The organism is Rhizobium sp. NRK18 (assembly GCF_024385575.1).
Classification (GTDB): Bacteria; Pseudomonadota; Alphaproteobacteria; order Rhizobiales; family Rhizobiaceae; genus JANFMV01.
The window spans coordinates 742,349-957,080 of record NZ_JANFMV010000001.1 but is presented as its reverse complement, the minus strand read 5'-3'; the positions used below and the strand labels follow the sequence as shown (position 1 = coordinate 957,080).

At 62.1% G+C, this 214,732-nt stretch carries 206 protein-coding genes, 2 tRNA genes and 2 other annotated features (1 of these 210 only partly in view); of the genes, 96 read left to right on the top strand and 112 right to left on the bottom strand.

Annotated elements, in window-relative coordinates; translation table 11 throughout:
• Positions 1-49, bottom strand: a sequence feature (23S ribosomal RNA rRNA prediction is too short).
• Between the two features lie 71 nt (positions 50-120).
• Positions 121-481, bottom strand: a sequence feature (23S ribosomal RNA rRNA prediction is too short).
• Between the two features lie 900 nt (positions 482-1,381).
• Positions 1,382-3,319, top strand: a complete 1,938-nt coding sequence (locus NN662_RS04450; protein ID WP_261931859.1) for a M23 family metallopeptidase — start codon at positions 1,382-1,384, stop codon at positions 3,317-3,319.
• Between the two features lie 39 nt (positions 3,320-3,358).
• On the opposite strand, the gene NN662_RS04445 is transcribed toward NN662_RS04450, so the two are convergent.
• The 7 genes from NN662_RS04445 to NN662_RS04415 form a co-directional block, all read right to left on the bottom strand.
• Positions 3,359-4,420, bottom strand: coding sequence for a succinylglutamate desuccinylase/aspartoacylase family protein (locus NN662_RS04445; protein ID WP_261929106.1), 1,062 nt, complete (start codon positions 4,418-4,420; stop codon positions 3,359-3,361).
• A 117-nt stretch (positions 4,421-4,537) separates the two neighbouring features.
• Positions 4,538-7,141 (bottom strand): ATP-dependent chaperone ClpB, encoded by a 2,604-nt coding sequence (clpB, locus tag NN662_RS04440; protein ID WP_261929105.1) that lies wholly within the window; start codon positions 7,139-7,141, stop codon positions 4,538-4,540.
• 228 nt (positions 7,142-7,369) lie between these two features.
• Positions 7,370-8,053 (bottom strand): DUF4167 domain-containing protein, encoded by a 684-nt coding sequence (locus NN662_RS04435; protein ID WP_261929104.1) that lies wholly within the window; start codon positions 8,051-8,053, stop codon positions 7,370-7,372.
• Between the two features lie 329 nt (positions 8,054-8,382).
• Entirely contained in the window at positions 8,383-9,249 is an 867-nt protein-coding gene (gene prmC, locus NN662_RS04430; protein ID WP_261929103.1) for a peptide chain release factor N(5)-glutamine methyltransferase, read from the bottom strand.
• On the bottom strand, positions 9,246-10,325 hold the full coding sequence (gene prfA, locus NN662_RS04425; RefSeq protein ID WP_261929102.1) for a peptide chain release factor 1: 1,080 nt from the start codon (positions 10,323-10,325) through the stop codon (positions 9,246-9,248). Before prfA ends, prmC begins: the two co-directional genes overlap by 4 nt.
• Positions 10,326-10,371: 46 nt before the next feature.
• Positions 10,372-12,639: a phosphoenolpyruvate--protein phosphotransferase gene (gene ptsP, locus NN662_RS04420; RefSeq protein ID WP_261929101.1), complete on the bottom strand. Its 2,268-nt coding sequence runs from the start codon at positions 12,637-12,639 to the stop codon at positions 10,372-10,374.
• Between the two features lie 83 nt (positions 12,640-12,722).
• A complete protein-coding gene (locus NN662_RS04415) occupies positions 12,723-14,000 on the bottom strand; it encodes an aspartate kinase (protein WP_261929100.1) in 1,278 nt (425 codons plus the stop codon).
• A 208-nt stretch (positions 14,001-14,208) separates the two neighbouring features.
• Between NN662_RS04415 and ubiG the strand changes: the two genes are divergently transcribed.
• Complete coding sequence (gene ubiG, locus NN662_RS04410; RefSeq protein WP_261929099.1) at positions 14,209-14,958, top strand: bifunctional 2-polyprenyl-6-hydroxyphenol methylase/3-demethylubiquinol 3-O-methyltransferase UbiG; 750 nt, start codon at positions 14,209-14,211, stop codon at positions 14,956-14,958.
• 3 nt (positions 14,959-14,961) lie between these two features.
• On the opposite strand, the gene NN662_RS04405 is transcribed toward ubiG, so the two are convergent.
• The 5 genes from NN662_RS04405 to NN662_RS04385 are packed head-to-tail and all read right to left on the bottom strand — an operon-like array spanning position 14,962 to position 17,925.
• Positions 14,962-15,528 (bottom strand): DUF3291 domain-containing protein, encoded by a 567-nt coding sequence (locus NN662_RS04405; RefSeq protein ID WP_261929098.1) that lies wholly within the window; start codon positions 15,526-15,528, stop codon positions 14,962-14,964.
• A 3-nt stretch (positions 15,529-15,531) separates the two neighbouring features.
• Positions 15,532-15,960, bottom strand: a complete 429-nt coding sequence (locus tag NN662_RS04400) for a DUF1178 family protein (protein WP_261929097.1) — start codon at positions 15,958-15,960, stop codon at positions 15,532-15,534.
• Positions 15,957-16,814, bottom strand: coding sequence for a carbon-nitrogen hydrolase family protein (locus tag NN662_RS04395; RefSeq protein ID WP_261929096.1), 858 nt, complete (start codon positions 16,812-16,814; stop codon positions 15,957-15,959). The genes NN662_RS04400 and NN662_RS04395 overlap by 4 nt, the downstream gene beginning before the upstream one ends.
• 21 nt (positions 16,815-16,835) lie before the next feature.
• Positions 16,836-17,093: a glutaredoxin 3 gene (grxC, locus tag NN662_RS04390; RefSeq protein WP_261929095.1), complete on the bottom strand. Its 258-nt coding sequence runs from the start codon at positions 17,091-17,093 to the stop codon at positions 16,836-16,838.
• A gap of 55 nt (positions 17,094-17,148) precedes the next feature.
• Positions 17,149-17,925 (bottom strand): ComF family protein, encoded by a 777-nt coding sequence (locus tag NN662_RS04385; RefSeq protein ID WP_261929094.1) that lies wholly within the window; start codon positions 17,923-17,925, stop codon positions 17,149-17,151.
• A 68-nt stretch (positions 17,926-17,993) separates the two neighbouring features.
• Between NN662_RS04385 and NN662_RS04380 the strand changes: the two genes are divergently transcribed.
• Positions 17,994-18,872 carry a class I SAM-dependent methyltransferase gene (locus NN662_RS04380; protein WP_261929093.1) on the top strand — a complete coding sequence of 293 codons (879 nt, stop codon included), beginning with the start codon at positions 17,994-17,996 and terminating at the stop codon, positions 18,870-18,872.
• A 19-nt stretch (positions 18,873-18,891) separates the two neighbouring features.
• Here the strand turns inward: NN662_RS04380 and NN662_RS04375 are convergent, their stop codons facing one another.
• The 4 genes from NN662_RS04375 to NN662_RS04360 all read right to left on the bottom strand — a co-directional run bounded on the left by NN662_RS04375 (position 18,892) and on the right by NN662_RS04360 (position 21,157).
• Entirely contained in the window at positions 18,892-19,062 is a 171-nt protein-coding gene (locus NN662_RS04375; RefSeq protein WP_261929092.1) for a Flp family type IVb pilin, read from the bottom strand.
• A 51-nt stretch (positions 19,063-19,113) separates the two neighbouring features.
• Positions 19,114-19,434 carry a hypothetical protein gene (locus tag NN662_RS04370; RefSeq protein ID WP_261929091.1) on the bottom strand — a complete coding sequence of 107 codons (321 nt, stop codon included), beginning with the start codon at positions 19,432-19,434 and terminating at the stop codon, positions 19,114-19,116.
• Between the two features lie 122 nt (positions 19,435-19,556).
• Positions 19,557-20,489: a hypothetical protein gene (locus NN662_RS04365; protein ID WP_261929090.1), complete on the bottom strand. Its 933-nt coding sequence runs from the start codon at positions 20,487-20,489 to the stop codon at positions 19,557-19,559.
• Positions 20,490-20,545: 56 nt separating this feature from the next.
• Positions 20,546-21,157, bottom strand: a complete 612-nt coding sequence (locus tag NN662_RS04360) for a MarR family winged helix-turn-helix transcriptional regulator (protein WP_261929089.1) — start codon at positions 21,155-21,157, stop codon at positions 20,546-20,548.
• 169 nt (positions 21,158-21,326) lie between these two features.
• Between NN662_RS04360 and NN662_RS04355 the strand changes: the two genes are divergently transcribed.
• Both NN662_RS04355 and NN662_RS04350 read left to right on the top strand, forming a co-directional pair.
• The gene (locus tag NN662_RS04355) at positions 21,327-22,883 is read left to right on the top strand and encodes an MDR family MFS transporter (RefSeq protein ID WP_261929088.1); all 1,557 of its coding nucleotides are present in this window, start codon (positions 21,327-21,329) and stop codon (positions 22,881-22,883) included.
• Positions 22,884-22,980: 97 nt separating this feature from the next.
• Positions 22,981-23,310: a hypothetical protein gene (locus tag NN662_RS04350; RefSeq protein WP_261929087.1), complete on the top strand. Its 330-nt coding sequence runs from the start codon at positions 22,981-22,983 to the stop codon at positions 23,308-23,310.
• On the opposite strand, the gene mutT is transcribed toward NN662_RS04350, so the two are convergent.
• The 4 genes from mutT to NN662_RS04330 form a co-directional block, all read right to left on the bottom strand.
• Positions 23,307-23,720: an 8-oxo-dGTP diphosphatase MutT gene (mutT, locus tag NN662_RS04345; RefSeq protein ID WP_261929086.1), complete on the bottom strand. Its 414-nt coding sequence runs from the start codon at positions 23,718-23,720 to the stop codon at positions 23,307-23,309. The two genes, NN662_RS04350 and mutT, sit on opposite strands and share 4 nt — an antisense overlap.
• Before the next feature lie 6 nt (positions 23,721-23,726).
• Complete coding sequence (locus NN662_RS04340; protein ID WP_261929085.1) at positions 23,727-24,512, bottom strand: GNAT family N-acetyltransferase; 786 nt, start codon at positions 24,510-24,512, stop codon at positions 23,727-23,729.
• 9 nt (positions 24,513-24,521) lie between these two features.
• Complete coding sequence (gene argJ, locus NN662_RS04335; protein WP_261929084.1) at positions 24,522-25,763, bottom strand: bifunctional glutamate N-acetyltransferase/amino-acid acetyltransferase ArgJ; 1,242 nt, start codon at positions 25,761-25,763, stop codon at positions 24,522-24,524.
• Between the two features lie 87 nt (positions 25,764-25,850).
• Positions 25,851-26,723 carry a peptidylprolyl isomerase gene (locus NN662_RS04330; RefSeq protein ID WP_261929083.1) on the bottom strand — a complete coding sequence of 291 codons (873 nt, stop codon included), beginning with the start codon at positions 26,721-26,723 and terminating at the stop codon, positions 25,851-25,853.
• Positions 26,724-26,954: 231 nt separating this feature from the next.
• Between NN662_RS04330 and secA the strand changes: the two genes are divergently transcribed.
• Complete coding sequence (secA, locus tag NN662_RS04325; protein ID WP_261929082.1) at positions 26,955-29,687, top strand: preprotein translocase subunit SecA; 2,733 nt, start codon at positions 26,955-26,957, stop codon at positions 29,685-29,687.
• A gap of 117 nt (positions 29,688-29,804) precedes the next feature.
• Complete coding sequence (locus NN662_RS04320) at positions 29,805-30,551, top strand: sulfotransferase family protein (RefSeq protein WP_261929081.1); 747 nt, start codon at positions 29,805-29,807, stop codon at positions 30,549-30,551.
• 37 nt (positions 30,552-30,588) lie between these two features.
• Here NN662_RS04320 and NN662_RS04315 read toward each other — a convergent pair whose 3' ends face one another.
• Positions 30,589-32,205 carry a cisplatin damage response ATP-dependent DNA ligase gene (locus tag NN662_RS04315; protein ID WP_261929080.1) on the bottom strand — a complete coding sequence of 539 codons (1,617 nt, stop codon included), beginning with the start codon at positions 32,203-32,205 and terminating at the stop codon, positions 30,589-30,591.
• Positions 32,205-33,215 carry a ligase-associated DNA damage response exonuclease gene (locus NN662_RS04310; protein WP_261929079.1) on the bottom strand — a complete coding sequence of 337 codons (1,011 nt, stop codon included), beginning with the start codon at positions 33,213-33,215 and terminating at the stop codon, positions 32,205-32,207. Before NN662_RS04310 ends, NN662_RS04315 begins: the two co-directional genes overlap by 1 nt.
• Before the next feature lie 152 nt (positions 33,216-33,367).
• On the opposite strand from NN662_RS04310, the gene NN662_RS04305 reads away from it, so the two are divergent.
• Positions 33,368-34,783 (top strand): oligosaccharide flippase family protein, encoded by a 1,416-nt coding sequence (locus tag NN662_RS04305; RefSeq protein ID WP_261929078.1) that lies wholly within the window; start codon positions 33,368-33,370, stop codon positions 34,781-34,783.
• Positions 34,783-36,072 carry a GNAT family N-acetyltransferase gene (locus tag NN662_RS04300; protein ID WP_261929077.1) on the top strand — a complete coding sequence of 430 codons (1,290 nt, stop codon included), beginning with the start codon at positions 34,783-34,785 and terminating at the stop codon, positions 36,070-36,072. The genes NN662_RS04305 and NN662_RS04300 overlap by 1 nt, the downstream gene beginning before the upstream one ends.
• A gap of 28 nt (positions 36,073-36,100) precedes the next feature.
• On the opposite strand, the gene NN662_RS04295 is transcribed toward NN662_RS04300, so the two are convergent.
• Both NN662_RS04295 and NN662_RS04290 read right to left on the bottom strand, forming a co-directional pair.
• The gene (locus tag NN662_RS04295; protein ID WP_261929076.1) at positions 36,101-37,747 is read right to left on the bottom strand and encodes an AMP-binding protein; all 1,647 of its coding nucleotides are present in this window, start codon (positions 37,745-37,747) and stop codon (positions 36,101-36,103) included.
• Positions 37,748-37,827: 80 nt separating this feature from the next.
• Positions 37,828-37,912 (bottom strand) — tRNA-Leu (locus tag NN662_RS04290).
• Between the two features lie 189 nt (positions 37,913-38,101).
• Here NN662_RS04290 and NN662_RS04285 point away from each other — a divergent pair.
• On the top strand, positions 38,102-38,683 hold the full coding sequence (locus tag NN662_RS04285; RefSeq protein WP_261929075.1) for a YqaA family protein: 582 nt from the start codon (positions 38,102-38,104) through the stop codon (positions 38,681-38,683).
• A gap of 19 nt (positions 38,684-38,702) precedes the next feature.
• Positions 38,703-39,203 carry a disulfide bond formation protein B gene (locus tag NN662_RS04280; RefSeq protein WP_261931858.1) on the top strand — a complete coding sequence of 167 codons (501 nt, stop codon included), beginning with the start codon at positions 38,703-38,705 and terminating at the stop codon, positions 39,201-39,203.
• Positions 39,204-39,211: 8 nt separating this feature from the next.
• Here the strand turns inward: NN662_RS04280 and NN662_RS04275 are convergent, their stop codons facing one another.
• The gene (locus NN662_RS04275) at positions 39,212-39,769 is read right to left on the bottom strand and encodes an HNH endonuclease (protein ID WP_261929074.1); all 558 of its coding nucleotides are present in this window, start codon (positions 39,767-39,769) and stop codon (positions 39,212-39,214) included.
• Between the two features lie 129 nt (positions 39,770-39,898).
• A complete protein-coding gene (locus tag NN662_RS04270; RefSeq protein ID WP_261929073.1) occupies positions 39,899-40,546 on the bottom strand; it encodes a DNA-3-methyladenine glycosylase family protein in 648 nt (215 codons plus the stop codon).
• Positions 40,547-40,597: 51 nt separating this feature from the next.
• Between NN662_RS04270 and gluQRS the strand changes: the two genes are divergently transcribed.
• Positions 40,598-41,476, top strand: coding sequence for a tRNA glutamyl-Q(34) synthetase GluQRS (gluQRS, locus tag NN662_RS04265; RefSeq protein WP_261929072.1), 879 nt, complete (start codon positions 40,598-40,600; stop codon positions 41,474-41,476).
• Here the strand turns inward: gluQRS and NN662_RS04260 are convergent.
• A complete protein-coding gene (locus NN662_RS04260; RefSeq protein WP_261929071.1) occupies positions 41,441-42,349 on the bottom strand; it encodes a YihY/virulence factor BrkB family protein in 909 nt (302 codons plus the stop codon). The genes gluQRS and NN662_RS04260 overlap by 36 nt on opposite strands.
• 81 nt (positions 42,350-42,430) lie before the next feature.
• Here NN662_RS04260 and NN662_RS04255 point away from each other — a divergent pair, with 81 nt between their 5' ends.
• The 8 genes from NN662_RS04255 (at position 42,431) to NN662_RS04220 (ending at position 49,511) form a co-directional block, all read left to right on the top strand.
• The gene (locus tag NN662_RS04255; protein ID WP_261929070.1) at positions 42,431-43,279 is read left to right on the top strand and encodes an SDR family oxidoreductase; all 849 of its coding nucleotides are present in this window, start codon (positions 42,431-42,433) and stop codon (positions 43,277-43,279) included.
• Between the two features lie 19 nt (positions 43,280-43,298).
• The gene (locus NN662_RS04250; protein ID WP_261929069.1) at positions 43,299-43,499 is read left to right on the top strand and encodes a twin transmembrane helix small protein; all 201 of its coding nucleotides are present in this window, start codon (positions 43,299-43,301) and stop codon (positions 43,497-43,499) included.
• 41 nt (positions 43,500-43,540) lie between these two features.
• Positions 43,541-44,119 (top strand): cob(I)yrinic acid a,c-diamide adenosyltransferase, encoded by a 579-nt coding sequence (locus tag NN662_RS04245; RefSeq protein ID WP_261929068.1) that lies wholly within the window; start codon positions 43,541-43,543, stop codon positions 44,117-44,119.
• Positions 44,120-44,158: 39 nt separating this feature from the next.
• Positions 44,159-44,947: a rhomboid family intramembrane serine protease gene (locus tag NN662_RS04240; RefSeq protein ID WP_261929067.1), complete on the top strand. Its 789-nt coding sequence runs from the start codon at positions 44,159-44,161 to the stop codon at positions 44,945-44,947.
• Positions 44,948-45,114: 167 nt separating this feature from the next.
• Positions 45,115-45,864, top strand: a complete 750-nt coding sequence (locus NN662_RS04235; protein WP_261929066.1) for an electron transfer flavoprotein subunit beta/FixA family protein — start codon at positions 45,115-45,117, stop codon at positions 45,862-45,864.
• A 24-nt stretch (positions 45,865-45,888) separates the two neighbouring features.
• The gene (locus tag NN662_RS04230) at positions 45,889-46,818 is read left to right on the top strand and encodes an electron transfer flavoprotein subunit alpha/FixB family protein (RefSeq protein WP_261929065.1); all 930 of its coding nucleotides are present in this window, start codon (positions 45,889-45,891) and stop codon (positions 46,816-46,818) included.
• Positions 46,819-46,949: 131 nt separating this feature from the next.
• Positions 46,950-47,831: a 3-hydroxybutyryl-CoA dehydrogenase gene (locus NN662_RS04225; RefSeq protein WP_261929064.1), complete on the top strand. Its 882-nt coding sequence runs from the start codon at positions 46,950-46,952 to the stop codon at positions 47,829-47,831.
• A gap of 99 nt (positions 47,832-47,930) precedes the next feature.
• On the top strand, positions 47,931-49,511 hold the full coding sequence (locus NN662_RS04220; RefSeq protein ID WP_261929063.1) for an EAL domain-containing protein: 1,581 nt from the start codon (positions 47,931-47,933) through the stop codon (positions 49,509-49,511).
• Between the two features lie 18 nt (positions 49,512-49,529).
• On the opposite strand, the gene NN662_RS04215 is transcribed toward NN662_RS04220, so the two are convergent.
• The gene (locus NN662_RS04215; RefSeq protein WP_261929062.1) at positions 49,530-50,150 is read right to left on the bottom strand and encodes a glutathione S-transferase family protein; all 621 of its coding nucleotides are present in this window, start codon (positions 50,148-50,150) and stop codon (positions 49,530-49,532) included.
• A 37-nt stretch (positions 50,151-50,187) separates the two neighbouring features.
• Entirely contained in the window at positions 50,188-50,856 is a 669-nt protein-coding gene (tlpA, locus tag NN662_RS04210) for a thiol:disulfide interchange protein TlpA (RefSeq protein ID WP_261929061.1), read from the bottom strand.
• Between the two features lie 36 nt (positions 50,857-50,892).
• On the opposite strand from tlpA, the gene argH reads away from it, so the two are divergent.
• The 4 genes from argH (at position 50,893) to NN662_RS04190 (ending at position 56,685) form a co-directional block, all read left to right on the top strand.
• On the top strand, positions 50,893-52,293 hold the full coding sequence (gene argH, locus NN662_RS04205) for an argininosuccinate lyase (RefSeq protein ID WP_261929060.1): 1,401 nt from the start codon (positions 50,893-50,895) through the stop codon (positions 52,291-52,293).
• A gap of 98 nt (positions 52,294-52,391) precedes the next feature.
• Entirely contained in the window at positions 52,392-52,586 is a 195-nt protein-coding gene (lptM, locus tag NN662_RS04200; protein WP_261929059.1) for an LPS translocon maturation chaperone LptM, read from the top strand.
• 13 nt (positions 52,587-52,599) lie between these two features.
• A complete protein-coding gene (lysA, locus tag NN662_RS04195) occupies positions 52,600-53,868 on the top strand; it encodes a diaminopimelate decarboxylase (protein WP_261929058.1) in 1,269 nt (422 codons plus the stop codon).
• A gap of 159 nt (positions 53,869-54,027) precedes the next feature.
• Positions 54,028-56,685, top strand: a complete 2,658-nt coding sequence (locus NN662_RS04190; RefSeq protein ID WP_261929057.1) for a TIGR02302 family protein — start codon at positions 54,028-54,030, stop codon at positions 56,683-56,685.
• Between the two features lie 18 nt (positions 56,686-56,703).
• Here NN662_RS04190 and NN662_RS04185 read toward each other — a convergent pair whose 3' ends face one another.
• The 4 genes from NN662_RS04185 to NN662_RS04170 all read right to left on the bottom strand — a co-directional run bounded on the left by NN662_RS04185 (position 56,704) and on the right by NN662_RS04170 (position 58,967).
• Positions 56,704-57,198, bottom strand: coding sequence for a GNAT family N-acetyltransferase (locus NN662_RS04185; protein WP_261929056.1), 495 nt, complete (start codon positions 57,196-57,198; stop codon positions 56,704-56,706).
• Between the two features lie 16 nt (positions 57,199-57,214).
• Complete coding sequence (locus NN662_RS04180) at positions 57,215-57,574, bottom strand: response regulator (RefSeq protein ID WP_261929055.1); 360 nt, start codon at positions 57,572-57,574, stop codon at positions 57,215-57,217.
• Positions 57,575-57,704: 130 nt separating this feature from the next.
• A complete protein-coding gene (gene hpt / locus NN662_RS04175; protein WP_261929054.1) occupies positions 57,705-58,250 on the bottom strand; it encodes a hypoxanthine phosphoribosyltransferase in 546 nt (181 codons plus the stop codon).
• A 60-nt stretch (positions 58,251-58,310) separates the two neighbouring features.
• Positions 58,311-58,967 (bottom strand): hypothetical protein, encoded by a 657-nt coding sequence (locus tag NN662_RS04170; protein WP_261929053.1) that lies wholly within the window; start codon positions 58,965-58,967, stop codon positions 58,311-58,313.
• Between the two features lie 224 nt (positions 58,968-59,191).
• Between NN662_RS04170 and ftsE the strand changes: the two genes are divergently transcribed.
• The 4 genes from ftsE to NN662_RS04150 all read left to right on the top strand — a co-directional run bounded on the left by ftsE (position 59,192) and on the right by NN662_RS04150 (position 62,525).
• The gene (ftsE, locus tag NN662_RS04165) at positions 59,192-59,851 is read left to right on the top strand and encodes a cell division ATP-binding protein FtsE (protein ID WP_261929052.1); all 660 of its coding nucleotides are present in this window, start codon (positions 59,192-59,194) and stop codon (positions 59,849-59,851) included.
• A 4-nt stretch (positions 59,852-59,855) separates the two neighbouring features.
• The gene (locus tag NN662_RS04160; protein ID WP_261929051.1) at positions 59,856-60,866 is read left to right on the top strand and encodes a cell division protein FtsX; all 1,011 of its coding nucleotides are present in this window, start codon (positions 59,856-59,858) and stop codon (positions 60,864-60,866) included.
• Between the two features lie 104 nt (positions 60,867-60,970).
• Positions 60,971-61,639 (top strand): YdcF family protein, encoded by a 669-nt coding sequence (locus NN662_RS04155; protein ID WP_261931857.1) that lies wholly within the window; start codon positions 60,971-60,973, stop codon positions 61,637-61,639.
• A gap of 79 nt (positions 61,640-61,718) precedes the next feature.
• Complete coding sequence (locus NN662_RS04150) at positions 61,719-62,525, top strand: lysophospholipid acyltransferase family protein (protein WP_261929050.1); 807 nt, start codon at positions 61,719-61,721, stop codon at positions 62,523-62,525.
• On the opposite strand, the gene NN662_RS04145 is transcribed toward NN662_RS04150, so the two are convergent.
• Positions 62,510-63,046 carry a gamma-glutamylcyclotransferase gene (locus tag NN662_RS04145; protein ID WP_261929049.1) on the bottom strand — a complete coding sequence of 179 codons (537 nt, stop codon included), beginning with the start codon at positions 63,044-63,046 and terminating at the stop codon, positions 62,510-62,512. The two genes, NN662_RS04150 and NN662_RS04145, sit on opposite strands and share 16 nt — an antisense overlap.
• A 50-nt stretch (positions 63,047-63,096) precedes the next feature.
• Here NN662_RS04145 and NN662_RS04140 point away from each other — a divergent pair, with 50 nt between their 5' ends.
• Complete coding sequence (locus tag NN662_RS04140) at positions 63,097-64,116, top strand: DUF2125 domain-containing protein (protein WP_261929048.1); 1,020 nt, start codon at positions 63,097-63,099, stop codon at positions 64,114-64,116.
• Between the two features lie 16 nt (positions 64,117-64,132).
• Here the strand turns inward: NN662_RS04140 and NN662_RS04135 are convergent, their stop codons facing one another.
• The 3 genes from NN662_RS04135 to NN662_RS04125 form a co-directional block, all read right to left on the bottom strand.
• On the bottom strand, positions 64,133-65,062 hold the full coding sequence (locus tag NN662_RS04135) for a prephenate/arogenate dehydrogenase family protein (protein WP_261929047.1): 930 nt from the start codon (positions 65,060-65,062) through the stop codon (positions 64,133-64,135).
• The gene (gene hisC, locus NN662_RS04130) at positions 65,059-66,156 is read right to left on the bottom strand and encodes a histidinol-phosphate transaminase (protein ID WP_261929046.1); all 1,098 of its coding nucleotides are present in this window, start codon (positions 66,154-66,156) and stop codon (positions 65,059-65,061) included. Before hisC ends, NN662_RS04135 begins: the two co-directional genes overlap by 4 nt.
• Before the next feature lie 111 nt (positions 66,157-66,267).
• Entirely contained in the window at positions 66,268-67,029 is a 762-nt protein-coding gene (locus tag NN662_RS04125; RefSeq protein ID WP_261929045.1) for a class I SAM-dependent methyltransferase, read from the bottom strand.
• Positions 67,030-67,125: 96 nt separating this feature from the next.
• Here NN662_RS04125 and gloB point away from each other — a divergent pair, with 96 nt between their 5' ends.
• Positions 67,126-67,899 carry a hydroxyacylglutathione hydrolase gene (gene gloB / locus NN662_RS04120; protein WP_261929044.1) on the top strand — a complete coding sequence of 258 codons (774 nt, stop codon included), beginning with the start codon at positions 67,126-67,128 and terminating at the stop codon, positions 67,897-67,899.
• On the top strand, positions 67,896-68,321 hold the full coding sequence (locus NN662_RS04115) for a cupin domain-containing protein (RefSeq protein ID WP_261929043.1): 426 nt from the start codon (positions 67,896-67,898) through the stop codon (positions 68,319-68,321). Before gloB ends, NN662_RS04115 begins: the two co-directional genes overlap by 4 nt.
• A 6-nt stretch (positions 68,322-68,327) precedes the next feature.
• Here NN662_RS04115 and NN662_RS04110 read toward each other — a convergent pair whose 3' ends face one another.
• Together NN662_RS04110 and NN662_RS04105 are read right to left on the bottom strand one after the other, a co-directional pair.
• Complete coding sequence (locus tag NN662_RS04110) at positions 68,328-69,206, bottom strand: DMT family transporter (RefSeq protein ID WP_261929042.1); 879 nt, start codon at positions 69,204-69,206, stop codon at positions 68,328-68,330.
• Positions 69,207-69,287: 81 nt separating this feature from the next.
• Entirely contained in the window at positions 69,288-70,058 is a 771-nt protein-coding gene (locus tag NN662_RS04105) for a DUF3108 domain-containing protein (protein ID WP_261929041.1), read from the bottom strand.
• Between the two features lie 251 nt (positions 70,059-70,309).
• Between NN662_RS04105 and rpmB the strand changes: the two genes are divergently transcribed.
• Positions 70,310-70,600 (top strand): 50S ribosomal protein L28, encoded by a 291-nt coding sequence (rpmB, locus tag NN662_RS04100; protein ID WP_261929040.1) that lies wholly within the window; start codon positions 70,310-70,312, stop codon positions 70,598-70,600.
• 107 nt (positions 70,601-70,707) lie between these two features.
• The gene (locus tag NN662_RS04095; protein WP_261929039.1) at positions 70,708-71,346 is read left to right on the top strand and encodes a queuosine precursor transporter; all 639 of its coding nucleotides are present in this window, start codon (positions 70,708-70,710) and stop codon (positions 71,344-71,346) included.
• A 49-nt stretch (positions 71,347-71,395) separates the two neighbouring features.
• On the opposite strand, the gene NN662_RS04090 is transcribed toward NN662_RS04095, so the two are convergent.
• A complete protein-coding gene (locus NN662_RS04090; RefSeq protein WP_261929038.1) occupies positions 71,396-72,397 on the bottom strand; it encodes an esterase-like activity of phytase family protein in 1,002 nt (333 codons plus the stop codon).
• A 169-nt stretch (positions 72,398-72,566) separates the two neighbouring features.
• Here NN662_RS04090 and NN662_RS04085 point away from each other — a divergent pair, with 169 nt between their 5' ends.
• Positions 72,567-73,043: a hypothetical protein gene (locus NN662_RS04085; RefSeq protein ID WP_261929037.1), complete on the top strand. Its 477-nt coding sequence runs from the start codon at positions 72,567-72,569 to the stop codon at positions 73,041-73,043.
• Between the two features lie 14 nt (positions 73,044-73,057).
• Here the strand turns inward: NN662_RS04085 and cobT are convergent, their stop codons facing one another.
• From cobT to NN662_RS04070, 3 genes are all read right to left on the bottom strand, one after another.
• Positions 73,058-74,962: a cobaltochelatase subunit CobT gene (gene cobT / locus NN662_RS04080; protein ID WP_261929036.1), complete on the bottom strand. Its 1,905-nt coding sequence runs from the start codon at positions 74,960-74,962 to the stop codon at positions 73,058-73,060.
• A gap of 13 nt (positions 74,963-74,975) precedes the next feature.
• Positions 74,976-75,965 (bottom strand): cobaltochelatase subunit CobS, encoded by a 990-nt coding sequence (cobS, locus tag NN662_RS04075; protein WP_261929035.1) that lies wholly within the window; start codon positions 75,963-75,965, stop codon positions 74,976-74,978.
• Between the two features lie 81 nt (positions 75,966-76,046).
• Positions 76,047-76,670, bottom strand: a complete 624-nt coding sequence (locus NN662_RS04070) for a J domain-containing protein (RefSeq protein ID WP_261931856.1) — start codon at positions 76,668-76,670, stop codon at positions 76,047-76,049.
• 122 nt (positions 76,671-76,792) lie between these two features.
• On the opposite strand from NN662_RS04070, the gene NN662_RS04065 reads away from it, so the two are divergent.
• Positions 76,793-77,074 carry a BolA family protein gene (locus NN662_RS04065; RefSeq protein WP_261929034.1) on the top strand — a complete coding sequence of 94 codons (282 nt, stop codon included), beginning with the start codon at positions 76,793-76,795 and terminating at the stop codon, positions 77,072-77,074.
• Between the two features lie 12 nt (positions 77,075-77,086).
• Here the strand turns inward: NN662_RS04065 and NN662_RS04060 are convergent, their stop codons facing one another.
• The 3 genes from NN662_RS04060 to NN662_RS04050 are packed head-to-tail and all read right to left on the bottom strand — an operon-like array spanning position 77,087 to position 80,092.
• Positions 77,087-78,394, bottom strand: a complete 1,308-nt coding sequence (locus NN662_RS04060) for an HlyC/CorC family transporter (RefSeq protein ID WP_261929033.1) — start codon at positions 78,392-78,394, stop codon at positions 77,087-77,089.
• Positions 78,391-79,506: a 3-dehydroquinate synthase gene (gene aroB / locus NN662_RS04055; RefSeq protein ID WP_261929032.1), complete on the bottom strand. Its 1,116-nt coding sequence runs from the start codon at positions 79,504-79,506 to the stop codon at positions 78,391-78,393. The genes NN662_RS04060 and aroB overlap by 4 nt, the downstream gene beginning before the upstream one ends.
• Positions 79,499-80,092: a shikimate kinase gene (locus tag NN662_RS04050; protein WP_261929031.1), complete on the bottom strand. Its 594-nt coding sequence runs from the start codon at positions 80,090-80,092 to the stop codon at positions 79,499-79,501. The genes aroB and NN662_RS04050 overlap by 8 nt, the downstream gene beginning before the upstream one ends.
• A 150-nt stretch (positions 80,093-80,242) precedes the next feature.
• Between NN662_RS04050 and NN662_RS04045 the strand changes: the two genes are divergently transcribed.
• The 5 genes from NN662_RS04045 (at position 80,243) to NN662_RS04025 (ending at position 83,994) form a co-directional block, all read left to right on the top strand.
• The gene (locus NN662_RS04045; RefSeq protein ID WP_261929030.1) at positions 80,243-80,407 is read left to right on the top strand and encodes a histidine kinase; all 165 of its coding nucleotides are present in this window, start codon (positions 80,243-80,245) and stop codon (positions 80,405-80,407) included.
• Positions 80,404-81,357, top strand: a complete 954-nt coding sequence (gene xerD / locus NN662_RS04040) for a site-specific tyrosine recombinase XerD (RefSeq protein WP_261929029.1) — start codon at positions 80,404-80,406, stop codon at positions 81,355-81,357. The genes NN662_RS04045 and xerD overlap by 4 nt, the downstream gene beginning before the upstream one ends.
• 65 nt (positions 81,358-81,422) lie before the next feature.
• Positions 81,423-82,376 carry an acetyl-CoA carboxylase carboxyltransferase subunit alpha gene (locus tag NN662_RS04035; RefSeq protein WP_261929028.1) on the top strand — a complete coding sequence of 318 codons (954 nt, stop codon included), beginning with the start codon at positions 81,423-81,425 and terminating at the stop codon, positions 82,374-82,376.
• Positions 82,377-82,567: 191 nt separating this feature from the next.
• Positions 82,568-83,761, top strand: a complete 1,194-nt coding sequence (locus NN662_RS04030) for a murein L,D-transpeptidase family protein (protein WP_261929027.1) — start codon at positions 82,568-82,570, stop codon at positions 83,759-83,761.
• Positions 83,758-83,994 carry a sulfurtransferase TusA family protein gene (locus NN662_RS04025; protein WP_261929026.1) on the top strand — a complete coding sequence of 79 codons (237 nt, stop codon included), beginning with the start codon at positions 83,758-83,760 and terminating at the stop codon, positions 83,992-83,994. The genes NN662_RS04030 and NN662_RS04025 overlap by 4 nt, the downstream gene beginning before the upstream one ends.
• A gap of 6 nt (positions 83,995-84,000) precedes the next feature.
• On the opposite strand, the gene NN662_RS04020 is transcribed toward NN662_RS04025, so the two are convergent.
• Together NN662_RS04020 and NN662_RS04015 are read right to left on the bottom strand one after the other, a co-directional pair.
• On the bottom strand, positions 84,001-85,128 hold the full coding sequence (locus NN662_RS04020) for a CobW family GTP-binding protein (protein ID WP_261929025.1): 1,128 nt from the start codon (positions 85,126-85,128) through the stop codon (positions 84,001-84,003).
• A gap of 17 nt (positions 85,129-85,145) precedes the next feature.
• Positions 85,146-86,204 carry a D-alanyl-D-alanine carboxypeptidase family protein gene (locus NN662_RS04015; protein ID WP_410010960.1) on the bottom strand — a complete coding sequence of 353 codons (1,059 nt, stop codon included), beginning with the start codon at positions 86,202-86,204 and terminating at the stop codon, positions 85,146-85,148.
• A 192-nt stretch (positions 86,205-86,396) separates the two neighbouring features.
• On the opposite strand from NN662_RS04015, the gene NN662_RS04010 reads away from it, so the two are divergent.
• Both NN662_RS04010 and NN662_RS04005 read left to right on the top strand, forming a co-directional pair.
• Complete coding sequence (locus NN662_RS04010; protein ID WP_261929024.1) at positions 86,397-87,560, top strand: M20 aminoacylase family protein; 1,164 nt, start codon at positions 86,397-86,399, stop codon at positions 87,558-87,560.
• A 94-nt stretch (positions 87,561-87,654) separates the two neighbouring features.
• Positions 87,655-87,731 (top strand) — tRNA-Arg (locus NN662_RS04005).
• A gap of 160 nt (positions 87,732-87,891) precedes the next feature.
• Here the strand turns inward: NN662_RS04005 and NN662_RS04000 are convergent.
• The 3 genes from NN662_RS04000 to NN662_RS03990 form a co-directional block, all read right to left on the bottom strand.
• Positions 87,892-88,938, bottom strand: a complete 1,047-nt coding sequence (locus NN662_RS04000) for a glycosyltransferase family 2 protein (RefSeq protein ID WP_261929023.1) — start codon at positions 88,936-88,938, stop codon at positions 87,892-87,894.
• Positions 88,925-89,218, bottom strand: coding sequence for a hypothetical protein (locus tag NN662_RS03995; protein ID WP_261929022.1), 294 nt, complete (start codon positions 89,216-89,218; stop codon positions 88,925-88,927). Before NN662_RS03995 ends, NN662_RS04000 begins: the two co-directional genes overlap by 14 nt.
• Before the next feature lie 398 nt (positions 89,219-89,616).
• Entirely contained in the window at positions 89,617-90,681 is a 1,065-nt protein-coding gene (locus NN662_RS03990; protein ID WP_261929021.1) for an acyltransferase family protein, read from the bottom strand.
• A 458-nt stretch (positions 90,682-91,139) separates the two neighbouring features.
• Between NN662_RS03990 and NN662_RS03985 the strand changes: the two genes are divergently transcribed.
• The 8 genes from NN662_RS03985 to dxr all read left to right on the top strand — a co-directional run bounded on the left by NN662_RS03985 (position 91,140) and on the right by dxr (position 99,517).
• Positions 91,140-92,192, top strand: a complete 1,053-nt coding sequence (locus tag NN662_RS03985) for a dipeptidase (protein ID WP_261929020.1) — start codon at positions 91,140-91,142, stop codon at positions 92,190-92,192.
• 47 nt (positions 92,193-92,239) lie between these two features.
• Entirely contained in the window at positions 92,240-93,886 is a 1,647-nt protein-coding gene (locus tag NN662_RS03980) for an ABC transporter substrate-binding protein (protein WP_261929019.1), read from the top strand.
• Between the two features lie 86 nt (positions 93,887-93,972).
• Complete coding sequence (locus NN662_RS03975) at positions 93,973-94,977, top strand: ABC transporter permease (RefSeq protein WP_410010959.1); 1,005 nt, start codon at positions 93,973-93,975, stop codon at positions 94,975-94,977.
• Positions 94,974-95,903, top strand: a complete 930-nt coding sequence (nikC, locus tag NN662_RS03970; protein WP_261929017.1) for a nickel transporter permease — start codon at positions 94,974-94,976, stop codon at positions 95,901-95,903. The genes NN662_RS03975 and nikC overlap by 4 nt, the downstream gene beginning before the upstream one ends.
• Positions 95,900-96,733 (top strand): ABC transporter ATP-binding protein, encoded by an 834-nt coding sequence (locus NN662_RS03965; RefSeq protein ID WP_261929016.1) that lies wholly within the window; start codon positions 95,900-95,902, stop codon positions 96,731-96,733. The genes nikC and NN662_RS03965 overlap by 4 nt, the downstream gene beginning before the upstream one ends.
• A complete protein-coding gene (locus NN662_RS03960; protein ID WP_261929015.1) occupies positions 96,730-97,500 on the top strand; it encodes an ABC transporter ATP-binding protein in 771 nt (256 codons plus the stop codon). Before NN662_RS03965 ends, NN662_RS03960 begins: the two co-directional genes overlap by 4 nt.
• A 27-nt stretch (positions 97,501-97,527) precedes the next feature.
• The gene (locus NN662_RS03955) at positions 97,528-98,253 is read left to right on the top strand and encodes a metallophosphoesterase (RefSeq protein ID WP_261929014.1); all 726 of its coding nucleotides are present in this window, start codon (positions 97,528-97,530) and stop codon (positions 98,251-98,253) included.
• 97 nt (positions 98,254-98,350) lie between these two features.
• The gene (gene dxr, locus NN662_RS03950; RefSeq protein ID WP_261929013.1) at positions 98,351-99,517 is read left to right on the top strand and encodes a 1-deoxy-D-xylulose-5-phosphate reductoisomerase; all 1,167 of its coding nucleotides are present in this window, start codon (positions 98,351-98,353) and stop codon (positions 99,515-99,517) included.
• Between the two features lie 7 nt (positions 99,518-99,524).
• Here the strand turns inward: dxr and NN662_RS03945 are convergent, their stop codons facing one another.
• Positions 99,525-100,643 (bottom strand): serine hydrolase domain-containing protein, encoded by a 1,119-nt coding sequence (locus NN662_RS03945; RefSeq protein WP_261929012.1) that lies wholly within the window; start codon positions 100,641-100,643, stop codon positions 99,525-99,527.
• Between the two features lie 79 nt (positions 100,644-100,722).
• Complete coding sequence (hemA, locus tag NN662_RS03940) at positions 100,723-101,937, bottom strand: 5-aminolevulinate synthase (RefSeq protein ID WP_261929011.1); 1,215 nt, start codon at positions 101,935-101,937, stop codon at positions 100,723-100,725.
• A gap of 289 nt (positions 101,938-102,226) precedes the next feature.
• Here hemA and NN662_RS03935 point away from each other — a divergent pair, with 289 nt between their 5' ends.
• The 7 genes from NN662_RS03935 to NN662_RS03905 all read left to right on the top strand — a co-directional run bounded on the left by NN662_RS03935 (position 102,227) and on the right by NN662_RS03905 (position 113,258).
• Entirely contained in the window at positions 102,227-102,595 is a 369-nt protein-coding gene (locus NN662_RS03935) for a hypothetical protein (RefSeq protein ID WP_261929010.1), read from the top strand.
• A gap of 321 nt (positions 102,596-102,916) precedes the next feature.
• On the top strand, positions 102,917-103,180 hold the full coding sequence (locus NN662_RS03930; RefSeq protein ID WP_261929009.1) for a YMGG-like glycine zipper-containing protein: 264 nt from the start codon (positions 102,917-102,919) through the stop codon (positions 103,178-103,180).
• Between the two features lie 244 nt (positions 103,181-103,424).
• A complete protein-coding gene (locus NN662_RS03925; protein ID WP_410010903.1) occupies positions 103,425-105,320 on the top strand; it encodes an autotransporter assembly complex protein TamA in 1,896 nt (631 codons plus the stop codon).
• A gap of 52 nt (positions 105,321-105,372) precedes the next feature.
• Entirely contained in the window at positions 105,373-109,551 is a 4,179-nt protein-coding gene (locus NN662_RS03920; RefSeq protein ID WP_261929007.1) for a translocation/assembly module TamB domain-containing protein, read from the top strand.
• Between the two features lie 135 nt (positions 109,552-109,686).
• Entirely contained in the window at positions 109,687-110,622 is a 936-nt protein-coding gene (gene rocF / locus NN662_RS03915) for an arginase (RefSeq protein WP_261929006.1), read from the top strand.
• A gap of 387 nt (positions 110,623-111,009) precedes the next feature.
• Positions 111,010-112,779 carry a PAS domain-containing methyl-accepting chemotaxis protein gene (locus tag NN662_RS03910; RefSeq protein ID WP_261929005.1) on the top strand — a complete coding sequence of 590 codons (1,770 nt, stop codon included), beginning with the start codon at positions 111,010-111,012 and terminating at the stop codon, positions 112,777-112,779.
• The gene (locus NN662_RS03905) at positions 112,779-113,258 is read left to right on the top strand and encodes a chemotaxis protein CheW (RefSeq protein WP_261929004.1); all 480 of its coding nucleotides are present in this window, start codon (positions 112,779-112,781) and stop codon (positions 113,256-113,258) included. Before NN662_RS03910 ends, NN662_RS03905 begins: the two co-directional genes overlap by 1 nt.
• Positions 113,259-113,332: 74 nt before the next feature.
• Here the strand turns inward: NN662_RS03905 and NN662_RS03900 are convergent, their stop codons facing one another.
• From NN662_RS03900 to NN662_RS03875, 6 genes are all read right to left on the bottom strand, one after another.
• On the bottom strand, positions 113,333-113,554 hold the full coding sequence (locus tag NN662_RS03900; RefSeq protein WP_261929003.1) for a formate dehydrogenase subunit delta: 222 nt from the start codon (positions 113,552-113,554) through the stop codon (positions 113,333-113,335).
• The gene (gene fdhD / locus NN662_RS03895; RefSeq protein WP_261929002.1) at positions 113,544-114,368 is read right to left on the bottom strand and encodes a formate dehydrogenase accessory sulfurtransferase FdhD; all 825 of its coding nucleotides are present in this window, start codon (positions 114,366-114,368) and stop codon (positions 113,544-113,546) included. Before fdhD ends, NN662_RS03900 begins: the two co-directional genes overlap by 11 nt.
• A 2-nt stretch (positions 114,369-114,370) precedes the next feature.
• Entirely contained in the window at positions 114,371-117,253 is a 2,883-nt protein-coding gene (gene fdhF / locus NN662_RS03890; RefSeq protein ID WP_261929001.1) for a formate dehydrogenase subunit alpha, read from the bottom strand.
• Positions 117,254-117,427: 174 nt separating this feature from the next.
• Positions 117,428-118,984, bottom strand: coding sequence for a formate dehydrogenase beta subunit (locus tag NN662_RS03885; protein WP_261929000.1), 1,557 nt, complete (start codon positions 118,982-118,984; stop codon positions 117,428-117,430).
• The gene (locus NN662_RS03880) at positions 118,981-119,460 is read right to left on the bottom strand and encodes a formate dehydrogenase subunit gamma (protein ID WP_261928999.1); all 480 of its coding nucleotides are present in this window, start codon (positions 119,458-119,460) and stop codon (positions 118,981-118,983) included. The genes NN662_RS03885 and NN662_RS03880 overlap by 4 nt, the downstream gene beginning before the upstream one ends.
• A gap of 174 nt (positions 119,461-119,634) precedes the next feature.
• The gene (locus NN662_RS03875; protein ID WP_261928998.1) at positions 119,635-120,519 is read right to left on the bottom strand and encodes a LysR family transcriptional regulator; all 885 of its coding nucleotides are present in this window, start codon (positions 120,517-120,519) and stop codon (positions 119,635-119,637) included.
• A 136-nt stretch (positions 120,520-120,655) separates the two neighbouring features.
• Between NN662_RS03875 and NN662_RS03870 the strand changes: the two genes are divergently transcribed.
• A complete protein-coding gene (locus NN662_RS03870) occupies positions 120,656-121,654 on the top strand; it encodes an MDR family oxidoreductase (RefSeq protein ID WP_261928997.1) in 999 nt (332 codons plus the stop codon).
• 15 nt (positions 121,655-121,669) lie between these two features.
• On the opposite strand, the gene NN662_RS03865 is transcribed toward NN662_RS03870, so the two are convergent.
• From NN662_RS03865 to NN662_RS03830, 8 genes are all read right to left on the bottom strand, one after another.
• Complete coding sequence (locus tag NN662_RS03865; protein WP_261928996.1) at positions 121,670-122,020, bottom strand: ArsR/SmtB family transcription factor; 351 nt, start codon at positions 122,018-122,020, stop codon at positions 121,670-121,672.
• Between the two features lie 147 nt (positions 122,021-122,167).
• Positions 122,168-122,575 (bottom strand): F0F1 ATP synthase subunit epsilon, encoded by a 408-nt coding sequence (locus tag NN662_RS03860; protein ID WP_261928995.1) that lies wholly within the window; start codon positions 122,573-122,575, stop codon positions 122,168-122,170.
• A 68-nt stretch (positions 122,576-122,643) separates the two neighbouring features.
• On the bottom strand, positions 122,644-124,086 hold the full coding sequence (gene atpD / locus NN662_RS03855) for a F0F1 ATP synthase subunit beta (protein ID WP_261928994.1): 1,443 nt from the start codon (positions 124,084-124,086) through the stop codon (positions 122,644-122,646).
• Positions 124,087-124,108: 22 nt separating this feature from the next.
• Complete coding sequence (locus tag NN662_RS03850) at positions 124,109-124,993, bottom strand: F0F1 ATP synthase subunit gamma (RefSeq protein WP_261928993.1); 885 nt, start codon at positions 124,991-124,993, stop codon at positions 124,109-124,111.
• Positions 124,994-125,027: 34 nt separating this feature from the next.
• On the bottom strand, positions 125,028-126,557 hold the full coding sequence (atpA, locus tag NN662_RS03845) for a F0F1 ATP synthase subunit alpha (protein ID WP_261928992.1): 1,530 nt from the start codon (positions 126,555-126,557) through the stop codon (positions 125,028-125,030).
• Positions 126,557-127,123, bottom strand: a complete 567-nt coding sequence (locus NN662_RS03840) for a F0F1 ATP synthase subunit delta (RefSeq protein WP_261928991.1) — start codon at positions 127,121-127,123, stop codon at positions 126,557-126,559. Before NN662_RS03840 ends, atpA begins: the two co-directional genes overlap by 1 nt.
• 271 nt (positions 127,124-127,394) lie before the next feature.
• Positions 127,395-127,778, bottom strand: a complete 384-nt coding sequence (locus NN662_RS03835) for a DUF4345 domain-containing protein (RefSeq protein WP_261928990.1) — start codon at positions 127,776-127,778, stop codon at positions 127,395-127,397.
• A gap of 78 nt (positions 127,779-127,856) precedes the next feature.
• Positions 127,857-130,091 carry a primosomal protein N' gene (locus tag NN662_RS03830; protein WP_261928989.1) on the bottom strand — a complete coding sequence of 745 codons (2,235 nt, stop codon included), beginning with the start codon at positions 130,089-130,091 and terminating at the stop codon, positions 127,857-127,859.
• A 121-nt stretch (positions 130,092-130,212) separates the two neighbouring features.
• On the opposite strand from NN662_RS03830, the gene NN662_RS03825 reads away from it, so the two are divergent.
• Positions 130,213-131,151, top strand: coding sequence for a tyrosine recombinase XerC (locus NN662_RS03825; RefSeq protein WP_261931854.1), 939 nt, complete (start codon positions 130,213-130,215; stop codon positions 131,149-131,151).
• Positions 131,152-131,242: 91 nt separating this feature from the next.
• Complete coding sequence (locus NN662_RS03820) at positions 131,243-132,325, top strand: TraB/GumN family protein (RefSeq protein ID WP_261928988.1); 1,083 nt, start codon at positions 131,243-131,245, stop codon at positions 132,323-132,325.
• 24 nt (positions 132,326-132,349) lie between these two features.
• Here the strand turns inward: NN662_RS03820 and NN662_RS03815 are convergent, their stop codons facing one another.
• From NN662_RS03815 to sdhC, 17 genes are all read right to left on the bottom strand, one after another.
• The gene (locus NN662_RS03815) at positions 132,350-132,859 is read right to left on the bottom strand and encodes a cytochrome b (RefSeq protein WP_261928987.1); all 510 of its coding nucleotides are present in this window, start codon (positions 132,857-132,859) and stop codon (positions 132,350-132,352) included.
• Positions 132,860-132,975: 116 nt separating this feature from the next.
• Positions 132,976-134,382, bottom strand: coding sequence for a dihydrolipoyl dehydrogenase (lpdA, locus tag NN662_RS03810; protein WP_261928986.1), 1,407 nt, complete (start codon positions 134,380-134,382; stop codon positions 132,976-132,978).
• Between the two features lie 25 nt (positions 134,383-134,407).
• Complete coding sequence (locus tag NN662_RS03805) at positions 134,408-135,160, bottom strand: SDR family oxidoreductase (protein WP_261928985.1); 753 nt, start codon at positions 135,158-135,160, stop codon at positions 134,408-134,410.
• Positions 135,153-135,644, bottom strand: a complete 492-nt coding sequence (locus tag NN662_RS03800) for a hypothetical protein (protein ID WP_261928984.1) — start codon at positions 135,642-135,644, stop codon at positions 135,153-135,155. Before NN662_RS03800 ends, NN662_RS03805 begins: the two co-directional genes overlap by 8 nt.
• Before the next feature lie 20 nt (positions 135,645-135,664).
• Positions 135,665-136,300 (bottom strand): LysE family transporter, encoded by a 636-nt coding sequence (locus tag NN662_RS03795; protein WP_261928983.1) that lies wholly within the window; start codon positions 136,298-136,300, stop codon positions 135,665-135,667.
• 20 nt (positions 136,301-136,320) lie between these two features.
• On the bottom strand, positions 136,321-136,932 hold the full coding sequence (locus NN662_RS03790; RefSeq protein WP_261928982.1) for a LysE family translocator: 612 nt from the start codon (positions 136,930-136,932) through the stop codon (positions 136,321-136,323).
• A gap of 64 nt (positions 136,933-136,996) precedes the next feature.
• The gene (gene odhB / locus NN662_RS03785) at positions 136,997-138,214 is read right to left on the bottom strand and encodes a 2-oxoglutarate dehydrogenase complex dihydrolipoyllysine-residue succinyltransferase (RefSeq protein ID WP_261928981.1); all 1,218 of its coding nucleotides are present in this window, start codon (positions 138,212-138,214) and stop codon (positions 136,997-136,999) included.
• A 46-nt stretch (positions 138,215-138,260) separates the two neighbouring features.
• Positions 138,261-141,245, bottom strand: coding sequence for a 2-oxoglutarate dehydrogenase E1 component (locus NN662_RS03780; protein ID WP_261928980.1), 2,985 nt, complete (start codon positions 141,243-141,245; stop codon positions 138,261-138,263).
• A 155-nt stretch (positions 141,246-141,400) separates the two neighbouring features.
• Positions 141,401-142,303 (bottom strand): succinate--CoA ligase subunit alpha, encoded by a 903-nt coding sequence (sucD, locus tag NN662_RS03775; protein ID WP_261928979.1) that lies wholly within the window; start codon positions 142,301-142,303, stop codon positions 141,401-141,403.
• A 5-nt stretch (positions 142,304-142,308) separates the two neighbouring features.
• Complete coding sequence (gene sucC / locus NN662_RS03770) at positions 142,309-143,505, bottom strand: ADP-forming succinate--CoA ligase subunit beta (RefSeq protein WP_261928978.1); 1,197 nt, start codon at positions 143,503-143,505, stop codon at positions 142,309-142,311.
• Between the two features lie 33 nt (positions 143,506-143,538).
• Complete coding sequence (gene mdh / locus NN662_RS03765; protein WP_261928977.1) at positions 143,539-144,501, bottom strand: malate dehydrogenase; 963 nt, start codon at positions 144,499-144,501, stop codon at positions 143,539-143,541.
• 178 nt (positions 144,502-144,679) lie between these two features.
• On the bottom strand, positions 144,680-145,843 hold the full coding sequence (gene zapE / locus NN662_RS03760) for a cell division protein ZapE (RefSeq protein ID WP_261928976.1): 1,164 nt from the start codon (positions 145,841-145,843) through the stop codon (positions 144,680-144,682).
• A 39-nt stretch (positions 145,844-145,882) separates the two neighbouring features.
• Positions 145,883-146,401, bottom strand: a complete 519-nt coding sequence (locus tag NN662_RS03755; protein ID WP_261928975.1) for a protease inhibitor Inh/omp19 family protein — start codon at positions 146,399-146,401, stop codon at positions 145,883-145,885.
• 302 nt (positions 146,402-146,703) lie between these two features.
• Positions 146,704-147,483: a succinate dehydrogenase iron-sulfur subunit gene (locus tag NN662_RS03750; RefSeq protein WP_261928974.1), complete on the bottom strand. Its 780-nt coding sequence runs from the start codon at positions 147,481-147,483 to the stop codon at positions 146,704-146,706.
• Positions 147,484-147,500: 17 nt separating this feature from the next.
• Positions 147,501-149,345, bottom strand: coding sequence for a succinate dehydrogenase flavoprotein subunit (sdhA, locus tag NN662_RS03745; protein WP_261928973.1), 1,845 nt, complete (start codon positions 149,343-149,345; stop codon positions 147,501-147,503).
• A 7-nt stretch (positions 149,346-149,352) separates the two neighbouring features.
• Complete coding sequence (gene sdhD / locus NN662_RS03740) at positions 149,353-149,733, bottom strand: succinate dehydrogenase, hydrophobic membrane anchor protein (protein ID WP_261928972.1); 381 nt, start codon at positions 149,731-149,733, stop codon at positions 149,353-149,355.
• A gap of 12 nt (positions 149,734-149,745) precedes the next feature.
• Positions 149,746-150,138 (bottom strand): succinate dehydrogenase, cytochrome b556 subunit, encoded by a 393-nt coding sequence (gene sdhC / locus NN662_RS03735; RefSeq protein WP_261928971.1) that lies wholly within the window; start codon positions 150,136-150,138, stop codon positions 149,746-149,748.
• A gap of 291 nt (positions 150,139-150,429) precedes the next feature.
• On the opposite strand from sdhC, the gene NN662_RS03730 reads away from it, so the two are divergent.
• Positions 150,430-150,849: a hypothetical protein gene (locus NN662_RS03730; RefSeq protein WP_261928970.1), complete on the top strand. Its 420-nt coding sequence runs from the start codon at positions 150,430-150,432 to the stop codon at positions 150,847-150,849.
• On the opposite strand, the gene NN662_RS03725 is transcribed toward NN662_RS03730, so the two are convergent.
• The 5 genes from NN662_RS03725 to tsaD form a co-directional block, all read right to left on the bottom strand.
• The gene (locus NN662_RS03725; RefSeq protein WP_261928969.1) at positions 150,846-151,493 is read right to left on the bottom strand and encodes a class I SAM-dependent methyltransferase; all 648 of its coding nucleotides are present in this window, start codon (positions 151,491-151,493) and stop codon (positions 150,846-150,848) included. The two genes, NN662_RS03730 and NN662_RS03725, sit on opposite strands and share 4 nt — an antisense overlap.
• Before the next feature lie 226 nt (positions 151,494-151,719).
• Entirely contained in the window at positions 151,720-152,148 is a 429-nt protein-coding gene (locus tag NN662_RS03720) for an EVE domain-containing protein (RefSeq protein WP_261928968.1), read from the bottom strand.
• Positions 152,149-152,154: 6 nt separating this feature from the next.
• The gene (locus NN662_RS03715; RefSeq protein WP_261928967.1) at positions 152,155-152,448 is read right to left on the bottom strand and encodes a YciI-like protein; all 294 of its coding nucleotides are present in this window, start codon (positions 152,446-152,448) and stop codon (positions 152,155-152,157) included.
• 16 nt (positions 152,449-152,464) lie between these two features.
• Positions 152,465-153,448, bottom strand: coding sequence for an NAD(P)H-dependent glycerol-3-phosphate dehydrogenase (locus NN662_RS03710; protein WP_261928966.1), 984 nt, complete (start codon positions 153,446-153,448; stop codon positions 152,465-152,467).
• Positions 153,445-154,542 (bottom strand): tRNA (adenosine(37)-N6)-threonylcarbamoyltransferase complex transferase subunit TsaD, encoded by a 1,098-nt coding sequence (gene tsaD / locus NN662_RS03705; protein ID WP_261928965.1) that lies wholly within the window; start codon positions 154,540-154,542, stop codon positions 153,445-153,447. The genes NN662_RS03710 and tsaD overlap by 4 nt, the downstream gene beginning before the upstream one ends.
• A gap of 73 nt (positions 154,543-154,615) precedes the next feature.
• Between tsaD and hemC the strand changes: the two genes are divergently transcribed.
• The 5 genes from hemC (at position 154,616) to NN662_RS03680 (ending at position 159,842) form a co-directional block, all read left to right on the top strand.
• A complete protein-coding gene (gene hemC / locus NN662_RS03700) occupies positions 154,616-155,545 on the top strand; it encodes a hydroxymethylbilane synthase (RefSeq protein WP_261928964.1) in 930 nt (309 codons plus the stop codon).
• Between the two features lie 4 nt (positions 155,546-155,549).
• Positions 155,550-156,284 carry a uroporphyrinogen-III synthase gene (locus NN662_RS03695; protein ID WP_261928963.1) on the top strand — a complete coding sequence of 245 codons (735 nt, stop codon included), beginning with the start codon at positions 155,550-155,552 and terminating at the stop codon, positions 156,282-156,284.
• 67 nt (positions 156,285-156,351) lie between these two features.
• The gene (locus NN662_RS03690) at positions 156,352-157,632 is read left to right on the top strand and encodes a COG4223 family protein (RefSeq protein WP_261928962.1); all 1,281 of its coding nucleotides are present in this window, start codon (positions 156,352-156,354) and stop codon (positions 157,630-157,632) included.
• A gap of 13 nt (positions 157,633-157,645) precedes the next feature.
• The gene (locus tag NN662_RS03685) at positions 157,646-159,310 is read left to right on the top strand and encodes a heme biosynthesis protein HemY (RefSeq protein WP_261928961.1); all 1,665 of its coding nucleotides are present in this window, start codon (positions 157,646-157,648) and stop codon (positions 159,308-159,310) included.
• Positions 159,311-159,350: 40 nt separating this feature from the next.
• Positions 159,351-159,842 carry a TerB family tellurite resistance protein gene (locus tag NN662_RS03680; RefSeq protein WP_261928960.1) on the top strand — a complete coding sequence of 164 codons (492 nt, stop codon included), beginning with the start codon at positions 159,351-159,353 and terminating at the stop codon, positions 159,840-159,842.
• A 35-nt stretch (positions 159,843-159,877) separates the two neighbouring features.
• Here NN662_RS03680 and NN662_RS03675 read toward each other — a convergent pair whose 3' ends face one another.
• Positions 159,878-161,119, bottom strand: a complete 1,242-nt coding sequence (locus tag NN662_RS03675; RefSeq protein ID WP_261928959.1) for an MFS transporter — start codon at positions 161,117-161,119, stop codon at positions 159,878-159,880.
• A gap of 231 nt (positions 161,120-161,350) precedes the next feature.
• On the opposite strand from NN662_RS03675, the gene NN662_RS03670 reads away from it, so the two are divergent.
• A complete protein-coding gene (locus NN662_RS03670) occupies positions 161,351-161,641 on the top strand; it encodes a YggT family protein (RefSeq protein WP_261928958.1) in 291 nt (96 codons plus the stop codon).
• Positions 161,642-161,657: 16 nt separating this feature from the next.
• Positions 161,658-161,972, top strand: a complete 315-nt coding sequence (locus NN662_RS03665; RefSeq protein ID WP_261928957.1) for a DUF167 domain-containing protein — start codon at positions 161,658-161,660, stop codon at positions 161,970-161,972.
• A gap of 10 nt (positions 161,973-161,982) precedes the next feature.
• Here the strand turns inward: NN662_RS03665 and ppa are convergent, their stop codons facing one another.
• Positions 161,983-162,516: an inorganic diphosphatase gene (gene ppa / locus NN662_RS03660; RefSeq protein ID WP_261928956.1), complete on the bottom strand. Its 534-nt coding sequence runs from the start codon at positions 162,514-162,516 to the stop codon at positions 161,983-161,985.
• 173 nt (positions 162,517-162,689) lie between these two features.
• Here ppa and NN662_RS03655 point away from each other — a divergent pair, with 173 nt between their 5' ends.
• Positions 162,690-163,313: a hypothetical protein gene (locus tag NN662_RS03655; protein WP_261928955.1), complete on the top strand. Its 624-nt coding sequence runs from the start codon at positions 162,690-162,692 to the stop codon at positions 163,311-163,313.
• Positions 163,314-163,316: 3 nt separating this feature from the next.
• Here NN662_RS03655 and NN662_RS03650 read toward each other — a convergent pair whose 3' ends face one another.
• The 11 genes from NN662_RS03650 to NN662_RS03600 all read right to left on the bottom strand — a co-directional run bounded on the left by NN662_RS03650 (position 163,317) and on the right by NN662_RS03600 (position 176,285).
• On the bottom strand, positions 163,317-163,823 hold the full coding sequence (locus NN662_RS03650) for a GNAT family N-acetyltransferase (RefSeq protein ID WP_261928954.1): 507 nt from the start codon (positions 163,821-163,823) through the stop codon (positions 163,317-163,319).
• Between the two features lie 209 nt (positions 163,824-164,032).
• Positions 164,033-165,865, bottom strand: coding sequence for a translational GTPase TypA (typA, locus tag NN662_RS03645; RefSeq protein ID WP_261928953.1), 1,833 nt, complete (start codon positions 165,863-165,865; stop codon positions 164,033-164,035).
• A 166-nt stretch (positions 165,866-166,031) separates the two neighbouring features.
• Entirely contained in the window at positions 166,032-167,609 is a 1,578-nt protein-coding gene (locus NN662_RS03640) for an alkaline phosphatase D family protein (protein WP_261928952.1), read from the bottom strand.
• A gap of 124 nt (positions 167,610-167,733) precedes the next feature.
• A complete protein-coding gene (locus NN662_RS03635; RefSeq protein ID WP_261928951.1) occupies positions 167,734-168,534 on the bottom strand; it encodes an ABC transporter permease in 801 nt (266 codons plus the stop codon).
• A gap of 2 nt (positions 168,535-168,536) precedes the next feature.
• On the bottom strand, positions 168,537-169,325 hold the full coding sequence (locus tag NN662_RS03630; protein WP_261928950.1) for an ABC transporter permease: 789 nt from the start codon (positions 169,323-169,325) through the stop codon (positions 168,537-168,539).
• Between the two features lie 4 nt (positions 169,326-169,329).
• Positions 169,330-170,319 (bottom strand): ATP-binding cassette domain-containing protein, encoded by a 990-nt coding sequence (locus NN662_RS03625; protein ID WP_261928949.1) that lies wholly within the window; start codon positions 170,317-170,319, stop codon positions 169,330-169,332.
• Positions 170,320-170,407: 88 nt separating this feature from the next.
• Positions 170,408-171,811, bottom strand: coding sequence for a radical SAM protein (locus NN662_RS03620; RefSeq protein ID WP_261928948.1), 1,404 nt, complete (start codon positions 171,809-171,811; stop codon positions 170,408-170,410).
• 453 nt (positions 171,812-172,264) lie between these two features.
• On the bottom strand, positions 172,265-172,714 hold the full coding sequence (locus NN662_RS03615) for a hypothetical protein (protein ID WP_261928947.1): 450 nt from the start codon (positions 172,712-172,714) through the stop codon (positions 172,265-172,267).
• Positions 172,715-172,746: 32 nt separating this feature from the next.
• Positions 172,747-173,454: a prolipoprotein diacylglyceryl transferase gene (locus NN662_RS03610; RefSeq protein ID WP_261928946.1), complete on the bottom strand. Its 708-nt coding sequence runs from the start codon at positions 173,452-173,454 to the stop codon at positions 172,747-172,749.
• Between the two features lie 22 nt (positions 173,455-173,476).
• Positions 173,477-174,124, bottom strand: a complete 648-nt coding sequence (locus NN662_RS03605; RefSeq protein ID WP_261928945.1) for a hypothetical protein — start codon at positions 174,122-174,124, stop codon at positions 173,477-173,479.
• A 94-nt stretch (positions 174,125-174,218) separates the two neighbouring features.
• Positions 174,219-176,285, bottom strand: coding sequence for a M3 family metallopeptidase (locus NN662_RS03600; protein ID WP_261928944.1), 2,067 nt, complete (start codon positions 176,283-176,285; stop codon positions 174,219-174,221).
• Between the two features lie 306 nt (positions 176,286-176,591).
• On the opposite strand from NN662_RS03600, the gene NN662_RS03595 reads away from it, so the two are divergent.
• Together NN662_RS03595 and NN662_RS03590 are read left to right on the top strand one after the other, a co-directional pair.
• Positions 176,592-177,074 (top strand): MarR family winged helix-turn-helix transcriptional regulator, encoded by a 483-nt coding sequence (locus tag NN662_RS03595; RefSeq protein WP_261928943.1) that lies wholly within the window; start codon positions 176,592-176,594, stop codon positions 177,072-177,074.
• Positions 177,074-178,315: a multidrug effflux MFS transporter gene (locus NN662_RS03590; protein ID WP_261928942.1), complete on the top strand. Its 1,242-nt coding sequence runs from the start codon at positions 177,074-177,076 to the stop codon at positions 178,313-178,315. The genes NN662_RS03595 and NN662_RS03590 overlap by 1 nt, the downstream gene beginning before the upstream one ends.
• 48 nt (positions 178,316-178,363) lie before the next feature.
• Here the strand turns inward: NN662_RS03590 and NN662_RS03585 are convergent, their stop codons facing one another.
• Complete coding sequence (locus tag NN662_RS03585) at positions 178,364-179,581, bottom strand: argininosuccinate synthase (RefSeq protein ID WP_261928941.1); 1,218 nt, start codon at positions 179,579-179,581, stop codon at positions 178,364-178,366.
• A gap of 208 nt (positions 179,582-179,789) precedes the next feature.
• On the opposite strand from NN662_RS03585, the gene NN662_RS03580 reads away from it, so the two are divergent.
• The 10 genes from NN662_RS03580 (at position 179,790) to NN662_RS03535 (ending at position 191,950) form a co-directional block, all read left to right on the top strand.
• The gene (locus NN662_RS03580; protein WP_261928940.1) at positions 179,790-181,535 is read left to right on the top strand and encodes an ATP-binding protein; all 1,746 of its coding nucleotides are present in this window, start codon (positions 179,790-179,792) and stop codon (positions 181,533-181,535) included.
• A 3-nt stretch (positions 181,536-181,538) separates the two neighbouring features.
• Positions 181,539-182,918: a sigma-54-dependent transcriptional regulator gene (locus NN662_RS03575; RefSeq protein ID WP_261928939.1), complete on the top strand. Its 1,380-nt coding sequence runs from the start codon at positions 181,539-181,541 to the stop codon at positions 182,916-182,918.
• 306 nt (positions 182,919-183,224) lie between these two features.
• Positions 183,225-184,223: a DctP family TRAP transporter solute-binding subunit gene (locus NN662_RS03570; RefSeq protein ID WP_261928938.1), complete on the top strand. Its 999-nt coding sequence runs from the start codon at positions 183,225-183,227 to the stop codon at positions 184,221-184,223.
• A gap of 81 nt (positions 184,224-184,304) precedes the next feature.
• The gene (locus tag NN662_RS03565) at positions 184,305-184,991 is read left to right on the top strand and encodes a TRAP transporter small permease (RefSeq protein WP_261928937.1); all 687 of its coding nucleotides are present in this window, start codon (positions 184,305-184,307) and stop codon (positions 184,989-184,991) included.
• 4 nt (positions 184,992-184,995) lie between these two features.
• Complete coding sequence (locus NN662_RS03560; RefSeq protein ID WP_261928936.1) at positions 184,996-186,615, top strand: TRAP transporter large permease; 1,620 nt, start codon at positions 184,996-184,998, stop codon at positions 186,613-186,615.
• A 280-nt stretch (positions 186,616-186,895) separates the two neighbouring features.
• Complete coding sequence (locus tag NN662_RS03555) at positions 186,896-188,077, top strand: ABC transporter substrate-binding protein (RefSeq protein ID WP_261928935.1); 1,182 nt, start codon at positions 186,896-186,898, stop codon at positions 188,075-188,077.
• Between the two features lie 63 nt (positions 188,078-188,140).
• Positions 188,141-188,923 carry an ABC transporter ATP-binding protein gene (locus NN662_RS03550; protein ID WP_261928934.1) on the top strand — a complete coding sequence of 261 codons (783 nt, stop codon included), beginning with the start codon at positions 188,141-188,143 and terminating at the stop codon, positions 188,921-188,923.
• Positions 188,920-189,624, top strand: a complete 705-nt coding sequence (locus tag NN662_RS03545) for an ABC transporter ATP-binding protein (protein ID WP_261928933.1) — start codon at positions 188,920-188,922, stop codon at positions 189,622-189,624. The genes NN662_RS03550 and NN662_RS03545 overlap by 4 nt, the downstream gene beginning before the upstream one ends.
• Before the next feature lie 2 nt (positions 189,625-189,626).
• The gene (locus NN662_RS03540) at positions 189,627-190,640 is read left to right on the top strand and encodes a branched-chain amino acid ABC transporter permease (RefSeq protein WP_261928932.1); all 1,014 of its coding nucleotides are present in this window, start codon (positions 189,627-189,629) and stop codon (positions 190,638-190,640) included.
• Positions 190,637-191,950, top strand: a complete 1,314-nt coding sequence (locus NN662_RS03535; RefSeq protein WP_261928931.1) for a branched-chain amino acid ABC transporter permease — start codon at positions 190,637-190,639, stop codon at positions 191,948-191,950. The genes NN662_RS03540 and NN662_RS03535 overlap by 4 nt, the downstream gene beginning before the upstream one ends.
• Positions 191,951-191,994: 44 nt before the next feature.
• On the opposite strand, the gene nagB is transcribed toward NN662_RS03535, so the two are convergent.
• The 3 genes from nagB to NN662_RS03520 all read right to left on the bottom strand — a co-directional run bounded on the left by nagB (position 191,995) and on the right by NN662_RS03520 (position 195,540).
• Positions 191,995-192,747 (bottom strand): glucosamine-6-phosphate deaminase, encoded by a 753-nt coding sequence (nagB, locus tag NN662_RS03530; RefSeq protein WP_261928930.1) that lies wholly within the window; start codon positions 192,745-192,747, stop codon positions 191,995-191,997.
• Between the two features lie 170 nt (positions 192,748-192,917).
• Positions 192,918-194,123, bottom strand: a complete 1,206-nt coding sequence (locus tag NN662_RS03525; protein ID WP_261928929.1) for an ROK family transcriptional regulator — start codon at positions 194,121-194,123, stop codon at positions 192,918-192,920.
• A gap of 94 nt (positions 194,124-194,217) precedes the next feature.
• On the bottom strand, positions 194,218-195,540 hold the full coding sequence (locus tag NN662_RS03520) for an aspartate aminotransferase family protein (RefSeq protein WP_261928928.1): 1,323 nt from the start codon (positions 195,538-195,540) through the stop codon (positions 194,218-194,220).
• Positions 195,541-195,619: 79 nt separating this feature from the next.
• On the opposite strand from NN662_RS03520, the gene NN662_RS03515 reads away from it, so the two are divergent.
• Positions 195,620-196,447 (top strand): 3-keto-5-aminohexanoate cleavage protein, encoded by an 828-nt coding sequence (locus tag NN662_RS03515; RefSeq protein WP_261928927.1) that lies wholly within the window; start codon positions 195,620-195,622, stop codon positions 196,445-196,447.
• A gap of 132 nt (positions 196,448-196,579) precedes the next feature.
• On the opposite strand, the gene NN662_RS03510 is transcribed toward NN662_RS03515, so the two are convergent.
• Positions 196,580-196,786, bottom strand: coding sequence for a DUF2735 domain-containing protein (locus tag NN662_RS03510; RefSeq protein WP_261928926.1), 207 nt, complete (start codon positions 196,784-196,786; stop codon positions 196,580-196,582).
• 425 nt (positions 196,787-197,211) lie between these two features.
• Here NN662_RS03510 and NN662_RS03505 point away from each other — a divergent pair, with 425 nt between their 5' ends.
• Positions 197,212-198,246: a glutamine synthetase beta-grasp domain-containing protein gene (locus tag NN662_RS03505; RefSeq protein ID WP_261928925.1), complete on the top strand. Its 1,035-nt coding sequence runs from the start codon at positions 197,212-197,214 to the stop codon at positions 198,244-198,246.
• Positions 198,247-198,321: 75 nt separating this feature from the next.
• On the opposite strand, the gene NN662_RS03500 is transcribed toward NN662_RS03505, so the two are convergent.
• Positions 198,322-198,696 carry a DUF2147 domain-containing protein gene (locus tag NN662_RS03500; protein WP_261928924.1) on the bottom strand — a complete coding sequence of 125 codons (375 nt, stop codon included), beginning with the start codon at positions 198,694-198,696 and terminating at the stop codon, positions 198,322-198,324.
• Between the two features lie 139 nt (positions 198,697-198,835).
• On the opposite strand from NN662_RS03500, the gene NN662_RS03495 reads away from it, so the two are divergent.
• The 3 genes from NN662_RS03495 to NN662_RS03485 are packed head-to-tail and all read left to right on the top strand — an operon-like array spanning position 198,836 to position 201,203.
• Complete coding sequence (locus tag NN662_RS03495) at positions 198,836-199,654, top strand: DUF1295 domain-containing protein (protein WP_261928923.1); 819 nt, start codon at positions 198,836-198,838, stop codon at positions 199,652-199,654.
• Positions 199,651-200,676, top strand: coding sequence for an SAM-dependent methyltransferase (locus NN662_RS03490; RefSeq protein WP_261928922.1), 1,026 nt, complete (start codon positions 199,651-199,653; stop codon positions 200,674-200,676). Before NN662_RS03495 ends, NN662_RS03490 begins: the two co-directional genes overlap by 4 nt.
• Positions 200,673-201,203, top strand: a complete 531-nt coding sequence (locus NN662_RS03485) for a hypothetical protein (protein ID WP_261928921.1) — start codon at positions 200,673-200,675, stop codon at positions 201,201-201,203. Before NN662_RS03490 ends, NN662_RS03485 begins: the two co-directional genes overlap by 4 nt.
• A 3-nt stretch (positions 201,204-201,206) precedes the next feature.
• Here the strand turns inward: NN662_RS03485 and NN662_RS03480 are convergent, their stop codons facing one another.
• The 3 genes from NN662_RS03480 to NN662_RS03470 are packed head-to-tail and all read right to left on the bottom strand — an operon-like array spanning position 201,207 to position 204,584.
• Entirely contained in the window at positions 201,207-202,436 is a 1,230-nt protein-coding gene (locus tag NN662_RS03480) for an SAM-dependent methyltransferase (protein ID WP_261928920.1), read from the bottom strand.
• Positions 202,417-203,229, bottom strand: coding sequence for a DUF1365 domain-containing protein (locus tag NN662_RS03475; protein WP_261928919.1), 813 nt, complete (start codon positions 203,227-203,229; stop codon positions 202,417-202,419). The genes NN662_RS03480 and NN662_RS03475 overlap by 20 nt, the downstream gene beginning before the upstream one ends.
• Positions 203,226-204,584: an NAD(P)/FAD-dependent oxidoreductase gene (locus tag NN662_RS03470; RefSeq protein ID WP_261928918.1), complete on the bottom strand. Its 1,359-nt coding sequence runs from the start codon at positions 204,582-204,584 to the stop codon at positions 203,226-203,228. Before NN662_RS03470 ends, NN662_RS03475 begins: the two co-directional genes overlap by 4 nt.
• Before the next feature lie 12 nt (positions 204,585-204,596).
• Here NN662_RS03470 and NN662_RS03465 point away from each other — a divergent pair, with 12 nt between their 5' ends.
• Genes NN662_RS03465 through NN662_RS03455 form a run of 3 tightly spaced genes read left to right on the top strand, consistent with a single transcriptional unit; the run spans position 204,597 to position 206,476 of the window.
• Entirely contained in the window at positions 204,597-205,376 is a 780-nt protein-coding gene (locus tag NN662_RS03465; protein ID WP_315972580.1) for a sigma-70 family RNA polymerase sigma factor, read from the top strand.
• Positions 205,373-206,044 (top strand): ChrR family anti-sigma-E factor, encoded by a 672-nt coding sequence (locus tag NN662_RS03460; RefSeq protein ID WP_261928917.1) that lies wholly within the window; start codon positions 205,373-205,375, stop codon positions 206,042-206,044. Before NN662_RS03465 ends, NN662_RS03460 begins: the two co-directional genes overlap by 4 nt.
• Before the next feature lie 27 nt (positions 206,045-206,071).
• On the top strand, positions 206,072-206,476 hold the full coding sequence (locus NN662_RS03455; protein WP_261928916.1) for a DUF2177 family protein: 405 nt from the start codon (positions 206,072-206,074) through the stop codon (positions 206,474-206,476).
• 21 nt (positions 206,477-206,497) lie between these two features.
• Here NN662_RS03455 and NN662_RS03450 read toward each other — a convergent pair whose 3' ends face one another.
• Positions 206,498-207,475 carry a GlxA family transcriptional regulator gene (locus NN662_RS03450; RefSeq protein ID WP_261928915.1) on the bottom strand — a complete coding sequence of 326 codons (978 nt, stop codon included), beginning with the start codon at positions 207,473-207,475 and terminating at the stop codon, positions 206,498-206,500.
• A gap of 125 nt (positions 207,476-207,600) precedes the next feature.
• On the opposite strand from NN662_RS03450, the gene NN662_RS03445 reads away from it, so the two are divergent.
• From NN662_RS03445 to NN662_RS03415, 7 genes are all read left to right on the top strand, one after another.
• Complete coding sequence (locus NN662_RS03445) at positions 207,601-208,518, top strand: 3-keto-5-aminohexanoate cleavage protein (RefSeq protein WP_261928914.1); 918 nt, start codon at positions 207,601-207,603, stop codon at positions 208,516-208,518.
• On the top strand, positions 208,515-210,023 hold the full coding sequence (locus NN662_RS03440; protein WP_261928913.1) for a carnitine 3-dehydrogenase: 1,509 nt from the start codon (positions 208,515-208,517) through the stop codon (positions 210,021-210,023). The genes NN662_RS03445 and NN662_RS03440 overlap by 4 nt, the downstream gene beginning before the upstream one ends.
• 307 nt (positions 210,024-210,330) lie before the next feature.
• Positions 210,331-210,579, top strand: a complete 249-nt coding sequence (locus NN662_RS03435) for a hypothetical protein (protein WP_261928912.1) — start codon at positions 210,331-210,333, stop codon at positions 210,577-210,579.
• Positions 210,580-210,725: 146 nt separating this feature from the next.
• Positions 210,726-212,315, top strand: a complete 1,590-nt coding sequence (locus NN662_RS03430; RefSeq protein ID WP_261928911.1) for an ABC transporter substrate-binding protein — start codon at positions 210,726-210,728, stop codon at positions 212,313-212,315.
• Between the two features lie 110 nt (positions 212,316-212,425).
• Positions 212,426-213,433 carry an ABC transporter permease gene (locus NN662_RS03425; RefSeq protein WP_261928910.1) on the top strand — a complete coding sequence of 336 codons (1,008 nt, stop codon included), beginning with the start codon at positions 212,426-212,428 and terminating at the stop codon, positions 213,431-213,433.
• Complete coding sequence (locus tag NN662_RS03420) at positions 213,430-214,257, top strand: ABC transporter permease (protein WP_261928909.1); 828 nt, start codon at positions 213,430-213,432, stop codon at positions 214,255-214,257. The genes NN662_RS03425 and NN662_RS03420 overlap by 4 nt, the downstream gene beginning before the upstream one ends.
• A protein-coding gene (locus NN662_RS03415; protein ID WP_261928908.1) for an ABC transporter ATP-binding protein crosses the window boundary here: on the top strand, positions 214,250-214,732 show its start. Its footprint extends 1,149 nt past the window's final position; 483 of the gene's 1,632 nt are visible here — the first part of the coding sequence; the start codon lies at positions 214,250-214,252; its stop codon lies beyond the right edge, outside the window. Before NN662_RS03420 ends, NN662_RS03415 begins: the two co-directional genes overlap by 8 nt.

The window sequence follows — 214,732 nt, the reverse complement described above, 5'->3', positions numbered from 1 at the left end:
TTTAAATGGCGAACAGCCATACCCTTGGGACCGACTTCAGCCCCAGGATGTGATGAGCCGACATCGAGGTGCCAAACACCGCCGTCGATATGAACTCTTGGGCGGTATCAGCCTGTTATCCCCGGAGTACCTTTTATCCGTTGAGCGATGGCCCTTCCATTCAGAACCACCGGATCACTATGACCTGCTTTCGCACCTGCTCGCGCCGTCACGCTCGCAGTCAAGCTGGCTTATGCCATTGCACTAACCTCCTGATGTCCGACCAGGATTAGCCAACCTTCGTGCTCCTCCGTTACTCTTTAGGAGGAGACCGGCACTGTCCTTGTCCCAGATAATGGGACTAAGTTAGAACATCAAACATACAAGGGTGGTATTTCAAGGTCGACTCCACGAAAACTGGCGTCTTCGCTTCATAGCCTCCCACCTATCCTACACATGTAGGCTCAATGTTCAGTGCCAAGCTGTAGTAAAGGTTCACGGGGTCTTTCCGTCTAGCCGCGGGTACACTGCATCTTCACAGCGATTTCAATTTCACTGAGTCTCGGGTGGAGACAGCCTGGCCATCATTACGCCATTCGTGCAGGTCGGAACTTACCCGACAAGGAATAGATCCCGCAAGCTTCGCCGCCCACGTTTCTCTTTCCTAATCATTATTCAATTGTCAAATAACTGACCGGTAAACCCGGTCAAAGCAAAGCCCCAAAGCCAAAACCCTTAAAGTCTCAGCCCAATCAGCATCTCAGCCAATCTCAGGGATCTTTCGAGACAGCCGCGCCAGTCGCTGGAAGCAACCGCCGCTCCGTCGGTGACGCAGCTTATAAGCCCACCACCCAAATCAAGTCAACACAACTCGTCAGAAAAAATTCAAAAAATCACAACGCACTGATTATAAATAGGAATTTGCGATTTCACCCGAAAAGGAGCGCCTTAATGGACGTTAACCATAGGGCTTCGCACTATATATGGTGGCTCCGGACGCCGATCGCAAGGATCGGGGCTTCCGCACCTCCTCCATTGGCTGAATGAAGGCATCTGGTGACTGATTTCGGCAGCCTTCGGTCACAGACCTTCCCTATATGGATCTCTGCTGCGGTCTCCGCACCGATGGTCCGTGCCATGCTAGCAACATGCCGATGACAGCCCTTTTCGTCATCCCGGTGGACAAAGGTCGTTCCCGGCCGTCCAACGCCTTGCGAGCCTCAATTTCGCCCGGAAAAACCCGCATCCCCAGAAAAGGTGATTCACCATTCGCGGTAACGGATTATTAACAGGCGGTTTCAGATTTGACTCAACCGCCGAAAACAGGCACATCCTGCTTGGAACTTGGGATGAGACGCTCGATTGGGGACAGGTATTGATTGGCACCACTGCTGAGAGCGCGATAGCGCGCTCGCTCGGCGATGAAGCGCCTATTCTCGCTGACGGCCGCAAGGCTCCCGACCGTCGCGACGTTTCGTTGCGCTGGCTCGCGGGAACATTCCTGACCGGTATCACGTCGAGCGTGCTGATGGGCGTTGCCCTTTTTGCCGCGCTCGACGGCCGCCAGCAGCTCGCGATCCCCGCCGAAGCCTATGCGATGACCGAAAATGCCGGCAACGGCGCCTCCGCCGACAATGTCGTGCGGGGCAAGCGGCTGCTGGAAACCAAACTGGCGCCCAAACAGGCCGACCGGACGATCATGGAGGTCGCGACCGTCACCAACGACGGAAAGAAGGAAGTGGTTCGCCGCATGCCCTTCGCGCATGTGACCATGGCATTGGCAACCGACCACTCGGATCAGGACGATTACCCGCCCTTCGATCCGTTGAACATATTCGCTGCGAATATAAAGCAGGCGCCAGCCACATTGCGCACCGGTCTCATCTACGCCTCCGACGTGGATTCCGATGTCAGCCTGAAGACGGAAGATTTTCCGCTGAAGGCCTCCCCCTATCCCTTCGCCGGCATGATGACGCTGTCCGAGATCGAGGAAAACGTCCGCTCCAACGGCTCGGTTCTCTCCGACGGCCAGACGCAGCTCGCCTCTCTCTCCTATGTCGACCCCCGGCGCTTCGCCAATGACGATCTCGATCTCGGCCTTTCCGCAGGCCTAACGGCCAAGATCGTCGACCAGAACCTTTCGGTCGCCATGCCGGACAGCGTCACGCCGGACACCCCTGAATATGCCGACGACGTCTTGCCGATCCGCCAGGACATGACGATCGAGAAGGCGCTGAACGACGGCGGCTATTCCGAGAAGGATGCCGAGGCGATCATCCCCAAGCTCGCCGAGACCATTGGCTCCAAGGACCTGAAGGAAGGCGATGTGCTACGCATCGGCGTCCTGCAGAAGGGAGAGGACGCGACCGTCATCCGCGCCAGCGTCTACCGCGACCAGGAGCACTTCGGTACCGTCGCGATCAACGACAAGGGCCGCTTCGTGACCGCATCGGAGCCTGCCCATCTCGACGCCGTCGACACCGCCTTCAATGACGATGCTCCGCCGCCACCGAAAGGCCGGCACGACCTTCCCCGGGTCTATGATGCCATCTACCAGGCCTCGCTCGCTTACGGCATGAACCCGTCGATGACGGCGCAGATCATCCGCCTGCTCGGCAGCAATGTCGATTTCCAGGCAAAGGTGAAGCCGAAGGACACGCTTGAGGCCTTCTTCTCGGTATCCGACGAGAAGGGCAAGGCGACGGAAGACTCCGAACTGCTCTTCGTCCACGCAAAGCTCGGCGATCTCGACAAGCGCTTCTACCGCTTCCAGGATCCGGACGACAATTCCGTCGACTATTATGACGAGAACGGCAAGAGCGTACGCCAGTTCCTGCTGCGCAAACCCGTTCCGAACGGCCGCTTTACCTCCGGTTTCGGCATGCGCCGCCATCCGATCCTGAAATATGCCCGCATGCATCCCGGTGTCGACTGGGCCGCGCCGATCGGTTCGCCCATCCTGGCGGCCGGTGACGGCGTCGTCATCAAGGCCGGCGAATGGACGAGCGGCTACGGCAAGCAGACGCTGATCCAGCATGCGAACGGCTATGTCAGCTCGTACAACCACCAGAGCGCCGTCGCCAAGGGCCTGTCGCGCGGTCAGCGCGTCAAGCAGGGCCAGGTGATCGGCTTCATCGGCACGACCGGCCTGTCCACCGGTCCGCACCTGCACTTCGAGCTGATCGTCAATGGCACCAAGGTCGATCCCATGAAGATCCGCCTGCCGAGCGGCAATTCGCTGGACGGCGAAGCGCTCGCCAAGTTCGAATCCGAACGCAAGCGCATCGATGCCCTGCTGGGCGTCAAGGACGACGACAAGGAAGTCGCTTCGATCAACTGAGACCGGCCGCTCGCATGGAGAAGGCTGCGCTTGCAGCCCTCAGCTTTCCAGTGCGCCCGGTTTTCTCTGTCGCGTGGAAGGCCGGGCGGATGCGATCTTCATCAGGTCTCCCCCGGCAGCGGTGAACCGCTTCGAAACCCTCGTGATCACCAGACCCGCCTGCGGAGCGGTGACCTCCAGTGTGCCGCCAGCCATTCCGGGGGCGGTAATCAGCGTGACGAGCACGTCGCCGGCGGCGACGGTATCGCCCGGCTCCCGATGAAACAGGATCGTCCCGGCCTGCGGCGCGCGGATCATCTCGATGTGGTCGAGCGGGGTCACGGGCCCGGTGAAGCCCGGCAGGTTTGGAACCGAGCCGGAAACGACGCGGCGCATCTTGAGGAAGGCCATCAAACCGTCAGCATCCTTCCGGGCAAGGCCGGCATCGACGTCGCGCCAGCCGCGCAGTTCGACGGTCGTGACCAGACGCCCGCGGAAACGCTCCGCCTCGCCTCGCGCACTGTCGCGCTTCCAGGCATAACCGACCGCCTCGTCGAATGCCGAGCTCTCACCATCGGCAATCAGCACGGCATCCATGGCGAGCGCGGTCGCAAGATCGGCGGCTTCCGGCCAGACTTCCTTTTCGAGATAGGCATATTGCAGGGACTCGTCGTCGCAATGCAGGTCGAGAACGATATTGGCGTCGAATGCCATGCGCATCAGCCGCCGCTTGATCTGCTCGACCGCCGGACGACGCTCGATGTCGACCAGCAATGCATCCCGGTCATCAAAGGATATCAGCGGAAATTCGCGATTGAAGTTGACCCGCGAATTGAGATCGAAGCGCCCTTGCATCTCTCCGGAGAACCACTGCGCCGTGCCATACGGATTGGCCTGCGGCACAATCGTGATGTCGCCGACGATTTCGCCTCGCTCTTCGGCAATGCGAAGCTGTTGGCAAAGGAAATGCAGGGCCGCCGTTCCCGGCAGTTCGCCGGCATGCAATGCCGCCTGCATGTAGACCTTCGGGGCGCCGCTGCTAGAGCCGGAAAACCTGAGAACCGGGATACGATAGCTGACGCCCGGCGTGTCGCCGGCAATAACGATGTCTGAAACGTTCACGAGAACCACCTGTCGAAATTGCGTACCGCTTCCTAGCAGGAGCGGATGCGCCGCGACAGACAAAATTGGCGGCCCGATGGACCGCCAATTTCGATTTCAGGGCTTTGCAGCGCCGGATCAGGCCGCCTGCGCGACCGACTTTCGGGTCGAGAACAGCAGCCGGTCCGAGGCGGACGTGACCTTGACGTCCGAGCCGTCGGAAATCTCGCCGCCGAGGATCTTCTCGGCCAACGGATCCTGCACGAACTTCTGGATCACACGCTTCAGCGGACGCGCACCATAGACCGGGTCGTAACCCTTGTTGGCGAGCCATTCGCGGGCGTCTTCGTCCAGCGCGATCGTGATCTTCCGCTCGGCCAGAAGCGACACAAGATGCTTCATCTGGATGTCGACGATGGCCCCCATCTCCCTGCGATGCAGGCGATGGAACAGGATCACGTCGTCGATACGGTTCAGGAACTCCGGCCTGAAGGCGCTCTTCACGACATTCATCACCTGCTCGCGGGCGACTTCGCTGTCATCGTTCTCGCCAAGCTGGGTCAGGAATTCCGCGCCCAGGTTGGAGGTCATGATGATGATCGTGTTCTTGAAGTCCACGGTCCGGCCCTGGCCATCGGTCAGACGGCCGTCATCGAGAACCTGCAGCAGGATGTTGAACACATCCGGATGCGCCTTTTCGATCTCGTCGAAGAGCACGACCTGATACGGCCGGCGGCGAACCGCTTCCGTCAGAGCGCCGCCTTCCTCGTATCCGACATAGCCGGGAGGAGCGCCGATCAGACGAGCGACCGAGTGCTTTTCCATGTACTCGGACATGTCCATGCGGACCATCGCGGTTTCGTCATCGAACAGGAACCGGGCAAGCGCCTTGGTGAGCTCCGTCTTGCCGACACCGGTGGGCCCCAGGAAGATGAACGAGCCGATCGGACGGTTCGGATCCTGCAGCCCCGCACGGGCACGGCGAACGGCCTTCGACACGGCCTGCACCGCATCGCCCTGGCCGACGACGGATTTCGCCAGTTCGTCTTCCATCCTGAGCAGCTTTTCGCGTTCGCCTTCCAGCATCTTGTCGACCGGGATTCCGGTCCAGCGGGAAACGACATGCGCGATGTTGTCCGGCGTCACCACTTCCTGAACCATGCTGCCGGTTTCGGCGCCATCGTTCTCTTCGGCGGTGGCAAGTTCCTTCTCGAGACGCGGGATGATGCCATAGGCAAGCTCCCCTGCCCGCTGGAATTCACCGGCGCGCTGGGCATTTGCGAGTTCGTTGCGAGCATCGTCGAGCTGCTTCTTCAGCTCCGCCGCATGGCCGAGCTTCTGCTTCTCCGACTGCCAGCGGGCGGTCAGGGCATCGGCTTCTTCCTCGATCGAGGCGAGTTCCTCCTCGAGGCGCTTCAGCCGATCGGCGGACGCCTGGTCGGTTTCCTTCTTCAAGGCTTCACGCTCGATCTTCAGCTGGATGATCCGCCGGTCGAGTTCATCGAGCTCTTCGGGCTTGGAATCCACCTGCATGCGCAACCGCGATGCGGCTTCGTCCATCAGGTCGATGGCCTTGTCCGGCAGGAAGCGGTCGGTGATGTAGCGGTTGGACAGCGTCGCAGCCGCAACCAGGGCCGAATCCGAGATGCGGACCTTATGGTGCTGCTCGTACTTTTCCTTCAGGCCGCGCAGGATCGAGATCGTGTCCTCGACCGTCGGCTCGTCGACCATGACCGGCTGGAAGCGGCGGGCAAGGGCTGCGTCCTTCTCGACATGCTTGCGGTACTCGTCCAGCGTCGTTGCACCGACGCAGTGGAGTTCGCCGCGGGCAAGCGCCGGCTTCAAGAGGTTGGACGCATCCATGGCGCCGTCCGCCTTGCCTGCACCGACAAGCGTGTGCATCTCGTCGATGAAAAGAATGATCTGACCGGCTTCCGATTGCACCTCGTTGAGAACCGCCTTCAGCCGCTCCTCGAACTCGCCACGGTATTTCGCACCGGCGATCAGCGAGCCCATGTCGAGCGCCATCAGCTTCTTGTCTTTCAAGGATTCCGGCACGTCGCCATTGACGATGCGCAACGCCAGACCTTCGGCGATCGCCGTCTTGCCGACGCCGGGTTCACCAATCATGACCGGGTTGTTCTTCGTCCGGCGCGACAGCACCTGGATCGTCCGGCGGATCTCGTCGTCACGGCCGATCACCGGATCGAGCTTGCCTTCGCGGGCTTCCGCCGTCAGGTCGCGCGCGAACTTCTTCAGCGCGTCGAAGCCCTGTTCGGCATTGGCCGTGTCAGCAGTGCGCCCCTTGCGGATATCGTTGATGACCTGATTGAGCGCCGTCGGCGTCACGCCCGCCTTCTTCAACGTGGCGGCGGTCGAAGCCGTCGTCTCGATAGCAAGCGCCTGCAACAGGCGTTCCACCGTGACGAAACTGTCCCCGGCCTTCTTGGCCGCGTCTTCTGCAGTCGAGAACACCTTGGCAAGCGGCTGGGCAAGATAGATCTGGCCGTTCCCGCCGGTCACCTTCGGGAGCTTGGCGAGCGCTGCATCATTGCCGATACGGGCTTCCTTGGCATTGCCGCCGGCGCGTTCGATCAACGACGCGGCCATGCCCTGGTCGTCGTCCAGAAGCACTTTCAGGATATGTTCGGGTGTGAATTGCTGATGACCTTCGGCAAGCGCGTAGGTCTGAGCGGATTGCAGAAAGCCCCGGACCCGCTCCGAGTATTTTTCCATGTTCATGTCTTACCTCCACAGGGTCCCCTCGCCCGTTGCGGCGCAAGGAGATTGGGTTGGATTGGGCTCCCTTGATAGGCAAGCCCGCCATCGGCATCGGCCGCTTCAGCCGACACCTTTCGGATATCCATATGGGAGGGATGTCTGGTCATTTAAAGAGAGTTTCAAACGAAAAAACTCCGGCGCGAACCGGAGTTTTGACGTTTGACAATTCTGTCAGAGCGCAGACGGAAATCAGTCCGAAGCCGCCTCGGCCATGACCGGTGCGGGCTCGCCGCTTTCACCGGACGAACCGCCGTCTTCACCCTGCCCGCCGGCAGACTTGCGCGGTGTCCGGCGCGAACGATTGGCACCACCACGGCGGCGGGTCTGGCCGCGCTCGGCCTTGCCCTCGCCAGCGGATGCTGCCGCTTCGTCTTCTTCGGCGGCGACTTCCGCCGGAACACCTTCGATCACCGGCTGCGGACCGCTGCCGTCAACGACCGGCTGCTGAGCCTGGCTGTTGTTGCCGGAAGACTGCTTGCCGGAATGTTCGGAGGACGACCCGTTGCCGCCGTTGTCGACACGATCGTCGTCATCGCCGTCTTCGTCATTGGAATCGAAATTGCGGTCGTCGCGCTGGAAGCGTTCCTGCATCTGCGCCTGTGCGGCTGCAATGATGCGGTTATAGTGTTCCGCATGCTGCAGGTAGTTCTCGGCGATCACGCGGTCGCCGGAACTCTGTGCGTCGCGCGCCAGAGCCGAGTACTTTTCTGCGATATGCTGGGCGGTACCGCGGATCTTAACATCAGGACCGGAACTGTCGTAAGTCCGGGTGAGCGGATTGGCGCCCTTCCTGTTGAAGTTGTTATTGTTGTTATTGTTGCCGCCGTTGTTGTTACGCCCACGACCACGCTTGTTTTGCTGCCCTGGCCTCATCTATCGATCACCTGAACTCTCATGCTGTGCTGTCAATATGGCTTTGCCGATCGTGCCGAAAAACTGGCCACGTCAGGCAAGCCGCAGGCAAACCACATCTAGGTGTCTGCCGCTGGTGAAAATCAAATTACCTGATTCACGTACCGGGACTTGTTCAGCCTTGCATCTCTCGAAAGAGAATTACCCCCAGGCTAATCCGCACCTAAACGAATCTCATTCGTCTTTCAGCTCCCCGGCGCGTACGGGCAAACTAGCCCGCTTCATTCCAAATTCCAAGCTTTTTCTTCACTTTGGGTAAAATCTGGGGGCTTGTGTCCACTGCCCATCTGCTATTGCCGCTCGAACACTAGCGCGCGATCATTGCCGCCATAGTCCGAAACCGTCTGCAGGCAGCGAAAGCCGGATGCGGCAAAAAGTTGCGATACGCTCTCGCGCTGATCGAAACCGATTTCCAGACCGACAATTCCGCCCGGCTTCAGAAACGCATCGGCACCGGAAGCCAGTATCCTGTATGCCTCCAGCCCGTCTTTGCCACCGTCGAGCGCCGCGATCGGGTCATGCTCGCGAACCTCCGGGTCCAGCATCGCGATGACCTCCGAGCGAATGTAGGGAGGATTGGAGACGATGATGTCGAAGCGACCTTCGGCCGCGCCGAACCAGTCGCTGACGGTTCCGGTAAAGCGGTCCTGCAGACCATTCAGGTGTGCGTTGCGGATCGCGGTATCCACTGCATCGGACGAAATGTCGCAGCCTACTCCGGTTGCGTCTTGGCATTCGTGCAGAAGTGCGAGGCAAATCGCTCCGGTTCCGGTACCGAGATCGAGGATACGCGCTTCGCCATTCTCCGCCGCTCTCCGCTGCAGATGCGGCAAGACGGCATCGACCAGAACTTCGGTGTCCGGCCGTGGCTCAAGTGTCGCTGGCGACAGCGACAGGGTCAGGCCGTAGAACTCGCGGGAACCCAAAATACGATGAACCGGCTCCCGGGCGACGCGCCGCGAGACCGCCGCCATGATCCTTTCCCGCTCTTCGGCCGAAACACCCCGGTCGCCCCGGGTCAGCATGTCCGTCGCCGACAGACCGAGCAATCCCGAGACCAGCGTCCTGGCATCCGTTGCCGCCGCCTCGATACCGCTGGCGAGCAATGCCTGGCGCACCTCGGACAGAAGCGCCGAAAGGGTCGCGACCTGCGTCACCCCTGCGCTCCGAGCTGGGCGAGCTGGCCCGCCTGATAATCGGAGATCAGCGCGTCGACCACTTCGTCCAGATCGCCTTCCATCACACGGTCGAGCTTGTAGAGCGTCAGGTTGATGCGGTGGTCGGTCAGCCGGCCCTGCGGGAAATTATAGGTGCGAATGCGCTCCGACCGGTCGCCCGAGCCGACCTGGCTCTTGCGGTCGGCCGAGCGTTCGCTTTCGGCCCGCTGGCGTTCGATGTCGTAGAGGCGTGCTTTCAACACCTGCATGGCCTTGGCGCGGTTCTGGTGCTGGGATTTCTCCGAACTGGTGACGATGATGCCCGTCGGCAGATGCGTGATGCGCACCGCAGAGTCGGTCGTGTTGACGTGCTGGCCGCCCGCACCCGATGCGCGCATCGTGTCGATACGGATATCTTCCGGGCGAACCTCGATGTCGATGTCCTCGGCCTCCGGCAATACGGCGACCGTCGCCGCCGAGGTGTGGATGCGCCCGCTCGCTTCGGTTTCCGGCACGCGCTGGACGCGATGAACGCCGGACTCGAACTTCAGCTTCGAAAACACGCCGCGGCCGGAAATGGTCGCGATGATTTCCTTGTAGCCGCCGGCTTCGCCTTCGCTCGCCGACAGGATCTCGACCTTCCAGCCGTGGGCCGCTGCAAAGCGCTCGTACATGCGGAAGAGATCACCGGCAAACAGCGCGGCCTCGGAGCCACCGGTGCCGGCGCGGATTTCGAGGATCGCACTTTTCTCGTCGGCCGCGTCCTTCGGCAGGAGAAGGATCTGCATTTCCTGCTCCAAGGCCTCGATCTGCTCCTCGAGTTCGGGGATTTCCAGTTCGGCCAGTTCGCGCATCTCGCGGTCGGTCGCCTTGTCCGCCAGCAGCGCCTTCAGATCGGCGAGTTCGGAAACGCCCTTCTCATATTCGCGGATCTTTTTGACCACCGGCTCCAGTTCGGAATATTCCGATGCCAGCTTGACGTAGACGTCCGGAGCCGGGCCCGCCGACATGCGGGCCTCGATTTCGCCGAACCGCCGCTCCAGCTCACGCATCTTTTCTACAGGAAGCTTCGCCACCCTTCTCTCCGGTCTTCTTGTTATCGTTGCAAGCCAGACGGGCCTGCTAAATGGGAATATTGTGCGCTTCCGCAAAGCGCTTCAGGAGGTCGCGGATCGGTACGCGCGACGCTTCATCGTCGATCGCCGCGGTCATGATCTCCGCCAGCATGCCGACGTCGAGGCCCAGCAGCATGGCTTTGACCGGACCGATTGCAGCCGGCCCCATGGAAATCGAGCGGAAGCCGATGCCGAGCAAGGCCATAGCGCTCAGCGGCTTGCCGGCCATTTCGCCGCACAGCGTCACAGGCGTCTTGTTGCGCTTGCCCGCCTCGACGATGGACCGCAGAATCCTCAAAAACGGCCGACCGAGATTGTCGAACCGGTCGGCAACGCGCGCATTGCCGCGATCGACCGCCATCGAGAACTGGAAGAGATCGTTGGACCCGACGGAGACGAAATCGACTTCCTGCATCAGCTCGTCGAGCTGCCAAAGCAGCGCCGGCACTTCGATCATCGCGCCGAATTGCAGCTTCTTCGGCAGCGGATGGCTGAATTTCGACAGATGCTGCACTTCCCGCTGCAGGAGCTCGCGCGCCTGACGGATTTCGGCGACTTCCGTCACCATCGGCAGCATGACCTTCAGCTCGCCGCCGCTGGCCGCTCTCAGCAGCGCCCGCAACTGCATGCGCAACAGGCCGGGCCGATCGAGCGCCAACCGGATCGCGCGCCAGCCGAGCGCCGGGTTTTCTTCCTCGTGCGGTCGGAAATAGGGAACGACCTTGTCGCCGCCGATGTCGAGCGTGCGGAAGGTGACGGGCCGCTTGCCGGCCTGGTTGAGCACGGAGCGATAGAACTCCTCCTGCTCTTCCGTCTTCGGCATGGTCGAAGCGATCATGAACTGCAGTTCGGTGCGGAACAGACCGATACCATCGGCGCCGGAATCCACCAGCTGCGGCAGATCCACCAGAAGGCCCGCATTCATCTGCAGGTTGATCCGCTGACCATCCTTTGTCACAGGGTCGACCGACCGCAGCGCGCGGAACTGTTCCTGGCGCTTGGCTCTGAGCCGCACCTTTTCCTGATAGGCGACCTGCAGGTCCGGAACGGGCCGCAAATGCACCTTGCCATCATCGCCGTCGATGATCACCGGGTCGCCGTTTTCGGCAAGCGCCACGACGCCGGCCGCCTGGCCGACAACCGGAATTCCCATGGCGCGGGCAACGATGACCACATGGCTCGTCACAGCCCCGTCTTCCAGCACGAGGCCGCGCAGGTTTTCGCGCGGATAGTCGAGCAGCTCGGCCGCGCCCATCGCACGGGCGAAGATGATCGCGTCACCATTGGCAACCTTGCCGGCAACGCTGGTGCTGTAACCGGTCAGCTGGCGAAGCAAGCGATTGGCGAGGTCGTCGAAGTCATGCATCCGCTCACGCAGATAAGGATCGGTCAGACGCATCATCCGCGCCCGCGTATCGCTCTGCACCTTTTCGACGGCTGCTTCAGCCGTCAGACCGTTGCGAATCGCCTCTTCCAGCTTGCGAACCCAGCCCTGGTCATGGGCAAACATCCGATAGGTTTCCAGCACCTCGCGATGCTCACCTTCCATCGACACGTCGCGTCTCGACAGCATGTCGTCGATCGAAATCCGAAGAGAGCCAAGGGAGTCGGCAAGCCGGCGGATTTCCTGGTCCGTGTCTTCGTTCAGGAGATTGGTGACCACGATGCGCGGTTCGTGCAGCACGACATAGCCGAGCCCGATGCCCTCGTTATAGCTGTCGCCGTCGATCGCGACATGACGCGTCAGGTCGAGTTCGATGCCGGGCCGGGTGATCTTCTTGAGTTCACCCGTCGCGATCATCTCGGCGAGGATCATCGCCGTCGTCTCGAGCGCCTCGACCTCGTCTTCGCGGTAGTTGCGCTGCGCCTTGTTCTGGACGACGAGAACGCCAAGCGTTCGCCCGGTTCTGAGGATCGGCACGCCGAGGAAGGAATGATAGATTTCTTCGCCGGTTTCCGGCAGGTAGCGGTAGGCGGGATGCGACTGCGCGTCCGACAGGTTCAAAGGCTGGGCGCTCGCCGCAATCGTACCGACGAGGCCCTGCCCCATCTTCAGCTGGGCAAGGTGGACGGCGTCGGGGTTGAGACCTTCGGTGGCGTAGAGTTCGAGCACGCCGTCGGCGCGCAGGACGTAGACCGAGCAAACCTCCGCAACCACGTTGCGGGCGATTTGCTGGACGATCTGGTCAAGGCGCTCCTGCGGTTCGAGCGGCTCCGCCATCAGTTCGCGCAGCCGCTTCAGCAGAACACGCGGACCTGTCGACAGATCTCTCATCGCATAAGCGCTCCCGAATGCCTAGAATCATGTCCGGGACAATCTCAAGTCGTAAACGATTCTCGAAAGGCACCCGGCCGATATCAACTCTTATCGAGACCGTAGCAGGAATGCAAAGTCCTGACAGCCAGTTCGGCATAGGCTTCGTCGATCAACACAGAAATCTTGATCTCCGAGGTGGTGATCGCCTTGATGTTGATGCCCTTGCCGGCCAGCGCCTGGAAGGCGGAGGCTGCAACGCCGGCATGACTGCGCATGCCGATGCCGATGACCGACACCTTGACCAGCCCGCGCTCGCTCTGGATCACGTCGTAGCCGATGGCATCCTTCTGCTTGCCGAGTACGGCCATGGCCTTGTCGAGATCGCCCGACGGCACGGTGAAGGTGATGTCGGTGCGCGAGCCATCTTCGGAGATGTTCTGCACGATCATGTCCACATTGATGTGGTTTTCGGCCAGAGGCCCGAAGATCGCGGCGGACACGCCCGGCCGGTCGGCAACACGGCGCAGCGAGATCTGGGCTTCATCCTTGGCATAGGCAATGCCGGTTACGACTTCCTGTTCCACGATTTCATCCTCGTCACAAATCAGCGTTCCGGGCGGGTTCATAAGATCACCCATGCCCGGCGCATCGGGATCATCAAAGCTGGAGCGCACGAAGGTGCGGACCTTGTGCACCATGGCAAGCTCGACAGAGCGGACCTGCAGCACCTTGGCGCCGAGCGAGGCCATTTCGAGCATTTCCTCGAACGCGATCTTCTTCAGTCGGCGGGCCTTTGGCTCGACGCGCGGATCGGTCGTGTAGACGCCGTCAACGTCGGTGTAGATGTCACAACGGTCGGCCTTGATGCCGGCGGCGATCGCAACCGCGCTGGTGTCGGAGCCGCCACGGCCAAGCGTCGCGATGCGGTTGTCGGGGCCGATGCCCTGGAAGCCGGCGACGACCGCCACCTGGCTTTCCTCTTCCATGCGGCGGATCAGCTCCGTGCCGTCGATATCCTCGATGCGGGCCGCGCCATGGGCGCTGTCGGTCTTGATCGGGATCTGCCAGCCCTGCCACGAGCGCGCGTTGACGCCCAGCGACTGAAGGGCGATGGCGAGGAGACCGGAGGTGACCTGCTCGCCCGAAGCGACGATCGCATCATATTCGCGCGCATCGTAGAAAGGCGAGTTGGCGCCCGTCACCTTCGGCATGTTCTGGACCCAGCCGACGAGCTCGTTCGTCTTGCCGGCCATGGCAGACACCACGACTGCCACCTGGTGACCGGCATCGACTTCGCGTTTGACGTGGCGTGCAACGTTGTGAATGCGGTCCAGATCTGCGACGGACGTTCCGCCGAATTTCATCACAATACGAGCCATGGCCAATTCCGGTAGTGTTCAGATGACGTCTTGCGGCGCCGGACATACGAAAACGCTCCACCGGAGCCGGGGAGCGAAGTTGCGGTCTCTTAGCGAAATCCGGCCGAGGGCGCAATGGGAGAATGGCGGTGCCCGGCCGCGACGTCCCGGCACTTGACTTCGTCGGCTATTCACCCGATTTCAACATAATCACAAGGGAGTAAATGCCATGAGCGCCGCCGAAGCCCGCACCACAGTCGACCAGAGCGAAATCGATCGTTTCTCGGCCATGGCGGCGGAATGGTGGAGCCCGACCGGCAAGTTCAAGCCGCTGCACAAGTTCAATCCGGTCCGCCTCGCCTATATTCGCGACACCGCAGCTGCCCATTTCGGCCGCCAGGCAAACGTCTCCGCCCCGCTGGAGGGGCTGAGGGTTCTCGATGTCGGCTGCGGCGGCGGCCTGTTGTCGGAACCGGTCGCCCGCATGGGCGCCTCAGTCACCGGCATCGACCCGTCCGAAAAGAACATCGGCATTGCCTCCACCCATGCCGCGGCAACGGGCACCGCTGTCGACTATCGGGCGCTGACGGCCGAAGACCTCGCCGAAGCCGGAGAGACCTTCGACATCATCCTGAACATGGAAGTCGTCGAGCACGTCGCCGATGTCGAGCTTTTTCTCACCACCTGCGCAAATCTGGTACGCCCCGGCGGTCTCATGTTCGTCGCCACCATCAACCGCACCATGAAGGCGGCAGCGCTTGCCATTTTCGGTGCCGAATATGTCCTGCGCTGGCTGCCGCGCGGAACGCACCAGTACGAGAAGCTTGTCCGCCCGGACGAGATCGAAAAGCCGCTGAACGCAGCCGGCATGGAAATCTTCCAGCGCACCGGCGTCTTCTTCAGCCCGCTCACAAACAGCTGGAACCTGTCGAAGGACATGGACGTCAATTACATGGTGGTGGCGAAGAGACCGGCCTGAGGCTCAGACTTTCAGGCTTCCAACAGCGGCGAGCATATCGCGTTGGCCCTCGATATTGCGAGCAGACATCTCGCGCACCCGCTCTCTGTTCAAAGCGGCTTCCCGCCCCTCGCAGTCGTACGGCCTCTTGAAATGGAACGCGTACGGGCTCGGCCCGCGGTCGTGAAGATATTCGAAGCGTTCGACACCCTCCGCCCATGAAGGCAGCCGATCCATAGGAACCCACCACAGAACCAAGGCAGGCCACGCCTTCTCCACTTGCCAGTTACGGGCGTGTTTCAAGGCATCGGCGTGAACACCCGAATAGGTGAACGCCATCAATGCTTCCAGGCTCTCCCAGAGCGAAAGAGACGATGGCGCCGTTTCGAAGCCGCTGTCCTTGATGAACCTTGGAAAGACTTGTGGCCCCCAGCAAGACGGCCCCTCCCCTTCATATCCCGAGCGAGCGACAAATCCGGTCGCAGCCTCAGCAGCCGCAAAATTGAAAGGTTCGCGAAGGCGAAATCCTTCAACCTGATCCGATTCATACGCCCCCCGGAAAAGACCGAAGTTATAGATCGCCAGACGCATCGGTCAGTTGACGTCGTCGGGCAACACCGGCAGCGGCGCCACCTCGATGCCTTCCTCGAGCAACGACCGCACGTCTTCGGCCTTGGCCTGACCGATAATGCCGCGCGCCTCCGCTTCGCCATAGTGGATCTTGCGGGCTTCTTCAGGAAACCGGGCGCCGACGTCCTCCGACTTCGCCTTGATCTCGGCGATGGCTTCCTTCAGTTTCGCGTATGCGGCCTGCTGCACGGCGTTCGTCGCCAGAGCCTGATGGTCTTCCTTCTTCCTGGACGTCGAGACCGACGGCGCCATCAGTGATTTGGAGACCGCGACCGAGCCGCACGTCGGACACGACACCAGCCCGAGATCGACCTGACGGTCGAAATCGCCGCTGCTGGAAAACCAGCCCTCGAACGCATGCGCTTCGTCACAAATCAAGGAATAGCGGATCAAGCTGCAGCCTCTCCCTTCGAACCCTTGCCAGCAGATTGCATGGAAAATTCCCGGCCGTTCTTCAGGTTCGGGATTTTCGCGCGCGCCGCCTTTACATCGGCGACATCGATTTCGGCAAGCACAATTCCCTCGCCCGTGCCGCCGGCAGACGCCAGCACCTTGCCCCAGGGGTCTATGATCATCGAATGCCCGAACGTCTCGCGCCCGTCTTCGTGCAATCCGGCCTGCGCAGCGGCAATGAGGAAGGCGCCATTCTCGATCGCGCGGGCCCGCAGCAGGATCTCCCAATGCGCCTCGCCCGTCTGCTTGGTGAAGGCCGCCGGAACCGTCAGGATGTCAGCGCCGGCAATGGCTTCCGAACGGAAAAGATGCGGGAAGCGAACGTCATAGCAGATCGCAAACCCCATGTTGCCGAACGGCAGCGATGCGACCAGCCCCGCCTCACCCGGTCGATACACGGCGCTTTCACGCCAGCTCTCGCCATTGTCGAGGTCGACGTCGAACATGTGGATCTTGTCGTAGCGGCACACCAGTTCGCCATCCGGAGCAAAGAGGAACCCGCGATTGGCGATCTTGCCGTCACCCAGGGCAATCGCGGTGGAGCCGACATGGACGTGGATGCCGAGCTCGGCCGAAAGCGAGCGCGCCGTCCTGACGATCAGATCGTTGCCCTCGTCCTTCAGAACCGCCATCAGGCCGGGCCTGTTCTTCTGCACAGCTCCGGTCATTTCGGGCGTCTGCACATAGACGGCGCCGTGGGCCGCCGCCTCACGCACGAGACGCGCCATGTCGCTCGCGTTCCTTTCCGGATCGACGCCGGAGCACATCTGGATTGCGGCCACCTTGACGGTCATCGGATCAAACCTCTTTCTGTCTCAAGCGGCCAGCATGGCGTCGAGCTTGCCGGCGGCATCGAGCGCATGCAGGTCATCGCAGCCACCGACATGTTCGTCGTTGATGAAGATCTGCGGGAACGTCGCGCGGCCGTTCGCCTTCTGGATCATTTCCTTGCGCAGATCAGGCGAGAAGGTCGCGTCATGCTCGACATAGTCGACGCCCTTCTTTTCAAGAAGCGACTTTGCCCGCGAGCAGAAGCCGCAGAGCTGGCGGGTGTAGATTGTAACCGAGGCCATCATGTACTCCGTTGCGGCGGCTGGGAGACCGCCTGGAAAGAATTTCGTCTGATTGTCATATAGGCCCGTCCAGGGCCCTTGCAAAGGTGAGCACCGTCACGTCAACAGCGCCGGCCTTCTTCAGGACGCGCGTAACGGAAGCGACGGTCGCCCCGGTCGTATAGACGTCGTCGACAAGAACGATGCGCAGGCCGGCCACATCGAGTTCGTGACCGGGTGCCATAGCGAAAGCGCCGCGGACATTGTCCTCGCGCGCCTTGAGCCCCAGCCCGACCTGCTGCGCCGTCTTCTTCCTCCGGATGAGGCTTGCGTGCAGGAACGTCTTTCCGGAGCTGGCAGCGATATGTCGAGCCAGTTCTGCCGACTGGTTGAACTTGCGCGACATGAGCCGCTGGCGGTGCAGCGGCACGGGCAGTACCGCATCCGCCTTGGCCAATGCATCGCCACCGGCCCTTTGCATCCACGCCGCCATCATCAGGCTGAGATCGATGCGATCGCGGTACTTCAGGTTTCCGACCAGCTCGCGTACGCAACCTTCATACAGTGCCGCGGACCGCAACCGGTCGAACACGGGCGGGTTGGCGATCGCTTCCGCCGAGAGTATATCGGGCCCGGGATCATAGGAAAACGGCGTGCCCATCACCTCGCAATAGGGACGCTCGATGAAGCGGATGCCGCCCCAGCAGCCGGCACAAAGCGCCCCGTGATCGCCGCCGCCCGCACCGCAGACCGCGCAGCATGGCGGGAAGGCCAGATCGGCGACGAACCGGCGTACCGGCAAGACCGTGGCCGAGAGCGATGACAGGCCGCGAAGAATGGAGGCTCCAAGCATGCGCTTGACAATAGCGCAAGCGAGGGCCCAAAGCGAAGCACCAACTTCAAGAGATGGCAGACAGAACGATGGACCCAATCTTCGACCATGAGCTGATCGCGAAAAATCGTGAAAGGGCGAAAAACCTGCCCGAGGGACCGGCGACCTTCCTGCTCGACATCGCCGCCGAAGAACTTGCCGGCCGGCTGGGTGCGGTGGAACGGGAATTCGAGGAGGCGGCCGAACTTCACGGCGGAAGTGGCGTCACCGCGCGGATGCTTGTCGAAACCGGCAAGGTCGGCAGGATGCGGCGTATCGAGACATCCACTGCCTTTGCGGCTGACGACGAAGATATTCTGATCGCCCCGCTCGACGCCGTGCCGCTGGAGCCGCAATCGGTCAACCTGATCGTGTCCCCTCTTTCCCTGCATGTCACGAACGATACGCCGGGTGTCTTCATACAGATCCGCCGCGCGTTGAAGCCGGACGGCCTGTTCCTCGCAGCGGTTCCGGGTTCGGGCACGTTGCAGGAATTGCGCGAAGCGTTGCTGGCGGCCGAATCCGAGAAGTCCGGCGGCGCCAGCCCCCGGGTCATCCCCTTTGCCGATGTCCGCGATTTGGGCGCTCTGTTGCAGCGGGCCGGCTTCGCGCTGCCGGTCGCAGACACCGAAAACTACACGGTGCGCTACGACACCATGTTCGGGTTGATGCGAGACTTGAGGGCAATGGGCATGGCCAATCCGCTTGTCGGCCGGAGCCGTAAGCCTCTGAGGCGGGAAACTCTCGTGCGCGCCGCCGAAATCTATGCCGAACGGTTTTCGGACCCGGACGGCCGCATCCGGGCAACCTTCTCCATCGTCTATCTTGCAGGCTGGGCCCCGCACGAAAACCAGCAGAAGCCATTAAAGCCCGGCTCAGCGAAAGTCAGGCTCGCCGATGCGCTGAAGACGCAGGAGATCAAGATTTAAAACGCGGGGGCGGAGACAGTCAGCCTGCACCTGAGATAGCGTTGGAAACTGTAGAGAAGACATTCTCGAGACTGCCGGAAAAGAGGTTGAGGCCACCGAGAAGTCCTACGGAGATCAACGTAGCAAGAAGGCCATATTCAACGGCGGTGGCGCCGCGACAATCCTTCAGAAGAGCAATCAGAAACCCCACAGTCGCGACCCTTTTTTCAACAGCCGTTGTCTAGAAGCGAACGCCTGCCTGTCAGCAACCGTCCGAAGTATCGCCGTCTCCCAGCACGCAAACGGAACCCGGAGAATCGAGCAAAACGCTGCGGCGCAGCGTGTAAGTGCGACCGTTGTGGTCGGACTTCTTGATCGAGCCGGTCGTGATGTTGTCGTAGGGATCCTGAATGCTCGCGTAAAACGGCCCGGTCGACTTCGACAGCATAGGTGTGAGGATGAGCGAGAGTGCCACGACCGCGATCCCGAACAGCAGCGCGAAATTCAGAGCACCGGTACGATAGGTCTTGGCGGAGAACTGCTTCTCATCCCTGATCGTTCTCCAGAGTTCGTCGTCTGTCACTTTCGGCACCCTTGTCCTGCCAACGCAATACTTGAGCCCAATATCGCAACGGGTGATAAAAGTTCTGTTAACGACGCCTGGAAAGGGAAAATAAAAATTCGTCTGGCTTAGCGATCCAACCACTATCGGCTGACCTGCGTCGCCACACCGGCATCCAGCAATTCGTCCGCGGTCGGAAACCACATGTCGGTCGCCCCCTTGGAGAACATTCTGGCTAGGAAGTCGGAAGTCACGCCAGCCTCGGCATAGAGGCTTCGGTCCTTCTCCTGCTCCTTGGCTGGATCGTTGCCGAGGACGACGTAATGCGCGTCGAACCGATATTGATGAAATCCGAGCCGACCGGCCGGACCGAGGATCCGTTGCTCTCCGCCGATGAAGATGATCGTGCAAGCCGATGTGCAGTCGCCATCCACCCGCGTATCGAGGCCGCGTTCGCGGATCAGCCGGGCAAGCCCTCTGGCCTCGAAGATGTTGCCGCCTTCGCTGGCGAGCACGACGGTTTCGATCCCGGGATGGCTGGCCAGCAGCTCCCGCATGCGCCGGGTCGCATTCAGTTCGATCGACCCGACGAGAGACAATACGCCAGCCTCGTCATCCACCACCATCTGATACCGGCTCGTGCGTTCGCGCTCCATGCGCGCGGCAAAGCTTTCACCCTTGGGGATATAGATGGTCATCTGCCAGGCCTCGAAGGCGTAGGAGATCGTCAGCCAGAAGGCGATGATGACACCGAGTTGCGCGCCCCAATGCGCGGCAATCGACCCATTGCTTCGGATATGGGCTTCGCCGGCCCGGAAGACGCCGACGACCTGCCAGACCAGCACAACCCCGTGGAACAGGATCATCAGCAGGAAAACGGCGATCCGATTGTCGAAGTAGTCGTCGCCCTTTGCAGGACGCAGCAACCACTGGGCAAGAAAAATGATGCCGCGAAGCAGGGCGAGGTTGACGGCAAAAGACCACCACAGCCCCTGCTCGCCGCGCCAGTGGGACCGTATATATGCGCCAATCGATGACGGCGCAGACGTCCGCTCGGAAATGGGCTGCATGTCCATGGCGAGAGATTAGCGCGGCCTGAGGATTTTGTCTCCATCCCCAACGGAGCGAAAACCTAGCCCTTGACGCCGAAGCGTTTCAGGCTGTCGACAAGCGCCTCGACGCGGGCCGCAGCCTCGCCGAGGTCCGTTCCTTCCTTCTCGATCCAGGCACTGTATTTCTTGAACAGTCGCGCAAAGGTGACGAGGTCTTCTTCCTCCCAATCACTCACGGCTTGGGAAAACATGATCGCCTTGTAATCGAAAATGGCATCCAGATAGGCTTGTCCCGTCTCCATCAGCTCAAGGCAGATCCGGCGGGCATCTCCCTGCGAGGCAACCCGGCGCACAAGGCCGCGGTCGACGACCTCGGCGACAAGCCGGCTTGCACGAGAGGGATCGATTGCCAGCTGCTCCGCGATCGTACCAACCGTGACTTCGCCGGACCCCGGTCGGCACGCCGCCGCGCCCACGGCATAAATCACTTCCAACTGCGCGACGTCGATATCCAGCGACAGGTGATCAATGGCCTTCCGCACCACCTGCCGGCGAACCATCGAGCGCCGGAGAATGGCAAGCGTATCGTCGATCAGAACGGCCGCATCGGCAGCATCTTCGGAAAGACCGTTTTCCCTGTATCGCCCGACACGCAGATCGCGCCTGCTTTTGTCATTATCATCTGCCGCCAAAGACCCTACGATCTCCCTGTATTTTGCCTCGTCATCACTCATTATGACACCCGTCGGACCTCGGTCAAGAATGTGCTTCACGCACATTCAAGTAAAATATAAATATATGCTATTTACATATATATGCAAATGACATAAAAAATCCCGGTTCTTCCAAAAAGGTTCTCCGATGAATATTCAAGCCCTTTCCTCCCGGCGGCGCCACGTCATTTATGTCGCGGCGCTCGCCTCGATGTTCATGGCCGTCCTTGACATGCAGATCGTGGCGACGGCGCTGCCGACGATCGCCGACGACCTTGGCAATCTCGACCTTTTCGGCTGGGTTGGCGCCTCCTATCTTCTAGCCACCGCCGCCGTCACGCCCTTCTACGGCAAGCTCGGCGACCTCTTCGGCCGTAAGACCATTTCGATCACCGCAATTATCATCTTCACGATCGGGTCGCTTGCCTGCGGCCTCGCCTGGTCGATGGAAAGCCTGATCGTCGCCCGGATCCTGCAGGGTCTTGGCGGCGGCGGTCTCATGACAACCGCCTTCGCCATCATCGCCGATCTGTTCGAGCCGCGTGAGCGTGCCAAATACCAAGGCTATTCGACGATCGTCTTCACGCTTGCAAGCCTGACCGGGCCTGCATCCGGCGGCCTGATCGCGCAGTCGATCGGCTGGGAGTACGTCTTCCTCATCAATCTGCCGATCGGGATCGCGGTGGCGGCGGTGCTGGCCTTGGCCATGCCGTCAACCCTCAGCACGAAACGGCCCGCGATCGACTATCTCGGCGGCCTGCTGCTCGCCGTCAGCGTCACCGCCATCGTCTACTGGACCGAGGAAGCGGTATCGGGGTCCCTGCCGATGAGCCTCTTCATCGGCCTGCCCATTGTCGCGGTCCTGGCACTTGTCGGTTTCGTCCTCGCAGAAATGAAGGCGGAGGAACCGATCTTGCCGCTCTCCCTCTTCACCAACAGGACCATCGCGCTATCGTTGGCGATATCCGTCGTCGTCGGCGTCTGCACGCTTGGCCTGCTCAATTACTTCGCGCTCTTCCTGCAGACGGTGACCGGCCTGCCGCCGGCCTATGCCGGCCTTCTGTTCATCGCGCCGTCGACTGGTTCGCTGATCGCCTCGGTGACATCCGGCATCATCGTGTCGCGAACCGGGCGCTACAAGATCTTCCCGGTTATCGCGATGGCGCTTGGTACCGTCACCCTCATCCTGTTCAGCCAGGTGAGCGCGGCGACACCGGTATGGCTGATCGCCCCGCTGATGTTCTTCTTCGCCTCTGGCATCGGCCTGCAGATGCAGACGCTGATGACGGCGATCCAGAACGCCGCCCCGCATCACCATGTCGGCGCCGCAACGGGTGCGATCAACCTCGCCCGCATGATCGGCGCCTCCTTCGGGTTGGCGGTCAATGGTGGACTGCTGAATGCCGGGCTCGGATACTTTCAAGCGCGATTGCCGCAGGACGTCGCAGCCAGCCTTCCGGCACCGGTCAAGGAGATGACCCCGGAGGCGATGCAGGCGCTGCCGCACGACGTGTATATGATGGTGGTCGACGTCTTCACCAACGCCTTCGGCTGGGTATACGATTTTGGCGCCATCCTGTTTGCGCTGAGCTTCGTGCTGGCCCTTCTCCTCAAGGACGTGCGCCTGCCCGTCCATGAAAAGGCGGACCCGCTCGACAGTGTCGAAACCACGAACGCCACGCCCGCGCCGGCACTCGGCGAATAGGCGAGACGGCCCTGCGGGCGGGACTCGACCTCCCCCGCCCGCAGGTCTAGACTTCGAAGATCATCATGCGGTTGATCTTTCCCGGGAGGGGTTCGCAATGGACGATACCGACCAGAATGACGACCTTCTGACGCCAGAAGAGGCCCGCCAGGATCACCAGGAAATGCTGTGGTTTCTCGGCCTGAATGCCGCTTTCGGCATGGTCCTGGGCGCACTCGTCGCCGCAGCGCTGATCGCAATGGATGTCGGCGGCCTCGGCACGCACATCTTCCGCTCGGAGACACCCTATCTTGCGGCCTTCATGATTTCCGCGCCGCTTGCCTTGACCTTCGGCAGTGCGGTCACCGGCTCGGCCGTCATGATGATGCCCTACCGGAAGAAGTTCGCCCGCAGGACGAAACTCCCCCGCCGAGGAACTCGACGTTAAAGGAGATCCAGGAGGAAGGGGATCAGCGGTTCATCGGCCGGCGGCATCGGATAATCGCGCAGCGCCTGCGGCTTAACCCATTTGAGCGCCTGCCCCTCTCGGCCGTGCGGGGTGCCCTCGAAACGACGGCAGACATAAAGCGGCATCAGAAGATGAAAGTCGTCATAGGTGTGGCTGGCAAAGGTGAGCGGCGCCAGACAGGCGACTTTGGTCGTCACGCCGATTTCCTCATCCAGCTCGCGGATCAGCGTTTCCTCCGGCGTCTCGCCCGGCTCGACCTTGCCGCCGGGAAACTCCCACAGCCCTGCAAGCGACTTGCCCTCGGGGCGCTGAGTGAGAAGAATGCGGCCATCGGCATCGATGAGCGCACAGGCGGCGACGAGCAGGATCTTGCGAGGGGTAGAAGACATGCGCGATCAGTCCTTCACCCAGTAGCGGTAACGATAGGCTTCCTTGAACCCGAAGCCGCGATAGAGCGCCTTGGCCGGTTCGTTGGAAGCCTCCACCTGCAGCCAGGCCTGGCGCGCGCCCCTGAGCTTGGCCCATAGCAACGCCGAGGACAGGATTTCGGTCGCCAGCCCCTGTCGACGCAGATGCTTTGCCACAGCCACCTGCTGAATGCCGGCCAGATCGTTGTCGTGAATGCATAGCGCCACCGCCCGCGGCCCTTCGGCCTCGTCTTCGATGAAGAAAAGGCCGGCGTCCGGCTCGATGGCACCGAATAGCCGGACGAGGGCATCGCGCGACGCCCCCTTGTCCGGCTCGACGGCCAGACAGGCATCAACGAACCGCTCTATGTCGTGGCTCGGCAGGTGATCCTGGCCATTGCCGAGTTCCATCGCCGAAATGTTGGCGACCTGCACCGACGTCTCGCCCTCTGCCGTCCATCCAAGCTGCTCCAGGAGAGCGATCAGCGGAGCTGGGCAAAGCGGTGTTTCCTTGATAGCGAAGCGGCGTCCGGCCTTTGCGAAGGCGTCGCGCGCCTTTTCGAGCCGGCCGGAAATGTCGCGCGTATCGCGAGGATCTAGCGGGACCAGCGAATTGGCGCGCCTGCTCGGATGGCCCGCGGTCATGCGCAACTGCCAGCTTCCATCATAACGTATATCGGCGGCTGGCCAGGCACGAAAACCGACGGCTTCGAGGCGGCGGACGAGCGGCAGGTTGGGATTGACGTCAGAGGCCACGGCAGCGGTATTCCACATCGAAAGAAATCAACTCCGGTAGTCACCGTTGATGGCGACATATTCCTTGGTGAGGTCGCAGGTCCACACGGTTGCCGAACCAGCGCCGAGGCCGATGTCCGCCCGGACCTTGATCCGTTGCTGCTTCATGACGGCCGACGCCGCCTCTTCGGAATAATCGGCGTCGCGTTCGCCATCGACGGCGACGCGAACGTCGCCAAACCAGATCGCCAGACGATCGCGGTCGGCGGCTTCGCCGGCCTTGCCGACGGCCATAACGACGCGACCCCAGTTGGCGTCCTCGCCGGCGACAGCGGTTTTGACGAGCGGGGAATTGGCAATCGAAAGCGCGATGCGCTTTGCGGCAGCATCGCTCTCTGCACCGGTCACATTGACTTCGAGAAGCTTCGTTGCCCCCTCGCCATCGCAGACCACCTGCAGGGCGAGGTCCTTCAGGAGATCATTGAGCGCCGCGCGGAACTCGCCAAGCGCGGGATCGGCCGCATCGGTAATCTTTGTCTGGCCATCGGCGGCGGCCGCACCGGTCGCAAACAGCATCAGCGTATCGGAGGTCGAGGTATCGCTGTCGACTGTCACGGAATTGAAGGACGGCCCGACGCCATCGGAGAGCAGCGCCTGCAGTGCGGACGCCTCGATGTCGGCATCGGTCGCGACGAAAGACAGCATCGTCGCCATGTCCGGCGCGATCATGCCGGCGCCCTTGGCAATGCCGTTGATCGTGACCGTCACGCCGCCGATCGAAGCCGTCCGGGTCGCCACCTTCGGAAACGTGTCGGTGGTCATGATCGCCTTGGCTGCTTCCTGCCAGAAGTCACCTGTGGCTGCGCCGGCCATGTCAGAGAGCACGCCGGCGAATTTCTCCGCCTTCAGCGGCTCGCCGATCACGCCCGTCGAGGCGAGAAAGACCTCGCTCTCGCTGCAGCCGACGGCCTCGGAAGCCGATTTGGCGGTCAGCGCCGTCGCCTCTCGGCCCTTCTTGCCGGTAAAGGCGTTGGCATTGCCGGAATTGACGACAACGGCACGCGCAACGCCGTGCGGCAAATTGGCACGGCAGAAGTCGACGGGAGCCGACGGGCACTTGGACCGCGTGAAAACGCCGGCGACGGCTGCCGGCGCATCGAACAGCATCAACAGGACGTCGGTCCGGCCCTTGTACTTGATCCCCGCAGCGGCGGTCGCCATGCGTACACCACGAAGAGCGGGCATTTCGGGATAGGATTTCGGAGCGAGCGGCGAAACGGTTCCGGACATGGCCAAGTGATCCTGGGAAAGAACGGGTTGATGCGAAGCGGGGCAGGCCCGCCGGGTCACTGAGACCCGACGGGCATCGTCAGTCTTTTACTTCGTCGGCTCGGTCGCCTCGGGCGCCTTGTTGGCGTCGTCGTAGCCCTTGCGCAGGGTCTCGTCGAGGATGTCGACCTTCGTCTTGTCCTTGGCTGCCTGCAGCAGCGCGACATACTTGTCACGCATCACCAGCTGACGGACCTGGTCCTTGACCTGATCGAACGGCGGCGGAGCAACGTCACGCTTTTCTTCGACCTTGATGACGTGATAGCCGAACTGCGTCTTGACCGGCGTCTTCGTGTAGGTGCCGACCGGCAATGCAAATGCGGCCTCTTCGAATTCCGGAACCATGCGGCCCTTGGTAAACCAGCCGAGATCACCGCCTTCGCTCTTGGCCGGATCGTTGGACTTCTCCTTGGCCAGCGTGACGAAATCGGCACCCTTGTCGAGCTCGGCAATCACGGCCTTGGCTTCGTCTTCGGTCTTCAGCAGGATATGGCGTGCATGCACCTCCTGCTGCTTCGGCATTGCCGCGATTTCCTTCTCGTAGCGCGCCTTGACCTCGTCATCGGTGACGGTGTCGACGACATGCTTCTGGAAGTAGGTGTTGTGAAGCTCGCGATCCTTCAGGTAGCGCATGCGCATCTTGAAGTCGGCGTCGTTTTCCAGGCCTTCGGCCATCGCGCTTCCGGCCAGAAGCTTGAGGTCGATCGCGCCGGAAAGGGCTGCGACTTCCTTCTGCTCCGGCGGCAGCTTGGCGAGCTGCGGATCGAGATTTGCGACGGCGAGGTCGAGTTCCGACTGGTAGATTTCCAGATCGCCGACCTTGGCGACGACCTTGTCCTTGGCGTCTTCGGCAAAAGCCGCTGCGTGGGACAACATGAAGGCAGCGATTGCGGCCGCTGCGAATTTCCGAGTGCTGAGCATGAACAGGCCTTTCCCTATTGTCCCGGATTTCGAGGAGCACATATGCGAAACCGGGCGAAAATCGTCATGAACAGTCAAATGTGGCCTTTATCGGCCCGCCTGTCCCGTTGACATCATTTGCCCCCCCTCTTATCTGTCACGCAACCTCGCGTCCAGAAGAGTTCCGGGCGAATTACTCCGATTTGCCGCAATTTTCGGCGAAAGAAAATAGTCAAGGAAAGGGCCATTCGAATGGTCAGCTTCGGCGGATTAGCCCGCAAAATGTTCGGCTCAGCCAATGATCGTCGCATTCGCGCCTACCAGCCGAAAGTGGCGGCGATCAACGCGCTGGAAAGCGATATGCAGTCCCTCTCCGACGAGCAGCTCAAGGCCAAGACGGCCGAGTTTAAGGAGCAGCTGGCAGCCGGAAAAAGCTTGGACGACATCCTCGTGCCGGCCTTTGCGGTCGTCCGGGAAGCCGCCAAGCGCGTGCTCGGCCTGCGGCCTTTTGACGTACAGCTGATCGGCGGCATGATCCTGCACGAGAACGCCATCGCCGAGATGAAGACCGGTGAAGGCAAGACGCTGGTGGCGACGCTCCCCGTCTACCTCAACGCGCTCGCCGGCAAGGGCGTCCACGTCGTGACCGTCAACGACTACCTCGCCAGCCGCGACTCCGCCACCATGGGGCGTCTCTACGGCTTCCTCGGCATGACCACGGGCGTGATCGTCCACGGCCTCGACGACGAGCAGCGCAGCCAGGCCTATGGCTGCGACATCACCTACGCCACCAACAACGAACTCGGCTTCGACTATCTGCGCGACAACATGAAGTTCGACCGCGCCCAGATGGTTCAGCGCGGCCACAACTATGCGATCGTCGACGAAGTCGACTCGATCCTGGTCGACGAAGCCCGCACGCCGCTGATCATCTCCGGCCCGCTGGACGACCGCTCCGATCTCTACAACACCATCGACAAGTTCATCCCGGAACTGGTCGAGAGCGACTACGAGATCGACGAGAAGCAGCGCTCCGCCAACTTCTCCGAAGACGGCATGGAGAAACTCGAAAACCTGCTGCGCGACGCCGGCATGCTGAAGGGCGAGACCCTTTACGACATCGAGAACGTCGCCATCGTGCACCACCTCAACAACGCGCTGAAGGCCCACAAGCTGTTCCAGCGCGACAAGGACTACATCGTCCGCAACGACGAGATCGTCATCATCGACGAATTCACCGGCCGCATGATGCCGGGCCGCCGTTATTCGGAAGGCCAGCACCAGGCGCTGGAAGCCAAGGAACACGTGCAGATCCAGCCGGAAAACCAGACGCTGGCATCCGTCACCTTCCAGAACTACTTCCGAATGTATGACAAGCTAGCCGGCATGACCGGTACGGCGTCGACGGAAGCGGAAGAATTCGGCGACATCTACGGTCTCGAAGTCGTGGAAGTGCCGACCAACCTGCCGATCGCCCGTATTGATGAGGACGACGAAGTCTACCGGACTGCGGAAGAGAAATACCAGGCCATCATCAACGAGATCAAGGCGGCCAACGCCAAGGGCCAGCCGGTCCTCGTCGGCACCACCTCGATCGAGAAATCCGAACTGCTGGCCACGCTTCTGAAGAAGTCCGGCTTCTCCGATTTCAGCGTGCTGAACGCCCGCTACCACGAGCAGGAAGCCTATATCGTCTCGCAGGCCGGTGTTCCCGGCGCCGTCACGATCGCCACCAACATGGCCGGTCGCGGTACCGACATTCAGCTCGGCGGCAACCTCGAGATGCGCCTCGATCGCGATCTGGCCGAAATGGAGCTGGGTCCGGAGCGTGACGCCAAGGCGGCCGCGATCAAGGAAGAGGTCAAGCAGCTCAAGCAGCAGGCACTGGCCGCCGGCGGTCTCTACATCATCGCCACCGAACGCCATGAAAGCCGGCGTATCGACAACCAGCTGCGCGGTCGCGCCGGTCGTCAGGGCGACCCCGGCCGCTCGAAGTTCTATCTCTCGCTTCAGGACGACCTGATGCGCATCTTCGGCTCCGAGCGCATGGACAGCATGCTCCAGAAGCTCGGCCTGAAGGACGGCGAAGCCATCGTCCATCCGTGGATCAACAAGGCGCTCGAACGCGCCCAGAAGAAGGTCGAAGCCCGCAACTTCGACATCCGAAAGAACCTGCTGAAGTATGACGATGTTCTCAACGACCAGCGCAAGGTGGTCTTCGAGCAACGCGTCGAACTCATGGATGCGCAGGACATTTCCGAAACCGTCGCCGACATGCGCCAGGAAGTCATCGAGGCGATGGTCAGCCGTCACATTCCGGAGCGCGCCTATGCCGAGCAGTGGGACGTGAAGGGACTGAAGGTCGAAATCGAAAACGTCCTCAACCTCGACCTTCCCGTCGAGGAATGGGTCAAGGAAGACGGGATTGCCGAAGACGACATTCTCGCCCGCGTCACCGAGGCCGCCGACAAGGCAGCAGCAGAGCGCGCCGAACGCTTCGGCCCCGAAGTCATGACCTATGTCGAACGCTCCGTCGTCCTGCAGACGCTGGACCATTTGTGGCGCGAGCACATCGTCAACCTCGATCACCTGCGCTCCGTCATCGGTTTCCGCGGCTATGCCCAGCGCGATCCGCTGCAGGAATACAAACAGGAAGCCTTTGAGCTGTTCACGGCGCTGCTCACGAACCTCCGTCAGGCGGTCATTTCGCAGTTGATGCGGGTCGAGATCGTCCGCCAGGCGGCCGAGACTCCCGCGCCTGAACTGCCGGTCATGGAAGCGCACCACCTCGATGCCACGTCGGGCGAAGACGAACTTGCGCAGCCGTCGCTGGAGTCAGCCGAGACAACGGCCCTCTACGTCGCCCCCGAAAACCGTGATCCCAACGATCCGGCAACCTGGGGCAAGGTCGGCCGCAACGAAGCCTGCCCCTGCGGCTCCGGCAAGAAGTACAAGCACTGCCACGGCGCTTACGAGCAAGCCTGACGCCGATTCAATTTGCGACTGCTTCAACTCATTCCGAAGCGGGACTATCATTGATTCTTTATCGATGGATCGATCATAGACCCGCCTCAGATCGGTTGAGGAGACAGCACGAAGCCAATGAGCAGAAAAAGCCTACGTCGGCAGGTAGCGAAAGCCTACCTGCTCACGAAACCTGTAAATTTTCGCATCTTCTACGACGAAGACCATGTGGCATTCTTCCCGAAGCTGGGGCTGTGCTTCAACAGGATCAAGAAGAGCGGGAACACCTCGATAGCTGCGAGGCTGTTCGAACTGGAAAATGGCGTGGTTGCTGGATCCGACTTCAAGCGACATATGCGCAATCCGGTCAACGTGACGCTGGCTGAATCGAGCCACTACGATCAGCTCTTTTGCTTCGCGATTTCTCGAAACCCTTACACGCGCGCCTTGTCCAGCTATCTCGATAAAGTCGGCAGAGGATCGCTTGAACGGTTTTCCCTTCCAGGATTCGGAATGAACAACAGAGAAGGCTTCAGGCTGTTCCTTGAAGCGCTTGAAGACGAGGTTCTATCGCATAACCGGCATTTTTGGCCTCAATCGGATCTTCTGTTCCAGCCAATCGAGAAATACGGGCACATTGGCAAAATCGAAAATATCGCCGCGGAAATGCATGCCGTATTCGAAAAGTGCGGCCTTGATACGAACTGGGCGCAGGCCTTCGCGAAGCCGCACTCCGTGGAAGCAGGTACCGGGAAAATAACCTCTGCCCGGGAGAAGCTTTCCGCTTTCTACGACGATCACAACATCCGTTTGGTGCAGCAGATATACTCGGACGATTTCGAGAATTTTCAGTATTCACTGGATTTTGGAGGCGCCCTTCACTGAGCGATGTGCGGCCCCGGACGGTAGCCACGGGTCAACATCATCCTTCAATCATCGCCATCAGCGTCTCAAGCCGATCCGCCTCGGCGGGCAGCTTGTCTGTGCGAAGCCGCGAGATGCGCGGGAAGCGCATGGCAACACCGGACTTGTGCCGCTTCGATCGGGCAATGCCTTCGAAAGCGACCTCCACGACGAAGCCGAAATCCGGCTCCGCCCGCACCGCGCGCACCGGACCGAAGCGGTCGACAGTGTTGTTGCGCACGAAACGGTCGAGAACTTCGAGTTCGGCATCGGTAAACCCGAAATAGGCCTTGCCAACCGGCACCAACTCGCCGACGCCCGGCTCGTCCGTCCAGACGCCGAAGGTGAAGTCGGAATAGTAGCTCGAGCGTTTGCCGTGCCCGCGCTGGGCATACATCAGGACGGCATCGACATTATAGGGATCGCGCTTCCATTTGAACCACGGCCCTTTCGCGCGTCCGGCGGCGTAGGCGCTGTCGAACCGCTTCAGCATCACGCCCTCGATCACCGGATCCGGCGGCTCAGAGCGCAGCCGATCCAGTTGTTCCCATGTCGAAAACTCGACCAGCGGGGAGAGGTCGAAGCGCTCCGGCTGAGCCCGCCCTATCAGATCGGAGAGACGGGATCGCCGGTCAGCAAAAGCCGTCTCGCGGATATCGGCGTCCCCGGAAAACAACAGATCATAGGCCCGGATAAAGGCAGGATAGTCCTCCATCATTCGGGCGCTCACCGTCTTGCGGTTCAGCCGCTGCTGCAGGTCGGAAAAGCTGCGCGTCGGCCGGTTGGTTCTGGCAGTGCCGCCGATCAAAAGCTCGCCATCGATGACACCTTCAAAGTCCACGGCGTCGAGAACATCGGGAAAGGCGTTGGAGATGTCGTCGCCGCTGCGCGAATAGAGCCGACGGCGGCTGCCGGCGCTGGAAAGCTGCACGCGGATGCCGTCCCACTTCCATTCGGCGGCATAGTCTTCCGGATCGAGTTTTTCGAGATCGCCCTCGCCCACCGGGTTGGCGAGCATGACCGAATGGAAGATTGCCGGCGAGGCAAGTTCCGGCTTCGGCGCTCGTCCCTCGAGCCATGCGAAGAGATCGGCATAGGGTGCCTCCAGCCCGTGCCACAAGGTTTCGATCTCGGTGACCTCCGTTCCGCCGAATGTCGCCAGAGCCTGCTTGGCGAGCCTGGCCGAAACGCCGATCCGCAAGCCGCCGGTCGTCAGCTTGATGAAGGCGTAGCGTCCCGAGGGGTCGAGCCTATCGAGGAGCCCCCTGACATGCGCGCGCACCTCGGTGCGTCCAAGGCTGTTCATCTCCTCGACGACCGAAGAGAGTGACGGAACCTTCCCGCTGCCCTCTGCCCCTTGATCGCCGGTATCCCAGGCAAGCGAAATCGTCTCGGCCAGATCCCCAACATAGTCGTAGGAATAGCGGAAAAGCTCCTCGTCCATCCGTTCGAGGATCAGTTCCTTGAGAAGGGCTGGCTTGACCGCGTGGATGTCGAGCGTCCCGGTCAACGCGGCAAGCGCGTAACCGCGGTCAGGATCAGGCGTCGAGCGGAAATAGTCGACCAGGAGCGCGAGTTTGGCGTTGCGCTGCGGCGTCAACAAAAGCCGGTCGAGAAGCGCGGAAAAAGCCTTCATCAGTCGCCCTCGTCCTCGTAGCCGACGAGATGCAACGGCCGCGCACGAATACCCTGCAACGCGCACCAGCGCACCAGCGCCTCCTCCCGCCCGTGCGTGACCCACACTTCCTCGGGCTTCAGCTCGGCGATCGTGGCCGTCAGCTCCGGCCAGTCGCAGTGATCGGAAATCACCAGGGGCAGTTCGACACCACGCTGCTTGGCCCGCTGGCGCACCATCATCCATCCGGACGCGAAGGCGCCGATCGGATCGGAAAAGCGTCGCGCCCAGCGATCGGAAAACGACGCGGGCGGTCCGACGACGATCGCACCGCGGAAAGCCTGCTTGTCCGCCCCCTCCACCGTCGCCGGTCGCAGGTCGCCGAGAACGATCCCCTCGCCGGCGTAGTAGTCGCAAAGTTTCTGCAGCGCGCCGTGAATGTAGATCGGCGGCTCATAGCCCGCCTCGCGCAACAGCGCGATCACCCGTTGCGCCTTGCCGAGGGCATAGGCTCCGACGAGATGGGTACTCTCGGGAAACGTTTTCAACGATTTCAGAAGCTTGGCGACTTCGTCCACCGGATCGGGATGATGAAAGACCGGGAGCGCAAAAGTCGCCTCGGTCACGAAGACGTCGCACGCGACCGGCTCGAACGGCCTGCAGGTCGGATCGTGGGAGCGCTTGTAGTCGCCAGAGACGACGATCCGTGTCCCGCCGTGCTCCACCGCGACCTGCGCGGATCCCAGCACATGGCCGGCGGGATGGAACGACACCGTCACGTCGCCGATCGCCACTCTTTCGCCAAGCGCAGCCGCCTGCTCGCTCCCGGCAAAGCCGTCGCCATAGCGGATCCGCATGATGTCGAGCGTCTGGCGAGTCGCCATCACGGACTGATGGCCGGCGCGGGCATGATCGGAATGACCATGGGTGATCAACGCCCGCGCAACGGAACGCACCGGGTCGATGTAGAAGTCGCCAACGGGACAATAAAGACCGGCCGGTTGTGGATGCAGCAGCGCCTCTGGTTTCATGAGATCAAGATAGGATTCGGACCGTCAAAAACCAACAGGCAAGCATCGACAACGGCACCGCCGCACACGACGTCCTCATCCTTTCTTAACCCTGTTGACGATACAACGATATGAGTTCCTCTGCATTTGATCACAGGTATTGCGTTTTGATCATGGCGGTTATCGAAACAGCCGAAAAGGTGCTGCCTCCGCATCTGCGTGCACGTGTTGCACCGCATATGGCGAAGCTTGCCGCCATGTTGACTGGCAGGGATGAGCTTGCGCACGCCCAACGCATGGCACTGATCGCCTTCGTCATACGCGTCGTCAGCGCCGGAATCGCCTTCATATCCCAGGTCATTCTCGCCCGCATGATGGGTGAATTCGAATACGGCATCTTCGTCTACGTCTGGGTCCTGGTGATTACTTTCGGCGACTTTGCCTGCTTGGGCTTCAACACGACCGTGATCCGCTTTCTGCCCGAATACGAGGCAGCCGGCGACCATGCGAAAGTGCGGGGCATGGCCTTTACGGCCCGCCTCTTTGCCCTCGTCGCCGCAAGCCTTCTTCTGGCCGGCGGGCTGGCATTCCTGCATGTCTTTGGTACGTCCCTGCCGCCCTATTATGTCGCTCCCGTCTTCCTCGGTCTGTTCGCGCTACCGATGATCGCACTCGGCGACGTGCTCGATGGCACGGCCCGCGCCAATCGCTGGCCGATCAACGCGCTGAGCCCGACCTTCGTCATCCGCCCGACGCTGATCATCGTCTTCATGGCCATTGCCGTGAAGTTCGGTGAACCGAGGACGGCCGTGACGGCAATGGTTGCAGCTCTTGCCGCCACCTACGTCACGACGGTCGGCCAATTCGTCGTCGTCACCATTCGTCTCGGCAAGCGCTTCCTCAAAGGCGACCACAGCATTCATTTCGGCACATGGTTCAAGGTTGCCCTGCCGATCTTCTTCATTGAAGGCTTCTCCTTCCTGCTGACCAATTCGGATGTGGTCATCGTCGGCATCTACCTGCCGCCAAACGATGTCGCGATTTACTTCGCGGCGGCAAAAACCATGGCGCTGGTCCAGTTCGTCTTTTTCTCGGTCAAGGCGGCCGCCGGTCCCCGCTTTTCCACGCTGTTTGCCCGCAACGACCTGGCGGGCCTCGCCAGCTTCGCCAACCAGACGGCTCGATGGACCTTCTGGCCGTCGCTAGCGATCGGCATTTTCGTCCTGCTTGCCGGCAAACTGATCCTGTCGCTTTTTGGCGAAGCCTTCACGGCGGGTTACGCGCTGATGGCGATCCTGTTCCTGGGTCCGCTGTTCAAGTCGATGATCGGCCCGGCGGAATCGCTGTTGACCATGTCCGGTCGACAGAAAGCCTGTGTCGCCGTGTATTTTGGCGCCCTGATCGTCAACGTTGCCCTTAACATGACCCTCATCCCGCTTTGGGGATTGACCGGCGCTGCCATCGCGACCACCGGCGCCATCCTTGTTGAAACCATACTTCTGCATCTGGCCGTGCGCCTCGCGCTCGGCATCAGCCTGTTCGTCTTCGCCGATCCGATGGCCGACCAGTCCAAACCGGAGGCTCGATAATGCCTACGACCCAAAACCCAACGAACCAGCCTCCCGTCGATCTCGTCTATCCGGCCTCGGCTAGAAAGGCGGACGTGGAACCCCTACCTGCAGCCGACATCAGCCTTGCCGTCGGCCGTCCCGGTCGCGAACTGTGCCTTTACCCCGCCTCGGTCGGCTATGAGCTTCAAAGCGAACTGGACTTCTTGTCGAACCGCTCGGCAGAGCCGAACGTCTTCTTCTCCGCGCGCTTCCTGGTTCCGGCCATGCCGCGGCTGGAGGACAAGGTCATCCGCCTTGCCGTCATGCGCGACAATGACGAGCGCCGCAGCCGACTGCGCTTCCTGATGCCCTACTCGATCGAGAAGCCCGGCTTTTCTATCGGCCCGTCCATCATGCGCGCCTGGGCAAATCATTTTGGCCCGCTCGGCACGCCGCTGGTCGACGCCGAGGATGCGGCCGAGAACCTCGACAATGTGCTGGAGGCGTTCTCCTCCCCGCTCGCCGGTCTGCCAAGCGTGCTCGTGCTCCCGGAGATGCGGCTGAACAGCCCGATCGCCAGCCTGTTGAAGACGATCGCGATCGGCCGGAACCTGCCGGTACAGGCGACGGAAAAATCCTTGCGCCCGATGCTGCAGAGCTACGAGGACGGCCAGACCTATCTGCAGGGCTCCGTCAGCGCCTCGCACCTGCGCGAGATGCGGCGCCAATGGCGCAAGCTGGAAGAGATGGGAGACCTCACCTACACCGTCTCCCGTCAACGACAGGACATTCGGCTGCGCATGGAGGAATTCCTGGCGCTCGAAGCCGGCGGCTGGAAGGGTCGTAAGCGCACCGCAATGGCCAACGACCGCTACGGCGCGGCGTTCTTCCGCGAGGCGATCACCAATCTCGCCGAGATCGACGCCGTGCGTATTCACACGCTCGACCTCGACGGCAAGGCCATCGCCTCGATGATCGTCTTCATCATGGCCGGCGAGGCCTACACCTGGAAGACGGCCTACGATGAAAGCCTGGCGCGCTTTTCTCCGGGCAAGCTTCTCGTCGCGCGGCTGACCGAATGGCATCTCGACGACGCCAACATCGAACGCACGGATTCCTGTGCGGTGCCAGACCATCCGATCATGAGCCGGATGTGGCTGGAGCGTGAGGAGATGGGGACGCTGTTGATCGGCCTCAGACCGAATGCCGACCGCGACCTGCGCCAGGTGGCCAACCAGCTGCACATGTATGCGAGCACCCGCAACGTCGCCAAGATGATTAGGAACAAGCTGCTGTCGATGGCGCGCCGCGGTCGCAATCCGGAATAGCCCGGTGCAATTTCCAGGAGGCCGACGGTTATTCCGCCGCTTGGCCCTCGACCGCCGCCTGATCGCGTAACAGCCGGCGGATGATCTTGCCGGTCGTCGTCATCGGCAGCTCGTCGACAAAGGCGACCTCACGCGGGTATTCATGCATGGACAGACGCTGCTTGACCCAGTCGCGAAGCTCGGTTTCAAGCGCCTCGTCCGGCGCATAACCATCCCGCAGCACCACATAGGCCTTGACGATTTCCGTCCTGACCGCATCCGGCTTGCCGACGACGGCTGATAGCCTGACGGCCGGATGCCCGCTGAGGCAGTCCTCGATCTCGCTCGGCCCTATGCGGTAGCCCGAGGAGGTGATGACATCGTCGTTGCGCCCGAAGAATTCGATATAGCCGTCACGGTCCATGCGTCCCTGGTCGCCTGTCAGCATCCAGTCGCCGATGAATTTCTCACGCGTCGCAGTCTCGTCGTTCCAGTAGCCGAGGAACATCACCGGATCGGGCCGCTTGACCGCGATCTGCCCGATGGCTCCGGCGGGGACTTCATGCCCCTCGTCGTTGATCACCGCCACGCGATGACCCGGCACCGCCCGGCCGATCGGGCCGGCGCGCGTCACACCCAGCTCCGCCGCCGAGGAGATCACGAAATTGCACTCCGTCTGGCCGTAGAATTCGTTGACGGTGATGCCGAGCACGCGTTTCGCCCATTCATAGGTTTCCCGCCCGAGGCTTTCGCCCGCCGAGCCGATCGTCCGCAATTGCAGATCATATTTTTCGAGCGGCGCCTCGACTGACTTCAGGAGGCGCAAGGCCGTCGGCGGAATGAAGGCGTTGCGGACTTTCATTTCCGCCATGATGCGATAGGCCGTGTCCGGATCGAACTTCTGCGCCGGCGACGAAACGACCGGAACGCCGAGCATCAGGCACGGCATCAGCGCGTTCAGCAGGCCACCGGCCCAGGCCCAGTCGGACGGCGTCCACATGCGGTCGCCAGGCTGCGGCAGGAAATGATGGGCAAACTGGATGCCGGGAATATGCCCGGCGAGCACACGGTGCCCATGCAGCGCGCCCTTCGGCGCGCCGGTCGTGCCGGAGGTAAAGATCATCAGCGCCGGATCGTCCGGCCCCGTCCTCGGCACTTCAAATTGTGCCGGCTGGGACGCGACGAGATCGCCGAAGAGATGCGCGCCTTCACTGGCCGCCGCGCCGGTCAGGATGATCTCCCGGAGATCGGGCAGCCGCTGGCGGATGTCCTTCAGCCGCGAAAAGCCGAAGTCGTTGGTGACGACAACCGATGCGCCGGCAAAGGCGAGGCGATATTCAAGCGCCTCGGCGCCGAAGAGCAGCGCCAGCGGCAGCGCGATGGCGCCGAGCTTGTAGATCGCCGCATGCGCGACGACCGTCTCGAAGCTCTGCGGCAAAAGCAGCGCCACCCGGTGACCCTGTGCGACGCCAAGGCCCCGCAGCGCGTTTGCGAAGCGGTTCGACTGCCCGGAAAGCTCGCCATAGGTCATCGACAGATGATGGCCGTCCGGCGAAAAATGCTGAAGGCAGATCCGCTCGGGCTCGCGCTCGGCCCAGTCATCGCTGATCGCCCGCCCCATGTTGAACTCGGCCGGGATATCCCAGACGAAGTCACGGATCAGGTCGTCATAGCTGTTGCGGGGCGGCAATTTCATCGGCAGCGTTCCAGAATGCTGCACCGCAATAGCACTTCGCGGCAACGATGAACAAGAAAAAAGCGTGAACGCAAGAAGGGTGGTGCCCCATGCCGGGGTCGAACCAGCACTCCTTTCGGAACTCGATTTTGAGTCGAGCGCGTCTACCAATTCCGCCAATGGGGCATCCGGCTTCGTGGTCGAAGCGGAAGTCAGCGGGACTATACGAACGCCGAGGGCCGGGTCAACCGTGATTTTTGCAAATTCCCGCGCTCACGAAAAGTTTTTGAGAAAAGCAGGAGCGAGCGAAAAAGGCCGATTTACAGGCTTCCCGGCTCCCCCTAAAAGGTCTTCGATCTTGCAAGAAGGACGCCGATGCTCAGACGCCTCTATGATTGGACCATGTCGCTGTCCGCGACGAAGCATGCGGAAAAGGCGCTGTTCGGCGTTTCCTTCGTCGAAAGTTCCGTCTTCCCGATCCCGCCGGATGTCCTGCTGATCCCGCTGACGCTTGCGAGGCCGCAGCGCTGGGTGAGGCTTGCCATCATCTGCACCCTGGGCTCCGTTCTGGGCGCCTTCCTCGGCTATGCGATCGGCATGTTTCTGTTCGAAAGCATCGGCAAGCCGATCCTTGCCTTCTACGGCAAGGAGAACTCCTTCGATCAGATCGCCGATTGGTACAACACCTGGGGCGGCTGGGGCGTGCTGTTTGCTGCGGTCACGCCGTTCCCCTACAAGGTTCTGACGATCTTTTCCGGCGCCACCGGCCTCAATTTCTTGGTTTTCACGATCGTCAGCATCATCGGCCGCGCCGCCCGCTTCTTCCTCGTCGCCTGGCTGCTCAGCCGCTTCGGGGAGCCGATCCGCCTGTTCATCGAGAAATATCTCGGCATCCTCTTCACGGTTTTCGTCGTGCTGTTGTTCGGCGGCTTCTATCTGGTAAAATTTGTATTCTGAACGGACGATCGAAACGATGATGGCCGACAAGCTGACCCTGAAATCCTCCGCAGCCCTGCTGACCGCCGGCATGGTGGCCGTCATCGGTTCGGCGCTCGCCTTCCAGTATATCGGCGGCTACATTCCCTGCCATCTCTGCCTGATCCAGCGCCAGCCCTATTATTACGGCATTCCGCTCGGGGTGCTGGCCATTCTTGCCGCTGTCTTCCGGCTGCCGGTCTCGCTGACCCGCGGCCTCCTGCTCCTCCTCGCGATCATGATGCTCGTCGGCGCCGGTCTCGGCGTCTATCACTCCGGCGTTGAATGGGGCTTCTGGGAAGGACCGGCAAGTTGCTCGGCGGGTGGCGCCAGCGTGACCGGCAGCGCGTCCGACCTCCTCGCCCAGATCGGCTCGGAGCATGGTCCGTCCTGCACGGTCGCAGCGCTCCGCATCATGGGCCTGTCGATGGCGAACATGAACGTCGTCACCAGCCTGGTGCTCGCCGCCATCGCCTTCATCGGCTTCCGCAAGACAGCCTGAGCAATCGCTTAAGGCTGCAGCTCGGAATCCCAGTAGAGATAGTCCATCCAGCTTTCGTGCAGATAGTTTGGCGGAAACAGCCGGCCGTTGTTGTGTAGGTCTGCGACCGAGGGCCGGTAAGGCTTCTGGATCGGGATCATGCCCGCCTGCTTCGGCATCTTGTTGCCCTTCCTGAGATTGCAGGGAGAGCAGGCCGCCACGACGTTTTCCCACGTCGTTTCGCCGCCATGAGAGCGGGGAATGACATGATCGAAGGTCAGGTCCTCGTGCGAACCGCAATACTGGCACTGGAAGCGGTCGCGAAGAAAGACGTTGAAGCGGGTAAAGGCCGGGTTGCGCGACGGCTGGACGTAGGTCTTGAGGCAGACCACGCTCGGCAATCTCATCGAGAAGCTTGGCGAGGAAACGGAGTGTTCGTACTCGGCGACGATGTTCACTCGGTCTAGGAAAACGGCCTTGATCGCGTCCTGCCAGGACCATAGCGACAAGGGATAATAACTCAGTGGCCTGTAGTCGGCATTCAAGACTAGAGCCGGCAAAGCCTGTGGTGACACTGCAATCGTCAAGTGAGCACTCCTGATCGATTCGGCATTCGCAAGAACGATATTAGGCGTGTTATTACAGCTATGTGAAGCCTAAATAACAAACGGCCAATGCTTTCCGCAGAACCGTGCCGACAGTGTTGCCGATCCGGGTCACGTAACGGGAAGCGCTTCCCTCTGGCGGCGCCGCGCATAGTCCGCCCACAGGAGCCGCGCGGCAACGGACCGCCATGGCGCCCAGGCGGTCGCCACCGCCCTTGTTACCTTCTCGTCCGGCCGCTCGCCCTTGAAGAACAGGTCGCCGGCGGCTGCCCGCAACGCCACATCGCCGACCGGAAAGATGTCCGGATGGCCGCCGCAGAACATCAGATAGATCTCCGCCGTCCAGGGACCGATCCCCTTGACCGAGGTCAGCTGCGCCATGGCTTCGCCCGCCGGCAATTTCGGCACGGCGTCGAGATCGAGCGCCGCATCGGCCACTGCCGCGGCAATCCGCCTCAGGGTCGTTTCCTTGGCCCGCGACAGTCCGAAGCCGGCAATGACGGTCGGATCGGCTGCGAGATAGGTGTCGGCGGATACCTCTCCCAGTGCCGAGACCATGCGCCCCCAGATGGCGTGGGCGCTCGCCCGCGACACCATCTGCGAAACGACGATATGGGCAATCCCGGCATAGCCCGCCGGCTGCAGCCTCAGCGGCACCGTACCGTCGCAGGCGGCGATCACCGGCGCGAGGCGCGCATCGGCGGCAGCCAGTGCGTCGAGGCCACGGCGGATATCCGCCTCTGAACGAATGATGTGCATGCGCGGTGCTTTTTCCTTGGAGCGTCCGAAACAGTCGTGGCAGAAGAAATCATGCAGACCGATGACCGGCAACCCGTTTTCCGCTTCGCCCCAAGTCCGAATGGCGCGCTCCATCTCGGACACGCGCTGTCCGCCCTGATCAATCGCGACATGGCGCAAGCGGCCGGTGGCCGGCTGCTGCTTAGGATCGAGGACATCGACCTTTCCCGCTGCACGCCGGCGCTGGAAGCCGCCATGCTCGAGGATCTCGACTGGCTGGGCTTTCCCTACGAAAAACCGCCGCGACGGCAATCCGAGCATTTCGACGAATACCGGCAGGCGCTCCAGTCCCTGATCGACCGCGGCCTCGCCTATCCGGCCTTCATGACGCGCGGCGAGGTGAAGGCGGAGGTCGCCAAGGCCGAAAGCAGAGGCGAGACGTGGCCCCGCGACCCGGACGGCGCACCGCTTTATCCGGATTTCGACAGGAAGCGCCCGCCGGATGAGAGGGAGCGACTTCTCGCAGCCGGCATCAAGCACACATGGCGGCTCGACACGAACAAGGCCCTCGCCGCGATCGACGCACCATTAGGCTGGATCGAGACCGGCGACGGCGAACGCGGCCAGATGACGGCGGATCCCGCTGCCTGGGGCGACATCGTGCTCTCGCGCTCGGACGCGCCGTCGAGCTATCACCTTTCGGTCGTCCTCGACGATGCGCTTCAGGGCGTCACCCATGTCGTGCGGGGCCTCGATCTGTTTCACGCGACCTCGATCCACCGGCTGCTGCAGGAGCTGCTGGCGCTGCCGCAGCCGGTCTATCATCACCATCGCCTGGTCACGGATGGCGACGGACGCAAGCTCTCCAAAAGCCAGGGCGATACGGCGCTGTCGGCGCTGCGCGCAGCAGGCCAGTCACCCGCTGGAATCCGACGCCTGCTCGGCCTTTAGGGCGGCGCGCTCCTTGTAGCCGCGCCCGCCATATTTGCTCAGGACTTCAAACTTCATCATGGCGGCGTTGAATTCGGCGCCGATGATGAAGATGACGCTGACGATGTTAAGGAAGATCAGGACGACCATCACCGAGGCGAGACCGGCATAGGTCGCGGTGTAGTTGGCGAAGGTCGAGAGATAGAGCGCGAACAGCAACCCGCCGCCGGCCCAGAACAGCATCGTCAGAAGAATGCCGGGAATGACGTCAACGATCTTGCGCCGTCCGGCCGGAAGCCAGAGGTGCACGCAGATCAGCCCGAGCAGCAGCACGACGAGCGTCGTATAGATGCGCCAGTTGGAGACGGCCGTCAGCGGGCCGGAGAGCCAGGGAAATTGCGTCTCGGCGAATTGCAGGGCGATCGGAACGGCGACCAGCAGCGTACTGGCGATCGCCAACACGACGACGGCAAGCAGGATATAGCCGAGGCTCAAGAGACGGGTCGTGTACCAGTGGCGGTTCTCGCTGACGCGATAGGCGCGGTTCAGGGAGACCCTGAGTGCCTCGACGCCGTTCGACGAGAAATAGGCCGCCGCCAGCACCGAAATTGTCAGCAGGCCGCCGCGCTGTTCGGTCAGAACCTCCGTCACCTGCTTGGAGATCGGCTCGGCGATCGCCGCCGGCCAGGTATCGAATATCAGATGCACGGCCGTCTCGGAAAAACGATTGGCGCCGAGAAAACTCGCCAGCGTGGTGCCGAAGATCAGGAACGGAAAAACCGCAAGCAGTGTCGACAGCGCGACGTGACTGGCCATTGCGAACCCGTCATCGTCGATGAAGTGGAACACCGCATCCACCGTGACCCGATATAACACCTTGATTTTCGAAATCATTCGCCTGCTGCCGATGCCTCCGGTGATTGTATCGTCTTCCTGAATATGGGAAAGCTTCCTCACTTGTACAGGAATCGATGAATGAATACCGCCCATAGCGTGTCCTCTCCCGTCATCATTGTCACCGGCTGTTCATCCGGCATAGGTGCATTTTGCGCACGGGCGCTGATGGCGGACGGTTGGCGGGTGTTCGCCACCGTGCGGAGCGAGAAAGACCGCGAAGGCCTTGAAGCGGACGGTATCGAAACCGCGATCATGGACTATACCGACCACGCCTCGATTGCCGCACTTGTAGAAGAGGTTACGGGAAAAACCGGCGGCCGGATCGACGCTCTTTTCAACAATGGCGCCTATGGCCAGGTCGGCGCGGTGGAGGACCTGCCAAGCGAGGCCCTGCGCCTGCAGCTGGAAACGAACGTCATCGGCTGGCACGAGCTGACGCGCCGCGTCATCCCGTTCATGCGCCACCAGGGCCATGGCCGCATCGTCCAGTGCTCCTCCATTCTCGGCATCGTTCCCTATCGCTGGCGCGGTGCCTACAACGCCTCAAAATTCGCGCTGGAGGGGCTCAGCATCACGCTCGCCATGGAACTTGCCGGCAGCGGCATCCATGTCAGCCTGATCGAGCCGGGGCCGATCGCCTCGCGCTTCGTCGACAATGCGCTCGCCAGGCTGCGCGAAACGATCGACATGGAAAATTCCGTCCACCGCGACGAGTATCGGCGTCAGCTTGCCCGCCTTTCTGGCGAAGGCCCGCCGAACCGGCACAAACTGGGACCGGACGCGGTCTACACGGTGCTGCGTCACGCCTTGACCGCCCGCAGTCCCCGCCCACATTATCCGGTGACGACTCCTGCCAAACAGGGGATCATGCTCAAGAAAATTCTGCCGGCAGCTCTATTCTACAAGATTATCCGGCGCTTCGGCTGACCGGCACGGGAGGAAACACATGTCAAGCTTCACCTATATCCTGGCCCTCGTCGTCATGGCGCTCGTGGTCCTGGTGCTGATCCGCGGCCTGTACAACATGCTGAAGGGCACAAATCCCAACCTGTCGAACCGGCTGATGCAGATGCGTATCCTGCTGCAGGCCATCGCCATAGCGCTCATCATGCTGACACTCTGGCTGACGGGTGGCGGCCGCAGCTGACGGCCGCCGAAAGAGATCGGAACGGGAAATACGGAAATAGCATGGTCAAGCTCAACAAGATCTACACGAAGACCGGCGACGACGGCACGACCGGACTGGTCTCCGGCCCGCGCCGGCTGAAGCACGACCTGCGCGTCGAAGCCTACGGCACGGTCGACGAGACGAATTCGGCGATCGGCATGGCGCGTCTTTACACTGGCGGCACGGCGGATCTGGATGCGATGCTGATGCGCATCCAGAATGATCTCTTCGATCTCGGCGCCGACCTGTCGACTCCGGAAACCAACGAGCCGCCGGCCTTCGAGCCGCTGCGCGTCATCGATGCGCAGGTGGATCGGCTGGAGGCGGAGATCGACCAGCTCAATGCCGCCCTCGATCCGCTGCAGTCCTTCGTCCTGCCCGGCGGATCGCCGGCCGCCGCCAACCTGCATCTGGCCCGCACGATCGCCCGCCGCGCCGAACGGCACATGGTGGCGCTGGCCAAGTGCGAGGGTGAGATCGTCGGCGCACCGGCGCTGAAATACATCAACCGGCTGTCGGATTTCCTGTTCGTTGCGGCGCGCTACGCCAATGATGGCGGCAAGGCCGACATTCTCTGGGTTCCGGGAAGGAACAGATAAGTGGTCTGACCTTCGCGGTCATCGGGGGAAGGCAGGCGCATGTTCATACCGCTCTACGATGCGAATGCCCTCCGGCACATCCAGGCACAATATGTGACGATCTCGCTGATCGTCACCAATGTCGCCGTCTGGCTCGTCAGCGGCTTTCTGTCGACGGAAGCCTTCCAGAACGAACTCCTGATCGGCCTTGGGTACATCCCCGCCGTCGCCTTCGGCTACGGAGCTCTCGATCCAACCCTCGTGATCGCGCCGGACTATGCCACCTACATCACCTACGCCTTCCTGCATGGCAGCTTCTGGCATCTGGCGTCCAACATGGTCTTTCTCTGGGTGTTCGGGGACAATGTCGAAGATTCGCTCGGCCATGTGCGCTTCCTGATCTTCTATCTCCTTTGTGCCGCGGCAGGCGCTTTCGTCCACGGCCTGACCGCCCCGCATTCCGAAGGACCTCTCGTCGGCGCATCCGGTGCGATCGCAGGCGTGGTCGCCGCCTACATGATCCTGCATCCCAAGGTGCGTCTCTGGATCCTCGTGCTGATGCGCATACCCATCCCCTTGCCGGCCATTGTCCCCCTCGCGCTCTGGATCGGTTACCAGTTCCTGATGCTGCTGATCGACAATGAAAGCAACGTCTCCTGGGGCGCGCATGCCGGCGGCATCCTCGCCGGCGCCGGCCTTGTCGTCATCATGCGCCGTCCGGGAGTTCCGCTGTTCGACCGCACCCTGCAGACACCGAAAGCGGTTGCCCATGTCGAGGCCGCCGAGAGCCGCGCCCGTGTTGTGGCCGAAGCCCGGCTGCCGAAGACAATCCGCTGGGGCCGACAATGAACATTATTGACGTGAACGTAAGCGTAATATATGCACGCTACCCATAGGATAATTCGCAGAAACGCGTTGAAATTGGGGAAAAAACGCTTATCCATGTCGCCAATCGACAATTGGGCGTGCGCGCAATGGCGCATTTTCTCCCCACCGAAAGTGAAGGAAGGAATTCGATGAAGATCCTGGTCCCAGTCAAGCGCGTTGTTGATTACAACGTGAAGATCCGTGTGAAGCCGGACGGCACGGGCGTCGAGCTCGCCAACGTCAAGATGTCGATGAACCCGTTCGACGAAATCTCGGTCGAAGAGGCGCTGCGCCTGAAGGAAGCCGGCAAGGCCGAAGAAGTCGTCGTCGTGTCGATCGGCCCGGCCAAGGCCGAAGAAACGCTGCGCACGGGCCTCGCCATGGGCGCCGACCGCGCCATCCTGATCGAGACCGACGAGGCGGTCGAGCCGCTCGCCGTCGCCAAGCTCCTGAAGGGCGTCGTCGAGGCGGAAAACCCCGGCCTCGTCATCGTCGGCAAGCAGGCGATCGACGACGATTCGAACCAGACCGGCCAGATGCTCGCCGCCCTGATGGGCTGGGCGCAGGGCACGTTTGCCTCCAAGATCGAGCTCGGCGACGGTTCCGCCAAGGTCACCCGCGAAGTCGACGGCGGCCTGCAGACCATCGAAATCAAGCTTCCCGCCATCGTCACGACAGACCTGCGCCTCAACGAGCCGCGCTACGCTTCGCTGCCGAACATCATGAAGGCGAAGAAGAAGCCGCTCGACAAGAAGACGCCCGCCGATTTCGGCGTCGACATCGCTCCGCGCCTGGCGGTCATCAAGACCGAAGAGCCCGGCGGCCGCAAGGCCGGCGTCAAGGTCGGCTCTGTCGCCGAACTGGTCGACAAGCTCAAGAACGAAGCCGGCGTGCTTTAAGGGACGGAAAGGGAGTTTAGTAACATGGCCATTCTTCTTCTGGCAGATCATCACGACGGCGCCGTTTCCGACCAGACCGCCAAGGCCCTGACCGCCGCTTCGCAGATCGGTGGCGACGTGCATGTGCTCGTCGCAGGTTCGAACGTCGCAGCCGCAGCGGCCGAAGCCGCCAAGCTTTCGGGCGTCTCCAAGGTCCTGACGGCGGATGCCGGCGACTACGCCAACAACCTCGCCGAGCCGCTCGCAGCCCTGATCGTCTCGCTGGCCGGATCCTATGACGTGATCATGGCGGCCGCCACCTCGGTCGGCAAGAACGTCATGCCGCGCGTCGCAGCGCTGCTCGACGTCATGCAGATCTCGGAAATCATCGAAGTCGTCTCCGCCGACACCTTCAAGCGCCCGATCTATGCCGGCAACGCCATCCAGACGGTTCAGTCGAAGGATGCCAAGAAGGTGATCACCGTGCGCGCCGCGTCCTTCCAGGCGGCAGCCGCCGGCGGTGCGGCTTCCGTCGAAGCCGCACCGGCATCGGCAAATCCCGGTCTTTCGAGCTTCGTCTCGGACGCGCTGTCGGCCTCCGACCGTCCGGAACTGACATCCGCCAAGATCATCATCTCGGGCGGCCGTGCCCTCGGCTCGTCGGAAAAGTTCAAGGAAGTCATCCTGCCGGTTGCCGACAAGCTCGGCGCCGCCGTCGGTGCCTCGCGCGCCGCCGTCGATGCCGGCTATGCGCCGAACGACTGGCAGGTCGGACAGACCGGCAAGGTCGTCGCCCCGGAACTCTACATCGCCTGCGGCATCTCCGGTGCAATCCAGCACCTCGCCGGCATGAAGGACAGTAAGGTCATCGTCGCGATCAACAAGGACGAGGAAGCCCCGATCTTCCAGGTCGCGGACTACGGACTCGTCGCAGACCTCTTCGACGCCCTCCCGGAACTCGAAAAGGCGCTTTGATCTTCTCTTTCGCAGTTGCGAAAAGACTGGAAAAATCCCAAGGTCCAGACTATCAATTTGCCGGGCGGTTTTTTAGAGACCGGCCGGCATTTTCATATAACGAGCCAGAAATGGCGCAAGGGAGAGAGGCAATGGACATGCAGATCAAGACCGTTGGCGTAGTCGGTGCGGGCCAGATGGGCTGCGGTATCGCTCAGGTCGCCGCGGCTGCCGGCTACAAGGTCCATGTGTTCGATCTCAATCAGGACCGCATCGAAGCTGGCCTTGCCACCATCAACGGCAATCTCGCCCGTCTTGTCTCCAGCTCCAAGCTCGAAGAGACCGAACGCAAGGCGACGCTCGAGCGGATCACCGGCTCTTCCGACATCCACGACATGGCGCAGGTCGATCTGGCGATCGAGGCGGCGACGGAGGATGAAACCGTCAAGCGCAAGATCTACGCCCAGATCTGCCCGGTGCTGAAACCCGAGGCTATTCTCGCGACCAACACCTCCTCGCTGTCGATTACCCGGCTGGCCTCTGCCACCGACCGCCCGGAACGCTTCATGGGCATCCATTTCATGAACCCGGTGCCGGTGATGAAGCTCGTCGAACTGGTGCGCGGCATCGCCACCGACGACACCACCTTTCGCGCGGCCAAGGGCTTTGTCGACACGCTGGACAAGACCACGACCGTTGCCGAGGACTTTCCCGCCTTCATCGTCAACCGCATCCTGCTGCCGATGATCAACGAGGCGATCTACACGCTTTACGAAGGTGTCGGCAGCGTCGAGGCGATCGACACGGCGATGAAGCTCGGCGCCAATCATCCGATGGGTCCGCTACAGCTTGCCGATTTCATCGGCCTCGACACCTGCCTATCGATCATGCAGGTCCTGCACGACGGGCTGGCCGACAGCAAGTACCGTCCCTGCCCGCTGCTGGTAAAGTACGTCGAAGCCGGATGGCTCGGCCGCAAGTCCGGTCGTGGTTTCTACGACTATCGCGGCGAAAAGCCGGTCCCGACCCGCTAGCAGTTTACTTGGACTTTTCGGCCCAAAGGCACTGAAATACCGCATTCAGCACGCGTTAACGTCCACAGGTTACCCTGCGGCATCTGCGTGGAGTGGCGAATGGGGTATAGCTATCGATACAGGTTCTGGACGACGTTTGTCCTGCTGAGCGCATTCATGTGCGCTGCCGCATGGACCGCGAAGGTCAAACTCGTCGAGACCGGCAACCAGACCATGCTCCAGAGCCTCGCCGAAAGCACGGCGGGCCGAGCCACCCTTTCCGTGGACTACGCCATCGCATCGATGAGCCGATTGCTGAACATTGACGGCGCGGCCTGTTCCGAAATCAGCCGAAAGACCTTGAGAAGGGTCATTTTCGAGACCAGCAATCTCAAGGAAATACGTATTCGGGATGGACAGCTGACATGTTGGGGCCTGAACGGCGCCACGGATGGCCTGGATGCAGCCATCCGCTCTGCCAACAAGGTACTCGCAAAGAACAAGTTCTTCAGTCTTTTTCTGCTGAAGGCATCGGGTTGGCAGGGTCTTGGCATCCAGTGGTACCTGGGCGGCGACCGCGACATCATCGAAGTCATCAATCCGGGAACGCTTTACGACGTCTTGCCGCCCGATCTGCGAGCGCGGGCCAATGTCCGGCTGATGTTGTCGGATGGGACTGTCTTCGCACGCTACATCTCAAGTGGCGATTTCGAGTGGCAAACCGGCAACGCGGAAATCGTCTCGGCGGACTCGGGCCGCTTTCCGATCCGCGCTCAAATCGAGGTCGATCGCAACTTCCTGGACGGCTGGCACCAGCAGGTCCACCCGGCGGCACTGATTGGCGGCGGATTGGTGATCCTCATCCTTTCCTTCTTCGTCACCCGTGGCATCATACGCGGCAAGGGAATGGCGGACGACATAGACGCGGCCATGCGCGCAGGGCAGATATTGCCTTTCTACCAACCGATCGTCAGCATCACGTGCGGCAAGGTCATGGGCTTCGAGGTCCTGGCACGCTGGATCCGCAGCGACGGCAGAATGATCCCGCCGGACAAGTTCATCCCCTTCGCGGAAGAGTCGGGTCAGATCGAAGCGATCACCAGTTGCCTGCTGAAGGCCGCAGGACAGGATATCGGCGAGCGTCTGCGCGCGGATCCGGGCCTGAAGATGACGTTCAACGTCACGCCCGCACAATTCCTGAAACCCGGCTTTGCCATAAACATTCTCGAACAGTTCCGTGAGAACGGACTGCCGCCCTCGTCCATGGTTATAGAGATCACGGAACGTCAGTCCTTGAACGATCGGGAAGCGGCCCATCGCATTGCCGAGGAACTGTCGGCCTTTGGCGTCAGGATCGCCATCGACGACGTCGGCACCGGGCACAACGGCCTGAGTTCCCTGCATGGCCTCGGCGCACAATATCTCAAGATCGACAAGTATTTCATCGACAGCCTGACGATCGACAACAAGGCTTCCGTCCTGATCGAGATGATGGCATCGGTAGCCAGGGAATTCGGCATGACCGTGGTCGCGGAAGGCATTGAAACGGCGGAACAGGCAGAAATCCTTGCCAGCCTGGGCATCACCGAAGGCCAAGGATATCACTTCCATCGCCCGGTTCCGGCCGCGCGCCTGAAGGCGCTTCTCAAGGAGCAGTCAGAGACGCCCCAAGCAAAGGCAGCGGTCAACGCCGCGGCCTGAGAAGGGTCCGCGTGCCTGTCAGCTCAACGGGATCATGACGGCCTTCTGATAGGCCGGACGCTGCTTGAGCCGATCGTACCAGGCCTCGAGTGCCGGCATCGAGGGGCGCTCGATATCCATTTCAAACCAGCCATAGGCGATGACGCCGAGCGGAATGTCGCCCAGGCCGCAGACGTCTCCCGAGAGATAGGGCTGCTTCTCCAGCGCCGCATTGGCGATTGCCAGCCCCTTGGCCACGGTCGCGATGCCGCGCTCGACGGCGGCCATGTCGCGCTTGCCGGGTTCGGTGCGCACCATGTTCCAGAAGACGTCACGAAAACCGACGCCGAGTGTCGCCGGCGTCCAGTCCATCCACTTTTCTGCGCTCGCCTTGCCGGCGAGGTCCGTCGGCCCGAAACCGTCGGCCCCGTATTTCGCGGAGAGATAACGAACGATCGTGTTTGACTCCCAGAGAATGAAACCGTCGTCCTCGATCACCGGCACAAGGCCGTTTGGGTTCATCGCGCGGTAGGCCGGATCGTTCACGACACCGAAAGCCCCGCCGGCGTCGACACGGTCATAGGAAAGGCCGAGCTCCTCGGCAATCCAGAGAACCTTCTTGACGTTGGTCGAATTGGTACGACCCCAGATTTTCAGCATTCCGTGTTCTCCGTGATGTCGGTGTGATGGGCTGCGATCAACTTCCGATGGCCGCGCCGATCAGGGCCTTGGCATCGGGACTGTCCCAGACGGCCGGTCCGTTCATGGCGCCGAGCAGACAGCCATCCTCGCCAATCAACATGGTGGCCGGAAGACCGAAGGCAAGGCCTTCCTTCTTCATGGTGTTGAAAACGCCCATCGTGCTGTCGTGGTAGAGGGCCAGCGACTGGATGTTGTAATCCTTGTAGAAGCCTTTCGGCTTGGTGTCGTCACCCGTATCGATATTGACGGCGACAACCTGGAACTTGTCGCTGCCAAGCTCACGCTCCAATGCGTCCAGCGCCGGCATTTCCTCGCGGCAGGGCACGCACCATGTCGCCCACATGTTGAGCAGCACCGTCTTGCCCTTGAAATTGTCGAGCGAGAGCGGCTTGCCGTCGGCATCGTTGAAGGAAAGCGCCGGAAGGACGTGCGGCTCGCTGACGGCGTTCATGGCCGCGACCTGGCCGACCGTGAACTTGGTGAGCTTGCCGATCTTGTCCTTGTCGACCTTGCAATTGTCCGAAAGCCCCGCCACCTCGGCCATGCTCTTGCCAGAGGCGGCGTGCTTCACGTATACCGCAGCCGCGCCAGCCACCATCCCCGCGACGGCGGCAATGGCAATCAGTTTGACGGAAGGCAGGCGGAAGCTTTTCTTTTCTGTCATTTCGTACTCCAGACCACTCTCCAAGGCAGGCACTTCATGGCGGACTCGACGGACAGCAAATCCTCCAACCAGATGTGGGGCGGGCGTTTCGCTTCCGGACCGGACGCGATCATGGAGGAAATCAACGCCTCCATCGGTTTCGACAAGAAACTATACGCCCAGGACATTTCCGGTTCGATTGCGCACGCCACCATGCTTGCCGCCAGGGGCATCATCACGGAAACCGATCGCGATCAGATCGTGGCCGGTTTGAACACGATCCGTGGCGAGATTGAAAGCGGCAATTTCGAATTTTCACGCAAACTTGAAGACATTCACATGAACGTTGAAGCCCGGCTTGCGACCCTGATCGGTTCCGCTGCCGGTAGGCTTCACACAGCCCGCTCGCGCAACGATCAGGTCGCCGTCGACTTCCGCCTCTGGGTCAAGGAAGAGCTCGGTCGCATGGAAAAGGCGCTGACCGCGCTCATCGCCGCCTTCCTCGACCGTGCTGAAGAGCACGCCGATACCGTCATGCCCGGCTTCACCCACCTGCAGACCGCCCAGCCGGTGACCTTCGGCCACCACTGCATGGCCTATGTGGAAATGTTTGCCCGCGACCGCTCGCGCGTCCGCCACGCCATCGACCATCTGGACGAGAACCCGCTGGGTGCGGCAGCCCTTGCAGGCACCGGCTTTGCCATCGACCGGCACATGACGGCGAAGGCGCTCGGCTTCCGCGAGCCGACCCGCAACTCGATCGACACCGTTTCCGATCGCGACTTCGCGCTCGAATTCCTGGCGGTCGCCGCCATCTGCGCCACGCACCTGTCCCGCCTCGCCGAGGAGATCGTCATCTGGTCGACGCCGCAGTTCGGCTTCGTCCGCCTGTCGGACGCCTTCTCGACCGGCTCGTCGATCATGCCGCAGAAGAAGAACCCGGATGCGGCCGAACTGGTGCGCGCCAAGACCGGCCGGATCAACGGCTCGCTGATCGCGCTCCTGACGGTCATGAAGGGTCTTCCACTCGCCTATTCGAAGGACATGCAGGAAGACAAGGAACAGGTCTTCGACGCCGCCGAAAGCGTCGAACTGGCGCTTGCCGCCATGACCGGCATGGTGCGCGACATCACCATCAACAAGGACAGGATGAAGGCGGCCGCCGGCTCGGGCTATTCGACGGCGACCGATCTCGCCGACTGGCTTGTGCGCGAAGCGGGCCTGCCGTTCCGCGAAGCCCATCACGTGACGGGTCGCGCGGTTGCCATGGCAGAGGGCAAGGGCTGTGATCTCGCTGCCCTCAGCCTCGCGGATCTGCAGTCGATCAACCCGGCGATCACCGACAAGGTTTTCGACGTCCTGACCGTGGAGGCCTCTGTCGCCAGCCGCACCAGCTTCGGCGGCACGGCGCCGTCGGAAGTCCGCAAGCAGATCGCCTATTGGCGTTCGCGGAACTGATCAGTACGCTTGATCGGTCAGATTACGAGAATCGGGGTGCACAAGCGTCCCGATTTTCGCTATGACGGCTTCACGATAAATTTCCGGCAAGAACCCAAATGCAAAAAGCGATCCGAAGCATCACCCTTTCCGCCGCCGTACTGGCGCTTGCAGGCCTGGCCCTTTCAGGATGCGGCCGCAAGGGCGATCTCGATCCGCCGGGCACACCGATCGAAAAGCAGAATACGAAGGCGGTCGACACCAGCAAGGTGCAGGTGCAGGACAAGCCGTTCATTCTCGATCCCCTTCTCTGACAGGTAGACGTCCGTGAACCATTTCGAATACCGCGACGGCATTCTCTATGCCGAGGATGTGGCCGTGCCGGAAATCGCCAAGGCCATCGGCACGCCCTTCTATTGCTATTCAACCGCTACGCTCGAGCGCCACTACAAGGTGTTCTCCGGAGCCTTCGCCGACGTCGATTCGATGGTCTGCTACGCCATGAAGGCCAACTCCAACCAGGCGGTCCTGAAGACGCTCGGCCGTCTTGGCGCCGGCATCGACGTGGTCTCGGAAGGCGAACTGCGGCGCGCACTTGCCGCCGGCATTCCGGCAAACCGCATCATGTTTTCCGGCGTCGGCAAGAAGCCGTCGGAAATGGACCTCGCACTCGAAGCCGGTATCTACTGCTTCAACGTCGAATCCGAACCGGAGCTGGAAATCCTCAACCAGCGCGCGCTGGCCGCCGGCAAGCAGGCCCACGTTTCCTTCCGCATCAACCCGGATGTCGACGCCAAGACCCATGCCAAGATCTCGACCGGCAAGAAGGGCGACAAGTTCGGTATTTCCTACGAGCGCGCCCGCAGTGTCTACGCGCATGCAGCCACGCTCGAGGGCATCAAGGTCACCGGCATCGACATGCACATCGGCAGCCAGATCACCGATCTGCAGCCCTTTGCCGATGCGTTCCGCCTGTTGCGCGAACTGGTCGACACGCTGCGCGCCGACGGCCACACGATCGAGCATGTCGATATCGGCGGCGGCCTCGGCATCCCCTACCGCGACGACAACAACCCGCCTCCGCTGCCGGACAGCTTCGCGGAAATCGTCAAGGGACAGCTGAAGGATCTCGGCTGCAAGATCGTCGCCGAACCCGGCCGCCTGATCGTCGGCAACGCCGGCATCATGGTCACCGAGGTGATCTACGTAAAGGATACCGAAGACAAGACCTTCGTCATCGTCGACGGCGCGATGAACGACCTCATCCGCCCGACGCTCTACGAGGCCTATCACGAGATCAAGCCGGTCCGGATCTCCGCCGCCAACTCCCCGTGGATCAAGGCCGATGTCGTCGGTCCCGTTTGCGAGAGCGGCGACTTCCTGGCCAAGGACAGGGAAATGGCGATGCCGAAGCCGGGCGATCTGCTCTGGGTCGGCAGCGCCGGAGCCTATGGCGCGGTGCAGGCGGGCACCTACAACACCCGCCCGCTGATCCCGGAGGTTCTGGTCAAGGGCGACGAATTCCATGTCATCCGTCCGCGTCCGACCTATGAGGAACTGATCGGTCTCGACTCCGTTCCGGCCTGGCTCGACTGATACACGGCCAGTTCAAAATTCGTTGATACCGGGCAAAAAAGGCGGGGCTTGCACAAAGCGCCCTCGCCTTCGCCACAAACAATGTTATCCTGACGCCATGAATTCGGCATGGTGCCGCCTTAACCGCCTTGGATGAAACAAGGCAGGGAGCCCGACTGGATGACGGAGCCTGGGCAAGGCCAGAGCAGCAGCAAATTTCAAAAGCAGGCACGGGCGTTGACGTTCCGGCGGATCACCGCCGCCTGCGTGATGCTGGCGGAACGGCTGATGCCCATTCTGCTGGCGCCGCTTGCGATCGCCGCACTTTTCCTCAGCTTCGCCTGGTTCGGGCTTTACCGGTTCATGCCGGACCCGCTGCGCCTCACGCTGATCTTCCTGTTCGTCTTCGCCTTCCTCGCCTCGCTGCTGCCCGCCCTCAGGCTGCGCTGGCCGAAGAACCGCGAGGCCGACCGCTTCCTCGAAGAGCGCAACAATCTCGCCCACCAGCCCGTCGCCATCCAGGACGAGGAGCCGGCCTTCGACAGCCCGATCGCCGCCGCCCTCTGGCATGAGCACCAGCGGCGCATGGCGGCCCGCATCGCCTCCCTCGACGCCGGTCTGCCGCGTCCGGATATCGCCCGGTTCGACCGCTGGGCCCTGCGCGCCGTTCCGGTCCTGCTGGTTACGGTCGCCTTCGCCTATTCCTTCTCGAACGGCGCTGGCACGATTGTTGACACCTTCCGCAACCAGTCGGTCACGGCAAGCGATCCGGACATGCGCATCGACGCCTGGATCGCGCCGCCCGCCTATACCGGCAAGGCACCCGTCTATCTGACCAGTCGCCTCGACCAGTCCGGCGAGCCGGTTTCCGTCCCGGAGGAATCGATCCTGACGATCCGCATGACCGGCGGCAAGGGTGACAAGACCGCTCTCTTCAAGCCACAGGGTGTCGGCACTGCCGAAGACGTGCCGCTTCTGGCGGCAGAAAAGACTGACGACACGGCACCCGAACCGAGCCAGGCATCCGCCGACACGCCGGAAACGCATCAGATGACGCTTCAGCAAAGCGGCGTTCTGAGCGTCAACGGCCGCAACTGGGCGCTCTCGGTCGTCCCCGACCGGCCGCCGGAAATCGCCTTTGACGGCTTGCCGAGACGTGCGGTCAACGGCGCTCTGGAAATTCCCTTCAAGGCGAGCGACGACTACGGCCTGCAGGAGGCTCACGCGGAAATCGAACCGGCCTATGACGCCGACAAGGACGCCGTGCCGCTCTTTCCCCTGCCGGAATACAAGCTCAACCTGCCGCGCCGGAATACCAAGGACGCCAAGGGGCTGACGAGCCGCAACCTGACGGAGCATCCGCTCTCCGGCAAAAGGGTCAAGGTCACCCTCGTGGCAACCGATGCCAAGGGCCAGACCGGACGCAGCCAGCCGCATTACATGACCCTGCCGGACCGCGGCTTCACGAAGCCGTTGGCCGCCAGCGTCGCCGAAGAGCGGCAGATCTTCTCCCTCGATGCCCGCGCGCTGCCGCAAGCGATCGCGATGAACGAGGCGCTGCAGGTCCGCCCGGAACTGACCATACCGAACCTCACCGATTTTCTTCTCGTCCGCTCTGCTCTCATGCGCATGAAGCTGACGCGTGACGAGAAAGGCCTTAAGGACACCGCCTCATATCTCTGGGAAATCGCCAACGGCATCGAGGATGGCGACCTCTCCCAGGCAGAGCGCAAGCTTCGCGATGCGCAGCAGGCTCTCGCCAACGCGCTGGAGCGTGATGCAGGCGACGAGGAAATAAAGAAGCTCATGGACGAGCTGCGCAAGGCGATGGACGAGTACATGAAGGAACTCGCCAAGCGCCTCGACAACAATCCGAACGCTTCGCCGCAGCAGCAACAGCAGCAGGCGCAGAACGTGCTGCGTCAGCAGGATCTGGAAAACATGATGGACCAGATCGAGAACCTGGCCCGTTCCGGCAACAAGGATGCCGCCCAGCAACTGCTCTCCGAACTCCAGCGGATGATGAACAACCTGCAGGCCGGGCGCCAGCAGCCGAATGGCCAGCAGCAGCAGAACAACCCGATGCGCCAGCAGATGGACAAGCTTGGCGAGCTGATGCAGAAGCAACAGAAGCTCATGGAGCAGACCTTCCAGATGAACCAGGCGCTGAAGGATCGCATGCAGCGCGGCGATCCCAACGAGCAGGAAGGCGACGACCAGCAGGGACAGCAGGATCAGGGCGAGGACCAGTCCGGCGGCGATCAGCAGCAACAGCAGCAGGACGGCGATCAGCAGGCTCAGAACAGCGAAAACGGCCAGCAGTCCACCGACGGCATGACCAAGCAGCAGCTGCAGGACGCGCTGAAGAGCCTGAAGGCCCAGCAGCAGGCACTCGCCGATTCGCTCGCAGAACTGCAGGGCGAACTGAAGAAGCTCGGGATCAAGCCCGGCGAAGGCTTCGACGATGCCAACCGCGAGATGAACGGCGCTGCCGGCGCACTCGGCAAGGGTCGTGGCGACCAGGCCGTCGACGGTCAGGGTCGTGCGCTGGAAGCGCTGCGCCGCGGCGTGCGCGACATGATGAGCCAGATGATGCAGGCCATGCAGGGCAATGGCCAGGGACAGACCGGCCAGTCGCAAGGCCGCGACGGTCGCGATCCGCTCGGTCGCCCGCTCGGCAATCGCGGCCCGGATTTCGGTGAACGCGTGAAGGTGCCGGACGAGATCGATATCCAGCGCGCCCGCGAAATCCTCGATGCGATCCGTGAGAAATTGTCGAACAATCCGGCGATGCAGATCGAGAAGGATTATCTGGAACGTCTGCTGGACATCAAGTAGAGGCGGCTCGGCGAGCCCTCAGCCCAGCTTTTTCTCATAGAGATGCGTGTCAGCGACAAAGCGGCCTTCAACACCCTCCGGCAGCCACAGCGGCTCTTGCGCCGTTTGCCGCAGGCTCCAGCCGTGACCCTGATAGAACCGGTTTGCCCGCGCGTTTCCGGCAAGGCAGAACACCTTGGCCATCGTGCATCCGGCAGACGCCAATTCATCCTCGCCGTAGTCGAGCAACGCCTGGGCGGCTCCGGATCCGCGCGCCCGCAGGTCGACATAAAGCCGGCAGATCTCGTCGTCGCGCGTGGAAACGAAGCCGAGCACGGTGCTTCCGGCCACGGCGACGGAGAAGAATTCTTCGCCGAGCGCCTCGGCCAGCCACTGCGAGAAATGATCGGGTGTTCGATAGGCGAGGATTTCATGCGGAACGATTTCCGCATGCGCTTCATGCCATGCACGATGCCAAAGGGTTATCAGTGCGGCGAAATCGCCATGGTGCAGCGGTCTGATCGTCCCTTGCACGCCGCCCGGCCCCGGCTCAGGCCGCCAGCGCCAGAGCGACGGCCTTGCGGATATCCGGAAGCGCAAACGGCTTCGGCACCACATCGACGATCTTGCGCGCAAGATCGTCGGCCCGCTCGCGCTGCTCGGCATAGCCGGTCATCAGCAGGATCTTCAACTGCGGAAAATGCGACGAGGCTTCATGCGCCAGCGCGATCCCGTCCATGACCGGCATGCGGATGTCGGAAAGCAGCAGATCGAACGCGCCGCTCTTCAGCTTTTCCAGGCCTTCCGCGCCGTCCGCGGCCTCTTCCGTCTCATGTCCGTCAAGACGCAGGGCACGAGCCACGAAGGTACGCAGGGTGTCTTCGTCTTCGGTGATCAAAATCCTTGCCATGTCCCGCATCGCTCCATCTTCGTTACTGTCCCGTGAAGGCAACTCATCAAAGTTTCCTTTGCGATCGGTAAATGGCGCTCGTCATCAAGCGGGCATAGTTAACAAGGTCTGTCCGCCGGACGGCCGAAAATCACTCCGCGTCGCCGGTGACGACACCGACGAACGGCAGTTCCCGGAAGGCGTAAGCCACGTCCATGCCATAGCCCACGACAAAGTAATCGGGACATTCGAAGCCGACATGATCGGCCTCCAGCTTTTCCGAACGCTTGACGCTCTTGTCGAGCAGAACGGCGATGCTGACGTGCCGCGCGCCGCGCTCGTAAAGCAGTTCCTTGGCAAACAGCAGCGTGCGGCCGGATTCGAGAATGTCGTCGATCAGCAGGACATCGCGGTCCTTCACATCGCTGTCGATGTCCTTGACGATCCGGACACCCTTCGAGACGGTGCCGCTGCCATAGCTCGAGAGCGTAATGAACTCCACCTCCGGCGCAAGGCCGGCATCGTGCAGCGCGCGAATGAGATCGGCGGCGAAGATGAAGGACCCCTTCAGGACGGCGATCACCAGGAGGTCGCTAGTCGGACCGGATGCGATCTGGGCGGCAAGGGTCCGGTTGCGCTCGGCGATCTGCTCGGCGGTGAAAAGGGGTTCGATGTTCTTTCCGCGGACGACGGGCATGCGGCATTCTCCTCGGTGACGACACTAAAGCCGATACCATGAGAGATGCCCGGAAGCACCCTATTGCATGAAGGAAACCCTGACATCCGGCTGTTTTCCACCGGGATAGCTCAGCTTGGCGGCAAAGCCGCGGCTCGTCCCACCGGAAAGTTCGTCGGCCGGCGGATCCAGGATCAGGCTTGCCGTCAGTTCGCCGTCGGCGAGAATGTCGGCGCGCAGGCGCGGCACCTGCTGGTCGGTTTCGAGGCGATTCTCGATGATGCCGTTGACGAGCAGCACATGCATGCCATTGGCCATCTGCGGCGTCACCGTGACATGGGTGATGTCGAGCGGCGAGACGGATGCCGGCACGGAGGCTCCGCCCGCCAGCGCGGAAAAGCCGCCGCTGAATGCGAAGACCGCCAGGAAGGAGGCCGCCACCAGGCCGGAAAACTGACGCTTCGGCAAGCGCTCCAGCATACGCTCGGCAAACGAGACGCCCCAAAGGGCGATGTCCCGGCCGGAAACCGTTCTTGCATCGCGGGATTTCGGACGGGAAAACGAGGGTCGTTGATCTTGAGCCGGCTTGCGATTGTCGTTGATGACGACGAATTCGGCATCAACGACATCGGCATGGCCGGAGGAATGCTGGCGTGGGCGTCGCGATGCCGCCGGCCGCTCGGGCGGCAGCAGGTCGATCGTCTCGGCTCTTGCCTGCCGTGAACCATAGGGAGCCATGGCCGCCTAACCTTTCCATCCGCCGGGTGCATCCATGGGGTGGACAAAACTCGGCATTGAAACACATAGGGACCGGTCGTAAACGTAAATGGTTAACGCTTCGCAAAGACGACCCCCAAAACATGGGTTTTCGGCGGTTTCTTTACCGCCTGTTAACCACGTTGGTTAAGAAGTGTCATGTTGGCTCCAATTCAAATCCGTAGCCAGAGACTGGAAATGCTCCCTTGATCCATTTTGAAAATGTCGGCCTGCGATACGGAATGGGTCCGGAAATCCTCAGGGACCTGACCTTCGACATTCCCAAGCGCTCCTTCCAGTTCCTGACCGGACCTTCCGGTGCCGGGAAGACGACATTGCTGCGCCTGCTTTTCCTGTCGCTGCAGCCGACCCGCGGCCTCATTCGCATGTTCGACAGGGACATCGCCACCATTCCGAGGAGCGAACTGCCGATGTTGCGCCGGCGCGTCGGCATCGTCTTCCAGGACTTCCGCCTGCTCGAGCATCTCACGACCTATGAAAACGTCGCCCTGCCGCTTCGCGTGCGGGGAAAGGACGAGGCGAGCTATCGCACCGACGTCGTCGAACTGCTGAAATGGGTCGGCCTCGGTGACCGCATCAACGTCCTGCCGCCGGTGCTGTCGGGCGGCGAGAAGCAGCGCGCGGCCATCGCCCGCGCCCTGATCGACCGCCCGGAGATCCTGCTGGCCGACGAACCGACCGGCAACGTCGACCCGCCCATGGCCAAGCGGCTTCTGAGCCTGTTCATGGAACTCAACCGCCTCGGCACGGCGGTGGTCATCGCCACCCACGATTTCGCGCTGATGGACAGCATCGACGCGCGGCGTATGATCCTGACGGAGGGGCGGCTGGAAATCTATGAGTGAGGCCATGAACGACAGGACGGGACGAAAGCCGCCGGCGCCCCAGACGAAAAAGAACCGCAAGCCGCCGCTCCGCCTGCGCGCCGCCGGTCCGATCGTGCCCTCGTCCAACATCCAGGGCAATGCGCTGATGGTGGTCATCGCCATCATGGCCTTCCTCGCCTGCATCACGCTCGGCGGCGTCTCCATGGTTCGCGCCACCGCCCATTCATGGCAAAGCCAGATTTCGCGGGAAATCACCATCCAGATCAAGCCAGACGACCGGCTGGACATGAATCAGGCTTTGGAGAAGGCCAAGAACATCGCGCTCTCCTATGTCGGCACGAAGTCCGGAACCATCATGGACGAGGCGGCAACCGCGCGCCTGCTCGAACCCTGGCTCGGCACCGGCCTCGACATCAACGAACTTCCCGTCCCGCGCCTCGTCATCATCACCATCGACGAGAACAATCCGCCCGATTTCAGCGCCATGCGGGCGCAGCTGAAGGCGGAAATTCCCCAGGCGACGCTGGACGACCACCGCACCTGGGTCGACCGCCTCGTCTCCATGGCCCGCACCACGGTCGCCATCGGCGTCGGCCTCCTGGGGCTGGTCTTCTCCGCAATGGTCCTGACCGTGGTCTTTGCCACGCGCGGCGCACTTGCCGGCAACCACCACATTGTCGAGGTGCTGCATTTCGTCGGCGCCGAAGGCTCCTTCATCGCCAACGAGTTCCAGAAGCATTTTCTCAAGATCAGCCTCAAGGGCTCGGCGGCGGGAAGCCTTCTCGCCGCAGCCTCTTTCGCACTCGCCGGCTTCTGGCAAAGTCGCTCGCTCGCCACCCCCCAATCCGATCAGGCCACCGCTCTTTTCGGCACCTTCTCCGTAGACTATCTGGGCTATGCCGGTATTTTTGCCACGATGATCGTCATTGCTTTCCTGACGACGCTGACGGCCAGGATCACCGTGATTCGCACGATCTACGAGATCGACCGGGTCCGGTCGGACCCCGCCCGCTCCGATGGCACAGCGGGTTGAGGAAAGCCGGAGAGAATGGCCTTGGCGATTTTGGTTTGTTTCGCACCGGTTTCGATAATTAAGAAGACGTCATGGTCACCGAGGAAACATTGCACGGCGCACCGATGAGCCAATCGCGCCGAAAATCCGAGCCCCGTGCCCGCCGGAGTCTCTTCCGGCGCGTGGCGCGGCGCGTCGGTATTGTGTGCGTTCTTCTGGCCGGTGTCGTTTTCGTCGATTTCCTGCGGTTTGCCGACAAGGTCTCGTCCTACGCGCCGCCGGAATCTCCAAAGGCCGATGCGATCGTCGTGTTGACCGGCGGCTACCAGCGCATCGACCAGGCCGTCGCCCTGCTCGCCGAACACGCGGGCGCGCGTCTTCTGATCTCCGGCGTGCATCCGAGCACCACCGGCGCCCAGATCCGCAAGATGACCAATGCGCCGAAGAACCTCTTCGATTGCTGTGTCGACATCGGCTACGCCGCGCTCGACACGATCGGCAACGCCAACGAGACGATGGCCTGGATCGAGAAGAACGGCTATCGCTCGGTCCTGGTCGTCACCAACAACTACCACATGCCGCGCAGCCTGCTTGAGCTTCGCCAGGTGGAGCCGGGCATCGAGTTCCTGCCCTACCCCGTCGTCAATGCCGACCTTAAGCAGCGCAACTGGTTTGCCGATCCCAACGCCATGCGCACGATGATCGCCGAATACGTGAAGCTGCTGGCCGCCAGGCTGCGCGGCCTGACGGGAATCGGCATCGGTTCCGGCCTGAGGGCAGGGATGGACGAATAGTCCGTGACAGCCGAACGTCTTTCACTCCCCGCCCATTTCGTGTAGGCAGCGGGAAACGGTTTTCACGTCAGGCCCGCCGATGATCTTCTTCCGCTCGATGCTGTTCAACATCCTGTTCTACGCGAACATCATCATCCGGATGATCGTGCTGTCGCCCGTATACTTCTTCCTGCCGCGCCGAACCGCCTTCCGCATCCCGAAGAACTGGGCCATGTCGAACCACCGCCTGATGAAGGCGATCGTTGGCACGACCTACAGCGTCGAGGGACTGGAGAACCTCCCGGACGGCCCTTTCATCGCCTCGCCGAAACACCAGTCCTTCTGGGACGTCTACGCGCTGCTGCCATTCATCGCCGATCCGCTCTTCATCCTCAAGCGCGAGCTGATGTGGATCCCGCTCTTCGGCTGGTACGCCATGAAGCAGCGCATGATCCCCATCGACCGCGGCGCCCGCGGCAAGGTCATGGCCGACCTGATGAAGCGGACGAAAGCGGAAATGAAGACCGGCCGCCAGCTGGTCATCTACCCGGAAGGGACCCGCCGCCCCCCGGGCGCCGAACCGCAATATCGCGCGGGCATCGCCCGCCTCTACCGTGATCTCGACATGCCGGTCGTGCCGATCGTCTGCCATGCAGGCCTGTTCTGGCCGCGCCGCAGCCTGAACCGCTATCCCGGCCACATCGTCATCCGCATCCTGCCGCCGATTGCGCCCGGCCTGCCACAGGACGTGTTCTTCAAGCAGCTCGTCGAAACCATGGAAAAGGCGAGCGACCAGCTGTTGATCGAGACTGCAGAGAAGAACCCCGACCTGCCCTTGCCGCCGACCGCAGTGGCCAGGATCGCCGAACTGCAGGCGCAGAAGACCGCCGATCAGCTGCCCGCCTGAGCAGGCTTGCCCATCTCTGCGATCACCCTCTCCAGCCGGTGGTCCCGGATGCCGATGCTTCGCAGGTGTTCGACCGTGTTGCGGACATAGGCCTCGTTCGGCCCGGACTTGCCTGTCGCCGCAAGCACGGTGTCTGCGGCATGGCGGGGATCGAGCGCACCAGCGTACTGTTCGTGGCGGCGATCGATGACATAGGTAAGTGCCGTCACCTTTTTCCCGGTATCGAGCCGGATCGGAACCCTGCGTTCGATATAGATGCTCGTCACCAGCTCGCGTTCCCGGAGATAGTCGATGACTCCGTCCCGGTCTGAAGCTTCGACCCTGAAGGCCATTCCCCGGCAGGACCCGCCCTGGTCCAGTCCGAGCACAAGCCCTGGACGCTCGGGCGTACCGCGATGCACATAGGACCGGACGCAAAGAGCGCGGCGGTAGCCGGCGAGCAGCGCCTGACGGCTTTCGCTGAACACAAAGCCCGGATTCCACATCAGCGAACCGTAGCCAAACACCCAAAAATCGTCCATATCCCGCGTCAAGTCTCTCAAGAAGCCGATTCAAGAACGTGGAGAACCCAATGGCGGCACCGACTCCCGGCAATAGATCGACAGTCTCACGAAAGGTCTATTGGCTGGCCGCAGCGGTCCTCGTCACGATAGCCCTCTATACGGGCGGATGGTATGTGGCGGCAAGCCAGCTGAAGACAAGGGTCGCAGAGTTTCTTGGGCGGCCGGACGCAGCCGACAGCATCGGCGGTCAATGCTCCTCCCTGGATGTTCGCGGCTATCCGTTCCGCATCGGCCTGTTCTGCGACAAGGTGGCGATCGACGACAGCCGCGAAGGCCTGTCGGCGACCTTCGGCGCGCTGCGCTCGGCCGCGCAGATCTACCAGCCCGGCCATGTCGTCCTCGAACTGGACGGACCGGCGGAAGTCCGCACCACCTACGGCCTTCTCACGCATCTCGACTGGTCGAGCCTGCAATCGAGCTTCCGCGCCGGCCTCGGTGGCCTGAGCAAAGTCGACCTCCTTGCCAAGGACATCACCGGCAGTATCTCAAACCCGCTCGCGAAGGTCTCGGCAGATGGAAAATCGGGGCACGGCGAAGCGCATCTGAGAGCCAACGGCCCTGACCTGGACGTCGCGCTGCTGGCCGAAGACGTCAACGCAACGCTGGCCGATCCGTCGCCGAAGGTCCTGCCGACGTTCTCCACCAGCATCGACCTGACACTTGCCGGAAAGGCCGGGCTTCTCGCCGGCAAGGAAAAGCTCGATACGGTGCTGCGCAATTCGGAAGGCCAGTTGCGCGGCCTCGTCGTCGATCTGGGAAAGGGTCGCGTCGTCACCGCCTCCGGGCCGTTCAGCGTCGATGAAAACGGCTTCATCTCCGGCCGCATCCGCCTTGAGATCGAACAGATCCAGGCCTGGCGTGACCTCCTGATCGAGCAGTTTCCGGAAGCCGCAGGCCAGATCCGCAATGTCGCCGACATTCTGAAAAGCATCGCCGGCAAGCACGACAACGGCACCATCAGCCTCGACATCGAGGATGGCGCCGTCTTTGTCAGCTTCATTCCGATCGGCTATCTGCCGCCGCTCTGAAACTGCGGTTTCGCGATTACTTCTTCTCGTCGCGCAGATGACGGCCGAAGTCCGGCGTGTCGACGTCCTGGCCGGCCTCGATGATCAGACGGCGGATCGCCCGCGTGCGGGTGAAGAGTTCGAACAGCTTGTCGCCCTCCCCCCAGCGGATCGCCCGCTGCAGATAGGCGAGATCTTCCGAAAACCGCGCCAGCATTTCAAGGATCGCGTCCTTGTTGTGCAGGCAGACGTCGCGCCACATGGTCGGATCGGAGGCGGCGAGACGGGTGAAGTCGCGGAAACCCGAGGCCGAGTATTTGATGACTTCCGATTCGGTCACCGTTTCCAGGTCATCGGCGGTGCCGACGATGTTGTAGGCGATGATCTGCGGCAGGTGCGAGACGATCGCCAGCACCTTGTCATGATGCAGTGGGTCCATCTCGTCGATCTTCGAGCCGAGCGCCATCCAGAAATCCTTGAGCGCCTGCAGCGCCGCAGGGTCGGTGCCTTCGAGCGGCGTCAGGATGCACCAGCGACCGGAGAAGAGGCCCGAGAAACCGGCATCCGGTCCCGACCGCTCGGTACCCGCAATCGGGTGGCCCGGAATGAAATGGACGTAATCCGGCATATGCGGCTGCATCTGCGCGATGACCGACGCCTTGGTGGAACCGACATCGGTGACGATTGCACCCTGCTTCAGGCTGCCGGCGATCTCTGCGGCAACGGCGGCCGAAGCGCCGACCGGAACGGAGACGACGACGAGATCCGCACCCTTGACGGCGTCAGCGGCGGACGAGACGTAGCGATCGCCGAGTTCCAGTTCCTGGGCGCGCTTCAGCGTATCGGCGCTGCGCGAGGAAATCACGACTTCCCCGGCCAAACCGTGCTTCTTGATGTCGCGTGCGATGGACGAACCGATAAGACCGATACCGATCAGCGCGATGCGGTCGAAAAGAACATTGCTCATTGCTGTGCACCCATGAATTCCGTCAGCGCGGCGATCACGCCGCGATTGGCCTCTTCCGAACCGATCGTCATCCGCAGGGAATTGGCGAAACCGTATCCCTTGACCGCCCTGAGGATATAGCCCCGGCTGGTCAGGAAGGCGTCGGCCTCGTCGGCGCGCTTGCCGTCCACCTCCGGGAAATGGATCAGAACGAAATTGGCGACCGACGGCGTCACCTTCAGGCCCAGCTTTTCCAGCTCCTCTGTCACCGTCGAAATCCAGGTGAGGTTGTGCTCGACCGCCTTGCCGACGAAACCCTGGTCGCGGATGGCGGCCGAAGCGGCGGCGATCGCCGGAGCGTTGAGGTTGAAGGGACCACGCATGCGGTTCAAGGCATCGATCACCGCCAGCGGCCCGTAGAGCCAGCCGACGCGCAGGGCGGCGAGCCCGTAGACCTTGGAGAAGGTGCGGGTCATGACCACGTTGCGGTTTGACGACACCAGCTCGATACCGGCCTCATAATCGTTGCGGCGGACATATTCGGCATAGGCCGCATCAAGAACGAGAAGCACATGCGGCGGCAGGTTCTGATGCAGGCGGCGGATCTCGCTGACGGGCACATAGGTTCCGGTCGGATTGCCCGGATTGGCGATGAAGACGATCTTCGTCTTCGCCGTCACGGCCGCGAGAATGGCGTCGACATCGACCGTGCAGTCCTTCTCCTTGACCACGACCGGCGTCGCGCCGGCGCCCTTGATCTGGATCTTGTAGACGAGGAAGCCGTGCTCGGTGATGATGCCCTCGTCGCCGGGGCTGAGATAGACATGGCAGAGCAGGCCGAGAAGCTCGTCAGACCCGTTGCCGCAGATGAGGTTGGCCGTGTTCAGCCCGTGCACGGAAGCGATGGCTTCACGCAACTCCGTCGCCTGCCCATCCGGATAGAGCTCGAGATGACCGGCGGCGCCGCGGAACGCATCGATCGCCTTCGGGCTCGGCCCAAGCGGTGTCTCGTTGGAGGAAAGCTTGTAGACCTTGGCCACACCGGGGGCGGTTTCCTTGCCCGGAACGTAAGCCGCTATATCAAGGATGCCGGGACGCGGAACAGGCTCTTGCATTTCGGTACTCATCTGATCGACCTTGCGGATTTGGGCCGAACGCTGCCGGCCCGAAAGGAAACCACCGATTAAAGCGGATTGCGCCTTTTGTCGAGGCGGGGCGCGGCGCGATCAGCCGAGATTTCGTGAGCCTGCGGCATCCCGCGTGGTGGGCACGCCATGCGGTGCGAGAACCGGAACGAAGACACGCCGCGACGCCCGTGCCGTGACCGGCAGCCCCTGATAGAGCCGCTTCTGCGCCTCGACGATGATGACCCCGGAAAACAGCGGCCAGAGCTTGCGCCCGAAACGTTCGAGCGGCGTGCGCAGCTTGAGGATCGTGCGGAACCGCGAGGGCGGGAAGAACAGCGCATCCGTCGCCGAGATCGGCGTGAAATTGGTTTCCCTGAGCAGGGTCGACAACTGCCCGCGGGAATAGGGACGGCCGGAGCCGAAGGGCGTGTGCTCCATCTGCGCCCAGACGCCGCGCCGGTTCGGCACGACGATGACGAGGCGGCCGCCAGGCGCCAGGATGCGCCAGATTTCCTTCAGCGATTCCCGCGGGTTTTCGGTGAACTCCAGTGCATGCACCATCAGCACCCGGTCGATCGAGGCGTCGGGCAGCGGCAGTTCCTCATCGAAGATCAGCGCCGTGGATGAATACTCGCCGAGCGGCCAGTTCACCGCCCCCTGCCCGGCCGGCATGAAGGCGAAGGTGCGCTCGGTATCGGTGCGAAACCGGTCGAGATAGGGCGTCGCATAACCGAGGCCGACGAGACGCTCCTCGGGCAGCCTCGCCCATATCGAGGACAGCGCCATGGCGATCGAATGCTCGGCCAGATGACCGAGCTCGGAATTGTAGAACTGCCTGAGGTCGACGATGTCCGTATGCATGCCGTAAACCTAGCTGCGTTTCGGTGGACTTCAAGACGGAACAGTCTACATTCTCCATCATTGACAGAGTGATCCCGGTTGCATGGAGTGTTGTAGATGGCCCTTTTCGAAATCGATGTCTTTCCCTGCCGCAGCGACAATTTCGGCGTGCTGTTGCACGACCCCGAAACGAAACTGACGGCCGCCATCGATGCGCCGGAGGAAGCACCGATCCTGGACGCTCTCGCACGCCGCGGCTGGAAGCTCACCCATATCCTGACCACGCATCATCACCAGGACCACGTTGAAGCCAACCTTGCGCTCAAGGAGAAGTTCGACTGCGAGATCATCGGTCCGATCAACGAAGCCGTCGCCATCCCGGGCCTGGACCAGGCATTCGGCGACAACGACCGCTTCGAATTCGCCGGCCATCCGGTTCATGTGATCGAAACGCCCGGCCACACCGCCGGCCACATCTGCTACTATTTCCCGGATGACGCGCTGCTCTTTGCCGCCGACACCCTGTTCGCGCTTGGCTGCGGCCGCCTGTTCGAGCGACCTGCGGCGGACATGTGGCAGTCGCTGCAAAAGCTCGCCGAACTGCCGGACGAAACCAAGGTCTATTTCGGCCACGAATATACGCTGTCCAATGCCCGCTTTGCCGTCACGGTCGATCCGGACAATGCCGCGCTTGCGAAACGCGCTGGCGAGATCGAGACCTTGCGGGCTGACGGCAAGTTCAACATTCCGACCACGATCGGGCTGGAGAAGGCAACAAACCCGTTCCTAAGGCCGTCCGACGCCGGCATTCGCGCCCATCTGGGCATGGAGGCGGCAAGCGACGCCGATGTTTTTGCAGAGATCCGAAAGCGCAAGGACAATTTCAGATGACGGCCGACGAGATCATTCAGAAACTTTCCCTGCAGCCGCATCCGGAAGGCGGCTGGTACGCGGAAACTTTCCGCGATACGGCCGGCGCGCCGCGCGGCCATTCGACCGCCATCTACTATATGCTGCAGAAGGGCGAGAAATCGCACTGGCATCGTGTGCGGGATGCCGTCGAAATCTGGCACTATTACGCCGGTGCGCCACTCGCGCTGCACCGCTCCTCGGACGGACTGATCAGCGATACCGTTACACTCGGAACGAACCTCGCTGCCGGCGAACATCCGCAGGCGATCGTCCATTCGGGCTGGTGGCAGTCCGCGGAAACGCTCGGCGACTACACGCTGGTCGGCTGCACGGTTGCGCCCGGATTCGAGTTCTCGAGCTTCGAAATGGCTCCGTCAGACTGGAATCCGCTCGACCGTTGAGGCCGCCTACTTGGCCCTTGCCGCCCGCCGGACGATCATTTCCTTGGCCGCCAGCATCGCGCCGCCGGTGATCAGCAGGCACGCAAGGCCGATCCGCCAGTCGAGAACCGCGAAGCCGGCCAGCACCAGAACCAGTGTCGAGACGAGCGGCGCCGCATAGCTCGACGCGCCGAGAATCTGGATATCGCCGTTCTTCACCCCATAGTCCCAGGTGTAGAAGGCAGCGCCGACCGGGAACAGTCCCAATCCGATGACCGCCAGCCATTCGCCTGTGGTCTCCGGCCAGACCGTCTGCTCCAGGGCAAGATGGCTAAAGAGAGAGAGAATCGCGGTCGCAAGGCAGAAGCCGGCGACGACATCCGTCGGGACCTTGCCGAATCGCCGGGAGAGCAGCGAATAAGCCGACCAGGTGAAGGCACAGAGAAATGCCGCGCCGTATCCAAGGGCGTAGGCTCCATCAAAGGCGACGCCATGGCGGCCGACGATCAGGACCGTGCCGCCGAGCCCCATCAAGGCGCCGGCAACATGAAACCACCTCAGCCGCTCGCCCGGCAGCATCGCCGACCCGACGACGATCAGCAGCGGCCAGAGATAGGCGATCAGACCGGCCTCGACCGGCGGCGCATTCCGAAGTGCGGTAAAATAGAGAAAATGGTAGCCGAACAGACCGCCGATGCCGAGCGCCCAGACGGGGATAGGCTGACGCAGCGACCGGCGCCTTTCCGGGCGCAGGATCAGGGACAGGATGCCGGGCAGGCTGCCGATCGCAAAGGTCATGGCCGCCAGCTGGAACGGCGGCACCTTGCCCGAAGCGGCTGTGAACAGCGCCAGGAATGACCACATCATTATGGCCGTGAAGCCGATCAAGGTCGCGCGGGTCTGCATGTGAGGGTATCCGGCAGGAGAGGTCTGGAACGAAAGTTTGCGGACCATACCCGGCACCACCATGACTGGCAATATGGACCGCTACCCTTCGAAACGCACCGCCCGGATCACCAGCGATCCGGCCCGTGTCGGAATATCCACATGCACCGGCGCATAGGCCCCGCCGGAAGCGGTCCTCGCAAACCAGATCTCCATGCCGGAACTGTCAGCAAGGTAGCGCATGTCCTTGTCGCTCTTCTTGTACCCCGCCTCAGGCTTGAAATTGACGGAGCAGACCGCCGCTTCTCCCTTGTAGCCCGCGGCGGAAAACTTGCGCATGTAGCGGAACGACATTGTGAGCTCCATCCGCGTTTCGCCGTCGAAGAGCGAGACCTGCTTCGGACAGGCCCCTTCATTCGGTGGAAGAATCAGGCCCGATATCGGATCGGCAACACCGACAAGATGCGCCGGCTGCACATCCACCCAATCCTTGGGTCGCCGCTTTGACGGCACGACCTCCGAGGAGGTCACATTGCCGTTGTCGAAGGCGACGGTGAACTTGCGGCGCTTCTTGCCCTTCTTGTAGGCGAGCGCGTATTGCACAGGCGCAAGCCGCCCATCACGAACTGCGCCCCGCACATCCGCGGTCGCATCGAAGTCGGTGAAGAGATCGGCAATACCGCGAGCCTTGATGCGACCATTGATGGTGAAGGCGCTGTTGTCGATGCGCGAGACGAAGGTGGCGCCGGCAACGGTGAAGCCGGCGAGCGTCACCTTGTACTCGGTCGTGCCGCCACCGCCCTCAGCCGAGGCCTGCGGGTTGAGAACCGGAAGGACGCACAGAGCGCCCAGAAGAGCTAAGCGACGCATCATCTAGAAGGTACCTTTTCGCCCGCCCGGCGGATGGTCGGCCTTTGCGGCTCGTTGTCTGTGACATGATATCCGGCTAGATGTGAATTGAAGCAAGTTTTTGTCTGAATCAGCGAAAACCGCGAGCTTTGGCTTGACGCGGACGGCTCCTCTGACTATAGAACCGCAACTTTCCAATCATGACGAGTTGGATTGCGCACCGGGCTTTGCCTGGCAGACGATCCAATGCGAAGAAAAAGAAATAAAGGTGTATCATGTCCCGCAGTTGCGAATTGACCGGCAAGGGCGTCCAGTCGGGTAACAATGTCAGCCACGCGAACAACAAGACCAGGCGCAAGTTCCTGCCGAACCTGTGCAGCGTCACGCTGATCTCCGATGCTCTCGGCCAGCGTTATCGTCTGCGCGTATCGGCTGCGGCCCTGCGTTCGGTTGAGCATCGCGGTGGTCTCGACGCCTTCCTCCTGAAGGCCGATGAGAACGATCTCTCGATGCGAGCTCGCCTGCTGCGCCGCCAGATCGTCAAGAAGACGGCAGAAGCCGCCTGATAAGGCCACAGTGCTTGAAGCTTGAAAAGGCTTGACCGGCATCCGGTCAGGCCTTTTGCTTGTGCATAATCGACACTCCAACTGGTGGCATACCCCAGGATAAAAAAATGCAGATGCTCAGACACACACTCCCCTACGTCGCCCTGATGACGCTCGTCGTCGTCGCCTCGAACTTCCTCGTGCAGTTCCCGGTACCCGGCACCATCTTCGGCATCAATCTCGCCGATATCCTCACCTATGGCGCCTTCATCTATCCGGTGTCGTTCCTGATCACGGATCTGACCAACCGGCAGTTCGGACCGGCGGCGGCACGCCGCGTGGTGGCCGCCGGCTTCGCGGTCGCCGTCATCCTCTCCATCGCCGCATCGACTCACCGCATCGCGATCGCATCGGGCTCCGCCTATCTCGTCGGCCAGCTGCTCGACATCACGCTGTTCAACCGGCTTCGCCGGTCGAGCTGGTGGAAGGCGCCGCTGGTGTCGACGCTGCTCGGCTCCGCACTGGATACGGTCATCTTCTTCTCGCTGGCATTTGCGGCGGCCTTCGTCTTCCTCGGTCCGAATGACGACTTCGCGCTCGGCACCGCTCCGATCCTCGGCGTCGTCGCCTACGATATCCCGCGCTGGATGTCCTGGGCGATCGGCGACTTCACGGTGAAGCTTCTGATCGGCTTCTGCATGCTGCTGCCCTATGGCGCCGTGATAAGCCTCGTCAAGCCGATGCCGGCTGCAGAACCGACTGCCTGACGTTCCATGAAAAGCCACGCGTGCGGAGCGATCTCCGCGCGCGCCGCACTCATTCGACCAGCTTGAATTCCAGCATCAGGCTACGCTGCAGGATCGAATGATTGTCGTCCGAAACAAGGATGACATGGGTGCTGCCATCCTCGGCCTGAACGGCGTCGATCCCCTCCATGTTGTCGATCTGGTAGGACAGCCCTGCCTGCAGCAGCACGTCGCCATCGACGAGAGCGCCCGGCCGGATGTCGTCCGCGCTGATCCGCCGAATGCGCATGTCGAGACCGTCGGAGAAATTGAACCGGCGCTCGAGAATCAAGAGGTCACCGTCCGGCAGGAACGTTCCGTCCGTCACGTCGAAATCGTCCGTGCGGCGGACGGTGAAGACACCCTTCCTGGGGCCACTCAGGACCGCGCCGAACATATTGCCGGCCGCATCCACACTCTTCTCTGCAATCACCATCAGCGAACCGCCTAGCGGTCCTGAATCCGGAGTGTGGACCAGCGTCTCGAACCCGCCATTGCTGCGCAGTTCGTCGCGGGGGATCAGGAAATCAAGCGTGCGCAGCGGCTTTGATGCCTCGAATCCGGGATCGGGATAGACATCGACGCGATGGCGCTGCTCGAAGCTGACGGCAATCTCACCGCCATCCATCATCGTCAGCCCTTCGGCATCCACCCGCCATTTCTGCGATTGCGGGGATCCGGACGCATCTTTGACCGCGGTGATCGCCACATCGCCGAGCCCGCTCAACCTGCCATCCTTGCCTCGTTCGATCTGCCCCGTAATCCAGTGGCCCGTATCGAGCACGCCGACGAAATGCCGGCCGTCGGGGCGGAAGCGGATGGACGACCAGGCACCGAAGAGGCTGTCCGGCGAGCTCATCACCAGGCCACCGACAAATTCGAACGCCCCGAACCGGGTCGCATCGGATCCGGGTTCAAAAGTCGTGATCTGCCGCGCGGTCACCGTGCTTCCGCCATTGGCGGGGCCGCTGAGGCCGATTGTCACCGCGAAGGCGGCACAGGCAATAACGGCCCGGCGATTGGGAAAGCGCATTTTGATCGGGATCCTCGAAAGTCTGAGCCGCTGTTTACAACGCCGTGACGAATCGCGAAACCCGCTATCTCGCCGACAGGCGCAGAACGCGTCAGCCTCACGCAAGTAAAGAAAGAAATTATTCGCGTATTGGTAGAAATTCTGCGCTTGGCGCACCACGAGGAACGACATGGTTCACGCTTATGCTCTTGGCGGCTCGTACACGAAGGTCGCTGCCTACACCTCCACAGGCAACGGCAACATGAAGACAGCCGATACGGCGAGCTTCGATGACATCATCGGCAATGGCACGCCACCGGAGCTCACACGAGAAGAGAGGCTAGCCGCGCAGGAGGCAGACAAGGCATCGGCTGCCGACGCGCGTCACGCGGCCCTGGCGGACGAATTCAGTGACATCGCCAACAGAACGGCAGCCGAGCAGATACGGGCACAATATCTCGAAGAACGCGGCATGACGGAAGAATCGCTGGCCGCAGCACCCGCCGAAGTCCGCGAGCAGATCGAGAAGGAAATCGCCGAGGAGATCAAGAAAAAGCTCGGCCTTTCCGATGAGGCTGCCCCCGGCACGCTCAGTGCCGACAATCGGAACGAGGACCCTGCCGCCGATCTGACGGCCAGCACGGCACTGGACCTTCTTCAGTCATAAGGCAAAGCCGGCAATCAGCCGGCGCGACGCCGGCTGCCGCCCCGCTTGCGCGTCATCTGCTCGTCTTCGAAGAGAGCGGCGAGCTGCTCGGTCATAGCGCCGGCCAGTTCGTCCGCATCGATGATCGTCACTGCACGGCGGTAGTAGCGCGTCACGTCGTGGCCGATGCCGATCGCCAGAAGTTCGACCGGCGACTTCGTCTCGATCTGCTCGATGACAGCCCTGAGGTGCCGCTCCAGATAGTTGCCCGGATTGACCGACAATGTGGAATCGTCGACCGGCGCACCGTCGGAAATCATCATCAGGATGCGACGCTGCTCGGGACGGCCGAGCAGGCGGTTATGCGCCCAGATCAGCGCTTCGCCGTCGATGTTTTCCTTCAGCAGGCCTTCCCGCATCATCAGGCCGAGATTGCGTCGTGCCCGCCGCCAGGGTGCGTCCGCGGACTTGTAGACGATATGACGCAGGTCGTTGAGGCGGCCCGGCGACTGCGGCTTGCCGTTTGCCAGCCACTTCTCGCGCGACTGACCGCCCTTCCAGGCCTTGGTGGTGAAGCCGAGGATTTCCACCTTGACGCCGCAACGCTCCAGCGTGCGCGCCAGAATGTCGGCACAGGAGGCGGCAACGGTGATCGGACGGCCGCGCATGGAACCGGAATTGTCGATGACCAGGCTGACCACGGTGTCGCGGAAATTCGTGTCCCGCTCCATCTTGAAGGAGAGCGGCTGCATCGGATCGATGACGACGCGCATGAGCCGCGCCGTGTCGAGATAGCCTTCTTCCAGGTCGAAGTCCCAGGACCGGTTCTGCTGCGCCATCAGGCGGCGCTGCAGGCGGTTTGCCAGCCGCCCGACGGCGCCCTGCAGGTGCGCAAGCTGCTTGTCGAGGAAGGCGCGCAGCCGGTCCAGTTCGGCCTCGTCGCACAGTTCCTCGGCGGAAATCTCTTCGTCAAATTCCGGCGTGAAGACGCGGTAATCGACCTTCTCGTTGACGTCGTCCAGCGGGCCATTGGGGCGGCGCGTTTCGCCGGGCGTCTCGGATTCGTCGTCGCCCTCGTCGGACATTTCCTCATCGGAAATCTCGGCGCCGTCCATCTCGCCGTCTTCCATCTGCTCCTGGGACGACTCGTTTTCCTCGGCGGGCGCGGATTCGGAGCCGGCCTCCTCCTCCATCTGCTCCTCGCCCTGCTCTTCGCTGCGGGGCTGATCCTCGTCCGTGGCCTCGCTCTCGTCGTCCTCTTCCGTTTCCGGGTCGGCATATTCCTCGGCGACATTCATGGAGGAGAGCATGTCGCGCACGATGCGGGCAAACGCCTGCTGGTCTTCGATACTGCCGGACAGATTGTCGAGTTCGTTGCCGGCCTTGTCCTCGATGAACGGCCGCCACAGGTCCAGCACCTTGCCGGCTGAGCCGGGCGCCTTTTCACCGGTCAGCTTTTCACGCACAAGCATGGCGACGGCTTCGCCGAGCGGCGCGTCGTCCTGGCGCTCGATGCCCTGGAAATTCGCCTTGGCGTATTTCTCCGAATGCATCGATTTCAGGTTCTCCGCGACACCCGCCATCCGCCGCGCGCCGATCGATTCCACCCGCGCCTGCTCGACCGCGTCGAAGATCGCCCGCGCATCGTCGCCCTGTGGCGACATGGTCGCGTGGATCTTGGCGTTATGGCAGGCGAGACGCAGCGCCATCGAATCGCCGAGACCGCGGATGACCGCCAGTTCGTGCGCCGTCGGCTTTTTGGAGAGTTCCGGCAGGCGAACCCGCTCGCCGGCCAGCCCCGGCCGCTCGTTGGAGAAGCTGACTTCGATGTTCGGATCGCCGGCAACCGCACGTACACAGCCAGTTACGGCGCGCCGCATCGGTTCGGTATCGACGGCCTTGCCGGCCGTGCTCCGTAGGTTGTCTCCGGGGCCTGCCATGATCGGGCCTTTCTCAGGCGGTGAGCACGATGTTCGCGGCGCTTTCCTTCAGCTCGATGCCGAAGGCACGCTGGTAATGTTCCGCCACCAGCGTCCGCTCCAGCTCGTCGCACTTGTTGAGGAAGGTGACGCGGAACGCAAAGGCGACGTCGCCGAAGATCTCGGCATTCTCTGCCCAGGTGATGACCGTGCGCGGGCTCATGACGGTAGACAGGTCGCCGTTCATGAAGGACGCGCGCGTCAGATCGGCGACGCGAACCATCTTCGACACCGTCTCGCGGCCGCTACCGGTCTGGAAGCTCTTCACCTTGGCGCAGACGATATCGACTTCGTTCTCGTGCGGCAGATAGTTGAGCGTCGTCACGATCGACCAGCGGTCCATCTGCGCCTGGTTGATCTGCTGCGTGCCGTGATAGAGGCCGGTCGTATCACCGAGGCCGACCGTGTTGGCGGTGGCAAACAGGCGGAACGACGGGTGCGGGCGAATGACGCGGCTCTGGTCGAGCAGCGTCAGGCGACCTGACGATTCCAGCACGCGCTGGATGACGAACATGACGTCCGGACGGCCCGCGTCGTATTCGTCGAAGACGAGCGCGACATTGTGCTGGTAGGCCCAGGGCAGGATGCCGTCGACGAATTCGGTGATCTGCATTCCGTCGCGAACGACGATTGCGTCCTTGCCGACGAGGTCGATACGGCTGACATGGCTGTCGAGGTTGACGCGCACGCAAGGCCAGTTGAGGCGGGCCGCGACCTGCTCGATATGGGTCGACTTACCGGTGCCGTGGAAACCGGAGACCATCACGCGGCGGTTGTGGGCAAAGCCGGCGAGAATGGCAAGCGTCGTTTCGCGGTCGAAGAGATAGTCCGGATCGACGTCCGGCACGTAGGCATCGCCCTTCGTGTAGGCAGGAACGCGCAGGTTGGTGTCAATGCCGAAAACTTCCCTGACCGAAACGGTTGTGTCGGGCAGGTTTGCATAATCATATTCAGTCTTGCTCATCGTAACTCCATGCCGGGCGGGAGACACTCGGCTGCGACATCTCAAACTTCATGTGCCAAGTTTTTTTCGTATCGTGTTCGCTTAGCAGAAGCCAGCCTGTTTTAACAATTGATATGCTTGTACCACGGCACGAAATCTTTCCTCCGAGCCACGGTCGCCACCATTTGCGTCAGGGTGGTGCTTCTTCACCAGTTCCTTGTAGGCCCGCTTGATATCCGGCCCCTGCGCGTTGGCGGAAAGCTCCAGCGTATCGAACGCCTTGGCTTCGAGCGTTTTCAACTTGCGCTGGCGCGGTTCGAAACGGCTTTCCCGGCCGCCCTGGTTGACGAAGCCGAACGGATCTCGCACCCGCGCGAACGAAGCCGCACTCCCGGACCTGGTCGAACCATGCAGCGGGCTGGACCGCACCGCGCTGTTGACGCCGACCGTCCAGGTGGGGCGGTGGCCGGTGATCGCCTCCTTTTGGTAGCGCGCGATCTCGCTGTCCGAAAGGCCGGAGAAGTAGTTGTAGCCCTTGTTGTATTCCTTCACATGCTCGAAGCAGAACAGGAAGAACTTGCCTTCGGCATTACGCCCGACCGGCGCCCGGTGGGTACCCTTCTGGTCACAGCCGTCCCACTGGCAGGTGGGAACGGACTGGTCCGGTTCCGGCGCCCGTTTGCGCCGCGTGCGAACCTTGTCGAAATATTTTGAATCGAGCCTCATGATACCCTTTATGGTGCGCCGCATGGACCGCGGCAAGAATTGACAAAACGCTTTGTTGCTGGCTTTGTGCCTGCCCTTTTCGCCGGCCGCCGGACGAATACCGAATCCAGGACAAACCAACGATGACGACCAGAAAAGACCGTATCGAAGACACGTTGACCCGAACCTTCGCGCCGCAGCGGCTGGTGGTGATCGACGAAAGCCACCAGCACGCCGGCCATCAAGGCATGGACGGCACTGCGGGAACCCACATTCGCGTGCGGATCGTCGCGGAAACCTTCGCTGGCATGACGCGCATTGCCCGCCACCGCGCCGTCACGGACGCGCTCAAGAGCGAGATCGACGATGGGCTGCATGCGCTCGCGATCGAGCCGGCAGCGCCGGGCGAACCGACCCGCTGGTGAGCACCGGGTCCCTTACTTGATGACCTCGGCGTCCTCGATCGGGCGGATTCGCAGCTGGACGATCCGGTTCTTCTCGCGCTTCATGACGGTGAAACGCTTGCCGTAGAAGGTGAAGGCTTGCCGCTCTTCCGGGATGGTCTTCGATTCGTGGATGACCAGACCGGCGATCGTCGTCGCCTCCTCGTCCGGAAGCTCCCAGTCGAGCGCCCGGTTGAGGTCTCGGATCGGCACCCAGCCGTCGACCACGATGGATCCGTCGGCTTCCTGGCGCACGCCGGAGATTTCAAGGTCGTGCTCGTCGGCAATGTCGCCGACGATTTCTTCCAGAATGTCCTCAAGCGTGACGATACCCTGCACCTCGCCATATTCGTCGACCACGACGGCGAAATGCACCTTGCGGCGCAGGAAGGCGTTCAGCTGGTCCTTGAGGTTGGTGCTGTCCGGCACGAACCACGGCTTCTGGGCGATCCTGACGATGTCGACCTTGGACGAATCCGCCTCGACTTCGGCAAGCGCGCGCAGCAGGTCCTTGGCGTGCACGACGCCGATGATGTTTTCCGCCGAACCGCGCCACAGCGGCATGCGGGTGTAAGGGCTCGTCAGAACGGTCCTGACCGCCACCTCCGGCGGGTCGTCGGCATTGACCCCGCGAACGGCGGTGCGGTGGATCATGACGTCGGACACTTCCAGCTCGCCGAGGTCGAGAACGCCGCCGAGACGGTCGCGGTCAGCCTTCACCACCGAGCCTTCCTTGTGGAGCAGGTCGACGGCGCCGCGAAGTTCCTCATGGGCCGACAACATCGAATGGTCGGCAGAAAGGGTCAGCCCGAACAGGCCGAGGATGAAGCGGACGATCATGTTGACGCCCGCCGACAGCGGACCGATCACGGCCACCAGAAAGCGCACCGGCGTGGAAACCGCGAGCGCGAAACGGTCCGGGCTCGAGATCGCCCAGCTCTTCGGCAGCACTTCCGAAAAGATGACCAGAAGCGTCGTCATGACGACCGTCGCAATCGCGACGCCCGAAGCCCCGAACAGCGCCAGGAACAGGCTTGTGGTCAGCGACGAGGCGAGAATATTGACGAGGTTGTTACCGATCAGCAGCGCGCCGATCAGCCGGTCGCGCCGCTCGATAAGGGAGTTCACCATGCCGGCCTTCACGTCACCGCTGTTTTCCAGCGAGTGCATGCGGGCGCGCGACACGGCCGTCAGGGCCGTCTCGGAACCGGAGAAAAAGGCAGACGCGATGATCAGCACCAGGATGGCGGAGATGGTCATCCAGTGTTCTGCCAGTGCCGCGATGATGCCTTCGAATGTCATGACGGGTGTTTTTCCTTCAGGAAGCTCAAGACCTCGGAGGCGGGAACGTCATCTGCAACAAACGACTGGCCGATCCCGCGCGTCAGGATGAAGGTCAGCTTGCCGGCCTTCACCTTCTTGTCCTGCGCGATCGCGTCCATCAGCACGTCGGCCGGCGGCAGCGCGCCGGGAATGTCCTGGATGACGGTCGGAAGTCCCACCTCTTTCAGATGCGCCTTAACGTGGGATGCGGCATCCGGGCTTGCAAGGTTCATCCGCGCGGAGAATTCATGCGCCAGCACCATGCCGATGGCGACCCCTTCGCCATGCACCAGCCGTCGGCTGTCATACTGCGTCGCCGCTTCCAGTGCGTGGCCGAAGGTATGGCCGAGATTGAGGAGCGCGCGCTGACCGTTTTCGCGTTCGTCGGCGGCTACCACGTCCGCCTTGGCCTGGCAGCTGATGGCGATCGCCTCGGCGCGTGCCGGACCGCCCGCAAAAACCTCGCGCCAGTTCGTCTCCAGCCACGCGAAGAAGTCCGGCTTGTCGATCAGGCCATACTTGGCGACTTCGGCATAACCGGCACGGAACTCGCGCTCGCTCAGCGTGTCGAGCACGCTGGTATCGGCAATCACCAGATCGGGCTGGTAGAAGACGCCGACGAGGTTCTTGCCATGCCGGGTGTTGATGCCGGTCTTGCCGCCGACGGAGGAATCCACCTGGGCAAGAAGGGACGTCGGGACCTGCGCGAACCGCACACCGCGGCGGATGATGCCCGCGGCAAAGCCGGTAAGGTCGCCGATGACGCCGCCGCCAAGAGCGATCACAACGTCGTTGCGCTCGATGCGCGCATCCAGCAACGCGTCCGTGACGGTCACCAGATGCTCGAAGCTCTTGGTCTTCTCGCCCGCCGGCATGATGATCGGGAAAACCTGGAAACCCTCGGCCTTCAAGCCGGCGCTCACCATCTCCAGATAGAGCGGCGCAACATGCTCGTCGGAGACGATCGCCGCGCGCCGGCCCTTGATCCGTTCCGCCAGCCGCTTGCCGGCATCGGCCAGAAGGCCGCCGCCGATGAGGATGTCGTAGGACCGGTCGCCAAGCGGAACGCGGACGGATTTCAGTTCACTCATCGGTGCAATTTTCCTTGTTCAGACGGGCAACCGCCTTCAGCACTTCGCGCGTCATGACGTCCTTGCGGACGTTTCGGGAGACCACGGTGATATCCGCCTGCGCATAGATCGGATAGCGGCTATCCATCAGCTTCTCGAGCGTCTGCTTCGGGTTCTCGGTTTTCAGCAATGGACGATGGCTGCGCTTGTTGACCCGCTCCCAGAGCGTTTCAAGGTCGGCCTTCAGCCAGACCGAAAGACCGGCGTTGCGGATTTCCTCTCGGGTTCTTTCATTGATGAAGGCGCCGCCGCCCGTCGAGACCACGCGCGGCCCGTCCTGCAGGATGCGCCCGACCACGCGCGTTTCCAGCGCGCGAAACTCGTCTTCGCCATAGGCGGCAAAAAGCTCGGCAATCGTCATGCGTGAAACGGTTTCGATTTCATGGTCGGTATCGATGAAGGGAATGCCCAGTTCGGCTGCGACCATGCGACCGATGGCGGACTTGCCCGCCCCCATCAGACCGACCAGAATGAGGTTCCGTCCGCCAATGGCTTTCAGGGCCTTGTCACGAAGGGTCTCGGCGACGGGTGTTTGAAGCTCGGTCATCACGCTTTTCTGGCAAAATTTCATCACGGTATCGACAAATGTAAAGCAAGCGTCAAGCCATTCTGCGTCAAAAGACAGGGACTGGACCACACCTGCCTTGCGATCGGCTGCCGGCTTATCCATAAGGTGATGAACCTAGAGGACGTCTGAATGCCTACCCTCACCCGGCTGATCTTCATCATTGCGGTTATCGCGGGATCGATCTACGCGGCGATGTTTGCTCTGACGGTCCTGGTCGAGCCGGCGCCGAGGCAGATATCCGTCGATGTCCCGCCCGATCTCCTGAAGCCGCAAAGCGAGCGCGACAAGCCATGAGGGATCTCGGCCGCGCCCATATGGAATCCTTCCTCGAGATGATGAGCGCCGAACGCGGCGCGGCGGTCAATACGCTCGCCTCCTATCAGCGCGATCTCGACAGTCTGCATGCTTTCCTGAAAGCGCGCGGCGCGCGCATCGCCGAGGCGACGACGGAGGATCTGTCCGCCTATCTGGCATCGCTCTCGGCGGCCGGCTTCCAGCCGAGCACCCAGGCGCGCCACCTCTCCTGTCTGCGCCAGTTCTACAAGTTCCTCTATGCCGAGGGTCTGCGCGACGACGATCCGACGGGCATTCTCGACGCGCCGAAGAAGAACCTCTCCCTGCCGAAAATCCTGAGCGTCGACGATGTCACGCGCCTGATCGACCAAGCGACCGAAGAGGCGGAGACCGAAGGGCCCGGACAATTGCAGCGTCGCCGTCTGCTGGCCCTGCTCGAGCTTCTTTATGCGACCGGCATGCGCGTGACCGAACTCGTGTCACTGCCGGCTAAGGTACTGGATCACGAAGGCCGCTTCCTGATGATCCGCGGCAAGGGCAACAAGGAACGCGTCGTTCCGCTGTCGCAGGCGGCGATCAGGGCGTTGCGCGCCTATGCCTCAGCCCGCAGGCAGGAGGCCGCTGCGGTAGGCCGCGAGGACGATTCCGAATGGCTGTTCCCGTCTTCGGGAAAGGCCGGCTACCTGCCGCGCCAGGTGTTTGCCCGTGACCTGAAGGACCTCGCCATCCGCGCCGGCCTGCCGCCCTCCGCGCTATCGCCACACGTTCTGCGCCATGCCTTTGCCAGCCATCTGCTGCAGAACGGCGCGGACCTGCGCGTCGTGCAGGAATTGCTCGGACATTCGGACATTTCCACCACGCAGATATATACTCACGTACTGGAGGAAAGGCTGCGCGACCTTGTGGAAACACATCACCCCCTTGCCAAACGGGTGAAAAATCTAGATTAGGACCGTCAGAAAGCTCGGCCCATACCGGCCGAACGGCACGGACATTGAGAAACCGGACCCGACTGATGCACAATTATCTCGATTTCGAAAAGCCGATTTCCGATCTGGAAGGCAAGATTTTCGAACTGAAGAAGCTGGCAGAAGAAGACGAAAGCATCGACACGAGCGACGAGATCGGCCGCCTCGAGGTTCGCGTGCAGGAGGCGATGTCCGAGATCTACACCAATCTCACCGCCTGGCAGAAGACGCAGGTCGCCCGCCACCCGCAGCGTCCCCACTTCGTCGACTACGCCGCAGCGCTGTTCGAAGACTTCACGCCGCTCGCCGGCGACCGCAAGTTTGCGGAAGACGCCGCCATCCAGGCCGGCCTCGGACGCTTCCGCGGCCAGCCGGTCGCCATTCTCGGCCAGGAAAAGGGCAGCGACACCAAGTCGCGCCTGAAGCACAATTTCGGCAGCCCCCGTCCGGAAGGCTACCGCAAGGCGATCCGCATCATGGAACTGGCTGACCGCTTCAATCTGCCGCTGATCACCATGATCGACACGGCCGGTGCCTATCCCGGCGTCGGCGCCGAAGAACGCGGCCAGGCGGAAGCGATCGCCCGCTCGACGGAAATGTGCCTGAACGTCAAGGTGCCGATCGTCTCCGTCGTCCTCGGCGAAGGTGGCTCCGGCGGCGCGATCGCGATCGCCACCGGCAACCGCGTCTACATGCTCCAGCACGCCATCTACTCGGTGATCTCGCCGGAAGGCGCGGCATCCATCCTGTGGCGCGATTCGACCCGCGCCCGGGAAGCTGCAACCAACATGAAGATCACGGCGGATGACCTGAAGTCGCTCGGCATCATTGACGGCATCATCCCGGAACCGATCGGCGGCGCCCATCGCCACGCCGAAACGGTCATCGCCTCCGCTGGCGATACGATTGCCGCAGCGCTGCAGGAGCTTTCCGCCCTGTCGCCCGAGCAGGTGCGCAACGACCGGCGCCAGAAATACCTGGCCATCGGCCGCAATCTCTAAGCTGTGATGCGTAGATGAATTATGGCAATAATAGCCGCCATAATTCATGATATCGACACAATCTTACCGTCAATCGTGCCGGCAGGCAGCGATATTGGTAAGGTTTTGTGAAGCATAAGTCGGATAATATCCGGGGCACAAAACCGGCAGCGACAGGGATCTGCCGAAACACATTCTGTGAGCGACCGATTATGGCCAACAGGCAATTCATTGCCGTAATGCTGATGGCAGCCTTTCTTGCCGGCTGCAACAATTCCTCGGATGTCCTCGATGTCTCGGGCATCAAGGACAAGGTCGATCATCCGCTGCCGAAGGAAATCCTCAACCGCATGGCGGCGAAGGATATGCCCAAGAATTCGCCGATCATGATCCGCATCTTCAAGGAAGAAGGTGTGCTGGAAATCTGGAAGGCGAAGACCAACAATCGCTTCGACAAGATCGCCGAATATTCCATCTGCGCCTGGTCGGGACGCCTGGGTCCGAAGGTCAAGGAAGGCGACCGTCAGGCGCCCGAAGGCTTCTATCCCCTGACACGCGCCAATCTGAACCCCTATTCCAAGTATTTCCTAGCGATCAACACCGGCTATCCGAATACCTATGATCGGGCAAATGCCCGCAGCGGCAGCAACCTGATGATCCACGGCGCCTGCTCGTCGTCCGGCTGCTACTCGATGACGGATGCGCAGATCCTCGAAATCTTCGGCTTTGCCCGCGACGCTTTCGCCGGCGGCCAGACTTCGATCCAGCTTCAGGCCTTCCCCTTCCGCATGACGCCGGACAACATGGCCCGCCATCGCATGAGCCCGTATATCGGCTTCTGGAACATGCTGAAGGTCGGCTACGACCAGTTCGAGGTCACCAAGCGCCCGCCGGAGGTCAATGTCTGCGAGAAGAAATACGTCTTCAACCAGCAACCCGCCGAAGGGTCGTCGTTCAGCTCGACGGGCGCCTGCCCGCCGATGAGCACGCCGCCGGCGCTCTCGGCTGCCCTCGCCGACTACAACAAGACCTACGACGTCGCCTATGCCAAGGCGCTGCGCAAATATGACGGCCTCGTCTGGTATGATCCGACCGAAGCCGAGCGCAAGGCCCTGGTTGCGGAGCAACGCAAGGGCCGCGATCTCGCCTATGCGCCCACCGGCTCGGCCTTGAAGGCTGGCAAGCTGATGAAGGTCGAAGACCTGGAAGCCAAGCAGGAAGCGCAGGAACAGGCCGATGAGGCAACGGCGGCCCTGAAAGCAACGACCTCGGTTCCGGTTCCCCAGCTTCCACCGCCGCAAGCGCAGGCGGCAGCGCCCGAGGCACAGACGACCGCGCCCGCGCCCTCAGACGTCGCGGATGCGGACGGCAAGAAGCCGTTCTGGAAACGCTGGTTCACGAAGTGAGCGGCGACACGCCCGAAACGGTCTACGATCTCAGGGGGCTGAAATGTCCCCTGCCCGTCCTGAAGACGCGCCGGCGGCTTGGCGAAATGGCATCCGGCGAGGAACTGACGATTGAAACCACCGATCCGCTCGCCGTCATCGATATCCCGCATTTCTGCAACGAGGACGGCCACGAGCTGGTTGCCTCCGAAAAGGCGGATGGCGGACATCGCTTCCGTATCAGGAAGGGCTGACCAAGGTCAGAACTTCATGCCCGGCACGGCCAGCGGATTGTTTTCCAGCCCCTGGCGATCGGCCCGGTCGATCTGCGGCCGGCCGGTAAAGGCATCGAAGAGTTCGCGCACGAACGCCTCCTCCAGCCCGTCGGTGATCATGACCATGCGTGTCTTGCGCTCGGCGCCTTCCGGCCAGGCCTTCATACGTACGGGCGTGTGGAAGATTTCCTGAACGCCGTGCAGCACCAGCGGTCGATCCGGATTGTCCTTGAGATGCACGATCGCCTTCATGCGCAAGAGCTTCGGACCGTGAGCCGACCGCAGGAGATCGACGAACATCTCCAGCGCCATCGGATCGATCGGCTCGTCGTGGACGATCGAGAAGGAGCGGATCGTATCGCCATGGCGGGTGACGTCATGGTGATGCTCATGATGGTGGTGGTGTCCGTGATGCCCGTGGTGATGGTGGTCATCGTGGTCATGGTCGGCGTCGGCCTGCAGCCACTGCCCGACATCCGGGATCTTGGTGTCAGGATCGTAGAGCCCGTTCGCTAGGATCGCGGCGCGGGCAGCGTCGGCGCTGTCTCCGTCGACCATGGTCGCCCGCGGGTTGATGGCCTGTAGCCTGGTCTTGAGGGCAGCGACCTGATCGGCGCTGGCCAGCGTCATCTTGGAGAGCACGATCTGATCGGCGACCGCCGCCTGTCGCAGCGCTTCGGAATGCCGATCGAGCGTCGACAGTCCGTTGACCGCATCGACGAGCGTGACGACACCGTCGAGCACGAAATTTTGCGCAATCACCGGATTGCCGATGACGGCCTGCATCACCGGCGCCGGATCGGCAAGCCCGGTCGTCTCGATCACCACCCGCTTCAGCGTCGCGATGCGGCCGGTCTGCACACCCTCGACCAGCATGGCGAGCGTATCCACAAGCTCCCCCCGGATCGTGCAGCACAGGCAGCCATTGGCGAGCTCGATGACGGAATCGTCCGACGTCTCGACAAGCATGTGGTCGATACCGACCTCGCCGAACTCGTTGATAATCACTGCCGTGTCCTTCATTGCCGGATCCTTGAGGATCCGGTTGAGCAGGGTCGACTTGCCGGCACCGAGGAAGCCGGTGACGATGGAGACCGGTATGGTCAGGGGCATGGTGCTATTCCGTCAGTCTAGAGGGCCGGTCGCGGGATCGGCACCGGAACATTGGCAATTTTCGGCGCCGGGTCCCCGCCGGGCAGGAGCCCGGCAAAGACGTAGTTCGGCTGATGATCCATGGGAAGAAGATAGGGCGACTTGCTATCGCTGTCGCCGTCGCTCGTCTCGGATGCGGCGCGCCGCGCCTTCGGATCGCACATCTGCTGCGAGATATCGGCAACCGGATTGGTCGCAGGGACATCCGGCGCCATCGACATCAGCGGCACTCCGGCGCCAGACGGCGCACTGAGGCCGGCCGTCAGCATGTCTGCCGAGCGCTCGGCCCTTGCCGCCAGACTTTCCGTGCCGAGGACGACGGAAATCACCGAACGGCCGTCGCGTGTCGCCGACGACACCTGATTGTAGCCCGAGGCACAGATATAGCCGGTCTTCATCCCATCGGCGCCCTTGAAGCGGCCGATCAGGGCATTGAAATTGCCATAGGTGCGCTTGCCGGTATTGATGCCCTCGATCTTGAAGTAGCCGGCATATTGCGGGAAGTTCCGCTTCAGCGCGAGGGTCAACAGCGCGAGATCGCGCGCGGTCGTGTACTGGCCATCGCCCGGCAGGCCGTTGGCATTGATGAAGTGGGTCGAGGTCATGCCAAGCTTGGCCGCTTCGGCATTCATCCGGTTGACGAATGCGGGCTCGCTGCCGCCGACGGTCTCGGCAACCGCCACGGCGATATCGTTGGCCGATTTCACCAGCATGATCTTCAGCGCGCTGTCGAGCGTCAGTCTTTGGCCGGGCTTGAAATACATCTTGCTCGGCGGCTGCGAGGCCGAATGCTGGCTCATCACCACTTCGCTGTTGAGGGTCAGTTCGCCGGCCTTCAGCGCGTCGAAAGTGACATAGGCCGTCATCAGCTTGGTCAGAGATGCCGGATACCACTTCTGGAACGCGTCCTTATGCTCGATCACGCGGCCGGTATAGGCGTCGACCAGGATCGACGGATTGGCCCATGCGGCCCCCGCCGCCAGAGCCATGACAGTGGCGACGAGGCCACCGACGAAATACCGGATTGCCGTTTGCATGCGATTGTATGAGGACACGGTTCCTCCCGGACTATTGAGCTTGATAGCGCGATTTTTTCCATTGCGGGGCGGTTCAAACGGCCCGGCACGAGGCCCATATGAATGGCAAAGACGGCCCCAAAGGTCAATTGCCGGGGGGCGGCCCGCCTGATAACAAAAGCGTTTACTCGTCGATTTGCCGGAGTCCAGACAATGCCGATACTCAACAGGGTTGCCGATCTTCAACGCGAGGTCACCGAGTGGCGCCGCCATCTGCATACGCAGCCCGAGCTGATGTTCGACGTCGATGACACTGCCGCATTCGTCGCTGAGAAGCTGACCGCATTCGGCGTTGACGAAGTCGTTCAGGGCATTGGCCGGACCGGCGTCGTCGGCCTCATCCACGGCAGGGGCACGTCGGGACGGACGATCGGCCTGCGCGCCGACATGGATGCCCTGCCGCTCGACGAAGTGTCCGGCAAGCCCTGGTCCTCGAAGGTGCAGGGCAAGATGCACGCCTGCGGCCATGACGGCCATACGGCCATGTTGCTCGGCGCCGCGAAGTATCTCGCAGAGACCCGCAACTTCAACGGCAATGTCGCGGTCATCTTCCAGCCGGCGGAAGAAGGCGGCGGCGGCGGCAACCTGATGGTCCAGGACGGCATGATGGAGCGTTTCGGCATCGAGGAAGTCTACGGCATGCATAACATGCCGGGCATTCCCGTCGGCCAGTTCGCGATATGCAAGGGTCCAATCATGGCGGCGACCGACCAGTTCACGATCACGGTGAAGGGCCTCGGCGGTCACGCCGCGGAGCCGCACAAGGCTATCGATCCGATCACCATCGGCGCTCAGGTGGTCTCCGGTCTGCAGCAGATTGCCGCGCGCAACACCGATCCGTTGAGCTCCATCGTCGTGTCGGTCACTCGCTTCAACGCCGGCTTCGCCTTCAACGTCATTCCGAATGAAGCAATCCTCAACGGTACGGTCCGCACCCTCTCGGAGGCGAACCGGTCGCTTGCGGAAGCGAAGATCAAGGCGATCGCCGAAGGCATCGCCGCAGCCCATGGCGGCAGCGCCGAGGTCGATTACCAGCGCAACTATCCCGTCACCGTCAACCATGACGCGGAGACGGACCACGCCGCAAATGTCGCCAGCGAAGTGGCCGGCGAGGCAAACGTCGAGAGGAACTACGCGCCCTCCATGGCCGGCGAGGATTTCTCCTTCATGCTGAACGCCCGCCCCGGCGCCTTCATCATGATCGGCAACGGCCAGACGCCGAACCTGCACAACCCCGCCTACGACTTCAACGACGAGGCGATCCCCTTCGGCATCTCCTACTGGGTCCGTCTGACGGAACAGCGCCTGACCGACTGACGGACGGCACCCAAAGCGGCCTGTTGCCAAGTCCGATTTAGTCCGTTTTCGGACTTGGCTTGCGGGCTCCGCTTTTGTATGGATGAAGCCAAGTGGTCCCGTAGCTCAGCAGGATAGAGCATCAGATTCCTAATCTGAGGGTCACGCGTTCGAATCGCGTCGGGATCACCACTTGATCGCTGAAGTCACAGCCGCTCTATCAGGTTTCCGATTGTGCGGCAGGAAGCATAAAAATCCATTATTGCGGATCTCAGGCAAGCGACACACAGGTCACAAAGGCAAGTGAGCTGTTTTGCGCCGAGTGTTTCGAAGCATTCGTCCCGATGATGCCTCAGGAGAGATCGATAGGGAGGAGGAATCCAAGCTCTATCAATTGCTCCACATTCTCGAACTTGATTGTGCGATCGGATGCCAGGTCCAGATAGCCTTCCCTTTCAATCACGGACATCATTCCGCGATACTCCACCTGGTCGTTGAAATGTTGTTTGTCGGCGATGGCCTCGGCGAACTTCTCCCTGTAGTTCGGCAGAAATTTGAAGTGGAGGAGAATGCCCCTTATGGGGCCGAAATTTCTCTCATAGGGCAAAGGCCTGTGAATACTCCCGCCGAGATGCCCAGAGCCGTCCCAGTAAAGAAGGGGAAATTTCATCATCTCCGCGCCAGTGCCGAATTTTCTCGCACGTGAGCCTCCCGTCAGGCTGACCCCGCGCTTAGTCCGGCGCAGCCTGTATCCACTGCAGTCGAAGTGATCGGCGATCTGCCAGGGCATCAAGGCCGCCAACTCAATCGCGCCCATCGAAGCCGGGTCGGCGATCGGATAAAGATCAAGCATGGGTGCCGCAAGCCGCGTTTCGCCTGCATCGTCCAATTTGCGGATCACGTCACGAATGGAAACGCTTTCCCAGTTCTCATAAACAAGGAATTCGTCAGAATCGATGCTAAGGTACCAACGGTCGGCACCGTAGATCCCGAACAGCATTTCCCGCCAATACTGCCCACGCCTCGCCTCCTTGAAGCGAACGGAAGACTCCCACACATCCACGTCAGCCTGCGAAAGTAGAAGTTCTCTCGTCCCGTCATCTGATTGGTCATCCAGACAAACGAAGCGAGAGACCCCCAATCTGCGATAATGAGCCAGCAGGGAGGGAAGCAACTTGGCTTCATTTCGCACGACCATAATCAACCCGACATCGTCGGGTTCCAGTACGGTTGGACCGCTGTTGCGCAGACAGCGGATATCGATGAGTTTGGTTCTGCGGCGTTCCCGGCGAAGTACTTTGAACGTCTCAAACCTTGCCCACAAGATGTCAAACCAGTTATAACTATGCTCCGCCACCGCGGAGATAGCCGACTTGTAAGGATATTCAATATTCTTCAATATAAACCACGCCCCGAAACCCTTTCTTTTCTTCTGATGCACTAAAATCGACAAAAGAGCAATCAGGGAAAGAAATACCGTTGCGCAGGCCCGTATCAGTCACCCCCCTTTCAGGTATGTCCGGCCACAATAACAATACAGAAATGCCCCGGCACAATTGAGCCAAAGGGTGAGCGCGGCAATATCGCTGCGATATCGCCGGAAACGCTGCCCGGCACAATCTGTCTTTTGCGCCCCGGTCAAAAGCGGCCCCGCTCTCGATGCCATTCCCTTCCCGCATGAACCCATCCGCCTTTTTGGCCTTTTGGCTTTTTTGACAGCACGCCGGAGAATTCTCCCGTTAAACGCCATTCTCGCAAGTGAGCCATATCGTGAGCAGTCTTCGTCATATACCCGCAGTTGACCGGATGCCTGCGCCTTGAAGTGCGTCTCTGCCAGATCAATCACCGCCATTTGGCGATCGCCCTCAACCGCTCTGGAGAACCTTTTCGTCGGCCGATCAGTCTGAGTAACTTGGCCTTCTCTGCATGATCTTATTGCGGTGGCGTTGCTGAGACCGGTCAATGCCGTTGATCTGCTTCGAAACCAGCTGACAAAGATCGGCGCACCGTCAATCGTTATAGTCTTTATCATTGCGTCGTCGGCAGAAGGGAATGCAGCACTGACGTATGTCTGCCATCAGTCCGAAGCCACGCCTGCCTCGATCAGCTGTCGGCGCCCCCTGAAACGCCTGCGGGCGTCGCGTAATGGCCGCTCGACGTATCGGTATGAGATAGCGCTGATCACGATCGAAAGCGCAGACACGATCAGGGCATTAACGACCGGTGGAAAAATGCCGTTTAGGGCAAAAGCAAGCGGATAGTGCCACAGGTAGATAGAATAGGAGAGAAGCCCCATATAGACGAACGGACGTGAGGATAGGATACGTGAGGTCGTCGTTTCCGGGCCTGCGGCAAGCGCAATTATAAAGAGAGTTGCACACACTTCAACAACAGGACTCAGCAGCCCGAGAGCTAAGGCTGACTGAGCAGGAAACAACATCATCGCGACGAGGAGGAGGCTGCCAGCGCGTCGAACCAGCTTCTCCGCCAATACCGGTTTTGGCCTCCAATCCAAAATCACAGGGAGAGAACCCATGACAAGCCCACTCATATGTGTGTCGAAGCGATAGTTCGTCCACTCCCAACTGCCCCAGATCGTAGCGTCGATGGCGCGCCAGCCGATTGACGCCGCCAGCAGGCCGATCATTACGGCAATCGCTTTCTGACGGCCAAGCCTTAGAAGGAAAAGGATAACGAAAGGCCAGATGAGGTAAAACTGTTCTTCTACTGACAGAGACCAGGTGTGGCCCAGTTGCTGGGGAAAATTCCAGATCGCCATCGAGTAGTCCGTAACATAGAACGCGGCCATGAGTGCCATGGTCTCAGGGTGAGCTTGCGGCGCAAGCAAGCCCACTATCAGAACGAAGGCCAAGAGCATCAGGAGCAGGGGTGGTAGCAAGCGGATTGCGCGGTTCACATAAAAGCGACGAATATCGATCGCTCCGGTGTTGTTGAACTCTGTGACGAGCAAGCCGGTAATCAGGTAGCCGCTCAACACGAAGAAAATGTCGACGCCGATCGCGCCACCTCCCACTAAGGGCACACGGCAATGCAAAGCGAGAACGGCCAAGGCCGCCATGGCTCTCACGCCGTCGAATGCAGGTATCCGCTCCATTTTTCCCCGCTTAAGTCGATAATCCACGCAAGGTTTCACCTAAAGATTGAATTTTCGCAAACAGGGAGATTGTGGCATCCGATACAGATAGCCTGTATGGCACGGGTTACGGAGATCGCTGACGACCACATTCCATCAGCGGCAATTCCGTCAGGGCGACAATACGGGTTTACTGGTATGGTATGCGAATACGGAGGGTGATACCGCGACGTCGACGCGACCTGCGCTACATGCTTAAAGTTGCATAAGTTTGGATTGATATCCGAATGTGCCCAAACCTTCTCCGCCCATGTCCCAAAAGCCCCTATACGATGGCATCACCCCGCCCTCGATGCCATTCCCTTCGCGCATGAACCCATCCGCCTTTTTGGCTTGCGCATTTTGCGGAGCTGGCTCTAGTGTGGTCGGGTCTGCGAACGATTTCCCGTCCGGACGGCATGCCGTCCCGGTCTCTTCCGCTCCTCATCCGATGTGAAAGCCCCGACATGGAACTGGTATTCGACGGTCACAACGACGTGCTTTTGCGGCTTTGGAGGACGCGAAAGGATGGCGGCGACCCGATTGCGGAGTTCATCGGCGGCACGGACAAGGGACACATCGATGCGCCCCGCGCCCGCAAGGGCGGGCTCGCCGGCGGGCTTTGCGCGATCTACATCCCGTCCGAGGGACCGATGCAGTTCGACCCGGATGCCAACGGCCATTACGCCACGCCGCTTGCCGCGCCGCTGGAGCGCAGCCCGTCGCTGGACATCGCACTGGAGTTTGCGGCAATCGCCTTCGAGCTCGACCGCGCCGGCGGCTGGAAGGTCTGTCGGTCGACCGCCGACATCCGCCAGGCGACCGACACCGGTGTCTTCGCCGCCGTCCTGCACATGGAAGGCTGCGAGGCGATCGGCCCGGATCTGGCCGCGCTCGAGACATTTCATGCGGCCGGCCTGCGCTCCCTCGGTCCGGTCTGGAGCCGCAACAACGTCTTCGGTCATGGCGTGCCGTTTTCCTATCCCGCCGACCCCGATTGCGGACCGGGGCTGACCGACGCCGGCTTCGATCTCATAAAGGCCTGCAACAGGCTGGGCATTGCCGTCGACCTCGCCCACATCACCGAGGCCGGTTTCTGGGACGTGGCCAAGACCACCGACCAGCCACTGATCGTCAGCCATTCCAATGTGCACGCCATCACGCCGATCGCCAGAAACCTGACCGACAGGCAGATGGATGCCGTCAAGGAGAGCGGCGGCCTGGTCGGGCTGAATTACGCCGTGACCATGCTGCGCCCGGACGCTGCCGCCGACGGCGACACGCCGATCTCGGACATGACACGGCATGTCGAGCACATGCTGGAGCGCATGGGCATCGATTGCGTGGCGCTTGGCTCGGACTTCGACGGAGCACTGGTGCCCGACGCGATTCACGACGCAGCGGGAAATCAGGTTCTGATTTTGGCTCTTGAAAAGTTGGGGCTTAACGGAGAAGAATTGGCAAAAATCTGCAGGGATAACTGGTTGAGGGTACTAAAATCCGCCTGGAACGAAGCCTGAAGACCAGCAGACCGCACAAATTCAAAAATCAAAAAGGGGAAATCGCAATGACGATCATGACCACGTTCAACAAGCACTTCCGCATGCTTTCCGCCGGCGCGGCCCTCGGCCTTCTCGTTGCCGCCACACCGCAGGCCTTCGCCGAGACACCGAAGGACACGCTGGTGATCGGCTGGGCGATCGACGACGTCATCACGCTCGATCCCGCCGAAGCCTTTGAAATCACCATGGGCGAAGTCAACGGCAACACCTACAACACGCTGATCAGCCTCAACACCGAAAACACCTCGGAAGTGAAACCCTCGATCGCGGAAAGCTGGACGGTTTCCGACGACGGCAAGACCTTCACCTTCAAGCTGAAGCCCGGTCTGAAATTCGCATCCGGCAACCCGATCACCGCCGAAGACGTCGCTTGGTCGTTTGAGCGCGCCGTCAAGCTCAACAAGAACCCGGCCTTCATCCTGCAGCAGTTCGGGCTGACCGGCGACAACGTGACCGACATGGCCAAGGCCGTCGATGAGACGACCTTCACCTTCACCACCGACAAGGCCTATGCGCCGAGCTTCGTTCTGAACTGCCTGACGGCCACCGTCGCCTCCGTCGTCGACAAGAAGGTCGTCATGGAGCATGTCGCAAGCGTCACGCCTTCGGACGAATACAAGTTCGACAATGATTACGGCAATGAATGGCTGAAGACCCATTATGCCGGCTCCGGCCCGTTCACCATCCGCGACTGGCGCGCCAACGAAGTCATCGTGCTCGACCGCAACGACAACTACTTCGGCGAGAAGCCGGCGATGGCGCATGTGATCTACCGCCACATGCCGGAAAGCGCCGGCGAGCGCCTGGCGCTGGAAAACGGTGACATCGACATCGCCCGCAAGCTGCAGCCGCAGGATCTGGACGCGATCGCCTCGAACCCGGACATCAAGACGGTCTCCGCGCCGAAGGGCACGGTCTACTACTTCAGCCTCAACCAGAAGAACGAGATCCTTGCGAAACCCGAAGTGCGCGAGGCGATGAAGTACCTAGTCGATTACGACGCACTGGAATCGACGCTGATCAAATATATCGGCACGACCCACCAGACCTTCCTGCCGAGCGGCATGTTCGGTGCGCTGGATGAGAACCCCTACAAGTTCGATCCTGCCAAGGCCAAGGAACTGATAGCCAAGGCCGGTTATCCGGACGGCTTCTCGGTGACGATGGACGTACGCAATAACCCGCCGGTCAGCTCCGTTGGCGAAGCGCTGCAGCAGACCTTTGCCGAAGGCGGCGTTAAGCTGGAAATCATCCCGGGCGATGGCAAGCAGACGCTGACCAAGTACCGTGCCCGCAACCACGACATCTATATCGGCCAGTGGGGCACGGACTACTGGGATCCGAACTCCAACGCCGACACCTTCACGTCGAACCTCGACAACTCCGACGATTCCAAGACCAAGACGCTGTCTTGGCGCAATGCTTGGGACCGGCCGGACCTGACGAAGGAAGCCCAGGAAGCCCTTCTGGAGAAGGACACAGCCAAGCGTTCGGACATGTACAAGGACCTGCAGAAGAAGGTGCTTGAGGAAGGTCCGTTCGTCATCATGTGGCAGGAAACCGAAGTCGCGGCCTATCGTGCCAACCTCGGCGGCTACAAGCTCGGGCCGACCTTCGACACCAACTATCTCGATACGGTCACCAAGCAGTAATCCCTGCGCAAGGGACAATGCCATTGACCTCCATCGATCATACCAGTGAAGCGCGGCGGGCAACCGCCCGCGCTTCCAGCTACATCATGCCCGTCATCCGCTTTCTTGTGACGATCGTCACCACCTATCTCGGACTGCTGGCGGTAACCTTCTTCATCGGTCGTGTGATCCCGGTCGATCCGGTTCTGGCGATCCTCGGCGACCGCGCGCCGGCATCGGCGATCGCCCGCGTGCGCGCCGAACTCGGGCTGGACCTGCCGCTCTACCAGCAGTTCATCATCTACGTGCAGAAGGCCCTGACCGGCGATTTCGGCACCTCCGTGCTGACCACCCATCCGGTGATGGAAGACATCAAGCGCGTCTTCCCGGCGACGATCGAACTCGCGACGCTCGGCACCATCATCGGCACCATCACCGGCATTCCGCTGGGCGTGCTCGCCGCCGTCAAGCGCGGCAGCCTTGCAGACCAGATCGTCCGCGTCGTCGGCCTGATCGGCTATTCCGTCCCGGTCTTCTGGCTGGGCCTGATCTCGCTGGTCCTGTTCTACGCCAAGCTTCGCTGGGTCTCTTACCCCGGCCGTATCGACATCGTCTACGAATACACGTTCACGCCGCAGACCGGCTTCTACATTCTCGACGCCATCCTCCAGCGAAACTGGGAAGTTCTGGCCGACGTCATGCGCCACATCATCCTGCCGGCGGGTCTGCTCGGCTATTTCTCGCTCGCCTATATCAGCCGCATGACGCGGTCCTTCATGCTGAACGAGCTGAGCCAGGAATACATCGTCGCCGCCCGCGCCAAGGGCATTTCCGAAAGCCGCATCATCTGGTTCCATGCTTTGCGCAACGCCGCCGTGCCGCTCGTCACCGTCATCGCGCTCTCCTATGCCGGCCTGCTGGAAGGCTCCGTCCTGACGGAAACCATCTTCTCCTGGCCGGGTCTCGGGCAATACATCACCAGTTCGCTGCAGAACGCCGACATGAATGCGGTTCTCGGCGGCACCATCGTCGTCGGCTCGGTGTTCATCGCCATCAACCTGTTCACCGACATTCTCTACCGCACGCTGGACCCGAGGACGAGAAGCCGATGACCGCGACCGCCCCGACACAGAAAATGAGCCGGCGGGAATGGCTCCTCTCAGACAGGCCGCAGACCCGCATGCAGGCCAGACTCGGCCGCGCTTATGTCATCTGGCGGCAGTTCTCCGCCAACAAGCTCGCCGTCGTCGGCATGTGGATCCTGATCGGCCTACTGTTCGTCGCCGCCTTTGCCGATCTGCTGGCACCCTATTCGCCGGTTGTCGGCGATCTGAAGAACGCCCGCCTTTTGGCTCCGAACGCCGAACACTGGCTCGGCACCGACGGCCAGGGCCGGGATATTCTCTCCCGACTCATCTACGGCTCGCGCCTGACGCTGCTTGTCGTGTCGCTGGCGGCGATCATCGCCGCCCCCATCGGCCTCATCATCGGCACCATGGCGGGCTATGCCGGCGGCTGGGTCGATACCGTGCTGATGCGGATCACCGACATCTTCCTCGCCTTTCCGAAACTGGTGCTGGCGCTGGCGCTGGTCGCAGCCCTCGGTCCCGGCATCGAGAACGCCATTCTGGCGATCGCGGTCACCTCCTGGCCGCCCTATGCGCGCATCGCCAGGGCGGAAACACTGACCTTCCGAAACTCGGACTTCATCTCGGCAGTCAAGCTGATGGGCGCCTCACCCACCCGCATCGTCATCCGCCATGTTATGCCGCTCTGCATGTCGTCGCTGATCGTGCGTGTGACGCTCGACATGGCCGGCATCATCCTGACGGCCGCCGGCCTCGGTTTTCTCGGCCTCGGCGCGCAACCGCCACTGCCGGAATGGGGCGCGATGATTGCCGACGGCCGCCGCTTCATTCTCGACCAGTGGTGGGTGGCCGCCGCCCCCGGCGTCGCCATCCTCATCGTCAGCCTCGGTTTCAACCTGCTCGGCGACGGTCTCAGGGACGCGCTCGATCCGAAGGAGGCCGGCCAATGAGCAACCTCCTCGAAGTCGACGACCTGCGCGTCACCTTCCCAACCCGCACCGGCGAAGTGAATGCCGTGCGCGGCGTGTCTTTCACGCTCGGGCGGGAGCGGCTCGGCATCGTCGGCGAGTCGGGCTCCGGCAAGTCGCAGACCGGCCGCGCCATCATGGGCCTGACGCCGCCGCATGCGAAGATTACAGCCAACCGGTTGAATTTCGACGGCATCGACCTTCTCGAGGCACCCCCCGCCCTGCGCCGGAGCCTGAGGGGCAAGCGGATTTCCATGATCCTGCAGGATCCGAAATACTCGCTGAACCCCGTCATGCCGATCGGCAAGCAGATCATCGAGACCCTGCTGGCACACGAGAGGATCAGCAAGGCAGAGGCACGCCGCCGTTCGCTCGACATGCTGGAAGCCGTACAGATCCGCGATCCGGAACGCGTCTTCAAGCTGCATCCGCACGAGGTCTCGGGCGGCATGGGCCAGCGTATCATGATCGCCATGATGCTGGTCACCGGCCCGGAACTCTTGATTGCCGACGAACCGACGTCGGCGCTCGACGTCACCGTTCAGCTCGACGTGCTCGCCATTCTCGACAGACTGGTCGCCGAGCGGGGCATGGGCCTGATCTTCATCTCGCACGACCTGCGACTGGTTACCACCTTCTGCGACCGCGTTCTCGTCATGTATGCCGGCAAGGTGGTCGAGGAGCTGTCCTCCTCGGCGCTCGGGGAGGCAAAGCATCCCTACACGCAAGGGCTCCTGAACTGCCTGCCGCAGATCGGCAACGACCGCCATCCCCTGCCCGTCCTCCAGCGTCAAACGGAGTGGAGCCAATGACAGACGCCATCACCGTCAGCGACATGACCGTCAGCTTCTCCGGCCATCGCGCGTTGAAGAATGTCAGCCTTTCCGTTCGGGAGGGTGAGTCCTTCGGCATCGTCGGCGAATCCGGTTCTGGGAAATCGACGCTCTTGCGCGCCGTCGCCGGCCTCACCCATTTCGACAGCGGTGCGCTTACCGTCAACGGGCGCCGATACGGACCGAAGCGCCGCGACAAGGAATTCTACCGCACGGTTCAGATGGTCTTCCAGGATCCCTACGGCTCGCTGCATCCGCGCCAGACCGTCGACCGGCTGCTGCTCGAACCGCTTGTCGTCCACGGCTTCGGTGACACCGAGACCCGCATCCGTCGCGCGCTCGACGAGGTCGGGCTCGGCTCCGGTTTCCGCTTCCGCTACTCGCACCAGCTCTCCGGCGGCCAGCGCCAGCGCATCGCCATTGCCCGCGCACTGATCGTGGAGCCGAAGATCCTGCTGCTTGACGAGCCGACATCGGCCCTTGATGCCTCCATCCAGGCGGAAATTTTGAACCTGCTCGAACAGGCCCGCTCCGACCGCAACCTCACCTTCGTCATGGTCAGCCACGATCTCGCCGTGATCAACCACATGTGCGGGCGACTGGCTGTCATGCGCGGCGGCGAAGTCGTCGAGATGCTGGATGCCTCCGCTCTTGAAAGCCGCGAGTTTCAGGCCGACTATACAAGGCAGTTGATGATCGCCAGCGAAGGCTTCAAGCGCGTGCCCCTCTCGCCCGCATCCGCGTGAACACCAGCTGACAAGCCAGGACATCCGATGAGTAGACACCGCCTGATCGTCGGTCGCGACGAATACGACGAAATCTTTGCCGTCGGAGATGTACATGGTCATCTCGACCTGCTGCTCGGCGCCGAGGAGCGCATGCGCGAGAATAGCAAGTCTGGCGGCCGCAAGCTGATCATCATGCTCGGCGACTATATCGACCGCGGGCCGCACTCATACGGCGTCATCGAACACCTGATCGCCGCGCCGCCGACGGGCTTCGATCGCATCTGCCTCACAGGCAATCACGAGGCGATCATGCTGGCCTTTCTCGCCGGCATCGAGGGAAACGGAGCCTGGCTCGACTGGGGCGGGACGGAGACTGTCGCCTCCTACGGCGTGGACCCCTACAAATATCTGAACATGGACGGCACCGGACACACATTGCGCACGGTCCTGAATGAGGTCCTCCCCCAAAGCCATCTCGACTTCATGGGCTCGTTGCCGATCTGCGTCTCGTCGGCGCCCTATCTCTTCACCCATGCCGGCGTCGTTCCCGGCAAGCCGCTGGCCGATCAGGCCGACGAGGACCTGTTCTGGATCAGGGAACCCTTCCTGACGCTTGGGCCCCAACTGCCCGGACTGACGGTCGTCCACGGCCATACTCCGTCTCTGGAGCCGACATTCGCGGGAGGTCGCATCGGCATCGACACCGGTGCCTACAAGACCGGCCGGCTCACGGTCCTGAAGATCGCCGGCGAGACGGCGGAAATCATCTGACAGCATCCCATCTTGCGGCATGCCTGCGCCCATCCGCCCCTTGCTGTACGAGCCGAGGAATTGTAGAGCAGCGCAAACGGAAGAAGAACGGCCTGCAATGACAAGAAAATCCGTCACGATCCTCGGCTCCACCGGCTCCATCGGCGTCAGCACGCTCGACGTCATCGGCCAGCTTGGCGGACGCGAACGTTTCGACGTGATGGCCCTGACCGGCAACGGCAACATCGCCCTTTTGGCCGAACAGGCGAAATTGGTCGGCGCCAAACTGGCCGTGACAGCAGACGACAGGCGATACCAGGAGCTCAAGGTCACCCTGGCAGGCAGCGGCATCGCCGTGGCTTCAGGCACCAGTGGCCTGGCCGAAGCGGCCGCGATGGACGCGGACTGGGTGATGGCCGCGATCGTCGGCACCGCCGGTCTTGCCCCGACACTTGCCGCAGCCGAACGCGGCGCGGATATCGCGCTCGCCAACAAGGAGTGCCTCGTTTCGGCCGGCCCGCTTTTCGTCGAGGCAGTCAGGCGCGGCGGCGGCAAACTGATTCCGGTCGACAGCGAGCACAGCGCGATCTTCCAGACGCTGGAGGAACACCAGCGCCATGCTTTAGAGCGCATCATCCTGACGGCGTCCGGCGGCCCGTTCCGCACATGGTCGCGGGAAGACATGGCCAATGTCACAGTCGAGACCGCCCGCGCCCACCCGAACTGGTCCATGGGCCTGAAGATCTCAATCGGCAGCGCCTCCATGTTCAACAAGGCACTTGAAATGATCGAGGCGCAGCATCTCTTTGCCGCCACGCCGGAGCAGATCGAGGTGGTCGTCCACCCGCAATCGATCGTCCACTCCATGGTCGGCTACACGGACGGCTCCGTGCTCGCCCAGCTCGGCGTGCCGGATATGCGCACCGCCATCGGCTACGCTCTGACCTATCCCGCCCGCTCGCCGCTCAATGTCGACCGGCTGGATTTCGCGAAGATCGGCCGCCTGGATTTCGAGGCACCGGACGAGGAGCGCTTCCCCGCCCTGCGTCTGGCGCGTCTCGCCATGCATCGCGGTGGCCTGCAGGGCTGCATCATGAATGCAGCCGAAGAAACCGCATTCGAAGCCTTCGTCGAAGGCCGGATCCGCTTCCTGCAGATGGCGGACATCGTCGAGGCCGCAATGGATCGCCTGTCATCAATTTCGCCGGCCGCATCGATCGAGGACGTCTTCGCCGCCGACGTCGAGGCGAGGCGGACGGCAGCCGAATTCATCGCCGGCCTGTGATCAAAGATCAGGCGGCGTAGAGCGCCTTCACCAGATCGTTCGGAAATGCTCCGGTGCACCCTTCAAGTGCCGTGTTGGAATACGAGACGAGGCTGATGCCGTTCTTCGGATCGAGGAGCCAACTGTTGCCGTAGACACCGCCCCACGTCACCGTTCCGGCCGGCACCGGCAATTCCGCCGCTTCCGGGTTCACCGTCACCGAGCCGAAGTAGCCGAACTTGACGCCCGGGCTGTGCAGGTGCCTGCCGATCTGGTTCGACAGTCCCTTTTCCGTCATCTCACGCGACAGGATCGGCTCGCCGCCCTTCTGAAGCGCATTGAGGAAGCGGATGAAATCGACGGCTGTTCCGGCCATTCCGGCACCACCCGATTGGAACGCTGACGGATTGAATATCCGCGACGGAGAGAAGTTGAACGACGCGCCTTCGTCGTTTGAAAGCCATTGCGGATCGGTCATCGGCATCGGACGGGGGCGTTGATCGGCATAGGCCGTCGCCAGCCGATCCGTGTCGGTGACATGGAAGCGTGTGTCGTTCATGCCGAGCGGGCCGCACACATGCTCGACGACGGCCGCCTCCAGCGTCCCACCCGTCACCGCGGCGATAGCTGCGCCGAGGATGTCGGTCGCGTAGGAATACATCCAGGACGCCCCGGGCGCGAAGCCCAGCGGGCGACGGTTCACGCGCGAGAAATTCGCCTCGAAGTCCAGATCCGTGTTGAGCAGGCCCTGATTGATCCTTTCTTCCACCGGCAGTTGCTCGAGCGACGAATCATAGGCAAGACCCGAGGTATGGGTCAGCAGATGGTGTATGGTGATCGCCGCCGGCGCGCCATCGGCAAGCCTAGGACGGAACCAGGGCAGATAGTCGGAGACCGGTGCCTCCAGCGCCAGCTCGCCCTTTTCCACCAGCGCCAGCGCCGTGGCCGCCACCAGCGGCTTCGTCACAGAGGCCATCCGGAAGATCGTGTCCTTTGCCGTCTTCTTGCCGCTCTCGCGGTCCGCATAGCCGGCGGCCCGTTCGTAGACAGGGCGCCCATTCTGGTGAACCAGAACGACCGCACCGACGATCGTCTCGCCGGAAATGGCGGCGTCGATGACTTGGTTGAGGCGGCTTTCAAGCGACATGAAAAAATCCTTCATCAAATAAAAAGTGCGGGCCATTTAGAAATGACCCGCACCGGAATTCAAGCAATGTCTTTTGAGATCAGGCGACGGCGCGCGCCAGCGCACACTGCGACCAGAGGTCGTGCAAGGCGCCGACCAGGTGGTTCAGGTCCTCGTCGGAATGCAGCGGCGTCGGGGTGAAGCGCAGGCGCTCCGTCTTTCGCGGCACCGTCGGATAATTGATCGGCTGCACATAGATGCCGTAGCTGTCGAGCAGGATATCGGAGATCCACTTGCACTTGGCGGCATCGCCGACCATGACCGGCACGATATGGCTCGGATTGGGCATGTGCGGAATGCCGCGGGCATCGAGCAGCGACCGCATCCGGCGGACGCGCTCCTGATGGGCGCGGCGCTCGTCCTGCGAGACCTTCAGATGCTGGATCGAGGCAATCGCGCCTGCGGCCAGAGCCGGCGGCAGAGCCGTGGTGAAGATGAAGCCCGAAGAGAACGAACGGACGAAATCGCAAAGCGCGGCAGAGCCGGTGATGTAGCCGCCCATGACGCCGAACGCCTTGCCGAGCGTGCCTTCGATGACGGTCAGGCGATCCATCAGACCTTCGCGTTCGGCAACGCCGCCGCCGCGCGGACCATACATGCCGACGGCATGCACTTCGTCGAGATAGGTCATGGCGCCATACTTGTCGGCGAGATCACAGATTTCCTTGATCGGCGAAATGTCGCCATCCATTGAATAGACCGATTCGAACGCGATCATCTTCGGCGCCTTCGGATCGGCAGCGGCCAGCTTTGCTTCCAGATCCTTGACGTCGTTGTGCTTCCAGATCACCCGCTCGCAACGCGAATGGCGGATGCCTTCGATCATCGAAGCATGGTTCAGCGCATCCGAGAACACGATCATTCCCGGAATCTTGGAACAGAGGGTTCCAAGTGCGGCCCAGTTGGAAACGTAGCCGGACGTGAAGATCAGCGCTGATTCCTTGCCGTGCAGATCGGCAAGCTCGCGCTCCAGCAGAACGTGGTAGTGATTGGTTCCAGAGATATTCCGGGTGCCGCCGGCACCCGCGCCACAGTGGTCGATGGCCGTTTTCATGGCTTCGATCACCTTGGGATTCTGTCCCATTCCGAGATAATCGTTGGAACACCAGACGGTAACCTGCTGCTCACCCTTGTCCGTGAAGCGGGTGGCACGCGGAAACTGGCCGCTGTTGCGTTTCAGATCGGCGAACACGCGATAACGCCCTTCTTCGTGAAGGCCGGCAAGTTCGCTCTGAAAGTAGTTCTCGAAATCCATCATTATCTCCAGACAGGTGGAACCGTTTTCTTTTGAATCATTCCAATCGTCAACCTTTTTTCGTGCCACCCACGGCGCAGTGCGTCGATTGGGCCCACCGGCTGAAACGGGGCTGCCGGACCTTTCAATATCCGGACGATTCACCTGCGGCCTTGATGCAAATCAAAAACAGAGTCGCTTGGAAAAATGAACGCCAGATGAACGACCGGTTTTGTTGGCGTTCATCCACCCGTTCATATAAAAAGTACAAGCGTTAGCGAGGCTCGATAACCCTGACCGGGAGTGTTCCATGTACGGCAAGGCATTTACGACCATCATCGCGGCGAGCATCGCCATGGGAAGCTTTCTCGCCATGCCGGCGGCATCGTTTGCCGATGGCACGATCATCATCACCGGCGGCCAATCCAGCAAGAACAGAACTCAATACGACGGCGACACGACTACCAGTGGGGTCGGCGGCAGTTCCGATGACGAATCGCATGGACGCATGCGCTGTGAAATCAGCCTCGCGAAGGAAAAGGCAGAGCGATACGGCTATCGCTTTCCGGAAGTCGCATCCGTTTCGGATCGTGCAATTGTGATCGGCGGTCGCCTGGATAGGCGCTGGCGCCAGATCGCTTTCGCCAACCACTATGGCTGCCCGGTCCTCGACCGATGAAAAGTTGGGGGGTGAAGCAGGCGTATGGACATTAATTTTATTTAATGAGCCGGGGAACAAACATCCCTTGGATTTATTTATGTGATGAGCCTTCAACTTGGATGCATCTTGAAATACTCTGAGTGAGCCACATCAAGTGTCGCAACTGCTTGAAGACAGCGGGGACTGCGACCGGCTCGAAGTTTAGGTCAAGACCGGCAGACGACGTTTTGCGTAATACCCGATTTCGCCCAGGGGCGTTGGCGGGAAACAGGGATCCGGGAGCAGAAGCCGCCTTCCGGTCCAGCGGATCAAGCGGCTGACAAAATTTGGAGAGAGTAGATGAAAAAGGCAATTGTCCTCATTCTTGTTGGCTTGTCCGTCGCAAGCTGCACCCAGACTGAAAAGGGAGCCGGTATCGGCGCTGCTTCCGGCGCTGTCATCGGTGGTCTGGCAACCGGTAACGTCCGCGGCGCAGCCGTCGGCGCAGCAATCGGTGGCGTCGCAGGCGCTGTCATCGGCTCGGCCAACGAGCCCGGCAAGTGCTACTACCGCGACCGTTACGGCCGCCGCTATGTTGACGATTGCCCGGCTGGCTACCGTTAATCGATCCCAGCAAGGCGCACCTGATGGTGCGCCTTCGCTTTTTTTGGGGCCGCGGTGAGGCCGCAGTCTCATGTCATATTCGATCCGGCTCTTGCGCTGGCTGACATGGCAAGTGTGACAGTCGTTCGACGCCTCCGGAAAATTTGTCATAGACCACCACTCGGAAGGTAGATGATTGTTGCCTCGATCGTATCGGTCTGAGACAATGGCTGTACCAATGTTGAAGAGACCGAGCGGACCTAGAATGAGTTTTGCGTTGTCACGCCACCGGCCCCTGGTCGCTGCCGCGGCTGCGCTATTTGCATTTTCGGCGATGTCGCCGCCTGCATCCGCCTTCGAACTTTTCGGGATTCATCTTTGGGGTACCAAGGAAAAATCGGTCGATGTGGTCGATCCGGTCAAATATGATGCGGAACTCAATCTCACATCCAGTGACGCGGACCTGAAGGAAAAGCTCGAGGAAAGCTCCCTTCTTGTTCAGGACAAGGACACGCCCGTCTCCGGCGATCTCGGCCTCATCGTCAAGGCGCGCGACGATCGCGACCGTCTGGTCGCGGCCCTTTATGAGAATGCCCGCTATGGCGGTGTGGTCACCATCACCATCAACGGCCGGGATATCGACCAGATCGGCCCGACCGAAACGTTCAACCGCGCGTCGCCACCAAAGGTCGATATCTCCGTGGACCCGGGCCCGGTCTTCAAGATCGGCAACGTGACATTCGAAGGCGACGCCCAGCGGCTTGACCCCGTAAACTACGAGCTGGTACCGGGGGGCGATGCCAGCTCTCTGGTCATCCTCAAGGCCGCTGAAAAGGTTGTCGATGACCTGAAGGCCGAAGGGCGCCCCCTGGCGCGACTGACGAAGCGCGCAGTGGTCGCCGACCATGATACCGATCTCGTCGACGTCACCATCGGCTCGGAAAGTGGCCCCATCGCGCCGCTTGGTCCAGTGAGCGTCAACGGTCAGAAATCGGTGGATCCCGATTTCATCCGCCGCTATTCCCGGCTGAACGAAGGCAAGCCCTATTCCCCGGAAGAATTGCGGGCCGCCAGCGACCGGCTGAGAAAGCTCGCCGTGTTTTCCAGCGTCACGGTCAAGGAAGGCGACAAGCTCAACGGCGCCGGCGAAATCCCCGTCAAGATCGACGTTTCGGAAGGCAAGCACCGCTATTTCGGCTTCGGCGCCGACTACTCGACCATCGACGGCTTCGGCCTGAAGGGTTATTGGGGGCATCGCAACCTGTTCGGCCAGGCGGAAGCGCTCAAGATCGAAGGCGCGGTGTCCGGCATCGGCGAGACCACCGACTACAAAAAGCTCGATTACTCGGCCGGCATCACCTTCACCAAGCCGGGCGCATTCGTACCGCAGGCGACCTTCACCGCCGGCCTGGTCGCCAAGACGGAACACACGGACTCCTACGACACCGCGAAAGTGTCGGGAACGACGGCGATTGCCTATGAACTGAGCGACAAGGACACCCTGACCGGCGGGCTGGAACTGTCCTACGAAGATACCGACGATGCCTATGGCAACAATCAGTATCTGACCTTCGCGACCCCTTTCGACTATGTGCGCGATGCCCGCGACAATGCCCTGAACCCGACGGAAGGCTATCGCCTCACCGCATCCGCCGAGCCCGGATACGAGTTCCTCAGCGCAGCACCCTACCTGTCGCTCGAAGGGTCGATCTCAGGCTACAAGGCCTTCGGAGCAGATGACAATGTCGTCTTCGCCGCCAAGCTCTCCGCCGGCTCGCTTCTGACCTCGTCGCTGCAAAACATTCCGGCCACCAAGCGGTTCTACGCCGGCGGCGGCGGCTCGGTTCGAGGCTATGCCTATCAGGAGATATCGCCCTACAATGCGGACGGCGACGCCCTCGGCGGCCGCTCCTATGCCATCGGCTCCTTCGAAGCCCGCATCCGTGTCACCGATACGATCGGCGTCGTGCCGTTCCTGGATGTCGGCACGGTATCGAGCGAGCTCTATCCGGACTTTTCGGACATTCGTGCCGGAGCCGGCATCGGGCTGCGGTATGCAACGCCGTTCGGACCGATACGCCTCGATTTCGCCATGCCGCTCAACCCCTATCCTGACGGCACGAAGTACGGCATTTACGCCGGCATCGGCCAAACCTTCTGATAAGCAGGCGAACGCCCTTCTATAGACCTTTTATGCCTGTAACTACTTGAGGATGAGCAGTTTGATTCGCGCCCTTGGCCAGATCACGAAATATGCCGGTATCGGCCTTGTGGTGCTTTTGGCGCTGGCCGTCGCCGTCATCCTGGCAGCTGGCTTCGTCCCCTCCCTCACCCAGTATGCCGCCGGCAAGGTTGCCGGTGTGATCTCCACACCCGAGCGGCAGATCGCCATCGATGGTCCTTCCGGCCTCCTGAGCGGCCATCTGCGCGTCAAGAGCGTCACGGTTTCCGACGAGGACGGAGCCTTCGCGACGATCAGCAATCTCGCGGTCAACTGGTCGCCGCTCGAACTGCTTGGCGGGAAGTTCCACGCCCAGACGGTCGCCGCCGACAAGGTCGCGCTGATGCGTATGCCGAAGCCGGCAGCGCAAGACACGACAGAGACGAAGTCGACCGGCTTCTCGCTTCCCGTCGCCATCGACGTCGACAGGCTGACGGTGCCGGAGATCGCCTTGTCCGAGACCATCACCGGCCGGCCATTCGACCTGACCCTCGATGGCTCTGCGGAAGCCGACAACAGCAGTGTTGCCCTCAACCTCGCTCTCAACCGGCGAGATGTGCCGGACGCCAAGGCGCTGGCCGACATTCTCTTCGCACCGGACGACAACCGTCTGACGCTGAAGGCGTCGGTCTCTGAGCCCGCGGGCGGCCTTCTGGTCAAGGCCCTGAACATCGCCGGCGAGCCCGCGATCGACCTGTCGCTCGACGGCAGTGGCCCGTTGTCGAATTGGTCGGGCACGCTCAGCGGCTCGGCCAATGGACAGAAACTGGTGACGATCAAGGGAACGCATCGCCAGACCGTCGCCGGCACCCATGACGTCAGCCTGACGGGCGGCGGCGAAATTTCCGCCCTGCTGCCGGAGACGTTCCGCACGTTCTTCGCCGGAGAAACGGATATCAACGTTGCCGGCTCGTTCAACGAAAACGGCAAGATCACCGTCCAGAAATCGGATATCTCGAACGGCAGTTTCAATCTGTCTGCATCCGGGGCACTCGATCCCGCAGGTCAGAACGACCTCCAGGCCAGCATTTCCGGGGTCTCCGGTCCGATCGATTTCCGCTGGCCGCTGGCCGAAGGCGAACTGCGCGCGCTGATCACCAGCGCCCGGCTTTCGGTTACCGGTCCGGCGACGGCGTCCGGCATCAAGCTGTCTGCTGCCTTGCAATCGGTTTCGATGCCCGGCATCTCGGCAGGCGACATCGCCATGACGGCGGCAAGCTCGTCCTTCGACGTCGCCGGCAGGACCGGGCAGCTTGCGACGACGCTTTCTGTCGGCAGCACGGCCTTCGCCGACCCGAACCTGCAGCGCCTCGTTCGCGCGCCGCTGAAACTGACGGCGCCCCTGAAAATCTCGGAGAACCGGATCGGCTTCGACGGCACGGAACTGGAAAGCGCCTCGATCGGCGGCACCATCAATGGCGGCTACCAGGTTTCCGAGCGGCGCGTGACCGGCAACCTCCAGCTTTTCGCCCTGCCCGCTACCCTGCCGGAAGCACTGGCCGCGAAGGTCTCCGACACGATACAGGTGCGCACCGATTTCGACGCGACGCTGCCCGGCTCGATTGCGCTCTCCAACCTGATGGTCAAATCTGACGCGCTCGACCTCAGCGGCAATGCCACGCTGGCCGACAGCAAGCTGACGGCCGACATTGCCGGCAACATTCCCGAACTGTCGCGATTTGTAGCCAACACGGCCGGTTCCGTCAGCTTCAAGTCATCGCTCGCTGGGCCGCTGACGGCCCTTAAATTCGATGCGTCCGCCGAAGCCGAGAACGTCTCGATGGCCGGCAAAACGCTGGAGAGCCTCAGCGTATCGGCCAAAGGGACCGCCAATCCGGACGCCCCCGAGGCGGCGCTGACAGCCAGCGGCAAGCTGGATGGTCAAAGGATCGACGCGAAGGCCAATGTGGTCTCGAAGGACGGCAAGATCAGCCTGCCGGAACTGACGGCCGATGTCGGCCCCAACCACCTCGAAGGCGCAGTCGACCTTTCGGCGGACTTCACCCCGGACGGCAAGATCACGTTCGACTTTCCGGACGTCTCCCTGCTCGCGGCTTTCGCGGGCCAGCAGGCGTCTGGCGACCTTGCCGGGGCGGTGGACATAACCAGCCAGTCGGGTACGACCAAGCTTTCGGTTACCGCCAACGGCAAGAAGCTTCAGGCAGGAACCGCAAGTGTGACCGAGCCGAAGGTCGACATGACCGCGACCATCGGCGACCAGCTTGCGGCCAACGGCAGCGTGAAGGCGATCTCTGTGGCCTCGGGGAGCAACCAGGTCAAGAACCTCTCGCTCGATTTCGACCAGCAGGGCAGCGCGACCGATTTCAAGCTGCTCGGCAATTACGACAACGCGCCTCTGAAGGCTGACGGACGGCTGACCACCGCGAACGGCACCGTCGTTTCGCTTGACGATTTTCAGGCCAAGCCGCGCGGCATACCGCTCTCGCTCGCCAAGCCGGTGGACATCACCGTCGAAAACGGCGCCGCCCGTTTCAACGATCTGACCGTCAAGGCGGGCTCCGGTTCGGTCTCCGCCAGCGGATCTGTCGGCTCCAGCCTCGATGTTCAGGCGAAAATCACCAACCTGCCGGCGGACCTCGCCAACAGCTTCGTCCCGACGCTCGGCGCCGAAGGCTCCATCTCCGGCAATCTGACGGCCAAGGGCGCAGTCTCGTCCCCGGTGGTCGATTTCGATCTCAACTGGGGAAATGCCGCCGTGGCCGCCAGCCGGTCGCAGGGTCTTCCCGCGTTCGGCCTGAAGGCCAACGGAACCTTCGCCAACAACAAGCTGGACCTGCAGACGAACCTCTCCGGCCCTGGCGGGCTGGACATCGGCGGCAACGGCAGCATCAACATTTCCGGCGACAGGCCGCTATCCTACCAGCTCTCGGGACCCGTGCCGTTCTCGCTTCTGGCCGCCAAGCTCGCCGAGCAGGGCTTTGTCCTCAATGGCAATGCCACGGCAGACCTGACGGTCTCCGGCGCGGCGAGTGCCCCGCGGATTTCCGGCACGCTGAACGCCAAGGGCGCACAGCTCATCGATGTCCGGCGCAACCTCGTTCTCAACGATCTGAATGCCAACGTCACGCTTTCGGGCGACACCGCGACGATCTCGTCGCTGTCGGGCAAGCTCGCCACCGGCGGATCGCTCTCCGGCTCCGGCTCGGTCGGCATTGCTGCCGGCAGCGGTTTTCCGGCAGACATAAGCATGACGCTCGACAATGCGGTCTATGTCGACGGTACGCTGGTGACGTCCACCGTCGACGGCAAGTTGAGCCTCACCGGCCCGCTCGTCGGCTCTCCGACGCTCTCCGGCGAGGTCCGGCTTCAGAAGACGGCCATCACCGTGCCGCAGAAACTGCCGGCTTCGCTTTCGGAGATCAACGTCAACCACCGCAACGCGCCTGCAGACGTTCGGGCCCAGGCCGCCGAAATTGGCAAACAGGGCCAAGTCGGCGACAAGTCCTCCTCGTCGGGCCTCAATCTCGACCTGGCGATTTCCGCTCCAAGGGAGATCTTTGTTCGTGGCCGCGGCATCGACGCGGAACTCGGCGGCAATCTGACCGTCAAGGGCTCCGCCTCGTCACCCATCGTCTCCGGTGGCTTCACCATGAAGCGCGGGCGCCTGACAATCCTCAACAAGCGCCTCGATTTCTCGACCGGCACGATCACATTCGGCGGCGGGTTGATCCCCTTGCTCGACATGGCGGCCACGTCCTCGGTCAATTCCAACACGATCACCGTTAGCGTCAGCGGATACGCCAACGATCCGAACTTCGCCTTCTCGTCCAGCCCGGCCCTGCCGCAGGACGAGGTGCTGGCGCAGCTCATCTTCGGGTCGTCGATGTCCAAACTGTCGCCGTTGCAGATCGCCCAGCTGGCAAGCGCGGTCAACCAGCTGGCGGGCGGCCGTTCCACATCGCTGTTCGAAAGCCTGCGCTCAGGCCTCGGCATCGACGATCTCGACGTTTCGACGACCAATGACGGACAGGCCGAGGTGACGGCCGGCAAGTACCTCAACAACCGCACCTATCTGCAGCTTGAACAGAGCGGCAGCTCCGGCGGCAAGGCGATCATCAATCTGGATGTCGGCAAGGGCGTCAAGCTGCGCGGTGAGGCCGGCAGCGACGGATCGGCCGGCGGCGGCATCTTCTACGAAAAAGAGTATTGATCGCGACCGACCTGCCAGATCGGCAGTTTCAGCCCGACAATATGCTCGATTGCTGTTCAGAAATGGCAGTTTTCTGTCTTTTTGGTGAAATCAATCCCGTCGATAATAAGAGACACGCAAATCGAAGAGGTCAGCATGTCGAAGATGAAGCAGCCCGTCACCCTGATTGGAATTCCGCTGGAGGAAGGTTCCGGCAGACGAGGCTGCGCCATGGGGCCCGCGGCCCTCAGGATTGCCGGCATTGACGAGACGCTGACGGAACTCGGCTATGAGGTCATCGACGCCGGCGATCTGGAGCCGTCACCGGTAAGCGATCTCGCAGACATCCCCGGCACCAAGAACTACGCTGCCGTCGCCGGCTTCACCCGCGCGATCGAAGCGGCGACCTATGATGCGGCCAGAAGCGGCACCGTACCCATCCTGCTCGGTGGCGATCACAGCCTTGCCATGGGCAGTGTGTCCGGCATGGCACGCCACGCAGCCGAGGCTGGCCGCCCGCTCTTCGTGCTCTGGCTCGACGCCCATGCCGACTTCAACTCGCCGGCCACCTCTCCCTCCGGCAACATTCACGGCATGCCGGTCGCCTATTATTGCGGCGAAGCCGATCTCGGCGATATCCTGCCGGAAGGGCGGCCGCTGGTCGATCCGGCGAGGGTCTATCAGGTCGGCATCCGCTCGGTCGATGAACGCGAGCGGGAAGAGATCGCCGATCATGGCGTCAATGTCTTCGACATGCGGTCTATCGACGAGCATGGCGTCGGCAGTATCCTGAAACAGATCATCGCTGCGGTGGAAGCCGAAAACGGCCTCCTGCATGTCAGCCTCGACGTCGATTTCCTCGATCCGGACGTCGCCCCCGGTGTCGGCACGACCGTGCCCGGCGGCGCCACCTTCCGCGAAGCGCATCTGATCATGGAACTGCTCTGCGACAGCGGGCTGACCGCGTCCCTCGATCTCGTCGAACTCAACCCGTTCCTGGATGATCGCGGCAAGAGCGCTCGCATTCTCGTGGAACTGACCGCAAGTCTGTTCGGCCGCCGCATTTTCGATCGCCCGACCCGCGCCGCCTGAGTTGACCATAGCGGAATGGCAATGCTGGAACCGACGCCTTCGTCAGCAGAAATTAAAGGCTTGTTGAAATCATGGTTATCCAACCTTTGCAGAAGTGAATACAATCTTAACGAAGGGCATCCCTACATCTTGTACTCAAACCTTACCGCAGCATTAATAATCGTCCTGTAGAACCGTTTGTAAGAAAAAATTAGGACTTTCCCGACCTGGCCCCAGAAGATGCGGCCGGGCGCCTGTGTTTTTTATCTGTTAATTTTTGCCCGTTAAAACTGTTCCTCATCGAGACACCACTTGCGTTGCGGTCGTTTCGACCTCGCAGCATCAAGTGTCACACAAGTTCAACGGCCAATCCCTCGACGGAGCCGTGACGGAGGAGAAGGAACAGGCATGAGCATTATGGGTTCAGACGAGAAAGCCGTTCTGAAAGCGATCGGCAAATCTCAAGCCATCATCGAATTCGCCACCGATGGAACCGTCCTCTGGGCGAACGACAACTTCCTCAAGGCGCTCGGTTACACGCTGGACGAGATCAAGGGCAAGCATCACCGCATGTTCTGCGATCCCGCCTATACGGCGTCTCCGGAATACGAAACCTTCTGGGCGAACCTGCGCGCCGGTCGCTATGACGACGGCGAATACAAGCGGCTTGCCAAGGGTGGCAAGGAGGTCTGGATCCAGGCATCCTACAATCCCGTCTTCTCGGGCAGCAAGGTCTACAAGATCACCAAGATTGCAAGCGATGTCACTGCCGCAAAACTGAAAGCGGCCGAGAACTCCGGCAAGATCGACGCTATTTCCCGCGCTCAGGCTATGATCGAGTTCACGCCGAAGGGTGAAATTCTCGATGCGAACGAGAATTTCCTGAATACACTCGGCTACTCCCGCGAAGAGATCGTCGGAAGGCACCACAGCATGTTCTGCGAACGCGACTACGTTCGTTCGCCGGATTATCAGGAATTCTGGCGAAACCTGGCGGCTGGCCAGTATGTCGCCGACGAATTCAAGCGCATCGGCAAGAGCGGCAGGGAGGTCTGGATCCAGGCATCCTACAACCCGATCTTCGACATGAACGGCAATGTCTTCAAGGTGGTGAAGTTCGCCACGGACGTCACCGATCGCGTCAACGCGGTCGAAAGCCTGGCGGACGCCTTGGACGCTCTCTCCAAGGGCGATCTGTCCAACACCTTGACCAACCGCTTCCCGCCGGCGCTCGAGCGGATCCGCGACGATTTCAATGCGTCGCTGTCGCATCTGCGCAACGCCATGCGCACGGTTGCCGGCAACGCCGACACGATCGCCGCAAGCTCGGCCGAAATCCGGACGGCCTCCGACGATCTTGCCCGACGCACGGAACAGCAGGCAGCGGCCATCGAAGAAACCGCCGCAGCCCTGGAGGAAATCACCCAGACTGTAACCGACAGCGCGGCACGAGCCCGCGAGGCCGGCGAACTGGTCGCCAACACCAAGTCGCATGCCGAGAAATCCGGCGAGGTCGTGCGCAAGGCCGTGACCGCCATGGGCGAAATCGAAGCCTCCTCCAAGGAAATCGGCAACATCATCGGTGTCATCGACGACATTGCCTTCCAGACCAACCTGCTGGCGCTGAACGCAGGCGTCGAGGCGGCACGAGCCGGCGACGCCGGCAAGGGCTTCGCCGTCGTTGCCCAGGAAGTGCGCGAGCTCGCGCAACGTTCGGCCAATGCGGCGAGAGAGATCAAGACCCTGATCTCGAACTCCTCGGCGCAGGTCGCCAACGGCGTCAAGCTGGTCGACGAGACCGGCAGGGCGCTCACCGAAATCGTCGGTCAGGTCAATGCGATCAACACCAATGTCGCGGCGATCGTCGAGGGTGCGCGCGAGCAGTCGGTCGGACTGAAGGAGATCAACAACGCCGTCAACCAGATGGACCAGAACACACAGCAGAATGCGGCAATGGTGGAAGAAAGCACCGCTGCAAGCCACGGTCTGTCGCGCGAAGCCGATATTCTGCGCGATCTGCTGGCAGGATTTAGATTTGGGCAAGATTCTTCCAGTAGGGTGCAATTGGCGCGGACCGATGCCCCAGCGGTAGCATCGCCTGCACGGAAACTGATGGCACAGGTTGCCCGCACCAACGGCAATGCGGCACTGGCATCCAACAACTGGGAAGAATTCTAATGGCGACGGCAATCAACCCAAGCAACTTCGGTACGGAAAATCTGGAAATCATTGCCTTCCGGCTGCATGACCAGGAGTTCTGCGTGAAGACCACGACCATCCGCGAAATCCGCGGCTGGGCTCCGTCCACGCCGATCCCGCACTCTCCGCCGGAAGTGATCGGCGTGATGAACCTGCGCGGCTCGGTTATCCCGATCATCGACCTCGCAAAGAAGCTCGGCATGCCGTCGACGGTCGCCAACGAGCGCAGCGCCATCGTCGTCGCCGAAGTCCACAACATGGTCATCGGCATGCTCGTCGACCGCGTTTCGGACATTCTGACGATCCCTTCGAGCCAGATCCAGCCGGTTCCGGAAATCTCGGCATCCTTCGACAAGTCCTTCTCCGAAGGCATCATCGCCAGCGAAGAAGGCATGATCTGCTTCCTGAATCTGGCCAAGATGTTCAAGGAAAGCGAAGCCGAAGACATGGTCGCCTGATCCGTCAGACATCCCATCAAAAAAGGCCGTCCGCGAAATGCGCGGACGGCCTTTTTCATATCCAGTTGCCCCTGTCAGGCCGCCGGGCGGTTGATCTTGCCGGACGCGTCGATCACCAGCGGATCGAACCCGGCATCGCCCTGTTCGATCAGCTCGAAGAACTGGCGGCGCATGCGCGGCTCCCAGAACTTGTTGATGTGATTGGCCACACCGTCGGCGGCTTCGCTTGCCGGCTGCGACTTGAAGAACGTGGCGATCTGGTTTGCCATGCGGACGAGCTTGTTGTCATGCGACATGGGCGGTCGCTCCTTCCCTGATGCGTTCCGGATGGCTGAAGACTTCGAATTCTTCGCCCCGGACGAGCGCGATGATGGTCATGCCGGCCTTTTCCGCCGTCCGGATGGCAAGCGCCGTCGGGGCGGAAATGGCGATGATGAACGGGCTGCCGGCGGCGGCGGCCTTCTGGATCAGTTCCACCGAGACACGGCTGGTCATGACGACCGCACCCCGGCGTGGATCGACACCGTCGCGTGCCAGCGCACCGATCAGCTTGTCGAGGGCATTGTGGCGGCCGACATCCTCCCGCACAGCGAGAAGCCCCTCGCCGGGCACATAGAAAGCCGCGCCATGCATCGCCCGCGTCAGCGCATGCAAAGGCTGCCGACCGTCGAGCAGACGGACAGCTTCAACAATCTCCTGGCTAGAAAGCGACAGCGAGGAACCCGCGACCGTTGGTGGCTCCGGCAGAGCCTCATCGATCGATTCCACGCCGCACAGACCACAGCCCACCGGCCCGGCCTTCGCCCTCCGCCGGCCACGGAATTCCTCCGTGAGATCGCCGGCCAGCGTCATCTGCAGATCGATCCCCTCGCCTGCCGGCATCGCCTCGAGCGAGGCGATATCAGCCGGCGAAGCGATGATGCCTTCGTTCATGAGAAAGCCGACGGCAAAGTCTTCCAGATCGTCGGGTGTGGCCATCATCACGGCATGCGAAGACCCGCCGATGGAAAATGCGATCGGCATTTCCTCCGGCACCGTGCGCGTGCCTGAGAGCATCACGCCGCCACGGCGCAAGGTTTCCGGCACGGACTGGGTCGTCTTGGCAGCCATGCTTACTCCGCCGGCTCCATCTTTTCAGCGATACGGCGAGACTGGCGCGCCTGTTCCTCGTAGTCACGCTGCCATTCGGTCGGGCCGTTGGACGGCGATACCTGCACCGCCGTCACCTTGTATTCCGGACAGTTGGTGGCCCAGTCGGAGAAGTCGGTGGTGATGACGTTTGCCTGCGTGTCCGGGTGATGGAAGGTCGTGTAGACCACCCCCGGCGCCACGCGATCGGTGATCAGCGCACGAAGCGACGTCTCTCCGGAGCGGCTGGCCAGACGGATCCAGTCACCATCGCGAATGCCGCGGTTCTCGGCGTCGTGCGGATGGATTTCCAGACGGTCCTCGGCATGCCAGGCGACATTGCCGGTGCGCCGTGTCTGGGCGCCGACATTGTACTGGCTGAGGATGCGGCCCGTCGTCAGAAGCAGCGGGAAACGCGGACCGGTCTTCTCGTCCGTCGCCACGTATTCCGTGCGGATGAACTTGCCGCGGCCGCGCACGAAGCCGTCGACATGCATGACCGGCGAGCCTTCCGGGAAGGTCTCGTTGCACGGCCACTGGACCGAGCCCTTCTCTTCCAGAAGTTCGTAGGTGACGTTGGTGAAGCTCGGCGTGGTCGCGGCAATCTCCGCCATGATCTCGGAGGGATGCGCATAGTTCCAGCCGAGCCCCATGGCCTGCGCCATCTTCTGCGTCACTTCCCAGTCCGCATAGCCGTTCTTCGGGCTCATCACCTTGCGAACGCGGTTGATGCGCCGCTCGGCATTGGTGAACGTCCCGTCCTTTTCGAGGAAGGTCGAGCCTGGCAGGAAGACATGTGCGTAGTTGGCGGTCTCGTTGAGGAAGAGGTCGTGCACGACGACGCATTCCATGGCGGCGAGGCCGGCGGCGACATGTTTTGTGTCCGGGTCGGACTGCAGGATGTCCTCGCCCTGGATGTAGAGGCCCTTGAACGTGCCTTCGACGGCGGCATCCAGCATGTTCGGAATACGCAGGCCCGGCTCGTTGTTGAGCGTCACGCCCCAGAGCTTCTCGAAGATCTCGCGTGTGGCGTCGCCGGAGATGTGGCGATAGCCCGGCAGCTCGTGCGGGAACGAACCCATGTCGCACGAGCCCTGCACGTTGTTCTGGCCACGCAGCGGGTTGACGCCGACGCCCGGACGACCGATATTGCCAGTCGCCATGGCAAGGTTGGCAATCGAAATGACCGTGGTCGAGCCCTGGCTGTGTTCCGTCACGCCGAGGCCGTAATAGATCGCACCATTGCCACCGGTCGCGTAAAGGCGCGCGGCCCCACGGATGAGATCGGCCGGGACGCCCGACAGTTTCTCGACCTCTTCCGGACTGTGGCGCGGTTCGGCAACGAAGGCCGCCCAATCCTGGAATTCGTCCCAGTCGCAGCGCTCGCGGATGAAGGCTTCATCGAACAGGCCTTCGGTGACGATGACATGCGCCAGCGCCGTGACGACGGCCACGTTGGTGCCGGGCTTCAGCGGCAGATGATAGCTCGCCTCGACATGCGGCGTGCGCACCAGATCGATGCGGCGCGGATCGATCACGATCAGCTTGGCGCCCTGGCGCAGCCGCTTCTTCAGCCGCGACCCGAATACCGGATGACCATCGGTCGGGTTGGCGCCGATGACGAGGATGACGTCGGACTGCTCGACACTGTCGAAATCCTGCGTGCCGGCAGACGTGCCGAAGGTCTGGCCGAGGCCGTAACCGGTCGGCGAGTGGCAGACGCGGGCGCAGGTGTCGACATTGTTGTTGCCGAAGCCGGCGCGCACCAGCTTCTGCACGAGGTAGGTCTCCTCATTGGTGCAGCGCGACGAGGTGATGCCGCCGACGGATTCGCGTCCATACTGATACTGCAGCCGCTTGAACTCGGACGCGATGTGGGAGAACGCTTCTTCCCAGCTCACTTCCCGCCAGGGATCCGTCACCTTCTCGCGCACCATCGGATTGAGGATGCGGTCGCGATGGGTCGCATAGCCGTAGGCGAAGCGGCCCTTGACGCAGGAGTGGCCGCGGTTCGCCTTGCCGTCCTTCCACGGCACCATGCGCACCAGTTCCTCGCCGCGCATCTCCGCCTTGAAGGAGCAGCCGACTCCGCAATAGGCGCAGGTGGTAACGGCCGAATGCTCCGGCTGGCCGATCTCGATGACGGATTTCTCGGTCAGCGTCGCGGTCGGACAGGCCTGCACGCAGGCGCCGCAGGACACGCATTCCGACGACAGGAAGTCCTCGTGCATGCCCGGCGAGACGCGGCTTTCGAAACCACGGCCCTCGATCGTCAGCGCGAAGGTGCCCTGCACTTCCTCGCAGGCGCGCACGCAGCGCGAACAGACGATGCACTTGGAAGGATCATAGGTGAAATACGGATTGCTCTCGTCCTTGGCCATCCAGCGGGCGTTGACCTCGCCCATGCCGTCACGGGCCTTGACGTGGTTGTCGCCGTCATAGCCGTAGCGTACGTCACGCAGGCCGACCGCACCGGCCATGTCCTGCAGTTCGCAGTCGCCATTGGCCGCACAGGTCAGACAGTCGAGCGGGTGGTCGGAGATGTAGAGCTCCATAACGCCCTTGCGCAACTGCTTCAGCCGCTCCGTCTGGGTGTGGACGACCATGCCTTCTCCCACCGGTGTCGTGCAGGACGATGGCGTGCCGTTGCGTCCGTCAATCTCGACGAGACAGAGGCGGCAGGAGCCGAAGGCGTCGACCATGTCGGTGGCACACAGCTTGGGGATCTGCGTCCCGGCCTCCATGGCCGCGCGCATGACCGACGTGCCTTCCGGAACGGTGACGGCGTTTCCGTCGATCGTGAGCGTAACGGTCTTTTCCGACTTCGATGCCGGTGTGCCGTAGTCGATTTCTTCAATAAGGGCCATGAGACAATCCTCCAGCAAAATCTGCATTCCGGGACGTCTGCCCCTCATCCGGCTGCCGCCACCTTCTCCCCGCCTGCGGGGAGAAGGACGCAATCTGGAACGTGTCCGCCCCCTCTCCCCGTCCTGACGGGGAGAGGGTTGGGGTGAGGGGCAATCTGATCGCTACCGCCGCCATCATTCCGCAGCCTCCACCATCGGCCTCGGGGCGAAATCCTCCGGGAAATGCGTCATCGCGCTCATCACCGGATAGGGCGTGAAACCGCCAAGCGCGCACAGCGACCCGAACTTCATCGTGTTGCAGAGATCGGCAAGCAGTGCCTTGTTCTTCTCCGGCTCGATGCCCTGCGCAATCTTGTCCGCCGTTTCGACGCCGCGCGTCGAGCCGATGCGGCAAGGCGTGCACTTGCCGCAGCTTTCCACCGCGCAGAACTCCATCGCGAAGCGGGCCTGCTTCAGCATGTCGGCAGTGTCGTCGAAGACTGTGACGCCGGCATGGCCGATCAGCCCGTCCTTGGCGGCGAAGGCTTCATAGTCGAAGGGCGTGTCGAACAGCGAACGCGGGAAATAGGCCCCAAGCGGACCGCCGACCTGCACGGCCTTCACCGGCCGCCCCGTCGCCGTACCACCGCCGATTTCATCGACGATCTGGCCGAGCGTCAGGCCGAAAGCGGTTTCAAATAGGCCGCCATGCTTGACGTTGCCGGCAATCTGGATCGGGATCGTACCGCGCGAGCGGCCCATGCCGTAGTCGCGGTAGAAGGCAGCACCCCGGTCCATGATGACCGGCACGGAGGCTAGCGAGATGACGTTGTTGACGACGGTCGGCTTGCCGAGGAAGCCTTCCAGCGCCGGCAGCGGCGGCTTGGCGCGCACGATGCCGCGCTTGCCCTCCAGCGAGTTCAGGAGCGAGGTTTCCTCGCCGCAGACATAGGCGCCGGCGCCGACGCGCACATCCATGTCGAAGGCATAGGAGGAGCCAAGCACGGATGCACCGAGAATACCGGCCTTGCGGGCGATTTCGATCGCCGCGCGCATGGTCTCGATCGCGTGCGGATATTCCGAACGCGTGTAGATGTAGCCCCGCGTGGCACCCGTCGCGATGCCGGCGATCGTCATGCCTTCGATCAGGACAAAGGGATCGCCTTCCATGATCATGCGGTCGGCGAACGTGCCGCTGTCGCCTTCGTCGGCGTTGCAGACGATGTATTTCTGCTCCGCCTTGGCGCAAAGCACCGTCTTCCACTTGATGCCGGTCGGGAAGCCCGCACCGCCGCGGCCGCGCAGGCCGCTGTCGGTGACTTCCTGGACGATCGCTTCCGGCGTCATGGAAATCGCGCGCTCCAGACCCTTCAGGCCCTTGTAGTGGCGATAATCCTCGATCGACAGCGGATCGGTCACGCCGCAGCGCGAGAAGGTCAGGCGCGTCTGGTTCTTCAGGAACGTAATTTCAGCCGTCACGCCCTGCGCGAGCGGATGGTCGGCACCGGACAGGAACCCGGCGTCAAACAGTCCCGGCACGTCCTTGACCTTCACCGGTCCATAGGCGACGCGACCGTGATCGGTGCGCACCTCGACCAGCGGCTCCAGCCAGTGCATGCCGCGCGAGCCGTTGCGGACAATCTTGACGTCCAGCCCGCGGGCTTCGATCTCGCTGGCAATCGCAGCCGCCACCTTGTCGGCGCCAAGCGCCAGTGCCGCGGCATCGCGGGGAACGAAAACGATAACGCTCATCGGCGGGCCTCCCGAACGAGTTCTCCGAGGCTATCCGCATCCAGCCGCCCATGAACCTCGCCGTCGAGCATGGCCGCCGGCGAGCACGAACAGAGCCCGAGACAGTAGACCGGCTCCAGCGTGACGGAGCCGTCAGCCGTGGTTTCATGAAAATCGATGCCGAGAAGGCGCTTTGCCTGCGTCGCGAGATCGTCCGATCCCATCGACTGGCAGGCCTCGGCCCGACAGAGCTTCAGCACGTGCCGGCCCTGGGGATGCGTCTTGAAGTCGTGGTAGAAGGATGCCACGCCATGCACTTCGGCGCGCGAAAGATTGAGAACTTCGGCGATCGCCGGCAGCGCTTCCGGCGGCACGTAGCCGAACTCTTCCTGCACGGCGTGCAGGATGGGCAGCAGCGGACCCTCGAGCGATTTCAACTCGCGGGCAATCGAAGCCGCCCGTTCGGCCGCGCCATTGGCAGCCACATGCACATTCATGATCGACCTCCCGGAAGAGTTGCCTCTCCCTCTCGTAGCACCCGCGGGATTTCGTGATTGGCCCGCATATCGCGCAGCTTCTCCTCAAAACCTGCACGCAGCATTCCTGGAACTGTGACACCGAAGATCGGGTCGATCAATAATGCGGTTTCGTTGGTCGATAGAAAAAATCTATCAATCCGCCTTCTCGGAGAACAGCCGCGCCTCGTGCAGGAGGGCGGAAACCAGCGGTGTGAAGGGTTCGCGATGCGTCGCCACGACCCCGACGACGTGGACGGCCTCCGGTTCGGTGATCGGAATGATCCTGAGATTGGCGCCGAAGGACCGCGCCGTGTGGCCGGGCATGATGCTCGCCCACCGCCCCGTCGTGACATGCGAGAACAGCACGATCATGGAATTCGATTCCAGCATCGCTTCGGGCGTGACCCCGGCGTCTTCGAAATGACTGTTGATGATGCGCCGGTTCTGCATGTCCGCAGAAAGAAGACACAGCTTCAGCTGACTGACCTCGTGCCAGGTGACACTGTCGCGATCCGTAAACGGCCCCTGCTCGGACACAACCAGATGAAAGCGTTCGTCGTATAGTGGCACGGCGGTAACCCGGCCGAGCGGTTCGTCCTGAAGGTAGGTGATGCCGGCGTCGATCTCTAGATTTTCGAGCTGCGAGAGCACCTGCAGCGAATTGGAGGACATCACGGAGAAGGTGACATCCGGATGCCGCTCCTGAAACGGGCCGGTGATCTTGTGGACCATGGACAAGGCCGTCGGAATGACCGCCAGCCGCAGATGGCCCGACAGACCTGTGCGCGCCGCACGCATTTCCTCGCGCATGGTGCGTGTGTCGCCAACGATGCGCCGCGCCCATTCCAGCACACGCTGACCCTCCGGGGTCAGCCCCCGGTATCGGGAACCGCGCACCACCAGACTGACGCCGAGCTGCTCTTCCAGTTGCCGGATCGCCGCGGACAGCGTCGGCTGAGTAATGCCGCATTCCTCGGCGGCCCTGCCGAAATGCCGCGCCTTGGCGAGTGCGATGAAAAACTCGAGCTTGTCGATCATAGGAATTTCCTCTTGATCGAAGGCGTAGCCGCTCCCCCTTCCGCCGACAAGACCAAAAGCGCCCAAGCGGCATTGGCAGGCGCATCCGCATTTGTCAGAGTGGACTGCAACGAAAAGCAGCTGGAGGAAGTCACCGATGTCATTCACTGCCATGATCGTCGACAAGGCCGAAGACGGCACGATCAGCCAATCCATCCAGACCCTGGACGACAGCCGCCTCCCCGACGGGGACGTGACCGTCGCGGTCGAATATTCGGCGGTCAATTACAAGGACGGCCTCTGCCTGACGGGCAAGGGTGGGCTGGTGCGGCAGTTTCCGCATGTTCCAGGCGTCGACTTCGCCGGTACCGTCGAGACCTCCGACGATCCGCGCTATCAGCCGGGTGACAAGGTGGTGCTGACCGGCTGGCGCGTCGGCGAGGTCTGGTGGGGCGGATACGCGACCAAGGCCCGGCTGAAGGCGGACTGGCTGGTGCCACTCCCCGCCGCGTTGACGACCCGCCACGCCGCAGCGATCGGCACCGCCGGCCTGACCGCCACCCTCGCCATCATGGCGCTGGAAGCCCACGGCCTGACGCCGGAGAACGGCGAGGTGCTGGTGACCGGGGCAGCCGGCGGTGTGGGATCGATGGCCGTCGCCCTGCTCGCCAGGCGCGGCTACCAGGTCGCAGCCGTCACAGGACGACCCGAAACAGCCGACTATCTGACGTCACTCGGCGCATCCACGATCGTCGACCGGCAGGAACTTGCGGAGACCACGCCTAAGCCGCTGGAATCGGAACGTTGGGCCGGCGTGATCGACAATGTCGGTGGCGATATCCTTGGACGCGTGCTGAAGCAGGTGAAGCGCAACGGCTCCGTGGCCGCCATCGGCCTTGCTGCCGGCGCAGCAGTACCATCCTTCACCGTGACACCCTTCCTGCTGCGCGGCGTCAACCTTCTCGGCATAGACTCCGTCATGCAGCCTTACGAGAACCGCGTCAAAGCCTGGGCACGCATCGCCGAGGACCTGCCCGCGGACATGACGGAAGCGATCATCTCTGACCATTCGATGAAGGATCTGCCGACGCTCGCGACGGAGATTCTGAAAGGAAAGGTGCGCGGCCGCGCGGTCATCGACATCAACAAGTCGTAGGATGACGCCGGAGGCTCAGGCTTCCGCGCCTTGTGGCTTGCAGAACATGTTGTAGAGCGCCCCGATCACATTGGTGATCTCCGGCTTGGCGATGCTGTAGAAAATCTGCCTGCCTTCGCGCCGCGTCTGCACGAGTTGCTCGAGCCGCAGCCGCGCCAGCTGCTGTGACACGACGGCCTGCTGCAGGCCGAGCCCCGCTTCGAGCTCGCTCACGGTACGTTCGCCGTCAACCAGCATGCAGAGGATCAAAAGGCGGGTCTCGTGTGAGATAGCCTTGAGAAAATCACTTGCATTGCGTGCGTGTGACGCGAGTTCGTCCAGCTCATGCTTGGAAGGTCCCGTCTGGATCTCAGCGACGTCGGTCATGTGCTTTTTCGATTTCGTCTGGAATGCCGATGAAGGCACTATTTCAATCATACTTGAATAACGCAGACAAGTCTTAGCAGACCTGGCCCGAAATGACAAAGCGGCCCCGAAGGACCGCTTTCTCGATAAAGATCAAATGGGACGAAATCACGCCGGAATGATGGTTCCGTTGAGATGCGTCAGCTCATCGAGGAACTGCTCGATCGCCGAGCGATGCTCATGGCTCTCGGCATGTTCCAGCTCCTTGCGGGCGGCTTCAATGCGCTTCTCGATATCGTCGCGGTTCAGGTCAGTCATCGCGACGGCGGATTCCGCCAGCAGCGTGCAGCCTTCCGGAACGATGTCGGCAAAGCCACCGAACACAACGTAATCGGTCACAGTGCCCGATGCCGCGGTGACCTTGACGATGCCCGGCTTGATCGTGGTCATGACCGGCGCGTGATTGGCCATAACCGTCATCTCGCCTTCGGTCGCCGGAATGACGACGGCGCTCACCTCTTCCGAGACGAGCAGCTTCTCGGGCGAAACCAGTTCAAACTTGAAATTGGCGGCCATGACGGATCACTTCTTCTGTTTCTTGGCAGTGGCGGACGGCGCGGCGAACCGCGCCGTTTCCAACATTATCAGGCAGCTTCAGCTGCGAGCTTCTTCGCCTTTTCCATGGCTTCGTCGATCGAGCCGACCATGTAGAAGGCAGCTTCCGGCAGGTGGTCGTATTCGCCGGCGACAAGGCCCTTGAAGCCCTTGATGGTGTCTTCGAGCGAGACAAGCTTGCCCGGTGCACCCGTAAAGACTTCGGCAACGTGGAACGGCTGCGACAGGAAGCGCTCGATCTTGCGGGCGCGGGCAACCGTCAGCTTGTCTTCTTCAGACAGTTCGTCCATGCCGAGGATGGCGATGATGTCCTGGAGAGACTTGTAGCGCTGCAGGGTCGACTGAACCTTTCGGGCCACTTCGTAATGCTCTTCGCCGACGATCATCGGGTCAAGCATGCGCGAGGTCGAGTCGAGCGGGTCAACAGCCGGATAAATGCCCTTTTCGGCGATCGAACGCGACAGAACGGTCGTTGCGTCCAGGTGGGCGAACGAGGTTGCCGGTGCCGGGTCGGTCAAGTCGTCGGCCGGAACGTAAATGGCCTGAACCGAGGTGATCGAACCCTTGGTCGTGGTCGTGATGCGTTCCTGCAGGGCGCCCATGTCAGTCGCCAGCGTCGGCTGATAGCCCACGGCCGAAGGAATACGGCCGAGCAGAGCGGACACTTCCGAACCTGCCTGGGTGAAGCGGAAGATGTTGTCGACGAAGAACAGAACGTCCTGGCCCTGGTCGCGGAAGTGCTCGGCAACGGTCAAACCGGAGAGAGCGACGCGAGCGCGGGCGCCCGGCGGTTCGTTCATCTGGCCGTAGACCAGCGCGCACTTGGAACCGGCTGCAGAGCCGTTGTTTTCCTTCGGATCGACGTTCACCTTGGACTCGATCATTTCGTGGTAGAGGTCGTTGCCCTCGCGGGTACGCTCACCGACGCCGGCGAATACGGAGTAACCGCCGTGCGCCTTCGCCACGTTATTGATCAGTTCCATGATGAGAACGGTCTTGCCCACGCCGGCGCCGCCGAACAGGCCGATCTTGCCGCCCTTGGCGTACGGAGCGAGAAGGTCGACGACCTTGATGCCCGTGACCAGAATTTCGGCTTCCGTCGACTGCTCGACATATTCCGGAGCCGGCTGGTGGATCGCGCGGGTCGTGGTCGAACCGATCGGGCCGAGTTCGTCCACCGGCTCGCCGATGACGTTCATGATGCGGCCGAGCGTTTCGTCACCGACCGGAACGGAGATCGGCGCGCCTGCGTCGAACACTTCCTGGCCACGGACGAGACCTTCGGTGGAGTCCATGGCAATCGTGCGCACGGCGTTTTCACCGAGATGCTGGGCGACTTCGAGAACCAGGCGAGTGTCGCCGATCTTGGTTTCGAGCGCGTTCAGGATGGACGGCAGTTCACCATCGAATGTGACGTCCACAACAGCGCCGATGACCTGGGTCACCTTGCCGACAGAACCGGATGCGGCCATAGTTGTTTCCTCTTTTCTAGCTTCAGAGCGCCTCGGCGCCCGAAATAATTTCAATCAATTCCTTGGTGATCTGAGCCTGGCGCTGACGGTTGTACGACATCGTCAGCTTGTTGATCATATCACCGGCATTGCGCGTCGCGTTGTCCATGGCGCTCATCTTGGCGCCCATTTCACCAGCGACATTCTCGAGAAGCGCGCGGAAGACCTGAACCGAGATATTGCGCGGGATCAGGTCGGACAGGATCGAAGCCGCGTCGGGTTCATATTCATAAACCGCCGAAGACGCCTCGGAAGCTTCCGTCGTGACCGGTCCGGCGCTGGCCGGGATCAGCTGCAACGCCGTCGGCACCTGCAGGATAACCGACTTGAACTCGGAGTAGAACAGCGTGCAGACGTCGAACTCGCCCTTGTCGAACATGGCGATGATCTTCTTCGCGATCGCATCGGCGTTCTCGAAGCTGACCTTCTTGACGTCACGCAGTTCCGTGCGCTCGACGATCTTGTCCGCAAACTCGCGGCGAAGCGCTTCGTAGCCCTTCTTGCCGACCGTGAAGATCTTCACCGTCTTGCCGGCGGCGATCAACTTGCGGGCATGCTCGCGGGCAGCCTTGGAGATCTGCGCGTTGAAACCGCCGCAAAGACCACGCTCGGCCGTGCAGACGACGAGCAGGTGCACGTCGTCCTTGCCGGTACCGGTCATCAGCCGCGGCACGCTGTCGTCAGATCCGACAGCCTGGGCGATGTTCGCGAGAACCTTGCCCATGCGCTGCGAATACGGCCGGGCGGCCTCGGCCGCCTCCTGCGCACGCCGAAGCTTCGCCGCGGCGACCATCTGCATCGCCTTGGTGATCTTCTGCGTCGCCTTGACGGAGGCGATCCGGTTTTTCAGATCCTTTAGTGAAGGCATCCGTTATCCGTCCTTGGTTAGATCCCTTGGGCCCTTACGAGAAGGACTTGGCGAAGGTGTCCAGAGCGGCCTTCAGCTTGCTCTTCGTATCGTCGCTGATCGCCTTTTCGGTGCGGATCGTGTCGAGGATCGCGGAGCCTTCCGAACGCATGTAGGACAGCAGGCCCTGCTCGAAGCGGCCGACGTCACCGACCGGCAGCTTGTCGAGGTAGCCATTGACGCCTGCGAAGATCACGGCGACCTGCTCTTCCGTCTTCAGCGGCGAGAACTGCGGCTGCTTCAGGAGTTCGGTCAGGCGTGCACCACGGTTCAGGAGGCGCTGCGTGGAGGCGTCGAGGTCGGAGCCGAACTGCGCGAACGCAGCCATTTCACGATACTGGGCGAGCTCGCCCTTGATCGAGCCGGCAACCTGCTTCATCGCCTTGATCTGTGCGGCGGAACCAACACGGGAAACCGACAGACCGACGTTAACGGCCGGACGGATGCCCTGGAAGAACAGGTTGGTTTCGAGGAAGATCTGGCCGTCGGTGATCGAGATCACGTTGGTCGGGATGTAAGCCGACACGTCGTTTGCCTGGGTTTCGATGACCGGAAGAGCGGTCAGCGAGCCGGCGCCGTTGGCGTCGTTGAGCTTTGCAGCGCGCTCCAGCAGACGGGAGTGCAGGTAGAAAACGTCGCCCGGATAGGCTTCGCGGCCCGGCGGGCGGCGCAGCAGCAGCGACATCTGGCGGTAGGCAACAGCCTGCTTGGACAGGTCGTCGTAACCGATCAGCGCGTGCTGGCCGTTGTCGCGGAAGTATTCGCCCATGGCGCAACCGGCGAACGGTGCCAGGAACTGCATCGGAGCCGGGTCCGAAGCGGTCGCTGCGATGACGATCGAGTACTTCAGCGCGCCACGCTCTTCCAGAACCTTCACGAACTGGGCGACAGTCGAACGCTTCTGGCCGACGGCGACGTAGACGCAGAAAAGCTTGTCGGTTTCCGGACCGTTGTCATGGATCGGCTTCTGGTTGAGAATCGTGTCCAGGATGATGGCGGTCTTGCCGGTCTGACGGTCGCCGATGACGAGCTCGCGCTGGCCACGGCCAACCGGGATCAGGGCGTCGATGGCCTTCAGGCCCGTGGACATCGGCTCATGAACCGACTTGCGCGGGATGATGCCCGGAGCCTTCACGTCGACGCGTGCGCGACGGGTAGCGTTGATCGGGCCCTTGCCGTCGATCGGATTGCCGAGCGCGTCGACGACGCGGCCGAGCAGTTCCGGACCAACCGGAACGTCCACGATGGCGCCGGTCCGCTTGACGGTGTCGCCTTCCTTGATGTCACGGTCGGAACCAAAGACAACGACGCCGACGTTGTCGGCTTCGAGGTTCAGCGCCATGCCGCGAATTCCGCCCGGGAACTCGACCATTTCGCCGGCCTGGACGTTGTCGAGGCCGTAGACGCGGGCGATACCGTCACCGACGGAGAGCACCTGGCCAACTTCGGAAACTTCAGCTTCCTTGCCGAAATTTTTGATTTGATCTTTGAGAATTGCGGAAATTTCCGCGGCGCGGATATCCATCAGCCAACCTCTTTCAGTGAAAGCTTAAGAGTGGAAAGTTTGGTGCGAAGGGAGGTATCGATCTGGCGGGACCCCACCTTGACGATCAGGCCGCCAAGCAGGGAGGGATCGACCGTCAGATTGACGGCGACGTCCTTGCCGGTAACGCCCTTCAGCGCCTCCTTCAATTCGATGACCTGCGCGTCGGAAAGCGCATGCGCCGAGGTCACGTCGGCGGAAACTTCACCGCGATTGCGGGCAGCGATCAGGCGGAACGCCCGGATCATGCCCGGCAGCGCGAACAGGCGGCGGTTCTTGGCGACCACCTTGAGAAAATTGGCGACGAGACCCGAAACGCCAGCCTTCTCGCAAATTGCGGAGATGGCGGTAAACTGGTCGTCGGCAGAAAAGACAGGGCTCTCGACGAGGCGCTTGAAATCAGCGCTGTCGTCAATCATCGCCTGGAAGCCGTCGAGGTCGGCCTGAACGGCGTCGACCGAACCGCTTTCGGAAGCCAGATCAAACAGCGATGCGGCGTATCTTTCCGCAACACCGGAAACGAGCTGGGATGTATCTGCCACGGGCACAAATTCCCTGATTTTATTCCAAGGTCAGACCCGCCAATATCGGCGAAGACCAAGCCATTGAAATTGTTTCTCTTTTTATCGGGAATGGCGAAAATTGTCCCCTCGCACTCCCGCTTTTCGGGGTCCGTCTAGCATAGGATGTTGGGACTCGCAACACGCCCGACAAGGGGAAAATGCGTTTACAGGCGCTTTCCTGCGACAAAACGACTTTGCGGTTCAAGAAATGACAAGTGTCAAGGGAGTTTATCCCTGCGGAGAACCCCTGCCCCGACTATTGAAAAAGCCCGAAAACATAGCCGAGCGGCAGGCCGCCGAGGACGAGTTGCAGTAGCAGCGGAAGCAATGTTTTCAAACCGAATGCGCGGTCGGCCAGGAGCGACAGGATACGGCCGAAAAGTGCAGCGGCGAATGCCGCGCCAAGCGCCAGATAGATCCAGTCTTGTGCGAGCATGATGGCCACAACGCCGAAGCCGAGGTAGAAACCGCCGATCGTCGAGCGGGCTTCCGCGAGACCGGCCGGAGCTGACGCCTGCAATGAAAGAAGGCGCAGACCGACGCCCGGTGCGAGCATGACCACGAGACCGAGAAGTGCGGTCACCGTCGCTGCCGCGAAGGCAAGCTGTTCACCGAACTGTTCCGGAAAATAGAACTCCATCGAAAACTCCCCGAATTCGCCGAATCGCCGTTGCTCTTCTTATCGCATGCCTGCCGCGGCGACGAAAAGATGGGCCCCTCAGAGGAAGCTCTGCGGGTCGATGTCGACCTGGACCTGGACGGAGCCACGTGCCTTCGGCCCCTTGGCGAGCATCTCCTTCAAGAACGCCTGCATGTCCGAATTGCGCCGCCCGTGGACCAGTAGTCGGAAGCGGTGACGGCCGCGCACCAGCGCCAATGCCGCCTCCGCCGGGCCGAGCACCGCAACGCCCGAGACATGCGGCGCCGCGGCGCGAAGGGCACGGGCATGGTTTTCGGCATCCGCGCGGCTTTCTGCCGAGACGATGATCGAAGCCAGCCGGCCGAAGGGCGGCAGCAGTGCTTTCTCACGTTCGTTGATCTCGCGGTCGTAGAAGGCTTCGGCATTGCCCGAGACGATGGCCTGCATGACCGGATGCTGCGGCTGATAGGTCTGGATGAGACCGCGGCTCTTCAGGCCCGACCGGCCGGCGCGCCCGGTCACCTGCGAGAGCAGCTGGAAGGTTCGCTCTGCCGCCCGCGGATCGCCGTTGGAAAGCCCGAGATCGGCGTCGACGATGCCGACCAGCGTCATCAGCGGAAAGTTGTGTCCCTTGGCCACCAGCTGGGTGCCGATGACGATATCGACCTCGCCCTTCTCGATCGCCTCGAGTTCCAGCCGCAGCCGTTTGACCCCGCCGGTCATGTCGGAGGACAGCACGATCGTGCGCGCCTCCGGGAAGTGACGTTCGACCTCCTCGGCAATGCGTTCGACGCCGGGACCGCAGGCGACCAGATGGTCGAGCGTGCCGCATTCCGGGCAGGCGTCCGGCGTCTTCTCGAAATAGCCGCACTGGTGGCACTGGATCTGGCCCTTGAACCGATGTTCGACCAGCCAGCTGGAGCAGTTCGGGCACTGGAAGCGATGGCCGCATACCCGGCAGAGCGTCAGCGGCGCATAGCCCCGCCTGTTCAGGAACAGAAGCGCCTGCTCTTCTTTCTCCAGTGTCTTCTTGATGCCGCGCAGCATGACCGGCGACAGGAAGCCGCCGCGCTCCGGCGCGTGCCGGCGCATGTCGATCAGATGCAGATCGGGCATCGCCGCATCGCCGAAGCGCGTCGGCAGATGCACCGGCTCGTAGCGTCCGGACAGGGCGTTCACCTGGCTTTCGACCGACGGCGTGGCAGAGACCAGCACCACCGGAAAATCGTCGATGCGGCCGCGCACCACGGCCATGTCGCGGGCGTTGTAGAACACCCGGTCCTCCTGCTTGTAGGCAGGGTCGTGCTCTTCGTCGACGATGATCAGCCCGAGGTTCTCGAACGGCAGGAACAGCGCCGAGCGGGCGCCGGCCGCGACCTTGACCTCACCGGTCGTCACCTGCCGCCACACCTTCTCGCGAGTGCGCGGCGCAAGGTCCGAATGCCATTCGGCCGGCTTGGAACCGAAACGGTCCTGGAAGCGCTCGAGGAAGCTGGAGGTCAGCGCGATTTCCGGCAACAGGATCAGCACCTGCCGGCCCTGCCGCAGCGTCTCGGCGATCGCCTCGAAATAGACTTCCGTCTTGCCCGAACCCGTCACCCCGTCGATCAGCGACACGGAAAAGCCGCCCTTGCGGACATGGTGGCAAATCTCTTCGGCCGCCTCTTTCTGCGGCCCCTCGAGCCGCGGCGCGGTATAGTCCGGATCGGGCGGTGCCACCACTGGCGGCGGCGGCAGGAACACCGTTTCGAACAGCCCCTGCGCGATGAGCCCGTCAACGACGCTGGCCGAAACGCCCGCCGCGCGGGCAAGACCACTCCTCGTCCAGGACAGCCCATCGCCGGCAAGCTCCAGCACACGCTCGCGCGCCGCCGTCCTGCGCTCCGGCTCTCCGCCCAGATAACGCAAGCCTTCCACCATCGGTTCGGGCTCGAAGGCCGCGGGCGCGCGCAGCGCCATACGCGCAACGAGGCCCGGCGGCGACAAGGTATAGGCGGCAAGCCAATCCAGAAAGCGGCGCATGCCATCGGTCAGCGGCGGGCAGTCGAAGGCGTGCGTGATCGGCTTCAGCTTCTTGGGGTCGAGGCCCGTCTCGGAGCCGCTTTCGTCCCAGACGACGCCAATCACCTGCCTTGGTCCCAACGGCACCTGTACGATCGAACCCGGTTCCACATGCATGCCGGTCGGTACCTTGTAGGAATAGGGCACCGGCGCCGGCATGGGCACAAGCACGGGCACGACTCGCCCCGCCCCGCTATCGTCAAACAGCGCGCCGAACAGGTTTTCGGAATGTGGGGGCGAATCCTTTGCCATGGGCGCAGACTTTGCCCCGTCAGCAGCCGAAAGAAAACCGTCTTCAGGCGCCTATTAGCAAATCTCTAACCCTGAACAGGCAGGATGGTCCGGTATGTTTTCCTTGTCTCCGGGGGCGAAGTTGGACGGTCTTCTGATCATTGCAGATCCCTTTATGGCGGCGATCCGCAAGGCCTGGCTCGAAAGCCTGGAAAAGGAACGGCGCCTGTCGCCCAAGACCATCGAGGCCTATGAGCGCGATACGCGCCAGTTCCTGCAGTTCATGACCAAGCATCTCGGCGGGCCCGTGCGCATCAAGGACATCACCGCTTTGCGCCCGGCGGACCTGCGCGCCTTTCTCGCCCATCGCCGCCGTGAAGACGATGTCGGCGCCCGCTCGCTCGGCCGCAACCTTGCCGGTCTGCGCTCCTTCCTGCGCTATCTGGAAAAGAAGGGTCTTGTGAATGCCGCCGGCGCCGGCGCGATCCGCTCGCCGAAACAGCCGAAATCGCTGCCGAAGCCGCTCTCCGGCAGCCAGGCGCTCGACGTGATCAGCCAGGACGCACAAATGAGCGCCGAACCGTGGATCGCCGCGCGCGACGCCGCCGTGCTGGCGCTGCTCTACGGCTGCGGTCTGCGTATCTCCGAAGCGCTCGGCCTGACGCCGTCAGCCATTCCGGCCGGAGCGCGCAGCCTGCGCATCACCGGCAAGGGCGGCAAGACCCGGCTGGTGCCGCTGCTTGCAGCCGTTCACGAGGCCGTCGAGAGCTATGTCAGGCTCTGCCCCTACCATCTCGATCCGGAAAAGCCGCTGTTTCGCGGTGCGCGTGGCGGACCGCTGCAACCGGCCATCATCCAGCGCGAGATGCAGAAATTGCGGAGCGCACTCGGCTTGCCGGATACCGCGACGCCGCACGCGCTGCGCCACTCCTTCGCCACGCATCTTCTGGCCGGCGGCGGCGACCTGCGCACCATCCAGGAACTGCTTGGCCATGCCAGCCTGTCGACCACGCAGGTCTATACCGGCGTCGACACGGCAAGGCTCCTCGACGTCTATGACCGCGCCCATCCGCGCGCCTGAGCGCCCTGCCATTAACCAAGCCCGTTAAGCCTTTGTGAGCCGCCGGCGGGTAATCTCAGCCGACGACATCGACCAAGCACGGATTAGCGAAATGCAGGACAAGACCATCTCCGCCCGCCGCGGACCTGTCGACCTTTTGGCCGACTCGACACTTTTCCTGGTTTGCGCATTCCACGTGCTTTTGGCCGCAAGCCTGATCATCGTGCTCGCAGGCATTTCCCCGGCCCATGCCGCAGACGACAGCTGCAGCGGTCGCGACCTCATTCCGGTTTTGCGCAAGGACGATCCGGCTGCCTACGACAAGATGGAAGCCGCCGCCGACGCCACGCCGAACCGCAAGGGCATCTTCTACCGGATCGACAAGGAGGGCGTTGCGCCATCCTACCTGCTCGGCACGATGCATGTGACCGATCCTCGGGTGCTCGCCATGCCGAAGGCTGCACAGGCGCCGGTCAAGCAGGCGAACACGATCATCATCGAGACCGACGAGGTGCTGGACGAGAAGAAGTCGACCGCAGCGCTTCTCAGCCGGCCCGACCTGACCATGTTCACTGACGGTTCGACCATCACGTCGCTGCTCGACGACAAGGAGAAGGCAGAACTGGAGGCCGGCCTGAAGGAGCGGGGGATTCCGCTTGCCAGCGTCAAGCTGATGAAGCCCTGGCTGATCGCCAGCTTTGTGGCCCTGCCCGCCTGCGAAATGGCTCGCAAGGCGGCGGGCGCTTCATTCCTGGACAAGAAGATCGCCGAGGATGCGGTCGAGCGCGGCCAGAAGGTCGCCGGACTGGAAACCATGGTCGAACAGCTGCAGGCCATGGCCGATCTGCCGGCGGAATTCCACGTCAAGTCGCTGATCGCCACGCTGAACATGGGCGACAAGCTGCAGGACGTGATGGAAACGATGGCCGATCTCTACCTGACCGGCGACATCGGCATGATCATGCCGATGCTGGAAGCCGTCTCGCCGGACGAGGACGCATCGCAGGAGGATAGCTACGCCTCCTTCGAGAAGCGGATCGTGACCGACCGCAATGCGGTAATGGCGGAGCGTGCGGCGCCCTATTTCGAGAAGGGCGGCGCATTCATGGCGGTTGGCGCCCTGCACCTGCCGGGCAAGGACGGTCTCGTGGAACTCCTTCGCCGGCAGGGCTACACCGTCACCGCTCTCGACTGAGCGGGCGGTCAGTCGACGTGGCTGTCAGGCCTTGACGCCGCTCGTCATGCGCTTCAGCACATCCGTCTTCCAGTAGAAGTGATGGATCAGCGCGGCACCGACATGTGCCACGATCAGCACCCAGAGGATCAGCTTCAGCGGCCCGCCATGCAGGAAGCCGGCGGTTTCGTTGCCGAAGTAGTAGGCGCCGATGCCGGCAAGCGGCATGATGAAGAACAGGATGTAGAAGGTGCCATGCGCCAGCGAGGACAGGAGCTTGGCCACGGGCGGCTCGTCTGCCGGCGCCTCCGGCGCGCCCTGCACGAGCCGGAAAGCGAGCCGGATCAACGCCAGGACCAGAATAGCGATACCCACATAGGCATGGATGTTCGCCGAACCGACGACGTCAGCGTCGGCGGTGCCGCCATTGCGCACCGCGCGGCTCCATGCCTCCATCCCGTCGGAAAAGATCAGGTTGAAGAAAATCAGGAGCGCCATCAGCCAATGAATGGAGCGCTGCGCAATGCTGTAGGAAAGTTGAGTATTAGACGCCATTTTTCTCTGCCCTGACAATAGCTTAGTGGGAGTTGGCAGAATAGAAGCCGCAGCCTGAAATACAAGCTGCGGCTTCGAAAATGACGAAGATTTAATTCTTGGCTTTCGTCAGTCGATCACATGTGGATCGGCTTGAAGAAGGTGGCGAGCGCCGCCTCCTTGACCGCTTCCGACATGGTCGGGTGGGCGTGGCAGGTGCGGCCGAGGTCTTCCGACGAACCGCCGAACTCCATCAGCACCGCTGCCTCGTGGATCATCTCGCCTGCGCCGTAGCCGACGATGTGGGCGCCGAGCACGCGGTCGGTGTCCTTGTCGGCCAGAATCTTGACGAAGCCGTCGGTCGCCAGCATGGCCCGCGCGCGGCCATTGGCGGTGAACGGGAACTTGCCGACCTTGTAGGCAACGCCGGCGGCCTTCAGCTCTTCCTCGGTCTTGCCGACGGAAGCCACTTCCGGCTGCGTGTAGACGACGCTCGGAATGACATCGTAGTTCACATGGCCGGCCTGACCGGCCAGGATTTCGGCCAGCGCCACGCCTTCGTCTTCCGCCTTGTGCGCCAGCATCGGACCCTTGACCACGTCGCCGATCGCATAGATGCCCTGGACGGACGTCTGGAAGTGATTGTTGATCTCGACCCGCCCGGCCTTGTCGAGCACGACGCCGGCCTTGCCGAGGCCGAGGCCTTCGGTGAACGGCTTGCGGCCGGTGGCAATCAGCACGACGTCGGCTTCGAGCGTCACGGCATCGCCGCCCTTCACGGGCTCATAGGTTACCTTGGCACCGCTTCCGGCCTTCTCGACGCCGGTTACCTTGGCCGACAGCTGGAATTCGAAGCCCTGCTTCGTCAGCATGCGCTGGAACTGCTTGGAGACTTCGCCGTCCATCGGGCCGAGAATCTTGTCGAGATATTCGACGACCGTCACCTGCGCGCCGAGGCGCGACCAGACGGAACCGAGTTCGAGGCCGATGACACCGCCGCCGACGACGATCATCTTCTGCGGCACCTTCTCGAGCGCGATCGCGCCGGTCGAAGAGACAATCACCTTCTCGTCGATATCGACGGAAAGGCCGGGAATGCCGGCAACGTCCGAACCGGTGGCAATGACGATGTTCTTCGTTTCCAGTTCCTTCACTTCACCGCTGTCGCTGGTGACGGAAACCTTGCCTTCGCCGAGGATCTGGCCGGTGCCCAGGAAGGTGTCGATCTTGTTCTTCTTGAACAGGAACTGCACGCCGTCAACGTTGGACTTAACGGTGTTGTCCTTGTGCGTCAGCATCTTGGCGAGGTTCAGCTTCGGCTTGGAAACCTCGACGCCGAGCTCTTCGATGCCGTGTGCGGTATGGGCATAGACCTCGGAGGCATGCAGCAGCGCCTTCGACGGAATGCAGCCGATGTTGAGGCAGGTACCGCCGAACGTGGCGCGCTTCTCGATCACCGCGACCTTCAGGCCGAGCTGTGCGGCCTTGATTGCGCAGACATAACCGCCGGGGCCGGTTCCGATCACGACGACATCATAAGACATTGAACTTCCTTCCTTGGCTGGCGGACTATCTGCCGCCGGTCACATTAAGCACGGCACCCGTGACGTAGGATGCCTCGTTGGACAAAAGAAACACGATCGTGCTGGCCACTTCCTCGGGCTCGCCGGCCCGCTTCATCGGAACGGCGTGTGCCAGATCGTGCGCACGATTGGGATTGCCGGCATCCGCCTGGATGTCGGTATGGATGAGCCCGGGACGCACGGCGTTGACGCGGATTCCTTCCTCGGCGACTTCCTTGGCGAGACCGAGCGTGAACACGTCGATCGCCCCCTTGGAAGCGGCATAGTCGACGAATTCACCCGGCGAGCCGAGCATGGCCGCCGCCGAGGACAGGTTGACGATCACGCCACCCTCGCCGCCATGACGCGTCGACATGCGCTTGACCGCTTCCGCCGCAACGCGCATCGGCCCGAGCACATTGACCTTGAAAATCCGCTCGATGCGCTCGCGGCTCATCTCGTCGACCCTGACCGGCATGCCGATGATGCCGGCATTGTTGACCAGACCGTCGAGACGACCGAACGCATTGTCGACGACGTCGTAGATCGCCGCGATATCCTCCTCTTCGGAGGCATCGCCCTGCACGGCAAGCGCTTCGCCGCCCATCGCCTTGATCCGGTCGACGACGGACTGCGCCGCCTCGCCGTTGCGCACGAAATTGACGGCGACCCGCCAGCCCTGACGGGCGGCAAGGATGCAGACCGCGGCGCCGATGCCCCGGCTGCCGCCGGTCACGAGAAGAACGGGTCCGTCAGCCATTCGCGCAACCTTTCAGCTTGAATACGTCCCACGGGGCGACGGAGGCCTTGTCCGCTCCCCAGGCAGAGGAGAAGCGCAATGCAAGCCCGAAGCCCGGCAGCAGCAGCTGGCCCGCCGCATCCGCGCCTTCCGGCGGCAGGAGGTCGACATTGCCGCTGTCGTCGACGGCGTAGATGACGCCTTCCCAGACCGTGCAGGCCCGGATATCGGCGCCGGTCACGTCGCCCTCCGGGCAATTGTAGAACACGACGCCTTCGGTGCGCGAAACCTCGTCGGTGATCATCACATTGCCGTCGAGCACGACCTTAGTCTTCGGCACGGATATGTCGAAGAGATGGCTGGTCGCCGCGGCGTCGGACTTGACGGGCTTGAACGAGAGCTCGAAGCCGGCTTCCGGTTCGGCATAGAGCGCATTTTCCTGACGGCAGTCTTCGGCACAGGCAAGCGCCGGCACACCCATCAGTGTGCCGAGCAAAACAGCCATGTGCCGCTGCGGTCCCATGATCAGCCTGCCTTCTCCGTCGCGAGCTTCAGCCCGAAGGCGATGAAGACCGCGCCGCTTGCCCGGTTGATCCACTTGCTGGCGCGCTCGAAAGACGCCCGCATGCGAGGAATGGTCAGGAAGAAGGACATGGCGACGAACCATGCGATCAGGCAGCTGGCCATCACCAGACCGTAGCCGAACTTGACCATAGCCGGCGTGTACAGGCTGACGACCGTCGAAAAGATCGAAAGGAAGAAGAACACCGGTTTCGGATTGAGAGCATTCGCCATGAAGCCCAGCGCAAAGCCCTTGGCCGCGGACTGCGCCTTGACTGCCGTCTCGGCAATCGGCGCATCGAGCGAGACCTTGCCGGCGCGGAAGGACTGGATGCCGATATAGACGAGATAGGCGACGCCCGCCCACTTGATGACGTTGAAGAGGAGGATCGACTGCGAAATGATCAGGCCCAGGCCGAGGATCGTGTAGGTCACATGAAACATCAGCGACGTACCGATGCCGAAGCTCGTCAGGATCGCCGCCTTGCGGCCGTGGACGATCGCCTGGCGCATGACCATGGCGGTATCGGCCCCCGGCGCGATAATACCGAAGGAGAAGATCGCCATCAGCGATGCAAGTTCGATCAGGTACTGATGCATTCCGAAATCCTCTTTCGCGATCAGCGCGTCGCCAGCGCCAGCTTGACGCCAAGGGCGCAGAAGGCCATGGCCGACGTGCGGCGGATCCAGCTCATCGCCCGCTCGCTGGCGAGAATGTAGGTACGGACCCGTGCCGCAAACACACCGTAACCGACAAACACGACGAATGTCATCAGCATGAAGATACCGCCGAGTTCCAGCATCGTCGCAAGCGTATGCGGGCTATCCGCCGGAATGAACTGCGGCAGGAAGGCCAGGAAGAAGATCGACAGCTTCGGATTGAGGATGTTGATCAGGAAGCCCGTCCGGGCGATGCGCGCGAGACCATAGGGTGTGGCAGCAGCTTCGAAGCGCACCGGCCCTTTGTCCTTCAGCGTCATCCAGGCCAGATAGATCAGGTAGGCGGCACCGGCGAACTTGAAGCCCTGAAACACCAGAGCGCTGGTGTGAAGGATCGCGGCAAGGCCGAGTGACGAGGCAAGAATGTGCGGGACGATGCCGAGGGTACATCCGAAAGCGGCGGCCAGCGATTGGGTGCGGCCCTGACCGAGACCGGTGGACACCGTGTAGAGAACGCCCGTACCCGGAGCCAGAACGACGATCAGCGCTGTCAGCAGAAATTCCGGGGTCATGGCGCCACCCTGCGTTTGAAACGAAGCCCGGACCGACCATCTCTGGCCGGTCCGGGCAAATGTCTTAGAGATCGAGAACCAGGCGTTCCGGATCCTCCAGGCTTTCCTTGACGCGCACCAGGAAGGTCACGGCTTCCTTGCCGTCGACGATACGGTGATCGTAGGAGAGCGCCAGATACATCATCGGACGGATGACGACCTGACCGCCGATAGCCATCGGACGCTCCTGGATCTTGTGCATGCCGAGAATGCCCGACTGCGGGGCATTGAGGATCGGCGAGGACATCAGCGAACCGTAGACGCCGCCGTTGGAGATGGTGAACGTGCCGCCCTGCATGTCGGCCATCGACAGCTGGCCGTCACGGGCAGCCTTGCCGAGGCGGCCGATTTCTTTCTCGACTTCGGCAATCGACATCTGGTCGGCATCGCGTACGACCGGAACGACGAGGCCCTTGTCCGTGCCGACGGCGACGCCGATGTGGCAGAAGTTCTTGTAGATGATATCGGTGCCGTCGATTTCGGCGTTGACCGCTGGCAGTTCCTTCAGCGCATGCGTCACGGCCTTGGTGAAGAAGCCCATGAAGCCGAGCTTCACGCCGTGCTTCTTCTCGAAGATGTCCTTGTACTTGTTGCGCATGGACATCACGGCGCTCATGTCCACCTCGTTGTAGGTGGTCAGCATTGCAGCCGTGTTCTGGGCATCCTTCAGGCGCTTGGCGATCGTCTGACGCAGGCGGGTCATCTTGACGCGCTCTTCACGCGGCGCATCGTCGACGGACGACGGCGCGCGGGCGGCCTTCGGCGCTTCGGCGGTAACCGATGGGCCCTTGGCGATGGCGGCGATCACGTCGCCCTTCAGCACCTGGCCACGCTTGCCGGACCCTTCGACCTGATCGGCGGAAACGCCCTTTTCTGCCATCATCTTGGCAGCGGCCGGTGCCGGCGGCATGTCGCCTGCCGGAGCTGCGGCCGGAGCCGGAGCAGCGGCGGGTGCAGGCGCGGCGGCAGCCGGCTTTTCAGCCGGAGCGGCAGCGGCGGCGCCGGCACCTTCCGAGATGTTGCCGAGCAGCGCATTGAGCTCGACCGTCTCGCCTTCGGCAGCAACGATCTCGGACAGGACGCCCGACGCCGGAGCCGGCACTTCGATCGAAACCTTGTCGGTTTCCAGTTCGAGCAGAGGCTCGTCGGCGGTAACGGTGTCGCCGACCTTCTTGAGCCAGGTGCCGACGGTTGCTTCCGAAACGGACTCGCCGAGGGTGGGTACGCGGATTTCAGTGGCCATGATTTCAATTTCCGTTGGTCAGAATTTCGTTTGGCGCAGGGGAGCATCAGCCCCCGAGCGCGTCCTCCAGGAAAGCTTCCAGCTGCGCCAGGTGCTTCGACATCAGGCCCGTTGCCGTCGAGGCCGAGGCCGGGCGGCCCGTATAGCGCACGCGCTGATACTTGGCGTCGATATGCGCGAGCACCCACTCCAGATACGGGTCGATGAACGCCCAGGCGCCCATGTTCTTCGGCTCTTCCTGGCACCAGACCATTTCCGCGTTACGGAAGCGCGACAGCTCGTTGATGAGCGCCTTGGCCGGGAACGGATAGAGCTGTTCGACACGCAGCAGGTAGATGTCGTCGATGCCGCGCTTTTCGCGCTCTTCGAGAAGGTCGTAGTAGACCTTGCCCGTGCAGAGTACGACGCGACGGATCTTGTTGTCCTTCTGCAGCTTGATCGGGCCGTTCTTGATGACCTCCGCATCATCCCACAGCAGACGGTGGAACGAAGATTCACCGGCAAGCTCCGACAGCGACGAGACCGCACGCTTGTGGCGCAGCAGCGACTTGGGCGTCATCAGGATCAGCGGCTTGCGGAAGTCGCGCTTCACCTGGCGGCGAAGGATGTGGAAGTAGTTGGCCGGCGTGGTGCAGTTTGCGACCTGCATGTTGTCTTCGGCGCACATCTGCAGCCAGCGCTCGAGGCGGGCCGAAGAGTGTTCCGGACCCTGGCCTTCATAGCCGTGCGGCAGCAAGCAGACGAGACCGGACATGCGCAGCCACTTGCGTTCGCCCGACGAGATGAACTGGTCGAAGATGACCTGCGCACCGTTGGCGAAGTCGCCGAACTGGGCTTCCCAGAGGGTGAGCGCATTCGGACGAGCCAGCGAATAGCCGTATTCGAAGCCGAGCACGGCTTCTTCGGACAGCATCGAGTTGATGACCTCGTAGCGGCCCTGGCCGCCGCCGACATGGGCGAGCGGAATGTAGCGTTCCTCGGTCTGCTGATCGTAGAGAACGGTATGGCGCTGCGAGAACGTGCCGCGTTCGACGTCCTGACCGGACAGGCGCACCGCGGTGCCCTCCTGGCAGAGCGAACCGAAAGCGAGAGCCTCGCCCATCGCCCAGTCGATGCCTTCGCCGGTCTGGATCATTTCGGCGCGGTTGTCCATGAAGCGCTTGATGGTGCGGTGGACGTTGAAGCCTTCCGGAACCTCGGACAGCTTCTTGCCGATTTCCTTCAGCGTCTTCATCGGCACGGCGGTCTTGCCGCGGCGCTGTTCGTCGGCATTGTCGGCAGCCCTGAGGCCCGACCATGCGCCATCCAGCCAATCGGCCTTGTTCGGCTTGTAGGACTGGCCGGCCTCGAATTCCTGTTCCAGATGAGCGCGCCAGTCGGCCTTCATCTTTTCCAGTTCGCCTTCGGTCATCAGACCTTCGCTGACAAGACGCTCGCCATAGAGCTGGACGACCGTCTTGTGCGAACGGATGACCTTGTACATCTTCGGCTGCGTGAAGGACGGCTCGTCGCCTTCATTGTGGCCAAAGCGGCGGTAGCAGAACATGTCGATGACGACCGGCTTGTGGAACTTCATCCGGAATTCGGTCGCGATCTTGGCGGCGTAGACGACCGCTTCCGGGTCGTCTCCGTTGACGTGGAAGATCGGCGCTTCGATCATCTTGGCCACGTCGGACGGATACGGCGAGGACCGCGAGAAATGCGGGTTCGTCGTGAAGCCGATCTGGTTGTTGATGATGAAGTGAACCGTGCCGGCAACGCGATGGCCGCGCAGGCCGGAAAGGCCGAGGATTTCGGCAACCACGCCCTGCCCTGCGAATGCGGCGTCACCATGCAGCAGCAGCGGCATGACCTTGGCGCGTTCCTTCAGCGGAATGATGTCGTTGTCCCAGCTCTTCGCCTTCAGGTCCTGCTTGGCGCGGGCCTTGCCCATGACGACCGGGTTGACGATTTCCAGGTGCGACGGGTTCGCGGTCAGCGACAGGTGCACGTTGTTGCCGTCGAATTCGCGGTCGGAAGACGCGCCGAGATGGTACTTCACGTCGCCGGAACCTTCGACGTCGTCAGGAGCGTAGGAACCGCCCTTGAACTCGTGGAAGATCGCCCGGTGCGGCTTGGCCATCACCTGCGAGAGAACGTTCAGACGGCCGCGGTGGGCCATGCCGAGAACGATTTCTTCAAGGCCGAGCTGACCGCCGCGCTTGATGATCTGCTCGAGCGCCGGGATCAGCGCTTCACCGCCGTCGAGACCGAAGCGCTTGGTGCCCTTGTACTTGACGTCGATGAACTGTTCGAAGCCTTCGGCCTCGATCAGCTTCTGGAGGATCGCCTTCTTGCCGTTCGGCGTGAATTCGACACCCTTGTCCGGTCCCTCGATGCGCTCCTGGATCCAGGACTTCGCTTCCGGGTCGGAGATATGCATGAACTCGACGCCGAGCGTCGAGCAATAGGTGCGCTTCAGGATCGCCAGCATCTCGCGGATGGTGGCGTATTCCAGGCCGAGCACCTTGTCGATGAAGATCGGACGGTCGTAGTCGGCTTCCGTGAAGCCGTAGGATTCCGGCGACAGTTCCTTGAAGTCTTCCACGGCTGCGGCAATGCCGAGCGGGTCGAGCTTGGCGTGCAGGTGGCCGCGCATGCGGTAGGCGCGGATCATCATGATGGCGCGGACGGAATCGCGTGTCGCCTGCAGGACGTCGGTGCCGCTTGCCGGCTTGCCGGCGGCTTCCGCCTTGGCCTTGAGCTTTCCTTCAACGGCCTTCTCGACCGTTGCCCAGTCGCCGTCGAGCGCATTGACCAGTTCGCCGTTTGCGGCGATCGGCCAGTTCTTGCGCTTCCAGGACGCGCCTTGGGCGGCCTTCTTCACATCATCCGGATTGTCTTCCAGCGCCTTGAAAAAGGCCTGCCATTCGGGAGACACCGAGGCCGGGTCATCCTCGTAACGTGCATAAAGCTGCTCGATATAGGCAGCGTTCTGGCCATCCAGGAAGGATGTGATCTGAAACTGTTCGTTGGCTTCTTGTCTTGCCATGGGTATTTGCAGACCCGCGGGCCTGCCTCCTTGTCAGGGCTTTTCTCGTCACCCAGGTTTCTCGTCGGCATTTCACACGGCCCGACTTGCCGCCGCCGGGATAAACCGGAACCATGAGGGGAAAATGTGGCCTTCCCCTCATGGAATTTCAAATGTCAGCCCTTGAGGACTTCGACCAGCGTCTTGCCGAGGCGAGCCGGCGACGGCGAGACGCGGATGCCGGCCGATTCCATGGCCGCGATCTTGTCTTCCGCACCGCCCTTGCCGCCGGAAATGACGGCGCCGGCATGGCCCATCGTACGGCCGGGAGGAGCCGTACGGCCGGCGATGAAGCCGACCATCGGCTTCTTGCGGCCGCGCTTGGCTTCGTCCTTGAGGAACTGCGCCGCATCTTCTTCGGCCGAGCCGCCGATTTCGCCGATCATGATGATCGACTTCGTCTCGTCGTCGGCCAGGAACATTTCCAGCATGTCGATGAACTCGGTGCCCTTGACCGGGTCGCCGCCGATGCCGACAGCCGTCGTCTGGCCGAGGCCTTCGTTCGAGGTCTGGAACACGGCTTCATAGGTCAGCGTGCCGGAGCGCGACAGGACGCCGACGGAACCCTTCTTGAAGATCGAGCCCGGCATGATGCCGATCTTGCATTCTTCCGGCGTCAGGACGCCCGGGCAGTTCGGTCCGATCAGGCGCGACTTGGACTTGTCGAGCTTTGCCTTGACGTTGACCATGTCTTCGACCGGGATGCCCTCGGTGATGCAGACGATCAGCGGGATTTCGGCTTCGATCGCTTCGATGATCGCCGCACCGGCGCCTGCCGGCGGAACGTAGATCACGGATGCGTTGGCGCCGGTGGCTTCCTTGCCTTCGGCGACGGAAGCGAAGATCGGCAGGCTTTCACCCTTGGAACCGGTCCAGTTGGTGCCGCCCTTGGAAGGGTGGATACCGCCGACCATCTTCGTGCCGTAATAGGCGAGCGCCTGCTCGGTGTGGAAGGTACCGGTCTTGCCGGTCAGGCCCTGTACGAGGACCTTGGTGTCTTTGTTTACGAGAATGGACATCTAACTCAGGCCCCCTTCACAGCGGCGACGATCTTCTGGGCGGCATCGTCCAGATCGTCAGCGGAGATCACATTGAGGCCGCTTTCGTTGATGATTTTCTTGCCGAGTTCGACATTTGTGCCTTCGAGGCGAACGACGAGCGGCACCTTGAGGCCAACTTCCTTGACGGCTGCGAGAACGCCTTCGGCAATGACATCGCACTTCATGATGCCGCCGAAGATGTTGACGAGGATGCCCTTCACTGCCGGATCGGCCGTGATGATCTTGAATGCCGCGGTGACCTTCTCCTTGGAAGCGCCGCCGCCGACATCGAGGAAGTTCGCCGGCTCGGCGCCGTAGAGCTTGATGATGTCCATGGTCGCCATGGCGAGACCGGCGCCGTTGACCATGCAGCCGATGTTGCCGTCGAGAGCGACATAGGCGAGGTCATACTTCGAGGCCTCGATTTCCTTCTCGTCTTCTTCCGTGATGTCACGCAGTTCGACGACTTCCGGATGACGGAACAGCGCATTGCCGTCGAACGACACCTTGGCGTCGAGAACGCGCATGCGGCCGTTGGTCATGACGATCAGCGGGTTGACCTCGAGCAGGCTCATGTCCTTTTCGACGAAGGCCTTGTAGAGGATCGGGAAGAGCTTCAGCGCATCTTCGCGGGCAGCGCCCTCGAGCTTCAGCGCGTCGGCGAGCGCGTTAGCGTTGTCGGCGGTCACACCGGCTTCCGGATCGATCGCCACGGTGACGATCTTCTCGGGGGTTTCTTCGGCAACGGTCTCGATGTCCATGCCGCCTTCGGTCGAAACGACGAAGGCAACCTGGCCGACGGAACGGTCGACGAGGATCGAGAGATAAAGCTCACGGTCGATGTCGGCGCCGTCTTCGATGTAGAGGCGGTTGACCTGCTTGCCGGCAGCGCCGGTCTGCTTGGTCACGAGCGTGTTGCCGAGCATTTCCTTGACGTTGGTGACAACGTCTTCGATCGACTTGGCGAGACGAACGCCGCCCTTGGCGTCGGGGCCGAGTTCCTTGAACTTGCCCTTGCCGCGGCCGCCGGCGTGGATCTGGCTCTTGACCACGTAAAGCGGTCCCGGCAGCTTCTTGGCTGCGGCTTCGGCTTCGTCTGCCGAGAAGATGGCCACACCTTCCGCGACCGGCGCGCCGTAGCTCTTCAGGAGAGCCTTGGCCTGATATTCGTGAATATTCATTCGTATATCCCTGCTTTGATAAGGTTCAGGTGATTACTTGAGTGCCGGAGCGATGTTGATGCAGGCCTCGCAGAGACCGGCAACCGCGCCGACGGACTTGTCGAACGCTTCCTTTTCGGAAGAGTTCAGATCGATTTCGATGACGCGCTCGACGCCGCCGGCGCCAATCACGGTCGGCACGCCGACATACATGTCCTTCACGCCGTACTGGCCGGCGAGATAGGCGGCGCAGGGCAAGACGCGCTTTTTGTCCTTGAGGTAGGATTCAGCCATCACGATCGCGGAAGCGGCCGGGGCGTAGTAGGCCGAACCGGTCTTCAGCAGGCCGACGATTTCGGCGCCGCCGTCACGGGTGCGCTGGATGATTTCTTCGAGGCGTTCCTTCGTGCACCAGCCCATCTTCACGAGATCGGTCAGCGGAATGCCGGCAACGGTGGAGTAACGGGCGAGCGGCACCATCGAGTCGCCGTGGCCGCCGAGAACGAAGGCGGTGACGTCTTCAACAGAAACGTCGAATTCCTGGGCGAGGAACAGGCGGAAGCGCGACGAGTCCAGAACGCCGGCCATACCGACGACCATGTTCTTCGGCAGGCCCGAAAACTTCTGCAGGGCCCAGACCATCGCATCGAGCGGGTTGGTGATGCAGATGACGAAGGCGTTCGGGGCATACTTCTTGATGCCGGCGCCGACCTGCTCCATGACCTTCAGGTTGATGCCGAGAAGATCGTCGCGGCTCATGCCCGGCTTGCGCGGTACGCCGGCGGTGACGATGCAGACGTCAGCACCTTCGATGGCCGAATAATCGCTGGCGCCCGTCAGCTTGGCGTCAAAGCCATCGACCGGCGAGGACTGGGCGATGTCGAGCCCTTTGCCCTGGGGAATGCCGTCGGCAATGTCGAACAGGACGACGTCGCCCAGTTCTTTCATGCTGGCCAGATGCGCCAGCGTGCCACCAATCATACCGGAACCAATGAGTGCGATTTTCTTGCGGGCCATGAAGAGCTCCCTTTGCGCTTTAAGAACGGACCGACACGTCAATGTGCCTCCATTATCGGGCTTTCGCATAGCCCTAAAGCGCAAATATGGCAACCGATTAATTTTGGCTGAGGAATTTCAATCGTTTAGATGACAAAATTCTTACGTAAACGTAAGATAATTTCGCACCATTTCAGCGTCAGCCGGCATGAGCTTCCCGGCTGGCCTCAAGATATTCCTGGCTCCGCATCTCGAACAGACGCGAGATCGTTCGATCGAATTCAAAGCCTTCCGTACCGCGCCGTTCGGTCAGAAGCTCCTCCGGCCATGAGGCCGCCGATGCGATCAGGCGTACCTTGCGATCATAAAGAGCGTCCACCAGGATAATCAATCTCTTGATCTCGTTGCGACGATCTGCCCCCATTTGCGGGATGTGATCGACGAAGATGGTGTCGTATTTCTCGGTAATCGCCAGATAGTCGGATGCGCCCAGCGGCTTGCTGCAGAGGTCGGAGAAACCGAAACGCGCCATCGTTCCCACGGCCTGCGGCACCTTGATCGACCGGCCTTTCAGCTCGATCGTCTCGACCGAAGGCTTGCGCCCCTCGGCATAGGCATTCCAGGTCGCATTCATCGCCGCATCGGTACGGTCATCGAGCGGCGTCATGAAGACGGGCAGGCTGTTCAGCTTCTCCATGCGGTAGTCGTTGGGAGAATCCAGCGACACGATGCCCACATACTCTTTCAGCAGTGCGACAAACGGCAGGAACAGGCCGCGATTGAGTCCGTCCTTGTAGAGATTGTCGGGTTCGACGTTGGACGTTGCCACCAGCACGCAGCCGCGCGAGAACAACTCGGTGAACAACCGTCCGAGGATCATCGCATCGGCGATGTCCGTCACCGTGAACTCGTCGAAGCACAGAAGCTCAGCCTCGGCAAAAAGCTCGGAAGCGACCGGCGGCACAGGATCGGCCTGCGTCGCCTCGCCGCTTTTCAGTTTCTGGCGGTGGGCGTGGATCCGGGCATGGACGTCGCCCATGAACTCGTGGAAATGCGCGCGACGCTTACGCTTGACCGGCGCCATCTGGAAGAACATGTCCATCAGCATGGTCTTGCCGCGTCCGACGCTGCCATGGACATAAAGCCCCTTGACCGCTTCCTTCTTCTTGCCCTTGCGGGCGGCAAACAGCCAACCGAGCGCGCTGGTCTTCGCTGCGTGCCGGTGTTCCTTGAGGTCGCTGAGGATGCGGTCGAGGCGCGCGGCGACAGCCATCTGCGCCGGATCCGGCTTCAGTTCGCCGGATGCGGCAAGGGCCTTCAGCTTTTCGCTGACGCTGAGATTGTAGTCTGGCGCAGGCTGCATGGATCGCCCGTATGCCGCCGCAGGACGCGGCGGGTCCTGTTAGCGGCTGAGGCTGAAGGGCTGGCCGGCAGCGGTCGTGCCGTCGAAGCGGGCGTCGGCCGTCTTGTAGAGCGTGCCGATGACGTTGCCGTCGCGATCCTTGACCGAGATCTGCTTGCCGCTGACTTCCCAGGAAGCCATCGTCGTCAGCGGACCAAGGCAGCCGCGCGTTCCGCCACGCAGGCCGGAACCGAGATTGGTCAGCGTCAGGAACATGTCGCAGGTGACGCCGGAATTGGAAACCTTCCAGCTACCGACCATGGATTCCTTCGTGACGTCCATCGCATTGGCGGCCACGGCCGGATTGCCGGCTGGCGGCATGCCGTTCTGCATCGTCTGGTCACCCGGCATCTGCGTCCCGTTCGGCGGCGGCAGCTGTCCGGACTGTACGGACGGCACCGGCTGGGCCTGCAGCGGCGGCAGGGTCGATGACGGCTGCTGGTCGTAATAAGACGTGCGCTGGCATCCCGAGAGTGCCAGAGCGATCATTACACCGGCCGCCGCAAATCTGAACTGCATCGCCAAACTCCTTGCTTGCCCTTGGCGGGCTTGTCTTCCCTAGAGGTTGCCCGGATTATCGTGAAAGATGGGGATGAATCAAGGCAACCTCCGGCGAAATCACGGCAAAGGGAAAAAGCGCCCGCCTTTTTTGCGGTTTTGCCGCACCCCGCAGGCAATCGCCTGCATCAACCCCGCCTTTCGGGAAGCCACGCATCGGCGCTTGCCGAATCGAATTGACGGATCGGGAAAGCGAACTGACAAAAGGAAAGGGCCGCGCATGCCCGCGGCCCCTCCCGTGTTTACTCGTGTAATGGCAGGCGTCAGACGCGACGCTCGACCATCATCTTCTTGATCTCCGCGATCGCCTTGGCCGGGTTCAGACCCTTGGGGCAGGCTTGCGCACAGTTCATGATGGTGTGGCAGCGATAGAGGCGGAACGGATCCTCGAGATCGTCGAGGCGTTCGCCGGTCGCTTCGTCGCGGCTGTCGATCAGCCAGCGATAGGCCTGCAGCAGGACGGCCGGACCGAGGTAACGGTCGCCGTTCCACCAGTAGCTCGGACAGGAGGTCGAGCAGCAGGCGCAGAGAATGCACTCATAGAGGCCGTCGAGCTTCAGGCGATCCTCGTGGCTCTGCTTCCATTCCTTGGCCGGCGGCGGAGAAACCGTCTTCAGCCAGGGCTCGATCGAGCGGTGCTGGGCGTAGAAGTTGTTGAGGTCCGGCACCAGATCCTTGACCACCGGCATGTGCGGCAGCGGGTAGATCTTCACCGCACCCTTGATGTCGTCCATGCCCTTGGTGCAGGCAAGCGTATTCGTGCCGTCGATGTTCATCGCGCAGGAACCGCAGATGCCTTCACGACAGGAACGGCGCAGCGTCAGCGTCGGGTCGATGTTGTTCTTGATGTAGAGCAGACCGTCGAGCACCATCGGTCCGCAATTGTCGAGATCGATGTAATAGGTGTCGATCGACGGGTTCTTGCCGTCGTCCGGATTCCAGCGATAGACGCGATATTCGCGAACGTTCGTCGCGCCTTCCGGCTTCGGCCAGGTCTTGCCTTCGCCGACCTGCGAATTCTTGGGGAGAGCAAGTTCAACCATGGTTCAGATCTCCTCAATCAGTAAACGCGGGCCTTGGGCTCGATCTTGTGCGGATCGATGCCGTCGGCCAGAAGTTCGGTGTGAACCGGGCGATAGTCGAGCTTGACGTCGCCGGCCTCGTTGACCCAGGCCAGCGTGTGCTTGCGCCAGTTGACGTCGTCGCGGCCGCCGAACGGTCCGTCGACATAGTCTTCGCGCGCATGCGAACCGCGGCTTTCCTTGCGGGCTTCCGCGCCGTAAACCGTGGTGATCGCGTTCGCCATCAGGTTATGCAGCTCGAGCGTTTCGACCAGATCGGAATTCCAGATCAGCGAACGGTCGGTGACCTTGATGTCCTGCAGGTCGCCCTTCCAGATTTCCGAGATGCGGCGGCAGCCCGATTCCAGCGCTTCCTGCGTCCGGAAGACGGCGGCGTCTTCCTGCATGGCGCGCTGCATCTTGTCGCGAACGACAGCCGTCGGCGCCGAGCCGGAGGCATAACGCAGGCTGTCGAAGCGTTCCATGATCTTGTCGCAGGCCGCCGTGTTGAGGGCGGGGATCGGCGACGACCGGTCGATGATCTGGCCGGCGCGGATCGCTGCCGCACGGCCGAAAACGACGAGGTCGATCAGCGAGTTGGAGCCGAGACGGTTGGCGCCATGAACGGAGGCACAACCGGCTTCGCCGACGGCCATCAGGCCGGGTGCGATGCGTTCCGGATTGGAACCGTCGGCGTTCAGAACCTCGCCCCAGTAGTTCGTGGGAATGCCGCCCATGTTGTAGTGGACGGTCGGCAGAACCGGGATCGGCTCGCGCGTCACATCGACGCCGGCGAAGATCTTCGCGCTTTCCGAAATGCCCGGCAGGCGCTCGTGCAGGACGGCGGGATCGAGATGATCCAGATGCAGGAAGATGTGATCCTTGTTCTTGCCGACGCCGCGGCCTTCACGGATTTCCATCGTCATGCAGCGCGAAACGACGTCGCGCGACGCCAGGTCCTTCGCCGACGGTGCGTAGCGTTCCATGAAGCGCTCGCCTTCGGAGTTGACGAGGTAACCGCCCTCCCCGCGTGCGCCTTCGGTGATGAGACAGCCGGCGCCGTAGATGCCGGTCGGGTGGAACTGCACGAATTCCATGTCCTGCAGCGGCAGGCCGGCGCGGGCGATCATGCCGCCGCCGTCACCCGTGCAGGTGTGGGCCGAAGTCGCCGAGAAATACGCGCGCCCGTAACCGCCGGTCGCCAGAACGACCATCTTGGCCGAGAAGCGGTGGATCGTGCCGTCGTCGAGGTTCCAGGCAACGACGCCGGTGCAACGGCCATCGTCGGACATGATCAGGTCGAGCGCGAAATACTCGATGAAAAACTCGGCATTGTTCCTGAGCGACTGACCGTAAAGCGTGTGCAGGATGGCGTGGCCGGTACGGTCGGCAGCGGCACAGGTGCGCTGTACCGGCGGGCCTTCGCCGTAGTTCTGCATGTGTCCGCCGAACGGACGCTGGTAGATCTTGCCTTCCTCGTTGCGCGAGAACGGCACGCCGTAATGCTCGAGCTCGTAGACCGCCTTCGGCGCTTCCATGGCGAGATACTGCATGGCGTCGACGTCGCCGAGCCAGTCGGAACCCTTGACGGTGTCGTAGAGGTGCCACTGCCAGCAGTCCGGCGTCATGTTCTGCAGCGAGGCGGCGATGCCGCCCTGGGCGGCAACCGTGTGCGAGCGGGTCGGGAAGACCTTGGTGATGCAGGCGGTCTTGAAGCCCTGCTCGGCCATGCCGAGCGTGGCGCGCAGACCGGCGCCACCGGCGCCGACGACGATCACGTCATAGGCATGATCGACATAGGTATAAGCCTTGCCATTCCGGGCGGGAGAACTGTTTTCAGCCATAACGCGGTTATCCTACGAATGCGATCTTCAGAATGGCGAAGAGACAGAGCGCGCCAATCAGAACCGCAAAGAATGTGTTGAGCATCAGAAGGGCGAGCTTCAGCTTCTCGCCGTGAATGTAGTCCTCGATGATGACCTGCATCCCGAGCTTCATGTGGATGATGCCGGAAATGATCACCAGGGCCATGACGACGGCGACGACCGGATTGGCGAGCGCGCCCACCACGGTGGCATAATCCGCGCCATTATAGGCGATCAGGAAGAAGATGAAGAAAAGAAGCAGCGGCACGTTGGCGACGGCGGTCAGGCGCTGGCGCCAGAAATGTTCCGTTCCGTCCTTGGCGGAACCCAGCCCGCGAACCTTGCCGAGTGGCGTACGCATGTCCATGAGCCTACTCCCTTACCGAACGATGTAGCCGACGATCCAGATCAGGACGGTCAGACAGATGGAGGCGACGAGGGTCGCCTTGGCGAGCTTGGTGGAAAAATGCTTCTCGAAGCCGTAGCCGAGATCCCACATGAAATGGCGCAGGCCGCCGAGCATGTGGTGAACCAGCGCCCAAGTGTAGCCGAACAGGATGAGGCGACCGATGAAGGAGCCGTAGATCGCATTGACCCAGTCGAAATAGGCCTGCCCGGACGCCGCTGCGATCAGCCACCATGCGACGAGGATGGTGCCGAAATAGAGCGCGCCACCGGTAATGCGGTGGACGATCGACATCGCCATCGTCGGAATGAGCTTGTAAATCTGCAGATGCGGCGACAGCGGCCGGTTGTTTGTCACATTCGCCATCGTGTCCTCATAAGGCGTTGGACGTGGCTGTAAGCACGTCTTTCCATCAAACGCACAACAATTGTGCATCGAATGTGCGTTGCACCAATTCCCTCGTTTAATAGCCGATTTACGTCGCGGCAAGTCCTGCGGACGACCATTTCGGCATTTAATCGATTATTTAAATCTGGGCGGGATACCCGCCACGGCAAGGGACGGACGAAAGCGTCGCATCAGACCTGACCATTGCCTTACGGCCCTGACGCGGTTAATCTTTCATTAACTTTTGTACCGAGTCAGAAAGAGGCCGCCATGATAGCGCGCATCACGAAGTCCCTCTCCCTTGCAACGTTTATCCTTGCTGCCTGCGGGCTTGCCATGACGGCAACTGCTGGAGATTTTTCCCGTCACCGCCATCACGGCGACCACGGCTGGGATCGAGATCACGGTCGGCACGACCATCGCGGACCTGATCGCGACTGGACGGACTTCGACAATCCGCCCTTCATCGGCCCGAATGTTCCGATCCACATCAAGGGCAACGGCACCTATGCCGGCAGCATTTCTGTCGTCAGCTATAGCGGCAACGGCACCTATGCCTATCTTTCGCGCAGCGGCGTAGGCGTCCAGACGATCGCGCCGCCGCCGACGGCCAAGATCATCCATGTCTCGCCGAATGTCGCCGCCGCAAGCTGCTCGATGGAAGCAGGCGTGTGTGTGATCCGTCCCTAACCGCCGAACCGCCAGACGACGGTCCGCTTGACCTCGCTGTCTTCCAACGCGCGGGTAACCGGCACCTCGTAGACCTCAAGCGACGTCAGCCGGTCCCGGGGGCAGTAGGCCCGTCCCGGATCGCCGGCGATGACCGTCACCCCTGAAGCCGACAGCTTTTCGAACCAGGGAATGATGGCGGCGGCAAAGCTCTGGTCGTAGAACACGTCGCCGGCCAGCAACACATCCGCTTCCATGTCCCGGCCGATGATGTCGGCCCTTTCGAACGCGACAGAGACGCCGTTTGCCTCGGCATTCAGCGCCACGGCCGTCTCCGCCCACGGATCGATATCGACCGCCAGCACGCTTGCCGCGCCCGCCATGCGCGCCGCGATCGCCACCAGACCCGAACCGGTGGCAAAGTCGACTACGCGCTTGCCTCTGACGGTCTCGGAATGGTCGAGGATGTAGCGGGCAAGCCCCTGCCCGCCGGCCCAGGCGAAGGCCCAGAACGGCGGCGGCAGGCCGATCTTCTGCAGCTCCTCCTCGGTCTTCAGCCACAGGTCATGCGCCTCGTCGGCCAGATGCAGCCGGATTTCCGGCACATGCGGCGGCGCCATGACTGCGGTGTTGTCGAGAATGAAGGTTCGGGGATCGGTTTTCATGGGCGGTGAATATCTCGTCGTCGATCCTCAAAAAGTCCCCTCCCCAACCCCTCCCCACAAGGGGGAGGGACTTTACCAGCAGCATATGTCGCGTATCGAAACGCAAGTTTGCCACTCGCTGAAACCGCTAGCGGGGTCTTCTGCGACGGCCACGACTTAGCCCCTCCCCCTTGTGGGGAGGGGTTGGGGAGGGGACTGCATTCCACAAGTTCAGTGGGCCATGTTTCTAATTCGGCGGATTGTCCAGCCCGCCCATGCGGCAGACTTCGAGGTATTCGTCTTCCGTCACCGGCTGCACCGAAAGACGCATGGAGGTCACGAGCGACATCTTGGCAAGCTTCGGGTTGGCCTTGACGTCCTTCAGGCTGACCGGCTTCGGCACATCCTGCACAGCGCGAATGTCGACGCATTCCCAGCGCGGATCGTCCGTCGTCGAATCGGGGTGGGCGAGCGCGCAGACCTCGGCGATGCCGACCACTTCGAGCCCCTCATTGGAGTGGTAGAAGAAGCCCTTGTCGCCGATCTTCATGGCCCGCATGTTGTTGCGCGCCTGGTAATTGCGCACGCCGTCCCACTGCTCGCCCTTGTCGCCCTTCGCCTTCAGCATCTCCCAGGAGAACTTGAAGGGTTCGGATTTGAACAGCCAGTATGCCATGACGCCTCAAGCCTCCGGATTGTTGAAGACCCAGTTGTAGGGCTTGATCTCGACGCTTTCGAACAGACCCGCCTTCGCGTAGGGGTCGGCGGCGGAGATTTCGGCGGCGGCGGCCTTGTCGGCGGCCTCGACGATCACAAGGCTGCCGCACGGCTTGCCGTCCTCGCCGAGGAACGGACCGGCGATCTTCAGCACGCCCTTTTCATTCAGCCCGTTGAGCCAGGCCACGTGTTCCGGCCGGGTGTCCATGCGGACATTCAGGTGTCCGGGCTTGTCGGTGCAGAGAAAGGCAAACAGCATGTTGTGTCCTCGAGGTCTATTCGGTGGTGATGGGCCGCGTCATCAATTGCTCGATGGCCGCGGGAATATCGAGACTGCCGTCGATGATCGCCGCGACGGCTTCGGTGATCGGCATGTCGACGGCAAATTCGCGTGACAGCCGGGAGGCGACGGAGGCCGCGAATGCGCCTTCGACCAGCGTGCCATGTCCGGCATCCGCCATGTCTCCGCGTCCGAGCGCAATGCCGTAGCGCAGGTTGCGCGACTGATGCGACGTCGCCGTCAGCACAAGGTCGCCAAGTCCCGACAGCCCCCGCACCGTGCCGGCCTCACCGCCCTTGGCGGCAACCAGCCGCGACATTTCCGCAAGTCCGCGCGATATCAGCGCCGCCCGGGCAGAATCGCCGAGCCCGGCGCCTTCCACGATGCCGCAGGCAATCGCCAGTACGTTCTTCAGCGCTCCACCAAGCTGGACGCCGACCCGGTCCGAAGCCGGATAGAGGCGGAACGTCCGGCTCGAAAGGGCAATGGCGATCCGTTCCGCCGTCTCCATGCGGCCGGCCGCCAGCGCCATCGCAGTCGGCAGGCCCTTGGCGATATCGGCGGCAAAGCCGGGACCGGACAGAACGGCGATCTCCTGATCGGGCAGTTCCTCTTCCAGCACATCGGTCAGGAGATCGCCCGTATGGCGATCGATGCCCTTGGCGCAGGTGACGACCGTGGCTGAGTGGGCAATGTTGAACCGGTAGAAGCGAGCGGCCTCGCGCTGCGCCTGCGACGGCATGGCGAAGAGCACGATCTTCGCGTCGTGAATGACGTCGGGATCGGAGGAAAGTTCCAGATTGTCCGGCAGGCGGATGCCCGGCAGCGACTTCTCATGGATACGGGAGGACGCCAGCGACCGCATCAGCGAAGGCTCGCGACCGACGAGGGTGACCTTCGCCCTGCCCTTCTGCGCCGCGACCGCGGCAAGCGCTGTGCCGAAAGCGCCGGCACCGATGACGGCAATCGTTTCGCTCATGCTTTCGCTCCCCGTTTGCCGTGGCCGATCAGTGTTTCGGCATCCGCATCCAGCGGCCAGCGTGACCGCGGCTGGACATCGAGCGTATCCGGCCCGAAGCCCGCCGCCATCCGCTCAAGTCCAGCCCAGGCGATCATGGCCGCATTGTCCGTGCAGAGCCGGTGCGGCGGAGCCACGAAGCGGAAGCCGTGATCGCTGCAGAGCGAAAGCAGCGTTTCCCGCAACGCCTTGTTGGCAGCAACGCCACCGGCAACGACGAGCGCCGGTGTCTCGGAAAGCCCGTGCATGGTTTCCTTGAAGCGCATGAGGCCCCGACCGATACGGTCCTTCAACGTGCGGGACACCGCCTGCTGGAAGGAGGCGCAGATATCGGCGATATCCTGCTCCGAGAGCGGCGCGATCTCCGTGGCAGCCTGGCGGACGGCCGTCTTCAGTCCGGAGAACGAAAAGTCGAGCCGTGCTTCGCCGACAAGCGGCCGTGGCAGGGAGAAACGCTTCGGATCACCGGTTTCGGCAGCCTTCTCGACGGCTGGCCCGCCCGGATATGGCAATCCCAGCAGCTTCGCCGTCTTGTCGAAGGCCTCGCCCAGCGCGTCGTCGATGGTCGTTCCCCAGCGCTCGTAGTCACCGACGCCGCGCACCAGCACGAGCTGCGTGTGGCCACCGGAAACGAGCAGCATCAGATAGGGAAACGACAGTCCGTCGGTCAGCCGCGCCGTCAGCGCGTGTCCTTCCAGATGATTAACCGCGTAGAGCGGCTTCTGCGCCGCCATGGCGATCGCCTTGCCGGTCATCAGCCCGACGATCAACCCGCCGATCAGTCCGGGACCGGATGTGGCCGCGACGGCGTCTATACCCTTCAATGTCACGCCGGCCTGGCGCAGCGCCTCCTCGACCAGCGTGTCCATCGCCTCGACATGAGCACGTGCGGCGATCTCCGGCACCACGCCGCCATAGGCGGAGTGCTCTTCCAGCTGGCTTAAAACGACGTCCGACAGGATCTCGCCTCGTCCGTCGGGATGGCGCAGAACCACCGCGGCGGCGGTCTCGTCGCAGCTTGATTCGATCCCGAGAATGCACAAGGGGTCCGTCATTTGATCCGTTCGTTGATTGCGGTTTCAAGCAAACATGGTTACGAAGCCATCCGGTAACAACGGATCAGTGCGGATGCAAACAAAACCTTTCCGGATCGGCACGCGCGGCAGCCCGCTGGCGCTCGCCCAGGCTCACGAGACCCGCGACCGACTGATGGCCGCCCATGGCCTGACCGAAGACATGTTCGAGATCGTCGTCCTGTCGACCCAGGGCGACCGGGTGCAGGACAGGGCGCTTGCCGAGATCGGCGGCAAGGGACTTTTCACCTACGAACTGGAGGAACAGCTGGCCGACGGCCGGCTCGATTTTGCCGTGCATTCGTCGAAGGACATGCCGACGGTTCTGCCGAGCGGCCTCTACATCTCCGCCTATCTGCCGCGCGAGGATATCCGCGACGCCTTCATCGGCCGCACAGCGCCGACGCTGATGGAACTGCCGCACGGCGCGACCGTCGGCTCGTCGTCGCTGCGCCGCCAGGCGCTGATCCGCCGGCTGCGCCCGGACATCTCCGTCGTCATCTTTCGCGGCGCGGTCGAGACGCGATTACGCAAGCTGGCCGAAGGCCAGGTCGACGCCACTCTGCTTGCCTATGCCGGCCTGAAGCGGCTCGGCAAGACGGACGTGCCGACCGCCCTGCTCGACCCGAAGGATTTCCCGCCGGCGCCGGCACAAGGCGCGATCTGCATCGAAAGCCGTATCGGCGACGAGCGCACAGACGAGCTGCTGTCCGCCATCAATGACGGCCCGACATTCGACGCCGTGACGCTGGAGCGCGCCTTCCTCGCCACCCTCGACGGCTCCTGCCGCACGCCGATTGCCGGCTACACCGAATTGGACGGTGATCGGCTGAAGTTCTCCGGCACGATCCTCTCGCCGGACGGCACAGAGGTGCATGAGGTTGCAATCGACGGCCCATGCAGCGACGCGCTGGCGCTCGGCGCCAGGGCCGGCGAAATCATCCGCGCCAAGGCCGGCCCCGGTTTCTTCGAAGGCTGGAGTTGAGCCGATGCGGGTGGTTGTCACCCGTCCGGCCACCTCCGCCGAAGGCTCGGCGGCACGGCTTCGCGCCCTCGGTCACGAACCGGTTCTTCTGCCGTTGACCGTAGCGGTCCACAAAGCCATCGTCTGGGCCGATACCCTTGTCGAAGAGCCGGCCGCATTGGCCGCAACCAGCGCGGAGGCGATCCGGGCGCTCTCCACCGCCGGACCAATCCCGGAACACCTTCTATCCGTCCCGCTCTTCAGCGTCGGTCCGGCAACGTCGGCGGCGGCGCGGGACGCCGGTTTCCTCAAGATCACCGAGTCGCAGGGCAGCGGCAATGAGCTTGCCGTCCGCATCTCGGAAGACTGCCCGCCGACCTCGAAGAACAGCCCTCTCCTCTATCTTGCCGGAACGCCCCGGGCATCAGGCCTCGAAGCCGGACTTGCCGAATGCGGAGCCGTCTTTCGCACGGTCGAGGTCTACCGCATGGAGGACATCGCCTATGCGCCGGCGACAGTTCGCCGCGCGCTATTCGATCCGCCCGCCGACGTCGTCCTCCTCTATTCGCGCGCCAATGCCGAACGCTTTCTCGCGCTGCCGTTCGAGGCCGAGGCACGCGAACGGCTGCAAACGCTGCGTTTTGCCTGCCTCAGCCCCAATATCGCCGAGGCTCTGCCCCACAATCTCCGCCATAGGGCCGTGGTCGCGGCAAACCCCGACGAAGACACGCTTTTTCGCCTTCTCGAGAAGCAAATGTGATCAAGGGCCTTTTCATGGCCCGAGTCACTGACTAGTTTCTTTGCACTGCAAGAATGAAGAGGTAGTCATGGACCCGGAAAAGCCGGCACGCCGTTCCCGAAGCAAGAAGGAACCGGTAACGATCGATCTCGAAGCGGAAAAGGCGACGGAAGAGACGTCCTCCGTCGAGCCATCCGAGCCGGCAGCCGAGAACGTGGCGGAGGAACCGCAATCCGGTGCCCCGGAAGCGTTCGCTCCCGAATTGTCGAGCGAAGCCAAGGCAGATGACGCGCCGGCGGAGCCGACCTACACCGACGAGGCGGCACGCGAAGCCATCGAAGAGCCGCCGACCGAAGGCCCCAAGCCTACCGAAAGTACGAAGCCGGTCGAACCAGTTCAAGCAGCGCCAAGCCGCGGCAGCGCCGGTCTGCTTGCCGCTGGCATCGTCGGTGGCGTCGTTGCATTGGCGCTCGCCGGTTCCATGCAATATGCGGGCTACCTGCCCTCCGCCTCGGAACCGGCCGCATCCAGCGCACCGTCTTTCGACGCCAGCCGACTGGAAAGCGAAATCGCAAGCCTCAAGAGCCAGATTGCGGACCTGAAGGCCGCTCCGGCCGGCGGCGCCGCCGATCCGCAGCTTGAAACGCGGATTACCGCACTCGAACAGGCCCAGCAGAATGCCGGCAGTGCAGAGCCCTTCGACAGCTCTGCCCTTGAGAGCCAGATCGCCGGCCTCAACGACACTGTTGCGGCCTTGAAATCGGAACTCGCGAAAACCGCCGAAGCCCAGAGCCAAACGACCCAGCAACTCACCGACCGGCTGGCGACCGCCGAAAAGAAGATCGACGAGCCCCGCAAGGATGTCAGCATGGCCCGCGCCGTGGCGGCCGCGACCCTGAAGACGGCAATCGACCGTGGCGGCCCGTTCCAGGCGGAACTTGCAACGCTCGAAGGCGTTGCACCCGATAACCAGGCCGTGAAGGATCTTGCACCCTATGCGGCCGTCGGCGTCCCTTCGCGCTCCGATCTCGCCCGGCAGTTCTCGCCGGTCGCCGACCGGATCATCGAGGCGGTCAACCAGCCGACCGGCAGCGAAAGCCTGACCGACCGGCTGCTGACGAGCGCCAAGTCACTGATCAAGGTCCGCCCCGTCGGCATGGTCGAAGGCGACAGCGTCGAGGCGATCGTGGCCCGGATGGAGGAGAAACTGAAGAACGGTGACCTGAAGGGTGCAGCGATCGAATGGGACAGCCTTCCGGACGCCGGAAAGCAGGCCTCAAGCGACTTCAAGGATACGCTCGACAAGCGCATCAAGGTCGAAGACCTCGCCGAAAGCATCATGACAAATGCTGTAGCGGGCACAAACTAGGACAAGGGATCGCATGATACGCCTTTTGATATTCGCCCTTCTCGTCCTCGCGCTCGGTTACGGATTCTCGTGGCTTGCCGACAGGCCGGGCGACATCTCGCTTGTCTGGGAAGGCCAGCTCTATGAGATGCAGCTGCAGGTCGCGGCTGTCCTGCTCGTGGTGGCCGTCGCGGCGATCATGATCGTCTGGTGGCTCCTGCGTTCCATCTGGACGTCGCCGCACCGTGTCACGCGTTTCTTTCGAGCCCGCAAGCGCGACCGCGGCTATCAGGCGCTGTCGACCGGCATGATTGCCGCAGGTGCCGGCAATGCCCTGCTGGCCCGCAAGATGAGCGCCCGCGCCCGCGGCCTCCTGCGGGTCGATCAGGAACCGTTGATCCACCTTCTCGACGCCCAGGCGGCGATGATCGAAGGCAGGCACGACGAGGCGCGCCGCAAGTTCGAACAGATGGCCGACGACCCGGAAACGGCGGAACTCGGCCTGCGCGGGCTCTATCTCGAGGCCAAGCGTCTGGGTGCCGACGAAGCGGCACGCCAGTATGCGGAGCGCGCTGTCGAAAAGGCGCCCTATCTTCCCTGGGCTGCGCAAGCAGCGCTTGAAACGCGTTGCCAGCTGGGCAACTGGGACAATGCGCTGACCATGGTCGACCAGCAGAAGGTCGCCAAGATCCTGACCAAGGAAGAGGCCAAGCGCAAACGCGCCACCCTGCTGACCGCCCGCGCCAACGACCGGCTCGAGGGCGACCCGAAGGGTGCCCGCGAAGACGCCATGGAAGCGCTGAGGCTTGAGCCGGAATTCGTGCCGGCGGCGATTGCGGCCGGCAAAGCATATCTCCGCGAGGACAATCTGCGCAAGGCGGCAAGCGTTCTGGAACAGGCCTGGAAGCTCAATCCCCACCCGCAGATCGCCGACGTCTACATCAATGCCCGCGGCGGCACCTCCGCCGTCGACCGTCTGAAGCGCGCCGAAAAGCTGGAAGGCCTGAAGCCGAACAATCTCGAAGGCCTGATCGTCACCGCCCACGCGGCGCTCGATGCGAAGGAATTCTCGCTGGCGCGCCAGAAGGCCGAGGCGGCACTGCGCATGGAAGCCCGCGAAGGCATCTGCCTGCTGCTGGCCGACATCGAGGACGCCGAAACCGGCGATCAGGGCCGCGTCCGCTACTGGATGAATGCCGCCTTGCGGGCGCCGCGCGATCCGGCCTGGATCGCCGACGGCTTCGTCTCCGAAAAGTGGCTGCCGGTATCGCCGGTCACCGGAAAACTCGACGCGTTCGAATGGAAGGCGCCGTTTACGCAGATGCCGGGCGCAATCGAGAATTCCAGTTCTCTGCCGCCATTGCCGCCGCTGGAAAACAAGGCGGCGGCCGCTGCTCCGGAACCCGTGCCGGAAGCACGTGTCGGGACCTCGGCCACCATCATCGAGGCGGATCTTGCAAAACCGGCTGCAGAACCGACGGAGACGAAGAAGCCGGAGCCCGTCGCCGAAGTCCGCAAGATGGAGCCGACAAAGCCGAAACCGGCCACGGAGACCGCCGCAGCCAAGACGGCAAAGAACAAGGGAGAGGAGCAATCCAGGGGGATCGAGGATCCCTTCTTCGGACGTCCGCCGGACGATCCCGGGGTGAAGGATCCGAGCAAGGAGACGGAATCGAAAACCCGCCTGCGCCTCTTTTAAGGGTCGCCACCCCGAAGGTCAGGCCAAACTGGATAGCCCCATGCTGGAAAGAATTCAGACTTTCTTCCAAAGTCTCAACATTGCCCGCCCCTCGTCCGAATTCTCGCCGGACGACCCGAAAATCGCGATCGTCGCTCTCTGTCTCCAGGTCATGGAGGCGGACGGCAGGGTCGAGGCCTCGGAAAAGGCCAAGCTGCGCTCGGTCCTCAAGTCGCATTTCGATCTCGACGACGGCCGTATCAATGACCTGGTGAAGGCGGCACGAAGCGTCGAGAGCGAGGCGGTCGACTATTACCGCTTCACCTCCTCCATCAAGTGGGCGCTCGACGAGGAACAACGCATCGAATTGATCGGCATCCTCTGGGATATCGCCTATGCCGATGGTGAGCGCAGCGAGCTGGAAGACAACGCCATCTGGCGCATCGCAGAATTGCTGGGCATCTCCGGCCGTGACCGGATCATCATGCGCCAGCAGGCGCAGGCGCGCACTCTCGCCCCCGCATCAGAACCGGAAAACTCCTCCGAAGGCTGAACTGTCGTCGGCAAGCGACGCCGCCAAGACGCCTGTCAATCGACGTGCTTGGGTGCTTCCAGCGTGTCGATGTTGCGGAGCTTGGGGAACCAAAGAGACCATAGTCCGGCCACCGCCAGCGTCCCGACGCCACCGATGACGACGGCTGCAACCGCCCCGAAGACGGAAGCCATGGTGCCGGCGCGAAATTCGCCAAGCTCGTTCGAGGCACCAACGAAGACCATGTTGACGGCACTCACCCGGCCGCGCACCTCGTCCGGCGTCCACAACAGGATCAGCGTTTCACGCACATAGACGGAAATCATGTCGCCCGCGCCCATGAACAGGAGCGCGATGATGGAGATCCAGGCGGTCTGCGAAATCCCGAAAACGATCGTCGCCGCCCCGAAGACGGCAACGCCGAGGAACAGGAATAGCCCGGCATGCTTGGTGATCGGCACGCTGGCGAGAAACAGCGCCATGCCGATGGCGCCGATCGCCGGAGCCGCCCTGAGCAGGCCGAGGCCAAGCGGCCCGAGAACGAGGATATCCCGCGCATAGATCGGCATCAGCGCCACTGCGCCGCCAAGCAGGACGGCGAAGAGGTCCAGAGAAATCGCCCCAAGGACAACCTTCTCGGACCAGATGAAGCGGAAGCCGGCCAGCACCGTTTCCAGCCCGACAGCCTTCGCCGGTCCTCGTGAAGCCGGCTTGGGAATGAGAAGCGCCAGAACGGCGGCGGCAATGAAGAGCAGGACCGCGACCGAATAGGGCACGGAGGCGCCAAGACCATAGAGCAGACCGCCGGTCACCGGGCCGACGATCGTCGCCGTCTGCCATGCGGACGAATTCCAGGCGACGGCATTGCCGAGATCTTCCTTCGGCACGAGGTTGGGAGCCAGCGACTGGACGGCGGGGCCCATGAAGGCGCGGGCAATCCCCAGAACCAGCAGGATCGCAAAGATGACGAACGGCGGAAACTGTCCGGCAAGCGTCAGCGCCAGGATGGCGGCCGTGCAGGCGCCCAGCACGCCGATGCATGCGGCCATGATGGCGCGGCGGTTGTAGCGGTCGGCGACGGTGCCGGTCACCAGCATCAGCACCGGCGACGGCAGGAACTGCACCAGACCGATCAGCCCGAGATAGAGAGCGCTGCCGGTCTCGTCATACATCTGCCAGCCGACGGAGACGCTGGTGATCTGCACCGCGAACGTCAGCAGGAAGCGCGACACGAAAAAGCGGAGATAGGAGGAGTGACGGAAGGCAGCAAAGCGTCCGGACTGGGTCTGTGAATGCATGAGGCTTTCCGATGGCGCCGGCGTGCGGGCTTGGGGATGGCTCCGTCCCGCGCCAGTAAGGGAGCCATACGATCCCTTGGCTAATAGGCCTTTCGGAGGGTACGTCAAGTCTCGCCTGCAACCCTGCGGTACGCACGTTAAGCATGTTTCCCTTAGAAGGGCCGGGAATCCCTTGAGTGTTTCGCCGTCAATGTCTACATGTCGATCACAATCAGGAAACTGGAGACCGACATGATCGCCGTCATTGCAACGTTGAACTTCATTATCAACATTCTGTGGTTCATCATCATCGCATCGGCCATCTTCTCCTGGCTCTATGCGTTCAACGTGATCAATTCGCGCAACGAGTTCGTCAACATGATCGGTCGCTCGCTCTATCAGATCACCGAGCCGATGTACCGTCCGATCCGCCGGGTTCTGCCGAACATGGGCGGCCTCGATCTGTCGCCGATCGTCGTGCTAATCATCCTCTATTTCATCCAGGTACTGCTCAACACCACGATCGCCAACGCCGTCCTCTGACGGCAGGACGACCCCGGTGTCCGCAGCGCTCCGGCTTTTTGACGACCACGCGACGCTTTGTGTCCGGCTGACACCGAATGCCGGACGCGACACCGTGGAAGGCATCGAGACGGATGCGGCGGGCGAAACCTATCTGAAGGCCCGCGTTACGGCCGTTCCGGAAAAGGGCAAGGCCAACAAGGCGCTCATTGCCCTTCTCGCCAAGACGCTCTCCATCCCGAAATCATCGATCTCCGTTCAGGGCGGAGAAACGGCGCGTAAAAAAATCCTCCGGATCGATGGCGACCCGGAGGATTTGAAACGGAAGCTTGCCGCCTTTAACGACAGCTGACGCGTGACGCTTACTTGGCGTTCTTGGCGCGCTCGATGGATTCGAGGATCAGCCGTTTGGCGACGTCGACGTTCTGCCAGTCGCCGATCTTGACCCATTTGCCGGGCTCCAGATCCTTGTAGTGCGAGAAGAAGTGCTCGATCTGCTGCAGGGTGATTTCCGGCAGGTCGGTGTAGTTGTGGACGTTCTCGTAGCGGCGGGTCAGCTTGTTGACCGGCACGGCGAGAATCTTCTCGTCCTTACCGCCGTCGTCTTCCATCATCATCACGCCGATCGGGCGGACGTTGATGACGCAGCCCGGAACCAGCGGACGCGTGTTGCAGATCAGGACGTCGATCGGGTCGCCGTCTTCGCAGAGCGTGTGCGGCACGAAGCCGTAATTGCCCGGATAGGTCATCGGCGTATAGAGGAAGCGGTCGACGACGAGCGTGCCTGCTTCCTTGTCCATTTCGTACTTGATCGGATGGCCGCCGACCGGGACCTCGACGATCACGTTGACATCTTCCGGCGGGTTCTTGCCGATGGCGATCGCATCAATGCGCATTTACGTCTCCAATGAGCTGGGGTCGAAACTGTTGCCGTCTCGATAATGGCAAACATGTCGCAACGCAACATGCGAAACGCGTGGCGACAGGACATCGGCGCGTTTCGATGCGGGATTGCTTCACTTTGGCTACCGAATGATCAATGATGCCGACGACCAGCAGGAAGGGACACATGACCAGGATCGGCATCATCGGAATGGCATCGGCTCTTCTCGCAGCAAGCGCGGGCTTCGCGCTTGCCAATTCGAGCGTCTATACCGATCTCGACCTGAAGCAATGTGAAACCATTTCGCAGGATCCCGATGGCGGGGTCCTGAAGTGCGGCGGCTACGAGGACTATCCGGTCTATTTCAAGGAAGGCGACCTGCGCCAGTCCATGCTCTACGGACCTGCAGCCGAAGACATGCTGTCGGAAGCCTTCGAGAGCTTCGGCACCTTCAACCACGTCAACACGAAGATCGAGTGGCGCCTCGATGCCGCCGGAAAGCCGGTCGCCGCAATCCACCGCTGGTTCATCGACAATGTGGACGAGACGGGCGCAACGACGCCGAAGACTGCAGGCCAGGTTCTGGTCATATCGCATGTCGCCAGCGATCCGGCCGACGGCGTGTCCTGCGTGGTCGGCTATGTCGATGCGCTCGCCAACAAGGATGCCAACGAGATCGCCCGCAAGGTCGCCGACGAGGAAGCCCTCGACTTCGCCTGCGGCTATCAGGAGCCGTTCTGGCATGGGGAACGAGGCGAAAAGGCTGGCGAACCGATGCGCCACCTGCCCGAGCGTCTCAAGGTGGAATGAAGATCAATTCCAGATGAAGCCGAGCTTCTTCAGCTTCTTGTCGCCGAAATCCTCGGTGCCCTCGACGAGATCGACGCCACCCCTGGAGCGCAGGAAGCGTTCGCCCTGTTCGCTGTCCTCTAGGCACCAGACGACCATGCCTTCGCAGCCGAGCGATTTCAGCAGCCGGCGCGACTCGCCGAACAGCAGCGTGCCGAGGCCGATGCCCTGATATTCGGGACGCAGATAGAGTTCGTAGATCTCGCCTTCCTGCGGCAGGCCACGGGCGCGGTTGAGACCCAGCGTGGCGTAACCGGCAATCATGCCCGCCACGTCGGCGACCAGCAGCGTTGCCGGTCCGCGCGTCGCCTTGCGCCACCAGGTTTCGCCGCGGCGCTCGATCATGTTGGTCAATGGCTGGTGGGGAATGATGCCGGAATAGGTGTGGCGCCAGGCCGCCCGATGGGCTTCGGAGATCGCCCGCGCATCCTGCGGATCCGCATGTCTGACATCAATCGATAACGTCTTCATAACGTCGCCCCGGCTTCAAACAAAATACACGCGCCCGGGGTTGGTTTTGTTTTCCGACCCGCCGTCATGGGCGTATTCGGACGTTAACGCTTTTTTAACGTCACCGGCAAGGTCCACCGCGACGAACACACAGGATTAGCCTGATGCCAGAAACACAAAATCCCCGGCAAGGCCTGCCGGGGATTTCTTATCTTCTATCAACCGGTTTCTCAGGCGGCGCCCTGGGCGCGCGTCTTTTCGAACCGCTTGCGGTCGTTGCTGTCCAGATAGAGCTTGCGAAGACGGATAGACTTCGGCGTCACTTCCATCAGCTCGTCGTCCTGGATCCAGGAAAGCGCGCGGTCGAGCGTCATGCGGATCGGCGGCGTGAGCTTGACGGCTTCGTCCTTGCCGGCGGCGCGGATGTTGGTCAGCTGCTTGCCCTTGAGCACGTTGACTTCCAGATCGTTGTCGCGCGAGTGGATGCCGATGATCATGCCGGCATAGACCTTCTCGCCCGGCTCGATGATCATCGGACCGCGGTCTTCCAGGTTGAACATCGCATAGGCGACAGCCTCGCCCGAACCGTTCGACAGCAGCACGCCATTGGTGCGGCCGGCGATCTGGCCCTTGAAGGGCTGGTAGTCGTGGAACAGGCGGTTCATGATCGCGGTACCGCGCGTATCCGTCAGAAGTTCCGACTGGTAACCGATCAGGCCGCGGGTCGGCGCGAAGAACACCAGACGGACGCGATTGCCGCCCGACGGACGAAGCTCGGCCATTTCAGCCTTGCGCTCGGACATCTTCTGGACGACGACGCCGGAATGTTCTTCATCGACGTCGATGACGACTTCTTCGATAGGCTCGAGAAGCTGGCCATTCTCGTCCTTGTGCATGACGACGCGCGGACGCGACACGGCAAGCTCGAAGCCTTCGCGGCGCATCGTTTCGATCAGCACGGCGAGCTGCAATTCGCCACGGCCGGACACGAAGAACGAATCCTTGCCTTCCGCTTCCTCGATCTTCAGCGCAACGTTGCCTTCGGCTTCCTTGAGCAGACGGTCGCGGATGACGCGGCTCGTGACCTTGTCGCCCTCGGTGCCGGCGAGCGGCGAGTCGTTGACGAGGAAGGACATGGTAACGGTCGGCGGATCGATCGGCTGTGCAGCCAGCGGCTCGGCGACGGACGGATCGCAGAACGTATCGGCGACCGTGCCCTTGGAGAGACCGGCGATCGCGACGATGTCGCCCGCATGGGCCTCATCGATCGCCGTGCGCTCGATGCCGCGGAAGGCGAGGATCTTGGAGATACGGCCGGTTTCGATCGTCTTGCCGTCCTGGCCGAGAACCTTGACAGCCTGGTTCGGCTTGATCGAGCCGGAATGGATGCGGCCGGTGATGATGCGGCCGAGGAAGGGGTTGGCTTCCAGGATCGTGCCGATCATGCGGAAGGCGCCGTCTTCGTCACCGACGCTCGGCTCGGGAACGTGCTTCAGGACGAGGTCGAGGAGCGGCGCGAGGCCTTCTTCCTTCGGGCCTTCCGGATTGTAGTTCATCCAGCCATCACGACCGGAACCGTAGAGGATCGGGAAGTCGAGCTGCTCGTCGGTGGCGTCGAGATTGGCGAACAGGTCGAAGACTTCGTTGATGACTTCTTCGTGGCGGCCGTCCGGACGGTCGATCTTGTTGATCGCGACGATCGGCTTCAAACCGACCTTCAGCGCCTTGCCGACAACGAACTTGGTCTGCGGCATCGGGCCTTCGGACGAGTCGACCAGGACGATCGCGCCGTCCACCATCGAGAGAATGCGTTCGACTTCGCCGCCGAAGTCGGCGTGGCCGGGGGTGTCGACGATGTTGACGCGTACGCCCTTCCACTCGACCGATGTTGCCTTGGCGAGAATGGTGATGCCGCGCTCTTTTTCCAGATCGTTGGAGTCCATCACGCGTTCTGCAACACGCTGGTTTTCGCGGAACGAGCCCGACTGCTTCAGAAGCTCGTCAACGAGCGTGGTCTTCCCATGGTCAACGTGGGCGATAATCGCAATGTTGCGAATCTGCATAGGTCAAATCTCTTGATGGCTGAGGCGCGATACGGGCATTGGGAGGACGCGCCAGTTACATTTGGCGCGCTCATACATTGTTTTTCGCGATTGCGAAAGGGGGATAAGGCCGGCAACCGCAATGGCTCCGGCCTTATCCTTCCGGCTAGAGGCCGTTTTGACCTTGTCAGGCGTTGCGAACCGGATCGAGCGTGATCTTCCAGAGTTCGTTGTCGTCACGGTCCATCAGGCGGACGGTGAGCTGTTCCGTCTGCCCGTCGACATCGACGAGACCGAAGAACTGGAAGCCGGCGGACGGCGGCAGGTTGGACTGACCCTCCGGCGGCGCCTTTACGAACTTCGCTTCCGGACCGAAGGTCATGTCGAGTTCGTTCGGGCCATAGGTGCCGGCATGCAGCGGACCGGAGACGAATTCCCAGAAGGGTTCGAAATCCTGGAACTGCGCCTTGTTCGGATCGTAATAATGCGCGGCCGTGTAATGCACGTCGGCGGTGACCCAGATCGTGTTGGAAATGCCGGCCGTCTTCATGAAGCGCAGCAGATCGGCGATTTCCAGTTCGCGGCCCTTCGGCAAGCCGTTGTCGGCGTTGGCGACGGCCTCGTCACCCTTCCGATCCTTGTAATTGTCCCAGACGATCAGGCTGAGCGGCATGTCGGCGGCGATCACCTTCCAGGTGGCCTTGGAGCCGGCCAGCTCACGCTTCAGCCAGGCAACCTGTTCGGCGCCGAGAATGCGGGATTCCGGCGTCATCTCGGTCTCGAAGCCGTCATGGTTCGGACCACGATAGGAGCGCATATCGAGGAAGAAGACATCGACCAGAGGACCGTAGGCGATCTTGCGGTAGACCCGGCCCGGCTCGGCCGGGATATAGCGGATCGGCGTCATTTCATGGAAGGCGCGGGCCGCGCGGGCCGACAACACATGGATCGACTTTTCCTTGTAGCGGTCGTCATGCGACAGGTCCTTGGAGTCGGACCAGTTGTTCAGCACCTCGTGGTCGTCCCACTGGAAGAAGGTCGGACAGACGGCATTCAGCGCGCGCACATGCTCGTCCATCATGTTGTACTTCCACTGGCCGCGATATTCGTCCAGCGTCTGGGCGACATTGCGCTTCTCGTCGATCAGCACCTTGTTGATCCACTTCGAGCCGTCGGGAAGATCGACTTCGTCCTTCATGCTGCCATCGGCGTAGATCGTGTCGCCGGAATGAACGAAGAAATCCGGCTGATGCTTGGCGATCGTGGCATAGGTCTTCATGCCGGTCTCGTCGATGCCCCAGCCCTGGCCGGCGGTATCGCCAGACCAGGCGAAGCGGACGGAACGCTTGGAAGACGGCGCGGCACGGAAGCGTCCGACAACCGGTTCCGACACGGTGTTGATGTCCTGCAGGTCGGCGGCGACGAAGCGGTAGAAGATATCCTGGTCGGACGGCAGGCCCTCGATCAGGCGCTTGACGGCGTAATCCGTTTCGGGGAGCGCATTAAGCGGTGCCAGGCGAACGGCATCGGAGAAGCTCTCGGTGGTCGCATATTCCATCATGATGCGCGACGGACGGTCGACGCGGCTCCAGACCATGCCGGACGACATGTCGACATCGCCGGACTGTACGCCGTGGGTGAAGACGGGGCGATCGGCGGCGCGCAGGTAAGCGGGCAGCGCCAGACCGGAAGCGGCGACCAGTCCGGTGGCAGCGGACGAGCGAAGGAAACTACGGCGCGTGAACGCCATCAGGGCCTTGGACATCAAACCTCTCCTTTGATGGGAAACGGGACGAACTCCCGCGCCGGCAAAGGACCATGGCCGCATGTCAGTCAGATCAAGGATCCGCGACAGTTTGATGGATGTTTGATGACAGCAAAAAGGGCGCTCAGCCGCCGGCGCCCTGATATCGTCTCAGGCAGAAGCGCCAGAACCACAAGGCGACAAGCACGGCGGCCGGCCCTGCGATCAGGCTTGCCAGTCCGCCATAGCTCCCGAGGAAAGGCACCGGCTTTCCGAGAAGGGACGCGACCGGCACATAGGCCATGAAACCGAGCGGCACGATGGTCAGCATCAGCACCTGCACCGGCCAGGCGAAGATCGTCAGCGGATAGCGCGCCATCTCCCAGAAATCGAAGTAGAGACCGAAGAGATAGCGCGAGCGCGTCAGGATCAGCGCCACGGCGGCGACCATGGTCAGGATTGCGCCCGAAAGCAGCGCCGCGCTGATCAGGCTGAGGACAAGCTGCAGGCCGGCGATGATCGACCAGTCGATGCCGGCATTTGGCGCGGCCCAGGCGATCAGGCCGATGCCGAGCGTGACGTGACCGCCATATTCGATGTTGAAGCCGGAAAAGGCGAGAAACGCCCAGGGATTGATCGGCTGGACGAGCAGGACGTCGAAGGTGCCGTTGCGCACCCGCTCCTCCATGTTGCGCAGCTGCACGAAGGTGAACATCGCCCCCAGCGAATAGCCGAGCACATGGAAGCCGAGGAGAAAGGCAAGCTCCGGCCACGTCCAGCCGCCGATCATCTCGAACCGGTTGGCGATCACCCAGATCGAGCCGTAGACGCTGGCATAGCCGAAGGCCTGGGCAAACCAAGCGATGACGAGGTTGGCGCGGTATTCGAGCCGCGTGCGCAGCTGCAGCCGGATCAGGTACCAGTAGAGGGAGAGGCTCGCGATCATCGTCAGCCTCCCTGGATGACCAGGCGCAGGCAGGCGCGGCGCCAGGTAAAGGCGATGAGCCCGGCCAGAAAGACCGCCCATCCGGCACCGAACGCCAAATAGAGGAATGCGGTCGCGACATCCATCTGCCCGAGATAAACTGCCATCGGATAGAAGGTCACCCAGGCGAACGGCAGATGCTGCGCCACCCCTTGCGCCCAGTCCGGAAAGAACCACAGCGGCACCAGCCCTCCGGAGAAGAAGGCGAGCATTCCGCGCAGGAACCAGTCTAGCGCCAGCACATCCATCACCCAGAACACCAGAAGCCCGACGAAGGTCGCAAGCCCGAACAGGATGACGAGCGACAGGATAACGAAGGGCACGAACAGCAGCGCATGGGCAAGGCTCGCCGGCGGCTGGAAGCCGTAGAGCAGGCTCGCGCCGGCGAGAACCGGCACGCCGACGGCCAGCATGTCGAAGCCCCTGACTCCGAACTGCCGCGCAAACAGCGAGACGGGGTAGCTGTAAGGCCGCATCAACTGGCTGATGACATCGCCGCTGCGGATGTCGGCGCCGATTTCGCGCACCATCTGGCTTGCATCCCAGGCAGACAGCAGCGTCGTCCCGATGATCGCATAGGTGACCATCTGGACGAGGCCGATCCCGTCCATCGACTGCTGATGGCCGTAGACGGAGGACCAGATCGACACGCGGGAAAACACCACGACCGCACCGCCGATGATGCGCATGAAGGTCTGCGACCGGAAGCTCGCCTGCGTGCGGAAGGCTGACAGGGCATAGGCGAAGAACATCGGCCTACCCCGCCATTCGCGACTGGTAATAGGTGCGGATCACATCCTCGATATCCGGCTCCTCCAGCCGCACGTCGACCAGCGCCCGGCCATCGCCCAGCGAGGCGATGATCTCGACCAGCGACCGGCGGTCATGGTCAAGTGTGAAGACCCGGCGAATACCCTCCCCTTCGATCAGCTCGGCACCCGGCACGGTAACGGGACCTGGATCATCGGCAAATTCGAGCGTCAGCCTCCGCCGCGCACCAAACGTTTCGTTCAGCCGGGCGAGCGGCCCGTCGAACAGCAGCTTGCCTTCGTCGACCATGATCAGCCGTGGGCAGATCTCCTCGATGTCCTTGAGATCATGCGTCGTCAGGATGATCGTCGTGCCGCGTTCGCGGTTGATCTCGGCCAGGAACTTGCGCACGACATCCTTGGCGACGACGTCGAGGCCGATCGTCGGCTCGTCGAGAAACAGGATTTTCGGCGAATGCATCAGCGCCATGGCGATTTCGGCCCGCATGCGCTGGCCGAGGCTCAGCTGGCGGACCGGCCTGTCGATATAGGGCGTGATCTGCAGCATCGCGACCAGCTCGTCGCGGGTTTGCTCGTAATCTGTCTTTTCGACACGATAGATGCGCCGGTGCAGGTCGAAACTGTCGGCGAGCGGCAGGTCCCACCACAGCTGGCTGCGCTGGCCGAAGACGACGCCGATCTCGCGGGCATTGGCGATCCGCTCCTCGTGCGGCGTGCGGCCGAGCACCTGCACCTCGCCGGCCGTCGGCACCAGAATGCCGGTCAGCATCTTGATCATGGTCGACTTGCCGGCACCGTTAGGGCCGAGATAGCCGACCGCCTCGCCCATGCCGATCTCGAAGGAAATGTCCTCGACTGCCCTGACCTCCTTGGTCTCGGGCGCCAGATAATAGCGCAGCGACCCGGCAAGGCCCGGCTGGCGGATGCGCTGGCGAAAGATCTTTGCCGCGCGGTCGGCACGAATGATCGGAGACATGGCGGGACCTGGAGAATCGGATGCGGGGCACGTTGCGCGCGCACTCTAGACCCGGCACCCCGCATCCGGGAACCCTCAAATCTGCAGGTCAATCGCGAAAGCGCGCGACGGATCCTTCCCGGTAGAGAAGGTTATATGTCTCGAACGGAATGAGCTGCCCGTTTTCGGTGACGAAGTGGATGCAGGACCGCTTGACGTTGCCGACGTCGAAATCGTGCCGGTCCATGAAATTGACGATCACCACCCGGAAGATGTTCTCGTAGGACAGTCCCTCCGGCACCGGCACCTGCGGCAGGCAACAGAGCAGATCGCCGAGGCGCCCGGCGACGTTCGGCTCGATGGTGGAGAGCGAGAACAGATCGAAGATCTTCTGCTTGAGCGACGGATAGCGTTCGAAATTGACCGCGTTCGGCACCGCCTCGACCAGCTCGTCCTTCGGGATCATCGAGGTGACCGGAATGACCGCCTTGCCATTTCGCAGACCATAGCCGATCGAGATCGCCGTCGGGTTGCAGGGCAGCGGGATCATGTCTGCCTCGCCGAAGATGCCGCTGTCATCGATGATCCGCCGGCGAATGTCGGAGAGCAGCACGCGGTTCTTCTTCAGATCGTAATCCTCGTTGCGGCCTGCATCCTGCACCGGCTGGAAGGTGACACCGCGCACACAGGAAAAGCCGAGCGCATGGTCGATGATCGCCGCCATTTCGTGGTCGTTGACACCCTTCTTCACCGTCGCGACCAGCGTCGTCGAAATGCCCCTCGCCTCCAGCGCCTCCAGCGCCTTGCGGCGCACCTTGGAAAGATCGGCGCCACGCAGGTTGCGGATCGCGTCCGGCTCGAGCGAGTCGAACTGCAGGTAGATTTCGAGGCCCTTCTTCCGCTCGGCAAGCGCATCGGCAAAGGCCGGATCGGTGGCAATCCTGAGGCCGTTGGTATTGATCATCAGGTGCCGGATCGGCCGCGCCTGCGCCATGTCGATGATGGTAAGAATATCGGGGTGAATGGTCGGCTCGCCGCCGGAAAGCTGCAACAGGTCCGGCTCGCCCTCGCTCCTCACCAGCGCGTCCATCATCCGCCCGATGACGTCGAGCGGCTTGTGACCGGTGAGCGCCTGCGAGGAGCCGGCAAAACAGACCGGACAGGTCAGGTTGCAGGCCTCGTTGACCTCGATGATCGCCAAGCAGGAATGCTGCTCGTGATCGGGACAGAGCCCGCAGTCATAGGGACAGCCGTAGTCGGTGCGGGTCTGCACCTCCAGCGGCCGGTCACCCGGCTTCAGAAACGAAAGCTCGGCGCAGTAGTAATCTGCATCAGACGAGATGCGCACCTTCTGCACCCCATGCTCGCGACAGCGCTTCTCGTAGAAGACGTCCGACCCTTCGATCAGGATCTTCGCCGGCACCAGCTTCATGCAGGTGCCGCACATGGAGCGTGTTTCCCCATAGAACAGATACGGCTTCGCTTTGCGCGGCGAGTGGGCGTGATGGTTCATGCGGACTTCCGGTGCGATGGAGGCAAATGAGCGAACGGTCAGCTAAGAGCCGGCGGACTGATCTTCCGGCGGATGAGCAAGAGGCCGACGATTGCCAGCAACGCGGCCGACAGGCCTTCAAAATGAAAGTTGGGCGTGGCGCAAATGCCGGGCAAAAGCAGGCAAAGACCACCGAATATACCGAGAAGGCGCACAGTCATCTGTTTCCCCACCTGATGAAACGGCCGCATGACGTCGATGTTACCAGATGGACGCCACGCGCGGATAGTCACTTCCTCAAGCCATCGTAAATCATCTTCACGCCACCGAGTCCGATCAGGATACCGACGCCCCAGATCGGCAGGACGCCCATGTCCATGCTGTTGCCGGTGAGGATCATGTTACTGAATGCGAGGCTGCAAAGCCCGGGAAGGAGAAGGATACATCCGCCAACGACCAGCAATATCCGCGCGATCATCGTTTCGACCGCCAGTGCAGGAATGGCGGGACAACCGAGACGCCGATGGCGACGGCGATCACCAGAATGGTGACGATGATGTCATCGGGCGCATTGATGCCCATCTCGTCGTAAAGCATCAGCACCGACAACAGGATGACCACGGCCGAGACGATCGCCAGCACGAGGCTGGCCTGCGGAGCCCGGCGCCAGGAGGCATAACGCAGCAGAAGGCCGATCAGGATGGTTGACAGGAGGATGGACGGCGCAGCCAAGATGACGAACGCGCCGGTAAAATTGTCAGGGCCGCGAAAGCGAAAGCCGCCGGAAATCCATTCGAACAGCGCCGCCACGTAAAACAGCCCGCCACAGGCGCCCGGCAACAGGAACAGCACGCCGAGCAGGACGCGCAATGCCACGCCGGCATTGCCGCGCTTTTCCTCCGGCACTGCATTCGGATCGAACATTCATGCCCCCATTTGCACCGCTAGCTGCGCTTTCACCCGGCCCCTCCCGGTTGAAGCGCGCTCCGGCTCCCCTGCAGCATGACCAGCGCATAGCCGACCATCATCAGGGACAATAGCTGAAAGATGCTGAGGCCCGCAATGACCGCGCCGTAGGGCTTCCAGAATTCGAGAACGAAGCGTTCGGCACCGTAGAAGCCGACGGCAAGATAGAATCCGTTCATGCGCCAGTATACGGTGCCGCGCAGCATCATGATCAGGTAGACGAACGCAAAAGCCGCCATGGCGAGGCTTTCGTAAAGCGCCACCGGATGGCGGGGAATGCCGTCGCCGAAATCCCAGCCCCATGCGCCGCCGGTCGGAATGCCGTAGGTAAAATCCTCCATGCCCGAGAGCAGGCAACCGATCCGTCCGACGGCAATGCCCAACGCCACCGGCAGGGCATAGATCGCACCGGTGCGTTCGCGAATTCCGGAGGCATGCTTGTAGAGTTCCACCGAGACGATGGCCCCGAACAGGGCCCCTTCCACCGATCGGCCGAAGCCCGGCTGGCCCGAGAGCCAGAGGTTGAGCGAACCGAAAATCCAGGCACTCAACCCGGCCCCGAAGATGACCGCCGCGATGTATCCGCCACGCAGCGGCTGGCTTACCGGATTTTTCGGAAACCACGTCCGCCGCAAGACGAAGAGCACAGCGAAGGATGTCAGCCAGGCAAGAGCGTCGAAAAGCGTGTGAAGAATCATTGCAAGGGATTCATTCTACCGACTACCCTTTAAGACCGTCGTGGATCAGCTTGCCTCCGGCTAAAATAAGCATCAGGCATGGTAGTGCGTTGATTGCGATTGATATTGGCAGAATCCGCCAGTCCCAACTTCCATAGGGGATCATCTCGATAGCGTACCAGATGCCCATCAAAGCGGGAATTGAACCAGTACCAATCAGGAGAAACCGCGTCACGATATTTGATTTCCCGAGCCAATGTAGAAATGGAGGAATCGCAATGACGGCCATCAAAAGCACTGCAAGTACGGCCCTCTTTATTGTTCCGGAGACGCCCCAATCCGGCGTTTGTTTCGGAAACAAATCAATACAAGCCACGGCAATTAAGAAGACCGCAAAAATAGCCAGAGACAAACTGGCCCAATACGCAGCCCGTTCTTGCAAAAACCTCAAAGCGCAGCAACCAAAAAAAACAAAAGCAAGAACAATGTGCGCTGTACCAATTGCCACCGCCCCATAAAAATTGTCGTGCCTGATCAGACCTGCTACATCCAAAAAATATGCAATGAGATAGAAAAAATATATAGGTCCAAAGACCCCACCCGGGGCAAGTAAAATCGCCAGCACCGAGACGAGTATAACTTCAGGCGTAGAAGTACCGAATCTTGGCGGATTTCTTGGGGGCTCCAACATTCAAGGCAAACCAAGTTTCACCAACCTTAAAGTCCTCTGTCGAGAATGCCATCCTATTCGGTTCACCACAAGCCAACAAAATTCTCCGACGTAATCACGCCGCGAGGCCCTTCTTCTTCAGCATCGCCTCCGGGCTCGGCAGTTTACCGCGGAACGCCTTGTAGGTGTCTTCGGGATCGACAGCGCCGCCGATTGAATAGACATTGTCCTTGAGCTTTTTGGCCATCGCCGGATCGAAGACGTTGCCGGTTTCCTCGAAAGCGGAGAAGGCATCGGCATCCAGCACTTCCGACCACATGTAGGAATAGTAGCCGGCCGAATAGCCGTCGCCGGCAAAGACGTGCTGGAAATGCGGCGAGGCGTGGCGCATGACGATCGACTGCGGCAGGCCGATTTCCTTCAGGTAGTCCGTCTGGAAGGCCATCGGATCCTCGACCTTGCCGGCCGTGTGGAACGCCATGTCGACCAGCGCCGAGGAGGTGAATTCCACCGTCGCGAAACCGGCATTGAAGGTGCGGGCTGCGAGCACCTTGTCGAGCAGCGCCTGCGGCATCGGCTCGCCGGTCTGGTAGTGCACGGCATAGGTTTTCAGGATTTCCGGAACGGTCAACCAGTGCTCGTAGAGCTGTGACGGCAGTTCGACGAAATCGCGGGAAACGCCCGTGCCGGACACGGACGGATAGGTCACGTCGGAGAGCATGCCGTGCAGCGCGTGGCCGAATTCGTGAAACAGGGTGCGGGCATCGTCGAGCGACAGCAGCGCCGGCTTTCCGGCAGCGGGTTTTGCGAAATTGCAGACATTGTAGATGATCGGCAGTTCGCCATGCGCGCCGTTCTTCAGCGTCAGCCGGTGCTGCGACTGGAAAGAGCTCATCCAGGCGCCGGAGCGTTTCGAGGAGCGGGCGAAATAATCGCCGAGGAACATCGCCTTCAGTTTACCGCTTGCCGCATCGCGGATTTCGAAAACCCGGACATCTGGATGATAGGCGACCACACCCTTGATCTCGACGGCCTTGATACCGAACAGCCGGCCGGCGACATCGAAACAGGCTTCGATGATCTTTTCGAGTTGCAGATAGGGCTTCAGTTCGGCTTCGGAGAAATTGAACTTCTGCGCCCGGATCTTCTCGGCATAATGGCGCCAGTCCCAGGGCATGACATCGTGGTTCTTGCCTTCCTCGGCAATCATGGTGGCGATGTCGGCTTCTTCTTCCCTGGCGCGGGAAACCGCCTTCGCCCAGACCTGCTTGAGCAGGCCGAACACGGCGTCGGGGGTCTTCGCCATGGTATTGTCGAGCTTCAGCTCCGCGTAATTGCCGTAGCCGAGCAACTCGGCCTTCTTTGCCCGCAGGGCCAGCGTGTCGCGGATAATGCCGATATTGTCCGTCGCACCGCCGTTGGCGCCGCGGGCGATCCACGCCTTGAACGCCTGCTCGCGCAGGTCGCGGCGCTCGGAGAAGGTCAGGAACGGCTCGATGATCGAGCGCGACAGGGTGACGGCGAACTTGCCCTCCTCGCCGCGTTCGGCGGCAGCGGACGCCATGGCGTCCTTCAGGAAGTCCGGAATGCCGGCAAGCTCGTCTTCGCTGCCGAGAAACAGGACCCAGTCCTTCTCGTCGGCGAGCACGTTCTGGCCAAAACTGGCGCCAAGACCGGCCAGCGTTTCATTGATGCCGGCCAGCTCTTCCTGCTTGTCCTTGGCCAGTTTCGCGCCGGATTTCACGAAACCCTTCCAGTGCCGCTCAAGCACCCGCATCTGCTCCAGGCTCAGGCCGAGCGTCTCCTTCGCATTCCAGAGCGTGTCGATGCGCGCAAACAGCGCAGCATTCATGCCGATCTTCGAATAGTGACGGGAAAGCTTCGGCGCGATCTTGCGCTCCAGTTCCTGGATCACCGGATTGGTGTTGGCGCCGGCCCGGTTCCAGAACAGCGACGAGACCCGGGACAATTCATCTCCGGCAATTTCCAGGGCGTCGATGGTGTTGGCGAAGGTTGCCGGTTCCGCATTGTCGGCGATCGCCGCGATCTCGGCATCGTGCAGGGCGAGCGCGGCATCGAAGGCGGCCTCGAAGCCCGTGTCGTCAATCGCCTCGAAGCGCGGCAGACCGTTCGGTCCGCTCCAGTCGATGAATTCGGGGCTGACGACGGGTGCTGCCTGCATGGAAAATTCCCTCCGGAATTTGAGTTCTGGCGATAGGATCTATGCCGTTTCAGATATGATTGCCTCATGCATAGGGGAAGCCCACAGAGGAAACAATCGGCGGCGGCAACGCAAAAAGCGGAATTCGACGTCACAATTTGAAGCACCCGCGGAAATTAAACGGCACAGGGGCCGATAATTGTGGCAAGGTTATACAAGCGTGCCGTCTCGCCCGCGATCGGCGGCGATCGATCAACCGGTTGACGGCCATTGCAAAACTCACGAGAAAATAATAATAAGTGAGACTTACAAAATGAGGAATGCAAAATGCCCATGAAGGCTGATCCCAACTCGGTTGGGTTCCTGATCAACGATGTCGCCCGGATCATCCGGTCGGCGTTTGAAAAACGCATCAATGAAGCCGGATTGGGCATCACGCCGGGCGAAGCGCGAGCCTTGCTGCACGCCGCGACCTGCGGCGGCTTTCGCCAGACGGCGATTGCGGAAAGGATGGGCATCGAGCCGATGACGCTCTGCGCCTATCTCGACCGCCTGGAAAAGCTGGACCTCATCAGCCGCACCCCCGACGAAACGGACCGCCGCGCGAAGCTGATCTACGCGACAGACGACGCCGCCGCGATGGTCAGCAAGGTCCGCTATCTCGCAAAGGACGTGGTCGACAAGCTGCAGCAGGGCGTGGACCCAGAGTCCCGGGAGCTTGTCCGGCAGGCGCTGATCAAGATGCGCGACAACCAGTCGCTGGTCTTCGGCGACGAGCCGGCAGCACAGGAAGAAAAAGAAAAGGCATAATGAGGCTTTCCGTCCCTGGCCGCATGAGCGAAAGCCGGACCAGCATGATCGGCGCATTGCTGATCACCATCGGACCGATGTCCATGTCGCTCTACACGCCGGCCATGCCAGTGCTGGTTGATGCGTTTGACACCTCCCCCGCCGCAATCAAGCTGACGCTGTCGCTCTACTTTGCCGGCTTTGCCTTGACGCAGCTGGTCTGCGGCCCCGTCTCCGATGCGCTCGGCCGCCGCCGTTCGGCGATCCTGTTCCTCTCCATCTACTTCCTCGGCAGCGTCATGTCGGCATTGGCGCCGACCGTCGGCATGCTGCTGGTGGGTCGCCTCGTCCAGGGCATCGGCGCATCGATCGGCCTGACAACGTCACGCGCCATCGTCCGCGACCAGTTCACCGGCGCACAATCGTCGCGCATCATGAACATGATCAACATCATGCTGGCGATCGGACCGGCCATGGCGCCCACCATCGGCGGGGTTCTGCTCGAGATTTCCGGGTGGCAGGCGATCTTCTACGTGATGGTCGGTTTCGGACTGACAGCGGTCGGTGTCGTCTATTTCCTGATGCAGGAAACGGCGGTTCCTGACCTCACAAGGCTGAAGCCCGGTCCTCTGATGAGAACATACCGGCGCATCTTCACAGACATCCAGTTCATATCGGCGGCCCTGACGCTCTCCTTCGCCGTCGGCGCGCTCTACACGCTGGCGACCATCCTGCCCTTCGTTCTCGTCAAGGATGTCGGCCTGACGGAATTCCAGTTCGGCATTGGCATGCTGATGCAAACGGGCATGTATTTCTTCGGCTCTGTCCTCTTCCGCCAGCTCTTGCGCAAATGGAGCGCCGAACAGCTGGTCATCCCGGGTCTGCTGTTCGTTTTCGCCGGCGGGCTGGCGGCGTTCCTGTCCGCCCGTTTCCTGCCGCCGTCCTATCTCTCCATCATGATGCCTGTCGGCCTCTACGCTTTCGGCATTTCCTTCGTCATGCCGCACATGACGACCGCCGCTCTTGTGCCATTCCATCAGACAGCGGGTTCGGCGTCGGCGGTGATGGGCTTCCTGCAGATGGGGACCGGCTTTGCCTGCGGACTGGTGGCGGCGATCATCGGCCTGCCCTTGCTGGCCTTCATGACCGTAATACCGGCCATGAGCCTGATCTGCCTCGCAAGCTATCTCGTCTATACGCGTTTCGTGCGCAGGGGCGTTACCCTCACGCCGCAACGGGACGCAAACCTTCCCGCCGAATGAAAACGGGGGCCGAAGCCCCCGTCCATCGAACCATTCTGAGGACCGGACTTACCGGTCGCGCTTGGCAAGCGTGCGCAGGCGCAGCGCGTTGAGCTTGATGAAGCCAGCGGCGTCCTTCTGGTCATAGGCGCCCTGATCGTCCTCGAAGGTGACAAGCTTGTCGGAGTAGAGTGACTTCTCGCTCTCGCGGCCGGTGACCATGACGTTGCCCTTGTAGAGCTTCAGCGTCACTTCACCTTCGACATGCTCCTGGCTGCGGTCGATCGCCGCCTGCAGCATCTCGCGTTCCGGCGAGAACCAGAAGCCGTAATAGATCAGCTCTGCGTAACGCGGCATCAGCTCGTCCTTGAGGTGAGCGGCGCCACGGTCCAGCGTGATCGATTCCATGGCCCGGTGGGCGGCGAGCAAGATGGTGCCGCCGGGGGTCTCGTAGACGCCGCGCGACTTCATGCCGACGAAGCGGTTCTCGACGAGATCGAGGCGACCGATACCGTTGTCACGGCCGTAATCGTTGAGCGTCTTAAGGAGCGTCGCCGGCGACATGGCGACGCCGTTGATCGAAACAGCATCACCCTTCTTGAAGCCGACCTTGATGACCGTTGCCTTGTCCGGAGCGGCTTCCGGCGAAATGGTGCGCATGTGGACGTATTCGGGCGCTTCCTGTGCCGGGTCTTCCAGAACCTTGCCCTCGGAGGAGGAGTGCAGCAGGTTGGCGTCGACGGAGAACGGCGCTTCGCCCTTCTTGTCCTTGGCAACCGGGATCTGGTGCTTTTCGGCAAAGTCGAGAAGATCCGTACGGCTCTTGAACGACCAGTCGCGCCACGGTGCGATGATCTTGATGTCGGGGTTCAGGGCATAGGCCGAAAGCTCGAAGCGGACCTGGTCGTTGCCCTTGCCGGTCGCGCCATGGGCGATCGCATCGGCGCCGGTCTTCTTGGCGATTTCGATCAGGTGCTTGGAGATCAGCGGGCGGGCGATCGACGTGCCGAGCAGGTAGACGCCTTCGTAGACGGCATTGGCGCGGAACATCGGGAAGACGAAGTCACGGACGAATTCCTCGCGGACGTCCTCGATGAAGATCTCCTTGATGCCGAGCATCTCGGCCTTCTTGCGCGCCGGCTCGAGTTCTTCGCCCTGGCCGAGATCGGCGGTGAAGGTTACGACTTCCGCGCCGAGTTCGGTCTGAAGCCATTTCAGGATGATCGAGGTGTCGAGACCGCCGGAATAGGCGAGGACGACTTTCTTCACGTCTTTATGCGATGCCATGTGACTGATCCACTTCGAACGCGGGCGGGACCGCCCTTCTGTTGAATTTGGCGCACTTTTAGCGAGTTTGTCGGCATGTGCAAGGGAGATCGGCAGCTTATCCGGCGACGCGCCGGAGCGGATGCCCGGGCGGGACTTTCTGCCGTCGATCATTTTCTATAAGCTCGTCGGGACGAGAGAAATGCATGGGGAGCCGATGTCCGGCAGAATGAGCGGGAGGAAGTTGCGTCGCCGGTTCCGGGCCATCCGGTTCGGCCTGCTCGTCGGCATCGTCATTTTGTCGCTCGGCGCCATCACGGTGGCATCCGACTACTGGCGCGACCGGGCGATCGTGACCATCCGCCAGCAGGCGACGGAAACGCTCTCGGTGCAGACGGAAGTTCTGGCCGGCATGTTCGAGAAGTATCGGGTCCTGCCGCCCTTGCTTGCGCGGCAGAACGACATTGCCTCCCTGTTCCGCGCCGGAGGCCACCCGGCGCTTGCGGCCTTCAAGGCCGAGGAAGCCGCCGGCCTGTCCGGCGCCCGCGACGTTGCCTTCTTCTGGCCGGACGGCCGGCTGCTGGCCTCGGCGCGCCACATCTTCGATCACAGCGACGCCGGCCTGAACCAGCTCTTCGGCGCAGCGCTGCAGGGTCGCCTCGGCCGCACCGTTATTTCGCCGGACAACAACACCCGCGCCTATGCCTTTGCCGCCGCCGTCCGCCGCGGCGGAGAGACGCTCGGCCTCGTGACCGTCTACGTCGATTTCGAGCGCATCGAAGCCACATGGTCTCTGCTGACCAGCCCGATCTATATCAGCGACAGAAACGGCACGATCCTGATCGCCAACCGTCCGGAATGGCGCCTGAAGCCGGTCGAGGCGGTTGCGAACGAAACCTCCGGCACGATGATCTACCGGCTGGGACGCGAGGCGGTTTCGCATCTCGACATGGTCCGCGACCTGCCGCTCCTCGACTGGCGTCTGCACGTGCTCGGCGACATGCGTCCGGTGGAAGCCGCGGGACTCTGGGGCGCGGCGCTCGCCGCCATGGCCTGCCTGGTCTGCGCCATGATGATCTTCTTCTGGATCATGCGCCGGGAGCGCACGATCCTGCAATTGCGTCGCGACCGCGCGACTGCGCTTCGGCTGGAACGCACCGTCCGCGATCGCACCAGAGCGCTCAGCGTCACCAACATCGAGCTTTCCCGCGAGATCGACGAACGGCGCGCGACCGAGGACAAGCTGAAAAAGACTCAGGCCGAGCTCGTCCAGACCGGCAAACTCGCAGTCATCGGTCAGATGTCCGCGGCGCTGAGCCATGAGCTGAACCAGCCGCTGGCGGCGCTGAAGACCTATGCCGACAACACCCACCGCATGATCGCCGCCGGCAAGCTCGAGCAGGCGACCGCCAATCTCGGCCGCATCGGCGCGATGGTCGACCGCATGGCCGAGCTCTCCTCGACGCTTCTCTCCTTCTCCCGCAAACCCGGCACGACGATCAGCGCGGTCAATCTCGGCTCGGTGGTCGACGAGGCTCTGATCCTCGTCAAGCCGCGGGCGCGCAAGGCCGGCGTGATCCTGACTGTCGACCCGAAGCTGCGCGACCACACGGTCATGGGCGGCCGGGTGAGGCTGTCCCAGGTCATCGTCAACCTGATTTCCAATTCGATCGACGCGCTGTCCGGCACGAAGGACGGACGCATCAGCGTGACCGCCCAAGCCGAGGACGGCTACGCCACCGTCATCGTCGCCGACAACGGTCCCGGCATTCCCGAAGACCTCCGCGCCTCCGTCTTCGATCCGTTCTTCACCACCAAGCAGGCCGGCGAAGGGGTCGGAATGGGGCTTTCCATCGCCTACAATATCGTCCATGACTTCGGCGGCCGCATCGAGCTGCAGGAGCCGGAAAGCGGCGGCTGCGCCTTTGCTGTCCATCTCGTCGCCGCCGACCAACAGCAAAAAGCAGCCGAATAGAGCATGACGCAATCGGGAACGCCCACAGTCCACCTCGTCGACGACGACGACGACCTGCGCGATGCGCTCGCGCAGGGCCTCGAGCTCGAGGGTCTGCCGGTCGCCGTCCACGATACGGCGGAATCGCTTCTGTCGGCGATTGCCCACGACGCCTATTGCGTGATTGTCAGCGATATCCGCATGCCCGACGTCGACGGTCTTGAGCTCTTGAAGGCGGCGCTTGCCATCGATCCGACCATGCCGGTCATCCTGATCACCGGACACGGCGACGTGCAGATGGCCGTCGATGCGATGCGCGCCGGCGCCTATGATTTCATCGAGAAGCCCTTCCAGGTCTCGCGCCTCTACACCGTCATCGAACGCGCATTGGAAAAACGCCGCCTGGTTCTTGAAAACCGCACGCTACGCTCCGAACTCAACGAGCGCGACGAGCTATCGGAACGGCTGGTCGGCCGCACGCCCGGCATCAAGCGCCTGCGCGAGCAGATCGTCATGCTGGCCGATACCGATGTCGATGTGCTGATCCTCGGCGAGACCGGCGCCGGCAAGGAAGTGGTCGCCCGTGCGCTGCACGACTTCTCGACCCGCAGCAAGGGCCATTTCGTCGCCATCAACTGCGCCGCCCTGCCCTCCGACATCATCGAGGCAGAACTGTTCGGCCATGAAGCCGGCGCCTTCACCGGCGCCCAGAAACAGCGCATCGGCAAGCTGGAGCACGCCCAGGGCGGCACGATCTTCCTCGACGAAATCGAATCCATGCCGCTCGACCTGCAGGCCAAGCTCCTGCGCGCCATCGAGACGCGGACCATCGAGCGGCTCGGATCGAACAAGCCGATCCCGCTGGACATTCGCTTCGTCGCGGCGACCAAGTCCGACCTCGGGCAGGCGAGCAATCAGGGCAATTTCCGCGCCGACCTCTATTTCCGCCTGAACGTCGTCACCCTTTCCATCCCGCCGCTGCGCAGCCGGCGCGAGGATATCCCCCTCCTCTTCTTTCATCTGGCTCGGCAGGCACGCGCCCGCTTCCGCCGCGAGATCCCGCACCTGGATGCGGCTCTCGAACTGCAGCTGATGACCTATGAATGGCCGGGTAACGTGCGTGAACTGCGCAACTATGCGGACCGTTTCGTTCTCGGCATGTGGCACGGCTTCTCGGGCGAGAGCGAAGAACCGGCTACGGCGTCCAGCGCATCGGAAGGATCGCTAGCAGACCTGCTGGAGAGCTACGAGCGTACGGTCATCGAGGCAGAACTCGCCCGCAACAACGGCGCCATGAAGCCGACCTACGAGGCACTGCAGATTTCCCGCAAGGGTCTCTACGACAAGATGAAGCGGCTTGGCATCAGCGTCACCGAGGGAAGCGGCGAAAGCGTCCATGGGTAGGACGCGACACAGCCCCTCCTCGCGGACGTGTAGCAGGCTACCCATTTCATCGGCGCCCTCCATGACAGCCGAAAAACGATACTCGATAAGTATCTGATTTTAAATAATCCTCCGTCGAAAAATCAGACTGGCACGCCTATTGCTAAGGTATGTGTGCCGCAAACATTGGGAGGATGTTTCGGCCATCGCGTCCGTGAAAGCGGACCCTGCGGCCCTGTTTCCTTCCACTGTCATCTTGGCATCCGGCATGAGCCGGATCATTCCGATTTCATGGGCCGTGGGGGCCCAAAGTGGAGGACTTATAGAATGAAGAAGCTGCTTCTCGCAGGCGTTTGCCTTTTCACGCTGGCCGCCGGCGCCAACACCGCGCTTGCCGATGATTGCGATCCGGGAGAGATCGTCATCAAGTTCAGCCATGACGTCGCGGAAACGCACCCGAAGGGCGTTGCCGCCAAGATGCTGGCCGAGCGCGTGAACAAGGAAATGAACGGCAAGGCCTGCATGGAGGTCTTCCCGAACTCGACGCTGTTCGACGACGACAAGGTCAAGGAAGCCATGCTGCTCGGCGACGTCCAGCTCGCCGCGCCGTCGCTCTCCAAGTTCGAGGCCTATACCAAGAAGTACCGCCTGTTCGACCTGCCTTTCCTGTTCAACGATCTGGCTGCCGTCAACAACTTCTACCACTCCGATGCCGCCAACCAGCTGCTGCACGCGGTTGACGATGTCGGCTTCACCGGCCTTCACTTCTGGGCGTCCGGCATCAAGCAGTTCTCTGCCAAGAAGCCGTTGCTCGTACCGTCCGACGCCAAGGGTCTGAAGTTCCGCATCCAGCCGTCCGACGTGGCCCAGGCGATGATCGAGGCGATGGGCGCTTCCGCCCAGAAGCTCGCCTTCAAGGAAGTCTACGGCGCCCTGCAGACCGGCGTCGTCGACGGACAGGAAAACTCCTGGTGCAACATCTACACCCAGAAGTTCTACGAAGTACAGGACGGTGTCACCGAGACCAACCACGGCCTTCTCGGCTATCTGGTCGTCACCTCCAAGGATTGGCTCGACGGTCTGGAGCCGGACGTTCGCGACCAGTTCATGAAGATCCTCGACGAAGTCACCGACGAGTTCAACAACTCGATCGCCGGCAAGGAACAGACCTGCAAGGAAGACCTGATCAAGGCCGGCGGCACCGTCCGCGAGCTGACGCCTGAGCAGCGCCAGGAATGGGTAACCACCATGAAGCCCGTCTGGGATCAGTTCGAAGGCGATGTCGGCAAGGACATGATCGAAGCGGCCGTCGCTTCCAACAAGTAATCCGCGCGACTGACGCGATGCTTACAGCCCGGCCGCCCCTGTAGCGGCCGGGCTTTTCAAAACCGCACTGGAGGGGATCCAATGTCATTCCTGCCGTATGGGCCATGGGTGCTTCTTGTCGTCATGGTCGTCGTCTACTTCATTCTCGACCGTCGCTATCCCGAGGGGCTGGCACGGTTCGAGGAAAACACGCTTGCCCTTCTGCTGGCCGTCATCACGCTCGTCGCCTTTACCCAGGTGATTGCCCGCTACGGCTTCAATTCCGGCTGGAGCGGCGCGCTTGAATTCCAGCGCATCCTGTTTGCCTGGCTGATCCTCTTCGGCATGAGCTACGGTGTTCGCACGGGCACCCATCTTGGCGTCGACGCCTTCGTCCGCATGTTTCCGGCACCCTTGTTCCGCGCCGTCGCCATCTTCGGCGCCATCGCCTGCCTTCTCTACACGGCGATCCTTCTCGGCTCCGCCTGGCTGCAGGTCTTCGGCACCAACACCAAGGGCGGGGCGATGCTCTACTGGTCGACCATCTATCGCACGGGCGCCGGCCTCGACGAAATGAAGTGGCCGCAGTTCATGGTCGAGGCGCTCGGCATCAAGGAGCGCCTGCCACGCTGGTCCGCCTATCTGATCATGCCGGTCGGCCTCGGCCTGTTCGGTCTGCGCTCCGCCCAGGCGCTGGTGCAGATCGCCCGCGGCGAGCGTGAACTGATGATCGCCGGCCACGAGGCGGAAGACCTCGTTGCCGAGCACAAAGACGTATTGAAGGACTGACGTCATGGAACCGCTGATCCTGTTTATTCTCGTCCTGACGCTTCTGTTCCTCGGCGTTCCCGTCGCGATCTCGCTGGGCCTCTCGTCGATCATCATCACGGCATTTTTCTCGCGCGATTCCATGTCGTCGGTCGCCGTACAGATGATGGACGCCTCGCAGAACTACACGCTGCTGGCGATCCCCTTCTTCATCCTCGCCTCCGCCTTCATGTCGACGGGTGGCGTGGCAAAGCGCATCATTCACTTCGCCATCGCCAGCGTCGGGCATTTCCGCGGCGGCCTTGCGATTGCCTCGGTGCTGGCCTGCATGCTGTTTGCCGCGCTGTCCGGCTCGTCGCCGGCAACCGTTGTCGCCATCGGCACCATCGCCATCGCCGGCATGCGCCAGGTCGGCTACTCGAAGGAGTTTGCCGCAGGCATCATCGCCAATGCGGGCACGCTCGGCATTCTCATCCCGCCGTCGATCGTCATGGTCGTTTATGCCGCCGCGACAAACGTCTCCGTCGGCCGCCTCTTCCTCGCGGGCGTGGTACCGGGCATCGTTGCCGGCCTCATGCTGATGGGTGCGATCTACATCGTCGCCCGCCGCAAGGGACTTCCGGCCGGTGAGTGGCGCGGCTTCGGCGAAATCCTGCAGGGCGGCAAGGAAGCCGGCTTCGGCCTGTTCCTGATCGTCATCATCATCGGCGGCATTTATGGCGGCGTCTTCACGCCGACCGAAGCCGCCGCCGTCGCATCGGTCTACTCGTTTTTCGTCGCCATCTTCATCTACCGCGACATGGGCCCGATGAAGGACATTGCCTGGCTCCGTGAAACCGACAGCCGCAAGGCCATCCTCGGCTTCAAGGCGCTGGTCTATGCGATCTCCTTCCTCTTCGTGTGGATGGTTCTGTCCTACTTCGCAACCGCGGACTGGCCGGACATCTCTGCCGGAGACCGGCTGGTGGTCGGCGCCGTCATCTCGCTTGCCATCCTGATCGCCTACACGATCTGGCGTGACCCGGGCAGCAATCCGGCGCACATTCCGAGCTACCTCGTCGCCAGCCTGCCGATCTGGGGCCGCAATCTCGGCGCCATGGCGAGACTGGCCGTGCCGGCCATCTTCCACCAGGAAACCCGCAAGGTGCTGGTCGATGCATCGCGCACCACGGTGATGCTGATGTTCATCATCGTCAACGCATTGCTCTTCGCCCATGTGCTGACGGCGGAACGCATTCCCGATACGCTGACCCAGCTGATGCTCGGCTACGGCTTCAACTGGTTCACCTTCCTGATTGCGATCAACCTGCTGCTGCTGCTCGGCGGCCAGTTCATGGAACCCTCCGGTCTGCTGCTCATCGTGGCGCCGGTGGTGTTCCCGATCGCGACCCAGCTCGGCGTCGATCCGATCCATCTCGGCATCATCATGGTGGTGAACATGGAAATCGGCATGATTACCCCGCCGATCGGGCTCAACCTGTTCGTGACATCCGGCATCACCGGCATGAGCCTCGTTCAGGTTGTCAAGGCGGCCATGCCTTTCGTCGGCGTGCTGCTGCTCTTCCTGGTTCTGGTCACCTATGTCCCGGCGCTCTCCACCTGGCTTCCCTACAGTCTGATGGGGCCGGAGATCGTCAACCAGTAGCGGTCAACCGGTCAGCAAATACGGGCGGCGGAGGCATCTGCCGCCCGTTTTCCATTTGGACAATTTATCCTTGATTCCACCCATGGGGGCGTGCATTGTCCGACTGTGCGCACGGGAAACAGGCTTTCCCACGGGGAAAGCCGGTCAAACGGGCAGTTGCGCAGGGGGAACGACTTGATCAAGGGCGAGAAAATCCTGCCGGTGCACGCACGGGATCAACACGGGCGAATTTCCGCCCGGACATACAAGAACAATTCTGGACATCAAAAAGGGTGAACCTATGAAACGGATGTTTGCGGTCCTCGCAGCAACGACAATGCTGGCATTGCCGGCCAAGGCCGAAGATATCAAGCTCGGCGTCCTGATGGGCTTTACCGGCCCGCTGGAATCGCTTGCGCCTGACATTGCCGCCGGCGCAGAACTGGCCATGAAGGAAGTCTCCGACAGCGGCGCGCTGCTGAACGGCTCCAAGGTGACCCCGGTCCGCGGCGATTCCACCTGCGTTGACGCCGGTGCGGCAACGGCTGCAGCCGAACGCCTCGTCACCTCAGACAAGGTCAACGCCATCGTCGGCGCCATGTGCTCCGGTGCGACGACCGCCGTTCTCCAGAACGTCGCGCTCGCCAACGGTGTCGTCATGATTTCGCCGTCCGCGACCTCGCCGGCGCTGTCCTCCGTCGAAGACAACGGCCTGTTCTTCCGCACCGCGCCGTCCGACGCCCGCCAGGGTGAAATCCTCGCCGACATTCTCTCCGACCATGGCGTGAAGTCCGCAGCACTCACCTACACCAACAACGACTACGGCAAGGGTCTCGCCGACGCCATCAAGTCGAGCTTCGAAGCCAAGGGCGGCAAGATCACCATCTCCGCTCCGCATGACGACGGAAAGGGCGATTACTCGGCCGAAGTCGGCGCGCTGGCCTCTGCCGGCGGCGACGTGCTGGTCGTGGTTGGCTATCTCGACCAGGGCGGCAAGGGCATCATCCAGGGCGCTCTCGACGCCGGTGCCTTCGACACCTTCGTCCTGCCCGACGGCATGATCGGCGACAGCCTGCCGGCGGCTATCGGCCCGGCTCTCGACGGCTCCTACGGCGAACGTCCCGGCACGGATTCGAACGGCGCTGAGCTCTACGCCAAGGCAATCGAAGCCGCAGGCGGCAAGGTCGGTCCGTATGGCGCCGAAGCCTATGACGCAGCTGCCCTGATCATGCTCGCCATGCAGGCCGCCGGTTCCTCCGACAGCGCCAAGCTGAAGGAAAAGGTCATGGACGTCGCCAATGCACCGGGCGAGAAGATTCTCCCCGGCGAACTCGCCAAGGGCCTCAAAATCCTTGCTGACGGTGGCGACATCGACTATGTCGGCGCATCCGACGTCGAGCTGATCGGCGGCGGCGAAAGCGCCGGCAAGTTCCGCGAGATCAAGATCGAGGGCGGAAAGATCGTCACTGTCGGCTATCGCTGATTTTATGACTGAGGGGGCCGCCCGGACATTCCGGGCGGTTTCCGTTGAAGGACTTTTGTTTGCATGATCGTCGTTGAACAGATCGAAAAGCGTTTCGGCGGATTGCTTGCCGTCAACAAGGTCTCACTCACCATCAAGACGGGATCCATTACCGGCCTGATCGGACCGAACGGGGCTGGCAAGACCACCCTGTTCAACGTGATCGCCGGTCTGCACAAGCCGACCTCCGGTCGCGTGCTGCTCGATGGCGAGGACATTACCGGCCTCGAGCCTCACGAGCTTTTCGGCAAGGGGCTGCTGAGAACCTTCCAGATCGCCCATGAATTTTCCTCGCTGAGCGTGCGCGAAAACCTGATGATGGTTCCGCCCGGACGGCCCGGCGAGAAGCTGATGAATGTCTGGTTCCGCCCCGGCGCCGTCAAGGCCGCCGACCGCGAAGTCCGCGAGAAGGCGGACGAAGTCATCGAATTCCTGAAGCTGAGCCATGTCGCCGACGAGCGCGCAGGCAATCTCTCCGGCGGCCAGAAGAAGCTGCTCGAGCTCGGCCGCACGATGATGGTCGACCCGAAGATCGTCTTCCTCGACGAGGTGGGCGCCGGCGTCAACCGCACGCTGCTCTACGAGATCGGCGACGCGATCCTCAGGCTCAACCGCGAGCGCGGCTACACCTTCTGCATGATCGAACACGACATGGATTTCATCTCGCGTCTCTGCGATCCGGTGATCGTGATGGCTGAAGGTGCGGTATTGGCAACCGGCTCGCCGGACGAAATCAAATCCAACGAAGACGTCATCGAGGCCTACCTTGGCACAGGCCTGAAGAACAAACCAAAAGAAAAAATATGAGCTTTTTGATCGGGGAAAGCATGACCGGCGGTTACGGCGGTGCAGACATCCTGCACAACTGTACCATCGGCGTGGAAAAGGGCGAAATCGCCGTCATCGTCGGGCCGAACGGCGCCGGCAAGTCGACCGCCATGAAGGCAGTCTTCGGCATGCTGAAGCTGAGGACCGGCAAGGTCATGTTCGACGGCGAGGACGTCACCAATCTCGCGCCACAGGCGCGCGTCGCCAAGGGCATGAGCTTCGTGCCGCAGGTGAGAAACATCTTCACTTCCATGACGGTGGAAGAGAACCTCGAAATGGGCGGCTTCATCCGTGAGGACGACATTTCCACGACGATGGAGCAGATCTACGACCTCTTCCCGATCCTGAAGGAAAAGCGCCGTCAGCTTGCCGGCGAACTCTCGGGCGGACAGCGCCAGCAGGTCGCCGTCGGCCGCGCTCTGATGACCAACCCGAAGGTCCTGATGCTCGACGAACCGACGGCGGGCGTGTCGCCCATCGTCATGGACGAACTCTTCGACCGCATCATCGAGATCGCCAAGACCGGCATCGCCATCCTGATGGTCGAGCAGAACGCCAAGCAGGCACTCGAAATCGCCGACAAGGGCTATGTCCTCGTCCAGGGTGAAAACCGCTTCACGGATACCGGCCCGGCGTTGATCGCCGACGACGAAGTCCGCAAGACATTCCTCGGGGGCTGATCATGGAAAACGTTCTGAACGCCCTCGTCGTCCTGACCAACTACATCATCGTGCCGGCCACCGCCTATGGCTGCCAGCTGGCGCTCGGCGCGCTCGGTGCGACGCTGGTCTTCGCCATCCTGCGCTTCTCGAACTTCGCGCATGGCGAACTGATGTCCTTCGGCGCCATGCTCACTGTGCTCGTCACCTGGGCGCTGCAGTCGGCCGGCATCAGCATCGCGCCGCTGGCGACCGCCCTCCTCGCCTTGCCGATCGGCATCATCGGTGCCGCCGCCATGACGCTCGCGACCGACCGGCTGGTCTACCGCTATTACCGCCGGCAGCGCTCGCACAACGTCATCTTCATGATCGTCTCGATCGGCGTCATGTTCTTCATGGCCGGCCTGATCCGCTTCATCATCGGACCGGATGACCAGAATTTCGCCGACGGCGCACGCTTCCTCATCACCGCCGGCGAATTCAAGGCCTGGACCGGTCTGCAGGAAGGCCTGGCGATCCGCGCCTCGCAGGTCATCACGCTGGTAACCGCGATCATCTGCGTCATCCTGCTCTTCTGGTTCCTGGAGCGCACCCGCACCGGCAAGTCGATGCGCGCCTTCTCCGACAATGAAGACCTGGCGCTGCTCTCCGGCATCAATCCCGAGCGCGTCGTGACCTTTGCCTGGATTATCGCGGCCGCGCTGGCGACGATCGCCGGCACGCTTTACGGCCTCGACAAGAGCTACAAGCCCTTCGTCTTCCAGCAATTGCTGCTGCCCATCTTCGCCGCGGCCATCGTCGGCGGCTTCGGCAATCCGCTGGGCGCCATCGCCGGCGGCTTCATCGTCGCCTTTTCGGAAGTGGCCGTCACCTACTCCTACAAGAAGGTGCTGACCTATCTCGTGCCGGAAAGCTGGGCGCCCGACGGGCTCGTGCAGCTCCTGTCGACGGAATACAAGTTCGCCGTTTCCTTCATCATTCTCGTGCTGGTGCTGCTGATCAAGCCGTCCGGTATTTTCGGCGGGAGGTCGTCATGAGTTCCGCACTGCGCAACGTCGCGCTCTTTGCCCTCATGTTCCTGCTGCTGGCGGGTGACGCCTACCTGCACAGCTGGAATTCGGCGCTTTACATCCTCAACCTCTGCCTCATCTCGGCGATCATGTCGCTGGGCGTCAACATACAGTGGGGCTATGCCGGCCTCATCAACTTCGGCGTCATGGGCTTTGCAGCCCTCGGCGGCGTCGCCGCGGTGTTCGTCGCCTCCAGCCCGGTGATGGAAGCCTGGACGGCCGGCGGAACAGGCATTCTCTTCGCCGGCGTCGCACTCCTTGCGACAATCGCCGCGACGGTCTATGTCCGCAAGGCGATCGGCCGTGACAACCCCCGCTTCCGCGCCTTCGCGACCGCACTCGTCATCGCCATCGGCTATTTCGGCTCGCGTTATTTCTACGACCCTGCAGTCAGCGCCATCGAGGCCGTGAACCCGTCGGCGACGGGCTATCTCGGTGGTCTCGGCATGCCGATCCTGTTCTCGTGGATCGGCGGCGCGCTGCTGGCGGCGGGTGCTGCCTGGGTCATCGGCAAGGTGGCGCTCGGTCTGCGCGAGGACTATCTGGCGATCGCCACCCTCGGCATTTCCGAAATCCTCGTCACCATCATGCGCAACGAAGACTGGCTGACCCGCGGCGTGAAGAATGTCGTCGGTCTCCCGCGTCCGGTGCCCTATGAAGTGGATCTGCGCGGCGCGCAGTGGTTTGTCGACCTCGCGGCCCGCGTCAACATGCCGGTTGCCGACTTCGCCTCGATCTTCGTCAAGCTCTGCTATGGCGGCCTGTTCCTCGTGGTAATCGCCGTCCTGCTGCTGCTTGCCGAAACAGCCCTGAAGTCGCCTTGGGGCCGTACCATGCGGGCCGTGCGCGACAACGAGGTCGCCGCCGAAGCCATGGGCAAGGACGTCAAGCGCATTCACCTCAAGGTCTTCATCCTCGGCTCCGCGGTCATCGGCCTTGCCGGCGCGATGCTGACGACGATGGACGGCCAGTTCACGCCCGGCGCCTATCAGCCGCTCCGCTTCACCTTCCTCATATGGGTAATGGTGATTGCCGGCGGGTCCGGCAACAATTGGGGCTCCGTCCTCGGCGGCTTCCTCATCCTGTTCTTCTGGATGGAGGCCGAACCCTTCGGCGTCTGGCTGCTCGAACACCTGACCGCGCATCTCGGCCCTGACAGCCCCCTGCGCCAGCACCTAACGGACAATGCCCAGCAGATGCGCCTGGTGATGATGGGTCTGCTTCTGCTGCTCGTCATGCGCTTCCGCCCGAACGGGCTGATCCCCGAACGGCGATAACGCAACTTGGCAGCCGGTTCGCGCCGGCTGCGCTTCCAGCACCGTCAGTCGGCGGCCCGCAGCCGCACATCGACGTCCGGCAACTCTGCGGCGGCCTCGCGGTCGAGGAACCACCGCACATTGTCGTGGCCGTTCAGCGCCGAAGCCGGGCAGTCGGCGTCCGGAGCGGCATAAAGGGCGCGCGCCACGGCATCCGCCTTGGCCGGGCCGGTCGCCATGACGGCAATCTCGCGGGCGTCCAGAATGGTGGCGATCCCCATGGTCAGCGCCCGTTCCGGCACGCTTCGATCTGAAAAGAAGCCGGCATTGGCTTTCAATGTCTCCTCTTCCAGAACGACAAGCCGCGTCCTTGAGGAAAATGCAGAGCCGGGCTCGTTGAAGCCGATATGGCCGTTGCGCCCGATACCCAGCAGCTGCAGATCGATACCGCCCGCCTCGGCGATCAGTCGTTCGTAGCGTTCGCCCTCATGCTCGGGATCATGCGTCATTCCATCCGGCAGATGCGTCTTCGCCTTGTCGATGTCGACGTGATCGAACAGCAGGCGGTCCATGGTCGCCCTGTAGGAACCGGAATGGCGCGGCGAAAGGCCCTCGTATTCGTCGAGGTTGAAGCTCGTGACACCGGCGAAGCTCACGCGACCGGCCTTGTGCGCCTCGATCAACGCGGCATAGACCGGTTCCATCGTCGCGCCGGTCGCAAGACCCAGCACTATGGATGGCTTTTCATTGATGCGGGAAACGATCAGATCCGCCAGCGCCTCGGCGGCATCCTCGCTGCTTTCGAAAATCTTGTACATGGCCCTCTGTGCTCGGGGTCTTTCCGGTTCGCGAATGTAACGGCAGCGGACGCGCTCCCAACCGTCGGTCCGGTCAAATAACCGTTCGAATACAATATTAGTTCGTCAAGATGACGAATATATGAGGTGGCAAAATCTTTCGCAATAGGCGGCGAAGCCCTTTGCAACAATTATCCGCGCGGCGGAGCGGGAAGATTGATGTCGGTCGGCAGGGAATGGGGCGAGAACAAGAGGTTGTGCGTCTGCTGCAGGGCAATGGCCATCGCGCCCATGAGGATGGCCCGTTCACCAAGCCGGCTGGCCTCGATCAACGGCTTGCGCGCCGTGATCTTTTTCAGGCTCTCGCGGATCAGCGGCAACAGGATCGGCTGACGACCGATCGGCCCGCCGACGACGATCTTGCCGGGATCGGCGAAAGCCGACACCGCGACGATTGTCAGCGCCGCCAGATCGGCGACCTGGCCGACGATCGAGACCGCGGCCTTCTGACCGGCACGTGCCTGCTCGAAAAGGTTGGCGACGGTTGCGAAGGGAGAGCCGCCCTCCCGCACATAGGCCTCCAGAATGGCCTTGGTACCGAGCGCGCTTTCTAGCGTACCGCGCTTCAGGCTCTCGGGCGCGGTGGGATCTGCGCCGAACGGCAGAAAGCCGATTTCGCCGGCAGCACCGCTGGATCCGCGCATAAGCTTGCCATTGACCAGCAGACCGAGGCCGACACCGGCGCCAAGCGAGACGAAGGCAAACGTCCCGCCGCGATCGGCCTCGCCGAGCCAGGCTTCGCCGAGCGCGCCGGCATTGATGTCGTTTTCGACGGCTACGTCGCAGCCAAGCCGCTCGGACAGTGCTCCGGCTATGTCGAAGCCGCTCATGTCTTCCAGGTTCGGCGCAAGCGCCAGACGCCCGCTTTCCGGATCGATGACGCCCGGCATGGCAACGGCCGCGAACAACAGTTTCTCCGGCGCGAGCTCCGCCTTGCGGATCAAGCCCTGCAGCATGAGGTGCAGTTGTGACAGCGGTTCTTCCGGCGGGCGGGGCGTCGCCTGTTCCGCGACCTCGACAAGAACCCGTCCCGAGAGGTCGGCCAGCACCGCCCGAAGCGAAGACACGCCGAAGTCGATGCCGGCGACGTAGCCCGCATCCGGATCGATCTCATAGGTGACGGCCCGACGCCCGACGTGACCGCCGGTCTTGCCACGCTCCCTCACCCAGCCGCCCTCTTCGAGCGCCCGGATGACCTCGGACATGGTCTGCTTTGAAAGGCCGGTGATCTTGGCGAGGTCGGCGCGGGAGGTCGGCCCCTGATGCAAAAGCACGTCGATGACGGCGCGGACGGAAAACTGGCGGAGGACAGGCGGCTGACTGTCACTGATCCTCATAGTCTGCCCGCTCCTTCAGCCACGTGATCACCCCGCTCATATATCCCTTGCTGAATCTTTTATGGACGGAAATCCAAGGACGCAAGCCCGCCCCTCAGCCAATGGCGGCGTCGACGGCATCGCCGAGACGCGTGACGACGGCATCGACGGTTTCCGCGTCGATGATGAAGGGCGGCGCCAGCAGGACGTGATCGCCATTTACACCATCGATCGTCCCGCCCATCGGATACACCATCAGCCCTCTCGCCATCGCCTCGCGCTTGATGCGGCCGTTGAGCTTTAAATCCGGATCGAAGGGCGCCCCGCTGTCGCGATCCTGAACGAGTTCGATGGCCTGGAAAAGACCGCGGCCACGGATATCGCCGACATGCGGGTGCTGCCCGAAGCGCTCCTGCAATCCTGCCTGCAGATGCGCACCCATCTGCACGACATTGTCGAGCAGACGATCCCGCTGGATGACCTGCTGCACGGCGAGCGCTGCCGCCGCCGCCATCGGGTGGCCCATATAGGTGTGCCCGTGCTGGAAGAAGCCGGAGCCATGCGCGAAAGCATCGAAGATGGCGCCGCTCAGCAGGATCGCGCCGATCGGCTGATATCCGCCGCCAAGCCCCTTGGCGATCGTCATCAGGTCGGGTGAAATGCCCTCCTGCTCGCAGGCATGCAGCGTTCCCGTCCGCCCCATGCCACACATGACCTCGTCGAGGATGAGGAGCACGCCGTAGCGGTCGCAGATTTCACGAATCCGCCGGAAGTATCCTGGCATTGGCGTAACGGCGCCGGCCGTTGCGCCGACCACCGTCTCGGCGATGAAGGCGATCACCGAGCCTTCGCCCAGCTCCCGGATCTTGTCTTCGAGCTCCTGGGCCGCACGTTGACCATAGGCCTCGTCGTTTTCGCCCTCGCGCCGGTGACGATAGGCATAGCAAGGGGCAATGTGATGCGTCTCGATCAGGAGCGGGCTGAACTGCGCCCGTCGCCACGCATTGCCGCCGGCGGCAAGTGCGCCGAGCGTGTTGCCGTGATAACTCTGCCGCCGGGAGATCACATGGCGGCGCTGCGGTTCACCCTTCTCTACAAAATACTGGCGCGCCATCTTCAGCGCAGCCTCCACGGCCTCCGACCCGCCGCTGACGAGATAGACGCGATCAAGTCCTTCCGGCGCATGGGCGATCAGATGATCCGCAAGCGCTTCCGCCGGCTCGGAGGTGAAAAAGCCGGTATGCGCGTAGGCGAGCCGGTCGAGCTGGTCATGCAGGGCGGCAATCACGTCCGCGTGGCCATGGCCCAGACAGGATACCGCCGCGCCGCCGGAGGCGTCGATATAGGATTTGCCGTCGCGATCGAAGATCTCCACGCCACGCCCGCCCGTGGCGACCGGCATGACGGCATTGGCGGAGCGGTGCAGAAGATGGGTCACGACGGAAATTCCCGGTTGCACGATAGGAGATTGTGACTACGACTGTGCGGGCATCAACCGGAACTTGGCAAGGTCGGAAATGACAGAGAGCCCGCGAAATCGCACCACGATCGCCGTCGCCCCCAATGGCGGGCGCAAGACGAAGGCGGATCATCCGGCCCTGCCGCTATCCGCTGCGGAACTGGCACGCGCCGCAGCCGAATGCCTGGAGGCAGGCGCTGCGATGATCCATGTCCATGTGCGCGCTGCGGACGGTTCGCACCTGCTGGACGCCGATGCCTATCGCGAGGCGACGACGGCCATCAGGGTGGAGACCCGCGACCGCATGATCGTCCAGATCACCTCCGAGGCGTTCGGACAATATGGCCCGGCGGCTCAGCGCGCCGTCGTGCGCGAGGTCAGGCCGCAATCCGCGTCGCTGGCGCTTCGCGAACTGGTGCCGGACGACAGCGAGGAGAAGGCCTTCGCAGAGCTTCTGTCCTGGATGAAGGCCGAGCACGTCGTTCCCCAGATCATTCTCTACACGCCCGAGGAAGCCGCCCGATTGTCGGATATGATGCACAGGGGCCTTGTCCCCGGAGACGATATCCCGGTCCTCTACGTGCTCGGCCGCTATACCGAAAAGCAGATGTCGGAGCCCGCGGATCTTCTGCCCTTCCTCGCGCCCGGCTTGCCGGCGTTCGCGCACTGGAGCGTCTGCGCCTTCGGGGCGCGCGAAACCGCCTGCGTGACGGCCGCCGCCCTCCTGGGTGGCCATATGCGGGTCGGATTTGAAAACAATCTCTGGCTTCCGGATAGCTCCATGGCCGCATCGAATGCCGAGATCGTTGCGGCAACGGCAGCGGCGGTCACTGCAACTGGGCTGCAGCCTGGCGATACCACGGCCTGGCTGCCGAACGGCTGGTAGCAGACAACAAAAAAGCGCCAATCCGGCGCTTCTTCATTCACAATACGTTTTACCGGCCTTCGCCAGCCATGGAAAATCGGTCGCACCTTCCCGCCCCAGACAGGATGCCCGGGCTCAGGACGTTCTTGCGCCTCAATGCTTGAGTGCGTCTTCCGCCTCGCGAAGCGCTTCCTCGTGATACCAGCTTCCGCCGAACGCCGCATCGCATACGGCCGGCGACGGCTGCATCGCTGCCGTTTCCGTTACAGCTTCGAATTCCTTGTATCCGCCGGCCGGCTTGCGGCCGTTGCGGGGAAACTCGATGATCTTCGCCGTGTCTCTATGTGTACCTGTAGCCATCGTATCGCCTTTCTCATTGATCCAGCGCACTAGTTTTGGAGCCACACACAAATAGATTGCACAATTTTTGTTCCATTTGCAAAAAAAATAATCACAAATTGGAGTCTGAAAGAGCGAAATTAGCCCGCTTCTCGGTCATCGGCCTCAATTGGCGCCATATTTTCACCCAGTGGGATCATCCGACGCGTGGCTGGATCAGGGCTGACGGTCACGGAAACGCACGAATCCCGTAAAAAGATCCCATCTAACCACGCCAAAATGTCGCAGCGATGACGAATCAGGACCCGTCCGCAGGGCGGAAATCGGACTTGGCACGCATTATGCTTCTCTCACTGTACCCACCGGCTGCGCCCGCGCGCCAGCTGGAGGCCCGTCACACTTCGGGGTTTGCTGAAACGCAACGAGAACCTAAAGAGAGATTCGCAATGACAAAGTATAAGCTCGAGTACATCTGGCTCGACGGGTACAAGCCGGTACCGAACCTTCGCGGCAAGACGCAGATCAAGGAATTCGACACGTTCCCGTCGCTGGGCGAACTGCCGCTCTGGGGCTTCGACGGCTCCTCGACGGAACAGGCCGAAGGCCGAAGCTCCGACTGCGTGCTGAAGCCGGTCGCCGTCTACCCCGATCCGGCCCGCACCAACGGTGTGCTCGTGATGTGCGAAGTCATGATGCCCGATGGCGTCACCCCGCATCCGTCCAACTCCCGCGCTTCGATCCTCGACGACGAAGATGCATGGTTCGGCTTCGAGCAGGAATACTTCTTCTACGAAAACGGCCGTCCGCTCGGCTTCCCGGAACAGGGCTACCCCGCTCCGCAGGGTCCGTACTACACCGGCGTTGGCTACAAGAACGTCGGCTCGATCGCCCGCGAAATCGTTGAAGAGCACCTCGACCTGTGCCTCGCCGCCGGCATCAACCACGAAGGCATCAACGCCGAAGTGGCAAAGGGCCAGTGGGAATTCCAGGTATTCGGCAAGGGCTCCAAGAAGGCTGCCGACCAGATCTGGATGGCTCGCTACCTCCTGCTCCGTCTGTGCGAAAAGTACGGCATCGACATCGAATGGCACTGCAAGCCGCTCGGCGACACCGACTGGAACGGCTCGGGCATGCACTGCAACTTCTCGACCAAGTACATGCGCGAAGTTGGCGGCAAGGAATATTTCGAAGCCCTCATGGCACAGTTCGAAAAGAACCTCGACGACCACATCGCCGTCTACGGTCCGGACAACCACATGCGCCTGACCGGCAAGCACGAAACGGCTCCGTGGAACAAGTTCTCCTACGGCGTTGCCGACCGTGGCGCCTCGATCCGCGTTCCGCACTCCTTCGTCAACAACGGCTACAAGGGTTACCTTGAAGACCGTCGTCCGAACTCCCAGGGCGACCCCTATGCGATCGCTTCGCAGGTTCTGAAGACGATCTCGGAAGTTCCGCTGTCGGCATCGGCTGCAGCCTGATCGGCTGAAACGCCAAGCATTCGAACGGCGCCGGCAAATTGCCGGCGCCGTTTTAGTTTGTCGGCCATTTATCGGCTATTGCAGGCGGGACCAGCTGACCGACTTGCAGAGCAGCTTGCCAAGGACGCATCCGCGCGTGGTCATGCTGCTGGCACCGGCCGTAATGGTGATGTTGTATGTCAGGCCCCGCTTCGGGTCCGATGCCCGGCCTTCGTAGCGGCCGTCGGCCACCGGCTCGACATCCATGACCAGACGGTCACCCACCGCCTCGCCACTGGTGCCGGGCTTGATCCAGACATTGACCGCGCAGATGTCGCTGCCGCATTTCCCGATCTTCACGCGCGCCTTGCCGTCGCCTCGGGCCCAGAGGCCGTTGATGTCGCCTTCCCCGGCGTGTGCGGCGAGCGCCGGAACGAAAAGCAGCAATGCCGTGGCGGATATCATGCGCATGAAGGCCTCCTTCATATGACAACTATCCATGTCTACGCAGAAAAATGCCGCCCGGATCATTTGCGCTGCACCGCCATGAAATCCGTCCCGCCCCTTCCTGCGTATTGGTCAGTACCCGATACGAAGGAGTGCCAAGCCCATGACGCCTGTCCTGCTGATCACGATCGCGATTGGCCTTTGCGCAGCCATGACATTCGCCTGGGCCGTCCAGCGGCGAACCGGCAACAGCGGCTGGGTCGACACCATCTGGTCGGCCTCCGTCGGCTTGGCGGCACTTGCGGCCCTGGCGTTCGCCACGACGGGCGAGGCAGGACGGCAGTGGACCGCAGCCGTCCTCGTTCTTCTCTGGGCCGCCAGGCTGGCCACGCATATCGGCGGCCGCAGTGCCGGCGCCGGCGAGGATCCGCGCTACGAAGCGCTGATTAAGGAATGGGGCGACAAGGCCTCGTCCCGCCTGTTCTGGTTCCTGCAGGTGCAGGCCGCAGCCGCCTTCATCCTCGTCCTTTCCGCCCTTGCTGCAGCGACCGGCGAAGCCGCATTCCCCTCCATCGCCGATGGTCTTGCGGTCGTCGTCGCCCTGGTGGCGCTCGCCGGCGAGGCGATCTCCGACAAGCAACTTGCGCAGTTCCGCAAGGAGAATGCCGGCCGCAAGGCGATCTGCGATGTCGGACTGTGGCGCTGGTCCCGGCATCCCAATTATTTCTTCGAATGGCTTTTCTGGTGCGCATGGCCGGTCATGGCCCTCGGCAGCCACGCAGCCATTGGCCTGCCGCTGCTGCTCGCTCTTCTCGCGCCGATGCAGATGTACTGGCTGCTCGTGCATGTCTCCGGCATCCCGCCGCTCGAAGCCCATATGCTGGCATCGCGCGGTGAGCGCTTCCGCATCTATCAGTCGAAGGTCAACGCCTTCTTTCCCGGCCCCCGCCGCCACGCCACCTCCGAGGAGATCGCACAGTGACGATCATTGCCAATGCCATCAATGCCGTTGAACGCATCAATGTCCCCGACTGGCTGACAGCGGCCGGTGTCGACTTCCTCGTTGGCCGGACCAAGCGACGATTGTCGCGCACGGACGCCATCAGCGAGCAGGAGTTCGCCGATGGGATGAAGCAGTTTCCGATCGCCGTCCACACCGAAGAGGCCAACGAGCAGCACTACGAACTGCCGGCAGCCTTCTTCGCGGAGGCGCTCGGCGCCCGCAAGAAATACTCTTGCTGCTTCTATCCGACGGAAGAGACGACGCTGGACGAGGCCGAAATCGTGGCCCTCGAGGAAACGATGGCCCATGCCGACCTGCATGACGGCCAGCACATTCTCGAACTCGGCTGCGGCTGGGGGTCGCTCTCCCTCTATATGGCCGAGAGGCTGCCGAACGCCCGGATCACCTCGGTATCCAATTCGGCATCCCAGCGTGAGTTCATCGAGACGGAAGCGAGACGCCTCGGCCTGACAAACCTGACGGTCAGGACGGCCAACATGACCGAGTTCGACGCCGGCGACCGCTTCGATCGCATCGTCTCGGTGGAAATGTTCGAGCACATGTCGAACTGGCGGGCGCTCCTTGAGAAGACGCGCACCTGGCTGAAGCCGGACGGCAAGCTCTTCATCCACGTCTTCACGCACAAGGATCGCTCTTACCGTTTTGACCACACCGACAAGGCCGATTGGATCGCGCAATACTTCTTCACCGGCGGCATCATGCCGGCCCATGACCTGATCAGGCGCTTTCCCGACCTCTATTCCGTTCAGAAGGAATGGCGCTGGTCCGGGCGCAACTATGAAAAGACGGCACTGCACTGGCTGGAAAACTATGACCGCAATGACGACGCCATCCGCGCGATCCTTGCCGAGACCTACGGCAAGGATGCCGATCTCTGGCAGCGTCGCTGGCGCTTGTTCTTCCTGGCGACCGCCGGCCTCTTCGGCCATGACGAAGGCAGGACCTGGGGTGTCTCCCACTATCTGCTGACGCCGGCATGAGCGGCACAGCGAAGACCGGGCTGGATGAACTCACCGCCGCCAGCCGGTCGGTCGCCATTGTCATAGCTCTCAACAAGCCGGTCTATCCCCTCTATGTCTGGTGGCTCGCGGAGGACGCCTTCAAGGCATCGCTGGTCACGGCCGCGTCATTGCCGCTCTACGCCGCCGTCATCTATCTCTACCGGAAAAGCCCATTCGCCGGCCGCATAGGCATGGTCCTTGCCGGCACACTCGACACGCTGGCGATCACCAAGTTCTTCGGCGAGGCGAGCGGTGCATGGCTGTTCCTCGCCCCCTGCCTTCTCTTAGGATTCCTGTCGTTCTACGCGCATGAAAAATGGACCGCCCGCGCCTTGATCGGAGCCGTTTTCCTCGCCTTTGCGGTCTTCTTCGGTCGCTACGGCGCGCCGGTTTTCCCGCTGTCGACGAGCGACAGCGACACGCTCTATACCCTGAACATCTTCGGGGCGTTTTCGCTTCTTGCCTTCATCGGCCTCCGCTTCCCGATGCGGGAAGCGAAAGCCTGAGCATTATGCCTTTTCCAGCTTGAACTGCAGCACATTGATGCTGCCGACCTGAAAACCGGCCGCGCAGTAATGCAGGTAATAGCGCCACATCCGCTTGAAGCGCTCGTCGAAGCCCATCGGCCGGATCCGCTCCCACTGCGCGATGAAATCCTGCTCCCAGGTCAGAAGCGTGCGGGCATAATGCTTGCCGAAGCCGAGCCAGTCCTTGACCGCAAGCCCGGCATTGCCGGCGGCGCTCCGGAAGGTGGCAAGCGATGGCAGCATGCCGCCCGGAAAGATGTAGGTCTGGATGTAGTCGGCATTGCGCCGGTAATCGTCGAAGCGCTCGTCGTCGATGGTGATGGTCTGGATCATCGCCTTGCCGCCCGGTTTCAGCCGGTCGCGAACAGCCGAGAAATAGACTGGCCAGTTCTCCTCGCCGACGGCCTCGAACATCTCGATCGATACGATCTTGTCGAACTCGCCACCGCAGTCGCGGTAATCCTCGATGCGAATGTCGCTCTTGTCGCCAAGCCCGGCGCGGTCGAGGCGATCCGAGGCGAACGCCGCCTGCTCCTTCGAAAGCGTCAGCCCCGTCACGCGGCAACCGGTCTGGCGGATCGCATATTCGGCGAACCCGCCCCAGCCGCAGCCGATCTCCAGCACATGGTCATCCGGCCCGATCTCAAGCTCGCGCACGATACGGGCGTATTTCGCCGTTTGCGCCTCGGAAAGCGTCAGATGCGGCTCCTCGAAAAGCGCCGACGAATAGGTCATAGTCTCGTCCAGCCACAGCTTGTAGAAGTCGTTGCCGAGATCGTAGTGGTAGGCGATGTTGCGGCGGCTGCCGCGCTTCGAATTGCGCCGCAGACGGTGGCGCAGCAGCGCGATTTTGCCCCAAATGGCCGAAGCGGCGATGACCGAGCGCAGCGCCTGCTCGTTGAGCAACGCAAAATTCAAGAGCGCGCTGATGTCCGGACTGTCCCAGTCGCCGTCAATGTAGGATTTCGCGAAACCGAGATCACCCGATGTCATCAGGCGGATGATCGGCCGCGGGTTCTTCAGATACAGCGTTGCCGCCGGTCCCGGCTCCGCGCCCGTCACGGTATGGCTGCGACCGCCCGGGAACTCCAGCCTGATGCTGCCGACCCGAATCCGGTCCACCATCCGGCACATGATTTTCTGCCATAGAGAGAGCTTGCCCGCCGGCAGAGAACCGGCAGCAGCTCCGCCATCATGCGTAGCTTTGCTCATGCAATTCACCCCGCTCCTTGGTGTCCACCAGCGAGCTTGCCACGGCTTCATCCGCCGGCTTGTGCCGGAACACGCGGATGCCTTTCGACCAGAGCCGCAGCGCCTCCCAGTGGATCGCAGCGGTGATCTTCACGGTCATCAACGGATAGGTCAAGAGTGCTTTCATAAGCGCAGCATCGGAAAGTTCAGATCTCCTGCCCTCGAATGCTGCAAAGAGCAGCTTGCCCTCAGCATCGGTCTCAAGAATTCGGACCGCCACACCATCCTCGGGCGGCTCGATGGTAAAATGATATCGGCAATCCATCGGCATGAACGGCGAGACATAGAGCGCCTTGTCGCAGCTTTGGCGAATGGCCCCATCCCGCCCTTCGGCTGGAATGACATAGGTATGCCGCTCATTAAACGTGTTGCAGACCTCGTAGAGGATCGCCACCAGCGAACCATCCTTGCGATAGCAGAAGAACACCGTCAGCGGATTGAAGACGTAACCGAAGATGCGCGGATAGCAGAGCACCCGCACGCTCAGCCCATCATCCTCGATGCCGAGTGCCCGCACATGCCCGACCGCCCAGTCCTTGAGACTGCGGTCGGATTGCAGCGAACCGTGATCCTTGTCCCAGAAACTGAAGAGCGCGCGTCGATTGTGCCCGAAGAAGCGAAGCGATCGATTGAGCACATCGAGTTCGTCGAGATCCAGAAGCAGCGAAAAGACCCGGTATCGCAGGCTGTGCTTCTTCGGCCGCATCCTCGAATGCACCACATGGCCGGCATAGAGAGCGGAAACACCGGTCATTGGGCCGCCATCATCGGCTCGGGCAGGAATATGCGGCTCGATTCGCCCTTGACCTGCCACGGGCGCTTCACGCCGCCTATCGCCTCGGCAACGGCCAGGCCGGACTGCAAACCGTCTTCATGGAAGCCGCTGCCGAAATGCGCGCCGCAGAACCATACGCCGCCAGCACCCTGTATATCCCAGAGCGCCTTCTGCGCCGCGAGCGCGGCATTGTCGAACAGCGGATGGGTATAGTCGAAGGCGGCGTGAATGTTGTCTTCCGAAATCTCGCTGTTCGGATTGAGTGTCACGAACAGGTCGGTCCGGGTCTTCAGGTTCTGAAGCCTGTTCATCCAGTAGGTCACGCAAAGCTGTGCGTCCGGGCCATCGTTGCGATTGCCGATATAGTTCCAGCTCGACCAGACCCGCCGGCGCTTGGGCATCAGGCGGACGTCGCTGTGCAGCACCGCACGATTATGGGTATATTTGAAGGCGCCCAGCAGCGCCCGCTCCTGGGGTGCCGCGTCTTCCAGCATCGAAAGTGCCTGATCCCCATGGGTGGCGATCACCACATGATCGAAGAGCTCGGCCTCGGAGCCTTGCGACACCACCTCGACGCCGGCGCGCACGCGGCGCACCTGGTGGATCGGCCAGCGCACACGCACCGTTCCGCCGAAATCGGCGAGAATGCGCTTCACGTATTCCTTGGATCCGCCCTTGACGGTTCGCCAGACCGGACGATTGGAAAGTGACAGGAGCCCGTGGCTTTCGAAGAAACGGATGAAGGCGACCAGCGGGTATGAGCGCATTTCCTTCGCTGTCGTCGACCAGATCGCCGCACCCATCGGCAGGATGTGGTTGTCGACGAAACTCTTGGAATAGCCCTCGGCGTCCAGGAATTCTCCAAGCGTCATGTCCGCCGCCATCGCCTGCTTGGCATAAAGCGGCGCGCGCTTGTAGAAGCGCAGGATGTCGCTGATCATCTGCCAGAAGCGGAATCGGATGATGTTGGACTTCTGGCCCAGCATGGCGGCGAAGCTGGTACCGGAATATTCAAATGCGCCGCTGTCGAGCGATGCGGAAAACGACATGTCGGAGGCTTCGTTCGGCACGTTCAATGTCGAGAAGAGCTCCACCAGGTTGGGATAGTTCCAATCGTTGTAGACGATGAACCCGGTGTCGACCGGCACGACGCCGTCGTCGCACATGACGTCGACCGTGTTTGAATGCCCGCCGATCCGGCCGTCGGCTTCGAACAGGGTCACGTCCATGCTCTTGCTCAGCAGCCAGGCGGCACTCAGGCCGGAAATGCCTGAGCCTATGACGGCAACCCGGCATCGGCGTGAAAAATCTCGATCATTGGTGAGCTTGAGCATTGATATGTTTCCTTGCGACTGCACATCACTACGGGGTCGTTGAGCAAATGGATTGAAAAGAAGAGAAAATTCTTAAATGCTGTGATCCGCCTCACCCTGGCTGCCGTAACGGCTGACATGCAAACGATCGTTTCCGCCAGGGCAACTGATAACCGGAAGATGCCGCTCCTCTCGCTGGAGAGAGGAACGGTATTGAAAAAACGGAAGGCGCAACGCGTCACAATGAATGAAGCCCTGGGAGAAGCGGAAGGACAGGACCTCAAGGCCTGCCTCGCCGCAGTCGGAAGAGACCGCAACGTGGACGCCTTTGAGGTCCTGTTCCGGCACTTTGGACCGAAAATTCGCGCTTACATGATGAAGCGCGGCGGCAACAGGCAGCTGGCAGAAGAATTGATGCAAGAAACGATGATGATGATCTGGAAGAAGGCCGAACAGTTCGATCCGGCCCGCGGATCGGTGTCGAGCTGGATCTTCACGATTGCGCGCAATGTGCGCATCGATACGTTCCGCAAGACCAACCGGCCCGAATTCGACCCCAACGACCCGGCGTTCGTGCCGGACGACATTCCGCCGGCCGACGCAATCGTCGAGGCCGGGGACGAGGCCGACCGCCTGCACGACGCGATGAAGAAACTGCCTGCCGAGCAGGTGGAGCTCCTTCGCCTGTCGTTTTTTGAGGAGGCCTCTCACAGCGCAATCGCCGAACGCCTGAACCTGCCGCTCGGTACCGTCAAATCCCGTATCCGCCTGGCCTTTGCAAGGCTGCGCGATCTGCTGGGAGAAGGGCGATGAACACGATCAATCATCACATCAGTGACGAGCTTCTCGTCGAATATGCAAATGGCTCTCTCGAGGAGGGCTGGAGCATTGCCGTCGCCACGCATCTGGCGCTCTGCCCCGCCTGTCGCAAACGCCTGCAGGCGATCGAGGCGACCGCCGGCGAACTTCTGGAAGGGATCGAAACCGAGCCTTCGGAAAGCGATGACAAATCCTGGGCGGCGCTGCGGGCAAAGCTGGCGGCTGCGCCGAGGGTGACGGAGGCGGCTCCGCCGCGAAAAGCGGCCGCCCCCTCGCCCCGCCGTTTGCCGGAACCGCTGAACTCCTATCTCGGCGGCGATCTTGACAGCCTGAAATGGCGCGCCCTCGGGCTCGGCGCCTATCACTATCCGATCCCGACCAAGGACAGGCAGATCTCCGTGCGACTGCTGCGCATTCCGGCCGGAAAGCCTGTTCCCGAGCACACCCATGGCGGGCGCGAACTGACCCTCGTCCTGAAGGGCGCGTTTCGCGACGGTGACGACCGCTTCGGTCCCGGCGACTTCGAGGAGACGGACGAAAGCGTCAACCACCAGCCGATCGCCGAGAAGGGCGACGACTGCATCTGCCTGGCCGTGACCGACGCGCCGCTGAAGTTCAGCAGCCGGATCGTCCGGCTTATCCAGCCGCTGCTGGGAATCTGATCAAGGCATTCACGAAGGAGTATGACGATGCGCATCTATGCAACGGCTTTTGCCGCGACGGCCTTCGTCTTCCTTGTGCTCGATTCCATCTGGCTCGGCGTCGTCGCGATCGGTTTCTATCGCGACACGATCGGTCATCTTCTGGCCGCCGAGCCGGATTTCCTGGCGGCAGCGTGTTTCTATGCGCTTTATCTGCTCGGTGTCCTCTATTTTGCCGTAGCCCCGGCCGTGACGCGCGGAAACCTCACCAGTGCGACGCTCTCCGGAGCCTTTCTCGGCGTCGTCGCCTACGCCACATATGATCTGACCAACATGGCGACGATGCGGGACTGGCCGTTGTCGGTGACCGTCGTCGATCTCCTGTGGGGAGCGTTCGTGACCGGCGCGGCGTCGGCCGCCGGCTATCTCGCCGGCCGGCGCCTGTCGGTCTGAATTCGGAGTTCAGCTTCGAACCTAGCCCAGGTCGGCGGGCGATCTCGCCTGCCGCAAACGCTTGCGGGTACCGCTCGGGCTCTCCCCGAAATGCGCGCGGTAGCTGCGCGAGAAGGCCGAGACGGAATTGAAACCGCAAGCGACCGCAATCTCGGTGAAGGCCTGCCGCGTCTCGACAGCCTTCCGTCGCGCAGCATTCAGTCGTAGCGCTAGGTAATGGACATGCGGGAGAACGCCGATCTGCTCCTTGAAGAGCGATTGCAGATGTCTGGCACTGACACCGACCCGGCGGGCGATTCGGCTCACCGCCAATGGCTGCTCGATATGCTTTTCCATCATTCTGATTGCTGCAACGACGCGTTCATCGGTGATCTGCTGGCTTGGCGCCAGCGGCAGGGAGGGTGCCGCCGCCACCGTTCCGCCGGGCTCGTAGATGAACAGCCGTGAAACCTCGAGCGCCAGCGAATATCCGTGCCGGCGGCGGATGAGCTCCAGCATCAGGTCGAGCGTCGGGAGCGCCCCCCCGGCGGTCACGCGCTTTCCGTCGACGACATACCGGCCTCTGACCGCGCTGATTTGCGGATAGGCAGAAGCAAAATCGTCGAAATCCTCCCAGTGCACAGTGGCCGAATATCCGTCGAGCAGGCTCGCTTCCGCCATCAGCCATGTGCCGGATTCGATGCCGGCGATATAAGGCCGCGCCCGGGCGCTGCGCGACAGCATCATCTTGACCTGGGCGGTCGCGTGGCGCTGCCAGTAATAGGCGGACAGCACGAAGAGCGGCGCGGTTTCCTCGCTTGGCGGGAAAGCCCCGTCGACCGGCACCGGGATGCCGCTGGTCGTGACGACCGGCTTGCCGTCGGGCGAGAGAATGCGCCAGCGATAGAGTTGCCGGCCGGAAATCCGGTTCGCACCGCGCATCGGCTCTATGACGGAGGCAAGCAGGATCAGGTTGATGTCCGGCAATACCAGAAGATCGACGGTCGTGGTTTCAGCCATTTGACGTTCGGACGCCCATTCTTCGCACTCAATTTCCGATACTGTATAAAATCGATCCGATAATGCAAAGCATGGCACCGCATTATGCCGCCTAATCCCTGCAACGATAGGGAGAGCCAAAAGACATGCCGCTTGCCATGAACCGCGAGGTCTTCATCACCTGTGCCGTCACCGGCTCAGGCGACACCACCGCAAAGTCCGCCCATGTGCCGATCACTCCGGCCGAAATCGCCGCCTCCGCCATCGATGCCGCCAAGGCCGGAGCCGCCGTGGTCCACTGCCACGTCCGCGATCCCGAGACCGGCAAGCCGAGCCGCCGCAACGATCTTTACCGCGAGGTCACCGAGCGCATCCGTGATGCGGAGATCGACGTGGTCTTGAACCTGACGGCGGGCATGGGCGGCGACGTCGTGTTCGGTGGCGTCGAAACCCCGCTGCCGCTGAACTCGGCCGGCACTGACATCGTCGGCGCCACCGAGCGGGTCAGCCATGTCGCCGAATGCCGGCCGGAAATCTGCACGCTCGATTGCGGCACCATGAATTTCAGTCTCGGCGACTACGTCATGACCAACACGCCCGGCACGCTGCGCGCCATGGCGAAGATGATGACCGATCTCGGCGTTCGCCCGGAAATCGAAGCCTTCGACACCGGCCACCTCTGGTTTGCCAAGCAACTGGTCGAAGAAGGCCTGATCGAGGATCCGGTCCTCATCCAGCTTTGCATGGGCATTCCGTGGGGTGCGCCGGACGATCTCAACACCTTCATGGCGATGGTCAACAACGTGCCGTCGACATGGACCTTCTCCGCCTTCTCCATCGGCCGCAACGCGCTCGCCTATCCGGCGGCCTCCGTTCTCGCCGGCGGCAATGTCCGCGTCGGGCTGGAAGACAACCTCTACATCGGCAAGGGCCAGCTCGCGACCAACGCCCAGCTCGTCGAGAAAGCCGTAACGGTGATCGAGGGCATGGGCGCAAAGATCATCGGACCGGAAGCGGTCCGTGCGAAACTGAAACTCCAGAAGCGGGCTCCGGTGAAGTCATGACGAAGATCAGCAAGGCCGCCTGTGTCGGCGGTGGCGTTATCGGTGGTGGCTGGATTGCCCGCTTCCTGCTCTCCGGCATCGATGTGGCGGTCTACGACCCGCATCCGGAAGCCCAGCGCATCGTCGGCGAAGTGATCGCCAACGCCGAGCGCGCCTATGGCATGCTCACCGCGGCACCGCTGCCTCCACGCGGCAGGCTGACCTTCGTCAAGACACTGGAGGAGGCCGTTGCCGACGCGGACTTCGTCCAGGAAAGCGTACCAGAACAGCTGGAATTGAAACGCCGGGTGCTCACCGCAATCGACGCCGCCGCCAGACCGGACGCGCTGATCGGTTCCTCGACCTCCGGCCTGCTGCCGACGGATTTGCAGGCGCACATGAAGCATCCCGAACGCTTCTTCGTCTCGCATCCCTATAACCCGGTCTACCTGCTTCCGCTTTCCGAACTCGTCGGCGGCGAAAAAACCGCGCCGGATACCATCACCCGCGCCGCAGCCGTGCTGGAATCGATCGGCATGAAGGGCGTCCATATCGCCCGCGAGATCGAGGCCTTCGTCGGCGACCGCCTGCTCGAAGCCCTCTGGCGCGAGGCCCTTTGGCTGATCAAGGACGACATCTGCACGGTCGAGACCCTGGACGACGTCATCCGCTATTCCTTCGGCCTGCGCTGGGCGCAGATGGGCCTTTTCCAGACCTACCGCATCGCCGGCGGCGAAGCGGGCATGCGCCACTTCCTCGCGCAGTTCGGCCCGTGCCTGCAATGGCCATGGACGAAGCTCACCGATGTCGTCGACCTCGACGAGGCGCTGGTGGAAAAGATCGGCGCGCAATCCGACGAGCAGGCCGACGGTCTGTCGATCCGCGAACTCGAACGCATCCGCGACGAGAACCTCGTCGGCATACTGCATGCTCTGAAGGGCTCGCGCGGCGGCGACGGCTGGGGCGCCGGCAAGCTTCTGAAGGAATTCGAGACATCACTGTGGAGCAAGGCGCCGAAGGTCGACATGGCAACGTCTGCAGGCGGTCCGTTGCGGCTCGTCGAGACCAAGGTCAACCCGTCCTGGGCGGACTATAACGGCCACATGACCGAGCATCGCTACCTGCAGGTCTTCGGCGACACGTCAGACGCCCTCCTCCGCCTGATCGGCGTCGATCTCGCCTATGTCGAGGCAGGCCATTCCTACTACACGGTGGAGACGCATATCCGCCATCTCGGCGAAGCCAAGGTCGGCCAGGCCCTGTATTCGACCTGCCAGATCCTTGCGGTCGATGCCAAGCGCCTGCATGTCTTCCACCACATCCATGATGCAGTGAGCGACGCGGTGCTGGCGACCGCCGAGCAGATGCTGCTGCATGTCGACAGCGTGGCCGGGAAAGCGGTCGATGCTCCGGACTGGATCCTCGAGAGGCTCAACGCCATCTCGGCCGATCACGCTGCTCTGACGTGGCCGGACGGCGCAGGCCGTCATGTCGGGCAAAAGAAGGCCAGGGAGGCCGCGGAATGATAGAGACCGGGGCCAGGATGGGATGATGCCGACACCAACCGTTCGCGGCAGATCCGCGACGGAAAACCAGGCGACGAAGGCCCGCCCGAGCCGGCAGCATGTCCGGCGCGGCGCGGGTCTGTCTGCTTGCTCGGCAAGGTGTGCCGCCCATGGCGGCAAAACCAACGGGATTGGCCTGCCGGCGGCACCATATGTCGCACAAGCGACCTCATCACCATCGCAACCTGTTAACAATTCCGGGAAAAGAGAAGCGGTCGAAGGAAATCGCATAAAAGGGTTTTCTTCTCGAACGTGTGGGGACACGTCCATGAACCGAGCCGGCATCGAACATGCAGGACAGACCGCGCTCGGCGAAGCCGCTGCGGCGCCGATCATGATGATTCCCGACACTTTTCGCGCCGTTTCATTCCGTTACGTGACGTTTTCCACAGCAATAGCAGACGCCGAACCCGTCGCCGCCGGTGCGACGCGCGGAAAGCCCTGCATTGACTGGCTTTCAAGAGGATGGATGCCTTCGGCGAAGTCGAATAGGCTGGCTTCAGGAAAGGAGAACTGACCGTCGAAGGGTCGATGGATGGAGGATAAGGGGTTCAAGCATGGCCGCAAAGGCTTATAGTCCCGCCGGAATTCAGCGGAATATATCAAAACAATCAAAAACTTCCGCCTGCAACGAATAAAAGTAACCAGAGAAGGAACCAGGGAATGAGTGACTATACCAAATTTCTCGCAGGCCGCGTGACGTCTGGCGGCATGAACCGACGTGAATTCATGGGCCGTGCCATGGCGGCAGGCCTGACGCTGGCCGCAGCCAGCAGCCTCTATGCATCGTCCGCCTCGGCGCAGGAACCCAAGCGGGGCGGTCATCTGAAACTCGGCCTCGAAGGCGGTTCGGCAACCGACAGCCTCGACCCGGCCAAGGCGCTGTCGCAGGTGCTCTTCTGCGTCAACCGCAACTGGGGCGACCTGCTGGTCGAATCCCACCCGACCACCGGTGAACCGGTCGCCTCGCTTGCCGAATCCTGGGAGCCGTCGGCGGACGCCTCGCAGTGGACCTTCAAGATCCGCAAGGGCGTGCAGTTCCACAACGGCAAGGAAATGACCATCGACGACGTCGTCAAGACGCTCGAGCGCCACACCGACGAGAAGTCGGAATCCGGCGCGCTCGGCGTGATGAAGTCGATCACCAAGATCGAGGCCAAGGGCGACGACCTGGTCTTGACGCTGACGGAAGGCAATGCCGACCTGCCGCTGCTCCTCTCCGACTACCACCTGATCATCCAGCCGGGCGGCGGATATGACGAACCGACGGCTGCCGTTGGTACCGGTCCCTACAAGCTGACCGGCTGGGAGGCCGGCGTGCGCGCCACCTTCGAGCGCAACGAAAATGACTGGCGCTCCGACCGCGGTTACGTCGACAGCATCGAAGTCATCACCATGAACGATGCGACGGCCCGTATTGCGGCTCTGTCGTCCGGACAGGTGCACTTCATCAACCGCGTCGACCCGAAGACGGTCAGCCTCCTCAAGCGCGCGCCGACCGTTGAAATCCTCAACACCTCGGGCCGCGGCCACTACGTCTTCATCATGCACTGCGACACGGCGCCGTTCGACAACAACGATCTTCGCCTTGCGCTGAAATATGCCATGGACCGCGAAACCATGGTCGACAAGATCCTCGGCGGTTACGGCAAGGTCGGCAATGACTTCCCGATCAACGAGACCTACGCCCTGTTCCCGGAAGGGATCGAGCAGCGCGCCTACGATCCCGACAAGGCCGCCTTCCACTACAAGAAGTCCGGTCATGACGGCACCGTTCTCCTGCGCACCTCCGAAGTCGCCTTCCCCGGCGCCGTCGATGCGGCGGTTCTTTATCAGGAAAGCGCCAAGAAGGCCGGCATCAACATCGAGGTCAAGCGCGAGCCCGGCGACGGCTACTGGTCGAACGTCTGGAACGTGCAGCCCTTCTGCACCTCCTACTGGGGCGGTCGTCCGACCCAGGACCAGATGTATTCGACGGCCTATCTCTCGACGGCCGACTGGAACGACACCCGCTTCAAGCGACCGGACTTCGACAAGAAGCTGCTCGAAGCGCGTTCAGAACTCGACAAGGACAAGCGCAAGGAGATGTATCGCGATATGGCGATGATGGTCCGCGACGAAGGCGGCCTCATCCTGCCGATGTTCAACGACTTCGTGAACGCCTCCACCAAGCAGGTAAAGGGTTATGTCCACGACATCGGCAACGACATGTCGAACGGCTATGTCGCGACCCGCGTCTGGCTGGAAAGCTAGTCTCTGAAAGCATACCGGCAGGCGGGTCCGCCCGTCTGCCGGCGCATGCATGATCCATGGGGCAGAAAGCCCCGTGGCGGTGCCCCAACCGTTTCAGAGGAGAGCTCAACATGGCCACATCCGTCGACGACGGCGAACCGGCCCTGCTTGGATTTGCGAAGCGTTTTCCGCTTCTCGTCCTGATCGCCCAGCGTCTTGGCCTGAGCGTTGTGCTGCTGTTTGCCGTATCCGTCCTGATCTTCGCCGGCGTGGAAGCGCTGCCGGGGGATTTTGCCACCACCTATCTCGGCCAGTCCGCGACCCCGCAGGCCGTTGCCAACATCCGCAAGGATCTCGGTCTCGACCAGCCTGTGGTGACGCGCTATGTCGAATGGCTCGGCGGCGCCATCCATGGCGACTTCGGCAATTCCTGGGCGTCCAGGCAGTCCGTCAGCGAACAGATCGGCAAACGGCTGGGCAACTCCCTGTTCCTGGCCTTTTTCGCGGCGATCATCTCGGTGCCGCTCGCAGTCGGCCTCGGCATGCTCGCCGTCCATTTCCGAAACCGCTTTCCGGACCGGCTGATCAACGTCATATCGCTGGCGGCGATCTCGCTGCCGGAGTTCTTCGTCGGCTACCTGCTGATCCTGTTCTTCGCCGTCAAGTTCGGCGTCGCCACCTTTCCGGCGACGGTCTATGACGACATGGACCTGCTCGACCGGCTGAAGGCGATCGCGCTGCCGACCGCCACCCTCGTGCTCGTCGTGCTCGCCCATATGATGCGCATGACGCGGGCGGCAATCCTCTCCGTCATGTCGTCCGCCTATATGGAGACGGCGGAACTGAAGGGACTGTCCGCCTTCCGCGCCATCGTCAAGCATGCAGCACCCAATGCCATCGCGCCGATCATCAACGTCGTGGCCCTCAATCTCGCCTATCTTGTCGTCGGCGTCGTCGTCGTCGAGGTGGTCTTCGTCTATCCCGGCATGGGCCAGTACATGGTCGACGCCGTGACGGTTCGCGACATGCCCGTCGTGCAGGCCTGCGGCCTAATCTTCGCCGCCTTCTACATCCTGCTCAACATGCTGGCCGACATCATCGCGATTGCCGCCAACCCGAGACTGAGGCACCCGCGATGAGAGCAAAAGACATCCCCATCAGCGCCTGGATCGGTATCTTCGGCATCCTGCTGGCCTTCTTCCTGGCGATCTTCGCGCCGGTCATCGCACCCTATGGCGAGCGCGATGTCGTCGCCGGCATCTGGGAACCGATGAGCGGCCAGTACTGGCTGGGCACGGACAATCTCGGCCGCGATCTTTTAAGCCGGATGATCTACGGCGCCCGCACCACGCTGTTCGTCGCACTGGCGGCCAGCATCCTGTCGTTTTCGATCGGCATTTTCCTGAGCTTCACCGCCGCCGTCTCGCGCGGCGTGATCGATCAGGTCCTGTCGCGCTTCAACGACCTGATGATGTCGATCCCGACGCTGATCTTCGCACTCGTCGTTCTGGCGGTCCTGCCACAGAACATCTGGATCCTGATCACCGTCATGGCCGTGCTCGACAGTACACGCGTCTTCCGCCTCGGCCGCGCCGTCGCACTCGACGTCGCGGTGATGGAGTTCGTGGAAGCGGCCAGACTGCGCGGCGAAGGCAAGATGTGGATCATCTTCCGGGAGATCCTGCCCAACACGCTGTCGCCGTTGCTCGCCGAATTCGGCCTGCGCTTCGCCTTCTCGATCCTGTTCCTCTCCACCCTCTCCTTCCTCGGCCTCGGCATCCAGCCGCCGGCCGCAGACTGGGGCGGCATGGTCAAGGACAACAAGGACGGCATCATCTTCGGCATCCCCGCCGCCCTCATTCCGGGCGGAGCGATCTCGGCGCTCGCCGTCTGCGTCAATCTTGTGGTCGACTGGCTTCTCAAACGCACCTCGAGCCTGAAAGGAGGACGCGGCGATGCCTAATCTTCTCTCTGTAAGGAACCTGAAGATCGGCGCGACCATCTATCCGCCGGGCGAAGACCCGCAGGACATAGAAATCGTCCACGGCGTTTCCTTCGATCTCGAAAAGGGCAAGGTGCTCGGCCTGATCGGCGAATCCGGTGCCGGCAAGTCGACCATCGGCCTTGCAGCGCTCGCCTACGGTCGCGGCGGTGTGCGGATCATCGGCGGCGAGGTCCTACTCGACGGCGAGAACATCCTCGCCTTCTCGAAGGGCAAGATCCGCACCGTGCGCGGCGCCCGCGTCTGTTACGTGGCGCAGTCGGCGGCCGCGGCCTTCAACCCGGCCCACAAGCTTGGGGACCAGGTCATCGAAGCCTCCGTCCGCCACGGACTGATGTCCTCCGAGGAGGCAAGGAAGCGGGCGCTCTACCTGTTCCGCGTTCTGGGTCTCCCCGATCCGGACAATTTCGGTGACCGCTATCCGCACCAGGTCTCC

What these genes read in the sequence shown, in the direction of transcription:
- hisC (WP_261929046.1), bottom strand. Translation starts at nt 66,156, where the DNA reads ATGCAAGAGCCTGTTCCGCGTCCCGGCATCCTTGATATAGCGGCTTAC.
- NN662_RS03565 (WP_261928937.1), top strand. Translation starts at nt 184,305, where the DNA reads ATGTCATTCCTGCCGTATGGGCCATGGGTGCTTCTTGTCGTCATGGTC.
- NN662_RS03800 (WP_261928984.1), bottom strand. Translation starts at nt 135,644, where the DNA reads ATGGCTGTTTTGCTCGGCACACTGATGGGTGTGCCGGCGCTTGCCTGT.
- NN662_RS03725 (WP_261928969.1), bottom strand. Translation starts at nt 151,493, where the DNA reads ATGAAAACCGATCCCCGAACCTTCATTCTCGACAACACCGCAGTCATG.
- NN662_RS03875 (WP_261928998.1), bottom strand. Translation starts at nt 120,519, where the DNA reads ATGATCGACAAGCTCGAGTTTTTCATCGCACTCGCCAAGGCGCGGCAT.
- lptM (WP_261929059.1), top strand. Translation starts at nt 52,392, where the DNA reads ATGCAAAAAGCGATCCGAAGCATCACCCTTTCCGCCGCCGTACTGGCG.
- NN662_RS04405 (WP_261929098.1), bottom strand. Translation starts at nt 15,528, where the DNA reads ATGCGTCTGGCGATCTATAACTTCGGTCTTTTCCGGGGGGCGTATGAA.
- NN662_RS03820 (WP_261928988.1), top strand. Translation starts at nt 131,243, where the DNA reads ATGCAGGACAAGACCATCTCCGCCCGCCGCGGACCTGTCGACCTTTTG.
- NN662_RS03625 (WP_261928949.1), bottom strand. Translation starts at nt 170,319, where the DNA reads ATGTCTCCGATCATTCGTGCCGACCGCGCGGCAAAGATCTTTCGCCAG.
- NN662_RS03655 (WP_261928955.1), top strand. Translation starts at nt 162,690, where the DNA reads ATGACCAGGATCGGCATCATCGGAATGGCATCGGCTCTTCTCGCAGCA.
- NN662_RS04235 (WP_261929066.1), top strand. Translation starts at nt 45,115, where the DNA reads ATGAAGATCCTGGTCCCAGTCAAGCGCGTTGTTGATTACAACGTGAAG.
- NN662_RS04300 (WP_261929077.1), top strand. Translation starts at nt 34,783, where the DNA reads ATGCCTACGACCCAAAACCCAACGAACCAGCCTCCCGTCGATCTCGTC.
- NN662_RS03930 (WP_261929009.1), top strand. Translation starts at nt 102,917, where the DNA reads ATGAAAAAGGCAATTGTCCTCATTCTTGTTGGCTTGTCCGTCGCAAGC.
- NN662_RS03470 (WP_261928918.1), bottom strand. Translation starts at nt 204,584, where the DNA reads ATGCTCAAGCTCACCAATGATCGAGATTTTTCACGCCGATGCCGGGTT.
- NN662_RS03935 (WP_261929010.1), top strand. Translation starts at nt 102,227, where the DNA reads ATGTACGGCAAGGCATTTACGACCATCATCGCGGCGAGCATCGCCATG.
- NN662_RS03710 (WP_261928966.1), bottom strand. Translation starts at nt 153,448, where the DNA reads ATGAGCGAAACGATTGCCGTCATCGGTGCCGGCGCTTTCGGCACAGCG.
- gluQRS (WP_261929072.1), top strand. Translation starts at nt 40,598, where the DNA reads ATGCAGACCGATGACCGGCAACCCGTTTTCCGCTTCGCCCCAAGTCCG.
- NN662_RS03780 (WP_261928980.1), bottom strand. Translation starts at nt 141,245, where the DNA reads ATGGCAAGACAAGAAGCCAACGAACAGTTTCAGATCACATCCTTCCTG.
- NN662_RS03455 (WP_261928916.1), top strand. Translation starts at nt 206,072, where the DNA reads ATGCGCATCTATGCAACGGCTTTTGCCGCGACGGCCTTCGTCTTCCTT.
- NN662_RS04295 (WP_261929076.1), bottom strand. Translation starts at nt 37,747, where the DNA reads ATGAAATTGCCGCCCCGCAACAGCTATGACGACCTGATCCGTGACTTC.
- NN662_RS03910 (WP_261929005.1), top strand. Translation starts at nt 111,010, where the DNA reads ATGAGCATTATGGGTTCAGACGAGAAAGCCGTTCTGAAAGCGATCGGC.
- NN662_RS04035 (WP_261929028.1), top strand. Translation starts at nt 81,423, where the DNA reads ATGCACAATTATCTCGATTTCGAAAAGCCGATTTCCGATCTGGAAGGC.
- NN662_RS04365 (WP_261929090.1), bottom strand. Translation starts at nt 20,489, where the DNA reads ATGGACATGCAGCCCATTTCCGAGCGGACGTCTGCGCCGTCATCGATT.
- NN662_RS04045 (WP_261929030.1), top strand. Translation starts at nt 80,243, where the DNA reads ATGCCTACCCTCACCCGGCTGATCTTCATCATTGCGGTTATCGCGGGA.
- NN662_RS03425 (WP_261928910.1), top strand. Translation starts at nt 212,426, where the DNA reads ATGGCCACATCCGTCGACGACGGCGAACCGGCCCTGCTTGGATTTGCG.
- NN662_RS04285 (WP_261929075.1), top strand. Translation starts at nt 38,102, where the DNA reads ATGCTCAGACGCCTCTATGATTGGACCATGTCGCTGTCCGCGACGAAG.
- NN662_RS03525 (WP_261928929.1), bottom strand. Translation starts at nt 194,123, where the DNA reads ATGAGGATCAGTGACAGTCAGCCGCCTGTCCTCCGCCAGTTTTCCGTC.
- NN662_RS03640 (WP_261928952.1), bottom strand. Translation starts at nt 167,609, where the DNA reads ATGTCCAAGGCCCTGATGGCGTTCACGCGCCGTAGTTTCCTTCGCTCG.
- NN662_RS03620 (WP_261928948.1), bottom strand. Translation starts at nt 171,811, where the DNA reads ATGAACCATCACGCCCACTCGCCGCGCAAAGCGAAGCCGTATCTGTTC.
- mdh (WP_261928977.1), bottom strand. Translation starts at nt 144,501, where the DNA reads ATGGCCCGCAAGAAAATCGCACTCATTGGTTCCGGTATGATTGGTGGC.
- ptsP (WP_261929101.1), bottom strand. Translation starts at nt 12,639, where the DNA reads ATGAGAGATCTGTCGACAGGTCCGCGTGTTCTGCTGAAGCGGCTGCGC.
- sdhC (WP_261928971.1), bottom strand. Translation starts at nt 150,138, where the DNA reads ATGGCGAATGTGACAAACAACCGGCCGCTGTCGCCGCATCTGCAGATT.
- NN662_RS03965 (WP_261929016.1), top strand. Translation starts at nt 95,900, where the DNA reads ATGAGCAACCTCCTCGAAGTCGACGACCTGCGCGTCACCTTCCCAACC.
- NN662_RS03630 (WP_261928950.1), bottom strand. Translation starts at nt 169,325, where the DNA reads ATGTTCTTCGCCTATGCCCTGTCAGCCTTCCGCACGCAGGCGAGCTTC.
- xerD (WP_261929029.1), top strand. Translation starts at nt 80,404, where the DNA reads ATGAGGGATCTCGGCCGCGCCCATATGGAATCCTTCCTCGAGATGATG.
- NN662_RS03805 (WP_261928985.1), bottom strand. Translation starts at nt 135,160, where the DNA reads ATGGCTGACGGACCCGTTCTTCTCGTGACCGGCGGCAGCCGGGGCATC.
- NN662_RS03790 (WP_261928982.1), bottom strand. Translation starts at nt 136,932, where the DNA reads ATGACCCCGGAATTTCTGCTGACAGCGCTGATCGTCGTTCTGGCTCCG.
- NN662_RS03880 (WP_261928999.1), bottom strand. Translation starts at nt 119,460, where the DNA reads ATGAATGTGCATGTGGCTGCCAATGGCGCGGCCGAACGGGCGGCTTCG.
- NN662_RS03995 (WP_261929022.1), bottom strand. Translation starts at nt 89,218, where the DNA reads ATGCGGGAAGGGAATGGCATCGAGAGCGGGGCCGCTTTTGACCGGGGC.
- NN662_RS04310 (WP_261929079.1), bottom strand. Translation starts at nt 33,215, where the DNA reads ATGAAACCAGAGGCGCTGCTGCATCCACAACCGGCCGGTCTTTATTGT.
- NN662_RS03535 (WP_261928931.1), top strand. Translation starts at nt 190,637, where the DNA reads ATGAGTTCCGCACTGCGCAACGTCGCGCTCTTTGCCCTCATGTTCCTG.
- NN662_RS04245 (WP_261929068.1), top strand. Translation starts at nt 43,541, where the DNA reads ATGGTCAAGCTCAACAAGATCTACACGAAGACCGGCGACGACGGCACG.
- NN662_RS04145 (WP_261929049.1), bottom strand. Translation starts at nt 63,046, where the DNA reads ATGGACGATTTTTGGGTGTTTGGCTACGGTTCGCTGATGTGGAATCCG.
- NN662_RS03865 (WP_261928996.1), bottom strand. Translation starts at nt 122,020, where the DNA reads ATGACCGACGTCGCTGAGATCCAGACGGGACCTTCCAAGCATGAGCTG.
- NN662_RS03680 (WP_261928960.1), top strand. Translation starts at nt 159,351, where the DNA reads ATGCTGGAAAGAATTCAGACTTTCTTCCAAAGTCTCAACATTGCCCGC.
- NN662_RS03920 (WP_261929007.1), top strand. Translation starts at nt 105,373, where the DNA reads ATGAGCAGTTTGATTCGCGCCCTTGGCCAGATCACGAAATATGCCGGT.
- NN662_RS04170 (WP_261929053.1), bottom strand. Translation starts at nt 58,967, where the DNA reads ATGGCTCCCTATGGTTCACGGCAGGCAAGAGCCGAGACGATCGACCTG.
- NN662_RS04385 (WP_261929094.1), bottom strand. Translation starts at nt 17,925, where the DNA reads ATGCTTGGAGCCTCCATTCTTCGCGGCCTGTCATCGCTCTCGGCCACG.
- argH (WP_261929060.1), top strand. Translation starts at nt 50,893, where the DNA reads ATGGCGGACTCGACGGACAGCAAATCCTCCAACCAGATGTGGGGCGGG.
- NN662_RS03585 (WP_261928941.1), bottom strand. Translation starts at nt 179,581, where the DNA reads ATGGCATCGCATAAAGACGTGAAGAAAGTCGTCCTCGCCTATTCCGGC.
- NN662_RS03860 (WP_261928995.1), bottom strand. Translation starts at nt 122,575, where the DNA reads ATGGCCGCCAATTTCAAGTTTGAACTGGTTTCGCCCGAGAAGCTGCTC.
- NN662_RS04220 (WP_261929063.1), top strand. Translation starts at nt 47,931, where the DNA reads ATGGGGTATAGCTATCGATACAGGTTCTGGACGACGTTTGTCCTGCTG.
- NN662_RS03480 (WP_261928920.1), bottom strand. Translation starts at nt 202,436, where the DNA reads ATGAGCAAAGCTACGCATGATGGCGGAGCTGCTGCCGGTTCTCTGCCG.
- NN662_RS04230 (WP_261929065.1), top strand. Translation starts at nt 45,889, where the DNA reads ATGGCCATTCTTCTTCTGGCAGATCATCACGACGGCGCCGTTTCCGAC.
- NN662_RS04060 (WP_261929033.1), bottom strand. Translation starts at nt 78,394, where the DNA reads ATGACATTCGAAGGCATCATCGCGGCACTGGCAGAACACTGGATGACC.
- NN662_RS03755 (WP_261928975.1), bottom strand. Translation starts at nt 146,401, where the DNA reads ATGCAGTTCAGATTTGCGGCGGCCGGTGTAATGATCGCTCTGGCACTC.
- nagB (WP_261928930.1), bottom strand. Translation starts at nt 192,747, where the DNA reads ATGTACAAGATTTTCGAAAGCAGCGAGGATGCCGCCGAGGCGCTGGCG.
- aroB (WP_261929032.1), bottom strand. Translation starts at nt 79,506, where the DNA reads ATGAGTGAACTGAAATCCGTCCGCGTTCCGCTTGGCGACCGGTCCTAC.
- rpmB (WP_261929040.1), top strand. Translation starts at nt 70,310, where the DNA reads ATGTCCCGCAGTTGCGAATTGACCGGCAAGGGCGTCCAGTCGGGTAAC.
- NN662_RS04330 (WP_261929083.1), bottom strand. Translation starts at nt 26,723, where the DNA reads ATGCTCAGCACTCGGAAATTCGCAGCGGCCGCAATCGCTGCCTTCATG.
- NN662_RS03550 (WP_261928934.1), top strand. Translation starts at nt 188,141, where the DNA reads ATGATCGTCGTTGAACAGATCGAAAAGCGTTTCGGCGGATTGCTTGCC.
- mutT (WP_261929086.1), bottom strand. Translation starts at nt 23,720, where the DNA reads ATGTCTTCTACCCCTCGCAAGATCCTGCTCGTCGCCGCCTGTGCGCTC.
- zapE (WP_261928976.1), bottom strand. Translation starts at nt 145,843, where the DNA reads ATGCAGCCTGCGCCAGACTACAATCTCAGCGTCAGCGAAAAGCTGAAG.
- hemC (WP_261928964.1), top strand. Translation starts at nt 154,616, where the DNA reads ATGCAAACAAAACCTTTCCGGATCGGCACGCGCGGCAGCCCGCTGGCG.
- tlpA (WP_261929061.1), bottom strand. Translation starts at nt 50,856, where the DNA reads ATGACAGAAAAGAAAAGCTTCCGCCTGCCTTCCGTCAAACTGATTGCC.
- tsaD (WP_261928965.1), bottom strand. Translation starts at nt 154,542, where the DNA reads ATGACGGACCCCTTGTGCATTCTCGGGATCGAATCAAGCTGCGACGAG.
- NN662_RS03555 (WP_261928935.1), top strand. Translation starts at nt 186,896, where the DNA reads ATGAAACGGATGTTTGCGGTCCTCGCAGCAACGACAATGCTGGCATTG.
- NN662_RS03695 (WP_261928963.1), top strand. Translation starts at nt 155,550, where the DNA reads ATGCGGGTGGTTGTCACCCGTCCGGCCACCTCCGCCGAAGGCTCGGCG.
- nikC (WP_261929017.1), top strand. Translation starts at nt 94,974, where the DNA reads ATGACCGCGACCGCCCCGACACAGAAAATGAGCCGGCGGGAATGGCTC.
- NN662_RS04270 (WP_261929073.1), bottom strand. Translation starts at nt 40,546, where the DNA reads ATGCACATCATTCGTTCAGAGGCGGATATCCGCCGTGGCCTCGACGCA.
- NN662_RS03570 (WP_261928938.1), top strand. Translation starts at nt 183,225, where the DNA reads ATGAAGAAGCTGCTTCTCGCAGGCGTTTGCCTTTTCACGCTGGCCGCC.
- NN662_RS04380 (WP_261929093.1), top strand. Translation starts at nt 17,994, where the DNA reads ATGGACCCAATCTTCGACCATGAGCTGATCGCGAAAAATCGTGAAAGG.
- NN662_RS03985 (WP_261929020.1), top strand. Translation starts at nt 91,140, where the DNA reads ATGGAACTGGTATTCGACGGTCACAACGACGTGCTTTTGCGGCTTTGG.
- NN662_RS03440 (WP_261928913.1), top strand. Translation starts at nt 208,515, where the DNA reads ATGACGAAGATCAGCAAGGCCGCCTGTGTCGGCGGTGGCGTTATCGGT.
- NN662_RS04350 (WP_261929087.1), top strand. Translation starts at nt 22,981, where the DNA reads ATGGACGATACCGACCAGAATGACGACCTTCTGACGCCAGAAGAGGCC.
- NN662_RS03730 (WP_261928970.1), top strand. Translation starts at nt 150,430, where the DNA reads ATGATAGCGCGCATCACGAAGTCCCTCTCCCTTGCAACGTTTATCCTT.
- NN662_RS04250 (WP_261929069.1), top strand. Translation starts at nt 43,299, where the DNA reads ATGTCAAGCTTCACCTATATCCTGGCCCTCGTCGTCATGGCGCTCGTG.
- NN662_RS04030 (WP_261929027.1), top strand. Translation starts at nt 82,568, where the DNA reads ATGGCCAACAGGCAATTCATTGCCGTAATGCTGATGGCAGCCTTTCTT.
- NN662_RS03505 (WP_261928925.1), top strand. Translation starts at nt 197,212, where the DNA reads ATGACAAAGTATAAGCTCGAGTACATCTGGCTCGACGGGTACAAGCCG.
- NN662_RS04015 (WP_410010960.1), bottom strand. Translation starts at nt 86,204, where the DNA reads ATGCAAACGGCAATCCGGTATTTCGTCGGTGGCCTCGTCGCCACTGTC.
- NN662_RS03430 (WP_261928911.1), top strand. Translation starts at nt 210,726, where the DNA reads ATGAGTGACTATACCAAATTTCTCGCAGGCCGCGTGACGTCTGGCGGC.
- NN662_RS04050 (WP_261929031.1), bottom strand. Translation starts at nt 80,092, where the DNA reads ATGACCGAGCTTCAAACACCCGTCGCCGAGACCCTTCGTGACAAGGCC.
- NN662_RS03420 (WP_261928909.1), top strand. Translation starts at nt 213,430, where the DNA reads ATGAGAGCAAAAGACATCCCCATCAGCGCCTGGATCGGTATCTTCGGC.
- NN662_RS03885 (WP_261929000.1), bottom strand. Translation starts at nt 118,984, where the DNA reads ATGAGCGTTATCGTTTTCGTTCCCCGCGATGCCGCGGCACTGGCGCTT.
- secA (WP_261929082.1), top strand. Translation starts at nt 26,955, where the DNA reads ATGGTCAGCTTCGGCGGATTAGCCCGCAAAATGTTCGGCTCAGCCAAT.
- NN662_RS04255 (WP_261929070.1), top strand. Translation starts at nt 42,431, where the DNA reads ATGAATACCGCCCATAGCGTGTCCTCTCCCGTCATCATTGTCACCGGC.
- cobS (WP_261929035.1), bottom strand. Translation starts at nt 75,965, where the DNA reads ATGAGCAAGACTGAATATGATTATGCAAACCTGCCCGACACAACCGTT.
- NN662_RS04160 (WP_261929051.1), top strand. Translation starts at nt 59,856, where the DNA reads ATGAACGACAGGACGGGACGAAAGCCGCCGGCGCCCCAGACGAAAAAG.
- NN662_RS04090 (WP_261929038.1), bottom strand. Translation starts at nt 72,397, where the DNA reads ATGCGCTTTCCCAATCGCCGGGCCGTTATTGCCTGTGCCGCCTTCGCG.
- NN662_RS04110 (WP_261929042.1), bottom strand. Translation starts at nt 69,206, where the DNA reads ATGCAGACCCGCGCGACCTTGATCGGCTTCACGGCCATAATGATGTGG.
- sdhD (WP_261928972.1), bottom strand. Translation starts at nt 149,733, where the DNA reads ATGGACATGCGTACGCCACTCGGCAAGGTTCGCGGGCTGGGTTCCGCC.
- NN662_RS03615 (WP_261928947.1), bottom strand. Translation starts at nt 172,714, where the DNA reads ATGTTCGATCCGAATGCAGTGCCGGAGGAAAAGCGCGGCAATGCCGGC.
- NN662_RS03495 (WP_261928923.1), top strand. Translation starts at nt 198,836, where the DNA reads ATGACGCCTGTCCTGCTGATCACGATCGCGATTGGCCTTTGCGCAGCC.
- NN662_RS04150 (WP_261929050.1), top strand. Translation starts at nt 61,719, where the DNA reads ATGATCTTCTTCCGCTCGATGCTGTTCAACATCCTGTTCTACGCGAAC.
- NN662_RS04115 (WP_261929043.1), top strand. Translation starts at nt 67,896, where the DNA reads ATGACGGCCGACGAGATCATTCAGAAACTTTCCCTGCAGCCGCATCCG.
- lpdA (WP_261928986.1), bottom strand. Translation starts at nt 134,382, where the DNA reads ATGTCTTATGATGTCGTCGTGATCGGAACCGGCCCCGGCGGTTATGTC.
- NN662_RS03815 (WP_261928987.1), bottom strand. Translation starts at nt 132,859, where the DNA reads ATGGCGTCTAATACTCAACTTTCCTACAGCATTGCGCAGCGCTCCATT.
- NN662_RS03580 (WP_261928940.1), top strand. Translation starts at nt 179,790, where the DNA reads ATGAGCGGGAGGAAGTTGCGTCGCCGGTTCCGGGCCATCCGGTTCGGC.
- NN662_RS03850 (WP_261928993.1), bottom strand. Translation starts at nt 124,993, where the DNA reads ATGCCTTCACTAAAGGATCTGAAAAACCGGATCGCCTCCGTCAAGGCG.
- NN662_RS03980 (WP_261929019.1), top strand. Translation starts at nt 92,240, where the DNA reads ATGACGATCATGACCACGTTCAACAAGCACTTCCGCATGCTTTCCGCC.
- clpB (WP_261929105.1), bottom strand. Translation starts at nt 7,141, where the DNA reads ATGAACATGGAAAAATACTCGGAGCGGGTCCGGGGCTTTCTGCAATCC.
- dxr (WP_261929013.1), top strand. Translation starts at nt 98,351, where the DNA reads ATGACAAGAAAATCCGTCACGATCCTCGGCTCCACCGGCTCCATCGGC.
- NN662_RS03485 (WP_261928921.1), top strand. Translation starts at nt 200,673, where the DNA reads ATGAGCGGCACAGCGAAGACCGGGCTGGATGAACTCACCGCCGCCAGC.
- NN662_RS04315 (WP_261929080.1), bottom strand. Translation starts at nt 32,205, where the DNA reads ATGAAGGCTTTTTCCGCGCTTCTCGACCGGCTTTTGTTGACGCCGCAG.
- NN662_RS03590 (WP_261928942.1), top strand. Translation starts at nt 177,074, where the DNA reads ATGAGGCTTTCCGTCCCTGGCCGCATGAGCGAAAGCCGGACCAGCATG.
- NN662_RS03955 (WP_261929014.1), top strand. Translation starts at nt 97,528, where the DNA reads ATGAGTAGACACCGCCTGATCGTCGGTCGCGACGAATACGACGAAATC.
- NN662_RS03595 (WP_261928943.1), top strand. Translation starts at nt 176,592, where the DNA reads ATGCCCATGAAGGCTGATCCCAACTCGGTTGGGTTCCTGATCAACGAT.
- NN662_RS03650 (WP_261928954.1), bottom strand. Translation starts at nt 163,823, where the DNA reads ATGAAGACGTTATCGATTGATGTCAGACATGCGGATCCGCAGGATGCG.
- NN662_RS04340 (WP_261929085.1), bottom strand. Translation starts at nt 24,512, where the DNA reads ATGTGGAATACCGCTGCCGTGGCCTCTGACGTCAATCCCAACCTGCCG.
- atpD (WP_261928994.1), bottom strand. Translation starts at nt 124,086, where the DNA reads ATGGCCGCATCCGGTTCTGTCGGCAAGGTGACCCAGGTCATCGGCGCT.
- NN662_RS03830 (WP_261928989.1), bottom strand. Translation starts at nt 130,091, where the DNA reads ATGGCAAAGGATTCGCCCCCACATTCCGAAAACCTGTTCGGCGCGCTG.
- fdhD (WP_261929002.1), bottom strand. Translation starts at nt 114,368, where the DNA reads ATGGCTGCCAAGACGACCCAGTCCGTGCCGGAAACCTTGCGCCGTGGC.
- NN662_RS04415 (WP_261929100.1), bottom strand. Translation starts at nt 14,000, where the DNA reads ATGGCTCGTATTGTGATGAAATTCGGCGGAACGTCCGTCGCAGATCTG.
- NN662_RS04065 (WP_261929034.1), top strand. Translation starts at nt 76,793, where the DNA reads ATGACGACCAGAAAAGACCGTATCGAAGACACGTTGACCCGAACCTTC.
- NN662_RS03475 (WP_261928919.1), bottom strand. Translation starts at nt 203,229, where the DNA reads ATGACCGGTGTTTCCGCTCTCTATGCCGGCCATGTGGTGCATTCGAGG.
- NN662_RS03540 (WP_261928932.1), top strand. Translation starts at nt 189,627, where the DNA reads ATGGAAAACGTTCTGAACGCCCTCGTCGTCCTGACCAACTACATCATC.
- NN662_RS03500 (WP_261928924.1), bottom strand. Translation starts at nt 198,696, where the DNA reads ATGCGCATGATATCCGCCACGGCATTGCTGCTTTTCGTTCCGGCGCTC.
- NN662_RS03685 (WP_261928961.1), top strand. Translation starts at nt 157,646, where the DNA reads ATGATACGCCTTTTGATATTCGCCCTTCTCGTCCTCGCGCTCGGTTAC.
- NN662_RS03835 (WP_261928990.1), bottom strand. Translation starts at nt 127,778, where the DNA reads ATGGAGTTCTATTTTCCGGAACAGTTCGGTGAACAGCTTGCCTTCGCG.
- NN662_RS03945 (WP_261929012.1), bottom strand. Translation starts at nt 100,643, where the DNA reads ATGTCGCTTGAAAGCCGCCTCAACCAAGTCATCGACGCCGCCATTTCC.
- NN662_RS03515 (WP_261928927.1), top strand. Translation starts at nt 195,620, where the DNA reads ATGACAGAGAGCCCGCGAAATCGCACCACGATCGCCGTCGCCCCCAAT.
- NN662_RS03510 (WP_261928926.1), bottom strand. Translation starts at nt 196,786, where the DNA reads ATGGCTACAGGTACACATAGAGACACGGCGAAGATCATCGAGTTTCCC.
- sucD (WP_261928979.1), bottom strand. Translation starts at nt 142,303, where the DNA reads ATGTCCATTCTCGTAAACAAAGACACCAAGGTCCTCGTACAGGGCCTG.
- NN662_RS03670 (WP_261928958.1), top strand. Translation starts at nt 161,351, where the DNA reads ATGATCGCCGTCATTGCAACGTTGAACTTCATTATCAACATTCTGTGG.
- NN662_RS03445 (WP_261928914.1), top strand. Translation starts at nt 207,601, where the DNA reads ATGCCGCTTGCCATGAACCGCGAGGTCTTCATCACCTGTGCCGTCACC.
- hpt (WP_261929054.1), bottom strand. Translation starts at nt 58,250, where the DNA reads ATGCCCGTCGTCCGCGGAAAGAACATCGAACCCCTTTTCACCGCCGAG.
- NN662_RS04155 (WP_261931857.1), top strand. Translation starts at nt 60,971, where the DNA reads ATGAGCCAATCGCGCCGAAAATCCGAGCCCCGTGCCCGCCGGAGTCTC.
- NN662_RS04085 (WP_261929037.1), top strand. Translation starts at nt 72,567, where the DNA reads ATGGTTCACGCTTATGCTCTTGGCGGCTCGTACACGAAGGTCGCTGCC.
- fdhF (WP_261929001.1), bottom strand. Translation starts at nt 117,253, where the DNA reads ATGGCCCTTATTGAAGAAATCGACTACGGCACACCGGCATCGAAGTCG.
- NN662_RS04320 (WP_261929081.1), top strand. Translation starts at nt 29,805, where the DNA reads ATGAGCAGAAAAAGCCTACGTCGGCAGGTAGCGAAAGCCTACCTGCTC.
- NN662_RS04240 (WP_261929067.1), top strand. Translation starts at nt 44,159, where the DNA reads ATGTTCATACCGCTCTACGATGCGAATGCCCTCCGGCACATCCAGGCA.
- NN662_RS04395 (WP_261929096.1), bottom strand. Translation starts at nt 16,814, where the DNA reads ATGACCGTCAAGGTGGCCGCAATCCAGATGTGCTCCGGCGTCGATCCG.
- NN662_RS04020 (WP_261929025.1), bottom strand. Translation starts at nt 85,128, where the DNA reads ATGCCCCTGACCATACCGGTCTCCATCGTCACCGGCTTCCTCGGTGCC.
- NN662_RS03715 (WP_261928967.1), bottom strand. Translation starts at nt 152,448, where the DNA reads ATGCTGTTTGCCTTTCTCTGCACCGACAAGCCCGGACACCTGAATGTC.
- NN662_RS03450 (WP_261928915.1), bottom strand. Translation starts at nt 207,475, where the DNA reads ATGGCTGAAACCACGACCGTCGATCTTCTGGTATTGCCGGACATCAAC.
- NN662_RS03960 (WP_261929015.1), top strand. Translation starts at nt 96,730, where the DNA reads ATGACAGACGCCATCACCGTCAGCGACATGACCGTCAGCTTCTCCGGC.
- grxC (WP_261929095.1), bottom strand. Translation starts at nt 17,093, where the DNA reads ATGGCCTCGGTTACAATCTACACCCGCCAGCTCTGCGGCTTCTGCTCG.
- NN662_RS04125 (WP_261929045.1), bottom strand. Translation starts at nt 67,029, where the DNA reads ATGCATACGGACATCGTCGACCTCAGGCAGTTCTACAATTCCGAGCTC.
- NN662_RS03795 (WP_261928983.1), bottom strand. Translation starts at nt 136,300, where the DNA reads ATGCATCAGTACCTGATCGAACTTGCATCGCTGATGGCGATCTTCTCC.
- NN662_RS04095 (WP_261929039.1), top strand. Translation starts at nt 70,708, where the DNA reads ATGCAGATGCTCAGACACACACTCCCCTACGTCGCCCTGATGACGCTC.
- cobT (WP_261929036.1), bottom strand. Translation starts at nt 74,962, where the DNA reads ATGGCAGGCCCCGGAGACAACCTACGGAGCACGGCCGGCAAGGCCGTC.
- NN662_RS03600 (WP_261928944.1), bottom strand. Translation starts at nt 176,285, where the DNA reads ATGCAGGCAGCACCCGTCGTCAGCCCCGAATTCATCGACTGGAGCGGA.
- NN662_RS04070 (WP_261931856.1), bottom strand. Translation starts at nt 76,670, where the DNA reads ATGAGGCTCGATTCAAAATATTTCGACAAGGTTCGCACGCGGCGCAAA.
- NN662_RS03900 (WP_261929003.1), bottom strand. Translation starts at nt 113,554, where the DNA reads ATGTCGCATGACAACAAGCTCGTCCGCATGGCAAACCAGATCGCCACG.
- gloB (WP_261929044.1), top strand. Translation starts at nt 67,126, where the DNA reads ATGGCCCTTTTCGAAATCGATGTCTTTCCCTGCCGCAGCGACAATTTC.
- NN662_RS03925 (WP_410010903.1), top strand. Translation starts at nt 103,425, where the DNA reads ATGAGTTTTGCGTTGTCACGCCACCGGCCCCTGGTCGCTGCCGCGGCT.
- NN662_RS04190 (WP_261929057.1), top strand. Translation starts at nt 54,028, where the DNA reads ATGACGGAGCCTGGGCAAGGCCAGAGCAGCAGCAAATTTCAAAAGCAG.
- atpA (WP_261928992.1), bottom strand. Translation starts at nt 126,557, where the DNA reads ATGGATATCCGCGCCGCGGAAATTTCCGCAATTCTCAAAGATCAAATC.
- NN662_RS04305 (WP_261929078.1), top strand. Translation starts at nt 33,368, where the DNA reads ATGGCGGTTATCGAAACAGCCGAAAAGGTGCTGCCTCCGCATCTGCGT.
- NN662_RS03545 (WP_261928933.1), top strand. Translation starts at nt 188,920, where the DNA reads ATGAGCTTTTTGATCGGGGAAAGCATGACCGGCGGTTACGGCGGTGCA.
- NN662_RS03560 (WP_261928936.1), top strand. Translation starts at nt 184,996, where the DNA reads ATGGAACCGCTGATCCTGTTTATTCTCGTCCTGACGCTTCTGTTCCTC.
- NN662_RS04180 (WP_261929055.1), bottom strand. Translation starts at nt 57,574, where the DNA reads ATGGCAAGGATTTTGATCACCGAAGACGAAGACACCCTGCGTACCTTC.
- NN662_RS03575 (WP_261928939.1), top strand. Translation starts at nt 181,539, where the DNA reads ATGACGCAATCGGGAACGCCCACAGTCCACCTCGTCGACGACGACGAC.
- NN662_RS03460 (WP_261928917.1), top strand. Translation starts at nt 205,373, where the DNA reads ATGAACACGATCAATCATCACATCAGTGACGAGCTTCTCGTCGAATAT.
- NN662_RS03905 (WP_261929004.1), top strand. Translation starts at nt 112,779, where the DNA reads ATGGCGACGGCAATCAACCCAAGCAACTTCGGTACGGAAAATCTGGAA.
- NN662_RS04355 (WP_261929088.1), top strand. Translation starts at nt 21,327, where the DNA reads ATGAATATTCAAGCCCTTTCCTCCCGGCGGCGCCACGTCATTTATGTC.
- NN662_RS03870 (WP_261928997.1), top strand. Translation starts at nt 120,656, where the DNA reads ATGTCATTCACTGCCATGATCGTCGACAAGGCCGAAGACGGCACGATC.
- NN662_RS04215 (WP_261929062.1), bottom strand. Translation starts at nt 50,150, where the DNA reads ATGCTGAAAATCTGGGGTCGTACCAATTCGACCAACGTCAAGAAGGTT.
- NN662_RS03675 (WP_261928959.1), bottom strand. Translation starts at nt 161,119, where the DNA reads ATGCATTCACAGACCCAGTCCGGACGCTTTGCTGCCTTCCGTCACTCC.
- typA (WP_261928953.1), bottom strand. Translation starts at nt 165,865, where the DNA reads ATGCAGATTCGCAACATTGCGATTATCGCCCACGTTGACCATGGGAAG.
- odhB (WP_261928981.1), bottom strand. Translation starts at nt 138,214, where the DNA reads ATGGCCACTGAAATCCGCGTACCCACCCTCGGCGAGTCCGTTTCGGAA.
- NN662_RS04135 (WP_261929047.1), bottom strand. Translation starts at nt 65,062, where the DNA reads ATGAGCAATGTTCTTTTCGACCGCATCGCGCTGATCGGTATCGGTCTT.
- NN662_RS03720 (WP_261928968.1), bottom strand. Translation starts at nt 152,148, where the DNA reads ATGGCATACTGGCTGTTCAAATCCGAACCCTTCAAGTTCTCCTGGGAG.
- NN662_RS04280 (WP_261931858.1), top strand. Translation starts at nt 38,703, where the DNA reads ATGGCCGACAAGCTGACCCTGAAATCCTCCGCAGCCCTGCTGACCGCC.
- NN662_RS04140 (WP_261929048.1), top strand. Translation starts at nt 63,097, where the DNA reads ATGGCGGCACCGACTCCCGGCAATAGATCGACAGTCTCACGAAAGGTC.
- NN662_RS04105 (WP_261929041.1), bottom strand. Translation starts at nt 70,058, where the DNA reads ATGATGCGTCGCTTAGCTCTTCTGGGCGCTCTGTGCGTCCTTCCGGTT.
- NN662_RS04260 (WP_261929071.1), bottom strand. Translation starts at nt 42,349, where the DNA reads ATGATTTCGAAAATCAAGGTGTTATATCGGGTCACGGTGGATGCGGTG.
- NN662_RS03605 (WP_261928945.1), bottom strand. Translation starts at nt 174,124, where the DNA reads ATGTTGGAGCCCCCAAGAAATCCGCCAAGATTCGGTACTTCTACGCCT.
- NN662_RS04010 (WP_261929024.1), top strand. Translation starts at nt 86,397, where the DNA reads ATGCCGATACTCAACAGGGTTGCCGATCTTCAACGCGAGGTCACCGAG.
- NN662_RS03750 (WP_261928974.1), bottom strand. Translation starts at nt 147,483, where the DNA reads ATGGTTGAACTTGCTCTCCCCAAGAATTCGCAGGTCGGCGAAGGCAAG.
- NN662_RS03635 (WP_261928951.1), bottom strand. Translation starts at nt 168,534, where the DNA reads ATGATCGCGAGCCTCTCCCTCTACTGGTACCTGATCCGGCTGCAGCTG.
- ppa (WP_261928956.1), bottom strand. Translation starts at nt 162,516, where the DNA reads ATGCGCATTGATGCGATCGCCATCGGCAAGAACCCGCCGGAAGATGTC.
- NN662_RS03610 (WP_261928946.1), bottom strand. Translation starts at nt 173,454, where the DNA reads ATGATTCTTCACACGCTTTTCGACGCTCTTGCCTGGCTGACATCCTTC.
- argJ (WP_261929084.1), bottom strand. Translation starts at nt 25,763, where the DNA reads ATGTCCGGAACCGTTTCGCCGCTCGCTCCGAAATCCTATCCCGAAATG.
- sucC (WP_261928978.1), bottom strand. Translation starts at nt 143,505, where the DNA reads ATGAATATTCACGAATATCAGGCCAAGGCTCTCCTGAAGAGCTACGGC.
- NN662_RS03975 (WP_410010959.1), top strand. Translation starts at nt 93,973, where the DNA reads ATGCCCGTCATCCGCTTTCTTGTGACGATCGTCACCACCTATCTCGGA.
- NN662_RS04225 (WP_261929064.1), top strand. Translation starts at nt 46,950, where the DNA reads ATGGACATGCAGATCAAGACCGTTGGCGTAGTCGGTGCGGGCCAGATG.
- ubiG (WP_261929099.1), top strand. Translation starts at nt 14,209, where the DNA reads ATGAGCGCCGCCGAAGCCCGCACCACAGTCGACCAGAGCGAAATCGAT.
- NN662_RS04435 (WP_261929104.1), bottom strand. Translation starts at nt 8,053, where the DNA reads ATGAGGCCAGGGCAGCAAAACAAGCGTGGTCGTGGGCGTAACAACAAC.
- sdhA (WP_261928973.1), bottom strand. Translation starts at nt 149,345, where the DNA reads ATGGCTGAAAACAGTTCTCCCGCCCGGAATGGCAAGGCTTATACCTAT.
- NN662_RS03690 (WP_261928962.1), top strand. Translation starts at nt 156,352, where the DNA reads ATGGACCCGGAAAAGCCGGCACGCCGTTCCCGAAGCAAGAAGGAACCG.
- NN662_RS03435 (WP_261928912.1), top strand. Translation starts at nt 210,331, where the DNA reads ATGAACCGAGCCGGCATCGAACATGCAGGACAGACCGCGCTCGGCGAA.
- rocF (WP_261929006.1), top strand. Translation starts at nt 109,687, where the DNA reads ATGTCGAAGATGAAGCAGCCCGTCACCCTGATTGGAATTCCGCTGGAG.
- hemA (WP_261929011.1), bottom strand. Translation starts at nt 101,937, where the DNA reads ATGGATTTCGAGAACTACTTTCAGAGCGAACTTGCCGGCCTTCACGAA.